This is a genomic window from Muricoprocola aceti (assembly GCF_025567005.1).
GTDB classification, from domain to species: Bacteria; Bacillota; Clostridia; order Lachnospirales; family Lachnospiraceae; genus Marvinbryantia; species Marvinbryantia aceti.
On record NZ_JAOQKE010000002.1, the window covers coordinates 173,014 to 368,097 of the forward strand.

At 42.7% G+C, this 195,084-nt stretch carries 177 protein-coding genes, 1 tRNA gene and 2 pseudogenes (1 of these 180 only partly in view); 124 read left to right on the forward strand and 56 right to left on the reverse strand.

Annotated features, from left to right (window positions below):
* On the reverse strand, positions 1-169 hold the 5' end (the start) of the coding sequence (locus OCV47_RS02950; protein ID WP_262653616.1) for a PucR family transcriptional regulator. 1,385 nt of this gene lie to the left of the window's left edge; only the first 169 of its 1,554 coding nucleotides appear in the window; its start codon is at positions 167-169; its stop codon lies beyond the left edge, outside the window.
* Positions 170-330: 161 nt separating this feature from the next.
* On the opposite strand from OCV47_RS02950, the gene OCV47_RS02955 reads away from it, so the two are divergent.
* From OCV47_RS02955 to OCV47_RS02980, 6 genes are all read left to right on the forward strand, one after another.
* Entirely contained in the window at positions 331-1,545 is a 1,215-nt protein-coding gene (locus tag OCV47_RS02955; RefSeq protein ID WP_262653617.1) for an MFS transporter, read from the forward strand.
* A 42-nt stretch (positions 1,546-1,587) separates the two neighbouring features.
* Entirely contained in the window at positions 1,588-2,580 is a 993-nt protein-coding gene (locus OCV47_RS02960) for a uroporphyrinogen decarboxylase family protein (protein WP_262653618.1), read from the forward strand.
* A gap of 5 nt (positions 2,581-2,585) precedes the next feature.
* On the forward strand, positions 2,586-3,566 hold the full coding sequence (locus OCV47_RS02965) for a uroporphyrinogen decarboxylase family protein (RefSeq protein WP_262653620.1): 981 nt from the start codon (positions 2,586-2,588) through the stop codon (positions 3,564-3,566).
* 23 nt (positions 3,567-3,589) lie between these two features.
* Positions 3,590-4,561, forward strand: a complete 972-nt coding sequence (locus OCV47_RS02970) for a uroporphyrinogen decarboxylase family protein (RefSeq protein ID WP_262653622.1) — start codon at positions 3,590-3,592, stop codon at positions 4,559-4,561.
* A 231-nt stretch (positions 4,562-4,792) separates the two neighbouring features.
* Positions 4,793-6,397 carry a phosphoenolpyruvate carboxykinase (ATP) gene (pckA, locus tag OCV47_RS02975; RefSeq protein ID WP_262653625.1) on the forward strand — a complete coding sequence of 535 codons (1,605 nt, stop codon included), beginning with the start codon at positions 4,793-4,795 and terminating at the stop codon, positions 6,395-6,397.
* A 130-nt stretch (positions 6,398-6,527) separates the two neighbouring features.
* Positions 6,528-7,463 (forward strand): GTP-binding protein, encoded by a 936-nt coding sequence (locus OCV47_RS02980; protein WP_262653627.1) that lies wholly within the window; start codon positions 6,528-6,530, stop codon positions 7,461-7,463.
* Positions 7,464-7,539: 76 nt separating this feature from the next.
* On the opposite strand, the gene OCV47_RS02985 is transcribed toward OCV47_RS02980, so the two are convergent.
* Entirely contained in the window at positions 7,540-8,712 is a 1,173-nt protein-coding gene (locus OCV47_RS02985) for a galactokinase (protein ID WP_256298755.1), read from the reverse strand.
* A gap of 160 nt (positions 8,713-8,872) precedes the next feature.
* On the opposite strand from OCV47_RS02985, the gene OCV47_RS02990 reads away from it, so the two are divergent.
* From OCV47_RS02990 to OCV47_RS03055, 14 genes are all read left to right on the forward strand, one after another.
* Positions 8,873-10,495, forward strand: coding sequence for a hypothetical protein (locus OCV47_RS02990; protein ID WP_262653628.1), 1,623 nt, complete (start codon positions 8,873-8,875; stop codon positions 10,493-10,495).
* Positions 10,496-10,559: 64 nt separating this feature from the next.
* Entirely contained in the window at positions 10,560-12,098 is a 1,539-nt protein-coding gene (locus OCV47_RS02995) for a Na+/H+ antiporter NhaC family protein (protein ID WP_262653630.1), read from the forward strand.
* A complete protein-coding gene (locus OCV47_RS03000) occupies positions 12,079-12,747 on the forward strand; it encodes a C39 family peptidase (protein WP_256298758.1) in 669 nt (222 codons plus the stop codon). The genes OCV47_RS02995 and OCV47_RS03000 overlap by 20 nt, the downstream gene beginning before the upstream one ends.
* A 92-nt stretch (positions 12,748-12,839) precedes the next feature.
* Positions 12,840-14,240 (forward strand): uracil-xanthine permease family protein, encoded by a 1,401-nt coding sequence (locus OCV47_RS03005; RefSeq protein ID WP_262653631.1) that lies wholly within the window; start codon positions 12,840-12,842, stop codon positions 14,238-14,240.
* A gap of 31 nt (positions 14,241-14,271) precedes the next feature.
* Positions 14,272-14,901: a uracil phosphoribosyltransferase gene (upp, locus tag OCV47_RS03010; protein ID WP_117449362.1), complete on the forward strand. Its 630-nt coding sequence runs from the start codon at positions 14,272-14,274 to the stop codon at positions 14,899-14,901.
* An 18-nt stretch (positions 14,902-14,919) separates the two neighbouring features.
* Positions 14,920-15,564, forward strand: a complete 645-nt coding sequence (locus tag OCV47_RS03015) for a trimeric intracellular cation channel family protein (RefSeq protein WP_262653633.1) — start codon at positions 14,920-14,922, stop codon at positions 15,562-15,564.
* Positions 15,565-15,586: 22 nt separating this feature from the next.
* Positions 15,587-16,942 carry an MATE family efflux transporter gene (locus OCV47_RS03020; protein WP_262653634.1) on the forward strand — a complete coding sequence of 452 codons (1,356 nt, stop codon included), beginning with the start codon at positions 15,587-15,589 and terminating at the stop codon, positions 16,940-16,942.
* A 114-nt stretch (positions 16,943-17,056) separates the two neighbouring features.
* Positions 17,057-17,245: a hypothetical protein gene (locus OCV47_RS03025; protein ID WP_262653635.1), complete on the forward strand. Its 189-nt coding sequence runs from the start codon at positions 17,057-17,059 to the stop codon at positions 17,243-17,245.
* A gap of 18 nt (positions 17,246-17,263) precedes the next feature.
* Positions 17,264-17,635 (forward strand): VOC family protein, encoded by a 372-nt coding sequence (locus OCV47_RS03030; protein WP_256298762.1) that lies wholly within the window; start codon positions 17,264-17,266, stop codon positions 17,633-17,635.
* A gap of 122 nt (positions 17,636-17,757) precedes the next feature.
* The gene (locus OCV47_RS03035; protein WP_262653638.1) at positions 17,758-18,690 is read left to right on the forward strand and encodes a carbohydrate kinase family protein; all 933 of its coding nucleotides are present in this window, start codon (positions 17,758-17,760) and stop codon (positions 18,688-18,690) included.
* Between the two features lie 56 nt (positions 18,691-18,746).
* Positions 18,747-19,178, forward strand: coding sequence for a hypothetical protein (locus OCV47_RS03040; protein WP_256298765.1), 432 nt, complete (start codon positions 18,747-18,749; stop codon positions 19,176-19,178).
* Positions 19,179-19,274: 96 nt separating this feature from the next.
* A complete protein-coding gene (locus tag OCV47_RS03045; RefSeq protein WP_262653641.1) occupies positions 19,275-20,297 on the forward strand; it encodes an alpha-hydroxy-acid oxidizing protein in 1,023 nt (340 codons plus the stop codon).
* A 10-nt stretch (positions 20,298-20,307) separates the two neighbouring features.
* The gene (locus OCV47_RS03050; RefSeq protein ID WP_262653643.1) at positions 20,308-21,183 is read left to right on the forward strand and encodes an aldo/keto reductase; all 876 of its coding nucleotides are present in this window, start codon (positions 20,308-20,310) and stop codon (positions 21,181-21,183) included.
* Positions 21,184-21,195: 12 nt separating this feature from the next.
* Complete coding sequence (locus tag OCV47_RS03055; protein ID WP_262653645.1) at positions 21,196-22,566, forward strand: MATE family efflux transporter; 1,371 nt, start codon at positions 21,196-21,198, stop codon at positions 22,564-22,566.
* Between the two features lie 6 nt (positions 22,567-22,572).
* Here the strand turns inward: OCV47_RS03055 and OCV47_RS03060 are convergent, their stop codons facing one another.
* Positions 22,573-23,913, reverse strand: a complete 1,341-nt coding sequence (locus OCV47_RS03060) for an MATE family efflux transporter (RefSeq protein ID WP_262653894.1) — start codon at positions 23,911-23,913, stop codon at positions 22,573-22,575.
* 698 nt (positions 23,914-24,611) lie between these two features.
* Between OCV47_RS03060 and OCV47_RS15970 the strand changes: the two are divergent.
* The 11 genes and pseudogenes from OCV47_RS15970 to OCV47_RS03120 form a co-directional block, all read left to right on the forward strand.
* Positions 24,612-24,935: pseudogene (locus tag OCV47_RS15970) on the forward strand (transporter substrate-binding domain-containing protein); the annotation flags it as partial.
* A gap of 90 nt (positions 24,936-25,025) precedes the next feature.
* Positions 25,026-25,682, forward strand: coding sequence for an amino acid ABC transporter permease (locus OCV47_RS03075; protein ID WP_262653646.1), 657 nt, complete (start codon positions 25,026-25,028; stop codon positions 25,680-25,682).
* 13 nt (positions 25,683-25,695) lie between these two features.
* The gene (locus OCV47_RS03080; RefSeq protein WP_317244130.1) at positions 25,696-26,481 is read left to right on the forward strand and encodes an amino acid ABC transporter ATP-binding protein; all 786 of its coding nucleotides are present in this window, start codon (positions 25,696-25,698) and stop codon (positions 26,479-26,481) included.
* Positions 26,482-26,720: 239 nt separating this feature from the next.
* Positions 26,721-27,392: a F0F1 ATP synthase subunit A gene (locus OCV47_RS03085; RefSeq protein ID WP_256298775.1), complete on the forward strand. Its 672-nt coding sequence runs from the start codon at positions 26,721-26,723 to the stop codon at positions 27,390-27,392.
* A gap of 32 nt (positions 27,393-27,424) precedes the next feature.
* Entirely contained in the window at positions 27,425-27,649 is a 225-nt protein-coding gene (gene atpE, locus OCV47_RS03090; RefSeq protein ID WP_117449348.1) for an ATP synthase F0 subunit C, read from the forward strand.
* A 46-nt stretch (positions 27,650-27,695) separates the two neighbouring features.
* Positions 27,696-28,169, forward strand: coding sequence for an ATP synthase F0 subunit B (locus OCV47_RS03095; RefSeq protein WP_256298778.1), 474 nt, complete (start codon positions 27,696-27,698; stop codon positions 28,167-28,169).
* Between the two features lie 14 nt (positions 28,170-28,183).
* Positions 28,184-30,217 (forward strand): F0F1 ATP synthase subunit alpha, encoded by a 2,034-nt coding sequence (gene atpA, locus OCV47_RS03100; protein WP_262653648.1) that lies wholly within the window; start codon positions 28,184-28,186, stop codon positions 30,215-30,217.
* A gap of 11 nt (positions 30,218-30,228) precedes the next feature.
* A complete protein-coding gene (gene atpG, locus OCV47_RS03105; protein WP_117449345.1) occupies positions 30,229-31,128 on the forward strand; it encodes an ATP synthase F1 subunit gamma in 900 nt (299 codons plus the stop codon).
* Positions 31,129-31,130: 2 nt separating this feature from the next.
* Positions 31,131-32,525, forward strand: a complete 1,395-nt coding sequence (gene atpD / locus OCV47_RS03110) for a F0F1 ATP synthase subunit beta (protein ID WP_117449344.1) — start codon at positions 31,131-31,133, stop codon at positions 32,523-32,525.
* A 6-nt stretch (positions 32,526-32,531) separates the two neighbouring features.
* Entirely contained in the window at positions 32,532-32,948 is a 417-nt protein-coding gene (atpC, locus tag OCV47_RS03115; protein WP_262653650.1) for an ATP synthase F1 subunit epsilon, read from the forward strand.
* Between the two features lie 256 nt (positions 32,949-33,204).
* Complete coding sequence (locus OCV47_RS03120; RefSeq protein WP_256298783.1) at positions 33,205-33,678, forward strand: COG2426 family protein; 474 nt, start codon at positions 33,205-33,207, stop codon at positions 33,676-33,678.
* Positions 33,679-33,754: 76 nt separating this feature from the next.
* Here the strand turns inward: OCV47_RS03120 and pdxT are convergent, their stop codons facing one another.
* Together pdxT and pdxS are read right to left on the reverse strand one after the other, a co-directional pair.
* The gene (pdxT, locus tag OCV47_RS03125) at positions 33,755-34,324 is read right to left on the reverse strand and encodes a pyridoxal 5'-phosphate synthase glutaminase subunit PdxT (protein WP_262653652.1); all 570 of its coding nucleotides are present in this window, start codon (positions 34,322-34,324) and stop codon (positions 33,755-33,757) included.
* Between the two features lies 1 nt (position 34,325).
* A complete protein-coding gene (gene pdxS / locus OCV47_RS03130) occupies positions 34,326-35,207 on the reverse strand; it encodes a pyridoxal 5'-phosphate synthase lyase subunit PdxS (RefSeq protein WP_317244131.1) in 882 nt (293 codons plus the stop codon).
* Between the two features lie 168 nt (positions 35,208-35,375).
* Between pdxS and pdxR the strand changes: the two genes are divergently transcribed.
* The 6 genes from pdxR to OCV47_RS03160 all read left to right on the forward strand — a co-directional run bounded on the left by pdxR (position 35,376) and on the right by OCV47_RS03160 (position 40,664).
* Positions 35,376-36,779, forward strand: a complete 1,404-nt coding sequence (gene pdxR / locus OCV47_RS03135; protein ID WP_262653654.1) for a MocR-like pyridoxine biosynthesis transcription factor PdxR — start codon at positions 35,376-35,378, stop codon at positions 36,777-36,779.
* Positions 36,780-36,938: 159 nt separating this feature from the next.
* Positions 36,939-37,802 (forward strand): phosphoribosylaminoimidazolesuccinocarboxamide synthase, encoded by an 864-nt coding sequence (locus tag OCV47_RS03140; RefSeq protein ID WP_256298994.1) that lies wholly within the window; start codon positions 36,939-36,941, stop codon positions 37,800-37,802.
* 106 nt (positions 37,803-37,908) lie between these two features.
* Positions 37,909-38,760: a hypothetical protein gene (locus OCV47_RS03145; protein ID WP_262653656.1), complete on the forward strand. Its 852-nt coding sequence runs from the start codon at positions 37,909-37,911 to the stop codon at positions 38,758-38,760.
* A gap of 4 nt (positions 38,761-38,764) precedes the next feature.
* Positions 38,765-39,004: a kinase gene (locus tag OCV47_RS03150; RefSeq protein WP_256298791.1), complete on the forward strand. Its 240-nt coding sequence runs from the start codon at positions 38,765-38,767 to the stop codon at positions 39,002-39,004.
* 17 nt (positions 39,005-39,021) lie between these two features.
* Positions 39,022-39,744 (forward strand): 2-C-methyl-D-erythritol 4-phosphate cytidylyltransferase, encoded by a 723-nt coding sequence (gene ispD / locus OCV47_RS03155; protein ID WP_262653658.1) that lies wholly within the window; start codon positions 39,022-39,024, stop codon positions 39,742-39,744.
* Entirely contained in the window at positions 39,741-40,664 is a 924-nt protein-coding gene (locus OCV47_RS03160; RefSeq protein ID WP_262653660.1) for an RluA family pseudouridine synthase, read from the forward strand. The genes ispD and OCV47_RS03160 overlap by 4 nt, the downstream gene beginning before the upstream one ends.
* Here the strand turns inward: OCV47_RS03160 and OCV47_RS03165 are convergent.
* Positions 40,652-41,491, reverse strand: coding sequence for a polysaccharide deacetylase family protein (locus tag OCV47_RS03165; RefSeq protein WP_262653662.1), 840 nt, complete (start codon positions 41,489-41,491; stop codon positions 40,652-40,654). The genes OCV47_RS03160 and OCV47_RS03165 overlap by 13 nt on opposite strands.
* A 201-nt stretch (positions 41,492-41,692) precedes the next feature.
* Here OCV47_RS03165 and rpmG point away from each other — a divergent pair, with 201 nt between their 5' ends.
* The 5 genes from rpmG (at position 41,693) to rplA (ending at position 43,894) form a co-directional block, all read left to right on the forward strand.
* Positions 41,693-41,842, forward strand: a complete 150-nt coding sequence (gene rpmG, locus OCV47_RS03170) for a 50S ribosomal protein L33 (protein ID WP_249307019.1) — start codon at positions 41,693-41,695, stop codon at positions 41,840-41,842.
* A 28-nt stretch (positions 41,843-41,870) separates the two neighbouring features.
* Positions 41,871-42,077, forward strand: coding sequence for a preprotein translocase subunit SecE (gene secE, locus OCV47_RS03175; RefSeq protein ID WP_262653666.1), 207 nt, complete (start codon positions 41,871-41,873; stop codon positions 42,075-42,077).
* A 15-nt stretch (positions 42,078-42,092) separates the two neighbouring features.
* Positions 42,093-42,608, forward strand: coding sequence for a transcription termination/antitermination protein NusG (gene nusG / locus OCV47_RS03180; protein WP_117450022.1), 516 nt, complete (start codon positions 42,093-42,095; stop codon positions 42,606-42,608).
* A gap of 80 nt (positions 42,609-42,688) precedes the next feature.
* Positions 42,689-43,114, forward strand: coding sequence for a 50S ribosomal protein L11 (rplK, locus tag OCV47_RS03185; RefSeq protein WP_117450021.1), 426 nt, complete (start codon positions 42,689-42,691; stop codon positions 43,112-43,114).
* 87 nt (positions 43,115-43,201) lie between these two features.
* Entirely contained in the window at positions 43,202-43,894 is a 693-nt protein-coding gene (rplA, locus tag OCV47_RS03190; protein WP_249307015.1) for a 50S ribosomal protein L1, read from the forward strand.
* Positions 43,895-44,145: 251 nt separating this feature from the next.
* Here rplA and OCV47_RS03195 read toward each other — a convergent pair whose 3' ends face one another.
* Positions 44,146-45,009 (reverse strand): Rpn family recombination-promoting nuclease/putative transposase, encoded by an 864-nt coding sequence (locus OCV47_RS03195; RefSeq protein ID WP_262653672.1) that lies wholly within the window; start codon positions 45,007-45,009, stop codon positions 44,146-44,148.
* Between the two features lie 583 nt (positions 45,010-45,592).
* Between OCV47_RS03195 and OCV47_RS03200 the strand changes: the two genes are divergently transcribed.
* From OCV47_RS03200 to OCV47_RS03220, 5 genes are all read left to right on the forward strand, one after another.
* Positions 45,593-48,154: a leucine-rich repeat protein gene (locus OCV47_RS03200; RefSeq protein ID WP_262653674.1), complete on the forward strand. Its 2,562-nt coding sequence runs from the start codon at positions 45,593-45,595 to the stop codon at positions 48,152-48,154.
* 25 nt (positions 48,155-48,179) lie between these two features.
* Positions 48,180-48,476, forward strand: a complete 297-nt coding sequence (locus OCV47_RS03205) for an energy-coupled thiamine transporter ThiT (protein ID WP_262653676.1) — start codon at positions 48,180-48,182, stop codon at positions 48,474-48,476.
* Entirely contained in the window at positions 48,458-48,658 is a 201-nt protein-coding gene (locus tag OCV47_RS03210) for a hypothetical protein (protein WP_262653677.1), read from the forward strand. Before OCV47_RS03205 ends, OCV47_RS03210 begins: the two co-directional genes overlap by 19 nt.
* A 27-nt stretch (positions 48,659-48,685) precedes the next feature.
* Positions 48,686-49,534, forward strand: coding sequence for a diguanylate cyclase domain-containing protein (locus OCV47_RS03215; RefSeq protein WP_262653679.1), 849 nt, complete (start codon positions 48,686-48,688; stop codon positions 49,532-49,534).
* 255 nt (positions 49,535-49,789) lie between these two features.
* Complete coding sequence (locus OCV47_RS03220) at positions 49,790-50,809, forward strand: transglutaminase domain-containing protein (protein ID WP_262653681.1); 1,020 nt, start codon at positions 49,790-49,792, stop codon at positions 50,807-50,809.
* Between the two features lie 114 nt (positions 50,810-50,923).
* On the opposite strand, the gene OCV47_RS03225 is transcribed toward OCV47_RS03220, so the two are convergent.
* A complete protein-coding gene (locus tag OCV47_RS03225; RefSeq protein ID WP_262653682.1) occupies positions 50,924-52,087 on the reverse strand; it encodes a type IV pilin protein in 1,164 nt (387 codons plus the stop codon).
* A gap of 146 nt (positions 52,088-52,233) precedes the next feature.
* Here OCV47_RS03225 and OCV47_RS03230 point away from each other — a divergent pair, with 146 nt between their 5' ends.
* The 18 genes from OCV47_RS03230 (at position 52,234) to OCV47_RS03315 (ending at position 73,139) form a co-directional block, all read left to right on the forward strand.
* Positions 52,234-53,823, forward strand: coding sequence for an ATP-binding protein (locus tag OCV47_RS03230; RefSeq protein ID WP_262653684.1), 1,590 nt, complete (start codon positions 52,234-52,236; stop codon positions 53,821-53,823).
* Entirely contained in the window at positions 53,793-56,993 is a 3,201-nt protein-coding gene (locus OCV47_RS03235) for a response regulator (protein WP_262653685.1), read from the forward strand. Before OCV47_RS03230 ends, OCV47_RS03235 begins: the two co-directional genes overlap by 31 nt.
* Positions 56,994-57,135: 142 nt before the next feature.
* Positions 57,136-58,857 (forward strand): S8 family peptidase, encoded by a 1,722-nt coding sequence (locus tag OCV47_RS03240; RefSeq protein WP_262653687.1) that lies wholly within the window; start codon positions 57,136-57,138, stop codon positions 58,855-58,857.
* 195 nt (positions 58,858-59,052) lie between these two features.
* Positions 59,053-59,400, forward strand: a complete 348-nt coding sequence (locus tag OCV47_RS03245; RefSeq protein WP_262653689.1) for a TnpV protein — start codon at positions 59,053-59,055, stop codon at positions 59,398-59,400.
* A gap of 111 nt (positions 59,401-59,511) precedes the next feature.
* Positions 59,512-61,350, forward strand: a complete 1,839-nt coding sequence (locus OCV47_RS03250; RefSeq protein WP_262653690.1) for a DNA primase family protein — start codon at positions 59,512-59,514, stop codon at positions 61,348-61,350.
* Between the two features lie 196 nt (positions 61,351-61,546).
* A complete protein-coding gene (locus OCV47_RS03255; RefSeq protein ID WP_262653693.1) occupies positions 61,547-62,491 on the forward strand; it encodes a ParM/StbA family protein in 945 nt (314 codons plus the stop codon).
* A complete protein-coding gene (locus tag OCV47_RS03260) occupies positions 62,488-62,940 on the forward strand; it encodes a hypothetical protein (RefSeq protein ID WP_055146809.1) in 453 nt (150 codons plus the stop codon). The genes OCV47_RS03255 and OCV47_RS03260 overlap by 4 nt, the downstream gene beginning before the upstream one ends.
* Positions 62,941-63,711: 771 nt before the next feature.
* Positions 63,712-64,092 carry a MobC family plasmid mobilization relaxosome protein gene (locus OCV47_RS03265; RefSeq protein ID WP_262653697.1) on the forward strand — a complete coding sequence of 127 codons (381 nt, stop codon included), beginning with the start codon at positions 63,712-63,714 and terminating at the stop codon, positions 64,090-64,092.
* A complete protein-coding gene (locus tag OCV47_RS03270) occupies positions 64,041-65,282 on the forward strand; it encodes a relaxase/mobilization nuclease domain-containing protein (protein WP_262653699.1) in 1,242 nt (413 codons plus the stop codon). The genes OCV47_RS03265 and OCV47_RS03270 overlap by 52 nt, the downstream gene beginning before the upstream one ends.
* Positions 65,283-65,295: 13 nt before the next feature.
* A complete protein-coding gene (locus OCV47_RS03275) occupies positions 65,296-65,922 on the forward strand; it encodes a DUF6040 family protein (protein ID WP_262653701.1) in 627 nt (208 codons plus the stop codon).
* Between the two features lie 215 nt (positions 65,923-66,137).
* Positions 66,138-66,860, forward strand: a complete 723-nt coding sequence (locus OCV47_RS03280; protein WP_070088796.1) for a LytR/AlgR family response regulator transcription factor — start codon at positions 66,138-66,140, stop codon at positions 66,858-66,860.
* Positions 66,841-68,118 (forward strand): sensor histidine kinase, encoded by a 1,278-nt coding sequence (locus tag OCV47_RS03285; RefSeq protein ID WP_262653703.1) that lies wholly within the window; start codon positions 66,841-66,843, stop codon positions 68,116-68,118. Before OCV47_RS03280 ends, OCV47_RS03285 begins: the two co-directional genes overlap by 20 nt.
* Positions 68,119-68,310: 192 nt before the next feature.
* Complete coding sequence (locus OCV47_RS03290; protein WP_262653704.1) at positions 68,311-69,417, forward strand: hypothetical protein; 1,107 nt, start codon at positions 68,311-68,313, stop codon at positions 69,415-69,417.
* Positions 69,418-69,440: 23 nt separating this feature from the next.
* A complete protein-coding gene (locus tag OCV47_RS03295) occupies positions 69,441-69,743 on the forward strand; it encodes a hypothetical protein (RefSeq protein ID WP_262653705.1) in 303 nt (100 codons plus the stop codon).
* Positions 69,740-70,507, forward strand: a complete 768-nt coding sequence (locus tag OCV47_RS03300; RefSeq protein ID WP_262653706.1) for a hypothetical protein — start codon at positions 69,740-69,742, stop codon at positions 70,505-70,507. The genes OCV47_RS03295 and OCV47_RS03300 overlap by 4 nt, the downstream gene beginning before the upstream one ends.
* Positions 70,508-70,517: 10 nt before the next feature.
* Positions 70,518-71,378 carry a hypothetical protein gene (locus OCV47_RS03305; RefSeq protein ID WP_262653708.1) on the forward strand — a complete coding sequence of 287 codons (861 nt, stop codon included), beginning with the start codon at positions 70,518-70,520 and terminating at the stop codon, positions 71,376-71,378.
* Positions 71,379-71,393: 15 nt separating this feature from the next.
* Entirely contained in the window at positions 71,394-72,080 is a 687-nt protein-coding gene (locus tag OCV47_RS03310; protein WP_262653710.1) for an ABC transporter ATP-binding protein, read from the forward strand.
* Positions 72,081-72,101: 21 nt separating this feature from the next.
* Complete coding sequence (locus tag OCV47_RS03315; RefSeq protein WP_262653711.1) at positions 72,102-73,139, forward strand: hypothetical protein; 1,038 nt, start codon at positions 72,102-72,104, stop codon at positions 73,137-73,139.
* A 465-nt stretch (positions 73,140-73,604) separates the two neighbouring features.
* Here the strand turns inward: OCV47_RS03315 and OCV47_RS03320 are convergent, their stop codons facing one another.
* Positions 73,605-74,162, reverse strand: coding sequence for a helix-turn-helix domain-containing protein (locus OCV47_RS03320; protein ID WP_177298232.1), 558 nt, complete (start codon positions 74,160-74,162; stop codon positions 73,605-73,607).
* Positions 74,163-74,805: 643 nt separating this feature from the next.
* On the opposite strand from OCV47_RS03320, the gene OCV47_RS03325 reads away from it, so the two are divergent.
* The 37 genes from OCV47_RS03325 (at position 74,806) to OCV47_RS03505 (ending at position 115,451) form a co-directional block, all read left to right on the forward strand.
* Complete coding sequence (locus tag OCV47_RS03325; RefSeq protein WP_016286640.1) at positions 74,806-75,051, forward strand: DUF6870 family protein; 246 nt, start codon at positions 74,806-74,808, stop codon at positions 75,049-75,051.
* A 129-nt stretch (positions 75,052-75,180) separates the two neighbouring features.
* Positions 75,181-76,854: a recombinase family protein gene (locus OCV47_RS03330; RefSeq protein ID WP_262653718.1), complete on the forward strand. Its 1,674-nt coding sequence runs from the start codon at positions 75,181-75,183 to the stop codon at positions 76,852-76,854.
* The gene (locus OCV47_RS03335; RefSeq protein ID WP_262653719.1) at positions 76,855-78,510 is read left to right on the forward strand and encodes a recombinase family protein; all 1,656 of its coding nucleotides are present in this window, start codon (positions 76,855-76,857) and stop codon (positions 78,508-78,510) included.
* Positions 78,503-80,056: a recombinase family protein gene (locus OCV47_RS03340; protein ID WP_262653721.1), complete on the forward strand. Its 1,554-nt coding sequence runs from the start codon at positions 78,503-78,505 to the stop codon at positions 80,054-80,056. Before OCV47_RS03335 ends, OCV47_RS03340 begins: the two co-directional genes overlap by 8 nt.
* 119 nt (positions 80,057-80,175) lie before the next feature.
* Positions 80,176-80,904 carry a hypothetical protein gene (locus OCV47_RS03345; RefSeq protein ID WP_118520129.1) on the forward strand — a complete coding sequence of 243 codons (729 nt, stop codon included), beginning with the start codon at positions 80,176-80,178 and terminating at the stop codon, positions 80,902-80,904.
* Positions 80,905-80,916: 12 nt separating this feature from the next.
* Complete coding sequence (locus tag OCV47_RS03350; protein WP_005333818.1) at positions 80,917-81,759, forward strand: serine/threonine-protein kinase; 843 nt, start codon at positions 80,917-80,919, stop codon at positions 81,757-81,759.
* A gap of 13 nt (positions 81,760-81,772) precedes the next feature.
* Positions 81,773-82,969 (forward strand): hypothetical protein, encoded by a 1,197-nt coding sequence (locus OCV47_RS03355; RefSeq protein WP_262653727.1) that lies wholly within the window; start codon positions 81,773-81,775, stop codon positions 82,967-82,969.
* A 610-nt stretch (positions 82,970-83,579) separates the two neighbouring features.
* A complete protein-coding gene (gene iolG, locus OCV47_RS03360) occupies positions 83,580-84,611 on the forward strand; it encodes an inositol 2-dehydrogenase (RefSeq protein WP_262653729.1) in 1,032 nt (343 codons plus the stop codon).
* A 44-nt stretch (positions 84,612-84,655) separates the two neighbouring features.
* Positions 84,656-85,240: a type II secretion system protein gene (locus OCV47_RS03365; protein WP_262653731.1), complete on the forward strand. Its 585-nt coding sequence runs from the start codon at positions 84,656-84,658 to the stop codon at positions 85,238-85,240.
* Positions 85,241-85,485: 245 nt separating this feature from the next.
* Positions 85,486-85,812 carry a (2Fe-2S)-binding protein gene (locus tag OCV47_RS03370; protein ID WP_262653733.1) on the forward strand — a complete coding sequence of 109 codons (327 nt, stop codon included), beginning with the start codon at positions 85,486-85,488 and terminating at the stop codon, positions 85,810-85,812.
* 14 nt (positions 85,813-85,826) lie between these two features.
* Positions 85,827-87,404 carry an FAD-dependent oxidoreductase gene (locus tag OCV47_RS03375; RefSeq protein ID WP_262653735.1) on the forward strand — a complete coding sequence of 526 codons (1,578 nt, stop codon included), beginning with the start codon at positions 85,827-85,829 and terminating at the stop codon, positions 87,402-87,404.
* 53 nt (positions 87,405-87,457) lie between these two features.
* Complete coding sequence (locus tag OCV47_RS03380; protein WP_262653738.1) at positions 87,458-87,787, forward strand: (2Fe-2S)-binding protein; 330 nt, start codon at positions 87,458-87,460, stop codon at positions 87,785-87,787.
* Complete coding sequence (locus tag OCV47_RS03385) at positions 87,780-88,907, forward strand: NAD(P)/FAD-dependent oxidoreductase (RefSeq protein ID WP_262653739.1); 1,128 nt, start codon at positions 87,780-87,782, stop codon at positions 88,905-88,907. Before OCV47_RS03380 ends, OCV47_RS03385 begins: the two co-directional genes overlap by 8 nt.
* 131 nt (positions 88,908-89,038) lie before the next feature.
* Positions 89,039-90,166 (forward strand): tyramine oxidase subunit B, encoded by a 1,128-nt coding sequence (locus tag OCV47_RS03390; RefSeq protein ID WP_262653741.1) that lies wholly within the window; start codon positions 89,039-89,041, stop codon positions 90,164-90,166.
* 110 nt (positions 90,167-90,276) lie between these two features.
* Positions 90,277-91,146 carry a helix-turn-helix domain-containing protein gene (locus OCV47_RS03395; RefSeq protein ID WP_262653742.1) on the forward strand — a complete coding sequence of 290 codons (870 nt, stop codon included), beginning with the start codon at positions 90,277-90,279 and terminating at the stop codon, positions 91,144-91,146.
* Entirely contained in the window at positions 91,127-91,471 is a 345-nt protein-coding gene (locus tag OCV47_RS03400) for a P-II family nitrogen regulator (RefSeq protein ID WP_117448089.1), read from the forward strand. The genes OCV47_RS03395 and OCV47_RS03400 overlap by 20 nt, the downstream gene beginning before the upstream one ends.
* Before the next feature lie 226 nt (positions 91,472-91,697).
* On the forward strand, positions 91,698-92,678 hold the full coding sequence (locus OCV47_RS03405; RefSeq protein ID WP_262653748.1) for an APC family permease: 981 nt from the start codon (positions 91,698-91,700) through the stop codon (positions 92,676-92,678).
* Between the two features lie 15 nt (positions 92,679-92,693).
* Positions 92,694-93,899, forward strand: a complete 1,206-nt coding sequence (locus tag OCV47_RS03410; protein WP_262653749.1) for an iron-containing alcohol dehydrogenase — start codon at positions 92,694-92,696, stop codon at positions 93,897-93,899.
* Between the two features lie 164 nt (positions 93,900-94,063).
* A complete protein-coding gene (locus OCV47_RS03415; protein ID WP_249309548.1) occupies positions 94,064-95,239 on the forward strand; it encodes an NAD(P)-dependent malic enzyme in 1,176 nt (391 codons plus the stop codon).
* The gene (locus OCV47_RS03420) at positions 95,239-96,150 is read left to right on the forward strand and encodes an AEC family transporter (protein WP_262653754.1); all 912 of its coding nucleotides are present in this window, start codon (positions 95,239-95,241) and stop codon (positions 96,148-96,150) included. The genes OCV47_RS03415 and OCV47_RS03420 overlap by 1 nt, the downstream gene beginning before the upstream one ends.
* Positions 96,151-96,210: 60 nt before the next feature.
* Positions 96,211-97,302, forward strand: coding sequence for an Ldh family oxidoreductase (locus OCV47_RS03425; RefSeq protein ID WP_249309552.1), 1,092 nt, complete (start codon positions 96,211-96,213; stop codon positions 97,300-97,302).
* Between the two features lie 275 nt (positions 97,303-97,577).
* The gene (gene dctP / locus OCV47_RS03430) at positions 97,578-98,636 is read left to right on the forward strand and encodes a TRAP transporter substrate-binding protein DctP (RefSeq protein ID WP_262653757.1); all 1,059 of its coding nucleotides are present in this window, start codon (positions 97,578-97,580) and stop codon (positions 98,634-98,636) included.
* Positions 98,637-98,737: 101 nt separating this feature from the next.
* On the forward strand, positions 98,738-99,226 hold the full coding sequence (locus tag OCV47_RS03435) for a TRAP transporter small permease (RefSeq protein WP_262653759.1): 489 nt from the start codon (positions 98,738-98,740) through the stop codon (positions 99,224-99,226).
* On the forward strand, positions 99,219-100,505 hold the full coding sequence (locus OCV47_RS03440; protein WP_262653761.1) for a TRAP transporter large permease: 1,287 nt from the start codon (positions 99,219-99,221) through the stop codon (positions 100,503-100,505). The genes OCV47_RS03435 and OCV47_RS03440 overlap by 8 nt, the downstream gene beginning before the upstream one ends.
* A gap of 24 nt (positions 100,506-100,529) precedes the next feature.
* The gene (locus OCV47_RS03445; RefSeq protein WP_262653764.1) at positions 100,530-101,852 is read left to right on the forward strand and encodes a nickel pincer cofactor-dependent isomerase, group 22; all 1,323 of its coding nucleotides are present in this window, start codon (positions 100,530-100,532) and stop codon (positions 101,850-101,852) included.
* A 105-nt stretch (positions 101,853-101,957) separates the two neighbouring features.
* Positions 101,958-102,833, forward strand: a complete 876-nt coding sequence (locus OCV47_RS03450; protein WP_262653766.1) for a dihydrodipicolinate synthase family protein — start codon at positions 101,958-101,960, stop codon at positions 102,831-102,833.
* Positions 102,834-102,888: 55 nt separating this feature from the next.
* Entirely contained in the window at positions 102,889-103,809 is a 921-nt protein-coding gene (gene dapA, locus OCV47_RS03455) for a 4-hydroxy-tetrahydrodipicolinate synthase (RefSeq protein WP_262653767.1), read from the forward strand.
* A gap of 358 nt (positions 103,810-104,167) precedes the next feature.
* Complete coding sequence (locus tag OCV47_RS03460) at positions 104,168-104,881, forward strand: FadR/GntR family transcriptional regulator (RefSeq protein ID WP_262653769.1); 714 nt, start codon at positions 104,168-104,170, stop codon at positions 104,879-104,881.
* A 441-nt stretch (positions 104,882-105,322) separates the two neighbouring features.
* Complete coding sequence (locus tag OCV47_RS03465; protein WP_262653771.1) at positions 105,323-106,327, forward strand: ribokinase; 1,005 nt, start codon at positions 105,323-105,325, stop codon at positions 106,325-106,327.
* The gene (locus OCV47_RS03470) at positions 106,324-106,935 is read left to right on the forward strand and encodes an SIS domain-containing protein (RefSeq protein ID WP_331481151.1); all 612 of its coding nucleotides are present in this window, start codon (positions 106,324-106,326) and stop codon (positions 106,933-106,935) included. The genes OCV47_RS03465 and OCV47_RS03470 overlap by 4 nt, the downstream gene beginning before the upstream one ends.
* 4 nt (positions 106,936-106,939) lie before the next feature.
* Positions 106,940-107,350: an RbsD/FucU family protein gene (locus tag OCV47_RS03475; RefSeq protein WP_262653772.1), complete on the forward strand. Its 411-nt coding sequence runs from the start codon at positions 106,940-106,942 to the stop codon at positions 107,348-107,350.
* Positions 107,351-107,618: 268 nt separating this feature from the next.
* Positions 107,619-109,127 (forward strand): sugar ABC transporter ATP-binding protein, encoded by a 1,509-nt coding sequence (locus tag OCV47_RS03480; RefSeq protein ID WP_262653774.1) that lies wholly within the window; start codon positions 107,619-107,621, stop codon positions 109,125-109,127.
* A gap of 15 nt (positions 109,128-109,142) precedes the next feature.
* Positions 109,143-110,153 carry an ABC transporter permease gene (locus tag OCV47_RS03485; RefSeq protein ID WP_262653775.1) on the forward strand — a complete coding sequence of 337 codons (1,011 nt, stop codon included), beginning with the start codon at positions 109,143-109,145 and terminating at the stop codon, positions 110,151-110,153.
* A gap of 129 nt (positions 110,154-110,282) precedes the next feature.
* Positions 110,283-111,209: an ABC transporter substrate-binding protein gene (locus OCV47_RS03490; protein WP_331481153.1), complete on the forward strand. Its 927-nt coding sequence runs from the start codon at positions 110,283-110,285 to the stop codon at positions 111,207-111,209.
* Between the two features lie 125 nt (positions 111,210-111,334).
* Positions 111,335-112,930 carry a response regulator transcription factor gene (locus tag OCV47_RS03495; protein WP_262653777.1) on the forward strand — a complete coding sequence of 532 codons (1,596 nt, stop codon included), beginning with the start codon at positions 111,335-111,337 and terminating at the stop codon, positions 112,928-112,930.
* Between the two features lie 17 nt (positions 112,931-112,947).
* Complete coding sequence (locus OCV47_RS03500; RefSeq protein ID WP_262653779.1) at positions 112,948-113,997, forward strand: sensor histidine kinase; 1,050 nt, start codon at positions 112,948-112,950, stop codon at positions 113,995-113,997.
* On the forward strand, positions 113,994-115,451 hold the full coding sequence (locus tag OCV47_RS03505; protein ID WP_262653781.1) for an ATP-binding cassette domain-containing protein: 1,458 nt from the start codon (positions 113,994-113,996) through the stop codon (positions 115,449-115,451). Before OCV47_RS03500 ends, OCV47_RS03505 begins: the two co-directional genes overlap by 4 nt.
* Before the next feature lie 57 nt (positions 115,452-115,508).
* Here the strand turns inward: OCV47_RS03505 and OCV47_RS03510 are convergent, their stop codons facing one another.
* Positions 115,509-116,351: a MurR/RpiR family transcriptional regulator gene (locus tag OCV47_RS03510; protein WP_262653783.1), complete on the reverse strand. Its 843-nt coding sequence runs from the start codon at positions 116,349-116,351 to the stop codon at positions 115,509-115,511.
* 328 nt (positions 116,352-116,679) lie between these two features.
* On the opposite strand from OCV47_RS03510, the gene OCV47_RS03515 reads away from it, so the two are divergent.
* The 10 genes and pseudogenes from OCV47_RS03515 (at position 116,680) to OCV47_RS03560 (ending at position 125,796) form a co-directional block, all read left to right on the forward strand.
* Positions 116,680-117,966 carry an ABC transporter substrate-binding protein gene (locus tag OCV47_RS03515; RefSeq protein ID WP_117448098.1) on the forward strand — a complete coding sequence of 429 codons (1,287 nt, stop codon included), beginning with the start codon at positions 116,680-116,682 and terminating at the stop codon, positions 117,964-117,966.
* Positions 117,967-118,066: 100 nt separating this feature from the next.
* Positions 118,067-118,987, forward strand: coding sequence for a carbohydrate ABC transporter permease (locus tag OCV47_RS03520; protein WP_256298858.1), 921 nt, complete (start codon positions 118,067-118,069; stop codon positions 118,985-118,987).
* On the forward strand, positions 118,984-119,859 hold the full coding sequence (locus OCV47_RS03525) for a carbohydrate ABC transporter permease (protein ID WP_117448099.1): 876 nt from the start codon (positions 118,984-118,986) through the stop codon (positions 119,857-119,859). Before OCV47_RS03520 ends, OCV47_RS03525 begins: the two co-directional genes overlap by 4 nt.
* Positions 119,860-119,880: 21 nt before the next feature.
* Positions 119,881-120,498, forward strand: coding sequence for a GDSL-type esterase/lipase family protein (locus OCV47_RS03530; protein WP_117448100.1), 618 nt, complete (start codon positions 119,881-119,883; stop codon positions 120,496-120,498).
* 36 nt (positions 120,499-120,534) lie between these two features.
* Entirely contained in the window at positions 120,535-121,263 is a 729-nt protein-coding gene (gene nagB, locus OCV47_RS03535; protein WP_117448101.1) for a glucosamine-6-phosphate deaminase, read from the forward strand.
* A gap of 87 nt (positions 121,264-121,350) precedes the next feature.
* The gene (locus OCV47_RS03540; RefSeq protein ID WP_117448102.1) at positions 121,351-122,061 is read left to right on the forward strand and encodes an N-acetylmannosamine-6-phosphate 2-epimerase; all 711 of its coding nucleotides are present in this window, start codon (positions 121,351-121,353) and stop codon (positions 122,059-122,061) included.
* Positions 122,061-122,948 carry an ROK family protein gene (locus OCV47_RS03545; protein ID WP_262653790.1) on the forward strand — a complete coding sequence of 296 codons (888 nt, stop codon included), beginning with the start codon at positions 122,061-122,063 and terminating at the stop codon, positions 122,946-122,948. The genes OCV47_RS03540 and OCV47_RS03545 overlap by 1 nt, the downstream gene beginning before the upstream one ends.
* A gap of 181 nt (positions 122,949-123,129) precedes the next feature.
* Positions 123,130-123,605, forward strand: a pseudogene (gene tnpA, locus OCV47_RS03550) (IS200/IS605 family transposase).
* Positions 123,606-123,914: 309 nt separating this feature from the next.
* Positions 123,915-125,105: a helix-turn-helix domain-containing protein gene (locus OCV47_RS03555; RefSeq protein WP_256298866.1), complete on the forward strand. Its 1,191-nt coding sequence runs from the start codon at positions 123,915-123,917 to the stop codon at positions 125,103-125,105.
* A 49-nt stretch (positions 125,106-125,154) separates the two neighbouring features.
* On the forward strand, positions 125,155-125,796 hold the full coding sequence (locus tag OCV47_RS03560) for an HAD family hydrolase (protein WP_262653791.1): 642 nt from the start codon (positions 125,155-125,157) through the stop codon (positions 125,794-125,796).
* A 45-nt stretch (positions 125,797-125,841) separates the two neighbouring features.
* On the opposite strand, the gene OCV47_RS03565 is transcribed toward OCV47_RS03560, so the two are convergent.
* From OCV47_RS03565 to OCV47_RS03655, 19 genes are all read right to left on the reverse strand, one after another.
* Complete coding sequence (locus OCV47_RS03565; RefSeq protein WP_262653792.1) at positions 125,842-126,750, reverse strand: IS3 family transposase; 909 nt, start codon at positions 126,748-126,750, stop codon at positions 125,842-125,844.
* Positions 126,747-127,088 (reverse strand): transposase, encoded by a 342-nt coding sequence (locus OCV47_RS03570; RefSeq protein ID WP_154433227.1) that lies wholly within the window; start codon positions 127,086-127,088, stop codon positions 126,747-126,749. The genes OCV47_RS03565 and OCV47_RS03570 overlap by 4 nt, the downstream gene beginning before the upstream one ends.
* Before the next feature lie 64 nt (positions 127,089-127,152).
* Positions 127,153-130,074 (reverse strand): InlB B-repeat-containing protein, encoded by a 2,922-nt coding sequence (locus OCV47_RS03575; RefSeq protein ID WP_262653793.1) that lies wholly within the window; start codon positions 130,072-130,074, stop codon positions 127,153-127,155.
* A 270-nt stretch (positions 130,075-130,344) separates the two neighbouring features.
* Positions 130,345-131,223, reverse strand: coding sequence for a hypothetical protein (locus tag OCV47_RS03580; protein ID WP_262653794.1), 879 nt, complete (start codon positions 131,221-131,223; stop codon positions 130,345-130,347).
* 183 nt (positions 131,224-131,406) lie between these two features.
* Positions 131,407-132,315 carry a PD-(D/E)XK nuclease family transposase gene (locus OCV47_RS03585; RefSeq protein ID WP_262653797.1) on the reverse strand — a complete coding sequence of 303 codons (909 nt, stop codon included), beginning with the start codon at positions 132,313-132,315 and terminating at the stop codon, positions 131,407-131,409.
* A 391-nt stretch (positions 132,316-132,706) separates the two neighbouring features.
* On the reverse strand, positions 132,707-133,480 hold the full coding sequence (locus tag OCV47_RS03590) for a hypothetical protein (protein WP_262653799.1): 774 nt from the start codon (positions 133,478-133,480) through the stop codon (positions 132,707-132,709).
* 190 nt (positions 133,481-133,670) lie between these two features.
* Entirely contained in the window at positions 133,671-134,813 is a 1,143-nt protein-coding gene (gene glgD / locus OCV47_RS03595; protein ID WP_262653801.1) for a glucose-1-phosphate adenylyltransferase subunit GlgD, read from the reverse strand.
* Positions 134,807-136,015: a glucose-1-phosphate adenylyltransferase gene (locus OCV47_RS03600; RefSeq protein ID WP_262653804.1), complete on the reverse strand. Its 1,209-nt coding sequence runs from the start codon at positions 136,013-136,015 to the stop codon at positions 134,807-134,809. The genes glgD and OCV47_RS03600 overlap by 7 nt, the downstream gene beginning before the upstream one ends.
* Before the next feature lie 161 nt (positions 136,016-136,176).
* Positions 136,177-137,121 (reverse strand): TIGR03943 family putative permease subunit, encoded by a 945-nt coding sequence (locus OCV47_RS03605; RefSeq protein WP_262653807.1) that lies wholly within the window; start codon positions 137,119-137,121, stop codon positions 136,177-136,179.
* 76 nt (positions 137,122-137,197) lie between these two features.
* Positions 137,198-138,319, reverse strand: a complete 1,122-nt coding sequence (locus OCV47_RS03610; RefSeq protein WP_262653808.1) for a CobW family GTP-binding protein — start codon at positions 138,317-138,319, stop codon at positions 137,198-137,200.
* An 84-nt stretch (positions 138,320-138,403) separates the two neighbouring features.
* Positions 138,404-139,522: a flagellin lysine-N-methylase gene (gene fliB, locus OCV47_RS03615; protein WP_262653809.1), complete on the reverse strand. Its 1,119-nt coding sequence runs from the start codon at positions 139,520-139,522 to the stop codon at positions 138,404-138,406.
* Positions 139,523-139,533: 11 nt separating this feature from the next.
* Positions 139,534-141,240, reverse strand: coding sequence for a Cof-type HAD-IIB family hydrolase (locus OCV47_RS03620; protein WP_262653811.1), 1,707 nt, complete (start codon positions 141,238-141,240; stop codon positions 139,534-139,536).
* Positions 141,241-141,319: 79 nt separating this feature from the next.
* The gene (locus OCV47_RS03625; RefSeq protein WP_262653812.1) at positions 141,320-141,445 is read right to left on the reverse strand and encodes a hypothetical protein; all 126 of its coding nucleotides are present in this window, start codon (positions 141,443-141,445) and stop codon (positions 141,320-141,322) included.
* Positions 141,446-141,507: 62 nt separating this feature from the next.
* Positions 141,508-142,911 carry a C40 family peptidase gene (locus tag OCV47_RS03630; RefSeq protein ID WP_262653814.1) on the reverse strand — a complete coding sequence of 468 codons (1,404 nt, stop codon included), beginning with the start codon at positions 142,909-142,911 and terminating at the stop codon, positions 141,508-141,510.
* Between the two features lie 393 nt (positions 142,912-143,304).
* Positions 143,305-144,687: a S1C family serine protease gene (locus tag OCV47_RS03635; protein ID WP_262653815.1), complete on the reverse strand. Its 1,383-nt coding sequence runs from the start codon at positions 144,685-144,687 to the stop codon at positions 143,305-143,307.
* Positions 144,688-144,830: 143 nt separating this feature from the next.
* Positions 144,831-145,523 (reverse strand): LrgB family protein, encoded by a 693-nt coding sequence (locus tag OCV47_RS03640; protein ID WP_262653817.1) that lies wholly within the window; start codon positions 145,521-145,523, stop codon positions 144,831-144,833.
* Complete coding sequence (locus OCV47_RS03645) at positions 145,516-145,890, reverse strand: CidA/LrgA family protein (protein ID WP_262653818.1); 375 nt, start codon at positions 145,888-145,890, stop codon at positions 145,516-145,518. Before OCV47_RS03645 ends, OCV47_RS03640 begins: the two co-directional genes overlap by 8 nt.
* 20 nt (positions 145,891-145,910) lie before the next feature.
* Positions 145,911-146,954 (reverse strand): 16S rRNA (cytosine(1402)-N(4))-methyltransferase RsmH, encoded by a 1,044-nt coding sequence (gene rsmH / locus OCV47_RS03650; RefSeq protein ID WP_262653820.1) that lies wholly within the window; start codon positions 146,952-146,954, stop codon positions 145,911-145,913.
* Positions 146,955-147,545: 591 nt separating this feature from the next.
* Positions 147,546-147,618 (reverse strand) — tRNA-Lys (locus tag OCV47_RS03655).
* Between the two features lie 184 nt (positions 147,619-147,802).
* Here OCV47_RS03655 and OCV47_RS03660 point away from each other — a divergent pair.
* Complete coding sequence (locus OCV47_RS03660) at positions 147,803-149,011, forward strand: AI-2E family transporter (protein WP_262653823.1); 1,209 nt, start codon at positions 147,803-147,805, stop codon at positions 149,009-149,011.
* 248 nt (positions 149,012-149,259) lie between these two features.
* Here the strand turns inward: OCV47_RS03660 and trmB are convergent, their stop codons facing one another.
* Both trmB and OCV47_RS03670 read right to left on the reverse strand, forming a co-directional pair.
* Positions 149,260-149,958: a tRNA (guanosine(46)-N7)-methyltransferase TrmB gene (gene trmB, locus OCV47_RS03665; protein WP_262653824.1), complete on the reverse strand. Its 699-nt coding sequence runs from the start codon at positions 149,956-149,958 to the stop codon at positions 149,260-149,262.
* 507 nt (positions 149,959-150,465) lie between these two features.
* The gene (locus tag OCV47_RS03670; RefSeq protein WP_262653826.1) at positions 150,466-151,338 is read right to left on the reverse strand and encodes a DegV family protein; all 873 of its coding nucleotides are present in this window, start codon (positions 151,336-151,338) and stop codon (positions 150,466-150,468) included.
* A 216-nt stretch (positions 151,339-151,554) separates the two neighbouring features.
* On the opposite strand from OCV47_RS03670, the gene OCV47_RS03675 reads away from it, so the two are divergent.
* On the forward strand, positions 151,555-152,142 hold the full coding sequence (locus tag OCV47_RS03675; RefSeq protein ID WP_262653829.1) for a TetR/AcrR family transcriptional regulator: 588 nt from the start codon (positions 151,555-151,557) through the stop codon (positions 152,140-152,142).
* 295 nt (positions 152,143-152,437) lie between these two features.
* Here the strand turns inward: OCV47_RS03675 and OCV47_RS03680 are convergent, their stop codons facing one another.
* The 7 genes from OCV47_RS03680 to OCV47_RS03710 form a co-directional block, all read right to left on the reverse strand.
* Positions 152,438-154,549, reverse strand: coding sequence for a glutamine synthetase III family protein (locus OCV47_RS03680; protein ID WP_262653830.1), 2,112 nt, complete (start codon positions 154,547-154,549; stop codon positions 152,438-152,440).
* 196 nt (positions 154,550-154,745) lie between these two features.
* Positions 154,746-156,920: a DUF5722 domain-containing protein gene (locus tag OCV47_RS03685; RefSeq protein ID WP_262653832.1), complete on the reverse strand. Its 2,175-nt coding sequence runs from the start codon at positions 156,918-156,920 to the stop codon at positions 154,746-154,748.
* Positions 156,921-156,958: 38 nt separating this feature from the next.
* A complete protein-coding gene (locus OCV47_RS03690) occupies positions 156,959-157,846 on the reverse strand; it encodes a diacylglycerol/lipid kinase family protein (protein WP_262653834.1) in 888 nt (295 codons plus the stop codon).
* A gap of 4 nt (positions 157,847-157,850) precedes the next feature.
* Complete coding sequence (locus OCV47_RS03695) at positions 157,851-159,452, reverse strand: MBL fold metallo-hydrolase RNA specificity domain-containing protein (protein WP_256298182.1); 1,602 nt, start codon at positions 159,450-159,452, stop codon at positions 157,851-157,853.
* Between the two features lie 135 nt (positions 159,453-159,587).
* Positions 159,588-160,541 (reverse strand): hypothetical protein, encoded by a 954-nt coding sequence (locus OCV47_RS03700; protein WP_262653837.1) that lies wholly within the window; start codon positions 160,539-160,541, stop codon positions 159,588-159,590.
* 213 nt (positions 160,542-160,754) lie between these two features.
* Complete coding sequence (locus tag OCV47_RS03705) at positions 160,755-161,276, reverse strand: DUF6147 family protein (protein WP_262653838.1); 522 nt, start codon at positions 161,274-161,276, stop codon at positions 160,755-160,757.
* 96 nt (positions 161,277-161,372) lie between these two features.
* Positions 161,373-162,392 carry a DUF4367 domain-containing protein gene (locus tag OCV47_RS03710; RefSeq protein ID WP_262653841.1) on the reverse strand — a complete coding sequence of 340 codons (1,020 nt, stop codon included), beginning with the start codon at positions 162,390-162,392 and terminating at the stop codon, positions 161,373-161,375.
* Positions 162,393-162,490: 98 nt separating this feature from the next.
* Here OCV47_RS03710 and OCV47_RS03715 point away from each other — a divergent pair, with 98 nt between their 5' ends.
* Complete coding sequence (locus OCV47_RS03715) at positions 162,491-163,561, forward strand: undecaprenyldiphospho-muramoylpentapeptide beta-N-acetylglucosaminyltransferase (protein WP_262653843.1); 1,071 nt, start codon at positions 162,491-162,493, stop codon at positions 163,559-163,561.
* 91 nt (positions 163,562-163,652) lie between these two features.
* On the opposite strand, the gene OCV47_RS03720 is transcribed toward OCV47_RS03715, so the two are convergent.
* Both OCV47_RS03720 and OCV47_RS03725 read right to left on the reverse strand, forming a co-directional pair.
* Entirely contained in the window at positions 163,653-164,168 is a 516-nt protein-coding gene (locus OCV47_RS03720) for an RNA polymerase sigma factor (RefSeq protein WP_262653845.1), read from the reverse strand.
* Between the two features lie 140 nt (positions 164,169-164,308).
* Positions 164,309-164,719 carry an HIT family protein gene (locus OCV47_RS03725; RefSeq protein ID WP_262653847.1) on the reverse strand — a complete coding sequence of 137 codons (411 nt, stop codon included), beginning with the start codon at positions 164,717-164,719 and terminating at the stop codon, positions 164,309-164,311.
* Positions 164,720-164,899: 180 nt separating this feature from the next.
* Between OCV47_RS03725 and OCV47_RS03730 the strand changes: the two genes are divergently transcribed.
* Entirely contained in the window at positions 164,900-165,577 is a 678-nt protein-coding gene (locus OCV47_RS03730; protein ID WP_262653850.1) for a two-component system sensor histidine kinase NtrB, read from the forward strand.
* A gap of 15 nt (positions 165,578-165,592) precedes the next feature.
* On the opposite strand, the gene OCV47_RS03735 is transcribed toward OCV47_RS03730, so the two are convergent.
* A complete protein-coding gene (locus tag OCV47_RS03735) occupies positions 165,593-166,240 on the reverse strand; it encodes a rhomboid family intramembrane serine protease (RefSeq protein WP_262653852.1) in 648 nt (215 codons plus the stop codon).
* 221 nt (positions 166,241-166,461) lie between these two features.
* On the opposite strand from OCV47_RS03735, the gene OCV47_RS03740 reads away from it, so the two are divergent.
* Positions 166,462-166,632, forward strand: coding sequence for a DUF362 domain-containing protein (locus tag OCV47_RS03740; RefSeq protein ID WP_256298198.1), 171 nt, complete (start codon positions 166,462-166,464; stop codon positions 166,630-166,632).
* Positions 166,633-166,701: 69 nt separating this feature from the next.
* Here the strand turns inward: OCV47_RS03740 and OCV47_RS03745 are convergent, their stop codons facing one another.
* The 11 genes from OCV47_RS03745 to chvE form a co-directional block, all read right to left on the reverse strand.
* Positions 166,702-167,379, reverse strand: a complete 678-nt coding sequence (locus OCV47_RS03745; protein ID WP_262653853.1) for a helix-turn-helix domain-containing protein — start codon at positions 167,377-167,379, stop codon at positions 166,702-166,704.
* Positions 167,380-167,555: 176 nt separating this feature from the next.
* Positions 167,556-169,355: a sensor histidine kinase gene (locus tag OCV47_RS03750; RefSeq protein WP_262653854.1), complete on the reverse strand. Its 1,800-nt coding sequence runs from the start codon at positions 169,353-169,355 to the stop codon at positions 167,556-167,558.
* A gap of 20 nt (positions 169,356-169,375) precedes the next feature.
* On the reverse strand, positions 169,376-170,122 hold the full coding sequence (locus tag OCV47_RS03755; protein ID WP_262653856.1) for a response regulator transcription factor: 747 nt from the start codon (positions 170,120-170,122) through the stop codon (positions 169,376-169,378).
* 32 nt (positions 170,123-170,154) lie between these two features.
* On the reverse strand, positions 170,155-172,188 hold the full coding sequence (locus OCV47_RS03760) for a glycoside hydrolase family 127 protein (RefSeq protein ID WP_262653857.1): 2,034 nt from the start codon (positions 172,186-172,188) through the stop codon (positions 170,155-170,157).
* A gap of 6 nt (positions 172,189-172,194) precedes the next feature.
* Positions 172,195-173,052 (reverse strand): carbohydrate ABC transporter permease, encoded by an 858-nt coding sequence (locus OCV47_RS03765; RefSeq protein ID WP_262653859.1) that lies wholly within the window; start codon positions 173,050-173,052, stop codon positions 172,195-172,197.
* A 4-nt stretch (positions 173,053-173,056) separates the two neighbouring features.
* The gene (locus OCV47_RS03770; protein ID WP_262653861.1) at positions 173,057-173,983 is read right to left on the reverse strand and encodes a carbohydrate ABC transporter permease; all 927 of its coding nucleotides are present in this window, start codon (positions 173,981-173,983) and stop codon (positions 173,057-173,059) included.
* On the reverse strand, positions 173,964-175,298 hold the full coding sequence (locus OCV47_RS03775; RefSeq protein ID WP_262653863.1) for an ABC transporter substrate-binding protein: 1,335 nt from the start codon (positions 175,296-175,298) through the stop codon (positions 173,964-173,966). Before OCV47_RS03775 ends, OCV47_RS03770 begins: the two co-directional genes overlap by 20 nt.
* Before the next feature lie 217 nt (positions 175,299-175,515).
* Positions 175,516-177,138, reverse strand: coding sequence for a phosphoenolpyruvate--protein phosphotransferase (gene ptsP / locus OCV47_RS03780; RefSeq protein ID WP_262653865.1), 1,623 nt, complete (start codon positions 177,136-177,138; stop codon positions 175,516-175,518).
* 199 nt (positions 177,139-177,337) lie between these two features.
* Positions 177,338-178,513, reverse strand: a complete 1,176-nt coding sequence (mmsB, locus tag OCV47_RS03785; RefSeq protein WP_262653867.1) for a multiple monosaccharide ABC transporter permease — start codon at positions 178,511-178,513, stop codon at positions 177,338-177,340.
* 3 nt (positions 178,514-178,516) lie between these two features.
* On the reverse strand, positions 178,517-180,055 hold the full coding sequence (mmsA, locus tag OCV47_RS03790) for a multiple monosaccharide ABC transporter ATP-binding protein (RefSeq protein ID WP_256298206.1): 1,539 nt from the start codon (positions 180,053-180,055) through the stop codon (positions 178,517-178,519).
* A 108-nt stretch (positions 180,056-180,163) separates the two neighbouring features.
* Positions 180,164-181,183 (reverse strand): multiple monosaccharide ABC transporter substrate-binding protein, encoded by a 1,020-nt coding sequence (gene chvE, locus OCV47_RS03795; RefSeq protein WP_256298430.1) that lies wholly within the window; start codon positions 181,181-181,183, stop codon positions 180,164-180,166.
* Positions 181,184-181,578: 395 nt separating this feature from the next.
* On the opposite strand from chvE, the gene OCV47_RS03800 reads away from it, so the two are divergent.
* Positions 181,579-182,373: a hypothetical protein gene (locus tag OCV47_RS03800; protein ID WP_262653869.1), complete on the forward strand. Its 795-nt coding sequence runs from the start codon at positions 181,579-181,581 to the stop codon at positions 182,371-182,373.
* Positions 182,374-182,937: 564 nt separating this feature from the next.
* Here OCV47_RS03800 and OCV47_RS03805 read toward each other — a convergent pair.
* From OCV47_RS03805 to OCV47_RS03820, 4 genes are all read right to left on the reverse strand, one after another.
* Positions 182,938-183,939, reverse strand: a complete 1,002-nt coding sequence (locus tag OCV47_RS03805; protein WP_262653871.1) for a Gfo/Idh/MocA family protein — start codon at positions 183,937-183,939, stop codon at positions 182,938-182,940.
* A gap of 158 nt (positions 183,940-184,097) precedes the next feature.
* Positions 184,098-185,570 carry a xylulokinase gene (gene xylB / locus OCV47_RS03810; protein WP_262653873.1) on the reverse strand — a complete coding sequence of 491 codons (1,473 nt, stop codon included), beginning with the start codon at positions 185,568-185,570 and terminating at the stop codon, positions 184,098-184,100.
* A 98-nt stretch (positions 185,571-185,668) separates the two neighbouring features.
* The gene (locus OCV47_RS03815) at positions 185,669-187,156 is read right to left on the reverse strand and encodes an L-fucose/L-arabinose isomerase family protein (RefSeq protein ID WP_262653874.1); all 1,488 of its coding nucleotides are present in this window, start codon (positions 187,154-187,156) and stop codon (positions 185,669-185,671) included.
* 30 nt (positions 187,157-187,186) lie between these two features.
* Complete coding sequence (locus OCV47_RS03820; protein WP_262653875.1) at positions 187,187-187,810, reverse strand: DUF4867 family protein; 624 nt, start codon at positions 187,808-187,810, stop codon at positions 187,187-187,189.
* A gap of 129 nt (positions 187,811-187,939) precedes the next feature.
* On the opposite strand from OCV47_RS03820, the gene OCV47_RS03825 reads away from it, so the two are divergent.
* The 6 genes from OCV47_RS03825 to OCV47_RS03850 all read left to right on the forward strand — a co-directional run.
* Entirely contained in the window at positions 187,940-189,085 is a 1,146-nt protein-coding gene (locus OCV47_RS03825) for an ROK family transcriptional regulator (RefSeq protein ID WP_262653877.1), read from the forward strand.
* A 41-nt stretch (positions 189,086-189,126) separates the two neighbouring features.
* A complete protein-coding gene (locus tag OCV47_RS03830; RefSeq protein WP_262653878.1) occupies positions 189,127-190,176 on the forward strand; it encodes a substrate-binding domain-containing protein in 1,050 nt (349 codons plus the stop codon).
* 3 nt (positions 190,177-190,179) lie between these two features.
* Positions 190,180-191,679, forward strand: a complete 1,500-nt coding sequence (locus tag OCV47_RS03835) for a sensor histidine kinase (RefSeq protein ID WP_117449775.1) — start codon at positions 190,180-190,182, stop codon at positions 191,677-191,679.
* The gene (locus OCV47_RS03840; protein WP_117449776.1) at positions 191,672-193,267 is read left to right on the forward strand and encodes a response regulator; all 1,596 of its coding nucleotides are present in this window, start codon (positions 191,672-191,674) and stop codon (positions 193,265-193,267) included. The genes OCV47_RS03835 and OCV47_RS03840 overlap by 8 nt, the downstream gene beginning before the upstream one ends.
* Positions 193,268-193,291: 24 nt before the next feature.
* Positions 193,292-194,359 carry a sugar ABC transporter substrate-binding protein gene (locus tag OCV47_RS03845; protein ID WP_262653881.1) on the forward strand — a complete coding sequence of 356 codons (1,068 nt, stop codon included), beginning with the start codon at positions 193,292-193,294 and terminating at the stop codon, positions 194,357-194,359.
* 4 nt (positions 194,360-194,363) lie between these two features.
* Positions 194,364-195,084, forward strand: a 721-nt coding sequence (locus OCV47_RS03850) for a response regulator (RefSeq protein WP_262653882.1), incomplete at its 3' end; no start/stop codon positions are given.

The following is a 195,084-nucleotide window of genomic DNA, read 5'->3' on the forward strand; positions in this document are numbered from 1 at the left end:
GTATAGCTTTATCCCCGGTATGCACATAAACCAGATGACTGTCTGGCTGGGTGCGTTCGGTTACCAGAACCGGTCGTTTCAGGTGAAACACATCATCAATCTTACCATAAATTGTAAAAATATAATTTCCCTGCAGGCTTCCTGTAATGATAGAACTACACAAATCCATATACTCATCTCCCATAGTGTGCACAATTTTTATTTTCTAACCATACTACATTTTGTCGAAAAAAGCAAACGAAATCTCTGGCCTCTCGTCGGATTGACCAAAAGCTTGCATTGTAGCTACAATTGAACTATCAAAAAAATAGTAGACGGGAGGAACTTACTATGACTAACGAAAAATCCAGTATGAATGTATACAAACAGATTAACTGGAAAATCATGATTCCAATTATGTTGTTCGTAACATTCCAAAGTGCGTTCACCGCATTTTCATCGGTACTTGCTTCTATTGCAGAGCAATTTCCACATGCATCCGCAACAACCATTCAGATGGTACTGACACTGCCATCCACCATGAGTATTCCGGTTTCCCTGTGTGCCGGCTTGCTGGCATCTTACTTTACGAAGAAACAGATGATCGAATTCTCGCTGGTTGTAGAATTCATCGGTGGTATGATTCCGCTGGTTAATCACACATCTCTTGGTATGCTGATTCTTTCCAGCTGTCTCATCGGTCTTGGCCAGGGTATCATGATCACTATGGCATCTGCGATCGTTGGAGAGAACTTCACCGGAACTACTTCTGGTGTAGCTATGGGGCTGAAGCAGGCTGCTTCATCCGTACTGATTGCAGTATTCACCATTGCGACCGGATATCTGGCACTGAGTGGATGGTGGCATGCATACTATGTATATTTCCTGGCACCAGTTGTTCTGGTGATCACAGCCATCAGTCTTCCAAAAGGACAGAAGGATGTGCGTATCGTAGGTAAAGGTGCAGGAAGCGGTTGGAAGAAAGTCCTGACTCGTGGGGTTGTTTATTATTCTTTACTTTCTTTCTTTATGGCAGCAGCGAATTTTGCATTTTACACCAATATTGCTTTCCGTATCGTAAACGGAGGACTGGGTGATTCTGCATCTGTTGGTATGGCTTCTGCATGGAACCAGATTGTTACGATTATTATTAGCCTGATCTTTGGTTATATTTTGAAGGTTGTAAAGAAATATGCACTGGCTGTTGCAGTTGGTGTACAGGCCATTGCTTATCTGATCATTGTTGCAGCACCGAACCTGTCCATGATTACCATTGGCGGTATTATCTATGGTGTTGGTGCGGCAATGCAGATGGTTGCAGCATGTTACTACATTCTGGAAAGCTGTGAACAGGATGCAGCTTCTCTTGGTATTGCAATCTGTATGACATTCACCAGCCTTGGAATTACCTTCTCACCATATGTCATCAATGCTGTAGCAGGTATCTTTGGTAACAACGGAGTAACGTCTGGATTTATGGGTGCGGCAGCAATTCAGATTGTCTTAGTAGTGATTGAAATTATTTATGAGACTGTATTAAACAAAGATTCTCAGATTGGTAATTAGGAAACTGGGAAAAGAAATATCGATAGATAGGAGAAATATATCATGAAATATACTGACAAAGAAAATATGCTTCGCGTATTCCAGAAAAAAACGCCGGAAGGTCTTCCACATTTATTGATGGCAGGAACTCATTTCCTCGCACCTCAGAATGGATTCCATGAAAGACCGGCCGGAGGAAAAGGCGGATATGACTGGTTTGGCGTAAAATGGGCATACATTGAGGGCGATCTTGCACCGGTACCGGACAGCTCTGTACCGCCGATTTGTGATGATATTACTGAATGGAAATCCCAGATTAAGTTTCCAGATATGGATGCCTGGGACTGGAAAAAGGCTGCTGAGATCGACCATGTAGCTGAGATTGACCGGGAACATAAGATGCTTTACACCAGTTCCTTAAATGGATTTTTTGAAAGACTTCATACGCTCTGTGGATTCGAAGATGCACTTTGCGCACTTCTTATGGAGCCGGAAGCGGTAGAAGAATATCTGGATGCCATGGTGGAATTCAAATGTAAGCAGCTTACGAAAATCAAGGAATACTATAATCCAGATGTGTTGAATTTCCATGATGACTATGGAACTCAGAGAGGACCATTTTTTTCACCGGAGATCTGGAGAGAACTGTTTAAGCCACGCCTGAAAAAAGTGGTAGATCACTGCCATGAACTGGGTATGATCTTCGAACTGCATTCCTGTGGTCTGATTGATGAGATTGTTCCAGATATCGCAGAGTGTGGCGTGGACTGTCTGCAGTGTATGGATATTGTAGACGTGGCCAGACTGAAAAAAGAGTTGAACGGAAAGATGGCTTTTGGTGTATCGCCGAATTTTCAGAAATATGCATCAGGATTGTCATGTGGAAGCATGACCACAGACGATGTATACAAAGAAGCTTATGAAGAATTCATGACTCTGTCAGAAGACGGATGCTACTATCCATTTATCAATCCACCATTTACACCGATGGATCAGGCCATCTGGGATGCCCATATTCAGGCTGACAAAGATATCAAAGAAAAACAGGGGGTGTAGCAGGTATGACGCCAAAAGAAAATTTGCTGGCTATGTACAGCCATAAAAAAATCGATATTATGCCGATGCCGTTTGAGGATGAATTTACCGTTTATCCGGTAAATGGCTTCACAGAAAGACCGGTATTCAATCAGGGGGGCCGTGACTGGTTTGGCTGTCTGTGGGAATATTCAGAAGCAGCACAGGCTGCAGCACCAGATATTAATGAACATATTCTGGAAGATATCTGTGACTGGAGAGAAGTAGTTAAATTCCCGGATCTGGATGCATGGGACTGGGAAAAAGCAGTGCAGCTGGATAATCTGGACAAAGCAGACAGGGAACATCAGGTAGTCAACGTCATGATGCTTAATGGTATGTTTGAACGTCTTCATGTATTAATGGGATTTGAGGAAGCACTGTGTGCACTTCTGACAGAACCGGAAGAAGTAGGAGCATTCTTTGACGCACTGGCAGATTTTAAGTGTAAGCTTCTGGATAAGTTAAAAGAATACTATAATCCGGATATTGTCACCTTCCATGATGACTGGGGAACTCAGAGAGGACCATTCATGTCGCCGGACACCTGGAGGGAGCTGGTAAAACCAAGAATTCAGAGAATCGTAGACCACTGTCACGAACTGGGAATTCTGTTCCTGATGCATTCCTGTGGAAAATACGATCAGCTGATACCGGATATTTCTGAGATGGGAATCGATGTACTTCAGTGTATGGATATTATGGATATTGGAAAAGCAATCGAGATCGCGGATGGAAGAATGACAATTCAGGCTTCTGTGCATACACAGATCTATGAAGCAGATGATAAGAGTGGAATTCTGACTGAGGAGAAAGTCAGAGAGCAGGTACACAGAGAGTTTACCGAATGGGGAAAATCAGGAAAGTATTATCCATTTGTTCTTCCACCATCTACCTGGTATGAAAAAGTCATTCGCGAAGAGTATGAAAAAGTACGTCATGAACTGGCTGGCACGTATATCAAATAGTTCTTAAAAGATGGGAGAACAAGATGCTTACTGCGCGTGAAAATTATTTAATAGCAGCAAAAGGAGGAAAACCGGAGCGGGTTCCGGTTTTCCCGGAAGACTGCAATATCTTTATGCCGGATTTTTGGCATGAACGGGATCCGGAAACTGGAGCTGATTTCTGTAATGTGAAATGGAAAGTAAATGATGCCGGAGAAATGCCGCGGACAGACTGGAAAGCTATGGAAGAGATCGGTGACTGGCGTGAAACGGTAAAGTTTCCGATTGTATCTGAGATGGACTGGGAAGGCATGGCACAGAGATTTCGGGAAACAAGTGATCCTGATAAGGTGAATATTGCCATGCTCAATACAAATGGCATTTTCCTGATTCCGATCAATATGCTGGGGTGGGTAGATGGATTGTGTGCCATCTGCGATGAACCAGAAGAACTGGAAGCTTTTGTGGCAAGAATCACAGACTTCTTCATAGAAGTACTGGATTATATCGGGAACTATATCCATCCGGACATTGTGTTCTCTGGAGACGATTTCGCATCTACCACAGGTCCATTCCTCTCCAGAGATATTTTCCGGGAAATGTATGTACCTTATTTGAGAAAGATCAATGATAAGATACATGAGATCGGAGCACTTGCTGAATTCCATTGCTGTGGTAACTGCCAGTATCTGATATCCGAGTTTATTGGCGATGTGGATACGGATATCTGTCAGCTGCCGGAGCCGAATCTGCAGTTGGAGTCAGATAAGGCAAAATATGGAAGTAAACTGGTACTGACAGGTGGTTGGGATCGTCATGGTGAAGGCAGCATGCCGGGGTCATCAGAAGAAGCCGTACGCCGTTCTGTCCATACAGCAATTGACACTTATGGAAAAGACGGAGCCCTGATCTTCTGGGATGGTGGAATTATCGGCACCAGTGAAGATTCCAGACAGAAAATGGAATGGCTTCTGGATGAAGTACATAAATATGGAAGAGAAGTTTACCAGAAATAAAAGATGAGAATGGTGTGAAGGAATATCCGGCAAAGCCTTTTTGCCGGATATTCCTATATAATGTATACAAAAATTATGAATAATTTTAGTTGATTTCTTCAAACTTATTTTGTATACTAACATCTGTGGAGAAGGTAACAATCTCCCGTTGATGAGAAAGATACCGTATTTCCTGCATTTGCAGGCGGTTATCAAAATTAGATACTAGGAAAGAAAAGAGGTTAATGGAAGATGGCAGAGATCAATTTAAGCAAGTATGGCATCACCGGAACAACAGAAATCGTTCACAATCCTTCATATGAACAGCTGTTTGAAGAAGAAACAAAAGCTGGACTGGAAGGCTATGAAGTAGGAAAGGTTACAGAACTTGGTGCAGTGAACGTTATGACAGGTATTTACACAGGACGTTCTCCTAAAGATAAATACATTGTTATGGATGAGAATTCCAAAGATACTGTATGGTGGACAACAGATGAATACAAGAACGACAACCATCCAATGCCAGAAAACGTATGGGCAGCAGTAAAAGACATTGCTAAGAAAGAACTTTGCAACAAGAGACTGTTCGTAGTAGATGCTTTCTGTGGAGCTAACAAAGATACACGTATGGCAGTTCGTTTCATCGTTGAAGTAGCATGGCAGGCACACTTCATCACAAACATGTTCATCACACCATCAGCTGAAGAACTTGAAACATTCGAGCCAGACTTCGTTGTATATAACGCTTCTAAAGCAAAAGTTGAAAACTACAAAGAATTAGGACTGAACTCCGAAACATGTGTAGCATTCAACATCACAAGCCGTGAACAGGTTATCATTAACACATGGTACGGCGGAGAAATGAAAAAAGGTATGTTCTCTATGATGAACTACTACCTGCCACTGAAGGGCATCGCAGCAATGCACTGCTCAGCTAACACAGATAAGAATGGTGAAAACACCGCAATCTTCTTTGGTCTGTCTGGAACAGGTAAGACAACACTTTCCACAGATCCTAAGAGACTTCTGATCGGTGATGACGAACACGGCTGGGATGACAACGGCGTATTCAACTTTGAAGGTGGATGCTACGCAAAAGTTATCAACCTGGATAAAGAATCTGAACCAGATATCTACAATGCAATCAGACGTGACGCTCTTCTTGAGAACGTTACAGTTGCAGCAGATGGCAAGATCGATTTCGCTGATAAGAGCGTAACAGAAAACACTCGTGTTTCCTACCCAATCGATCACATCGAAAACATTGTTCGCCCAGTTTCTTCAGCTCCGGCAGCTAAGAACGTAATCTTCCTGTCAGCAGATGCATTTGGAGTACTTCCTCCAGTATCTATTCTGACACCAGAACAGACACAGTACTACTTCCTGTCTGGTTTCACAGCTAAACTGGCTGGTACAGAACGTGGAATTACAGAACCTACACCTACTTTCTCAGCTTGCTTTGGTCAGGCATTCCTGGAACTGCATCCTACAAAATATGCAGAAGAGCTGGTTAAGAAGATGGAAAAGAGCGGAGCAAAAGCTTACCTGGTTAACACAGGATGGAACGGAACTGGAAAACGTATCTCCATCAAAGATACTCGTGGTATCATTGATGCAATCCTGAACGGAGATATCAAGACAGCTCCTACAAAGACAATTCCAATGTTCAACTTCGAAGTTCCTACAGAACTGAATGGTGTTGATACAGGAATCCTGGATCCTCGTGACACATATGCAGACGCTTCTGAATGGGAAGAAAAAGCAAAAGACCTGGCTGGCAGATTCATCAAGAACTTCGCTAAATACGAAGGAAATGAAGCTGGTAAAGCACTGGTTGCAGCAGGACCACAGCTGTAAGATGCAAATTGCATAGTGAAGATTAATATGAATCGGGTGTGAATTTTCACACCCGATTCTTTTTACGCGGGTACCGACCGAAGTGAAATGAAGAGCGGAATGCAGATGCCGCGTTGATATGAGGGAAGATATGGTAAAAGTAGATTTGATTACCGGATTTCTGGGATCCGGAAAAACCACGTTTATAAAAAAATATGCAAAATATCTGATAAATTCAGGAAAAAATATCTGTATTCTGGAGAATGATTTTGGTGCTGTGAATGTAGATATGATGTTGCTGCAGGATCTGATGGGAGAAAAATGTGAGCTGGAGATGGTGGCAGGTGGCTGTGATGAAGACTGTCACAGACGGAGGTTTAAGACGAAGCTGATCGCTATGGGAATGTGTGGATACGATCGGGTTTTGATTGAACCATCCGGAATTTTTGATGTGGATGAATTCTTTGATATCCTTCGGGAGGAGCCACTGGATCGCTGGTATGAGATTGGTTCTGTCTTTACGATTGTAGATGCCGGGCTGAATCTGGATCTGTCAGAAAGCTCCAGATATATGCTGGCGCAGCAACTGGCCTGTGCAGGAAAAGTACTCATGAGCAGGATTCAGTGTGTTAGTGAGGCACAGGAGAAAGCTACGGAAAAATTCTTGCAGAATGCATTGGAAGAATTTCAGTGCAACCGGGTACTGGAAAAGGACATTTGTCGAAAAAACTGGAACGAAATGCAGGCGGAAGATTTTGAAGAATTGACCAAAAGTGGATATCGCACAGATCATTGTGCCAAACTTTGGATGGATCAGAGGGAGGCATATTCGTCTGTTTATTATATGAATCTGCCAATTCAGCCAGAAGAACTGAAGAAAGCAGCAGAGGCAATTATGAAAGATGGGGAATGTGGAAGAGTATTCCGGATCAAAGGATTTTTAAAAGAAAAAGATGGAAGCTGGCTGGAGTGCAATATCACGCATGATCAGATGTCAGTGGAACCGATCACAAATGGACAGGAAGTCATAATTGTCATCGGTGAACAGCTGAACCAGGAGAAGATAGATCAGTATCTGGAAAAATAAAACAGAAATTCCGGCATCGAGAAAAGTTTAAACTTTCCAATCGATGCCGGAATTTCTGTCAGAAACAATTTCCAGATTATAATTTTCTTGCGCCATCTCCGATATCTACAATATAGAAATCTGCGTCGATACCTGTCTGTTTTTTATATGCAGGCTTGATAGTGTCGATAAAAGTATCTACAGCATCATTTTTTACAATGCTGACGGTACATCCGCCAAATCCTCCACCGGTGATACGGGAACCGATCACTCCAGGAATCGTCCATGCCAGTTCTGCAAGAATATCTGTTTCTTTGCAGGATACTTCATAGTCATCACGAAGAGAAATATGGGAAGCGTTCATCAGCTTTCCGAACTCATCGATACGATTTTCTTTTAAGGCTTTTACTGCCTGGATCGTACGCTGGTTTTCATAAACAGCATGTTTGGCACGGCGCTGGCAGATCGGATCTACGATATGAATCTTAAGCTTTTCAAACTGCTCTTCCGTCAGATCCCCAAGGGAGGCGATGTCTGCTACTTTCTGAAGATCCTTCAACGCAGTCTCACATTCATTTCTTCTGTCATTATATGCAGAGCCAACCAGGCTGTGTTTTACATTACTGTTGGTAATGACGATCTTGGCATCTTCCAGTTTCACTGGTGCGTATTCATAATTCAGAGTGTTGGTATCCAGGAAGATAGCACAGTCCTTTTTACCCATAGCACTGGCAAACTGATCCATGATACCACAGTTGCAGCCATTAAAATTATTCTCAGAATACTGACCGATGAGAGCAAGATCCTGATTGGTAAAATCAAATCCAAAGGTTTCACGCAGCATCAGCCCGGTGAGAACTTCCAGAGATGCGGAAGAAGAGAGCCCGGAACCTGCAGGAATATCTCCGTAGATTAAGATATCAGCACCCTTTGGAATCGGACAGCCACGTTTGGCAAAAGTCCACATTACGCCCTTTGGATAGTTGGTCCATCCAGCCTGATCAGAAGGAGTCAGGTCATCCAGCGAAGACTCAATCACACCTGCCCTGGAAAAATTCATGGAATAAAAACGTAACACACGATCTTCCCTTGGAAGAATCATACCATAGGTACCAAGAGTCAGTGCACATGGAAATACATGTCCACCATTATAATCGGTATGTTCTCCGATCAGATTCACACGACCCGGTGCAAAATAAACCGGAAGGTCAGCCTCTGTGTGATAAAGCTTCTGAAACGTTTCCTTCATTTCAGCAATAGAAAAATTCATATTCCCTGTCCCCCTGTTATGGTAAAGTTATTTTTTATCAAATCACATTCTATTATAACGGGTAATTGGTGAAATTGCTACATTTATATTGCAAGAAATCATATTTTCATGTATGATGCAAATAAGATCATAAAAAATTTCTACTATATGGGAGGAAGACATGAGCAAATTAAAAAAATGGTTAGGCAAGACGGTAGTTGCTACAGCAGTGGGTGTGGTTTCCTTACAGGCTTCAGCAGGAGCAGCACCGTTGGATGATTTGAATGCAATTCTCGAAAAGCAGAATGAGGCAGAGACTCCATCTCCGATCAGCGATATGCTGGACTGGGATGCACTGGTAGAGGCTATGAATGCGGGTGGTGCTCAGGTGGCAGCGAATCTGACAATCCCAGAAGAACTTCTGAAAGATGCAGGACTGCCGGAAGAATTACAGGGTGATTTGGGACTGACAGCAGATACCACAGTGGATCTGACGGATAAGCAGTGGCTGTTTAAGCTGGCGGCAGCGGTGAATTCAGAAGATATTGCGAGTCTTTCTCTCTATGGAGATGAGAATCAGCTGGCGTTGACTTTGCCAGAATTCTTATCAAAGACGGTGGGACTGAAGGCTGGAAGTTTTCAGGATCAGTATAATGGTTCTGTGTGGGAGCAGATGTTTGGAGAACTGAATATGCCAGAAGATATTGATCTGAAGTTCTTCCCGGATGGAACTGCTTCTGCTGCCGATACCACAGATCTGGTTGGAAATATTAAAGCAATTCTGGAAAAAGCGACAAAGTCAGCAGAAGATGCCATGAATGTGGAAACAAGAGAAGATGAGAAGTACCCAGGAGTAACATTCTATGATGCTACGTACGATACCGAGAGCGTGGTAAATATTTATCGTGATCTGCTGACAGAGCTTTCCTCTGTATTGAGCGCTTCTGGTATATCTGACGTGGAAGAGTTCAACCAGACCATGGAAGAAGCACTGGAACAGAGCAAAGCAATACTGGGAGATCAGTTTACGGTCACCTATTGGGTAGAGAATGATCAGGTAACGAAGATGTCTATGACCATGAAGATGGATGAAAGTCTGATGGAAGAACAGAATGACACTGTTTCTGATCTGTATGATGATGCAGAAGCTGAATCTGAGACAGAAGAAGTGACCGCTGCAACAGAAGCACAGGAACCGACTATTGTGGTTATGGATATGTTATATACTTTTGCAGATCCGTCCAATATGGCAGCCGGATTTGACATGGATATGGATATTTATGAAGAAGGCGATGAGGCCAATGTCATGCATCTGGCTTACGCGTTTGACAATGAAATGACAGATACTTCCATGGACATGAACGTAAATATGAAGGTTTCCGATGCAGAAGAGACGTATCTGGATGCGGATATTTTCACTATGAATTTTGATGCGGAGTCAGGCGCAATGAACATCAAAGTATCTGTTCCAGATGAAGAGAGCGGATCGGATGTAGGTATGGCCATTGACAGCACCTTTGGAGATGTGACTGCAGGAAAGGGATTCACATGGACATTAAATAATGTAACCGTATCTGCAGACGGAGAACAAATACCGATTTTAAGTGGATATGTGACGATCAATGCAGAGTATGAGAAGATCGAAACACCGGCAGAGGTAGATATGCTGGCTGATATGGATACCACAGATGTGATGGGACTTATGATGGAACTGCAGAATAATGCGGAAAGCTGGATGGAAAAATGGGGACTGGCAGAGGAAGAAATGCCAGTTGATACAGGCACAGAAGCTGAGACAGAGTAATATAAATTATAAACGGTTCAGGATTCAGATTCTGAACCGTTTTCAAAGAGAAAGGAAAGAGAGTATGGACGGATCAATTTTTATCGGAACAGCCTGGGCGCTATTGCCGCCATTACTGGCTATTGTTCTGGCACTGGTAACAAAAGAAGTATATAGTTCCCTGTTCCTGGGAGTGGCTTTAGGGGCACTGCTTTGCACAGGATTTCACCCATGGAATGCATTTGTGACGTTGTTTGATATTATGAAAAGCAGCATGAATCTGAACATTTTGATTTTTGACGTACTGCTTGGCATGATCATTGTATTGATGTCAAAGTCAGGCGGATCAGCGGCTTACGGTAACTGGGCTGGAAAGCATATTAAGTCCAGAAAGACGGCGATGCTGGCAACCACAGGACTTGGTGTCCTGATTTTTGTGGATGACTACTTTAACTGCCTGACTGTGGGATCTGTCATGCGGCCGGTGACAGACCGTTTCAAGATTTCAAGAGCAAAGCTGGCCTATATTATTGATGCGACAGCAGCACCGATCTGCATCATAGCACCAGTTTCCAGCTGGGCGGCAGCAGTCAATTCCTATGTGCCGGCTGATGCCGGTATTACCGGATTTCAGCTGTTCCTCAGAACCATACCGTATAATCTGTATGCCATTCTGACCATTATCATGGTAGTCTATATCTGTGTGACAGGATTTGATTTTGGCCTGATGAAAAAACATGAAGAAAATGCGCAAAAAGGGGATCTGTTCACCAGTGGAGCAGAAGAGTTTGAAAATGTAAAAACGGAAGATGTATGTCCGAATGGAAAAGTATATGATCTGATCCTTCCAGTGCTGGTATTGATTGTTTCAGCGATCGGAGCTATGGTCTATACCGGTTTCCTTGGTGGTGCAACCGATGTGGTATCTGCTTTTGCAGGATGCGATGCGGAGACCAGCCTGATCTTTGCTACTATGGTTACTATTTTCTTTATGCTGATTCTTTATCTGCCACGAAAAGTAGTTACATTTAAGGGTTTTATGGATAGTTTTGTAGAAGGCTTCCGGCTGATGATTCCGGCCGTAGCGATTCTGATTTTCGCATGGACACTGAAAGGAGTCAGTGATACCCTGGGACTGGCAGAATTTGTGGGAGGTGTGGTAGGCGCACATACTTCAGCCGGTGTGATTATTCCGGCGGTGATGTTCATGGTTGGAGTATTCCTTGCATTTTCTACAGGAACCAGTTGGGGTACTTTTGCGATTCTTGTTCCGATCGTGGTGGCCATGTTCCCGGATGCAAAGCAGCTGGAGATGATGATCATCTCTGTATCTGCTGTCCTGGCAGGTGCAGTTTGTGGAGATCATGTATCTCCGATTTCCGATACTACGGTTATGTCTTCGGCAGGAGCCCAGAGCAATCATATCAATCATGTGTCCACACAGATGCAGTATGCAGCGGTTGTGGCTGTAGTATGTGTGATCGGCTATGTGATTGCAGGGTTTGTCAGAATCTGGTGGATTACGCTGGCAGTCAGTGTTGCCATGCTGCTTGTAGTACTGACCTTTATGAGAAAATATACGAGCGAGGGAGAGCGTGCGGGAAATGGAAAAACAGCTGATTAAAGTTCCGTACCTCAGCCAGAGTCCAAGATATCCGACGGGGTGCGAAAGCGTCTCGTCGGTTATGCTGTTACAGCATCTGGGATATGAAATTACGGTGGATGAGTGGATTAAGCAGTATCTGGAACATCAGGAATTTGAGACCAAAGATGGAATCATTTATGGCGGAGATCCGAGAAAGGTATTTTGCGGAAATCCGTACCGGGAAGATGGTATGGGGTGTTATGCTCCAGTCATCTGCAAGACGCTGGCCAGAGTATTTTCAGATAAAGTTTCTGTAACAGGAAGTTCCTTTCAGGCAGTGGATGAGACCGGAACGTCCATGACAAAGCTCAGAAAAAAGTATATTGACCGGGGGATGCCGGTAGTGTTCTGGGCCTGTATTGATATGAAAGAACCTGTGACCGGACCAGACTGGCAGCTGGCAGACGAACCGGAGAAGACATTTACCTGGATCTCCAACGAACATTGTATGTTGCTGGTGGGATATGATGAAATCGGATATTACTTCAATGATCCATATGAGAATCATGGAGTGATTCGATATGAAAAAGAATTGGTGGAACAGCGTCATAAGGCACAGTATGCCATGGCAGTAGGAGTGAAAAACATACAAAAACAGGATGAATTTACAGCAAACACTTCCAATTGACCAAATGATCGTTAACTACTATAATAGGTAACAGAAAAATAACGGATGCAGGGGGAGTCTGCATCTGCATACAAGAGAAAGAGGAGATTACAATGAACGAGCGAAATGAAGCAATACGCGATGTCTCAAAGATCGGTCTTCCAAAGACTCTGCTTTTGGGACTACAGCATATGTTTGCCATGTTTGGTGCCACGATTCTGGTGCCGATTCTGGTAAACAACTATTTTGAGGGAGAGGGACTCTCCATACAGGTGACCCTGTTCTGTGCCGGTCTGGGCACGTTATTTTTTCATTGCTGTACGAAGCTAAAGGTACCTGCATTTCTTGGCTCATCTTTCGCATTTCTGGGTGGATTTTACACGGTTTCACAGCTGGATACCGGAATCTTTGCGGATATGACCATGGGAGAAAAGCTTCCGTATGCATGCGGTGGTATTGTAGTAGCCGGACTGTTATATTTGGTACTGGCACTGATTGTAAAAATAGCAGGCGTTAAGAGAGTCATGTATTTCCTGCCACCAATCGTGACAGGTCCAATCATTATCTGTATCGGACTGAGTCTGGCACCGTCTGCGATCAGCAATGCATCATCCAACTGGCTTCTGGCGTTCACAGCACTGGCAGTGGTCATTATCTTTAATATCTGGGGTAAGGGAATGTTCAAGATCATCCCGATTCTGATGGGAGTACTGATTTCTTATGGTCTGGCTCTGATCTTAAATGCAGCAGGTGTGACCAATGCAGATGGCAGTGCAATTCTGGATTTTTCCAGGGTAGCAACAGCAGGATTTGTGGGCCTGCCACCATTTGAGATCTGTAAGTTCCATCTGACTCCGATTCTGATCATGGCACCGATTGCACTGGCTTCTATGATGGAACATATCGGAGATATCAGTGCAATTTCTGCTACTGTTGGTGAGAATTTTATTGAGGATCCAGGACTTCACCGCACATTGATCGGTGATGGTCTGGCTACTTCTCTGTCTGCATTGATTGGCGGACCTGCCAACACCACTTACGGAGAGAATACCGGTGTACTGGAACTGAGCCATGTGTATGATCCGAAGGTTATCCGTTTGGCAGCCATTTATGCAGTGGTGTTGAGTATGATTCCAAAGATGGCTGAGATCATTGGTTCCATGCCATCAGCGATCGTCGGCGGTGTAAGCTTTATCTTATATGGTATGATTTCCGCTATTGGTGTACGTAACATTGTAGAAAATAAAGTAGACTTTACCAAGTCCAGAAATCTGATTATTGCGGCAGTGATTCTGGTATGTGGACTGGGATTCTCTGGTGGTCTGACTTTCCATGTTTTAGGAACGGATGTGACACTGACCAGTCTCGCTATTGCAGCAATTGCTGGTATTTTACTGAATGCCATTCTTCCTGGAAATGATTATGAATTCGGTAAGAATTCCACCGGAGATATCAGCAGAGGAATTGGTATCAATCCTCAGAATTCAGATCTGAGAAAAGGTAAGCAGGCGTAAATTCAAAATAAGAACATTATGGAGGAAAAAAATGAGTAACGTAATTGAAATGACACATCCATTGATTCAGCACAAGATCACCAGACTGCGTGATAAGAATACGGGAACAGCAGAGTTCAGTTCTCTGGTAGAAGAGATTGCCATGTTGATGGGATACGAAGCACTGAAGGATCTTCCGCTGGAAGACATCGAGATTGAGACTCCGATTGAGACCTGTAAGTCTCCTGTTATTTCAGGTAAGAAGCTGGCGATTGTTCCGATCCTGCGTGCAGGCCTTGGAATGGTAAGTGGTGTACAGGCGCTTGTACCGACTGCAAAGATTGGACATATCGGTCTGTACCGTGATGAAGTGACACATATTCCTCATGAATATTACTGTAAGCTGCCGGATCCGATCTCTGAACGTCTGATCGTAGTGACGGATCCGATGCTGGCTACAGGTGGCTCTGCCATTGCAGCAGTAGATTTTATCAAACAGCATGGCGGGAAGAAGATTAAATTCATGTCCATCATAGCAGCTCCGGAAGGACTGAAAAAGCTCCAGGAAGCACATCCGGATATCCAGATTTATGTTGGACATATTGACCGTGAATTAAATGAAAATGCATATATCTGCCCGGGACTTGGAGATGCAGGTGACCGTATTTTTGGTACAAAATAAGTAACTGGAGGATTTTTTATGCCTGGAACGATCGACCTGACTTTTGCTCTGGAAATGATAGGAACAGTTGCATTTGCGCTTTCCGGTGCCATGGTTGCCATACAGAAAAGACTGGATCTGCTGGGAATTCTGGTACTGGGGATCACAACGGCTGTCGGCGGTGGAATGATCCGTGACCTGATTATCGGGATTCATCCGCCAATGATGTTCGTCAAGCCGGTTTATGTAGTGGTCTCTGCGATCTTTATACTGATTCTTTTCCTGATCATCAAAGTCAATCATTCCTCACCTAAATTCCTGGAATCAGCCCTATATGAAACCCTCTTTAACCTGATGGATGCTATCGGGTTGGGGGTTTTTACCGTTGTAGGGGTAAATTCTGTTATGAATAATGATATGAATCATATGCTGTTTCTGAAGATTTTTCTCGGGGTAATCACCGGAGTGGGAGGCGGCCTGATACGAGATATGATGGCCAATGAGACCCCGGGAATTTTGCGTAAGCATGTATATGCATGTGCTTCGATTGCAGGAGCTGTCTGTTATATAATCTTGTATGACTGGCTGCGTTCTGGAACGGCTATGGTATTGTCTGTTATTTTGGTGGTTGTGATTCGTGTGCTGGCCAAGCATTATGAGTGGAATCTGCCGAAGGCACTATAAGAAGATATGAGGGAGTTTAGGTATGAGCGAAAATGTAAAAGAGAATAAGATGGGTATCATGCCCATTCCGAAATTGTTGTTTACGATGTCACTGCCATTGATTTTATCTATGCTGGTGCAGGCATTGTATAATATTGTAGACAGTGTTTTTGTAGCCCAGATTAATGAGAATGCACTGACAGCAGTGTCACTGGCCTTTCCGATTCAGAATCTGATGATTTCAGTGGCTTCCGGTACCGGTGTGGGCGTGAATGCACTGTTATCTAAGAGCCTGGGAGAAAAGGAGATCGATAAAGTCAACAAAGCAGCGAATAATGGTGTGCTGCTGGCAATCTGCAGTTATCTGGTTTTTGCAGTGATTGGGCTGGCAGGCTCCAGAGCATTCTTTGCAACACAGACAACTGATCCGGAGATCCTGGAATATGGAGCACAGTACATGACCATTGTCTGTGTCTGTTCCTTTGGATTATTTATGCAGATCTGTATGGAACGACTGCTGCAATCCACGGGTCTGACCCTGTTTAATATGATCTCTCAGGGAACAGGGGCTATTGTGAATATTATTCTGGATCCGGTGTTTATCTTCGGTATTGGATTTGTTCCAAAGATGGGCGTAGCCGGAGCTGCGATTGCGACCGTTATCGGACAGTTCTGCGGAATGTGTATCGGTATCTACTGCAATGTAAGAAAAAACAAAGAAATTCATTTTTCCTTCAAACGAATGCGTTTTGACGGAGAAACGGTAAAAGAAATCTATATCGTAGGTGTACCATCCATCCTGATGATGTCCATCGGATCGGTAATGACTTATGGAATGAACAAGATTCTGCTGGGATTCTCCTCTACAGCAGCGGCTGTATTTGGTGTATATTTCAAGCTTCAGAGCTTCTTTTTCATGCCGGTATTCGGTCTGAACAACAGCCTTGTGCCGATCATTGCCTACAACTACGGAGCAAAAAACAAAGCAAGAATTATGCATACTGTAAAGCTGGGATGTGGTGCAGCAGTTTGTATACTGGTATTTGGGGCATTGATTTTCCAGACTATGCCGGCAACCTTGCTGCGTATGTTCAATGCTTCAGAGGATATGATTGGAATCGGAATAACGGCACTGCGTGTAATAAGTCTCAGCTTTTTGCTGGCAGGCTTCTGTATCGTGATTGGTTCTGTATTTCAGGCGCTGGGGAACGGTTTATACAGCCTGATCGTTTCAGTATGCAGACAGCTGGTAGTATTACTTCCGGCAGCATATATTTTTGCACATGCATTTGGACTGCATGCTGTATGGTGGTCTTTTCCGGTGGCAGAGCTTGCATCTCTGGCAACATCCCTATATTTACTGAAAAAAATATATCATTCACATTTGAAAGATTTATAGGAAAATTTAAGTCCATGGCAAAGGCTGTGGACTTTTCTTTTTTTATTGAAAAGAAATAATGGTTATCCATGCAGAGCTATGTTAAGATAATGGTAAGGTGGAGGTGGTGAGATTATGGGCGGAAAAGTTCTGGAACTGGAATCAGATAAACTGATTAAAAAGGGTGAACAAATCGGAGAGAAGGCAGTGACGGAACTAACGAAAAAACTCCTGGCGGAAAATCGGCTGGATGATCTAAAAAGAAGCGTGGAAGATCTTGCTTATCAAAGAAAATTACTGCAGGAAATGGAAAATACAAAATAAAAAATACGGAGGAAAACGATGAAATTTACATTTGCACACAATAATTTTAATGTTATGAATTTAGAGAAGTCTCTGAAGTTTTATGAAAAAGCGCTTGGATTAAAAGAAGTACGCAGAAAATGCGCAGAGGACGGAAGCTTTATTCTGGTCTATCTTGAGGATGGAGAATCCAGGCATCAGCTGGAGCTGACCTGGCTTCGTGACTGGGAGAAGGACAGTTACAATCTGGGCGACAATGAATTCCATCTGGCATTTTATGTAGACGATATGGATGCAGCACTGGCTCTGCACAAAGAAATGAACTGTGTATGTTTTGAAAATCCGGCTATGGGAATCTATTTTATCAACGATCCGGATAATTACTGGATCGAGATCATACCGGCAAGATAACGTAGATTACGAAGAGAAGAGGTATAGGACAACTGAGTTCTCTCGAAAAATGAAAACCAGTGGTGAAATCAGTCGAATCAGGTTATAATAGATACAATATTGCGAAATAAGCGGAGGAACGTATGGGAATAGTAGTAATTGGTGCGGTATTTGTAGACATCAAGGGCTTTCCGGATGATGCCTATATACCGGATGGCCGAAATGTGGGAAGAATTGAATATATTCATGGAGGTGTCTGCCGGAATGTGGCAGAAGATATCGCCAATGTGGAGCTTCGGCCAACCTTTATCAGTATTGTAGACAATTCGGCACTGGGAGCAGATGTGTTGAAAAAGCTGAATAACCACAGAGTGGATACCAGATTTATTCAGAAGATTCCAAGCGGTATGGGAACCTGGCTGGCAGTTTTTGATAATCATGGGGATCTGGCGGGATCTATTTCTCAGAGATCAGATATGATGCCGATCATGAAGATACTGGAAGAAAATGGAGATGAGATCTTTTCACAGGCAGATTCCATTGTGGTACAGGCCGATATGCACAAGGATCTGATGAAAAAAGTATTTGCTCTGGCAGATAAATATAAGAAAAAGATTTTTGCGATTGTATCTAATATGAGTATTGCAGTGGAGCGCAGGGACTTACTGCAGAAAGTGGATTGCTTTGTCTGCAACCAACTGGAAGCAGGCATGCTGTTTGCAGATGATTACAGCGAAAAAGAACCGGCAGAATTATGTGAAATTCTGGCAGAGCGTGTGATGCTGGGCAAGATTCCAGCTATGATTGTGACCATGGGTGGCAAAGGTTCGGTTTATGCAGACATGAAAGGAAATAAAGGTTTCTGTCCTGCTCGTCAGGTGATGGTAAAAGATACCACAGGAGCTGGGGATGCATTCTTTGCCGGAGTGACCATCGGGCTGACTTACGGAAAGACACTGGCAGAAGCAACGCAGATTGGAACGAATCTGGCGGCATCTGTCATTACATCATCTGAAAATGTATGTCCGAGATTTCTGCCAAGAGAACTGGGACTGGACATGGATCCGATCGAATAGAGTACATAAAAACATCTCTTTTTGGGAAAAGTAATTTCTGAAGGAGGTGTTTTTTCATGGAAGACGATACCATCAAACTCTTACGGGAATGTAATGCTGGAATCAAAATGGGAGTCACGTCTTTGAATGATGTGCTGGATCATGTGAATGACACTCATATGAGGGATATTCTACAGGAGAGCAAAAATGTGCATGAAAAGCTGGGGGATGAAACTCATAAATTCTTAAATGAATATCATGATCAGGGCAAAGAACCGGCGGTGACCGCCAGGATGATGTCCTGGATGAAGACAAATGTGAAGCTGGGCGGCGAAGAATCAGATCGTACGGTGGCAGACTTGATCACAGATGGCTGCAATATGGGCGTAAAATCCCTGTACCGTTATCTGCATCAGTATCCGGCAGCTTCCGCATCCGTTCAGAAGCTGACAGAGAAAGTCATTGCAGAAGAAGAACACATGATCAAAGAAATGCGGGAGTATTTGTAGGAGGGGCTACGGCTCCTCTGTTTTTTGGGGATTGAAGTAGAAAGTCAAAAAGTGCTATAATTTTACATAGAATTATAAACAAAGGAGAGTTGAAAAATGACTTATCAGGAAGTAGTTCAGAACGCCCGTGGGCGTATCGGAAAATATTGTAAAGCGTGCAACGTATGTAATGGCCGTGCCTGCACCAATCTGGTGCCGGGACCTGGAGCGAAGGGAAGCGGAGACGGAGCCATCCGCAACTTTGATGCATGGAAGAATATCCGTGTAAATATGGATACCATCTGTGATAATGCACCGATTGATACTTCGGTCTGTCTCTTTGGAAAGAAGTTTGATATGCCGGTATTTGCAGGCCCGGTAGGAGCGGTAAATCTGCATTATGGTGACTGTTACAATGATATGCAGTACAACAAGATTCTGGTAAATGCCTGTGCGGAAAACGGAATAGCAGCATTCACCGGAGACGGTATGGACAGCAATGTTATGGTAGCAGCAACTCAGGCCATCAAGGAAGCAGGCGGTGCCGGAGTGCCAACCGTAAAACCATGGAGCAAAGAGATGGTAGCGGACAAAATGGCGCTGGTAAAAGACAGCCATGCATTCGCAGTCGCTATGGATATTGATGCGGCAGGCTTGCCATTTCTGAAGAACTTCCAGCCACCAGCAGGAAGCAAGAATGTGGAAGAGATGAAAGCCATCATCAGTGAACATGATGTACCATTTATCGTAAAAGGAATCATTACCGTAAAAGGTGCTCTGAAGGCAAAAGAAGCCGGCGCAGCAGCCATTGTGGTATCCAATCATGGTGGACGTGTTCTGGATCAGTGCCCGGCAACCGCAGAAGTACTGCCTGAAATCGTGGAAGCATTAAAGGGCAGCGGCATCAAGATCCTGGTAGATGGTGGCATCCGTGACGGTGTGACCGTATTCAAGGCACTGGCTATGGGTGCAGATGCAGTGATTATTGCAAGACCGTTTGTAACAGCTGTCTACGGTGGCGAAGAAGAAGGCGTGAAATGTTACATAGAAAAGATCAAAGCAGAACTGTCAGATACTATGGCTATGTGTGGCGCTCACAGCATCGCAGAGATCACCAGTGACATGGTGCGTAAATTTTAAGGAGTAAAATATGGTAAATTCATTCAATGACTGCTATACTCTGGAAAATGGCATGAAGATCCCGGTACTCGGATTTGGTACATACAAGATGGGTGGCAGCAGTGATCTGGAAGTCCTGAAAGGTGCGATTAAGGCTGGCTATCGCTATTTTGATACGGCATCCATCTACGAGACAGAGCGTGTCCTGGGACAGGCGATCAAAGAAAGTGGAATTCCAAGAGAAGAATTCTTTATTGCAACCAAAGCCTGGATTGATGAAAGAGGATATAGAGAAGTGCAGGCAGCTATGGATCGGAGTCTTCAGCGTCTGCAGATGGATTATCTGGATCTGTATCTGATTCACTGGCCAAAGTCTTCGCTGAAAGAAACCGACTGGAAAGAACGGGATATAGAGACCTGGCGTGCCATGGAGGAACTGTGCATGGCTGGAAAAGTGAGAGGACTTGGCTTAAGTAATTTCCTGCCAAATCATCTGGATGTGATCATGAAATATGCAAAGCTAAAACCGCAGGTAGACCAGCTGGAGATTCATCCTGGATATTCCCAGGAGGCGGCAGTAGCCTACGGACAAAGTAAAGGTGTCCGTATGCAGGCATGGAGTCCTCTGGGACGGGGAGATACGATCCATAATGAAATGATGTCCATGTTTACTGAAAAATATGGCAAATCGGCATCTCAGATCTGTCTGAGATTCCTGATCCAGAAGGGTATTATTCCACTGGTGAAATCTTCTTCCATCGAACATATGAAGCAGAACATGGAAGTGTTTGACTTCGAGCTTTCTACAGAAGATATGCAGATATTATCCTGTATGCCACAGACCATCTGGAGAGGGGAACATCCGGAATTCAAGATTCCGGTGAAAGCAAGCAATTTCAACCAATAGAAGGAGAAGAATATGGAATACGAAAACAGAACAGAAAATCCACTGGGAGTTCTGCCTGTTCCGGTATTGCTGAAGAAGTTTGCGGTGCCAAGTATCATAGCGATGCTTACTTCAGCACTGTATAACATTGTAGATCAGTTTTTCATAGGAAACAGCGTGGGTGCACTGGGAAATGCGGCAACGAACATTGCGTTTCCCTTAAGCACCGCCTGTATTTCCATTGCCCTGCTGTTTGGAATCGGCGGGGCATCTGCATTTAATCTGGCAAAAGGCAGGGGAAATGAAGAGGAAGCAGTACACTGTATGGGAAATGCCATTACCGGAATGGTAGTATTAGGATGCCTGTTATTATGCATTACACAATTATTTTTGGAACCGATGATCCGATTGTTCGGCGCACCGGACAGTATCATGGAATATGCCAAGACTTATATTCGAATTACCTCACTTGGATTTCCGGTGCTGATTCTGACTGCGGGAGGAGGGCACCTGATCCGTGCGGATGGCAGTCCGAAGATGTCTATGATCTGTAATGTGACCGGAGCCATTATCAATACGATTCTGGATGCTCTGTTTGTATTTGGATTTGGATGGGGGATAGCAGGAGCTGCCTGGGCGACTGTGATAGGACAGTATATTTCAGTGATGCTGGTCATTCGTTATCTGAGCCATTGCAAAACCGTGGATTTAAAACCGAAACATCTGAAACCAGCAGCAGGTTATATGAAAACGGATGTAACTTTGGGAGCTGCGGCGTGCAGCAACCAGCTTGCTATGATGGTGGTACAGCTTGTCATGAACAAGTCACTGACCTATTATGGCGGCCTGTCTTCTTATGGACAGGAGATTCCGCTGGCCTGTGCTGGGATTATTACAAAAGTCAATCAGGTATTCTTTTCCATTATCATAGGAATTTCTCAGGGACTTCAGCCAATTGTCAGTTACAATTATGGGGCAAAACAATATGATCGTGTGAAAAAAGGATATTTGCTGGCAGCGAAGACCGGACTGACGATTTCAGTAATTGCCTTTCTGATTTTTCAGATTTTCCCAAGACAGATCATTGCGATCTTTGGAAATGGAAGTGAAGAGTATATACGTTTTGCAGTCAGTTACTTCAGGATCTTCTTATTCTTTACCTTCCTGAACTTCATCCAGCCCATCACTTCCAACAGCTTTACAGCCATTGGAAAGCCGGGACTTGGAATGTTTCTGTCACTGACAAGACAAATTCTGTTTTTGCTGCCACTCATTGTGATACTTCCGTTTTTTATCGGTATTGACGGAATACTCTTTGCCGGACCGATAGCAGACGGACTTGCCGGAGCAGTGGCAGTTTCCCTGATGCACCGGGAACTGAAGCGTCCGGAATATCAGGTATAAGGTGACTTAGGAGACAATATTCTGAAGCCAGATGCCTTTTTTTACCAGAATAAAGCCGATGACACATTTGATCAGATCGCAGATCTGGATAATGGTGTAGATCGCAAGTACCGGAAGGCAGGTAAAACGGCTTAAGATATAGGCGACGGTAACACTGACGCACCAGATAAAGACACTGTCAAACAAAAATGTAATAATAGTTTTTCCACCGGAACGTAAGGTAAAGTAGCAGGCATGTAAGAAAGCATTCTGCGGCATGAAAATGGCAGTAATGATAATGAAGTTTCGTGCCAGGATCCTTACTTCCGGTGTTGTATTATACAGCTGCGGGAACAATGGAGAGAGAAGCAGCATCACCAAAGCAATTCCGGTACAGCAGAACACCGAAAATGCAATCATCTTGTTATCCGTATCCCGGGCTTCCTTCATCTTGCCGGCGCCCAGGAGCTGTCCCACGATGATAGCTACGGAATCACCCAGCGCAATAAATACAATATTAAATACATTGTTGATTGTATTGGAGATATTCAGTCCGGCGACCACATTCAGTCCGCGAACGGAATAACACTGCGTCAGCATAGCCATACCAGCCGCCCAGAGGGTCTCATTAAAGAGCAGAGGAGATCCTTTGACGGCAATTTTTTTGCAAAGATCTGACGGGACCTTTAAAGTGTGATACAGACCTTTGGCAAAAGTATGTTTCTCAGAATGGCGGTGGGTAACTGTCACAATGATGGCAGCCTCCACATAACGGGAAAGAACAGTAGCAATAGCAGCTCCGGTTACACCCAGTTCCGGGAAAAAGAATTTTCCATAGATCAGAAAATAGTTAAAGGTAAGATTCACCAGGACAGAGACAATTCCCGCTTTCATTGGCAAGACGGTTTCTCCACATTCCCGCAGAGTACTGGCATACGCCTGGCTGACCAGAAAAGCCGGAAGACCAAGGAGCATTACATATAAATACTGACTTCCATAGGAAAGAATGGCAGCGGCATCAGCGGCTTCTCCTTCCCCGCTCAGGTAAAACTGAATCAGATTCGGTCCGGCAGTCAGAAACAGCACAATGGTACAGGCCGTCAGAACCATCGCCAGCCACAGCTTAAAACGAAACGTCTGACGGACACCTTCGGTATCTCCATGACCGTAAAATTGTGCCGTAAAAATACCGGCGCCGGATACCCCACCGAAAATGCACAGATTATAAACAAAAATCAGCTGATTTACAATGGCGGCACCAGACATCTGCTCCGTTCCCACACGTCCGATCATAATATTATCCAGCAGACTTACAAAATTTGTAATCCCATTCTGGATCATAATCGGAACTGCAATCAGCAGAACCATCTTATAAAACTTCTTATTTCCTATAAATTTCTTAATAAAAGAATTATTTCTGTTCACAAAAACTCCCCCTCTGTATGTACGAAATGCAGTACCCTCACTCTACTATAAAAAGAACAAAAAAGCAACAAAAAAAACTTTACTTTAGTGTGCTACTATGATAAAATGCAAAAGTGATAAAACAACGACCACGTAGAGGAGATAAGATCATGAAAAAAGGTTTGGCTATCGTATTAAGTGCTGGTATGGTAATGGGTATGGCAATGCCCGCATGTGCAGCAGATGCAGATATGGTTTATGCAGTAGAGGCAGGTTCTGCAGGGGAAGCAGCAGCAGAAGAAAAAGGATTTCAGTATAATTCTGTAGCATCTCAGGCAGATGCACTGATGGAAGTAGCTTCCGGCACTTCTGATGCAGCAATCATTGACCTTCTGATGGCAGGTGCGATGATCGGAGAAGGCACCAGCTATCCAAATCTGGTACATACAGAGGAACTGACTACGGAAGAATATGGTGTAGGATGCAGAAAAGGGTCAGACCTTGCAGCATATATTAATGAAGTATTCGCAGAGACTTATGCAGACGGTTCCATGAAAGAACTGGCTGAAAAGTATGGGGTACAGGATGCACTGGTAGAACAGAGCACAGAAGAAGATGCTACAGAAGAAGAGACTGAGGATGTCACAGAAGCAGCTACTGAAGCGGCAGAGGACAGCGATGTGGCTTATATTCAGGACAAGGGTTCGCTGATTGTTGGTATTACAGATTTTGAACCAATGGATTACAAAGATGAGAACGGTGACTGGATCGGATTTGATGCAGATATGGCTGGTGTCGTAGCAGAAAAGCTGGGCGTTGACGTGGAATTCGTAGAGATCGACTGGGATAACAAGATCATGGAACTGGATTCCAAGAATATTGACATGGTATGGAATGGTATGACATTGACAGATGAAGTGACCAATTCCATGGAATGCACCAATGCTTACTGTAACAACGCACAGGTAGTGGTTGTTCCGGCAGAATAAAAAGATCATATTATACACATCATAACTACAAAATCTACATGAGGCAGAGGGCAGGCTCTCTGCCTTGTGTATGTAAGGGGAAAAAGTATGTTTGTACAGGTTACAATGGAATTATTGCGTGGTATGGGGACCATGTTACAGATCTTTCTGCTGACACTGGTATTTTCCCTTCCACTGGGACTGATTCTTGCGCTTGGGACTATGAGCAAGTTTAAGCCTCTCAGCCGCCTGATTCAGGTACTGGTATGGATCATCAGGGGAACACCTCTGATGCTGCAGCTGATTATCATTTTTTATGGACCGGGTATGTGGCTTGGTCACAATATCTGGGGCGGCAATGAAGCCGGACGTATTACGGCAACGGTTGTGGCATTTACCATCAACTATGCCTGTTATTTTTCTGTGATCTTCCGTGGCGGAATCGAGGGGATTCCGGCAGGACAGCGGGAAGCTGGACAGGTGCTGGGGATGACCAGAAGCCAGATCTTTTTTAAGATTACCCTGCTTCAGATGGTAAAGAGAGTTGTACCACCGATGTCTAATGAGATCATTACTTTGGTAAAGGATACTTCCCTGGCCAGAATCATTGCAGCACAGGAACTGACACAGAGGGGATATTCCTTTATGAAATCAGCAGGGCTGGTATGGCCGTTGTTCTATACCGGTCTGTTTTACCTGATCTTCGTAGGTATTCTTACCTTATTATTTAATTACATTGAAAAACGACTGGATTATTTCAGATAGGGGGCTTGAAAAAATGGCAATATTGGACGTAAAAAATATCGAAAAACATTTTGGAAGTACCCAGGTTCTGAAAGATGTCAGTTTTTCCATGGAAGAGGGAAGTGCGCTGGCTATTATCGGTTCTTCCGGATCCGGCAAGACGACACTCCTGAGATGTCTGAATTTTCTTGAGACACCCAATGAAGGGAGTATTACCGTAAAGGGAGAAACTTTGTATGATGCCTCCAGAGGAACCAGCCAGAATGAACGAGAACTGAGAAAAAAGAGACTCCATTTTGGAATGGTATTTCAGTCTTTTAATCTGTTTCCACAGTATACGGCGCTGGAAAATGTGATGCTGGCTGAGCAGCTGCTGGCAAAAGAACGACCAGATTACAATCAAAATAAAAAGGCCATTCTGGAAGAAATCCATGCACATGGAGAGGCACTTCTGAAGAAGATGGGGCTGGAGCAGAGAGAGAATCATTATCCACATCAGCTCTCGGGTGGACAGCAGCAGCGAGTGGCAATTGCAAGGGCACTGGCATTGAAGCCAGATATTCTCTGCTTTGATGAACCGACATCTGCACTGGATCCAGAGCTGACTGGAGAAGTCCTGAAGGTGATCAGAGGACTGGCAGATCAGAAGACAACGATGATCATCGTTACCCATGAGATGGCATTTGCCAGGGATGTGGCAGATGAGATCATCTTTATGGATGAAGGCTATATTGTAGAACAGGGAAAAGCAAGAGAAGTGATCGAACATCCGAAGGAAGAACGTACGAAGCAGTTTTTGTCGCGTTATACGCAGGGATAAGAGAACGAAACAATCAGAAACAAAATGTTTCACAAAGCAGTTTGAGAGAGCAGTATCTTTCAGACTGCTTTGTGTATTTCTGTGAATACGATGTGTCAATCGGTAAAATGCTATAAAAAACTCTTAAATATTTATGAATTTTCGATATATTTGGTCTTACCAAATGAAAAAAAAGGGAGTATAATACGCCATTGATAAAATATAGACGCATCTTAGGAGAGTCAGAAAGAGGTGATAATATGGGTGACCTTGCGACAAAACTGCAAGAAGAGCTTACCTGTGAAACGGTCTTCAAGATCGGTGGAATTGGGATAGCAGAGTCTACAGTCATTACCTGGGTAATTATGGCAGTACTGTTACTATTTGCAATTCTCATGACACGAAATCTGAAGGTAGACCATATCAGTAAGAGACAGGCGGCCGCAGAATTTATTGTCGTAAAACTGAACAGTATGGTCGAGGGTATGATTGGTAAAGAGAACCGAAAGTTTGTACCGTATCTGATAACGGTTCTGCTTTATATCGGAGTATCCAACGTCATTGGTTTATTTGGTTTAAAACCACCGACAAAAGACCTGAATGTGACAGCTGCACTTTCGATTATGAGTATTATACTGATTGAGGCAGCGGGAATTCAGAAAAGGGGAGTCAAAGGATGGTGCAAGAACTTTGCAGAGCCAATCGCCATTGTAGCACCGATCAACGTATTGGAGATCTTCATCCGTCCGTTGTCGCTGTGTATGCGATTATTTGGTAATGTTCTTGGTGCATTCGTCATCATGGAGTTGATCAAACAGCTGGTGCCAGTTGTACTTCCGCTTCCATTCAGTTTTTATTTTGATATTTTTGACGGACTGATTCAGGCATATGTATTCGTATTCCTGACATCATTATTTATTAAAGAAGCTTAAAAAACGAAAAACACGTAAAGGAGAATAAAAAAATGAGTACATTAATCGCAATTGGAGCAGGTATCGCTGTACTGACAGGTATTGGAGCAGGTATTGGTATCGGAATCGCAACAGGTAAAGCAACTGACGCTGTAGCACGTCAGCCGGAAGCAGAAGGCAAGATCACAAAGTTACTTCTTCTTGGCTGTGCACTGGCCGAGGCAACTGCTATTTACGGTTTCGTTATTGCACTTTTATGTATCATGTTCCTTGGTTAATCGAAAGAGAGAACAGTATTTATAACAGGAAGGTAGGTTAACCAGGATGTTAAGATTAGACTGGAATTTAGTATTTACAGTAATTAACCTGTTAATTCTGTATGTTCTGATGAGAAAGTTTTTGTTCAAACCGGTGAATGAGATTCTGGAAAAACGTCAGAAAGAAGAAGATGCAAGACTGGCTGATGCAGAAGCTGCAAAAAACAGTGCATTAAAGAGCAAGGAAGAATACGAAGCATCTATCAAAAATGCAGAACAGGAAAAATCACAGATCGTTGCAAAGGCAAGAGAAGAAGCCGCAGGCGAATACAGCCGTATTGTAGATGAGGCTCAGAAAAAAGCCGGAACTATTGTGGAAAAAGCATGCAGTGATGCAGAGCAGGAGAAAAAGAAGATTATGCAGCAGGCAGAGACTGCAGTCCGCGATATGGTAGTGACAGCAGCAGCACGTGTGGCAGGAGAAAAAGAAGGAACGGATAATGACCGTACTTTATATGATGAATTTCTTCGCCAGCAGTAAAAGGAGATTAGAAGATGATACAGGCAGTAGAAAAGTATGCAACCATGTTAAAGGAATTAGAGATTCCTGAAGATGTGATCGAGCAGGCCCTTGATATCTTCCAGACAGTTCCGGTATTAATGGAACAGTTCTGTAATCCAGCTGCAGACCTGGCTGGAAAGCACAGAGCAATTGATAAAATTTTCCCATCTCAGATCCGTGATATGATCAAGGTAATGTGTGATGATCAGGATATTGAACTGTTTCCTGAAGTATGCAAAGCCTATAAAGAGACACAGTGGAAAAAGACCGGAAAAGAACGGGCCATTTTAAAATATGTAACGGAACCAACAGAGGAACAGCTGGAGGGAATCCGTGAATTTGTAAAAAAAGAAAGCGGATCAGATGAGATTGAGCTGGTTTGCGAAAAAGAGGAGAGCCTTGGCGGTGGATTTGTATTATCGATCGGTAATAAAGAATATGACTGGTCCACAGAAGGCAGAATTAAGCAGCTGACAGAGAAGATTCTTGGTGATAACAGAGAGGGAAAGCATTCTCAGACACTGGAAGGCATTATCTCTATTTTACAGAGTGAGATCGAAGACTTTGATCTGGAAGCAAAAGATAAAGAAGTAGGTACCGTAAAATCTGTAGGTGACGGTATCGTAAATATTGATGGTATCGACCATGCCATGTATGGTGAGATCGTTATTTTTGATAACGGTATCAAGGGGATGGTACAGGATATCAAACGTGACGAGATCGGATGTATTCTGTTCGGAAGCGACAGTGAGATCCGTGAAGGCAGCCGGGTTATGAGAACTGGAAGAAAGGCTGGTATCCCGGTAGGAGATCAGTTCCTCGGCCGTGTCATCAATGCCCTGGGTGCACCAGTCGATGGAGAAGGAGATATTCCTTCCAGTGATTACCGTCCAATCGAAAATGAAGCTCCTGGTATTGTGGATCGTAAATCCGTATCCGTACCACTGGAGACCGGTATTTTGTCTATCGATTCCATGTTCCCAATCGGACGTGGACAGCGAGAGCTGATCATCGGTGACAGACAGACTGGTAAGACTTCTATCGCAATCGATGCCATTCTGAACCAGAAAGGCAAAGATGTAAAATGTATTTATGTAGCGATCGGACAGAAAGCGTCTACCGTTGCCAAGATTGTGCATACATTAAAGGCGCATGATGCAATGGAATATACTACAGTTGTGGTATCTACTGCATCTGATCCGGCGCCTCTTCAGTATATGGCTCCATATTCCGGAACCGCACTTGCAGAGTATTTTATGTATCAGGGAAAAGATGTCCTGATCGTATACGATGACCTGTCCAAGCATGCAGTGGCTTACCGTGCCCTGTCCCTGCTTCTGGAGCGTTCACCGGGACGTGAGGCTTATCCAGGAGATGTATTCTATCTGCATTCCAGACTTCTGGAGCGTTCCAGCCGTCTGAATGAAAAAGCCGGCGGCGGATCCATTACTGCATTGCCGATTATTGAGACTCAGGCAGGTGACGTATCTGCCTATATTCCGACCAACGTCATTTCTATTACGGATGGTCAGATCTTCCTGGAGAGCGACCTGTTCTTCTCCGGTATGAGACCAGCGGTCAATGTAGGTCTTTCTGTATCTCGTGTAGGTGGTGCAGCTCAGACAAAGGCTATGAAAAAAGCAGCCGGAAGTATCCGTATCGATCTGGCACAGTATCGTGAGATGGAAGTATTTACTCAGTTCTCATCAGATCTGGATCCTGCCACAGTGGAACAGCTGAAGTATGGAAAAGGACTGATGGAACTGCTGAAGCAGCCACTGTGTAAGCCATTTTCCATGCCACAGCAGGTTATCATGCTGTGTGCAGCTACCGGAAAAGTCATGATCGATGTACCGGTAGAAAAGATCAGAGAATTCCGTACCGGAATGCTGGATTACTTTTCCAAGAGTCAGCCGGTTATTGTACGTGAACTGGAGACTACCGGACAGCTCAGTGACAGCCTTCGCGATCAGATCGTAAAGGCAGCAGAAGAGTACAGAGATCAGGTCTGGAATAAAGAAGTATAGGTGGTGATCCAATGGCAAATGCAAGAGAGATACAGGGCAGAATAAAGAGTATCAATGATACGATGAAGATCACCAATGCAATGTATATGATATCATCCACCAAACTCCAGCGTGCCAAAAAGGAACTTGCTGATACGGAACCGTTTTTCTTCACTATGCAGAGCATGATTGCGAGAACCGTTCGTCATATGCCGGAAATGGATCACCGGTATCTGACTCATGACCCGGTGGGATCGGGAAAAAAGAGAGGCTTTCTTGTAATCACAGCAGATAAGGGACTGGCTGGTGCATACAATCATAATGTACTGAAGCTGGCAGAAGAAGAACTGGAACATTCAAAAGAATGGAATCTGTTCGTAGTAGGAGAACTGGGAAGACAGTATTTTGCCGGAAAGAAAATTGCAGTAGATGAGCATTTCCTTTATACCGCCCAGCATCCAACCTTTGACAGAGCCCGTGTCATCACAAGCAGGCTGCTGGAAAAATTTGATAACGGGGAACTGGATGAAATCGATATTATCTTTACATCCATGAAGAATGGAATGCAAAGTGAAACAAAAATGGAACGTCTGCTCCCATTGACACAGCAGGATTTTTCCAATCATCTTCAGCAGACAGCCGGTGTCATGCAGGAGGAATTTATCTTTTCTCCTTCTCCACAGGCCGTTCTGGAAAGTATAGTTCCGAACTATATTACAGGATATATTTTCGGAGCTCTTGTGGAATCATTCTGCAGTGAACATAATGCCCGTATGATGGCAATGGAAGCAGCAAATGACAGCGCAAAAGATATGCTTCATCAGCTGTCAATCGAATATAACCGTGTGCGTCAGGCCGCCATTACTCAGGAGATTACAGAAGTAGTCAGCGGTGCAAAAGCACAGAAACGTAAGAAGAAAGGAGACCGCTGAAAATGAATGTAGGGAAAATCGTACAGATTCAGGGACCAGTCATCGATGTGGAATTCCAGAACGGTGAACTGCCTTATATCAAGGACGCCCTAGAAGTCAACAACGATGGAAAACGCTGCGTTATGGAAGTGGCTCAGCATGTAGGAAAAAATACCGTACGTTGTATTATGCTTGCATCCAGTGAAGGACTTCACAGAGATATGGAAGTCATTGCAACCGGAAGCGGTATCAAAGTGCCGGTTGGGGAAAAGACCCTTGGTCGACTGTTTAACGTATTGGGAGAAACGATAGACGGAGAGGAATCTCTGGAAAAAGAAGAACACTGGTGTATTCACAGAGAACCGCCAACATTTGAAGATCAGAGCCCGGTAGTAGAGATGCTGGAGACTGGTATCAAGGTTATCGACCTTCTGGCACCTTATGCCAAGGGTGGTAAGATCGGTCTGTTCGGTGGCGCCGGTGTAGGTAAAACCGTGCTGATTCAGGAGCTGATCCGTAACATCGCCACAGAACATGGTGGATATTCTATCTTCACTGGTGTTGGAGAACGTTCCCGTGAAGGTAATGACCTTTGGACAGAAATGAAAGAATCTGGAGTTCTGGATAAGACCGCTCTGGTATTTGGACAGATGAATGAGCCGCCTGGAGCCCGTATGCGTGTGGCTGAGACAGGACTGACCATGGCGGAATATTTCCGTGATGAACAGCATCAGAACGTGCTGCTCTTTATTGATAATATTTTCCGTTTCGTACAGGCAGGTTCCGAAGTATCTGCACTGCTGGGACGTATGCCTTCCGCAGTAGGTTATCAGCCGACACTGGCAAATGAACTGGGTGCACTTCAGGAACGAATTGCATCCACAAAGAAGGGTTCTGTAACATCTGTGCAGGCAGTTTATGTACCGGCCGATGACTTGACAGACCCGGCTCCGGCGACCACATTCGCTCATCTGGATGCTACCACCGTACTTTCCAGAAAGATCGTTGAACAGGGTATTTATCCGGCTGTTGATCCGCTGGAATCCAGCTCTCGTATTCTGGAGGAAGACGTAGTAGGAAAAGAACACTATGAAACTGCTCTGAAGGTACAGGAGATGCTTCAGAAATACAAAGAACTGCAGGATATCATCGCAATCCTTGGTATGGAAGAATTATCAGCAGAAGATAAAGTAACTGTGTACCGTGCAAGAAAGATTCAGAGATTCCTTTCCCAGCCATTCCACGTAGCAGAAAACTTTACCGGTGTACCTGGAAAATATGTGCCGGTGAAAGAAACCATCCGTGGATTCAAGGCAATCATTGATGGTGAAATGGATGAATATCCGGAAGCTGCATTCTTCAATGTAGGAACCATTGATGAAGTAATTGAAAAGGCAAACGCAATGCAGAAAGGATAACTTTCCATGGCTACATTTTATTTAAAAATTATTACCAGTAATAAAGTGTTTTTTAAAGGTCAGGTATCGCTTGCAGTTGTAACAGCAACCGATGGCGAAAAAGCATTCATGGCTCATCATGAGGAAATGGTGCTGGCCTTAAAACCTGGAGAAATCCGTTTTCAAAAAGAAGACGGTACCTGGGTGACAGCAGTATCTGGTGTAGGTGTTGTACAGGCAGCCAATAACCGTGTGACAGCCATTGTAGAGTCGGCTGAACTGCCGGAAGATATCGATGCAGTGCGGGCTCGGGAAGCGCGTGACCGTGCATTGGAAGAAATGCGGCAGAAGCAGAGCATCCGGGAGTACAAGACAACACAGGCATCTCTGGCAAGGGCAATCAACCGATTAAGACATAATTCCGAACAGGGTGTCATAAAATAATAAAAAGGCGTATGAAGATGAGAAATCATAATTCATACGTCTTTTTTCGTGACTTAGTTGGGGAACCAACCCCGGAAACAAGAATGCAGAGAACTTCCGTGGTAATCGAATGCCAGCTTAGCCGATATGTACACCAGAAATAAGAAGTTAAAATACAGTATAGCTTGAAATGTCGACTAATATATATTATATTGAATAAAGTCAATCTCAAAGACAATTTTGATAACTGAAGTGTATGTATCAGAAAGGATAATTTATGTTTACAAAATTTTTGACTGTATTTTTGGTTTCGATGTTACCGCTGGCTGAGCTTCGTGTAGCAGTACCACTGGCTGTGGGAATGAAGCTTCCGCTTGTAGCTTCTTACATCATCTGTATCATTGGAAATATGATTCCAGTTCCATTTATCTATTTCTTTGCAAGAAAAGTGCTGGAATGGGGGGCAACCAAACCGCTTCTGGAGAAGCCATTTACCTGGATTCTGAAAAAAGGGGAAAAGGGTGGCGAAAAGTTGATGGCAAAGGTGGGAAGAAGTACCTATGTGGCTCTGTTCCTGTTTGTAGGTATTCCGATTCCTGGAACCGGTGCCTGGACCGGAACACTGGCAGCCAGTATTTTGGATCTGGATTTTAAAAAGAGTGTACTGGCAGCTTTGGGAGGAGTGCTTTTAGCCGGAATTATCATGGGCGTGGCAAGTACCGGAGTATTCAGTCTGATTGGACTGGTATAGGAATATATAAAAGACCTGTAGATGACAGTGAATTGGAAAATCCAATATTTGTCATTTCAGGTCTTTTTTTCAGGCTCTATGAATTTGCTATCGTCTGCAGAAATAACTCATGTATCCGTGTATCTTGATCCAGCTCTGGATGAAAGGCATAAGCGAACTGATTGCCGCAGCGTACTCCCACAATTTTTCCATCCACTTCTGCAAGAATCTTCACATCCGGGGCAGCTTCGGATACATAAGGAGCCCGGATGAAGGTCATCGGGACTTCACCGATTCCTTTGACTTCAGATACCGTATGAAAGCTGCCGAGCTGCCGGCCGTAGGCGTTTCGTTTTACTGTGATCGGAAAGGTGGCAAAATGAGCGGCGTCCTGACCTTCGATGGCAGATGCCAGCAGGATCATTCCGGCACAGGTGGCCAATACCGGCATCCCATCCTGAATTCGCTTTTGTAAAGGTTCAAACATCTCTTGTTCATGGAGCAGAAGGCTCTGAGTAGTGCTTTCCCCGCCAGGGAGAATCAGCCCATCAAAGTCCTGCTTTAGATCAGTTGCCTGGCGTAGTTCGATATGAGCCACGCCCAGACGATCCAGCATCTGCTCGTGTTCGATAAAGGCACCCTGTAGTGCCAGTACTGCAACGGTCATGTCAGATTCCTCTTTCTGCCATAATCAGCTGAATTTCCTGTTCATTAATACCCACCATAGCTTCCCCCAGATCTTCAGATAATTTTGCAATCAGAGCGGCATCGGTATAGTTAGTAACAGCCTGAACAATGGCAGATGCACGTTTTTCCGGATTGCCGGATTTGAAGATACCGGATCCAACAAAGACACCCTCCGCACCAAGCTGCATCATCAGAGAAGCATCAGCAGGGGTAGCGACTCCGCCGGCTGCAAAATTTACTACCGGGAGACGATGGTTCTCATGAACATATTTTACCAGTTCGTAAGGCACCTGAAGCTGCTTGGCTGCTTCAAAGAGTTCGTCTTCACGCATACTTCCGATGCGGGCGATTTCACTGCTCATTTTGCGCATATGGCGGACTGCCTGGATAATATCGCCAGTACCAGGTTCTCCTTTGGTGCGGATCATGGAAGCACCTTCATTGATACGTCGCAGAGCTTCCCCAAGATCTTTGGCACCGCACACGAATGGTACTTTGAATTCTCTCTTATTAATATGGTAGACATCATCGGCAGGAGAAAGAACTTCGCTTTCATCGATATAGTCAATCTCCAGTGCCTGCAGAATCTGGGCTTCTGCAAAATGACCGATGCGACATTTGGCCATAACCGGGATGGATACCGCATCCTGAATCTTCTTAATCAGCTTTGGATCGCTCATACGAGATACGCCACCGGCCGCACGGATATCAGCAGGGATACGTTCCAGTGCCATAACAGCGCAGGCACCGGCAGCTTCTGCGATCTTTGCCTGCTCTGGTGTGGTGACATCCATGATGACACCACCTTTCAGCATCTGGGCCAGTTGTTTATTTAACTCATATCGTTCTGTTACTTTCTCCATAATAAAAATCCTCCTCCTTCAGCTATTCCATAATAATTACTGTGCCATTTCTGCATCGGTAAAACAGGTTGCACAGAGTTTATGCACCGAGTATAATGGAGATGTGATATTATGAAAATAATCAATTTTAATATATTCAGTAATACCAGATAGGAGAAAAAATAAACGGTGCTTACTTATAATTTTACCAGTACAGGGTCAGATTCCCTGTATGAATACCTGTATAAATGTATCAAAAAAGACATTCTTTCCGGGAAAATCAAAGCAGGAGAGAAACTGCCGTCCAAGCGGATGTTTGCAAAAAATCTGGGTATAAGCGTGATCACGGTGGAAAACGCCTATGGACAGCTGATGGCAGAAGGTTATATTTATTCCCAGCCGAAACGGGGATTTTTTGTATCTGATCTGAAGTATACCTCATCACCGGCAGCAGAACCGAAAGTGGACATGAATCATCTTGTTCTGACGGGAGGAGAAAATGCTTATCTGGCGGACTTTGCCAGCAATCAGACTGAGACAGAAGTGTTCCCGTTTTCTATCTGGATCAGAACCATGCGGGAGATTATGTCCGAGAAGCAGGAAGAACTTATGACGAATCCACCATGCGGCGGAATTCTGGAGCTGCGGGAGAGTATCGCCAGGTACCTGATGGACTTCCGGGGAATGAGTGTGAGAAGGGAGCAGATCATTGTCGGGGCAGGAACAGAATACCTCTACAGTCTGCTGATCCAACTTCTGGGTGAACGGAATATGTACGGTGTGGAGAATCCGGGATATCATAAAGTAGCGAAGATCTATAAAAGTATGGGAGTGCCATATTGTTATCTGAATATGGACCATGCAGGAGTAAGAATGGATGAGCTGGAAGAGAAAAAAGTTCAGATTCTTCATATCTCTCCGTCCCATCATTTTCCGACTGGCGTAGTGATGCCGGTGAGCCGACGATATGAGCTCCTGGGATGGGCTGCGGGAGATTCAAAGCGCTATATTATCGAGGATGATTACGACAGTGAACTGCGCCTGGGAGGAAAGCCGATTCCAACCTTACAGAGTATGGATGTGTCAGGAAAAGTCATTTATATGAATACCTTCACCAAGACACTGTCTTCCACGGTTCGTATCAGCTATATGGTGCTTCCGGATCAGCTGGCAGAGGTGTTCTATCAGAAGCTGAGCTTTTATTCCTGTACCGTGTCCAACTTTGAACAATATACGCTGGCCCGGTTTATTCAGAATGGGAGCTTTGAAAAACACATCAACCGTCTGCGCAATTATTATCAGACCAAACGGGATCAGCTGCTGGAGGCCTTTCGCAGTCACCCGATTCACAAATACATAGCCATTTATGAAGAAGAGGCCGGGGTGCACTTCCTGATGAAGATTGATACAAAGAAAAGTGAAAAAGCGGTTCTGGATGCAGCCAGATCCAGGGGGATTCGACTGAATCCGGTGTCTGGTTATTACTTCGGTACACCACCAGAGGAAGAACAGGTATACGTTATGAACTATTCTTCCATACCACTGGAAAAAAAAGAAGAGATTGTTTCTGGAATATATGAGTCTATTTTGTGAAAAATGATTATTGCAATTCATATAAGACCACAGGTATAATATGGGTAACATTGTCCTAAAGCCATCTTACAGCCTGCACCTGGGGAGTAGTGGTTTATGGGCATACACGGCACAACCCGTGTGAATATAAATGAATAGCGAGGAGTACTGATTATGGAAATGAAGCCTGTAAAAGAAGGAAAAGTACGTGAGATTTATGACAACGGCGACAGCCTGATTATGGTAGCAACTGATCGTATTAGCTGTTTTGACGTGATACTGAACAACGAAGTAACCAAAAAAGGTACCGTACTGACACAGATGTCTAAGTTCTGGTTTGACCTGACAGAAGACATTCTGCCGAATCACATGATTTCCGTAGATGTGAAAGATATGCCGGAATATTTCCAGCAGCCGAAGTTCGATGGCAACAGCATGCTTTGCCGTAAGCTGGAGATGCTGCCAGTAGAATGTATTGTGCGTGGCTATATCACAGGAAGCGGATGGGCAAGTTATCAGAAAAACGGAGAAGTATGTGGAATCAAGCTTCCAGAAGGATTAAAAGAATCCGACAAGCTCCCTGAACCGATCTATACTCCATCTACCAAAGCAGAAATCGGTGATCACGATGAGAACATTTCCTATGAACAGAGTATTGCTTACCTGGAAAAGAGATTCCCGGGTAAAGGCGAAGAATATGCAGCGAAGTTGCGTGATTACACCATCGCTTTATATAAAAAGTGCGCAGAATACGCACTGAGCCGTGGTATTATTATTGCAGATACCAAGTTCGAATTCGGTCTGGATGAGAATGGCAATATTGTGATTGGGGACGAGATGCTGACACCGGACAGCTCCAGATTCTGGCCGGCAGAGGGATACGAACCGGGACATGGTCAGCCATCCTTTGACAAACAGTTTGCACGTGACTGGCTCAAGGCCAATCCGGATAATGACTGGACACTGCCACAGGAGATTGTGGATAAGACCATTGCAAAGTATCTGCAGGCATATGAACTGCTGACAGGAAAGTCACTGGCATAAGAACCGGAGCGGTCAGTAAGAAGCAGTTAGAACATGAGAAAACCGGCGATGTGGGAGTACAGCATATCGTCGGTTTTTCAGCATATGAAAAATAAAGGAAACAGATATGAATCGATGGAAAAAGGCCACCACTATGCTGGTGCTGCTGACAGCCGGACTGCTGACAGGATGTGGAGACAGCAGTAAAACAGAAGAAGTACACAGTTTTGCAGTATGGGAAAAGACAGAGGATGCCGCCTATACTTTTTCAGATGGCGTGACAGCTGAAAAATGGAAGAATGAAAAAGAGAATACACAGCAATATCGTTATCGGCTGGAAGATGGCACAGATCTGCTTCAGACAACCGATGTACTGTCACCGGAGGAAGAAATCGATTCGGAACTGTCGGGCTTTTGCGGTCTGGAAGAGACAGCACAGGAAAATGTGCGGGCATATTATCAGAAGCAGGGAATTGTCTATAATCTTGAAAAAGAACTGGAAGATGCTTACGAGGACTATCTGGCCTGTGCGGACAGCCGGGAGCATTTCACCTGTCATGAAGTCTCACAGGATGTGATGGAATCTGCGGAAAACGGAACCTATATGGTGATTCTCACAGCAGTTACCACGCCGAAAAAGCTACATTTTGACGGGGGAACAACCTGTAATTATCAGACTGCCATTTTTGACCGTAAGAGTGGAGAGACCATAGATATCTGGGATCTGTTTACAAAATCTCAGGCTGAGACAAAAGAAGAACTGGCGAAGATCTGTTCGGTGGAGGATACCACCGTTTCGGAGCAGGATGTAGGTCCTGTTATGGATCAGAGTCAGATACTGCTGTTTCAGGATTATCTGGAAGTCTGGTTTCCATATGGAACCTGGGAGAGACAGGAGTTTGATAAAGGATTTGGATTTGAGTATGAAAAAATAGGGGGACTGCTCTATGACTGGGCAGTCCCGTCTCAAAAGGAGTAAAGTCATGCGTTTGCAGAAAGTACAGGATGAATTAAAAGAAAAAGGCTGGGAGTACCGTTATACTGAGGAAGCAGGACTGGGAAGCATTGATTTTGAGTATCGGGGGATCAGTTATCATATCTGGGAATTTGATGAGAATGGTCTGGGAGCGGAGAGTAATATCCGTACTGCAGGAAGAACAGAGGATTTTACCGGCCCGGATTATGAAGAACAGATTGTGCAGCTGGTAAAAGAAAGACAGTAAAAAACAGGAGAAGAATCATGAAACAAGCGAAAGCCATTGTACTGGCAGCCGGACAGGGAAAGCGTATGGGGAGTGTGGTGCCGAAGCAGTTCCTGGAGCTGGACGGTAAGCCGCTGCTGTTTTATTCACTGGAATGTTTTGAGCAGTCTGAGCTGATCTCGGAGATCATTCTGGTGGCTGGAAAAGATGCCATCCCATTCTGTTGGAAAATCGTAGATCATTTCGGATTTCAGAAAGTAAAATATGTAGTTCCAGGCGGAAAAGAACGATATGATTCAGTCTATGAGGGACTGAAGGTCTGTGGAGACTGTGATATCGTCTTTATCCATGATGGGGCAAGACCGTTTCCGGATGCCGGGATGCTGGAGCGTACATTTGAAGCAGCGGACACGTACGGAGCCTGCGTGGCAGCGGTGCCATCTAAGGATACCATGAAGCAGGGAACACCAGATGGACTGGTGGAGAGGACATTGGATCGCAGTACTTTGTGGAATGTGCAGACACCCCAGGTGTTCCGCTATGATCTGATTATGGAAGCACATCAGAAAATCCGTAAGGGCAGTATCGAAGGTGTGACGGATGATTCCATGATCGTTGAGACACTGGGGATCTGTCCGGTGAAGCTGGTAATGGGATCTTATGATAATATCAAAGTTACCACACCAGAGGATCTGGTGATTGCTGAAAATATTTTAAAGAGACGGGAAAAAGCCACTCTGAAAATGAAAGAAAAAGAATGAGAAGGATCAGTGTGCAGATCGATACGGGCTGGCAGGATCAAACAGTCGAACAGTATTTAAAGAAGGAACTACAGCTGACAGCGGCACAGATTCGCAGCCTGAAGTTCCTTTCGGATGGAATACGAAAGAACGGTATGGTATGCAAAGTGATTGACAGACTGCAGAAGGGAGACTGGCTGGACATTCCGTTGCCGGAGAAAAAAGCAGATGCCCGGAAGGTAGAGCCTTCCGGTGTCATGCCAGAGATCCTCTATAGCGACAGAGATGTGATCTGTGTATGGAAACCATCAGGCAGAGTGACGCATCCGGTAGCAGGGCACCGGGCAGACAATGTGACAGGAGATCTGATGACGTATCTACAGAGTCAGGGACTGCAGGAAACGGTACACAGTATTGGAAGACTGGACAAAGATACCGCCGGCATTCTGGTGTTTGCCCGGCACCGTATTGCTGCCGCAAGGCTCTGGCAGCAACGGGAAGACGGCCGGTTCATCAAAGAATACCTGGCCTGGTGTGAAGGCGTTTTTCCTGAGGAAGCACAGTGGCAGGAACTAGAGTTGTCTGCGGCTTTGGGAAAAGTGCCGGAAGTGCCAGGTCAGGGACAAAGGATGCAGGTCACGCCCACCGGCAGTCTGGCTGTTACCTGTTATCAGGTGATTTGTCAGGAGAAGGAGCGGGCGCTGGTGCGTCTGCATCTGAAGACCGGGCGGACGCATCAGATTCGGGTACATATGGCATATATTGGACATCCGCTGGTGGGAGATTCCCTGTACGGTCATGGAATCCCTCATCAGGATGCGGCAATGCTGTGTGCCTGGAAGGTTCGGTTCTATCAGCCATTTACAAAAGAAGAGATAGTGTTGGAATACAGGGATCCGGTGTACTCTGTGCAGAAGGTGGAAGGGGATCAGGTTTCATGACTGACAGCTGGTTGACTTTGTGTAATCAGTTCCTGCAGTGTGCCAAAGTGATAGCCCATATCTTCCCATCTCGTCAGCAGTTCATCCAGAATAGCAGCATTGGTAGAAGAGGTATTATGCAGCAGGACAATAGCGCCAGGATGGATCCGGCCAAGCAGTTTGGCAAATGCCTCTTCTTTCGATGGCTGATTATCCTGATACCAGTCTACATAGGCAAGACTCCAGAAAAAGGTGGAGTAGCCCAGATCTTTTGCCATCTGCAGATTCTCAGTACTGTATTTTCCCTGGGGAGGACGATAGTAGTGGGGCATTTCTTCTCCGGTGATCTGGCGGTAGGCATCGGCAGTGCTGTTTAGCTCTTCAGAGAAAGTATCTATTGTTGAGATGGCAGACATATCCGGATGGTGCCAGGTATGATTGCCGAGGGTATGCCCTTCTGCGACCATACGTTTGACCAGATCTGGTTCCGCTTCCAGGAAAGTACCCACTGTGAAGAAGGTGGCAGAAACCTGATGTTTTTTCAGGGCATCCAGAATAGCTGGAGTATTGCCATTTTCATATCCGCAGTCAAAGGTGAGGTAGATGATCTTCTCGTTCGTATCCTGAGCGTAGTAGGCATGGTAAGGCTGCAGTTCAGCTACGGTAGCGTTCCCCACAGGACGCTGTCCTTCTTCTTGAAAGCTGAGCCCCCAGTTAGCGGCTTCTGGCTGCAGGATAGAAGAAGCGGGAATACTGGTTCTGGAATGGGCGGCCAGACGACCCGCACCAAAACAGAGGCAGAAAAAAAGAACCAGAAAAAGCTTGCGTAAACGTGTAGAATGAGGCATAATAAACTCCAGATGTTAAAAATGAATTTGTAAATATATATGTAAAAAATATGAATTTAAGACGAAAAAGACTTGACGAGCCACATACTCGTATGTTAAGATGGACGAGCGAATGGAAGTAGGGCTTTTTTTTTATGCCTAAAATTTTGATGGCCGTCGCGGGTCATCCACAAAAATTTGTTTGAGAGCGAGGTGGAAGTTGTGCGCACTAGAATCACATTGGCATGCACAGAATGTAAGCAGCGAAATTACAACACAACAAAAGACAAAAAGAATCATCCTGACAGAATGGAGACACAGAAGTACTGCAGATTCTGTAAGAAACACACACTGCACAAAGAAACAAAATAATCCTGTCTATTTGTGAAAGGAGAACAACATGGGAGATAATTCAAAGAATGATAAAGTCCCTGCACAGAGTTGGTCAGACGGACTCAAAGCTGAGTTCAACAAGATTATCTGGCCAAACAAAGATGATCTCGTAAAACAGACAGTCGCAGTTACAGTAGTTTCTGTAATACTGGGAACACTGATCACCGTAATCGACAGTGTTGTTCAGTATGGTATTAATTTCTTTATTAAGTAAGGACAAGGTGAGCATATGTCAGAAGCAAACTGGTATGTCGTTCATACCTACTCAGGATATGAGAACAAGGTAAAAGCGAATATTGAAAAAACAATTGAAAACAGACATCTCGAAGACCAGATTCTTGAGGTACGCGTACCACTGGAAGAGGTTGTGGAAGTAAAGAATGGCGTTTCAAAAGCAGTCCAGAAGAAAATGTTTCCGGGTTATGTTCTACTCAACATGGTGATGAATGATGACACCTGGTATGTCGTAAGAAATACCAGAGGTGTAACAGGATTCGTCGGTCCGGGATCCAAGCCTGTGCCACTTACGGAAGAAGAGATGAAGCCGTTAGGAATTAAGAGTGATAACGTAGAGATTGACTTCGGTGTTGGTGATATGGTTAATGTCATCGGTGGCATCTGGAAGGATACAGTCGGTGTGATCCAGAGCATCAATGAAGCAAAGCAGAGCGTTACCATCAATGTTGAGCTGTTCGGTCGTGAAACACCGGTAGAAATAAGTTTCACAGAGATTCAGAAAATGTAGATGAAGTCATCCGTCATTTCGCAGACGGTTAGACAGTGGGAGGGAAATCCCCCGACAATACCACAAGGAGGTGCCTCATTATGGCAAAGAAAGTAACAGGTTATATTAAATTACAGATTCCTGCTGGCAAAGCAACACCAGCACCACCTGTCGGACCAGCTCTTGGTCAGCACGGTGTTAACATTGTACAGTTTACAAAAGAATTCAACGCAAGAACAGCAGACAAGGGAGATCTGATCATCCCTGTAGTTATCACTGTATACGCAGACAGAAGCTTCAGCTTCGTAACAAAGACTCCGCCTGCAGCAGTTCTTCTTAAGAAAGCCTGCAATCTGAAATCCGGATCAGGTGTTCCTAATAAGACAAAAGTTGCAACAATCAGCAAAGACAAGATCCGTGAGATCGCAGAAATGAAGATGCCAGACCTGAACGCAGGTTCCGTAGAAGCAGCTATGAGCATGATCGCTGGAACTGCAAGAAGTATGGGTATCACAGTTGAGGAGTAATAGTTAATCTATTATCCACAACATCGTAACTGAGCAATGTAAAGTGGGAGGGAGATTCCCGCAAATACCACCAGGAGGTTATTTAATATGAAAAGAGGAAAAAGATATACGGATGCGGCGAAAGCAATTGACCGCACAACTCTTTACGAAGCAGCTGATGCAATCAGCGTAGTAAAGAAAAATGCTGTAGCAAAATTTGATGAAACAATCGAAGTTCATATCAGAACCGGATGTGACGGACGTCATGCAGATCAGCAGATCCGTGGTGCAGTTGTACTGCCTCATGGAACTGGTAAAACAGTTCGTGTTCTTGTATTCGCTAAGAATGCAAAAGCTGATGAAGCACTGGCAGCCGGAGCTGATTTCGTAGGAGCAGAAGAACTGATTCCGAAGATTCAGAACGAAGGTTGGTTAGACTTTGACGTAGTAGTAGCTACACCAGATATGATGGGTGTTGTTGGTCGTCTGGGTCGTGTACTTGGACCAAAAGGCTTAATGCCAAACCCAAAAGCTGGTACCGTTACTATGGACGTAACAAAAGCTATCAACGATATCAAAGCTGGTAAGATTGAATACAGATTGGATAAGACAAACATCATTCACGTGCCAATCGGAAAAGCTTCTTTCACAGAAGAAATGCTGAGCGACAACTTCCAGACGCTTATCGGAGCTATTACAAAAGCAAGACCAGCAGCATTAAAGGGTCAGTACCTGAAGAGTGTAACTATCACTTCTACCATGGGACCTGGCGTAAAACTGAATACTGCTAAATTTGTTTAGGATTTAGTTCTTAGATGTGAACCCGGGATCGAGAGATCCCGGGTTTTTTGCCATTGGGGACGGTGTTTTCTGGCTTTATGGTTAGCAAGTTTGAAAAACGATGCCAGTTGCGCTGAAAGTTTTCAAGCATAATTCTGAAAATCCATAAAGGATTGGAAGAAATAGAAAATGAACAAAATAGAAAAGTCCAGAATCCTAATTATCAGGAAACTGGACTTTTTTTACTTTGATATCATTGTTAATTCCATTTTCTAGGATGGAAGATTGCCGTATAAAAGCCGGTATTTGGCAAGTTCAGTTTCTGCGGAGTTGGCACGGGTTTCCGCAGAGTAAGCACGAGCTTCAGCGTTTTCAGCACGAAGACGTTCCCGTTCTGTATTTTTGCGTTCCTCTTCGCGTCCTTCTTCCACCATCATACGATCATGTTCAAACCATTTCATATAAGCAAGAGACACCTCCCCATCATGTTTTACAATATCCACCATTTCCTGAAGTTCCCTGAGAGTATCCGAGACAGCGTGCGCATGATCAGTATGCTCCATATAATCGAGAAACTGACGAAGTTCTTCTGAAACATCGCCTTTTGTTCCCTTCGTATAGAGAACGATGGTGCGTGCCCCATCTTCATAAGGCATATCAGTATCTTCCACACACATATTTTTGATTGTGTACTGCATACGGTCATAGCCAAATGGATCGTAATTACATAAAAAGATCACATACACATTTTTTAAATTGCCGAATTCTTCACCGGATTTTAAAATGTGCCTGTCGATGGTTGCGTGATAAAAGCGGGCTCTTTTCGGGAAAGCTTTGACCATTGACACTTTATTGTTCCGATCCGGTTCCAGGTCATAGATAGAATCATCATAGGCCGCATCCATTTTGGTACAATCATTTTCTTCTACATAAAGATCCAGTCTTGCACCCCGTAGATCTGTGTCCATTCCACCGTATACTTTCTGTGCAACAATTGTCAGATTCTGGAATTGTCGGTGAAAGATCAGTTCCAGAATCCTTTGGGCGAACAACTCTCCAATATCAGGATAGGTCATGACAGCTTGAAAGAGAAAATCATCCATCAGATTCAGGTCTTTGAGTTTCTTTTGGTTCATGTATACTCCTTTCTTCATAATAATGACGAAAGGAGCTCTGGAAAGATTGCTATCGGCGCTGCTTCCGTCATATTTGGCATATAAGGAATCAGTTAACCGAATGGTTCAGAAGTTTTCCAGATATGTAATACTAATATAACAAATAAATGAATCTATGTCAATAAAATACATAATAAACAACTTATTATATAAACAACTTGTTACACGAATAATTTGACGAAAACTTTTAACGGCAGTCGATAGGACTGCCGTTTATCTCTTTATCAGGCTAATTTTTACAATAAAACAGACAGATTCAACAATTCAGACCTAATTGGCTTTAAAAGTGCTAAAGTAGTAAGATAGTAAAAATGATCGTGGTATGAAGGAACAAGAATAAGATGAATGAAGGATGAAAGAAAAAGGATTTACACTGGCGGCCATCAGCCTTCCGATTTTTATCAGTCAGTTGGAGAAGTACCGCAGACGATGGGGGGGCAGGAGGCGCATTTGAAAATGCGCTGGAGAGGCTGCTGGCCAATTCTGAAACGAATATAGAAAAAGTAATGGATGGAGAACAGTAATGAGATCACGGAGATTGACTATGAAAAATAAATGGATAAAAAAGATCATGACTTTATCTTTATGTATGGTGATGGCTGCAGAACCAATGATGGCGGGCGCAGCAGACAGTATAGAGATAGCAGAAGTGGAAGAACAGGTTCAGGGGAGTGCAATAACAGAAGAGGATGACAGGGAGGCAGACATAGAAGACGATATAGAAGAGGACACTGCAGAAAATGATCAGGAGACGGAAGCGGAGCTGCTTATGGAGGAGTTCACTGAAACTGAGGAAGAGGTGATTCTTTCGCCGGATGAGGAAACCGGAATAACAGAAGAAGCAGATGTTCTGGCCGTAGAAGATTCTGATGTTACATACAGTGGAACCTGCGGTGCGAATGTAACCTGGGAAGTAAGAGGAAGCGTCATGACGGTTTCGGGAAGCGGCGCAATGAATGATGGACGAGTGGGAGACGGAACACAGACTTTTGACAGAGATCAGATTACAGAGATTTATATATCTGATGGAGTAACCTCTGTGGGCAATAGCGCATTCAGCAGGTATAAGAATCTGAGAAAAGCAGTGGTGGGAAATTCTGTAAAGACGATCGGAGACAGTGCTTTTAGACAGGATGAGAATCTGACAGAGCTGACGCTTGGAAATTCAGTAGAAGTGATCAGGGGAACTGCGTTTGGCGAAACGGGTCTTCAGGAACTGGTACTGCCATCCAGTTTAAAATCCCTTTGGAGCATGGCGCTGTATGGAATGGATCAGTTGGAGAATATCACTATTTCTGCTAATGAAACGTATCAGACAAAAGATGGCGCATTATACACGAATGGTGGAAAAACATTATATTTCTATCCTTCAAAGAAGACTGGAGAATATACGATACCAGAAGGAGTAACAGAGATAGCAAATGACGCATTTAATGGTACGAATCTTACGAAACAGGTGATTGCAGATTCGGTGACGAGAATGGGTGAATATGCATTTTCCAATAGTAAAACACTTCAGACAATTGTATTTGGAAAGGGCATAAAGGTGATTTCAAGATGCTGTTGCAGTGGAAATACGGCTCTGACAACGGTGACGATTCCAGAAGGGGTAACGACAGTGGAAAACGAAGCATTTGTGCTTTGTCCGGCATTAAAGGAAGTAACGCTTCCGTGCAGTGTGACATCAGAAGATAACGCATTTCCGGCAAACACCAATGTAACAAGACTGAACCCGAAGATGGAGTCCGTGGAGAATGGGGGATATGTGGATGCATTTAAGGTAAATGCAACTGTTACAGAACTCTACCAGAATGCTTTCGATATGCTGGATCTGGTGAATGCAGAGAGACGAAAATACGGTGTGCAGGATCTGGTGATGGATACGGGCCTTTTGGAGACAGCCATGCAGAGAGCAACAGAATGCGTGATCTACAACAGCCATACCAGACCGAATGGTTTTGCATGCAACAGTGCAAATGGCAGAAGCATGGGGGAAAATATCACACGGTATGGGGGAACACCACAGGAAGCTATGGAATGGTGGATGAATTCTCTGGGACACCGTGCGAATATTCTGATGGCGCGGTATACCAGCATAGGAGTAGGATGTGTCTATGCGAATGGAAGCTATTACTGGCTGCAGTGTTTTGGAACAGATACGCCAACACAGGCAAACAGAAGTGCTTACAGCGACAGGGTTCATACACGTAAAGTTCAGGTAAAAAGAGATAAAGAATATTATACAGCCGATATTGGATATTTCTTTCAGAAATTAACAGCAGGTGAGACAAAAGATATCTATGTATTCTGGAAAAGTGGCAAGCTGCAAAATACAGGTGCAGTATTTGAGTCATCGGATCCATCGATATGTGAAATAAAAGATAATAAAGTTATTGCGAAAAGACCGGGTACTGTGACGATTACCATGTACTTTGAAGAGTACAGGGAAGCAGCGGTTACGGATACAGTTACTGTGGTGGAAAAACAGCCAGATCAAAAGCCTGGACAGTCCAGTTCAGGATATTGGAATGAAGAGGAAGAATGGGAGAATGATGACAGCAGGACAGATTCAAACAAGTCAGATTCTTCAAAAAAGGATTCTGGTTATGTGACAAATGGATATCGGATTACCTATTATCCAAATGGCGGACAGGACAGTGCCATTACAAAGACAGTAAAGAAAAAGGCAAAGATCGGCAGCCTGCCAAAAGCAAAAAGAAAAGGCTATCTGTTTGCCGGATGGTATACGTCATCCAAAAAAGGAAAGAAGGTATCTGCTTCTACGAAGGTAACCGGGAACATGAAACTGTATGCCCATTGGACAAAAGTGAAAGCAGCGAAAGCATCTCTGAAAAAGCCTGCCAGTAAAAAGGGCAGGAAAGTGACGGTATCATGGAAAAAAGTGCCCGGCGCAAAAGGGTATCAGATTCTGTATGCTGATAATGCAAAGATGAAAGGTGCAAACTCAATAATTGTAAAGAAAACATCCACAACATTGAAAAATTTGCAAAGAGGCAAGAAATGTTATATAAAAGTCAGAGCATATAAGACAGACTCAGCAGGAAAAAAGTATTTGGCGCCTACAGTAGCACGAAAAAAATTTTGATCAAGTAACAAGAAAGAAAACAAAAATGACGAACTGGAAGAAAAAAAGATTTGAAAGATATGTATTTGAATTTCTGATCGCTATTGAGCTGATCATGTCATTTACATTTTTAGGATATATTCATGTGCCACCGATCTCGATTGCAACAGCCTATATACCGATTGTGATCATTGGATGTATATTTGGACCGTGGCAAGCAGACATAGCAGGACTGATTTTTGGACTGGGAAGCCTGTATAAGGCTTCTGCATGCTATGTCAAGCCGGCAGATATGGTATTTCACCGTTTCAAAGCAGCAATCCGATGGGAAGTATTCTGCTGAGTGTGGGAACCAGAATTCTGTTTGGACTGATTGTCGGCGGACTGTTCTGGCTGGTGAAAAAGCGTGCCCACAGAAGAATCTGGAATGGTGTGATTGCATTTCTTGCACCGAAGCTGCAGGCTTTGCTGGTATTTGGCGCAATGGGATTTTTCTTTCCAGATCTTGGTTATACCGTAGCGTAGGCATTACAGATCGTGAAAAGTGATGTCATGATCGCAGTGATTTGCTGTGTCTGTATGGAAGTCTGTGATGTGATCTATCGCTGTGAACGAGTCGGCAAGCTTCAGGAGGCTATGAATCAGTCGAAAGAGAATCTGTACTGGTCCTCTAAGATCTGGGGCGACATCACAGGCATTGTTATTTTCGTTATTTCCATTGCTGCGGTTTCCACCATTTATTTCTCAGACCGTGTCAGATACCTGCTGAAAGAACATGGAATCTATGTAACTGATGTAATATATGCAGATCTGGTTCATCTACAGATTCAGTTTCTGATTGCCATGCTGGCATTGAATTTTATATTGATTTTGATTATCCTGATGGTATATCGTTATATGAAATACAGAGAGTATCTGGGAGAGATGGATCCATTGACCGATGTCATGGGAAGACGTATGTTCCTGCATCATTGTGAGATGATCCAGACAGGCAGCAGGAAAGACGGACCGGAAAAGGGATGGTTCCTCTTTCTGGATGTGGACTGGTTCAAAAAGATCAATGATACACTGGGACACATGGTCGGAGATAAGACGCTGCAGATGGTAGCACAGAATCTGGAGCATACATTTGGAAAGTATGGGGCAGTCGGAAGAGTTGGCGGAGATGAATTCGCAGTACTGATTGAAAAAAAGATGACCCGTGCTCAGTTGGAAGAACGTCTGATGCAGTTTGAGAAAGCTGCTTCGGCGATCTTGACGGAAGAAAAAGTAAGCAGTAGTATTGGAGTATATCATTTTACATTTCCGCAGGAGATCAAGCATTTGCTCAGAGAGACGGACAATGCGTTGTATGCAGCAAAAGAGCGGGGCAGAGCTTGCTTTGTAGTATATGAAGAGTAAAAGAACAAAACATAAAATTTGACATTAACGAAAAAAATAGTTACACTTCTAAAAGTCAGAATTGTAACTATTTTTGCGTTAAGAGGTGAAATACATATGGATCAGTCTTTTCATTATCTGTCAATGGCTATGCATGCAACGGTACAGAAAAAACGAATGGAGAAACGTTTATCTGAGAGAAAATGAAACGGATACTGGTACAGAGTTTTTCAGAGCAAAGTTCTGGTTTTATAGAAAACGGAAGATGAGGGAAATATGGAAGAATTTTATTATCAAAAAATGGGAAAATTGCAACAGACAGCTTATCACAATATGTTAAAAGGTGTCCGGGAACTGGCAGATGAGATTCAGCTGCCACAGCTGGACGGTGAAAGTCTGTACTGGGTATTTTTCCAGATGCGGCTGGATCATCCGGAGGTGTTCTGGCTGACCGGATATAAATACAAGTATTACAAGGATTCACCGAATCTGATCTTTGTGCCGGAGTATCTGTTTGACAAAGATAAGATCCGGGAACATCAGAAAGCGATGCAGGCTCGTATAGAGAAGCTGGTGCGCCCTGCGAAGACGCTTTCTGACTTTGAAAAAGAAAAATATGTGCATGACTTTATCTGTGACAATGTGCGGTATGATAAGCTGAAAAAAGCTTATTCCCATGAGATCATCGGCCCGTTGGGACAGGGCGTGGGCGTCTGTGAAGGCATTGCCAAGGCAGTGAAGGTGCTGCTGGATGCGCTGGGCGTGTGGTGTATCATTGCGATCTGCGGCAATAATCCGGAAAAAGGAATCAAGTACCGCCATACCTGGAATATTGTGAAGCTGGATGGTGTGTACTATCATCTGGATGCCACTTTCGACAATACACTGGGAAGGGATGGAAGCGAGATTCGATATGATTACTTCAACCTGGACGATCAGCAGATCTTCCGGGATCATGAACCGCTGATTGCGCCGGCTCCGGCCTGCACCAATCACGATCACTTCTATTACAAAGAAAAGAAGCTGTCTTTTACGAAGCAGGAAGAGGTCTACAAACGGGCACTTCAGGCAGCCAAAAAAGGAAGAGTGTTGACTTTCCACTGGAGGGGCGGTTACTTCACCAGAGAAATCTTCCAGGAACTGCTGGAGCAGATTCGAAAAGCCGGGGCAGAGAAAAATAAGACTGCGATACTGCAGGTCAACTGGGCGCAGGCTGTGATCCGGCTGCACTATGAAGAAGCCCAGGTGGAAGAAGAGATCTGGATGGAAGAAGCCAATGAAGGAGAGAAAGAATAAGAAAAATAGATGTACTAAAGATAAAAGGAGATGATACATATGGAAGAAAAACAAAAACCCCGATAGCGGAACCTATCGAGGTTTTCTATGTCATTTTTAGAGGTGGCTTGTGCTTTAGGCATTTGGATCAAGATCTGTGTATGAATACCAGTTTTTAGGCTGCTCAGGCAGAATTTTTATCCAAGTTTGATCACCTTCTAAAGGTGGAACAACATATGAGTCAGACCAGGAAGCATTACACATATATAAATTACCATCTTTATCTCTGTAAAAATCTCCGCGCCTTACACCTGTAACTTTCGTTTTCCAATCCATAACAGTGGTTGAAGTATGGAGAACACTATCATTAATAGGTATAAAACGTTGATTAAATATATTATTATCTGATGGAACATAATATATATGGTTATAATTATTATTTCGAAATAATGGTGCAGAATAATCATTATCTACCCAAACGTAATAAGAACCATTATGGGAAACTATTTGTCCTTTTTTTAAGGTAATAGTACAAGTAGTATTTGGTGTATCTGGTGGCCAATCACCACTGTTCAAATCTGTTAAAATAGAATTTACATCATCCTTGGCGCTGTCATCTTTTTCCGACTCACTTGGCTTTGTTTCAGATGGTTTTTCTGTTGGTTTTGTATCAGGAGTATTATTCCCTGGTTCAGTAGATGGTGTTTCGGTGCTTCCCGAACCACTATTCCCTTGATTAGTATCTCCACCGCTTGTTCCGCCACCCGTTCCAGGGGTTGGCGCTGGTGTACTTCCACCGCCAGTAGTACTGCCACCTGGTGTGACGGTTCCGCCTCCACCTGTGTTACCACCGCCAGTACTTTTTCCACTCCAGTTTAACACTACGGAATCGCCCTGCGGATTATAGCTTACCTCACAGCTTCCAGTTGCCTTTGGTGTGCCGATCCAGTGCGTGGTGTCTTTGGAAGATACACCTCCTACGTTCAGATCCATGTTACCCTGCCAGTTATCCTGTTCCTGGTGAAGTGGAGAAACTGTTACAGAGTAAAGACCGTTGGACTTGTGGATTGTCTGATTCGGATCTTTGGAATAGGTTGCGGTTGTGTCATCGGAGATGGCTGCCATCATGACTTCAGCATAGGCTGACCGGACATCGGACAGGTCGGTTGCTTCTCGGGCTTTTTCCAGTTGAGAAGTGAAGATTGGAATAGAGATGGCGACCAGTACTGCGATGATTGCTACGACAATCAATAATTCTGCAAGCGTAAAACCGCTTGATTTTGTACATTTCTTTTTCATAACTGCACACTTTCTGCTTCTTTTTAAAAGTCTACATAAATATTTAAATCATAGCATAAAAAGACAGGAAAATCCACTGTTCACTGGCTTTTTTTTATGCTATCCTATAAAAAAGCCAGTTATGTTGTGATGGAATGGAGGCATATATGGGAAGTTATCTGAATCCGGGGACAGGTGCATTTCAAATGGCACGAAATTCTGAGATATTTATAGATAAAAGCAGATTGATAGAAGAAACAAATCGTCATGTTAATACGATACAGAGATTTCTGTGCGTAAGCCGTCCGAGAAGATTTGGAAAATCCATGGCTGCAGATATGCTGGCGGCTTACTATGACTGTAAAAAAGATACATCAGATTTGTTTGATGATTTACAGATTGCGCAGGCAGAATCCTATCAAAGATACAGGAACAAGTATGAAGTCCTGAAAATTAATATGCAGGAATTTTTAAGTGCTGCAGGATCTATGGAGGAAATGCTGAAGACATTACAAAGCAGACTGCTTAGTGAATTAAAAAGAAAATATCCGAATAATGTACAGGATGATGGTGTGACTTTTACAATGAAAGATGTCTACGCAGAGACCGGACATGCATTTGTGATCCTGATTGATGAATGGGACTGTATTTTCCGGGAGTATCAGAATGATACGGAATCCCAGAAAAAATATCTTGATTTTTTGCGTATGTGGCTGAAAGACCAGGAATATGTGGCTTTGGCTTATATGACTGGAATTTTGCCAATTAAGAAGTATGGTTCCCATTCAGCTTTAAATATGTTTACAGAATATTCTATGGCTGATCCAGGAAATCTTGCAGAATATTTTGGTTTTACAGAAGAGGAAGTAAAGAACCTTTGCCGGGAATATGTGATGGATTTTGATGAGACCAAAGCATGGTATGATGGATACAGCATGACGGTGCATAGCCGCTTTGGAGATCGACATTATGAAATGTACAGTCCTAAATCGGTGGTGGAAGCCATGATGCGGCATAAGTTTGGAACTTACTGGAATCAGACCGAGACATATGAAGCATTAAAAGTATATATTCAGATGAACATGGATGGACTGAAAGATGCGGTTGTAAAGATGCTGGCAGGAGAAGAGATAGAAATAAATACCGGGACATTTACCAATGATATGGTTACATTTGCAACGAAGGATGATGTATTAACGCTGTTACTGCATCTTGGATATTTAACCTATAATGTGGATACAAAAAAGGTGCGAATTCCAAACAAAGAAGTGGCACAGGAGTATCTGAATGCAATCAGTACTATGGATTGGAATGAAGTGACATCTTCAGTAGAGATGTCGAAAAAATTACTGGAAGCATTATGGGAGATGGATGCGGAAAAGGTTGCGAAAGGAATTGACAGAGCACATAAAGAGATTTCTATTTTGACTTATAATGATGAAAATTCTCTGAGCTGCACTATTCAGTTTGCGTTTTATTTTGCTCGAGAGTATTATGCCGTTGTACGTGAACTGCCGGCAGGAAAGGGATTTGCAGATATTGTTTTTATCCCAAGACCATATCATCAGGATAAACCGGCAGTCATTATGGAATTAAAGTGGAATAAGAATGTGCAGGGAGCGATTGCACAGATCAAAGAAAAGCAGTATACAGATGCTTTGAGGGACTATCATGGAAATCTTTTGCTGGCAGGTATTACCTATGACCGGGATAGTAAGCAGCATACATGTGTGATAGAAAAAATGATAAAAGAATAAGTGACGGAATTATGAAAAACAGCAAGAAGCTAACTTATATTTCACGGGCAGCGCTGATGATACTGACCTGTGTTCTGATTATATTATTTTTCGGTATCATGTCTCTGGTGAGCAGGATCCAGGGAACGGCCCGGGTAGTGAATTATGCCGGGCTGGTGCGTGGCAAGACCCAGAGGATTATCAAGCTGGAGGATGCCGGGCAGCCACAGGATGGCATGATAGCAGATATTGATGCATTTATCGAAGGACTTCGTTATGGCAGCAGGGATCTGGATCTGGTACGGTTAAATGATACGTATTTCCAGAATAAAATGACCGATCTGGCCGGTCAGTTTGAAGAACTGAAAAAAGAAATCCAGAAAGTAAGAGAGCAGGGATACGAGCATACACAGATCATTGAGAAGAGTGAAACGTTCTTTAATACCTGTGATGAGGCTACCGGTTTTGCAGAGAAGTATTCTCAGAAGAAAGCTACGGATCTGAGTCATCTGGAGAATATCGTCGTGGCAGATATTGTGGGTCTTTTGATGATTATCGGATGGGAACTGGTGAAGGCCTTGCGTTATGCAGCACAGAATGCAGCGCTGCGCAAAAAAGTGTATCTGGATGAGGCTACCGGGTTGCCCAATAAGAATAAATGTGAAGAATTGTTAAATGCACCAGAGCCGGTGTCGGAGAATGCGCCAGTGGCGGTCTGTGTCTTTGATCTGAACAATCTGCGGACGATCAACAACAATCTGGGACATGATAAAGGAGACGAATACATCCGTTCTTTTGCACAGCAGCTGCGTCTGGCAGTTCCAGAGGAGCATTTTGTGGGCAGGGATGGCGGTGACGAGTTTCTGGCATTGCTTCATGGATTGAATCATGAGGAAACGAATACCTGTCTCAGACAGGTGAGAGAGAGCATCGCAAAGTATTCCGAAAAGCATCCGGAGATGCCGATCAGTTATGCAGTGGGATATGAATTATCCACAGATTTTGAAGGAACTACTATGAGGGAACTTTTCCGACTGGCAGATAAGAATATGTATGTGGATAAGAACCGTGCCAAGATGGAAGAAGCAGCGGAGGTACAGAGACAGAATTACCAGCTGCTGGATGAGATCAAGGGGAAAGGCTATCAGTTTACAGATTGTATTTATTGTGATGCGCTGCTGGATGAATACCGCGTGCTTCGCGCCAGTTCCACATTTTTCCTGGCGGAGGATGGCAGTTATTCCGGCGCAGTGGAGCAGATCGTACAGGAATTATCTAATCATGAAACCAGAAAAGAGCTTTGGAAAAATCTGCAGCTGTCCGGTCTGAAACAGAATCTGTCCGAACAGCAAAGAAAGATCGAACTCACTTATCACGGTGCGGAACATGCTGGGGATCAGGAGCAGCATGGACGGATCACGATTCTATTTGTAAATGAAACGGAAGACCAGAAGCTGCATCATTTTATCCTGGGATTTGACGTATATCATGATGTGAACAATGGTGCATCGAATGAAAAAATGCAGCTGACTCAGTATTACGATCAGATGAAACAGTCGATTTTGGAAAATGGTAAGTATGTGGATGCGTTGCTGGAAACTGCGGAGGCGGTCTATACGGTAAATCTGACGGATGATAAGCTGGAAGCAGTTTATTTTCACGGGATGGATCGCAGTATAGAGACAGAGATGGAGGTACCGTGTTCCTACAATGAATATTGTGAAGAAAGAAGGTCCCGTATCACAGAAGATACCCTGGAGAATTTCCGCATCGTGGATACTTCTGAGAAGCTGATCGGACGTTTCACAGATGGTGATAAACAGGTAGTGGTGGAATATCAGGAAAAAGGGAAAGATGATAAGCTGATATGGCTGCAGAAGACGGTACTCATGACGCAAAATACCTGGTATGACAACCAGACGCAGAAAGCCAAATCCGTGATTCACGGAATTATCCTGTTTAAAATTACTTCTGCATTTCATGAAAAGGATCAGGAGGAAAAAGAGAGGCTGAAGGTAGCCATTGAAGAGGCAAATTCAGTCAGTCAGGCCAAGACGGACTTTCTGAATCGGATGAGCCATGATATTCGTACACCGATCAATGGAATTATGGGAATGGTAGATATTACCCGTAAGTACCGCAATGATCCACAGAAGCTGGAAGAGTGTCTGGATAAGATTCAATTGTCTTCCAGGTATTTGCAGGAGCTGGTCAATGATGTGTTGGATATGAGTAAACTGGAGTCTGAGCAGACAGTATTGGAACAGATTCCATTTGATCTGGAGAAAATGATGAATGAAGTATCCTCTCTGGTGAATGCGCAGCTGATTCAGAGCAACATTACTCATCGGATTCACAGGGAGAATATGCAGCATATGGCACTGATCGGCAGTCCGCTGCATTTGAGACAGATCATGCTGAATCTGTTCAGCAATGCGATTAAGTATAACAAACCTGGTGGAACGATTGATACTTATGCAAAAGAATTAGCCTGTGATGGCACAACGGCATGGTTTGAATTCAAGATTATCGATACCGGAATAGGGATGAGTGAAAAATTTGTGAGAGAAGAGCTGTTTAAGCCATTTACACAGGAACAGTCAGGAGCACGAACCCGTTATAAGGGAACCGGACTGGGTATGTCCATCGTTGTCCGGCTGGTAGAGCTGATGGGCGGAACCATTGAAGCTGCCAGTGCGAAAGACGAGGGAACAACGATCTGTTTCCGGGTACCGCTTCAGATAGATCAGAAAGGGCAGCAGGTTATCTCAGAGCAGACAACAGAGGTGGAAACGGAACTGCGTCTCAAAGGATATCATATACTCCTTGTAGAAGACAATGAGATCAACATGGAGATCGCCCAGTTCTATCTGGAAGAAAATGGAGCAACAGTGGTACAGGCATGGAATGGACAGGAAGCAGTCGATCAGGTGAAAACTGCAGATCCTGGAACGTTTGATGCGATACTGATGGATATTATGATGCCAGTGATGGATGGAGTGGAAGCAGCCAGACAGATTCGAATCTGGGAAAAGCAGTACGATATCCATACGCCGATCATTGCAATGACCGCCCAGGCTTCTCTGGACAGTGTACAGAAATGCAGAGAGGCAGGCATGGACGATTATGTGACCAAGCCGGTCGATCAGGTAATGCTTGTAAATCGGATAAGCCATTGGAGACGAAGCTGACCATTGGCTCAAACTGACTGAATAAAGACATCGGTATAGTATAAGGCGACGCCGATAGCCGGCGTCGATCGACAGATTCATACCTGTATTATTTATAATGGTTTCATATAATAAATAAACAAAGTGTTTTAGGAAACTTATTATGAATAATCAGGTATTGGATACGCAGCTTAATCTGGCTTTTGACGCTACGCTGGAGGAATTGGAAAAATCGCTGGATCTGGATGTGGGATATGACAGTCAGACCGGACAGTGGGAGGCAATCGTAAGATACGCAGGGGCTGGGAAGGGTGCTGAGGATCGAAGCCAGTCAGAGATGCAGGGATTGTCAGTAACCTGGCTGTCGGGTGGCTATGGAATCATAAGGGGAACGAAAGCTGCAATTGATGCATTTAGTGAAGATCCATTTGTAGAATATATTGAGAAACCGAAACGGTTGTACTTTGCTACAGAGCAGGGAAAACTTGCTTCCTGTATGGAGCCATTACAGACCGGTTTCGGTTTTTCTTTATTTGGAAAAGGAATCCTGATTGCAGTGCTGGATTCTGGTATTGATTATACGCATCCGGAATTTCGAAATGCGGATGGCTCATCCAGAATACTGGCGATCTGGGATCAGACTGGAAATGGAAATCCGCCGAAAGGGTTTACGGTGGGGACAGAGTACGGTCAGGAGGAGATAAACGAGTCATTAGGTAGCACACCACTCCCAATCAGAGATCTCAGTGGTCATGGAACAGCAGTAGCAGCCATTGCAGCAGGAAATAGTGGGGTGGCGCCACAGGCGCAGCTACTGGTGGTAAAATTGGGAAATCTGGCAGCAAGCACATTTTCAAAGACCACGGAATTGATGATGGCCGTGGAATATGCCTATCAGAAAGCACTGGAGGTGCAGATGCCGCTGGTGATCAATCTCAGCTTTGGAACGGTATATGGTCCACACAATGGTACCGGACTTCTGGAAACTTATCTGGATGAAATGATGGGGCGGTGGAAGTCTGTGATTGTAGTGGGAACCGGAAATGAAGGAAATGCAGCGGGACATGTGCATAGTACGCTTCAAGAGGGCACGGATACAGTCATTCCATTCAGTGTGGCAGCAGGAGAGACGGGACTGAATGTGCAGGTATGGAAAAGCTATACGGATCAGTTCGACATTTCTTTGCAGGCACCGGACGGTACACAGATTGGACCACTGTATGAAAATCTGGGACCACAGAGATATCGAATGAGCTCCACCAATCTGCTGATATATTATGGAAAACCATCGCCATTTATGATTTCGCAGGAGATTTATTTTGATTTTATACCAGATGGAGACTATGTGACGGCAGGCATCTGGAGACTGATTCTAAAGCCGCAACGTCTGGCGGAGGGAACTGTGGATCTGTGGCTTCCGGCTGTTGGAAGTCTGAATCCTGGAACCCGTTTCCTTCAGCCGATACCGGAGAATACGCTGACAGTGCCATCTACCGCAAGAAAGGTGATCTCAGTAGGGGCATATGATTCCAGGAGCAGGATTTACGCTTCGTTTTCCGGTCGGGGAAATCCACCCGGAGCCTATCCTCTCCCTGCTTTGTCTCAGGTAAAACCAGATCTGGTGGCACCTGGGGTAGACATCCAGACAGCGGCAGTCGGCGGTGGCTATATTTCTGTGACGGGAACCTCTTTTGCCACACCATTTGTATCCGGTGCAGCAGCCATGTTGATGGAATGGGGACTGGTGGATGGCAATGATCCTTATCTGCATGGGGAAAAAGTGCGGGCATATCTGCAGAGAGGAGCACAGAGACTGCCGGGGTATCGGCAGTGGCCAAATGCAAGTGTGGGGTATGGGGAGGACGTTATAATAAGGTTACATTGAAGAAAGTCAGTAAAATCAAGTGTTTCCGTTCATTTTCCCAACACAGAAACGAAGCACTTTCACCATGATTTTGAAGAAAATCTGCCCGGGTTGGATTCAAAATGATATGGAAAGAAAGATTTGTAGCAATGACGTAACATGAACAGCCAGTTCTGTTACAGACAATAGTGTAGACGAAAGAGAGGTCATCGTAATATGAAACTGACTTATACAAATGTAAATGGATACCTGATCCCGAATCTCACCTATAAATCCGGTGAGCAGATGGAGCAACTTGGCAAATATGGATTCTTACGCAGAGATTATCTGAAAAACCATCGAAATTCAACGTATCAGGTGATGCTTTTACAGGATACCATTGGAGAACATCTTCTGGAAGTGGACAAGGCAGCCAGAAAACGGGAAGAAGTGATACTGAAGCAGTTAGAAGAAAAAGAACCACTGCCAGATAAGGCGAAAGATCAGATGGCATGGGTAAGAGCTGCCAATCAGCATAGAGCGATTGCAGAAGAGATTATCCTGAAAGAATTGATTTATGTATAAAGATTGCCAGTAACCAATCTTGCAGGTAACTGATAAAAATAGAATATTGTGAGCGAAGTAAGGCGTGAGTCATATAATATGGCTTACGTCTTTTTCTTTGTCTGAAAGGAAGTGATAAGTTTGAACAAGAAGTTTTTGAAGCATTATATGGAAACCAATCCGGAAGGGACGGCACAGACCTATATTTTTCTGGTGGACAATCAGGATATCGCATTGAATATTGTGATGTCAGGTTATCAGGCACTTTGTTTGGTGCAGGAAGATGATGGATATTATTTCAGTGCAGATTCTTTTATAGAGGAAATGAGATCTATTCAGTTTACTGGAAGCTGTCAGAGTGCCTATCATTATGTGACTGCCTGTACGGTGAAGTGGATGAATGATAAGTTACAGACATTTTTCAAAGACGCTGGTCTTGATGGAAAAGCGGGCTGGCAGTTGTTCAAAGAGAGGGAGTACCTTGGCAAACTGGATAATCAGAAAGAAGTTGAGAAATTACTGGAAAAGTATATTCTTCGGTTTGAGCGAGATCTGAAAGAAGAACCGGAACTGAGCCGTTTTCACTTATTCGATGCAAAAGGAAATGTGAAAGGTGTTCGGGATATGGAGATTGTAGATTATCTTGTGGAGAATGTTCAGTTTTTTGTGGTAGGAATCACACTGTATTATTATGAGCATGGTGTTTTCCTGGAAGACCATGATGGGGTAAGAATGAAATACCGTATCCAGAAGCTGATCTATCGAGACCAGGTACAGAGTGGAGTGATCAAAAGAATCTATAATCTGCTGATCACACAGCCGAAAGTCCACAGAGAAGCCTATGAATTAAATAAACAGCCGGTAAGGTGGATCAATTTCAAAAATGGATATTATGATCCGGTTACGGGTGAAATGCTGGAACACAATCCAGATTATCTGACAATCAATCAGATACCATTTCCCTATTATCCGGAGGACAGGGAGCAGGTGTTGCAGGGTGGAGAAAATATCAAAAAGTATCTTGCATCGTCTCTTCCTAACAAAGAAGAACAGCAGACATTCTGGGAGTATTTTGGATACTGCATGACACAGGATACGCAGTTTCAGAAATTCCTTACACTGAAAGGAAATGGTGGAACTGGAAAGTCTGTGGCAGTATCACTGATCCAGTATGTAGTTGGAATCACCAATATGTCCAGTATTTCTTTACAGGATTTAAATAAACGATTCTATGCGACTGGAATGTATGGAAAGCTGTTAAATGCCTGTGCGGATATTCCCTGCAAAGCAATGGAGAACACAGATGTATTAAAGAAAGCGGTCGGTGAGGACACACTGATCTATGAGAAAAAGGGACAGGATGCAATCCATTTTCACTCTTATGCGAAGCTACTTTTTTCTACCAATGAAATGCCACAGAATCTTGAGGATAAGTCAGACGCTTTTTATCGCAGACTACTGATTCTCGATATGAACCGGGTAGTAAAAAGTGGTGAAAAAGATCTGCACTTAAAGGAAAAGGTACAGGCAGAATCCGATTATGCAATTCATATGGCGATGATTGCATTGAAAAATCTGTACGAACAGGGAAAGTTCACGGAGAGCGAACACAGCAAAGAATGTGTAAGAGAAGTGCAACGGACGTCAGATAGTATCTGCGCTTTTATTGATGAGTCATTGGTGCGTGCCAAAGGAAAACGTCTGAAACGAAGTGAAGTGTTCCATATGTATGAGGAATACTGCAAAGAGAATGGCAGACAGGGGCATGGTAAGTCCAACTTTTTCAGGAATATGACGGATAAAGGTTTCCTTCTGAAGCAGTACAATGGTGAGTTCTATTATCAGGATATTGCAGTTAAGGAAGAAGATTTTTGTCCTGTAGATCCAGAAGAAAGAATACCTTTTGAAGAAACAGATATAGATTATAAACAGTTACAATTAAATATGAATCAGGGAATTAAGGGCATTTAGGGCAAAATAAGCAAAAAGAAATGTTACCGGAGCAGGAGAAATAACAAAGATAGCTGCCAGAGTACATAAAATTTTGCTTTTTTTACACTGATTGCCCTTTTTCAGGTATCAACGTTTTAGCTGATACAAATATAGGTTTTTCCCGAATTTGGGAAAAAGTAAAAAAATAAAAATTAAGAAAGTGTGAGGTATGATTATGAGAATGATGAAAAATAACAGAAATGAAACAGTTATGGTGATCGGGATTGATCATGGTTATGGAAACATGAAAACAGCTACCAGATGCTTCCCATCCGGTGTAGCCAGATATGACAAGGAGCCAATCTTCCAGAATAATCTTCTTGTTTACAATGGTATGTATTACCAGATCGGAGAGGAACACAAGGAGTTCTGTGCAGAGAAAACGCAGGACGAGGACTATTATGTGCTGACACTGGCGGCTATCGCAAGAGAACTTGATGGGAAAGGAATGAATCGGGCAAAGGTACACATTGCAGCCGGACTTCCGCTTACCTGGGTAGCTACACAGAAAGAAGATTTCCAGAAATATCTCCTCCAGAATGAAAGCGTGGATTTTATATTCCGCAATAAAGAGTATCATGTAGAGTTTGCAGGTGCTGATATTTACCCACAGGGATTTGCAGCAGCCTTTTACCGCTTACAGGATTTCAAAGGAATCAACATGCTTGTGGATATTGGAAACGGAACTATGAACATCATGTATATCAACAATTCCCGTCCATTAGAGAAGAAATGCTTTACAGAGAAATATGGAACGCATCAGTGTGTGCTTACTGTAAGGGAATCCTTGTTGAAAGAACTGGGAACAGTGGTGGACGATCTGGTGATTGAGCAGGTGATCCGTACCGGGACAGCAGATATTGGTGAGAAATATCTGACAGTCATTCGTAAAGCTGCCGGAGATTATACAAAAGAAATCTTCCATAAGCTGAGAGAACGGGAATATAATCCAGAACTGATGCGTCTGTATGTGGTCGGCGGTGGCGGTTGTATGATCCAGAATTTTGGAGAATATGACAAGAGCCGGGTAACGATTGTACGGGACATCTGTGCCACAGCGAAAGGCTATGAAGCAATGACCGTAAGGAAGATCCAGAGAAACGGAGGGATGCTTGTATGAGAAAAGAACGGAAAATCATCAATACAAATATCCGTTTGAACCTTTGTGATGAACAGGACAGGCAGGCATGGGAATATTTGCAGACGATGGACAGGAAAAAATATAAATCGTACACCAGAGCAGTTGTAGTTGCTTTAAACGATTATTTTTCCAGAGAGTACAGGAATGAAGCAGATCCGTATCTGGAAACCAGAGAAAAGGAAGATGCATTTCTGGAAAGAGTGGAAACAGCTGTCCGGGATGGAGTGAAAGAATCCGTCCCGATGGCTATAGCGAAGAATCTGATGGAAATGCTTGTACCGTTTGTAAAAGAATCGGTAGGAGAAATTAATCTGCCGGACAGAACACTAACAATGGAGAAAACGGATGAAGAGATCGCAGAAGATAATCTGGACTGGGAGAAAGAAGCTGATATGGATGCAGCACTGGATTTTGCAGACAGTTTTTAGATGGTTATGAAATAGCAGTAACAGGAAAACAGACTGACAGTAAGGAATAGCTTTAAAAAAACAGCATAGCAGAAAAAGACAATGGCAGTGGTGACATTTCAGACATTATGAATTGGAGAAATGTTTATGACTGCTATTTTTATGTCTTTTAGCAGAAATGGAAAGAGATCCAGAAAAAGAAAGACAGAAATAACAGGATAATATAACAGAAAAGCGTTGGCAGGTGGGTGGATTGAACAAGCAAGGCGAAGAAAAGAATAGAGTGCCGGATACGGCACATGATTGTCCGATTCTTTGCATCGGAGTGATGCATGAACAGCCTGTTTCAGAAAGAGAAAATCTATCGAAATGGGAGCTTTTCTCTTTCTTCCACAGTCTGTCCCTGCACCACAAAACCACCGTCATCTCCAGTTTGATCTGATAACGTAGGGTGGAAAATATGGCTTGGTGGGTGTCGGTTCAGTGGTGGGGAGATGACAGGGCAAGTTTCGCAAAGTGGCAAGCCACTCTGCACCGGAGCCAGCCTTTGGGCTGTTCCTAAACTTGCCAGAAGGCTCTGCCCCTGGAACCCCGGCACGTCAATGGCGTAAGTATTCCTGCGAAATGTCCACCGGACATTCCTACGGAACACTTACTGATTGACTAGGACGCTGTCCTGCACCTGTATAAGGGAGCGTTGCACTCCCTTATATATCCCCTGCTAATCTACCAGCCGGAAAGGTTATGAATGATTTATAAAAAAGATAGAGTGGAGAAAGGAGACAAAGATTTATGCGAAAACGAAATTATACAATAACGATACGAATGAATAAAGAAGAGTATGATCTGCTCCAAAATAAAGTAAAGGAGTCTGGACAGACTCAGCAGGCGGTTGTAATTCATGCAATAGCAGGTTTAAAAATTGCTTCTGCAGAGGAAGTGGAAGAACTGAAAAAGCTGAATCAGATTCTTTCAGAGATACTTAGTCAGCTTCGTGGTGCAGCTACGAATTTGAATCAGATTGCAAGAAAAATGAATACGGATGGTTTTATGCCAAGGGAAGATATTCTGTATTATCTCAACAAAAATATTCTCAAATACAGGAAGGAGAGTGAAAAGATATGGCTATTAATAAGACGATTAATAAGCGGACAAATACACATGGAGCAATGAGAAATTGTATCGAATATGTTTTGCGACAGGACAAGACAAGTGAACTGCTTACTTATGTAACAGGTCCGTACTGCCATGATGAGATCAACTATGATCTAGTGTATAGAACCTTTTTAGAAGAAAAGAAGATGTGGGATAAAGATTCTGGGAGAATGTACGCTCACAACATTATTTCCTGGCATAAGGACGAGCAGATTACTCCAGAGCAGGCATTAGAATTTGGAAAAGAATTTGCAGAAAATTGGTTCAGTGGATTCCAGACCTTAATGGCTGTGCATAAGGATAAAGATCATATCCACTGCCATCTGGTTACTAATTCAGTGAGTTATGAAGATGGAAGAAAACTGCATAACACCAAAAAGGATCTGGAACGTATGAAACAGCTTACCAATCAGATGTGCCGAGAACGTGGACTGACAGTTGTCGAGAAAGGAAAGCACTTTGATGGAAGCCAGATTGAAAAAGGGGAAGTCATTGCATGGAGTAAAGATAAATATAACCTGTTCCGTCAACAGGTAAAGGACAGTTTTGTAGCGGACTGTGCAATGGCGGTATTAAAGGCACTGGAAAATTGTATCAGCAAAGAAAAGTTTATAGAAAAAATGAAACAGTTTGGATGGAATGTAAACTGGACAGAGAAACGGAAGCACATTACTTTTCAGAATCAGGATGGAAAGAAAGTGCGAGACAGCAATCTGTCAAAAACATTTCATCTGGATATCAGTAAGGAGGGATTGGAGAATGAATTTAATGGAAATAGGGAAAAATCCAGAGTTGCATTCGACAGAGACAGCAGAGCAGACGAAGAACTCAGAAACTATTACAGAGAGCTTGACGCAGCCATTGCAGATGCCAGAGGAATCACCGATCAAGCTCAAAGTGGAGAGGGATATTCTCGTACAGAGTTTCGAGAGAGCGAAAGAGTTCATGCGAACACAGAAAAAGCAGATACAGACACTGGAAGAAGAGAAACAGAAGATCTTATCCGACAGGCAGAGATTGCGAGAAGAAGTTCGGAAATCAACCGTAGAAATTCAGCGTCTGACAATCGAATTGTCCGAAACGCAGAAGCTGAATCAATGGCTTCAGCAGAGCAACGACGATCTGAGGAACAGGAATGGTTTGAAGAGCAGGAGCGAGCAAGAGCAGCTCGAAGAAGAAATAAGAGACGTTCGGAACCAGAACTCTAAACTGCAGATACAGGTGAATAAATCATCTGTTGAAGCAGTAGATGAAGCACAGAAGAAACAGAAAGAAGCAGAGAAAAAGATGGAACAGGCAGAAGCCAAAGCCCGTAACGAAAAGAAAAGTGCAGAGTTGGAAATCCGCAAAGCAAAAAAAGAAGTAAAGGCAAGAACTGAAAAAATGAGGGATATAGAATATTTCTGGGGAATGGGATACATTACAGTAATCCTGTTTGCAATCGTACAGAATGGTGCTTTTCAGAATGACTTTATAGATTTTTTCAGGACTCCATTCATGTGGTATGTTCGATTTTGTGAATGGTTGGTACATCCAACCTATGATAACGGATTCAACCAGAAAATAGCATATATAGGCGGAGAAGCATGGATTATTAGGATTCTGGCGATTGTAGCTGTGCTTTTTATATTGGCAATCGTTATGGTAACAATCGTGAAAGTAATAAAAAGATACAAAAAAATGTGGGATGAAATTTCACAGATGTTTTTGCTGGGAAGTCTTTCGGGGATTGCAGTACTTGGAGATGTAATCAGAGAATATCTACCTGTGAATTTGATCTTGCTATTTGGATTTATTAATGTAGGAATGATGTTGCTCAGAAATTATTTTCGGAAAAATTTTATTTAACCAGACTCCGAAATAATAGAATGTGACAAAGTAGGAATTTGAAAAGATGGATCAAAAAATTCAGCAATTTTATTTGATTTTAGACATCTATTTGACAATGATTTTGCTTAAAATATACTATAAATATCTAAAGACAGCTTTGGATGAAGGTTAAAAAGGAAATGACTTGCATGAATGATACCGAGAGAGTATTATACTTTCAGGAGGGAAAAATAATGAAGACTGTAATTTGCGATGATGAAAAAAGCACATGTTCCGAGCTAGAAGAGATTATACTGAAATATGCGAAAGAGAAGAGCGTTTCACTTGTGACAGAAGTTTTTTATTCTGGAGATACTTTGTTGGATTATTTGAAAAGAGAGAAAATAAACATTCTTTTTCTGGATATAGAATTGCCAGGGAAAGATGGAGTTATGGTAGGCAAATATATAAGAGAGGTTCTTGAAGAAGAGAATATATTTTTGATATATATATCTTCAAAGGAAAATTATGCATTACAGCTTTTTCAAAATCGCCCGTTTGATTTTTTGGTAAAGCCCATAGAAGCGGCGAAGATATATCATGTTTTGGATAATATTTATCGTATATCGGGAAAAAATAGTGTGGGATTTGAGTTCCAAACTCAAAATAGTACATATCGCATTTCGTATAAAGATATTTTGTATTTTCAAAGTACTGGAAGAAAAATTAATATTGTGATGAAAAAAGAGATCAGAACATTTTATGGAAAATTGAATGAGATTGAAAAACGAATTCCAGAAAATGTTTTTTTAAGAATACATAAATCGTATTTAGTAAATAAAAATTATGTAAAGGAATTTACATACGAGTGGGTAAAAATGCTGAATGGAGATGTACTAAATATAAGTAAAATTAATCGTGCAGATGTACGAAGAAAGATTTTGGAGAGTGCTGCAGATGAGTTTAAAAATATTTAATGGTATTATAGCGTTACTGGCAAATGCATTACGTTTTTACACATTGAAGTATTTTGTTGGTATTTTTGTGCAAAAAGAAGAGAGTAGATGGAAGCATGTCTCTATTTTATATATTATAGGCTGGGCATGGACAAGTGCGATAAGCTTGCTATTTTCCTCTCCGGCTATGAATATTTTGTCAAATATTACAAGCCTTTTTTTGATTTTTTTTCCATACCGCATAAAGAAAACAAAGAAATGTTTGGCTGTATTTATTATATATGTGATTAATGCTTTGGTTGACAGCATTGTCATTTTATCTTTAACAAAATATACGATGGGACAGCCGGTGAATCAGGTATATGAATGTATCACCAGCTTTGCTTTATTATTTATTGCAATTATTATCCAGAGGACAATAGAACCCGAAAAAGAAATTACATTACCGGCATTAAATATGGCTGCGCTTTTAATGGTTCCTGTTGTCAGTATTGTATATATATATTATCTGATTATTGTTGCGCATGAAATAAAAGAAATTGTTATTTTTGCAGCACTGGTGCTTCTTTTTATTAATATTCTTATTTTTTATCTGTATCATTCACTCCTTAAATTTTATTCTGCCCGTATGAATGAGCAGGTGTTTAAACAGATGTTAGAAGTTTATTCTTATCAATTAGATATAGCCAGAGAATCGGAAGAACGGGTGAAAGCATTGAGGCATGATATAAAACATCATATCATTGAGTTGTCTGCAATGGCTAAAAAAAATAATAATGACGACATGATAAAATATTTAAGCGGTATGAAGGATTTTATGCTAAATCCAAAAGAATATTCAACTACAGGTAATCAGGAAATAGACGGAGTATTAAATTATATGCTGCAGAAAGCAAACAAGACGCTGAATCAGGTAGATGTTCAAATAAATATTCCGGAAGATCTATATTTTAATAATTTTAATATTTGCGTGATTTTGGGGAATCTGGTAGATAATGCAGTAAGAGAGGCCAGTAAATCGAAGGAAAAGTTACTAACTATAAAAATGCAAATAAAACAAGAGGTGTTATTAATCTTTATAGATAACAGCTATTCAGGAAAAATCCTTGAAAAGAGAAATGGACTGCAGACAACTCAGCCAGAACTTGCAATACATGGTATTGGATTAGAAAATGTAAAAAAGGCGGTCATTGCCAATGGAGGAGAAATAAAAATAGATTATACATCTAATAGATTCTGTGTTCAGGTTCTTTTATATATGTCGCAAATCAAAAACTAAGAGACTCGTTAGGGGTCTCTTTTTTTACTTGAACAAAAAGTCTAATTTTGACAAAGTCGTGGGCGAATTTTTACAATCGAATAAATAATCAATAATTATATGCTACAATTCAATCACTTCAAAGGAAGGGGTAAGCCAATGGATAGGGGATACACATACTGTATCCCTTAGCTGAATTATAGGAGGAAAAATATGATGAAAAAAATAAGAGGTTTTAGTCTGATATTATGTGCATGTTCGGTTTTGGCTGGATGTAACAAGAGTTCTGTAGATGTCAAAGAAAAAGCAGGGGAAGAAATAGTTTCAATGGAAGAAGCAGAATATAGTTTCCCGGAGAAGTATGAAAAAACCTCTGATTCAGGGAAGGTAAAATTTAATTGTGAGCTAGAAGTGCCGGAAAATATAAAAGGACAAGCCATAAGCACAGTTGATGTAAAGGGACTGTATAGATGTGACAGAGAAAAAGCATGGACTATATTCGGTGAAGGAAAAGAAATAATTGAAAAACCAGAAACTCCGGTAGATGAAGGGAGGGCACCAGAAGACTATTATCTATTTGCAAATGATGAAAGTCTTGATATAAATGAAGGAATTACTTACGGAAGCAGTAATTCCAAATATTATTCATATATCGGCGTAACTAATCCAGACAATCAAGCTGTATTTGAAGAAACGGAAGTTTCTTTTAAAAGCGGCGAAGAATGTATTACAGAATTACAAAAAATAATAGATGAATTGGGATACCATTCAGAAGACTTTATATTTGCTTGTTACCCCTTAAATTTTCAGACAATGAAAAATTTGGAAGAACAATATTTACAGGAAGGTCTTTTAACAGAAGAAAAAAGAAAGGAAAGCTGGAGTCAGGAAGATGATGCGTATTCTATTTATGGGTATCAAAAATATGAAGACATTCCTATTTTTCATGAAATGATGAGTATTGCCAGAGTTATGGCATATGATACTCCGGATAATGCCCCGATTCAGGCAATATATTCTACCCGGGGAATAGAAACGCTGAACATCAGCGGCGTTTATGAATTTGAAAAGGGAAAACAACAAGTTACGCTGAAGCCTTTCGAGGATATTGCTGCTGTGGTTGAGGAAAAATTTGAGAATATTTTAAACGATGCGGATTATGAAGTGACGAGAGCAAAATTTTATGAGAGGGTATATCTGGATGAGGGACAAAAATATAAGGCAGATCCTATCTGGTATTTTGAAGTAGTCGAAAATAATATAAGTAAATCTGTAACATTAATTAATGCGGAAACAGGAAAGGAAATATTCTTGCAATAAAAGATTAGCGAAAGGGATGTTTTATGAATAGATCCACAATTCCTTATTCAATTGTAGAAGAACGAAGAAGGCTCAATAAATGTATAGAGAATGCCCCGAATGAGTGTGAGAAAGAAATATACAGAAAGATCAGGGATATGAAGATTCCCTATGACAAATTGGATACAATTCTCGAAACAAGCAAAGAGCTGATTAAAAAGAAAGAGAAACAAAGAAAAAAAAGGATGTTATTCCTGATAAATGTAAGTGGCTTTGCTGCAGGTATTTGTATATTTATTTTTTTCTGTGGAAAAAGAGCTGTTTACAAAAAGGAGAGAAACGGATGAATAGAGCACATTATTTAAAAACGGATATCCGTCGTCTGATAAAAAATTATCCAATATATTTAGCCATTGTGGGTGTTGCGGTATCCATATGGTTTTCACTTGAAGATTATGCGTTTACTGAGGGAATGGTAAATGGAAATGCGCTAGATACATACCATTTCGCTGTTAGTATGTCTGGGATTATGATTGCCTATGCTTTTTGCGCATTTTCTTATGCAACTGTGTTTTGTGAGGATTTGGAGCATAAATATGCCAGATACAGCATTAACAGAGGAAATACATGGAAATATGTGGTATCCAAGGCAGTGGTTGTTTATGGATCGTCCGTGATTACTATGGTTTTGGGAAGCCTTCTGTTTGTTGCGTCTATACGGTTAAAGATACCTTGGACTTCAGAGGGATTACAGGATGCTTTTTTTATGGAAGGAATGTACGGTTCCCTGATTGCTGGAGAACACTACTGGCCTTATGTTTTTTTATTCGCATTGCAAATGGGGATGCTTGCAGGGGTCTTGTCATTGGCAGCTTCATTTCTGTCTATGTTTGTTTCTAATAAAATGCTCGTATTAATCACACCTGTTTTAATACAACAGATATTAATGGAATACAGTGGAAAAGGCTGGTTCAATGCAATGCTGATATATCCGACCTTGAATCGGTTTTCGACGGATATACAGTACTTTCTTACTGCTCTCGGTTGCAGTTTATGTTTTTCAGCGTTGTTTACCTGGGGTATCTACAAAAAAATAAAAAACAGATTGTAGAGGTGGGAACATGAAGTTATTACAGTATATCTGGAAAAGTTCTATGATGAAAATTATCAATAGCAAAATGGCAGTTTTTACAATATTGATGATTGTAGTCAGCCGAACATATGTGGGGGCTATCCGACAGTTTTCAGTTGCAGTGGACTATCCATCCTCTTGGTGTGTATTTCCATTTGCCATGTGTAGTTTTTCTTATCTAATTATGTTTTGGTTTGGAGTAATTTATGTGAACACGGATGTGCCTTTTATGCAGCATGTGAATATGTACCATGCGATACGTGTAGGAAGAAAGCGTTGGGCATTAGGGCAGATAGGAGGGATTTTTATCCGTTCCGTTGTTCTTACTGTTGTGGCAGTCATCTGCACAATACTCCCTCTTTTACCGGACATTGAATGGAGCAATGAATGGGGAAAGCTACTGAGGACGGCAGCAACGACAAGGGCTCTTACGCAGTTTAATAGTTCTGTGTTTATTTATTACGAGATTTTCTCTGAATTTTCGCCATTACAGCTTATAGGGCTGGAGATTCTTCTTTGCGCCTGTATCTGTACATTTATAGGGGTTCTGATGTTCCTGTTAAGTTTGTTTTTGAATAAGATTGCTGCAGTTGCAGGTGGTCTTGCCCTAGCAATCGCTCTATTTCCTGTGCTGAATATACATCCCATGATACGTCATAAACTGGCCTTTTTTATCCCGACGATATGGGCTGAACTGGCAAGGATTGCAACCCCGGATTATGGTTACTATTGGTTGCCATCTATACCTTATATGTTCGGGTTTTTAATAGTAGGGATTTTGTGTATGACGGTCATTATTTTAATAAAAGTAAAAAAAATAGAATTTAACTGGGAAAATGAGGATATATAGCGAGGAGTGAAATATATGGACAGACAGGATTATGTAATTGAAGTATCTCATGTAAGTAAAAGCTTTAAAGATAACAAGGTTTTAAAGGATGTTTCTCTTTTATGTGAAAGTGGTAAAATATATGGTCTTGTAGGGCACAATGGTTCAGGAAAAACTGTTTTGTTTAAATCTATTTGCGGTTTTCTCTCCTGCGATGAGGGAACGATAACCGTTAACGGTAAAGTAATGGGAAAAGATAAGGATATGCTGACTGATGCGGGGATTATTATTGAAGAACCCGGGTTTTTAAGGACCTGGAGTGGCTATCATAATCTGGAATTTCTTTATACATTACGGAACAAAAAGAACAAAGACTATCTCTGCTCTGTTCTGAGAAAGGTTGGTTTAGATCCTGCATTGAAGCGACCGGTTGGAAAATATTCGCTGGGTATGCGTCAGAGACTTGCCATTGCACAGGCTATCATGGAAGATCCGGGAATTTTGATTTTGGACGAGCCTATGAATGGTCTGGACAAAAACGGGGTAAGAGAAATCCGGGAACTTCTGTTAAAAATGAAAGAAGAAAATAAACTGATTATCCTGGCCAGTCATAACCGGGAGGATATAGAGGTTCTTTGCGACGAGGTTTATGAAATGGAGGGAGGGGTAATCAGCAAAGCAAATGTAAGCAGTTTACATGTAGAAGGGCGCTATACGCCGTGATTTGTAAGTGGGAGCAGAAAAATGAGAAAAGACTTAATGATTTCAGGTATATGTGCTTTATCGCTTATTATGCTGACTCAAAATGCGTATGCGCAGACGTATGAAAAGGAATCCGCATCATGCAAAGTTAGGTTTCAGTGTGAATTAGAAGTTCCAGAGAATTGGAATGGAGAAGAGATTCCCAAATTTATTTTAGAAAGTGTGCATTTTGCGGATAGTGAAAAGGCATATGCAAATTTTATAGAAGGAAAAGAAATTCTTGAGAAGCATAGTACTCCTGCCAGTGATCTATATCCGGAAGAAAACCATTATGTTTTAGCAGACGGTACAAATGTAGGGATTGGAATTGAATTTGGAATATCAACGAAAAATTCGACCTATTATGCTCAAATAGGGGTGACTAATGCGGAGAATATGGAGAAATTTACTTCTGCGACAGAATCTATTGTAAACGAGCAGGATGCTGTACAAAAAGTAAAAGAAACTCTTGAAAATGCCGGATATACAGTAGAAAATTTAGTTTTTCAGACTTCTTCTTTGAGTGCGGATATACTGCGGGAAATTGAAAACCAATATGTTGCTGAAGGATTGATGGAAGAGAGTAAACGAAAGCCTGAGTGGACAAGCGAGGATGATGTATGTATCGTATATGCAAGGCAGACAGTAAGTGGGATTCCTGTGTATCCTGAATTATCAGTTATGGTACAGGCTCTTGCATATGATACGCCAGAGTCCAGTCCAGTGATTGCTGTCTGTTCTACACGGGGGATAGAAAGCCTGCGTGTGTATGGTCTTTATAATTTCCAGGAAGATGGGGAAAATGTACCGTTAAAAGGTTTTGACGAAATCGCAGCAACGGTAGAAACAAAGTATGAAAACTTATTAGATGAAGCTACTTATACAGTGACTCGGGCAAAATTTTATGAGCGTGCATACATAAATGAAGATCAGCAGTATACAGCAGAACCAATCTGGTATTTGGAAGTAAATAATAATAATTCTCAAAAATATGTCATGCTGGTTAATGCTGAAACAGGAAAAGAGATATATTTAATGTAGGATTAATGCGATTAAAGAGAGAGTCTGTAGGAGAAAATTGAATGATACGTGAGTGGAGCAGGAAAAGCGCTGATAGAGTTTGAGTGTTTGTACAGTACAGGGGATATTTACTTATATACACAGTTTTGATAGTAGAATATCTGCATTGGAAGGAAAATGGAAGTACAGGAAGCGAGTATTCGTTTTGTGAAAAAAAATAAATTAAAAACGTCCAGTAGGTTTTTGACCTATAAGGACGTTTTTAAATGTCATTTTTAAGAAATTTCCTTTCAGATCCGAACAAAGCGTATTGTTCAAATGGGATAAGTGTGAAAGGAAAAAGATCTTTGCTCTTATTTGATGGATAGGAAGAGGGGTGAACTCTATGGAGGAGCAATTGTCTATGATAAATTGACAGTTATGCATCAATTTAGTTGTGATACCTGTTTTGGATGAAGAAAAGTCTCACAAGTTTGAATTTACAATTTAAGCGTCTTTTTTCCATTGCCGTTTAGGAGCATATTTTCCACACCCGTCACAGGTCTGTGGCCAGTTGATTTTCCATTCGAAATATTCATCTCTGGTAATCTCACCAGATCTCAGTTCTTCTTTTCTGAGAACCCATTCTTTCATAAATTCATTCAGAACCCCATAATTAAACCACATGCCGACAGGTGGATGAGCTGGCCAGCTATCAGAATCATGATAACGGACAGCAGTATCCTCATTAGAATTGCATTTTTCACCCGGATAAGTTTCTAATTGAAAGAGATTGATAGCTGCCGGGTTAAATTCATCAATCCAGAACAGGATTTCCATAAGTTCAGAAGCATCCATAGTCGTAGGCTCATGTAGTGCCAGTGGATTTACATCCAGAATCTTAGTCATTTCAGTTACCAGATCTTTGCGGGGAACCCGGTAATTCGTTTCATATTGGGCAAGGCGGTTTGCTCCTTTATCACCCCAGCCGAGGGCAGCACCAAGTTCTGCCTGTGTCATATTCCGGAATGTCCGGATTTTTTTTATTTTATCACCGATTGTCATATCAGATTTCCAACTTTCTTTTTGATAAATCCATTTTACTACCAAAAACAGGGAATGTAAACAGAAAGATTCGCATTGAAGCGAACAAAATGCTTGACATTCGCGTTAAAGCGAATTAAAATGGCAGTACAATAAGGTTCGCATTAAAGCGAAATAAAAGAAGCAAATGTAAACTTTTTATGAATTTTTCAAAAAAGGGTGTCAAAAGTGCCTCTGTAACGCCTTATTAGTGAGAGGATTTTTTTGAAGCGAACAACATTTTGGTGTTTCCAGGCTGTAATAAGTGAAAGGATATTCAAAAAACTCTCTTTTGTACCTTGAAAACTGCATGAGCTGTATAATCTGATTCCACAGATGCCATAACCCTGTAAATGATTTTACTGGCGAGCGTCGAAGATACTCCGGAAACGGCTGGTAAGTTTGCGAAGAAGCTGCCAGCATTCAGAAATATTCTGATAGAGGTTGGACGTAACGCTGACAACAGATTATACGAATGGAAGCCAACACGCCGAACAGAATATGCAATGCCATAGTAATAGATAAAATTTGAGAACAAAATGCGAAAGGTAAGGTGATGTGATTGAGAAAATTGTAGGTATAGGACGACTTATACAAAGAATATGTTGGAAAAGAGGTGAGCATCATGGTGAATCAGTCAGTAATAGATTCCAGTGTTAATCTGGAGCAGTTAAAGGACATTGAAGATTTAATTCCTGATATGGATAAAGCTATTTCTGAAAAAGTGGAAACTTTTCTGGATAAATCTGGCGATCAGCCGTATGCTCACATGAATGAAGGGTATGTGGTAGTCGTGGAAATGACAGGAGAAATGGATGCTACAGATGCGATCAGTGATTATCTAAGAAAAAGAACGGAGTTGATGTATTAGATGCAAGTCTTGAAAAAATATCTTGCGAAGCTACAGATGTTATGTTAATGTGAAGTCAGGGAAAATGAACGTGATACATGGTTTCTGACTTCAAATTCAATGGAATAAGTAAGTTGGGAGCGATGTAAAATGGAACAGATGCAAATGAATATGCCAGATATGTACGATGCTGCATTGTATCTTCGGTTATCGAAAGATGATATGGAAGAGGGCGGTGCGAAGTCAGAGAGCAACAGCATTGCAAATCAGAGAGAGTTACTTCGGAGCTTTGTAAAAAGCCAGCCGGATATTCAGATCTTTGATATATATGTGGATGACGGATACTCAGGAGGAAATTTTGACCGACCTGAGTTTAAACGAATGACAACTGATATAGAAGCTGGAAAAGTAAACTGTGTGATTGTAAAAGACTTATCCAGATTCGGAAGAGAGTATATAGAAGCCGGGCGATGGATCGAAAAGACCTACCCGGCTTTAAATGTGCGTTTTATTTCAGTTACAGACCAGTTTGATAGTAAAACAGCAGATTTTTCAGAAAAGTCATTTGTTGTTCCAATCAAAAATTTTGTAAATGAAAGCTATTGCCGGGACATTTCCGATAAAGTGCGAAGCCACCAGAAAATCAAACGTGAAAAAGGTGAATTTATTGGAGCATTTGCCCCGTATGGTTACTGCAAAGATCCGGAGAATAAGAACTGTCTGGTGATTGATTCTTATGCAGCGGATATTGTAAGAAAAATATTTTCATGGAAAATTGATGGGTTCAGTCTTGGAGCAATCGCAGAAAAACTGAATGTACGTCATGTGCAGTCGCCAAAAGAATATAAAAAGGCAAATGGTGAAAATTACAATTCCGGATTCCATAGTTCAGATACACCGAAATGGTCGGCAGTGCAGATCAAAAGGATTCTGACCAATGAAGTCTATATTGGAAACATGGTACAGGGCAAGCAGGAACGAATCAGCTATAAAGTAAAGCAACGCCTGGATAAGCCAGAATCAGAGTGGGTGAAAGTAGAAAATACGCATCCGGCAATTATCAGGCAGAATGATTTTGATGTGGTTCAGAAGCTGCTTCAATATGATGGCAGAGCATCGAAAACATCAGACAGTGCAAACTTTTTTTCGGGATTTGTGTTTTGTGGAGATTGCAAGACCCCGATGATACGCAGGGTAAATCAGTATAAGGGGAAGAAAAAAGCTTTTTATATCTGCCAGACAAAGAATAAAGGTGGAGATTGTACCAGACACAGTATTCCGGAAGAGGTGCTGAAAAGGATTGTATTGAAAGAGATTCAGGCATATACAGCACTTTTTATAGACTATCAGATGATTATGGAAGAACTTTGTGAGATGCAAGTCAGTTACGATCAGGTAATCGGTTATGATACACAGATTAGTAAGTTGCAGGAAGAATATAACCGTTATTACAGTCTGAAAGCATCTTTGGGTGATGACTTGAAAGAGGGACTGATCAGCAAAGCGGAGTTCGATGATTTTCGGGAAAGTTATGGAAGAAAATGTGAAGAACTGGAGCAGATGATTGAGAATCAGAAAAAGCTGGTAAAGCAAATGTTTGAGGGTGGAGTGTCTGCAACCGTTCAGTTGGAGGACTGGAAGAAATCACTGGAAATCAAAGAATTGGATCGCACATTGCTGGCACTGACCGTAGATAAAATCTATATTTATGAAAACAAGCAAATTAAAATTCACATCCGCTATCAGGATATGATTGAGAAGATGAAAGTCATAAGACGGTTTTATGCGGAACACAGGACAGAGTGCAGGAAAGAGGTGGGATAAATGGCAAGAACAGCAAAAAGATATAAGAAAAACACAGAGAAGAAGATTTCTGGTATTCCGGTATGTATGGCTGCAATTTATGCTAGATTATCCGTAGACAATGATGAAAAAAAGTCAGAATCTATTGAAACACAGGTTACGCTGATAAAAGAATTCATTCAGAAGCACAATGAAAATCCGGACAGAGAGTGTGAGATTGTTGTGTATGATATTTATTCTGATCTTGGAAAAACAGGAACAAATTTTGACAGACCTGGATTTGAACGGATGATGAATGATGTCAGAGCAGGCAAGATAAATTGTATTCTGGTAAAGGACTTCTCACGGTTTGGAAGAAATTATATCGAAACGGGAAACTATCTGGAGAAAATACTTCCCTTTATGAAAGTGCGGTTTATTTCTGTATGTGACAACTATGATTCATTTGCACCTGGTGCTAAGAATCAGGAATTATCCATGAATATCAAGAATCTGGTGAATGATGCTTATGCGAAAGACATTTCAGCAAAGGAACGGGCAGCGAAACGTATTGCACAGAAAAATGGTGAGTATGTGGGATCTACAGCTCCATACGGATATCGTGTGGAAAAGGCAAATGGAATTTATAAGTTGATTGTGGAACTGGAAGCTGCAAAGATTGTCCGTAGGATTTTTGAAGAGTATGCTTCGGGAAATGGCATACAGAGCATTATTGACAGGTTATTTGAGGATGGGGTACATCGGATTTCAGACTATAACCAATATCATCATGTGTACTGTCAGGATGGAGAAAATCTTCATCAGTGGGGGAATTCTTCGATACGTGCGGTGTTGAACCGAAATAATTATTATGGCGATCTGGTTCAGAGAAAATATGAATCCAGATTTCAAAGAGGTGAAAAATGGTGTGACATATTGGACGAGAGCCAGTGGATTATTACGCCAAATGCCCATGAGCCAATTATTAGCAGAGAATTGTTTGAAAAAGCACAGGTCAGGCTAAAAGCAGCACAACAGAAAGCAACAAAAACTACTGCAGGGTGGGAAGATGATGAAAGAGCATTTTACAATGTATTCTATTGTGGTGATTGTAAGCGGAAAATGTGTACACGTAGATACAGAGGCAATGTGTATTACTTTTGCAATGCTGCCTGGTATCGGGATGAAAGAAAATGTAGTCACAAATCTATTTCCGAAGAGAAGCTGCAGAAAATTGTCCGTTCGGAGCTGACCAGACAGTTTCAGTTATCTGGATTGCGGAAAAAGGATATGTCTGCTATAAGCAGTGCGGTATTTCTTTCCAAAATCAATGAGATTCAAACTGAGATCAGAAAATTGGATGCAGATATGGAAAGACGTTCAGAAAAACTGGCACAGGCATTTATGAAATATAAAGAGGGTGAACTTTCCAAAGAAGCCTATATAGAAATGAAAGATGACCGTAATAACTGGAAAGAGTTTTGTGAAGAGAGAAAGAAGTCTCTGGAGCAGACCATACGAAAGCTGGAAAAACAGCAGAAAGAAGAAGCCAGATTTTTACGAAGTCTGTTGGAACTGGATGGGACAACCAGAATCAATGCGGAACTTGCGGAGGGCTTGATTGAAAGTATGTATCTGTATGGTGATGGCAGACTGGAAATCAACTTCGGGTTTAAGGGGGCGGTAGAACATGAGTGATCAGAAACTGATTATTGGATATTACCGTCTTTCCATGGAAGATGATTCAGAGGGAGAAAGCAACAGCATTATCAATCAGAGAAAACTGGTAAAAGATTATATTTCCAATATTCCGGAACTGGCTTCTATGCCATTTCAGGAGTTCTACGACGATGGATATTCTGGTTCTAGTATGGAGCGTCCGGCAATTAAACAGGTTTTGGAGCTTGCCAGAGAGAATAAAGTGCAGTGCATTGTGGTAAAAGATTTTTCACGTTTTGCCAGAAACTATATTGAGATGGGAACTTATCTGGAGCAGATTTTTCCATTTCTGGGAGTACGATTCATTTCTATTTCAGACCGATATGATTCTAAAGATTATAAAGGAAAGAGTTCAGACATCGAAGTACAGTTTAAAGGATTGATCGCAGACTTCTATGTGAAAGATCAGTCTGTAAAGGTAAAGGCAGCAGTCAGCACCAGACGGGGAAAAGGTGAGTATTGTTGTGGTTCTGCACCTTATGGGTATCGAATCAATCCAGAAAATAAGAAAGAACTGGTGATTGTAGAGGACGAAGCGGAAGTGATTCGCAGAGTATTTGAACTGACCAATCAGCGATATTCCAAGATGGAGATTTGTAAGTTATTCAATGAAGAGGGTGTATTGACTCCCTTGCAGTCTATGAGCAGACGACAGAAATCAGACAGCAAGAAAGCTGCATCAAGAGGATTGCAGTGGACGAGTGATATGATACGGAAGATTGTGGATGATAAGACTTATATAGGCTGTATGGTCTATGGAAAGACAAAAATTCCAGATCCAGGAACAGGGAAAGAAGTACCAGTGCCGAGAAATCAGTGGAAAGTAATGGAAAATCACCATGAGCCAATCGTATCAAAAGAAGTTTTTGAAAAAGCACAGTCCCTACAGATTAGATACACCAAGAAAAGCAAATTCGACAGGGAAACAACACTGTTAGGTGGCTATGTGAAGTGTGGAAATTGTCGCAGAAGCTTGACTTCAAGCAGTCCGGTTCATGGTCATATCCTTTATAGCTGTGCTTATAGTAAAGGAAAAGAAGATACAGGATGCTTTGCCGGGAAAGCTGATAATAAAATGCTGGAGCATATCGTACTGGCAGAAATAAAGGCTTGCTTACGTCAGAATATCAGCCTGGAACAGATGAAGCAATCCATGAGAAAACAGCATGAGGACAGCATAGAAGCCTATAAGACGGAAAGTGCAGAGTGTGAAAAGTGTCAAGAACAAATAAAAATCCAGAACCGCCAGAACTATGAAAAGTATCACGAGGGACAGATGAACCAGAACCAGTTTATGGAAGTCAAGAAGCAGTTGGAAGAAGAAAGAGAACGACTGCAGAAACGTGTACAGGAACTGGAAGAACTGATAAATGGTGAGAAAGAAATCTTGATGAAAAAGAATGTTCCAGTGGAGCAGATGTTGAAGTATTTAGGCTATGAAAAGCTGACACGAGAAATGCTGGAAGAATACGTGCAGGGAATATATGTGTATGATGATGGGAGAGTGGAGGTGGAATGGGGATGAAAAAATACTAGTTATGTTTATTTTAAGAAGCCTTGAATGATTGATTTTTAAAGGCGGGATTGTTATAATTGTTTCTATAAAAAGTGCAAAAGAGAGATTGAAAAGGGTGAAATGTAACAATGGATAGGATATTGATGTTTGATCATAATATTAAAGATATAGGATTGTATACACGACCATCAACTCAAGGGGATGAGTTGGATTTGGTTGAAGATTTTATTGAATATTATATTCATAATTTTTTAAAAAGCAATAAAACAAACAATTTAGCTATATTTGTAGAACCTAAAGTTGCATCCGGATTTCCTGACATTGTATTTGCATCATATTCACCTAAAATATTGGAGAATTGGTCTGAACAAAGAGAAAATCTGGAAACGAATGATTTAAAAGTGCTATCTCAGTTATTGATGACTAAAGGAAGTACAGGAAGTGAATTGATAACAAGACTTAAGATGCCAGAAAAAGATACAATTCAGGCCATAGAAAAATTACTAGATGCACATATGATTATACGTGATCACGGCTTATGGAAACCAGTAGACATCAAAAAGATATATAATATAAAAAAATTGATTTCAGTGGAAGCTAAAATGACGGATATAAAGAAAGTTGCTGAACAGTCTCTTATTAATACATGGTTTGCATCACAATCATATGCATTAACAAGTACTTCAAATCCGCAAAGTAGTACGATTAAAAAGTTTGAAAGACAAGGCACAGGTTTGTATTGTAAGAAGAGAAGTTTTAGAAAAATAGTAGAAGCAAAGAAATTAGCATCACCGTCAAGTTATCAGTCTTTACAGTTTAATGAATGGATTGGAAGGACTGTTGCCCATTTAAGTTAGGAGAAATGAGAGATGAAAAAATTTCAAGAAATGTGTCAAGAAGAATTTGAAAAAATTGAATTGATGGCACGTGGTGGACAGAAGATTGTATTTGATGGAGTTCACAACTCATATGGAGAAACTGTTATTAAATTATATTTTCAGCTTAACGATCCCAGGTCTCTTAGGGAAATACAAATAGAAAGAGATTTAAACTTATCCATGGTACCTAAAATATATGAAACTGGAACCATAGAGTATGAGGGAACAGAGACATTATATATTATTGAGCAAAAAGTAAAAGGAACAGAATTACGGAAGGTGCTTGAAAGTGGCAAGAGATTTTCTTTAGAGGAAGCAGTGACATTTTTGGAACAGGGGTTAGAGTTTATTGCTTGTATAGAGAATAAAGGTATTGTGCATAGAGATATTAAACCGGAAAATATTATACGAGCAGATGATGGTAGAATATTTTTCCTGGATTTTGGAATTGCAAGGATATTGGGAGCAGATTCATTGACAAGAACAGGTGCAATGATGGGTCCGCATACACCTGGATATGCTGCGCCTGAGCAATTTAATAATTTAAAAAAGGAAATTGATTCTCGAGCAGATATTTTTTCACTAGGAGTTGTTACCTATGAATGTATTACAGGAAAAAATCCATTTAGAGAAGGCTCTATAAATGCACTTGAAGTCTTACAAAAGACAGAAACTATTACACCTGTACAGTATTCAATCAAAGGGGATACTCAAAGTCAGTTTATGGCATTATTAGGGGCAATGATGGGAAAATATCCTTCTAGAAGACCTAGGACTGCTAAGCAAGCAATAGATTGGTTAAAAGTAGCTAAAAAGACATTTGTTTATGAATAGAAGGGGTTAAAGAATGGAACTTTTTATACAAATGGGACATAATATGCAAGCGTTAGCTCTCGAGCATTTAGAAGAGTTTGATGGTGGAACTATTATCATTAGCCCTATGAACATTTTGCCCAATAAGGTAAAAGGTTATGCAACTAGGGTGCATAAGAAAAAAGGGAAAGTACTTGTTGATCCACAATTGTATTATCCTAGACAATATCAAAAAAAATTGTCTCAGTATGCATATTGGCCGAAGAGTGATATTACATCATTGGAAATGGGACAATTTGATACGGTAGTAGAAGAACTATCAAAATTAAATAACGAAGTTGAGGCAGAAGCGTTTTTGTTGCCTTCCCTTACCGCTAAGAAAATAGACGATTTATGGAATAAAATACAGAAAATAATAATAGAAAGTGCAAAAAAATATGCACCTGATATGAAGTATATACACACAATTTCATTGAGTAGTGATGTACTTAATGATGAAAGCCAGATTGAACGGGTGATAGAGTATGTTGAAGAATGGGATGTAGAAGGTGTATATATTGTATGCGAACATCCGGAACGATATTATTTGGTGGATCGACCATTGTGGGTGTCTAATATTATGTCATTAGTAGCAGGAATTAAGAGACAGAGGAAGATGACGATTGTGGGTTATGCAAGTCATCAATTATTATGTATGGCATTAGCAAAATGTGATGCAATTGCATCAGGAAATTTTTTGAATTTAAGATGGTTTCAGCCAGAACATTTTGAAACAATAGATGATAAACAACCTAGCCGTCGAGCGGTATGGTATTATTGTCCACAAGCATTATCAGAGTATAAAATTCCTTTTTTAGACATTGCAAAACGTATGGACCTATTAGATAGAATTGAACCTCCAGTAACGATGAAAAATAAATATAGTGAAATGTTGTTCAATGGAAGTTTACCATCATCAACAGGTTTTGGCGAAAAAGAAGCATTTAGGCATTATCTTTATTGTCTTCATAAACAATGTCAAAATAGTGTTCTGGAAACCTATGCTGAAACAAAAAATTTACATGTTTTAATGTTGGAAACAGCTGAACAATTATTATCGGGGTTAGGGAAAAAAGGAATTAAAGGGCAAGATCGAGATTTTACTGAAATTTTGGATGTAAATAGAGCAGCTATTTCAGCTTTCGATATGGCTTATCATTTTCCGCTTTCACAAGAATGGAATGATTTATAAAAATCGTTATGCGGAGAATGATATTTGTAGCAATGACATAACATCCTCCCCACCCACTTTGTGACAATTATATAACGTCCTCTATACAGAAATATGCGGTTTTAAGCCATTTTCGTGGCAAAAAAGCCGCATATTTTTTGTAGCAATGACTTGACATCCTCGGGAGCATTATGTACAGCACAAAGTATCCCGCAGGAGTTGCAGAGAATATCGCTCATATATTGAATACGAAGAAGTAAGAAAAAAAGTTTATAGATTGATTTGAAAAATGCAAAATTTTTACAACTACTATTAGATGTGGGATGATATAATAAGTACAGTGAAATTAGTTGAATTACCAGTTATCAAAAACTGAAAAAGAATACAAGCTTTTCGAAATCAGAAAGGGGCAAGATTTTGCGAATATGAAAATGCTTTTATGTGGTTGACGGAGGCCATGGCAGTGAATATTAGATAAATTCAGAAGTAAAGTTAAGGGGAAAATTGGGCAGGCATATATTTTATATACAAAAAGATGTTCTTGTAAAAGAAGAAGTGATACATCTTCCGCTGTATATAGCGATGTTTTTGTAATAATTATAGAAAAAAGATTTTAATGGAGGATATGGTGATGATCAATTTAGGAATTATTGGGGCTGGAAGAATCGGAAAAGTGCATATAGAAAGCATCAGTACACAGATTCCGAATGCAAAAGTGAAGATGCTGGCAGATCCATTTATGGATGAAGAAAAAGAAGCATGGGCAAAGAGTAGAGGTGTGGAACAGGTGACGAAAGACTATCATGAAATACTGAATAATCCGGAGATTGATGCGGTATTGATCTGTTCCTCCACTGATACCCATGCTTCCATTTCTATAGAAGCAATTGAGGCAGACAAGCATGTATTCTGTGAGAAACCGGTAGATCATAGCATAGAAAAAATCAGGCAGGTACAGGAAGCGTTGAAGAAACATCCGGTGAAATATCAGGTAGGATTTAACCGTAGATTTGATCACAATTTTGAAGCAGTACAAAAAGCGGTAGCAGCCGGAAAGATTGGAGCTTCTCATATTATTCGTATCACCTCCAGAGATCCGGAACCGCCAGCTCTGGCGTACATAAAAGTATCTGGCGGTATGTTCCTGGATATGACGATTCATGACTTTGATATGGCACGTTTCCTCGCAGGATGCAATGCAGAAGAGATTTATGTGCAGGCCGCAGTGCTGGTAGATCCGGCGATCGGAGAGGCTGGAGATGTAGATACGGCAATCATCACGATGAGAATGGAAAATGGCAGTCTGGTGACGATAGACAACTCCAGAAAAGCAGTTTATGGCTATGATCAGAGAGTGGAAGTATTTGGATCAGAAGGTATGATATCTGTGGGCAACGATACTGCATCTTCAGCAGTAATCAGTACCGCAGAAGGCGTAACCGGAGAAAAACCATTATATTTCTTTCTGGAACGGTATATGCAGTCCTATGCAAAAGAAATACAGTGCTTCCTACAGGCAGTTGAACAGGATACGGATACGCCTCTTGGAATCATAGACGGACTGGAGGCGATATATATGGGACTGGCAGCCAGAAAATCATTGGAGGAACATCGTCCTGTGAAGATATCCGAGATAATAACAAATGTGGAAGAACAGGAGTAAAGCCTTCTTATAAATTCAGATAGAAAGGTGCGGAGATTTTACATATGAAAAAAAACGAGAAAAAGGGATTTACACTAGCAGAGTTGTTGATTGTTGTTGCAATTATTGCGGTACTGGTTGCCATATCCATTCCAATATTTAACAGTCAGCTGGAAAAGGCACGAAAAGCGGTAGACATGCAGAATGCGCGGAACATTGAGTCAGCATTGATGGCTGCTTTCACGGATGGGACAATACAGGTTCCAGAAACAGTAGACCAAAACGGAGATGGAAACGGAGCATGGGTAACGATTTGCCGTGATTCACAAAGTGTACCAAAGGGCTATGGGTTTATGGGAAGCAGAACAGCATTTTGTGGTGCTAATAAAGGGATAACAGTAAATGGAAAGCTGTCAGGAGCGTGGAATCGATATAATGATGATATTGCCAAAGTATTATCAGAAGCCGGAATAAATGTCTCGAATTTGAAGATCAGGAGCAATGGAAAAAGTGATGGATGGGATTGGATTATTATAGAAGTTGGATATAACAGCAATGGATTCTATTCCCGTATGTATAGTGGATTCAAAGGTGAAGCATCAGGGGCGGATCGTGTAGGTGTCACAAACATTGAAAAACAGATCGGTTAGTATCGTTTTTTACAATACAACTCCCTTCAAAACGATTATGATATGAATAAATCAAAACAAAATTAATTACAAATCGAAAAAACTGATAAGTCAGCCGAGGATGTCTGCACATAATCGCAGATGTCCCCGGCTGTTTTTATTCAATGTGTGCCAGTGGGGACGGTGTTTTCTGGCTCTCAGGCTTCAAATTTCTGGCTCAGGAAAGCCAGAAAACACCGTCCCCACTGGCAGAAAGGAGAAAGGATATGGGAACACGTATTACAGAACATCCGATTTTGGGAGTACCGCAGAAGGGCAGTCTGGTCAGCTTTACCTATGATGGCAAGAAGATTCAGGGCTATGAGGGAGAACCGATTGCGGCGGCTTTGAAAGCAGCAGGTATTCAGATTCACCGGTATACAAAAAAAGAACATACACCGCGCGGTATTTTCTGTGCCATTGGACGCTGCACGGACTGTGTCATGGTGGTGGACGGCGTTCCCAATGTGCGAACCTGTGTGACACCGTTGAAGGCGGGAATGAACATCCAGACTCAGTATGGTGTATCCGCAGAACCTTTTGAAAAACAATAGCAGGAGATGAGAAAATGAAAAGATATGATTTGATCGTTGTGGGAGCCGGTCCATCCGGATTGTCAGCTGCTATTGAGGCAGCAAAAAGAGGCCTGAAGGTAGTGGTATTTGATGAAAATGAAAAACCGGGCGGACAGTTATTTAAGCAGATTCATAAGTTTTTTGGATCCAAAGAACACAAGGCGAGGGTAAGAGGTTTCGTAATCGGAGAGGAACTTCTGGCAGAAGCAGACAAAGCTGGTGTGGATGTGGAGTTAAATGCCACCGTGGCTGGTATGTATCAGGATAAAGAGATTGTAGTCCGCAAGGGCGAAGAAGTTTTCCATTATAAAGGAAATGCCATTATTATTGCAACCGGCGCGGCAGAAAATATGGTCACCTTCGACGGCTGGACACTTCCGGGTGTCATCGGTGCCGGAGCAGCACAGACCATGATGAATCTACATGGAGTTAAACCGGGAAACAGAATTCTCATGCTGGGAAGTGGAAATGTAGGTTTGGTGGTTAGTTTTCAGTTAAAACAGTGTGGATGTGATGTGGTGGCACTGGTGGATGCAGCACCGAGAATCGGTGGATACGGTGTACATGCTGCAAAAGTAGCCAGAACCGGAGTCCCATTTTATCTGTCCCATACCATTGTGAAAGCTGAAGGAACCGATCATGTGACAGGCGTTACCATCGCAGAAGTGGATAGCCACTTCCGGTTCATACCGGGAACCGAGAAGCATTTTGATGTGGATACGATCTGTCTTGCAGTTGGACTTTCTCCGATGTCACAGCTTCTGAAAATGGCAGGCTGTGAGATGGAAGATAATCCGAAACGAGGCGGGCAGGTACCGATTGTAGACGAATATGGGGAGACTTCCATCAAAGGTATTTTTGTAGCCGGAGATGTATCCGGAATAGAAGAAGCCAGCTCCGCCATGATCGAGGGCAGGATTGCCGGAATTGCAGCTGCAAAATACCTTGGTTATATCGAAGAAACAGAATTAAAAGAAGATGTAGAGAAAAACGAAGCAGCCCTGGAAGGCTTACGTCAGGGCATGTTTGCACCAAAGAACCGTGGAAAACTTATTGAGAAGACAGAGGAAGGCATTGACATTTCCATGAATCTTCTGAAGCATGGATTTGTGGCAGATGATGAAATTGAACGTTTCCCTGGAGTTACCCACAGAGTTGGTGTACACCCGGTAATGGAATGCACACAGAATATTCCATGTAACCCATGTCAGGATGCATGTCCAAAGCACTGCATCAAGATCGGAGAGCATATCACTTCCCTTCCGGCGGTAGACGAAGCGGTAGACTGTATCGGCTGCGGTATGTGCGTAGCTTCCTGCTCCGGACAGGCCATTTTCCTGGTGGATGAGACATATGAACCGGGATTTGCCGCAGTCACCATTCCATATGAATTCCTTCCACTTCCGGAACCGGGAGAAAAAGGATACGGGCTGGGAAGAGACGGTCAGAAGATCTGTGAGGCAGAAGTGATATCCGTTAAGAGTACCAAAGCCTTTGACCACACGAACTTGCTGACCATCAAAGTTCCGGCAGATTATGCCATGAAGGCCAGATTCTATCTGGCACAGTAAACAGACAGCTTGAAACGGTAATGAGAAAGATAATTACCGATGGGAGGAAAACGATGGAAAACATATATGACAGAACCATAGATTTGGGTGAATATAAACCGGAACCGGATGATGACCGGATTATCTGCAGATGTGAGGAAGTTACCAAAGGTGAGATCCGCAGAGCCGTGCATGACGGCATGTATACCATTACAGAGATTCGCAGATATCTTCGTTGTGGCATGGGACTCTGCCAAGGACAGACCTGTGCAAAGCTGGTAAAAGGAATTGTGGCCAGAGAACTGGGAGTATCTCCGGCAGTATTGACACCGGCCACATCCAGAGCCCCGATGAGACCTCTGGAAATGAAGATTTTTGCAAAGGAAGGTGAGGAAGATGAGTAGAACGGCAGATGTGATTATCATAGGAAGTGGCGTCATTGGATGTGCTGCAGCTTACTATCTTGCCAAAAAGGGAACTTCCGTCATCGTTCTGGATAAAGATGAGAATATCGGAAACGGTGGCTCAGCCAGAAATGGCGGTGGGGTCCGCCAGTCTGGACGAGATCCGAGAGAGCTGCCACTGGCTATGTATGCAGTAAACAATTTGTGGCCGACCCTTTCGGAAGAACTGGGAGTAAACGTAGAGTACCACAAAGAGGGAAACTTACGGCTGGGGAAGACAGAGCATCACCTGGAGATTCTTCAGGGACTGACAGATCGTGCTACGGCCTGTGGACTGGATGTGCGGATGATCGATGGTGCAGAAGTTCGCGCCATTAACCCCTATTTAAGTGATGAAGTCATCGGAGCCAGCTGGTGTGCCACGGATGGTCATGCCAATCCGCTGATGACCACCCTTGGTTATTATCGGGCGGCGAGAAGGCTGGGTGTACAGTTCTATACAGGAGAAGAGGTGATTGAGCTTCAAACCATAAAAGGAAAAGCCCGGAGAGTCATTACAAAAAAGAACGTATTTGAGGGTGAGAAGATCATTGTAGCCGCAGGCTATGAAAGCCGCTGGATTTTGGAAAGTGCGGGAATCGATATTCCAATGTCCAAAGACCTGATCGAAGCGCTGGTAACAGAAGCGGAACCGAAGATGTTTCCACAGATGCTGGGAACTGCGGATGCAGACTTTTACGGACATCAGACCAATCATGGCTCCTTCGTATTTGGAGGTGCTTCCGGATTCGAGACCGTGAATAAAGATAATGGTCATAACATGACTTCCAGTATTACAGCACCGTGTATCTGCCGGGGGATCATGAAATACATTCCGAAGCTGGCAGATGCCAAGATCGTCCGTACCTGGGCCGGATATGAAGATGTGTCTGTAGACGGTGTACCGGTGATTGGCGAGATCAGAGAAATCCCGGGACTCATCGTAGCCTGTGCCTTTACCGGACATGGATTTGGCATTTCCCCGATCGTGGGAACCCTGCTGGCCGAAATCGCCAGAGAAGAAAAGACTACTCTGGATCTGTCGACTTTTCGCTACGACCGATTTAAAGCGGTAATTTAAGAAATGCATAAATAACTCCACTTATTTCAGTGTGACACATAATATTCCGCGTGCTATACTCAGCATAAAGTTGAAGGTTTTCGACTGCTGAGTAGATTTTGGAAAATAGATTCAGCAAAGGAGACGTTCAAATGGATGCAAAAATTGATTTTTTATATTTAAGTGAAGAAGATATGATCAAAGCAGGTGTCAAGGATATGGCTTCCTGTGTGGAGGTAATGGAAGATCTGCTCATTACCCTGTACAAAGGGGATTACGTAATGGGCGGTGCCAATCACAATTCTCACGGCTGCATGATCATGTTCCCGGATGATCCCCAGTTCGAGGGAATGCCAAAGAATGCAGATGACCGCAGATTCATGGCTATGCCGGCTTACCTTGGCGGAAGATATCAGATGGCAGGTATGAAATGGTATGGATCAAACGTAGACAACAAGAAGAAAGGTCTGCCACGTTCCATTCTGATGATGATGTTAAATGATAAAGATACAGGAGCCCCGCTTGCACTGATGTCAGCAAATCTGGTAAGTGCTTACCGTACCGGTGGAATCCCGGGAGTGGGAGCCAAATATCTGGCCCGAAAAGATGCAAAGGTGGTATCCATCATAGGACCTGGTGTCATGGGCAAGACTTCCCTGGCTGCATTTGTCAGTGTCTGCCCGCAGGTAGATACAGTGAAGATCAAAGGCAGAAGCCAGAGATCTCTGGATGCTTTTGTGAAATTTGTAAAAGAAGAACTGCCACAGATTAAAAACATCGAGGTTTGCGATACCGTGGAGGAAGCAGTACGGGACAGTGATATCATCAGCTTTACCACAACGGTACGTGATGATGTTTCCTCCTTCCCTTATATCAGCGGAGACTGGATCAAAAAAGGCGCACTGATCAGCATGCCGTCCGCAGCCAGATTTGACGATGATTTTCTGGCAGGATGCAAGCTGGTAGTGGACAATTCCAAGCTGTACGAAGCCTGGGAAGAGGAATATCCATACCCGACTTATCCACAGGTACAGATCATCGGAACCAAATTCACAGATTTAAAACATGACGGAAAAGTCAAGGCAGAAGATATTATAGATATCACAGATATCATTGAAAAACGGCGTCCGGGACGGGAAAGTGATGATGAGATCATTGTTTACTCTGTAGGCGGCATGCCGGTAGAAGACATTGCATGGGGCGGCACGGTATACCGCAATGCGGTGAAAATGGGAATCGGAATCAAGCTGCCATTATGGGAAAAACCGGAGATGGCATAGAAGTCAAAAAACAATAGACAGAACCCACCATAAGATGATGACAAGATCCGACTAAAAATGCTCCGATCAATCCCAGATAATGCTGCAAAACATGCACAGGAGAAAGGATTATGGACGAAAAGAAGGTTGTTACTCCGGTTCAGCCCTATCTCAGGCTGGATGCAGAAGATTACAAAGAAATACTGAACAAACGCATGGGGATTTCCAGTTTTTATGAATTCCAGGTAAAGGATCCGGAGCAGAGTTGTTTTAAGGCTGTGCCGGATGGAAGCACAGATCTGGTCTTCGGAATCGGAGAAAAAGATGTAAAAGTGTTGATTGGCGGGACGGTTCTGAGAGCCAAGAACTGGGACTTTGATGACGGACGATATTATTTCGGAGCCAGATTCCTGCCGGGAAGATGTATTCTTCCCAAAGATCTTTCCATTCAGGATGTGGTGAATAACGACGTGGAGATTGACCTGAATGATTATGGAGCAGGACTGACGGACAGGATTGCAGAGGCAGAAGATGTGGAGCAGAGAGCGCAGATACTGATGTCCTATTTTTCAGAGAATCAGAAACGCAGTTGCCGGGATGGAGCACATACACTGGAAGAATACATGAGACAGCGTATTTACGCTACCAAAGGAAATATCACCATTGGGATGCTTAGCCGAGAAACAGGGTATTCCGAATGTTACATCCGCAGGATTTTCAAGCAGATACACGGCATTTCGCCGAAGGAATTTGAACGATTCATCCGGTTTCAGGCGTTTTTAAATGAGATCACTGCAGCACCGGGAGAAACAGACAGCGAAGAGACTGCATTGAACTGCGGATACTATGATCAGTCCCATATGTTAAAAGACTTCCGGGTGTTCGCAGGAACCACGCCTGAGAAGTATAAGAAGAGAATTTGTGATGGCAGTGCCAGAAGGGCTGACCATACAACAATAAATAAACAGAAGGAGAATACTCATGGAATTATCAAGAATTGAAATCATCACAGGAATGTCAAAATTCAATGGTCTGAAATCTGCTTTAAGCAAAGCAGGGGTTCGTGGTATGACCGTGACTCAGGTACTGGGATGCGGGATTGAAAAAGGTACGAAAGAATATGAGGTAGAAGAAAATTACGAGATGGAACTCCTTCCGAAGCAGCAGATTGCTGTAGTAGTGGAAAAATCTAAGGTTCCGGCTATCGTAGAACTGATCAAACAGGAACTCTACACCGGACATATCGGTGACGGCAAGATTTTTGTATACGATATCACCAATGTAATCCGGGTACGTACCGGTGATGAAGGAATCGATGCCCTGTAGAGTGGCAGAAAAATATGCCTGTGTGATAATTCGATTTGACAGAATCGTCAGCAGGTACATTTGACAAATGAGGAGTGAGTACATATGGAAGAAAAAGACAGAACTCTGGGACTGCGAAGCGTTGTCTCGATTTCCGTAGGTCTGGTCATTGCCACCAGTTGTCTGGCCCAATACACACTGGCCTGTCTCGGACCATTCCCCACACTGATTTCCATGGTGGGGGGATATGTTTGCAAAGATCCAGGATCTGGTAGCATTTCTTCTGGTAGGTTCTATGCTGATTATGGGAATCATCGGAATGTTTGGATTGGGAACCGGTGCGATGGTGCAGCAGCCATACAGTATGGCTGCAGACTGGAAAGAAGTGGTATCCATGGTGGCAGTGGCATTCTGGCTGTTCATCGGAGCAGAATATGTCATTCCGGTATCCAGAAATGTGAAAAATGCGAAACGCAATGTACCACTTGGTATGATGATAGGTCTGGCACTGATCTGTCTGGTGCAGTCCATTATGGTGCTTGGTTTTCACAATTATACACCATGGGGTGAACTGGAAGCTTCTGCAGCACCGCACTTGCTGTATGGAGAGAATCTGTTAGGGTCAGCCGGTAAGATCTGGATGACATTTGTAGCGGCGCTGGCAGTAGTCAGCACCCAGAATTCCACCGTCAACGGACTGGCAGGAATCTGTCAGGGCATGGCCAAAATGAATATGATGCCGAGAATCTTTGCAAAGACCAATAAGCATGGCGTACCATTCTTCGGCGTGATTTTTGTCAGCGTTTTCATTTTCGTATTTGCAGCACTCAGCGATGGATCTTCCGAAGCAATATCCTTCCTGATTCTGGTAGGCTCCGTGTTCTGGATGATCTCATACATCTTTGCGCATTTGGATGTACTGATCCTGCGTCATCGCCTGCCAAAGGCACCGCGCTCCTTCAAAGTACCGTGTGGACCGCTGTTCCCGTGCATCGGCATTGCGGGCACTGTATACATGATCCTGAACATCTCAACCGATCCGACCGAACGCATGATGATCTGGCTGGTCACCGGCATCACCTTCCTGGTGCTGGGCATCTATTCCTTCTTCTGGATCCGCATCAAGATGAAAATGCCGGTATTCAAAAGCGTGCCGATCCAGAAAGTGATGGCAATGGAAAACAGTATGTATTATACTATCCGTAAACGCAGGGGACTGTGGAGATAAACAGGAGGATAAATCATGCAGGCATTTACACAATATACACCAACCAGAATTGTATTTGGAAAGGACACAGAACAGCAGGCAGGAAGCCTGGCAAAGCAGATGGGAGCCACAAGAGTATTTGTCATATATGGCGGAGGAAGCGTAGTCAGGAGCGGGCTGCTGGAACGCGTAACCACATCGCTTTCAGAAGCAGGACTTGAATGGATGGCAGCAGGCGGTGTGAAACCGAATCCGCGTCTGTCATTTGCAAGAGAATGTGTGGAAAAATCAAAGGAATTCGGAACAGATTTTGTGCTTGCCATTGGCGGAGGCAGTGTAATTGATACAGGAAAGGCTATTGCACACGGAACTGCGAATCCGGATACTGATATCTGGGATTTCTGGACAGGAAAGCAGAAAGTAACCAGATCCCTGCCGGTGGGAGTGGTGTTGACACTGTCGGCAGCAGGAAGTGAAACCAGTGACTCAGCAGTGCTGACTGATGAAGAAACTCATGAAAAACGTGGAATGGCGACGGATTTTAACAGACCGGCATTTGCAATTATGAATCCGGAACTGACCTTCACTTTGCCAAAATATCAGGTGGGATGTGGAATTGTAGATATCTGTATGCACACACTGGATCGCTATTTTACAAAATCAGAACACAATGAACTGACGGATGAGATTGCAGAAGGATTGCTTCGCACAGTTATCCGTAATGGAAAGACAGCCATAAAAGATGCTCATAATTATGATGCCATGAGTGAACTGATGTGGGCAGGAAGTCTCTCTCATAATGGCCTGACAGGGCTGGGCGCACAGAAAGACTTCGCAGTGCATCAGCTGGGACATGAATTAAGCTCCAGATTCGACCTGGCACATGGAGCCAGCCTTTCCGCAGTATGGGAATCCTGGGCATTGTATGTATACCAGGAAAAACCGGAGCGATTCGCCCAGTATGCCAGAAGGGTATGGAATGTAAGAGAAGATGACACAGAAAAAGCTGCATTAGAAGGAATCTGGCAGACCGTAGATTACTTCAAGTCACTGGATATGCCAACTTGCTTTGGGGAAGCAGAGGGAGTCGGAGTACAGAGTGACGAGACCCTTCATGCCATGGCACATAGCTGCACCTATGGTGGCGTCAGGACAATAGGATCCTTCCATGTGTGCGATGAAGAGGATATCTATAAGATTTATAAAATGGCGAATAAGAATTGCAAATTTTCAGACAGATAATTGCGCTAAACCATCCGTAAGGATGGTTTTTTTGTGCAAAAATACAAATTTTTGTGTTCTTAGTTTGTATAATATTTACTCCGAAAGTGAATTGACAAACACACTGTATAATTGTATGATGAGTATACATCATACAATTATGAAAATGTGTTGGAGGTTGAAATATGGACTATGCAAAAGAATCCTTGCGCTTGCATAAAGAGTGGAAGGGAAAAATTGAAGTGATTTCCAGAGTGCCTGTAGCATCAAAGGAGGACTTATCTCTGGCTTATACCCCAGGTGTAGCACAGGCGTGTCTCGAAATACAGAAGAATATTGACGAAAGTTATGAACTGACCAGACGACATAATATGTGTCTTGTTGTGACAGATGGAAGCGCTGTATTAGGATTAGGAGACATTGGTCCGGAAGCAGGTATGCCGGTAATGGAAGGAAAATGTGTATTATTTAAAGCTTTTGGTGATGTAGACGCATTTCCTCTGTGTGTAAAGACGAAAGATGTAGATGAATTTGTCAATACAGTATATTTAATATCAGGCAGCTTTGGCGGTGTGAATCTGGAAGATATTTCAGCACCGAGATGTTTTGAAATTGAAAAAAAACTGAAAGAAAAGTGCGACATTCCTATTTTCCATGATGATCAGCATGGAACTGCAGTAATCACTCTGGCAGGACTGACAAATGCATTAAAGGTAGTCGGAAAGAAAAAAGAGAATGTTCGTATTGTTATTAATGGTGCTGGCGCGGCTGCCATTTCAATTACCAGATTGCTTTTATCCGACGGATTTCAGGATATTACGCTTTGCGACAGAAAAGGCGCTATTTATGAAGGCCGCGAGGAAGGTATGAATGCGATTAAAAATGAAATGGCATTAAGGACAAACAAGGATAAGCGAAAAGGTGCCTTAAAAGATGTTATAGCGGGTGCAGATGTATTTATCGGAGTCAGCGCGCCTGGAATGGTGACCACAGAGATGGTAAAAACAATGAATAAAGATTCGATTATTTTTGCCTGCGCCAATCCGACACCGGAAATATTCCCAGATGATGCGAAAGCAGGAGGAGCAAAGGTTTGTTCTACAGGAAGAAGTGATTATCCAAATCAGATTAATAATGTTCTTGCTTTTCCTGGTATATTCAGAGGTGCTTTTGATGTACGGGCAAGTGATATCAATGATGAAATGAAAATTGCAGCGGCAAGAGCTCTTGCCGGATTGATTTCTGATGAAGAACTGAATGAGGATTATATTATACCAAAGGCGTTTGACCCACGTGTTGGAAAGACAGTGGCAGCAGCCGTAGCTGAGGCTGCCAGAAGAACAGGAGTAGCAAGAATCTGATGAGCGGAAATCTGATGTTTGAGTTGCAGCTTACGATGTTTATTATGCTGGCAATTGGATTTTTCTGTGCAAAACGAGGCATGTTTACGAAAGAAGGCAGAGAATGCCTGGTCAGTATTTTTATTAATGTGATGATTCCATGCAGTGTTGTTTCCGCATTTTATAAAAATATGACGCAGGATCTTCTTGGAAAAGGCGGTTTGATGGTTTTGGCATTTACAGCAGACCTGACTTTTTGCTGGTTAATCGGAAAAGTCCTGTATATAAAAATCCGGTCAGATGAACAGGGAATTCTGAAATATGCAACAATTATCAGTAATGCGCAGTTTATGGGTTTTCCAATCATTCAGGCAATATTTGGACAAGAAGGTTTGATGCTGGCATCTATGGCAATGATTCCGTCTACAATTTTTACCTGGACAGTGGCCTTGGCTCAGTTTACATCAATGGATGGAAAAAAGGGAATAAAAAGCGTTCTGAAGCATCCTTGTTTTCTTGCAGTAGTTGCAGGGATTCTGCTTGGAGCACTGAAGATTCCGCTGCCTTCATGTATGGTAGATGTTCTGGATCGTATGGGAAACTGTGTAATGCCGATAGCAATGCTTATTATAGGTTCTATCCTGGCAGGAGTTAAGGCCAGAAGTATTTTAGACTGGAAATTATATTATTTCAGTGCTATCCGGTTAATAGGAATTCCGGCTGTAATGTATTTGTTTTTTACAGCGGTAAAATTAGATCCATTGGTGCGCAATGTACTCGTTGTAATGGCTGGTACACCGGCCGGAACGATTACGGCGATGCTTGCGGAAGAACATGGGGCTAATGCAGAATTTGCGTCCCAGCTTATTCTTGTTTCAACGTTACTTAGTATGATTACCTTGCCAGTTTTGTATACATTGTTGCAGTTGTAGAAAAGATCTGGCGATTGAATTTGTGAGCTTTTATTAAGTAGAAATGAGGTAGAAAAGATTATGGCATATAGAAAAATGAATTATGAGAAACTGAGAGAATTGTCCAAACTGGTTTTTATGAAATATGGCTATTCAGAAGAAGATGCAGAGACCATTACAGATGTTTTATTGAAAGCAGATTTGATGGGGATAGAGTCCCATGGTGTACAGAGAATGACTTTGTATCCATTCGGAATCAGTATTGGAAGAATTAAAGTAGACGCAAAACCGGAAATTGTAAGAGAAACACCATTGAGTGCTGTTATTGATGCTCATGATGGAATGGGACAGATCGCAGGCGTGAAAGCTATGAAACTGGCTATCGAAAAAGCAAAACAGCATGGCATGGGCTTTACAGTCGTAAGAAATTCGAATCATTATGGAATAGCAGGATATTACTCTCTGATGGCAGCCGAAGAGGGACTTGTAGGTATGTCTATGACGAATACACAGGCATTGGTAGTTCCTACATTTGGTCAGAAACCAATACTTGGCACAAATCCTATTGCATTTACAGTTCCGGCAAAACCGTATCCATTCCATCTGGATATGTCTACAAGTGTAGTAACAGCAGGAAAGATGGAAGTTTATGCAAAAAACAAAAAACCTTGCCCGGAAGGCTGGCTAGTGGATGAAAACGGCGCTGTAAACACAGATGCAGGTGTTTTTGTGGCAAATCGTGGCACTGGTCGTGGCGGTCTGCTTCCGATTGGCGGTGCAGGTGAGCTCCATAGTGGTCATAAAGGATATGGTATGTCTATGTTAGTGGAAATTATGACAGGCATTTTTGCAGGAGGTGTGACCAGTTCAGGTGTTCGTGTGGTGAAAGAAAAGGAATTATGTTGTCATATGTTCTGGGCAATAGATCCTGCAATGTTTAATGAAGATAAAGAAGAAATTTTTAAGCATCTTTCTGAATTCCTTCAGATGATTCGTGATTCCGATAAAGCAGAGGGACACGATCGTATTTACACACATGGTGAAAAAGAATTTGAAAACATGGAAAAGGTGAAAAAGGAAGGTGTATCTGTTAATGATGCAACCTATGATGAAATAACAAAACTCAGTGAGAAACTGGGAATCTGCGCTGCTGACTATTTGGTGGAAGTGTAGCTGTTAAAATGTAAGTGACCCTTTGAAACGGGACTGATCTGAATACTGAGATGAAGTTCGAAAGTATTCGGATCAGTTCCCTTTTTGTTTGCGTACAGATTTGGTATATATCTGGAAAGTAGAAAAAACAAAGTTATATTTGTGCAAAAGTCCCAAAAAAGAAAAATACTTAAAATAATTATTGACTAATTTTAATATAACTGTTAAAGTATGTTCATGGGTAGGACATCATACAATAACACAATAATACAATGTATAGCGAAAGGGGTATGAAAATGAAATTAAGAAAAAGTGTGATCGCAACTCTTGTATCAGTAACAATGTTAGCAGTGGGGCTGGGCGCTTCAGCACAGGCAGATGACAATGTAGTAAAAATTGCATTTACAGATGCACCGACACTTAAAGTTGGTGATATGGAGATTTATCACCCATCCTATGCAGCAATGCTGGCATTCAAAGGGGCATTTGAGAAAAGCACAAATGGAGAGTACAGCGTTGAATTATATCCAAACGGAACACTCGGTGATGCGGCTTCGACTATGGAACAGATGTTAATCGGAACTCTTCAGGGAAGCACACCGGCTGATGGCGCACTTTCCGCATTTGCACCGGACATTCAGGCGTTCACGGTTCCATATTTGTTCTCTGAAGTAACGGTAGCCTATGATGTGTTGGATGGTGAATTTTGCCAGAATTTATTTAATGATATTGCAGAAGAAACCGGAATACGAGTAATCGCATCATATGACAACGGTGGATTCAGACACTTTACAAACAGCAAGAAGGAAATCAAAACAGCAGCGGATATGGAAGGATTAAATATTCGTGTTATGGACAGCCCGGTATATTTGAAACTGATAGAGTCTCTTGGCGCATCTGCTACACCGGTTGCTTTCCTTGAACTGTACAGCGCATTACAGACTGGTGTGGTAGACGGACAGGAAAACTCAGCAGTTACTACACTTGGTGCATCCTTGAATGAAGTTCAGAAATATTGCACACTGGATGGTCATCTTCTTGGACTTGCATTTTTGACAGTCAGTGAGAGCTGGTATCAGAGCCTTGATGCAGAGACACAGAAAAAAGTTCTTATTGCAGGAGAAGAAGCTTCTATCGCAGCACGCGGCACCTGTCGTTATGCAGAATCAATAGCAATCAATACTTTGTCAGAAGAAGGCGTGCAGGTTTATTCACCTACAGCAGAAGAACTGGAAACATTTAAAGTATCACAGGAACCGGTTATTGAATATCTGAAAACTGAAATTGATCCAGAAGTAGTAGATGGATTGTTAGGAGCTGTTGAGGAAGAAGAGATAAAAGCAGGTCTCAAGTAAAAGGAAACCTGAAGGATATATATTAACAGGCGAGAATAAAATCTGCGGATGATCTGTCTGGATGATCCGCAGAATTATTTTTTCAGAGTGGAGGGATAAACGTGGAGGTCATAAAAAAAATCAGTTCTGCAATTGATAAAGCGATAACGGTTATCTGCATTATCTTAATGGCAGCAATGACAGTGATAGTTTTAATTCAGGTATCGACGAGATTCTTACCTGTAAGAAATCCAAATTGGACAGAAGAATTGTCCAGATATTTGATGATTTACATAGCATACCTTGGAGCAAGTACGGGAATTAAAGAATGGTCGAATGTTGGGGTTGACTTTATTATCACACGGCTTCCGGGGATCGGCAGATATATTTTGAATATAATTATTCGATTGGCAATTCTGGTATTTTGGTGTCTGGCATTATATTTATCTATGCAGGTATTTCCGAAGACCGGTCTTTTCCAGAAAAGTGCATCCATGGGATTCCCTCTTTTATATGCACAGTGCTCCATTATTCTTGGATCCTGCTTATGCATTATTCAGGGAATTTGTCAGATTATCACATATATAGCGGGAGGTGTTAAAAATGCTTGAATTTGGTATTGCAACCGTTTTACTGATTGGAACCATTTTAATTGGTTTTCCCATAGCATTTTCGATTGGTATTACAACAGTGATTTACATTTTGATGACGAATCCGGCCAATATTTCAGCAATTCCGATTCGTATGTTTTCAGGTATTAATTCATTTACATTGATGGCATTACCGCTGTTTATGCTGGCAGCTGAGATTATGATCCGGACAGGGATTTCTTCAAAACTTTTTGACTTTGTGCGTATTACCCGATTTGGAAAAAAGAGAGGCGGCTTGGCCTATGTAAATATTCTGGTAAGTACAATTTTTGGAAGTATATCAGGTGCAGCTCTTTCAGATATCGCAGGTCTTGGTGCAGTAGAACTCCAGGCTATGGACGAAGACGGTTATGATAAAGGATTTTCCTGTGCTGTAACAGCAGCTTCTTCTATTCAGAGTCCGCTGATTCCACCGAGTAATGTAGCAATTCTTTATGCAGGAACAATGGCATTATCCGTTGGTGCAGTGCTGTACGCAGGCCTGATTCCGGGACTGTTACTTGCTTTTGGTGAAATGGCATATGTGAAGCTGAATTCCAAAAAGTTCCCTATGCATGAAAAAGAATATACAAAAGAAGAAAAGAAAGATATCCGTAAGCGCGGTCTGATCGCTATGGGAATGCCACTGATTATTCTGATTGGCATTACAGCAGGGATTGTAACTCCGACAGAAGCGGCAGCAGTAGCAGTTTTGTATGCACTGATCGTAGGTATCTTTGTATTTCATAATCTGACACTTGAGATGGTCATCAGTTCTTTAAAAGCAGCTGGAAAGACCACTGCGAATTTGTTTATTATTACCTCTTTGTCCGCAGTATTTGCATGGGCAATTGGTGTGGAAAACATACCGGCACAGCTCACAGCATTTATGATGTCTGTAACGGAAAGTAAATATGTGATGTTGTTAATTATTAACCTGATTTTCCTGATTGTAGGAATGTGGATGGAGACATCAGCTGCGATTCTTCTGTTTGTCCCAATTCTGGCACCTATGGTAACTACTATGGGAGTACATCCAGTGCATTTCGCAGTGATTGTAATTTTGAATTTAACGGTTGGACTGATTACACCACCTGTAGGTGTAGTATTGTATGCAGTTGCAAATGTCGGAAAAGAGAAGTTTGAGACTGTAGTAAAATCCACAATGCCGTTCATACTTATGGGCTTCGCATTGGTACTGCTGCTGACTTATGTACCGGAATTCTGCCTGTTCCTGCCACGTATCATGGGATTCCTGTAAACCATACAAGAGAGGTACTGAAAAATGATTTTTGATAAGTTGTTAGAGGAAACAAGAATTCCCAAAATGGTAAAAGTAAAGTATCACATTCAGCGCGGAGAGGTGAGTGCCAGCCAGATTCCTGCTATTATCAGAGAATCACTGGAAAGTCAGCATCTCCTGGATCGAATTGAGGAAGGAAAAACGGTTGCACTGACTTGCGGAAGCAGGGAAATCTGTAATATTGATATTATTCTTCGCAGTGTGATCGAATTGCTGAAAGAAAAAGGGGCAGAACCGTTTATTTTTCCTGCAATGGGAAGTCACGGCGGGGCTAATGCAGAAGGACAGAAAGAGATTCTGGCAGGTTATGGTGTTACAGAAGAAACCATGGGCGTACCTGTTAAAGCTTCTATGGATACGGTAATTCTTGGAAAGAGTCCAAAGGGGCTGGAGGTTCATTTTGATAAGTATGCGGATGAGGCAGATTATGTAATCCCGATTGGAAGAGTGAAACCACATACAGATTTCAGAGGGAAAATAGAGAGTGGTCTGATGAAGATGCTGACGATCGGCTGTGGAAAACAGCATGGTGCCAACATATGCCATACGCTGGGATTCCCTATGATGGCGGAAAATGTAACAGAGATCGCCAGAGTAATTTTGGAAAAGAAACAGATTCCATTTGGTATTGCCATTGTAGAGGATGCCTTTCATGGCACCTATAAGATACAGGCAATTGCAGGTGAAAAGATTGAAGAAGAGGAAGAAAAACTGCTGATCCAGGCGAAAGCGCTGGTTCCGGGCATTCCTTTTGATAAAGTGGATGTTCTGGTACTGGATGAGATCGGAAAAGACGTGAGTGGAGCAGGAATGGATCCGAATGTTACGGGACGTTCCAGTATGCTTGGGCGTTGGAAACCATTTATTGAGCGTATTGTAGTGTTGGATCTTACAGAAAAATCGCATCATAACGGATGCGGAATTGGAGGAGCAGATATTACGACTCAGAGATTTTTTGAAAAAATGGATTTTGTGACCTCCTACCCAAATGGAATTACCAGTCATGATCCTTGCAGTATGAGAATTCCGCCTGTAATGCCTAATGATGAATGTGCAGTTAAGATGGCTTTGCAGACCTGTATGGATAATGACAGAACTATGGATTACAGAATGGTTTGGATGAAGAATACACTTCATGTAGAGTCTTTCTGGATTTCTGAATCATTAGTGGAGGAGGCAAAAAAGAATCCGTCTCTGACGATAGAGAGTGAGCCTGAAGAGATTCCGTTTAACGAGAATGGAAATGTCATTTGGCTGCAGGAACCTGTTCAGACATACGGTGTACATGAGAATCAAAAAAGATGAGAAATATTAGTTTTTAGTATTGACGAAAAAGAAACAATATTGTATGATTATAACACATCATACAATCATACAAAACGTAAGGAAAGGAAAAGGAGGCAATTAAGAATGTCAAAAAAGATTGCGGGAATTATCCCGCCAATTGTTACTCCATTTGATCCGGATGGTTCAATTAATCTGAAATTGGCAGAGAAAGAAATGAAGATTTGTCTGGACGCAGGAGTGCATGGTATCAGTGTTGGAGGCAGTACAGGAGAAGGACCTACACTTCGGGATGAAGAACTGGTAGAACTGATCGGTGTTGCAAAGAAACTTCTGAAAGAAGAACAGAGTCTGGTATGTGGTGTTATGCGGACCTGTACAAGAGATGCGGTACGTGCCGGGCTGGCAGCAAAAGAGGCTGGTGCAGATGCCATTATGGTAACACCACCGGCATATAACGTATTAGTTCCGAATGAACAGGGAATGTTCGATTATTACAGCACCATATCAAAAGAAGTGCAGCTTCCGATTATTATTTACAACGTAATTCCTCAGAATACCATTCTTCCTGGACTGTTTAAACGTCTGGTAGACGAAACCGAGTATGTACGAGGTGTAAAGCAAAGCGTGGGAAGTGTTCCTGCATTGTATGCAATGAAAATGGCAGTTGGTGATAAAGGCGATGTTTATGCTGCTACAGATGATATGCTGTATACCTGCTATGAACTGGGAGCAAGCGGTGCGATTTCCGCAATTCTTTCCGTATTCCCGAAAGAATGTGTAGACATGTTCAACTATCAGCAAAATGGCGAAAAGGAAAAAGCTTTTGCAATACAGAATGCCTTATATAACAAATGGCAGTGTCTTGGCGGCAATCAGTTCCCAATTCGTTTGAAATATGCGTTAGAAGTTCTTGGACGCGAGCCGGGGCTCTGCAGAAGTCCGATTACTTACCTGCCTGACGACGAGAAAGCAAAGATCAGAGCAGCATTTATGGAATAAAGTTTTTACAGAAATAAAATAAAAAAATTATATATATAAGCGGAGGGTTAAAAAAATGACTTTTAAAGAAAAATACGGACAGATTCTGTTACCATTAATTACACCATATGGTGAAAATGAAGAAGTAAAATATGACACATATGAAGAACTGATCAACTATCTGGCAAAAGAAGATCTTTGTGATACCTTTATCGTAACAGGTACTACCGGTGAAGCATCTCTCCTTACATTTGATGAAAGAGTAAAACTGATGCAGACCGCAGTTAAAGCAGCAGCTGGTAAAAAACCGGTAATCGCCGGTACAGGATGTGCATCTACCAAAGAGACCATTGCACTTACAAAAGAAGCTGCAAAGCTTGGAATTGAAGTGTGCATGATCGTAGTTCCATTTTATAACAAACCAACCCAGGAAGGTATCTACAGACATTACAAAGCAATTGCAGAGGCTTGCCCTGATACCAAAATTCTTCTTTACAATATCCCAATTTTCGTAGGTGTAAACCTGGAACCGGAAACAGTTGCAAGACTGGCAGCGATCGACAATATCATTGGTATCAAAGATGAAGCCGGAATTAATCCTACACAGGTTACAGATTTCTTCCTTGCAACCAAGGATGTAGATCCTGATTTCGTTATTTTCAATGGTGATGATATTATGTTACTGCCTACGATCGTTCAGGGTGCTATGGGACTGGTAAGTGGTGGCGCTCACATTTTCGGACACGAAATCCGTGAGATTTTCAAGGCATTTGAAAATGGAGAAAATGAGAAAGCAAAAGAGTTATTTGTTCCGATTTACAGAGTGTGCAAATCAACCGGCCAGAATGGAAGAATTCTTCCGAACTCAATTCTCAGACCGGCAATTGAACTGGTAACAGGAATTAAACTTGGACCGGCAAGAAGTCCTCTTGCACCTGCTACAGAAGAAGAAATGGCAGTAACTACTGCAATTCTGAAAGAGATCGGAAAACTTTAAGCAACCATTGAAGAATAATTTGCAATAGACGAAAAATGTTGTGAGAAAAAGATTGTGTCTGAAAAATTTATATGATATATTAAGCTTTAATTATAGTTGTATATAGAATACATAGTTCTTAAGTTCTTGCTGTGTATTTCGAAACAGTAAGAGTTCATATCAGACAGACATCGTGACTGAAAATTATTCCAATTATTAATGACCCAAGATGATAACTAGTATATGGATGCAGTGTTTTAATTTTCTTCAATCAATGCATATTTTGAAAGTTTTCTATGATATGATCATTCAGTTCTTCTGAATTACACAGATGTTTCGAACAGTCGTACCAAAGGAACAATACATAACAGGGGGAAGCATGAAAGAGATACAAAGAATTTCAATAACAGATGCAGTGGTTGATAATATTAAGAAAATGATTGAGGCAGAAGAATATAAAGTTGGGGAAAAACTGCCGGCAGAAGCAAAACTCTGTGAAATGTTTAAAGTAAGCAGAACAAGTGTCAGAGAGGCACTGAGAGTATTGCAGGCACTGGGGTATGTCGAGAATAAACCGGGAAAAGGTGCATTTGTGGCTGCCAATCATAAAGAAGACTCATCTTTGTGGTATGATGTGGAGAATCCGCAGTTTACTGATTTTATGGATATTCGTATGGCAATGGAGACATTTGCAGTCCGTATAGCCGTGAAGAAGGCTTCAGAAAAAGATATAAAGAAGCTAGAAGAAATCCATCAGTCCTTTGTAGAAGCAAATGAGAACAAAGATATGGTGCGGATGATTATGCTTGATGAATTATTTCACACAACGATAGTGGGAATAACGAAAAATCAGCTTCTGATCAATATTAACAGACAGCTTTTGGAAGCTTTTCGGGTATATCGTTCAGAATCTTTTACCGACCGTGATGTATATAAAAATGCGATCGAGCCTCATGAAGTATTATTAGACTGTTTCCGTCACCATGATTATAAGAGAGCTGTGGATGAAATGAGAAATCATCTGAATATTACTACCAGTGATATGGAGAAAATTCATAATAAAAATACTTCTGTCACGACGGAAAAATTGTAATATTCCTATCTATGTACGGCGTCAAACGGATAATGTCATTCGTGTTCCGGTTAAGGATGCAGGAGGTTATCTGTAATTTCTTCAGGGTAAGTACTACGGGAAATGTTTTATCGCGATGATTCAAAAAGACACATTCTTGCGTGGAAAAATGATAAGGTATGCACTGGCAACATGAAAAAGTGAGAAATCAAGAGAAACACAGTGTCCATGCAGTATGCGAAGCCATATTGAAGAATCGTAAAGCTTTATGTCAGTCAGCAAATACGTAATCATTGTGTAAGCAAGCAAAACGGACTGTTTCTCCAGTGAGACAGCCCGTTTTTTTGTTCAGATAAATAAAGCGTTTTTACAGAATGAGATCACGTTTATCAGAAATGCTGAGAAGAATTGACAGAAAAAATATGGCAGCTTGAAAAGATTATAGAAAAAGAGGAATGGAGCATGAATAAAAAAGTAAAAATCCTGGTTGTTGGAAGTTTTGTTATGGATACCATTTCCAGTACTGAAATTTTTCCGGAATCTGGTCAGACTGTTTTAGGATATCAATATACAACAGCCCCGGGAGGAAAAGGAGCAAATCAGGCAATGGAAGCTGCACTTCTTGGTGCAGAAGTAACCATGGTTGGAAAAGTAGGAACAGATGCGTTTGGAGACAGGATGATTGAGTCCCTGCAGAGTGCAGGAGTGAATACAGACTTTGTAGGAAGACAGCCGGATGTCAGCAGTGGTATCGGAAATGTTATACTTACGACAAAAAATGGTGTGCTTCAGAATAATCGGATTATTGTGATTCCTGGTGCCAATATGAAAATTACACCGGAAGATGTGGCATTCTTAAAAGAGGCTGTCGGAGAATATGACATGGTGATGCTTCAGCTGGAAATACCAATGGAGATAAATGAACTGGTTGCGAAATATGCATATGATAAGGGGGTACCGGTTATGTTAAATCCGGCACCGATTGCTCCACTTTCAGAAGATTTTATGAGCCATATCACCTACTTATCACCAAATGAGACAGAAGCAGCAGCACTTCTGAACTGTTTTATTCGTGAAGAAGGACAGGTGATGACAGAAGAAGCAATAAAAGGAATAAAAGAGGCAATGCGAAAGAAAAATCTTCAGAAACTACTGTTAACGCTGGGAGATGCGGGTGCGATGACGATTGACGGCGAAAATGTAGTATTTAAACCGGCTGTACCAAATATTAAAGCTGTGGATCCGACAGCGGCAGGAGATTCATTTGTAGCTGCATTCTGTGTTGCCAAAGGTTCTGGATTGAATGATGGGGATGCTATGGCATTTGCCAATATGATTGCAGCAGTTACTGTTTCCAAAATGGGTGCGCAGCCATCGCTGTCCAGCCTGAAAGTGGCGAAAGAGTTCCATAAAGCAGCAGGAAGGGATGTTTCGATTATTGAGAAAGTAGAGGAATTACAGAAATGACAGAAATGGGAAATAAAGCATTAGATGTATTTGGGGAAGCTGTGAAGGAACAGGTAACATATACAATCGAAAGTGTGGATAAAGAAGCACTTGGCAAGGCGGCAGAGCTGATACAGGAATCTGTAAAAAATGGTGGCCGGATTCATGTAACAGGAATTGGTAAACCGGGACATTTAGCTGGCTATATATCTTCATTAATGGCATCTACCGGAACACCGACCTATTTCTTACACGGAACGGAAGCGGTACATGGATCCAGCGGACAGCTTGTAGAAGGAGATGTAGTAATTGCAATCTCCAACAGTGGCAACACAGATGAACTGATGGCAACGATAGCCTGTGTAATTGATAATGGATGTAAAGTAATAGGTGTAACAGGTAATTCATCCAGTAAACTGGCATTAAACAGTGATGTATGTCTGTTGGCGGATATTGAAAAAGAAGGCGGTCCATTGAACCGTGCGCCAAGAAACTCTATTTTAGCAGAAATGTTAGTCCTTCAGATGCTGACGGTGATTTTACAGGCAGACTGCAATGTAACACCGGAACAGTATGTAAAACATCATCCACATGGAGCCCTCGGAAAGTTAAGAGAAGGAGAGGTATAAAAATATGACAACAACAAAGTTAATTAATCCGGATATTTTAGCTGCACTTGCGTATTGTGGGCATGGAAGCAAAGTGCTGATTGCAGATGCGAATTATCCGCTGGCAGAAAAAAGCGGAAATGCCAGAAAAGTATATCTTGGTCTGACAAGAGGATTACCGACAGTAACGGATGTATTAGAGGCCATTCTTTCAGTAGTGAATGTTGAAAAAGCTGAAGTTATGGTACCGGAAGAAGGACCAGAACCTGAGATCTTTGAAGAATTCCGCAGCCAGTTAAATGGAATGGAACTTTCCGGAATGGGAAGATATGAATTCTATGATGCATGTATGGAAGAAAATGCTGTTTATCTGGCAATCAGTACAGGAGAACAGAGAACATTTGCGAATATTCTGCTTACGATCGGATGCGCTTAAATGCTAAAAAGAATGCCATTTTGATTCAGAAGGTGAAATTACAGTGGCACAGTATGGAAAAAAGTGAATAAAATGCCAATAAAAAAGCACAGTTTTCGACAAAATCAGTCAGAAAGCTGTGCTTTTTCTATGGTGTATTTTCATTCTGGCATCAAACTGCATAAAAAACCCACTCTAAAGCAAAAATCTCCCATCCTGTTGCACAAAAGAAAACTGCGTTATCATACTGACATAAGGAAAAAGAAAACAAAAAACGGGGGGAAATCATATGAATGAAATCATAGTTTCCATGAACCATATAAGTAAGAGCTTTCCGGGTGTGAAGGCACTGGATGATGTGCATTTCGAACTGAGATCCGGTGAGGTTATGGCACTTCTGGGAGAAAATGGTGCAGGTAAGTCTACACTGATGAAAATCCTCAGTGGCGTCTATACCAGAGATGATGGTACAATGGAGATATTCGGAAAGGAATATGGAGATCTGACACCGAAGCAGGCGCAGGAAGTCGGAGTAGCCATTATTCATCAGGAATTGAACATGTGCAGACACTTATCCGTTGCGGAAAATATGTTCCTGGGAAGAGAGCTGGCAGGCAAGTTTACACTGGACAATCGAAAGATGCGCCAGGAAGCGAAACGGATACTGGATGATCTGAAGATTGATATTAATCCAGATCAGACCGTTGGGGATCTGCCGGTATCCAAGCAGCAGATGGTTGAGATTGCAAAAGCCTTATCCATCAATGCCAAGATCCTGATCATGGACGAACCGACATCCGCGCTGACGGCAAAAGAGATCGAAGACCTGTTCCGCATTATCCGCAAATTAAAAGCGGAAGGAAGAGGAATTGTATACATATCCCACAGACTGGAAGAACTGGCAGAGATCGTTGATCGTGTTACCATCATGAGAGATGGCCAGTACATCACCAATGGCAATTTTGCGGATATGACCATGGATCAGATTATTACCAACATGGTTGGACGTGAGATCAAAGAAAAATTCCCGCGGGTATCCTGCGAGAAGGGCAAAAAAGTCTTTGAAGTGAAGCATCTGAATGCAGGGAAAATGGTGCAGGACATCAACTTCTCCTTATATGAAGGCGAGATCGTTGGATTTGCAGGACTGATGGGAGCGGGAAGAACCGAAACCACAAGAGCAATCTTCGGAGCAGATCCGAAGGACAGCGGAGAGATCTGGCTGGATGGACAGGAAATCAAGATCAACTGTCCGATGGATGCTATCAAACACGGTGTGGTACTGGCACCGGAAGACAGGAAAAAAGACGGTCTGTGTACCAAACTGAGTATCCGTCAGAACCTGGCACTTCCGAATCTGGATATGATCTGTAACGGACTTGGAGTCATTAGCAGTGGCAAAGAAGATAAACTGTGTGAAGAGGCAATACAGAACCTCCGCATTAAGACACCGAACGTAGAAATCGACTCCGGTAACTTATCCGGTGGTAATCAGCAGAAAGTAGTAGTTGGAAAATGGCTGGCAAGAAATTCCAGAGTGGTCATCTTTGATGAGCCGACCAGAGGAATCGATGTCGGAGCCAAGGTGGAGATCTACAATCTGATGAATGAACTGAAAAAACAGGGAATAGCAGTCATGTTCGTATCTTCCGAAATGCCGGAAGTCATGGGAATCGCAGACCGGATCATCGTTATGTGTGACGGCCGTATTACCGGTGAAGTAATGGCGCAGGATACAACTCAGAACGAAATTCTGACCATGGCAACATCCTTTGAAAACAAGAAAATAGTGAGTTAGTGGAGGGGAAGAAAAATGAACAACAAACAGCAGAACCCGGTAAAGAAATTACTGGCAATCCGGGGAATGGGCGCAGCCCTGACCGCCTTTGTAGGTCTGGTCATTATCTATATCGCATTCGGTTTGATTAATTCAGCAGTATTTTCCGGACAGAATATTCTGAACTTACTTCGTTCCATGTCCAAATATCTGCTCATCGGTATTGCACAGAGCTACGTATTGATCACAGGAAACATCGACCTGTCCATTGGTTCAATGGTTGGTATGAGTGCCATGATCTCAGCAACCCTGATGACTACAGGTATGAATCCGCTGCTTGCCATACTGATTTCACTACTGTGTTGTCTGGTGATCGGTGTAGTCAACGGATATCTGGTAGGAAAGTTCAAGCTTCCGCCATTCATCGCAACTTTGGGAACCATGTTCGTGGCAAGAGGTATTGCCTACATGGTAAACGGTAACCGTAATACCGATGCCATTGCAACCGGTATCGGAAAAGAAGCAGCAGACAAGTTCCAGAACTTTTTCTACTATGGAAAAACACTTGGTGTATACAATACCTTCTGGATTGCAATGATCGTATTCATTATTTTCTTCTTTGTACTGTCCAAAACAAGAACCGGACGTCATATTTACGCAATCGGTTCAAACGTAGACGCAGCAAAACTGTCAGGTGTAGACGTAGTGGCAACTACCATCAAGACATATCTGATCAGTGCAACCTGTTCCTGCCTGGTAGGTTTGATCCTCTGTGCACAGGCCGGTATGGGAAATATGGAAGCAGGAAACATGTATGAAATGTACGGTGTGGCAGCCGGCGTTATCGGTGGTGTATCACCACTTGGAGGAACCGGTATTCTTCTTGGAACTCTGGCAGGTGCAGCTGTATGGCAGACACTGGAAAATGGTCTGAACATGATCGGTGCACAGGTAGGTATTCAGCGAGTAGTCATCGGTGTCATCGTAGTAGTAGCCGTTCTTCTGGACGTAGTCGTACGTAACGGAAAATTTGGAAAAAGAAAGTAGTAAATAATGAGGCAAAAAGATGCCATATGGATTGTTTCGTACAATTCAGACCAGATATGAACTAAGCCGCAAAATATGGGTTGCGGATAGTAAATAAAACAAATTATATTTTTTAGGAGGGTTTTAAAAATGAAAAAGAAATTATTAGCAGCTATCTGCGCAGCAACAATGGTATTCTCAATGGGAACTATGGCAATGGCAGACGACGAAGTAAAGGCAACCGGAGATGAAAAAATTGCTCTGATCACTATGGACTCCATCGACCAGCACTGGATCACATTGAATGAAGGTGCACAGAAAGCAGCTGAAGAATTTGGTGTAACCGTAGACTTCATGTCCCCAAATACCAAGGACGATGCACAGCAGATCGAATGTGTAAATAACGCAGTAGCAGGCGGCTACGGTGCCATCATGGTAGCAGCAAACGGACCGGATGCAATTTCATCTGCATTACAGGAAGCAGTAGACGGCGGAGTTAAGATTGTATACGTTGACTCCCCTGCAAACGTAGAAGGATCTGCTACATTCTCCACAGATAACAAGGCAGCAGGCCAGACAGCCGGCGAAGAAATGATCAAAGCTCTGGAAGATGCAGGCGTTACATCCGGTAAGATCGGTATCATCAATGTAAACGCAGCAACAGACTCCTGTGTAAAAAGAGAAGAAGGCTTCCGTGCAGCATTTGACGGATCTGACTTCGAACTGATGGAAACACAGTACGGCGAAGGTGATGCAGCAAAATCTCAGAGTATCGCAGAAAACTACATTACACAGGGTGTTGTTGGTATCTTCGGTTGTAATGAAGGATCCACAACAGGTGCCGGCAATGCCATTAAAGCTTCCGGAAACGATGCAATCGTCGGTGTTGGTTTTGATAAATCTGATGCAATCCTGAACCTGATCGATGACGGATATCTGTATGCAACTATGGCTCAGAATCCAGACATTATGGGATACGAAGGCGTAAAAGCAGCGATCCAGGCAATCAACGGCGAAGACCTTGGCGGCGAAGTAACAGATACCGGTGTATCCGTACTGACAAAAGAAAGCAAATAAACCTCGCATAGAATAACTCTGAGAAAAACCGTCGCATCCTGCGGCGGTTTTTTCGGTTACAGAAAATTGACCGAAAAGCGAAAGTATGAGACAATATAAATATAAATGTTTTTGGGGAAGAGAAGATGGGAAATTTGAAAGTTGTTATTGCAGACGATGAGGAACGAATCTGCCAGCTGATTCAGGCATTAATAAACTGGGACCGTCTGGGAATGGAGATCGCAGGGATGGCACACAACGGGATCGAAGCATTTGATGTGGTACAGAAGGTGTGTCCGGATATCCTGATCACAGACATCCGTATGCCCGGATTGTCAGGTCTGGAATTAATTGAGAAAGTAAAGGAAGCCTGCCCGGAGGTGGAGATTATTATCATCAGCGGCTATGCTCATTTTGAATATGCGCAGCAGGCCATCCGGTTTGGTGTAGGCCACTATCTGTTAAAGCCCATTAACAAGGCAGAGCTGACGGAAACGCTGGAGAAGCTGAAGAGTAAGATCGGTCAGCGTCAGGAATTTGAGCGGGACAAGCAGGTCCTGATCCAGAAGGCGCAGAAGAATGAAGATTATATGCGCAGCAAGCTGCTGACACAGCTTTTAAACGGGGAACAGGTATCCCTGACAGAAGAGATTCTGCAGAATCAGTATGGAATTACGCTGAAAGTCGGGCTGCTTCAGCCATTCTGCCTGAAGATGGATTGCGAGGAAGAGGCACTTGGTACTTCCTCTGTATCTGTTCTGATGGAAAAGGCACTGGAGATTCTGGACCGGAACCTTCTGGAAAAAGGGCTGGATCCGATTATGGAATGTCAGGGATTTTACTGTATCGGTTTGTTGAATTATGAAAGCAGGCAGCAGGAAGATGTGCGCAGGATTTTGAAGAATGCGCTGGCGCAGATGGAACTGCAGAAGGCCATTTTCAAATCGGTAGAGTTTTCCATGGCACTGGGAAAAGCCGTGAGAAGAGCAGAAGAACTGGAAGATGCAGGACCGGAGTTGTCCAGGCTGATCTGCCAGAGGCTGGTAAAGGGCAGCGGTCGGATTCTGGAGCAGCAGGAGAACTATTCTTCCCTGCAGGGAGAACGGCTGCTGGACAAATATATTCGTGAGATCACTCATGCCGTGGAAGTGATGAGTACAGATCTTGCGGATGAATCGGCTGTTTATCTGCAGAAAAAGGTCAGTGAGGAAAGGAATCCACGGGGCTGCGATATCCTGGATCTTGTATACAGCGCAGCAGATGTCTTTACAGCGTGCATACAGATCGCCAACCGCACCGAATGTTTGGAAGCTTTTCGCAGACAGTGTGAGCAGTGCGCAAGTGTGGAAAAACTCTTTGCTGCTTTGCGGGAATTCCAGAAGAAATATATTCGTGAGATAGAAGAAAAGCGAGAAAATGACAGAGTGCGTCCGATCCGCCGGGCAAAAGAATACATTCAGAATCATTATGGGGAGCCGATTACTCTGGAAGAGGTCAGCAGCGAAGTAGGCTTAAGTCCGACTTATTTCAGCGTATTATTTAAGAAAACAGAAGGGGAAGGTTTTGCCAGATATCTGATCAATGTGCGGATGGAACAGGCGAAGATCCTTTTACGTGAGACCAATCTTCCGGTGGTGGAGATCTGTAAAAAAGTGGGTTACAACGATCTGAAGCATTTTACCCAGACCTTTGAAAAGTCTACCGAAGTGAAACCATCTACCTACCGGAAATTATACGGCTGATCAGGAGAATACTTGCTATGAAAGAAAGAAGAAATATTCGTTATATTTCCGGCAGAATCTGGTGGATGGGAATGGCAGTGCTGGCACTTCTGGTTATACTGACGGTGACACAGGCAGTCCTGTTTTTTCAGGGGCAGGGACCGATTTGGAACGTGCTTCTGACGGCGGCAGTTCTGATTGGATATCTGATAGCAGCAGTATTCTGGATCAGCAGACCATATCAGCAGGCAGAAAAGACCATGGAGCGTTTTCTGGAAGGTTATATGGTTATGGCAGGAGATGGGGCGCGGGCAGCGTTGCTGACCCCGACGACTGCCGAAGAGATGAAGTTCATGGAGCATTTTCTGCATTCTCCGCAGATGATGGATCTGAATAAACGGCAGGCACAGTATCTGGCACTGCAGAATCAGATTAATCCACATTTTTTATATAACACGTTGGAAAGCATCCGTGGAGAGGCTCTGATTGCCGGGCTGGATGGGGTGGCAGATATGACTGAAGCGCTTGCGAAGTTTTTCCGGTATACCATCACAAAAGTAGAAAATCTGGTATCAGTAGAGGAAGAACTGGATAACTGTGAGACTTATTTTGGCATTCAGAAGTATCGATTTGGAGACCGGCTGAATCTGCATATTGAATACGATCCAAAAGAATATGAGAAGATCATGAACTGCCGGATTCCGAAGCTGACCCTGCAGCCCATATTAGAGAACAGTATTATTCATGGAACGGAACTGAAGATCGGAGCGGGCAATCTGTATATTCGTTTCGCCTGCACCCAGGATCGTCTGATTATCTGTATCTCCGACGATGGTGTGGGAATGGATGAGGAGACGCTGGCAGCCCTGAACCGGAAGCTGGGGAGGGGAAATGATTCCTTCGGTTCCCCGGATGAGAAAAAGGGCGGAATCGCACTGGTTAATGTGAATAACCGCATCCATCTGATCTTTGGGGATGAATATGGCATGCATGTTTATTCGGTACAGCAGAGGGGAACAGATGTGGAGATTACCATTCCGATCACGGCAAATGACCGGGATGTGAAGAACCGGAGTGTACTGTCATGAGAAAAGAAATTTTGCGAATGGAGCGGGTTATCTACAAAGAAGCGGATATGACCAGGCTGGAGGATTTTAATCTGCAGATCTATGAGGGAGAGATCATGGGTATGCTGCCATTTAACGGGCAGGGTATGGCTGCTCTCTTGAAGCTTCTGCAGGTGAATCTGCCGTTGTATGACGGTTATATCTATTATAATGGGGAGCAGGTCAATTCCTGGAAAGAATCATCCGGAACTCATAACCGGATCGGAGTGATTCAGGCTCAGAGTTCCCTGGTAGAATCTATGACGATTGCAGACAATGTATTTGTTCTGAGACAGGGATTCCGCCAGGAAGTCATTCACGAGGAACTGTTGAACCGACAGCTTCAGCCTTTTTTAAAAGAGATCGGCATGGAGATGACAGCGGAGACAAAAGTAGAGAGTCTGACGGTATTTCAGCGTGTCATTGTGGAACTGCTTCGCTCTGTGGTGGCGGGCAATCATCTGATTGTGCTGGAGGAGATCGGTGCCTTGATCAGTGACCGGGAACTGGAATATCTTCACCAGATCCTGCATCATTATGCAGAGAAAGGATTCTCCTTTCTGTACATCAGTCCTCATTTTGAGGAAGAGAACAACTTCTGTGACAGGATAGCGTTTCTGACTAACGGACGGATCTGGAAAGTGATCCCCAAGGAAATGATGAAGAACCAGGCATGGGAGGTCTACGATTACAACCATTATAATATGGAATACAACCAGATGGTGCGTTTCCATCTGGAAAAAAGAGAACGCGAGGAAAAGACACAGGAGATATATACCACCTGGCGTTCTTTCAGTGAAACTATGGGCAAAAAACTGGAATTTCCTATTTACCGAGGGGAATATCTGGCTGTTCAGATCCATGAGAATATGATTCTTCAGGAGATAATTGAAAAATTACAGACAGATACAGTAAAAGATGAAAAAGCGGCGGTTATTCAGGAATCTCCTACGGTCAGCATGATTTTTCACGGACTCAGCTATATGGATAACCTGTGCATGTCTCTTTCCAGAAGAATGGGAAACATCTGGAAAACTAGCAGCATACGGGGAAGTATCCGCAGAGAATATGAGAGTCTTCTGGGGGAAGAAGTTTTTGATATGAAGGTGGAAGATCTTAGTGAGAAACAGAAATACCAGTTAATTTACAGCCGTGTGATGCTTCAGAATCCCCAGATTGTATATTGTATTAAACCATTCAAAGGAGCTGACCTGGCCCACCGGATTCATATCTGGAAGCTGCTGGAGATGCTTCTGGACAGGGGAATTACCGTAGTGGACATCTCCCTGAATCTGTCTGATTCCCTGTCACTGGCAGACCGGCTGCTGATGATTGAGCACGACGGAACTGTGCGGGAAATACCGAAAGAGGACTTTGCATTTGTGCCACGGAATGTTCCGTGGGAAACCTTCTACAGAGTGGGAACCCTTCTGTAAAATGGTAGATATGAGACCCCCGGATGAATTCATCCGGGGGAGATTTATGAAACCAGATCACAGCATCTTGTCTGCAATGACTCTGGAAGTCAGCTTTTTGTTATTTTCAGCATCTGTGCCCATAGCTTGATAAACCTTGGCATACAGTAGATCCATCATAAAGAGCTGAGAAGTTTTGGCGGTAATGGAGCCACCTGCAAAAGGACCCTCAGCAGCGCCACTGAGCAGTACGACATCACTGTATTCAGCTGCTGGTGTCTCTGAAAATTCGGTAATAAAAATTACTTTTGCGCCTCGCATATGAGATAACTTCGCAATAGTAATGGCATCTTTGGTTATGCCAGAATTACTATAAATCACAGATACATACCCTTCTTTCACCAGACTGGCTTTTGTCAGCTGCTGGTGCAAATCAGCATCAAATCCAACATTTGGTATAATTTTTGAAAATTTCAGATGTGTTTCTTCAGCGGAAAGTGCAGAACCGCCGGCTCCGAAAAAATAAATAAAGTCTGCATGCAACAGGATATTTACGGCTTTGTCAATGGCTGAGTAATCCAGAGAGCTATAGGTTTTCTGAATTGCAGCACGGTAGATGGACATGACCTGATGAGCCAGATCCTCTTCATTATGAGGAAGGTCAGACACATCTGTTCCAATGGAAGCAGTATTATTCAGAGCCAGAGAAATACGAAATTCCTGATAACCATTGAAATTGAGCGTTTTGCAGAAGCGAAAGACACTGGTTTCCCCCACCTTGCATAATTTTGCCATGTCAGTAATCGTTGAGTTTAATGCAATCTGTGGAGAACTCAAAACAAAATCCGCAACCTTTTTTTCAGCATTTGTCATTTCATCATATTTTGAGGTGATAACAGTGGTAAGATTCGGTGCGTTCATAATAAAAATCTCCTTAAATCAATTTGGAAAGATAAATCCCTGTCTCTATTGTATTTATTTTAGAGTAAAAAAACAATAGAAAAAGAAATTTTTTTCAAAAACGGAAAATGCGAAAAATATATTCCAGAAAAGTAAAGAGAAAATGAAAATTATTTTCAGAAAACATGAAATACAGAAAGTAAAAATGCATAAAACAAATTAGTCTTATTGTGAAAATCTATCAAAAATGGTGCGCTAATGGTAAAAAAGTATTGACAATATAAACAGAATGGGGCATAATCCAGATATCGAAAAAAAATTTTTCCATATCAAGAAGGAGGAAAAAGGAATGAGAAAAAAATTTGTCAGTGCGTTACTTTGTACAACCATGATTGCTTCACTTGGCACCTTTGCATTTGCTGATGATGCATCTGCAGAGAAACCATTTGAAGGCCAGAAGCTTACCGTATTGTATATGTCAGGTGTCTATGCGGATGCTGCGAACTCCATGGTAGATGAATTTGAGGAGGCAACAGGAGCAACGGTAGAAGTGATCGATATGCCGTATTCTGAATTGCATGAAAAGATTTTGCTGGATTTGACCAGCCAGGCGGGTACATATGATGTGATCGATGTAGCAAGCCAGTGGGATGGAGAATTTGCTCCATATCTGACAGATCTTCAGGAGAACATCGACAAAGATGGATTTGATATGTCAGAGTACATTGACAATGTACTGGCGAACAGTGGAGAATGGCAGGGACATTACTATGGTATTCCAAATGCCAGTACACCACAGCTTTTCGCATACAGAACAGACCTTCTGCCGGATGGGCTTGCTGATACATGGGAAGGTTTCAGAGAGCAGCTTGCATCTGTAAATGATCCAGACAATGGAGTTTACGGTGATTCTATTTCCGGTATTGCCGGACAGCTGGGCGGTGTATTTGATTATGTACTTTGGTCCATGGGCGGTGCCTGGGCTGATGAAGACTGGAACGTGACCATTGATTCTGAAGCAACGAGAAATGCGCTGGAACATCTGATGGCAGTTCAGGAATACTGTGATCCGAACTGGCTGAACTGGGGAACTGATCAGTCAATTCAGGCATTCCTGGATGGTAGCGCAGCAGTATGTGAGACATGGCCAACATTAGGTTTGACACAGGCAGCAGATGATCCAGAACAGTCTAAGGTTGTTGGTAAGTGGGCATTATCTACGATCCCATATGACCAGACAGGTACAACACTTTTGAGTGCATGGGATTGCTCTATTCCTGCATTCTCCAAGAATCAGGAACTGGCCTGGGAATGGATTAAGATGTACACAAGTATGGACAAGCAGAATGAGTTCTATGAGAACTATGGAATTCTTTCTCCTAGAAAAGAGTTCTGGGAGCAGGATGGTATCAAAGGAACCTATATGGATCAGGTACGTGAAGCTCTTGACACCGCAAATATGTGGTGGAGAATCCCGGCTTCTACACAGGTTGACAGCATGCTGAATACAGTAGTTGGTTCTTATCTATCCGGACAGGAAGATCTGGAAACCACTATTGCAGATATGCAGGCAGGTATCGAGGAAGCTCTGGAAGCAGCTCCACCTGAAGAAGGCGTAAAGAACTACAACAGATAATGAAGTAGAATGTCTCAATACAGGGCTTACTCACAAAATGGTGGGTAAGCCCTAATTAAAAGAAAAAAGAAATACTCTGTTCAGAAAGTGAGCCATAAACATGAAAGCACAAAATAAAGCAAATGGGGCACCTAAAATGAAACACCGTAATGAGACGGTATGGTCCTGGCTGTTTATGTTGCCAACCATGATCTTTTTAGGTGTGACGGCATTATTACCGCTGTTATATTCTGTATATTTAAGTTTTTTCAAATATAAGATTAATTTACCGAATGCTGTTCCGATATTCAATGGACTGGGAAATTACATCAAGATGTTTACTGATAAAACCCTTGCGGTCAGCACTGGGAACACGGTACTTTTTGCAGTAATTTCTGTGGCGCTGGAACTGGTGATTGGTATTATTGTGGCTATGGTACTATGTTCAGATATGCTCTGGGCTAAGATCTGTACCACGATTCTTCTGATTCCTATGATTATGGCTCCGGTTGCTATTGGTACTACATGGAGAATGATGTTGGATGGAACCACAGGTATCATTAATTATCTGTTAAGTTTTCTTGGAATTCCAAGTATCAACTGGTTAAGCAATCCTAAGTATGCTATGCCGGCAGTAATATTTGTTAATGTGTGGCAGTTGGTACCATGGGTAGCGATTATTGGTGCTGCTGGTCTGAAAGCACTTCCGGCAGACTGTTTTGAGGCGGCACGTATTGACGGAGCGAAGAATTCACAGATTTTTGCAAAAATTGTTCTTCCGATGATTAGCCCATTACTGGTTATCATCACCATGCTTCGGTTTGTGGATGCATTTAAAGTATTTGATACAGTATACACTATGACAAATGGTGGGCCAGGAACAGCAACAGAGATGCTTCCAAACTATATTTACAAACAAGGATTGAAATTCTTTGACGCAGGTTATACCGCAGCACTGGCCGTTATGTTCGTTTTGATTATGACAGTCGTTACGTTAATATTCCTGAAACTGAGAAAATTTGTGGAGGAGAAGGTAGCATGAGAAAGAAGAAAGAAAAAGAAGTCTCCGTTATGGATGACGTTATTGGAAATTTTGCGGGACGCCCTGCCCGTGTTATCATTGTTGCCATCACCATGATTGCCATTATCTTTCCGTTATACTGGCTGGTAACAAGTTCGTTTAAAGTGAAGGCAGATTATTTGGCAAATCCGCCAGTGATTTTTCCACATCGTTTCACTTTGGAAAGTTTCCAACAGGTATTGCAGATGAATGGACTGTTAAATCAGTTCATTAACTCATTTATTGTGGCAGCGGTATCTACAGCAATTTCATTGGTATTTGGTTCTATGGCAGCCTACTCTGTTGCCAGAGGACGTTTCCACAAGACAGTCCGTGGGGCATTTGGTCTGTGGTTCATGGTTCAGAAAATGTACCCGGCTATTGCAACAGCAATCCCGATTTATCTGGTTATGAGAAATCTACATCTGATTGATACCAGAACTGCTCTGATCATTATGAATACCAGCTTTAATCTGCCATTGGTTATATGGCTGATGATGGGATTTTTCGAACAGGTGCCTCTGGAAATGGAAGAGTCGGCTAAGATTGACGGAGCAACTTTTCTACAGAAGTTTTTTAAGGTAGTATTTCCGGTGACAAAACCAGGATTAGTAGCGGCAGGTATTCTTGCTTTTATCGGAGCATGGAATGAATTTCTGTTTGCGGTTATCCTCAGCATTAACAAATCCAAGACCCTTCCGGTGGTTATTGCGGGATTTATTACTGACCGTGGGCTGGAATGGGGACCTATGGCAGCTACTTCTGTGATTACACTGATTCCGGTATTGATTCTGGTACTGCTTGCGCAAAAACAGTTTGTTCAGGGTCTGGCAATGGGGGCTGTAAAAGGATAACATAGATTGTAAGGAGAAAAAATGAAGAGAATAGTATGCTTTGGTGATTCTAATACATATGGATATGATGCAATCACCGATGGAAGATTTGACGAAAATACAAGATGGACCTGCGTATTGCAGAAGCTGGCAGGTCCAGATTATACGATTATAGAAGAAGGATTAAGTGGGCGGACAACCTGCTATCGGGATCCAATTAATGAGGGGATGGCTGGAATGGATTACATATACCCTTGTCTGATGAGTCATGGACCATTTGATACATTAATCATTATGTTGGGTACCAATGATTGCAAAGAACGGTTCTCTGCAACACCAAAGAACATTGCAGATGGTATGAAGCGACTGGTAGAAAAAGCAAAGGGCATGCCAGTATGGAATGGAGTACCGGACATCATTGTGATTTCTCCGGCACCGATTAGGAAAGAATGTGAAAGCAGTTTTGTAGCTGGCGAGATGGGGATCAGTTCTGATAAATCTTATCAGCTGGCAAGAGAATACAGCATCATGGCAAAACTAGAGAAAGTGCGTTTCCTGGATGCAGCAAGTATGGATATGAATACGATAGACTATATGCATCTTTCTGCAAAAGGACACAGACAGCTGGCAGAAATGATCTGGGAAGAACTGCAAAAATAATCTGGTGCAGAAATTGGATGAGAATTGGAGAAAAGAATGAGGCTATATTGTACAAAAGACTATCAGAAAATGAGCAGAAAAGCTGCCGGGATTATCGGCGCACAGGTTGTTTTGAAACCAGATAGTGTATTAGGGCTTGCAACAGGTTCCACGCCAATCGGAACCTATGAATATCTGATAAAAGGATATCAGAACAAAGATCTTGATTTTTCAGAGATTACAACAGTGAATTTGGATGAATATAAGGGATTATCCAGAGAGAATGATCAGAGTTATTATTATTTTATGTATCATCATTTGTTTAAAGATATCAATATTAATATGGAGCGTGTGAATATTCCAGATGGAACAAAAGAAGATGGAGATGCAGAATGTGCACGTTATGAAAGTCTGATTGAACAATATGGGGGTGCAGATCTGCAGCTGCTTGGACTGGGACATAATGGTCATATTGGTTTTAATGAACCGGCAGATGAATTTGTAAAGAATACACATTGCGTGGCATTGACAGAGAGCACAATAGAAGCTAATAAACGCTTTTTTACTTCAGCAGATGATGTGCCACGTCATGCTTATACTATGGGAATCAATACCATTATGAAAGCAAAAAAAATACTGCTGATTGTCAGCGGAGAGGATAAGGCAGAAATATTAAAAAAATCATTATTTGGACCAGTTACGTCACAGGTTCCGGCATCTATACTGCAATTGCACAAAGACCTGGTGGTTGTGGCAGATGAGGCGGCAATGAGTCTTATCAAATGATGCTGGATATAAGCTGCTGTCTGCTAATGCAGGCACTTGAGGCGGCAAAATGCATTGTAAGAAGCATAAAGCAGGAGGAACAAAATCATGACAAAAAAAGAACTGCTGGATGCCATTCACGGACGAATGATTGTATCCTGCCAGGCAGTTAAGGGTGAACCTTTATATGTAGAAGAAAAGTCAGTAATGTATTTAATGGCAAGAGCCGCAAAACAGGCTGGTGCCACTATGATTCGGACCAGTGGGGTTCGGGATGTAGTTGCCATTAAAGAGGAGACTGGCTTACCAGTGATAGGACTGATTAAGATTCAATATGAAGGATATGATGCCTATATTACTCCTACGATGAAAGAAGTGGATGAGCTGGTGGAAGCAGGGGCTGATATTGTAGCATTGGACTGTACCATACGGAAAAGAGGAGATGGTACAACGATCAATGAATTTATTGCTCAGATTAAGGAAAAGTATCCAGATCTAATGTTAATGGCAGATGTTTCTAACTATGAAGAAGGTGTGAATGCATGGAAGTGCGGAGTAGATATAGTTGGCACAACCATGAGTGGATATACACCGTACACAGAAGCTAAAGATGGACCAGATTATGAGTTGATGAGCCATCTGGCGGCAGATCTTGATATTCCGGTTATCGGTGAAGGTAAGATCCACAGCCCGGAAGAAGCAGTAAAGGCGTTATCTACTGGAGTATGGGCCATCGTGGTAGGAGGGGCTATTACAAGACCGCTTGAAATTGCACAACGATTTATGAAAGCAATTGCCAAAGCAAAAGGAGAAGCGTAATGAAAATTTCCGTATTGGATATAGGAGGAACCGCAATTAAATCGGGTATCTGGGACGGACGAGAATTTTCTTCCTGTGGCGAGGATAAAACAGAGACACGAAAAGGCGGTGAAGGGGTATTACAGTGCATGAGAGATATTCTTCACCGCCTGCATGCCGAGGAGGCAGATGCTATAGGAATCAGTACGGCAGGAGATGTGAATGCAGAAACTGGTACGATACATTATGCCAATCAGAATATCCCGGGGTACATAGGGACAGAGATTGCCAAAAATCTGGAGAAAGAATTTGGTATTCCGGTAGCAGTAGAAAATGATGTGAATTCAGCGGCACTTGGAGAATATGTGGCCGGTGCCGGAAAAGGAACCAACTGTTTTCTATGCTTGACCTATGGGACGGGAATCGGCGGTGGCATCATTATTAATGGCGAGGTGCTGGAGGGGAAAAACTGGGCTGCGGCTAATTTTGGTGGAATTCTGATTCACCCGGAAAAGAGGAAGCCTGGGAAGCAGCTTTCAGGATGTTATGAACGCTATGCATCTACTACGGCATTGGTGCGTAATGCTGAGAAAATTGATTCACAGCTAAACAGTGGACGCAGAATTTTTGAAGCAATCGACAGACCAGGAGTAAAAGAAATAGTGGATTGTTGGATTGATGAAATCACCTATGGACTTATCAGTCTGATACATATTTTTGACCCGGATAAAATAGCGCTGGGCGGTGGCATTATGGCACAACAATATGTATATGAAGAGGTGAAAAGAAAAACGATTGAAAGAGTAGAAAACAATTTCAAAGATATCCAACTGGTGCAGACTGAGCTTGGAAATCAGGCAGGCATGATGGGAGCAGCATATCGGGCTATGAAAAAACTGAAAAAATGAATAAAAACAGGGAGCATATCACGGGAAAATGATATGCTCCCTGAATCATTGTATGGCAGAAAAATAAACCACCTGCTCGGCAGGTGGAGGGAGTAGCTTTAGCTTCAAGTAAAAAACCTCCTGTGATAATATAAAAGTGGGTCCGCAAAACTCACAAAATATAATCAAGGAGGTATCCAAAATGGATAAGAACAGTTTAAGTCATACAACATGGGAATGCAAGTATCATTTGGTTTTTGCACCGAAATATCGTAGACAGGTAATATATGGACAGATTAAAGCAGATGTAGCAGAAATATTGAGCATGTTATGTAAGAGAAAGGAATTGAGATTATTGAAGCAGAATGCTGTAAAGATCATATCCATATGTTGGTAAGAATACCACCAAAATATAGTGTATCAGAAATAATGGGGTATTTAAAAGGAAAGTCATCGCTCATGATATTTGAGAAACATGCAAATCTGAAATACAAGTATGGGAATCGCCATTTCTGGTGTCGAGGATACTATGTAGATACGGTAGGGAAAAATGCAAAGAAGATACAAGAATATATTCAGAATCAATTAAAAAATGATTTAGAATATGATCAGTTAACGTTAAATGAATACATAGACCCGTTTACGGGTGAGCCGGTAAAAAAAGGCAGAAAAAAATAAGCCTAAAAGGCTAAGCCGGGAAAAGAAGCAATAAGCAAATCCCAAGGGGATGCGCAGGAAGTAGGAGGCACTGAGAAAGGCCCTTTAGGGCCAGCCTGTGAAAGGCAGTGCAAGAGGCGGACCCTCTCAGTGCGCCTTCCGGGCGCAAGCAGGGATGAGCCCCTTATAGGGGCAGTGCAAACCACCGGCTAAGCCGGTGGTTATGATTATCAGAAAATCAGCCAGTTTTGCATGTAAACAATTCATCGATTGACGAAAATGCGCACTATAGTGTATACCAGAGTCAGAAAAGGATGGAGGAACTGATAAATGGATGCAAAGAAGTTTGGTGCATTTATTTCTGACCGAAGAAAACAGCAGCATATGACGCAGGCAGAGCTTGCAGGGAAGATCGGTGTGACGGATAAGGCAGTCAGCCGTTGGGAACGAGGACTGGGATTTCCGGATATTAACACCATGGAACCGCTTGCAGATGCACTGGGGATCTCATTGCTGGAATTGATGAGGTCGGAGGTACAGGATGCAGATAATTTTCAAAAAGCAGAGACAATGAGTCGGGACGGATGGAATAGCCAGAAAGAACAAAAGGGTGGAACTTCCCAGACGGACGGAGGAGACAAGAATGATGGGGAGCCTCAAAATGGAAGTGTGACGAAAGAAAAAGATACATTATACACATCAGCGGAGGTGACGGAGATGATGCATGCTATGGAAGAGATTCGAAAGCAGCAACAGCATCAGGATAAGATGGCAGGTTATCTTGCCGTACCTGTAATTCTGCTTGTGACAATCCTGTCTAAGCTGTCCGGGCAGGCCAGTCTGGGCGGTGCTGTTTTTGTTGGTTTTCTTGCTGCAGGACCGGTAGTATCCGGCTATTATCTCTGGAAAAACTGGGCAGATGAGGAGAGCCGGAAAATCTATGGAGCATTTACTTTTTTGCTGGCAGGATTTTTTCTGGTATTGTGTTCGGTTATGATACCGGACAGCTTCTGGGATCATCATGCCCAGGGAGCAAATCTTGTTACCTGTATGTTGAATCTGGGGCTTATGGTTTATCTGGATTATCATGTCCTGAAAAGCCTGCGTCGGGATAAGAAAGGTCCGATTGCCAGTGTTATGGTGCTGATAGCAAATATTCTGCTTGTTGCATGGATGCTGCATGGGTTTGCAGCCAGATCCATTGAAAATGCAGTAGGTACCAGCCGGGGAGATGTGGCAGAGCAGTATGCCACACAGCTTCTGCTGAAGGAAAAAGATCTTGAAGATGACTGGATAGTGGGGTATAGTTATAACCAGATTGATCTGCACCCGGATGTCTATCGAGTAGCGTTTACTTATTATGCCAATGTAGAAGACGCAGAAACTGGTGAAGAAAGCTGCTACGGATATGATATTCAGGTGGATTCAGATTATAAAATAATCATAAAAGAGGAAAGCACTGCGATTGGTGAAGATATGTGGACGGAGATGTCCGAGGAGAGTGAGACGGAAGTATCATGAGATCAAACCAAGCAGCTAAGGCAGTGCGGAAAAAGGACGATATAGATATATGAGATACAAATTAGCCATATTTGATTTAGACGGAACCATTTTAGATACTTTAGAAGATCTGGCAGACAGCACGAATTATGCGCTGTCTGTTTATCATATGCCGGAGCATACCATTGATGAGGTACGCTGGTTTGTGGGAAATGGCATACATAAGCTGATCGAGCGTGCGGTACCGAAAGGCAGCAGTGATGAGCAGATTGAGCAGGTATTTACTACATTTAAAGAATATTACAAAGACCATTGTGCAGTGAAAACCCGTCCCTATAGCGGCATCATGGAGCTTTTAAAGACTTTACGCGAAAAAGGCATCCTCACAGCGGTAGTCTCTAACAAAGGGGACTTTGCGGTGCAGATTCTCTGTGAAGACTATTTCAGGGGAATGTTTGATTTTGCAGTGGGCGAGCGGGAAGGCATCCGCAGAAAACCGGCACCGGACAGTGTACTGGCGGTTTTGGAAAAGTTTCAGATCAGCAAAGACGAGGCAGTCTATATCGGCGATTCTGAAGTAGACATCCAGACTGCTTTCAATGCCGGTATGAAAGAAATCGCAGTCACATGGGGATTCCGTCCGGAAAGTTTCTTAAAAGAAAACGGGGCGGACTGCATCGTCCATACCCCGGAAGAACTGCTGAAGGTGTGATATTGTCAATATTGGTTGACACATTTATCTCAAAGATATCACTGCCTATGCAGCCTGTTCCAGAGATTGGTAGTATCTCTGTCGCTTAATTATCGGAGGAAGCCCACCGTTGGCAGAGCAGATCCTCCTGTTATTCCAGTAACTGATGAAGTATCTCCAAATGAGAACCTTCAGTTCCTCTATGGTCATAGTCTCCGTATTGTAGCGGTCATACAGAAGCTCGCTTTTCATTCTGGCCCACATGCTTTCGCATCGGGCATTATCGTGGCACCTGCCACCAGCACTGTTCATGCTTTGAATAATACCGTATTTAGCAAGAGCCTTACGATAAGTTTCACTGGTATATTGTGTTCCTCTGTCAGAGTGTACAATAGCCCCTCGCAGATCAGGATATGCCAGATAGGCATTATCCAGGGTATGCTCACACAAAGTTGCTTTCATGTTGGTTTCCATTGCCAGACCAAGGACACTGGAATCAAAGCAGTCAAAGATAGCTGAAACATACAGTTTTCCATCTTTAGCCTTGATTTCTGTGATGTCAGTTACACATTTTTCAAGTGGCTTATCAGATTTGAAATCTCGCTTCAGAAGATCATCTGACTTACGAGCTTCCCGATCAGCCTTGGTAATACCATTCGGCTTACGCTTTGGTTGATGACTAAGGCCAATTTCATCCATGACCCTGTAGACGGTTCGCTCACTAGGAATCTTGAGTCCTTCCGGTTTCTTAAGGAGAAGTGCCTGATACATGCGAATACGCCCATAGGTATCATTACATTCATCCTCTGTATTGATTGCTCTCATAGCATCAGCGAGATCCTGATATTTCCAGGGGCGATCTTTATGAGCAAGATATTTGTAGAACCCCTGGCGGCTAACGCCAAGCATCCGGCAATAGAATGAAAGTTTTCCCTTAATCATGCCGTCTTCCGTTTTTATGGCAATGAACATCATTCTTTGGTTCTTGCTGACTTCCGACGGCTGGCTGCGAAAAAAGCACTTGCTTCCTCGAGAAATTCATTTTCCTCTTTCAGACGCCGGATTTCTTTATCCTGATCCTTAACGCGTTTGCGGAGCATAGCAAGCTCCTCAGCAAGGCTCATCGCACTTTCTGGAGTATGTGCACCGTCGCCAATATCTAAAGTGCCTGCTCTAACTGCTTTCAGCCATGTATGGATGGTTCCTTCTGGAATACCTAATTCTTTGGCTGCCTTAGCACCGCCGATTTCTCTGGCAAGTTTGACAGCCTGGACCTTATATTCGTGGTCGTATTTACGTTGGGTACGTGACATTGAGAGTTCCTCCTTATTCTCTTTATTATACATGAATTCTTTGAGAATAAGGTGTCAACTTTATTTATACAACATCATAGGTCGCGGTTGTGCTCTTTGCCACTACCGTTACTTCATATTTCGTGTCACGGTCTGTGACTTTCAGTTTGCCTTTCTTGGTTGTGATGGTGTAGTTCTGGCTCTTCGTTCCTTTCTTCAGCTCATAGCCGGTGATCGTGTTGTCGCTTTCCCCTACTATGGTCTGGCTTCCTTTTACCGCCACGCTTGCAAATCCGTCTTCTCCGATGAAGCTTCCCTTAGTGATGTCATATCCGCTGTTTGTCAGTGCGGTTCCGTCATACTGCTTCTCAGCGCTCTTTGCTGTGATCTCAATCTCCACCGGATTGATTGTTACAGTTGCTTCCCCCGTAAGTGTAGTAGTTCTGCCACCAACCGTAACATCTTCTTTCACATATACGGTATATTCACCTACATCTATAAATTCTGGTTTTGTTGTACTCCAATGTTCCTTATCTGTAGAATATAGTAAATCACCCGCAGTTATAAGCTCTTTCGCCTGATCTGCATATTCTTTTGCAAGTCCTGTTCCTTCATTAATATTTATATCCGTTGTAATGGATCGTTTAGTACCATCATATACCCACGTTCCTCCAGTTGCATTCAAACTTGCCCATAATGCATCCAGAGTATAATCTTTACTATCCTTATAGATATAAGTAACCTTATCTCCTGCATTCCGTATAGCCGATGGGTGGTCAGCACCACGATCTTTATCATGCCATCCAATAAATGCATACCCCTGTGCTATAGGAACATCTGAAATAACTGTAAATGTATCATCTTTTGCAAATCCATAAGTATAATGATATTTCTGTGCTTCTGTATTTTTTAAATTTTGAGGTATATTACCATTCCACATTGCAGAAGCCAGAACTAAATTATATCCTGCTCTACCTGTTTTCTCGGTAAATTTTGCATAATAGGTGTAAGAGTCTCCTTCCTTCCACTCATCATCCGGTGCAGCAGGACTAAATTTCTTATCGTCACTTACAAGGTTTTTACATTCTTTATCTGAATACCATCCAACAAATCCACTACCTAATGCAGGCTTTGCCTCAGATCCTAAAACTTTGCCAGTTTTAGGATTAAAGTGTTCAGAATCCAATGTAACTGTTCCATTACCTACTGGAACATAGTATACTGTCACATCTTTCATCGGTGCAATCTTCAGATAAACTGTCTGATCAGCTGTTAATGCTGTTCCGATTCCATTCCATGGTGTTTTAAAATCAGCATCCTGATAGTAACCGACAAATTTATATCCGTTTGGTATATTCACATTTCGTGGTTCCTGAATTTCAGATCCTGTAATATATACTCTGTTATCTACTTCATTTCCATCTGTAGCAGCACCTGTCTTAATATCATTATTACCGGTTTTAAAGATAATTCGATTTGTTCTAAATCGCAAGTCAAGATGATATTCTACTGTCTGATCTGTAAAACCATAAGATGTTCCATGTCCCACCCAATATCCAAGTGTTGTACACTGACTTCCAAACCTTTTATTTGTATCTCCTACTGCCTGTGAGATATAATTTGAGATTTGATTGTTTTTGTTTACCTGCAGTTTAGATTTATCTAAAGTTCCAAGCGCTGCCTGCAATTTATTCCAATCAGACGTTGAATTAATCAGACTACTGCTCTTGCGGTCTTTTCCATTGAAGTAGGATGAATCTAAAGTAATTTCACCTGCTGGGAAATAACCATTTTGGTCAACATATTCTACCTGTAACAAATCCAGTGCTTCCTGTGAATATGGTTTATCCATCTCATCTTTACTGTTTACATATACATAAACACGCACTTTGCCAGGCGTAACTGTCACCGTATAATTTTCTTTCTTTGCCCCATATTGATGTTGAATCGTTGCAGTTCCTTCCGCTTTACCTGTGACTACTGCTTTATCCTTATTTGCCTTTACCGTGACAAACTCGTTACCTTGTATAACGCTCCAACTATGACTCCACTTAGAGGTTGTTCCCTCTATTGTAACTGTCTTTCCAACCTCAACAGTATACTCTGTATTTTTTGCCGCTGTAAGACTAATACCAAACGGTGAAAAACTATCTGAAGTAAAACCCAGGCTTTCACCTTCCTGGCTTGCAGTCACTTCTTCTACCGCACCATTATCGATATGGTAAACAGTATCTACTTCTGCAGTTGCGATTTCTGCTGCTGCGAAGGATACGGATACGTTTCCTTCTGGCTGGATTTCTTTTCCTTCATATGTAAATGTGATATCCAGTCCGATGACATCTTCTGGATTGGCTCCTGCTGCTGCTGCTGCGATCATTTCTCTGTCAGCATCTGTCAGAGCTTTCAGGTCTACTTTTGTACCTGCTGGGAATACGCCTTCGTCTGCTTTGATGGTCGCTGTGACACCATCTTCTGTTCCGGAAAAGTCGAATGCAGGCTTAGCCACTTCTGTTTCGCTCTCTGTCTCAGATTCGCTTTCTGTTTCTACTGCTACAGTAGTGACGTCTACAGTTGTCTCATCTGTCAGAATTCCTTCTATTATATAGGAACCATCTTCCTGTGTACGTGCCGGGATGCTCTTGTCTACCAGTACGCTTTCTACTGCGTAACCATTTTCGACTACTACATCAAATACGATCTTACCGTCTTTTGCATTGGCGGTAGAATCTACCGTTGCTCCATTAATCACGATATGTGCGTGACCATCCGTTGCGAACGTGACCGTATTTTGTCGCACCTCCGATCCATCTTCATTCGTTTCCGCTGCCTGGGTTTCTGATGCCTGGGTCTCTGCCTGGGTATCGTCACCAGCCTCGGTCTGCTTATTACTGTTCTTGTAACCACCGACGATGGTAGCTGCCAGAACATTCATAGATGAACTTGTAAAGATCATCGTGAACGCCAGTAATAAAGCCAGAAATCGTTTTGCTCTTTCCTTTCTTCTCATCTTCGCTTTCCTTCCTTTCTATGAATTCTATTCTTCATGATATTTTCTCAAGTTGTAGATTTTGCCATCTTACTTGTTGTTTGGAATATTATTTATTATAATACATTTTTAATTTGTTTTGAACAACCAAAAATGACATAAACTCTGTCATTTTCTACTTTTTAGTCGTTCCCTACTATATAAAAGGCATGATGTTTCATTTCCTTTCACTCTTGTAAGAAAAAAAGAAATCAACTTCCGCTGATTTCTTTTTCCAGTTTTCAAAATTCCCTAAATCCTTTTCGCCTCTCCGTCTTTTACCTGAACTGCTGATGATGCATCTTTGAAAGTAACATCGATATCCATATGTTCATCTTTTACATCCAGCTCTGCGCCATCTTTTTCAAATCGGATTTCGTAGAAGCTGTAAGTTCCTTCTTCATCAGATCCCAGACTGTTGATGGTAGCTGCTTTTGCTGCTTCGTATTTTTCGCTTCCCACTTCCAGCTTTTTCGCTGTCAGGTCTGTACCCTCGGAGAGCTTTGCTTCCTTAGAAACTTTTACTTTAATGACTACTTCTTCATTTTCAAATGTAAAAGATGTCTTATATTCTTTCTCAGTCTCTTTTTCTTCTTTCTCTGTCTCAGTTGCAGCTTCTGTCGGAGCCTCGGTCGGTGCCTCTGTCACTGCTTCTGTGGTCGCTTCTGTTGCTTCGCTCTGTGTGTTTTCTGCTGCAAGTCTCTCTGCTTCTGCCTTTGCTGCTTCTTCTGCTGCAAGTCTCTCAGCCTCTGCCTTTGCTGCTTCTTCTGCTGCAAGTCTCTCTGCTTCGGCTCTCGCTGCTTCTTCTGCTGCAAGTCTCTCTGCTTCGGCTCTCGCTGCTTCTTCTGCTGCAAGTCTCTCTGCTTCCGCTCTCGCTGCTTCTTCTGCCGCAAGTCTCTCGGCTTCGGCTCTCGCCGCAGCCTCTGCTGCCTGTCTCTCAGCTTCCGCTCTCGCTGCCGCCTCTGCTGCCTGCCTCTCAGCTTCGGCTCTCGCCGCTTCTTCTGCCGCTCTGGCTGCTTCGGCTTCTGCTTCAATCTGTGTATTATCTTCAGCTAATACTGCGTAGTTCGGAACTGTAAGGGTTGCTGCTAAAAGAATCGCTACTGCTTTTTTCATCATATTGTTTTTCATTCTTCATACCTCCGGACTATTTATTTTTTCTCCTACGGGAGTATCTCTTTTGTATTTCTGTTTTATGGCTTTATTATATCAGACGAACTATTTCTTGATCTCTTTCACGTATTTCGTTTTTACCATTTTTTCAAAAAAAGAACCAATGTGTTTTACATTGATTCCTTCAGATTCTTTCTTAACCTATGCAATATTCCATTCTTTCATCAGCTGGCGCTGATACGCTTCATCATTCGCTGCTCTCAAACATTCCTCTACGTAGCCATTCTCCAGAAGCACTGTTGTGAGCCTTGCTATGTTCTGCTTTTCTTGTTCTGCCTTCTGTTTCTCTTGCTCTGCCTTCTGTTTCTCCAGCTCTGTATTTTTTCTCTCGTGTTCAATTCCCCAGTTATATATTTCTTCCATTTCTCTACACATGATATTTCTTCCCTCCTCTGTTTCTTTTAATTCCCGAACTCTTTGTGCCAATACTTCACTATACATATCTTCTGCGTTTTTACAATGCAGATCATGCACCAGTTTTCCTATCTCTGTATCATCCTGCATCTCAGCATTTACATAAACTATGTAAGTATTATCGTCAAATACTTCTCCAGTTTCTCTGATCCTTCTGTCTATATGATAGATCTGCTTTTTCCGCCCCAGTACATCGGTTCTGGTTATGAAGATCACATAATTCTCCGTCAATTCCCCAAAATCCTGCCCCGGTTCTAAAGTATTCATATCTATCAGACCACTGTGATATCTTGCCCTTTTCGGCGATGCACCTTCTTTTTCCTTCTGTATCTCGACATTCATCCTGCGATTCTGATTGTCTCTTGCGAGACAGTCTAAAATCGCTGATCGCCCCTGTAGATTCTTAAAATCTTTCTGCAATGTCTGATCCAATACCTGAATTTCTTCTTTTAATATTGTTTGCAAAATATACTCGGTACACTCTTTTTTCTTTAATACATTCCGCATAAACATATCGCTCATAATTGTAAGATTCTGCAAAATCGTGCGATACTTTTCATAGCGTGCTTCCAATGTCTCCGCTTCTTTTTCATACCGTCCTTGCAAGTTAGATATATTCTGTTTTCTTTCTTCCATTACCCTCCTTTTTGCAGAAGGTCTTCCGGTCTGTGTCTCCATTCCTTTCGATCTCTTCTGCGTTTGTTCATTATTATTCTGAAAGCATAAAGATTTCTGAAATGTGACCAGAATCCAGACAGTGCAACCGCACCTGGAAATGAAATACTATGCTTTTGTATGTTTATGATATCATGTATCTTTTCTTTATTCAATCATCTTTTTCTAATATTTCCCGCAACTTTTTGTATTAGATTTTCTATGTATAGAGCCACATGGGACAATAAAAAAGCCGGAAAACACCGTCCCCATGGCGATTTTACATAAAAAATAATGTTGAAACATTAGTTTTTTTAGGCAAAAAAAGAGCCAATGTGATTTCACATTGACCCTTGATCCTCTTTCTTAACTCTTACAGTCTCTTTGCTACTCCGTCCTTAACCTGAACTGCTGATGCTTCATTCTTAAAGGTAACATTTACTGTCATGTGGCTGTCCTGAACATCCAGTTCTTTGCCATCTTTCTCAAAACCGATTTCATAGAAGCTGTAAAGTTCTTCTTCAGAACTTCCCAGGCTGTTGATGGTAGCTGCTTTTGCTGCTTCGTATTTTTCGCTTCCTTCTTCCAGTTTCTTAGCTGTCAGCTTTGTATCTTTGCCAAGCTTTGCTTCTTCAGAAGTCTTAACTACGATCACTACTTCATCATTTTCAAATTTGAAAGAGGTCTGATATTCTTCTGCCTCTGTTGCTTCTGTCTGTGCCTCTGTCTCGGCGGCTTCTGTCTGCGCTTCTGTCTGTGCTTCCGTTGCTGCCTCTGTCTGAGCTGCTGCTTCTGCTGCCTGTCTTTCTGCTTCAGCCTGTGCTGCTGCTTCTGCTGCCTGTTTTTCTGCTTCAGCCTGTGCTGCTGCTTCTGCTGCCTGTCTTTCTGCTTCAGCCTGTGCTGCTGCCTCTGCTGCCTGTCTTTCTGCTTCAGCCTGTGCTGCTGCCTCTGCTGCCTGTCTCTCTGCTTCAGCCTGTGCTGCTGCTTCTGCTGCCTGTCTCTCTGCTTCGGCTTTTGCTTCTGCTTCAGCTGCTTCTGCTTCTGCTTCGATCTGTGTATTATCTTCAGCGTATACTGCATATGCTGGAACTGTCATTGTTGCTGCCAGAAGAAGTGCTGCTGCTCTTTTCATCATACCGTTTCTCATTGTTGTTACCTCCGAATGCTCTATACTATATTGACTCTTTCGAGTTCCTTATCTCTTTATCTGGGTTCATTATAGCAGTCGGGGTATTTCGTCATCTATTTCGTCTGAAACTTTTTTCAAAATTTGAAAAATATCAGGCTAAATATTAAAAGGGGCCATTCGGCCCCTTCTGCATTTCATATCATATATTTTATACCTGATGTCCCTTTGCGATATACAATGGGAAGGTGTCAGCACCTTTCATTTCTTTTCCGGCACTGATGACTACCTGCTTGTCGGTAATCGTGTAATCTACGATCGCACCCTCTTTAATCACGGTATCCTGCATCAGAATACAGTTCCGGACAATGGCTCCCTTTTCTATCTTAACGCCTCGGAACAAAACGCTGTTCTCTACCTGTCCTTCGATGACACAACCATCAGCTATCATAACATTGGATACCCTGGATCCCGGGATGTATCTGGTTGGGTTATCATCACGAATCTTGGTGTAGATCGGATTACCTGAGAACAATGCATCCAGATTCTCATCATCCAGAAGCTTCATATTCTCTTCGAAGTAGCTCTTCATATCGCTGATACGTGCTGCATAACCTTCGTACTTGAAGCCCTGCACATTCAGAGAATCCAGATTCGGAGCAAGCACATCACGTTCAAAGTAAACCTGTCCACGTACAAATGCGGCGTTGATCAGATCGATCAGTTTCTTGCGTTCGATACAGTAAATATTCATGGAGAAGTTCTGTACCCCTGTATCACGTGGGTTGATGTAGATCTTGCTGATTCTGGTTCCAGTCAAAGCAAAGGTATAATATAAGCCTCTGTCATTGGCGGTGTGTTTTAATGCACTTTCCGGAAGTTCTTCCGCAATATAAGCTGCTGTCACATCTGCATTGTTGGCAATGTGCGCCTGCAGCATGGCATTGAAGTCGAAGTTCACTGCGATATTGGCATCTGACAAGAATACATATTTTTCATTCTGATGTCTCAGGAATTCCAGCACGTTAGCCAGCGCTTCCACATGACCGTTAAACAGCTTGTTCTGCTTCTCGGCAAATGGAGGAATGATATGAAGACCGCCATTCTTTCTGGTCAGATCCCACTCACGTCCGGATCCTAGATGATCCATCAGGGAAAAATAATTATTACGAACTAATACAGTTACATTGCTGATTCCACAGTTGACCATACTGGAAAGAATAAAGTCAATCATACGATAACGGCTTGCAAAAGGGATGGAAGCCATCAGACGAATATTGGATAATTCCGGAACCAGAGCATCATAACTGTTAGGAAAAATAATACCAAGTGCATTTTCGCTGGATGTTAACATACTTCTTCACCACCTTCTACATTTTCTCTTACCATTGCATTCGGTCCTACCTTGGCACCGTCACCAATATAAACACCAGGACCGATCGTAGCCACGCCTTTTTCTGCACCTTCCGGTGCTGCGCCTACGACTGCATTCTCACCGATCACTGCCTTTTCTGCAATGATACAATGACGGACTACTGCGCCAGACTTAATCACGCATCCGCCCATTACAACGGCGTCTTCCACAACGGCACCGTCCTCTACTTTTACGCCAGAATATAATACAGAGTGCTTTACGGTACCCTGAATACGGCATCCATCTGTAATCATGGAATTCTCTACGATGGCACCGGCTGCGATCTTATGTCCGGTCATACCACTGTTACGGCTGTAGATCTTCCAGTCATCATCAAACAGGTTGATACCACTGTGTTCCGGATCCAGCACTTCCATGTTTGCTTCCCAGAGTGAAGAGATCGTTCCTACATCCTTCCAGTAACCACTGAAATGATATGCATACATCTGGCGGCCATCACGAAGCAGATTCGGAATGATGTTGTTACCAAAGTCATTCTCAGACCGAGGATCTGCTTCATCCTCTTCCAGATACTTCTTCAGGACATCCCAGTTGAATATGTAGATACCCATAGAAGCCAGATTGGACTTCGGATGCTCAGGCTTCTCCTGGAATTCGGTAATCTTATCGTTCTCATCCGCAACCATTAGGCCAAAACGGGATGCTTCATCCCAAGGCACTTCCATAACAGCAACAGAGAATTCAGCACCTTTTTCCTTGTGAAAACGAAGGAAATCACTGTAATCCTGTTTGCAGATCTGGTCGCCGGACAGAATAATAACATACTTTGGATCATAACGTTCAATAAAGGAAATATTCTGGTAAATCGCATTCGCAGTACCCTTATACCAGTCAGATCCTGCTGCCTGCTGATATGGTGGAAGCACATGGACACCACCGTGTACGCGGTCAAGATCCCATGGCTGTCCATTTCCAATATATTCGTTCAGAACAAGCGGCTGATACTGGGTCAGTACGCCGACCGTATCGATTCCGGAATTAATGCAGTTTGAAAGTGGAAAGTCGATGATTCGATACTTGCCACCAAAAGGAACTGCAGGTTTTGCCAGGTTCTGGGTCAGCGCATATAGTCTGGAACCCTGTCCACCGGCAAGAAGCATTGCAATAATTTCTTTTGCCATTTTTCATAATCCCCCTAAATATCATGGATATAGTAATTGTACCACAATTCTCACAAAAAGGAATAGGTTTTTTAGTAAAATTTAGGTAAATTTTTGTAAAAATCTGTCGTTTTTTTTATATTCAAAAAAAGAAGCGCCGAAGCGCTTCCTGAAAATTTTATTTAATTGAAGTATACCAGATCATCTTCTGGTGCTTCTGCCGGCTCATAGCTGATACCGTACAGCACCGGGCCTTCTTCTCCGTAATCTTTCTGATATTCATAATGAATCTTCGCCGTCAGATAGATCCACTGGCGTGTCTTCAGTTCACTGATAAAATCTGCCTTGCACAGATAGCCGATAAACCGGATATCATCTGCACAGCAGGTCATGGCATTTCGTCCCGGAACGATCATACCTTCTGGCATTCTTCTGGACTTCATGACTTTTGCAAGGAATCGAACAGTCTTCCCTTCATAACGCTCCGGATTGTCAGAAGCGTCCAGGAACCACAGACCATAGTCCATATCTTCGATATTGATCACATCAGCATTGAAGTCAAATGGCGGCACTTCAGCGCCCGGGTCGATCGGTTCTCCGTCTTCTCCTTCAAAGTATACCATGGCTCTCGGATTCAGGCTGCGCACAGTTCTGCGATAAGAATGCAGATCCATGCTCTCATCACAGCGATTGAAAATCACCATCTCGGTATACTGGAACATATTGCTGAACAGGCTTCTCATGTTATTCAGATAAACAGGGAACGTGATTCCATCCACCAGGGTAATAACCTGTGCCAGTACCAGACGATCCATCTGCCCCCACTCAAATACCCATTTATAATCCCACATACCATTCATCTCGATAAAGATCTTCTTCGGTGTGTACTGACGAATACAGTATTTCAGGAAATCTGTATTCATCTTTTCTTCCTCATCCACGGTAATCATAGTAATGTTGTTACCGCAGAGGTCTTCGTTGTTATACTCTACTTCGCCCTCTTCGCAGACGATCAGGAGACATCTCTGTCCTTCTGTAAAGTCTTCATCTGTCACGATATCCTGAAGGAAACTGGTCTTTCCGCTCTCCAGGAATCCTGTAATCATATATACTGGAATTTTTTGCATGATTTTCTCTACTTTCTATCTCATATATTCAGCGATACCGGGAATATCTTCCCGGCATCGCATTTCTCATCTATATTTATTTCAGAAGAAACAGCTCTTCCAGCTTCTCTTCTTTTAATTTGGAACCGATCACACACAGTCTGCCTGTGTAATCTGCTGCTCCGGTACGGATCTCATATTCACCCGGTACCAGGTCAAAATGCATCCAGGTACCATCTGTGCAAGGAAGCATACCTTTGGCACGCAGCACCATACCCAGATCCTCTGCTTCATTCAGAGTCTTCAGAATATGTTCCAGCTCATCCCTGCTATATTTACGCGGAGTCTCTTTACCCCAGGAAGTAAATACTTCATCTGCATGATGATGGTGATGATCATGGTCATGGTGATGTCCACAGCTGCAGACACCATTTTCATCATAATGATGTTCATGTTCGTGGTCTTCATGATCGTGGTCATGACCGCATCCACATTCGCCATCATGATGATGCTCATGATGGTGTTCATGTTCTTCATGATCATGGTCATGGCCGCATCCACATTCGCCATCATGATGATGATGCTCATGTTCATGTTCTTCCATCAGTTCTTTAGCCAGGGAATGAGTTCCCTCGATTGCATCCAGGATCTGCTGACCGGTCAGTTCATCCCATGGTGTTGTGATAATCACCGCATTCGGGTTCTTCTCACGTACCAGTGCTGCTGCTTCCATCTGCTTTTCCTCTGTCATGCTCTGTGTTCTGCTTAAAATAATCGCTCCGGCATTTTCCACCTGATTGTTATAGAACTCACCAAAGGTTCTCATATACATCTTGATCTTTGCAGCATTGGCTACTGTGATCAGACTGTTCACTTCCAGCTGTGCAGCTTCTGCTGCATCTTCCACTGCTTTTCTTACATCAGACAATTTGCCTACTCCGGATGGCTCGATAATAATACGATCCGGATGATATTTTTCTGTTACCTCTTTCAGTGCCTTACCAAAGTCACCTACCAGAGAGCAGCAGATACATCCTGAATTCATCTCTGTAATATTGATACCGGCTTCTTTCAGAAAACCGCCATCGATACCGATCTCACCAAATTCATTCTCGATCAGCACAACCTGCTGATTCGCATATACTTCCTTCAGCAGCTTCTTGATCAGTGTTGTCTTTCCTGCGCCCAAAAATCCTGAGATAATATCTACTTTTGTCATATTCATTCCTTCTTTCTATTCAAACCCAACCCGACTGACGATGTCAGGCGAGTTGCTTCCCACTAATCTGATATTATAAGCAAATCACCTGTTTCTGTCAACTTTCGCCCTTGCAGCAAGCATTCCCATCAGCTCATGAAATCCTGCTTCCGGGAAATGATTCATCTGTTCTTCCATGCAGTTCAGATTCGGATCAGAATGCTCCAGTTCTCTGGAATAACGACAGGCCAGTGTGACACGTTCATCAAAAGAAAGTGCTTCGCCCTTCTGTGCTCCTGCTGCCCGGACCAGTTCTTCCCAGATGAGGGTACTGACAATCGCCATCTTCACCTTGGCCTGCGCATCTGCGTCATAGACTGCTCCGCAAAAATACGTATACAGATAATATACCACCATCTGCTCGATTTCATGCTCTGGAATAACACCTGAATGCTTTGTTTCTGCACAGCGCTTCCAGATCTGCAGATCTTTTTTCCAGGCTGGATCCAGTACTTCAAAACGCTCCGGCACACACAGTAATGCATCTGCTTCTCCTGGTTCAGAGGTAGACAATATCTTCTGCTGTAGCCGCTTCTGCGCCTTCGCCCCCCGATAACGTTCCAATACCGTCTCGATCTCAAAGATCTTTTCTGCCCGGATCCGATTCTGTACATCATTCCCCAGTGCCAGTACTTCTGCCATCCGCAGATGCACCGGAATCGTCCGATCCTGCAGCATCCCGATCATCACCGCTCTGGTATCCTGCAAAGCAGAATACAGGAAAAAGTCAAACTCCTCTTCTTCCTCTTCTCTGTCGTCTTCCGCCGTACGCATGGTCACTGGTTCTTTTTTCTCAAGAATCATCTCCGCCACCGCCGGACAGGACAAGGACAGGGTAATCTCCCGTTCATTTTCGAACTCTTCGATATGTCTCGGATACTTCCGGCATGTGGAACACATCATCTCCGGTCCCGCCTCGATATGCATGTCACAGAGATTCTCATCATTGAGAAAAGCGCATCTGCGATCTCCATACTGTAAAAAAGTCTCTTCTTTCCAGTTCACCGAATTACGGATACGGTTGCCAAAACTGCCCTTTGCTTTTCGATATCTCTTCAGTGACTTCTGATCAATCACAATCTGCCATCCTGCGCAGCAGGTCGCAGGGCATTTGTCTGCCAGGCACTGGAACTTCTTATAATAATCCGGAACAGTATATCTCATCTTCTCACTCCCTATAACAGTGTCTTCAACACATGCAATACACTGTCCGCTTCCGCCGGCAGCACATACTTACTGACCGCTTTTACCTCTTCTCTGGCCTCTGCCACTGCATAACTCTCTCCGGCACACTTCAGCATACTGATATCATTGTTATTATCTCCAAATGCCATGGTCTCCTCTGCTGTCACGCCCAGACGTTCCTGCAATTCCTTTAAGGCATTTCCTTTCTCGGATCCCAATGCCGTGAAATCAATCCAGTGCTCTCCGGCTGCAGTCACCAGTGCCCGGCCGGCGAACTTTTCGATTGCCGGCTGCGCCGCCTGCGCTGCATCCTGATTTTTGACAAAAGCAGAGATCTTCACCAGTCTGTCTTTCTTTTCCAGAATATCTTCCACTTCTTCTATAGAAAGCCGATATCCTTCTCTCAGCCAGCGAAGTATCTCCGGATCTTTACTGTCTGTATAATCTCCATCCGGTGCAGTGACGAGAGAAAAAGTATCTTTCATTGTTCTGATATAAGTAATGATCTCCTCTGCCATTTCCGGTGCAAATGCACGGCAGGCCAGTACATCCTGCCGATATTTTACATACCCTCCATTATTGGAAATAAAGTACACATCATCCAGCACCGGCCGAAATACCCTCCGCACGCTGTTCATCTGGCGTCCACTGGCTGCTGCAAATACAATTCCTTTCTCCTTCAGTCTCCGGATCACATCATATAATTCCGGATTCATATCTGAGCTGCCCTCCGGCAGCAAAGTGCCATCCACATCCGATGCTACTAATTTAATCATTCTTTTCTCCTTTTTTTGCTCTTCCCCATGATATTCTTTTTCCTGAAGCTCCTGCACACAGCCAAGGAACTTCTCTGCCAGCCCTTCCAGAGACCGGTTCTTGTCCCAGACCAGTACATAATCTGCCTGATGGCCCGGATTCACAATCGTTTTCGTCACTACCTGCGTATGAGTCATGCCAAAGTCCATCGTCGCCGGGAAAATCGCAATCCCGACTTTTGCCTTCACCAGTGCAAAGGCATTCATATAGTTGCTGATCTCACAGAGTATCTTTGGTTCTTCTTTAATCTTTTCAAACCATCCACGTATCTCTTTCGCTCTGGACTTTCTGGATGGGATAATCAGCGGCTCTCCAGCCAGATCACTCAGCGACACAAAATCCCCTGGTGCCTTGGCCAGCGGATGATCATGAGGTATCAATGCCGCCCATGGTTCTGACCCTACCGGAATTCCCTCCCAGCGCTCTGTATCATAGGGTGCAGCAATCACTGCCAGATCACACAATCCCTTCGACAGTCTGCTGATGACATCATCACTGCTGCCGTTCCAGAGATTATATTGTACTTCCGGATAACGCCAGGAAAATTCTGCCACCCACCGGGAGATCATCTTTGGTGCACTTCCTTCTACTGTGCCCAGATACAGGGTTCCGGTTACTCCTTTTCCAAAGGCACGGATCTCATCCTCCGTCTTCTCTACCAGTGTTACGATCTGATCCCCACGATGAAGCAGGAGCTGACCGACTTCTGTAAGCTGCAGCTTTTTCTTTTTCCGTTCAAACAGTTCTACTCCCAGTTCCTCCTCCAGCTGATGAATCTGTCTGGACAGCGGTGGCTGTGCAATATGCAGATTCTCCGCTGCTCTCGTAATATTCAGTTCCCGTGCTGCTTCCATAAAATACCGAATTGATCGAATGTCCATTTTTTCACCTTTCGTCAGGATTGCCCTATCTCAAATGTGCACTTGTCTTTTGCCAGTATACAATACTTTTTTTCTCGTGTCATCCCATCTTTGTTCTTTTCACCCGCTCTGCTAATGCATCGATTCGCTCTTCGCTGATCCTTCCATCCTTCACAGCCTGAAGAACGGCCGTATAAGCTTCTGGTTTTCTGCCAGTATAACACAAAACACTCCCGAAAGGTAAAGCCCTCCGGGAGTGTTCCGATGAATTTTTATTCTATTTTTATCTTACCAGTATCTTGCTGCGCATACCGGTGTATCATAGTTATAATTGGAAATAATGATTCCCTGTGATTCTGTTGCTGCATGGACGATCTGTCCACCACCTATGTACAGAGCCACATGGCTGATTCCGCTTCCATCTGAATAGAAGAGAAGATCACCCGGCATGATATCGCTGATCGCTACGGATGTTCCGCCGTATGACTGATCCGCTGCTGTGCGGGCAAGCCCTATACCGAAATTTGCCATAACAGACATCGTAAATCCAGAACAGTCCGTTCCATTCGTCAGGCTGGTTCCACCATAGACATATGGATTACCTACGAACTGTACCGCATAATCTGCGATCTGCTGTCCCAGGGAACTGTCACTGGCAGAGCTGTCTGTAGTAGTATCCATGCCGGTATTTCCATTATCATAAGACGTATCCGTTCCAGTACTTCCATTATCATAAGATGTGTCCGTTCCAGTACTTCCGTTGTCATAAGATGTATCTGTTCCGGTACTTCCGTTGTCATAAGACATATCTGTGCTGGTACTTCCATTGTCATAAGACGTATCTGTGCCGGTACTTCCATTGTCATAAGACGTATCTGTGCCGGTACTTCCATTGTCATAAGACGTATCCGTGCTGGCACTTCCATCATCATAAGACGTATCTGTGCTGGCACTTCCATCATCATAAGACGTATCTGGGCTGACGCTTCCATCATCATAAGAAGTATCTGGGCTGACGCTTTCCTCACTGTAAGAGATATCCTCGCTGACTTCTTCACCACTGTCAGCAGCTTCTTTATAAGAAGCTTCTTCTGCTGCCTGAGCCTTTGCTTCTTCTGCACGACGCATAGCCTCTTCTCTGGCTGCTTCTTCCTCCAAAGTCACAGCAGTAGGATAATAAGTCTTATATTCACAGTAGTCTGGATGGATAAATCCATATACATCATTTCCCAGTGCTACCGTTGCCCAGTCACCACTGGTATCGACTACCTCCAGCTCCTGTGACTGCTCTGCCACATCAATGACATCTGACTCCTCAGAAGGAGCTGTCCTGATATTCAATGCTTCTGCGTTGACAACCGCCACATTATATGCAACCTGATCGGCAATCTCCTTCGCCTGTTCTCCGGTTGCGAAATACTCCGCCTTCACATATCCTTCGGCATTACCGGATTTGATCTTATACCATCCGTTGTCCTCTGTTTCTTCTACAGTCGCTGATCCGTCATTATACAGCTTGGCTACTACCTCACTGTTCTCATCTGCTTCGGAACGAACATTGATATATTCCTCACACTGTGCAAAAATAAGCTCCCCTTTTTCTGCATCAGCTGCGCCAACTGCGCCCACCATATTCATGGTAAAACCTGCTGCCAGGATACATGATGTAATCCAAAATCTCTTCTTATGCATACTTTCCCTCCTTCTGCATATCTTATATCTGTTCAGTGTCCTCACAGAACAATGGGTTCTGAACAGTCACAACTGCATTTAAACAGTCGTCCTCATGTACAGGTTACATTTTAATGAACAAATGTGAACAGGTTATGTTATGTTCCTTAAAGAATTTTTGGGGGTTCTTAAGATTTTCTGAAGGCAAGCTTACTATTGCAGAAAAAAATCGAACCCATATGGATTCGATTTTTCGATACCCTTTGAGTCATTAAGCCATGAAGCCTCTCTTGTGCAGGCACATCGTGGCTTCTGGCTTTTGACCCTGGTATCACATATCATATTTCATTAAAAGGGAGGGGTTTAAAAACTTGAAAAAAACTTGTTAACAGTTACATCTATGGTTAACGGATTTTAGAAGAAATATCCAAATCCAGTAGCCTTTCTTCCAGGCTGTGTTTCGCTCTGATCCGGACTCTGCATCCAGTCACCATTGTCTGACTGGTCATCCTGGTACTCTTCTGTGCTTTCTTCATCAGATGAGCTGTCAGAAGAACTGTCTGTGTTCTCCTTTGCCTGCAGTGTAACGGAGATTACCTGTTCCTGATATCCATTGTCACCGGCTCTCTTCACTGTTACATCAACTGTCTCACCAGCTTCATAGTACTGGATTCTGTCAAGGAGTTCACTCATAGAGCTTACGGTTGTCTTATCCAGTTTGGTAATGATATCACCCTGTTTGATGCCGGCTTCTGCTGCTGCACTGCCATCTGTTACTTCATATACATAAGCACCTGCAGGGATATTGTACATCTGTCTTGCTTCTTCTGATACATTGGTGACACGAACACCAAGGGCACCTGCTTTATCTGCATCGGCTTTTGTTCTGGTGGTCTGGTTCATCAGATCCTCAATAACAGATTTTGCTGTATTAATCGGGATCGCATAACCCATACCCTCTACACCGGTGCTGGATGCTTTTGCGGAGTTGATACCAATCAGACGTCCATTTTCATCCAGAAGTGCTCCACCACTGTTACCAAAGTTGATTGCTGCATCTGTCTGAATCATATTCTGTGTAATCTCACCATTGTCTGTGGAAAGAGTAACTTCACGATTCAGTGCACTGACAATACCAAATGTTACAGACTGTCCATATCCAAGGGCATTACCAATGGCGATTGACCAGTCACCAACATTTACCTGATCAGAATCACCGATCTCGATGACTTTAATCTGATCCATAACATCCTGTGGGATATCTTCCAGTTTGACTGCAACTACTGCCAGATCCAGAGAAGAATCAGTTCCCTTTACCTGTGCGGTAACCATCTTATCCTCTTCATTCTCAGTGTCTGCGCTAAAGAGAACGGTCAGCTGATCTGCATTCTGTACTACGTGGTTATTCGTAGCGATCAGAAGTTCTGTATTACTTTTACCAACGATGATACCTGAACCTGTGCTCTCGCTGTCCTGCTCGTATTCCTGTCCCCAGAACTGAATGGTCTCTTTGCTCTGGTTCGTGATAGCTACGATAGAAGGCATTGCATTCTGGGCAATCGCTTTTACATTCGGCAGATAACTGGTATCTGTAGATGTCGCATCTGCTTCTGTAGAAGTGTCTGCTCCAAGTGTAATACCACTATCGGTGCTGGCCTCTGTCTCAGTCTCAGTAGACTCCTCGGCCTGTACACCTGCCATTCTCTCATTATATGTGTTTACTCCAATTACTGTACCAGCTGTTCCTGTAATGGTAATCACTGCAAGAGCGATACCTAATTTTTTCGCTTTATTCATCATCCATACCTCCTTATGGTTTCTGTCGTTATTTCAAGAAGATCGATGTTCTGATCTCTTATCTCTCTTCCTTGTTTCTGAGACTAATATTAATGGAAATATGTGTTTAATTTGTGAAAACAATGCAAACAAACCGTGTTTTTTTAGTAGATTCCTGCATACAATGCCGCCAGTACTACGGTAATAATTCCAGATACTGCAATGGATAAGCTGCTCATTGCACCCTCGATTTCTCCCATCTCCATGGCTTTTGCAGTTCCAATAGCGTGAGAAGCAGATCCGATTCCGATTCCTTTTGCAATCGGATCCGTGATGCGAAACAGCTTGCAGACGTATTCCGCGATGATATTTCCCACGATTCCTGTAATGATAATGACCGCTACCGTAATAGTCACAAATCCCCCCAGTTCTTCAGAAACACCCATTCCGATGGCTGTCGTGATAGACTTCGGAAGCAGGGTGACGTACTGCTCATGGGAAAAATGGAAAATCATTGCCAGAGCCAGTACACAGGTAACACTGGTCAATGCGCCAGATAAAATGCCGGCAACAATCGCTACTACATTTTTCTTCAGCAGTTCTACCTGTTCATACAGCGGTACCGCCAGACAGACCGTCGCCGGTGTCAGCAGATAGCTTAAATATTTTGCTCCATCATAATAGGTATCATAATCAATGTGACAGGCCAGAAGAATGGCAATCACTGCCACGATCGAGAACAGTAGTGGATTGATCAGAGAGATCTTTGTCTTTTTCCGCAGCCATCCTCCCAGTTCATAGGTTACGCAACTGACCAACACCCCAAAAAACAGGGATTCCAGCATAACATCATTCATCTTTTGTTTCTCCTTTCTTGTTGGCAGAACGTTTCAGAACCAGTTCTGTCACTTTTCCTGACACACCCATAACCAGCACAGTGGATACCAGAATGATCACAACTACTTCCAACAGCATGCTGTTTAAGTCTCCCCAGGATTCCATCAGTCCGACTCCGGCCGGGATAAACATCAACGGCATGATTTCAATCAAAAATACCGATGTTTCTTTTACTGCATTCAGCTTCAGGATACCGGTCTCCAGCAGAATAAAGAGAATCACCAGTCCGTAAATACTGGCCGGCACCGGAAGAGGAATGACATATTTCAGCAGTTCTCCCCAAAAGGATACCAGCAAAATGATCATAAATTGTCTGAGATACTTCATATTATATTACTTCCTTTCCATCAGGCTTTGACTGCCCAGCGCATTTTTGTGGATCTGGCCCGTCCATTGGCTCTGCATTCTTCTGCAGACGGCCGGATCACTTCTCTGGCAATATCCTGAAAAATACCTTCTTTATAATAAGCCTGGAACGCTTTCTTCACCAGGCGGTCTTCTCCGGAATGGAATGTCAAGATCGCTATTCTTCCACCCGGTGCCATGATGTCCGGCAGCTTCTCCAGAAACGCTTCCAGCACTTCAAATTCACTGTTCACATCTATCCGCAATGCCTGGAATGTTCTCTGACAGGTCTTTTTCAGAATATCCTTCTTTTCTTTATCGTCCGGCAGAAAAGCAAGTGCCCGTTCGATTGCTTCCCGCAGATCTGTGGTCGTCTCAATCTTCCGTCCCTTGCGGAAGGTCTTCGCCACCTCAACAGCAATTTTATCTGCATAAGGTTCATCTGAATTCTCCACCAGCATACCCTCCAGCTCTTCCCTGCTCACTTCCCGCAGACGCTGTGCTGCCGACACACCCTTTTCCGGATTCAGACGTAAATCCAAAGGACCGTCTAATTTATAAGAAAAACCTCTTTCCGGATTGTCAATCTGCATAGAGGACACGCCCAGATCTGCCATGCAGAAATCAAACGGACCGTACTCTACTCCGATCTTATCAATATTGGCAAAGTTTTCCTGAATCGAAGTAAATATCTCCGGTCCAAACCCGGCTTCCTCCAGACGCTTTGTCGTCTTCACGATCTCGATAGGATCCACATCCAGGGCATACAGATGCCCCTGTCCCTTCAGGCACTCCATCATCTTGCGGCTGTGCCCGCCATATCCCAATGTGGCATCCAGTCCTTTCTGCCCAGGCTGAATCTGCAGAAAATCCAGGATCTCTTTCACACAGATCGAAATGTGCATACCCGCCGGTGTACTTCCCTTACTGATCACCTTCGCAACCGTATCCGCATACTTCTCTGGATTCAGTTCCTTATACTTCTCCTCAAACTTACGAGGATGCGTACCCCTATATCGGACACGCCGCTTATGTTCCTTTTCCATATTCCCTCCATTGGGGACGGTGTTTTCTGGCTTTTTTCCTGTCCCCTGTGGATTTCTCCACAATCTTAAAATTATCGTTTATCTTCGAATTGGTCTTACCAAAAACGTTCACATCCTAGAGTAACACCATAAGCCGAAAATATCCATGATAAATTTCAAGTTTTTTCGTATCTTTTTCTATACATGAGATACAATTTGCAGTTCTGATGTATTTCTACCTGCCATATTTCATTCTAAAAGTTTATTTGTTACATTCGTTGTTCGTCTTTCTTTTAAAACATGGACATAAATCAGTTCGGATTTCACACAAGCCCTGAAAAAACTAAAACATTTACATCCAGGGTCATATATTAGACTTCCTGAATCGATTAAGCCACGGAAAAGCTAAAATTAACTGATCTCAGGGTTATATATCGGATATTTAAAGCCAATTAGACCACGGAAAATGTAAAATTAACTGATCCCAGGGTAACACACCGAATTTCCAAAACCGGGCCATAGAAAGAAAAGCGGAATTTGTTGAATCTCTGTCCATACACACAAAAAACACCGCCCCCATAGCTCCTAAGTCTACAAAAGCAGTGCCTTCAGTGCGCGATCAGGGGTTCGAACCCTGGACACCCTGATTAAGAGTCAGGTGCTCTGCCAGCTGAGCTAATCGCGCTTATTTAGTTGTTGTTCGCTCCGAACAAATGATATTATATGATATGTTTTTCTATTTTGCAAGTGTTTTTTTTAAATTTTTACAAAAATTTTTACAATTCTTTTAGACTTTCGAAAAAACCGTGCTTGTATGTCTTTTCAAAAGCGGTTATACTGAGTAAAAAGTGAATTTGCGAGGTAGTAATATGAGTCAAAATCGGAATGTTTCACCCGATGACCCATCCAAACTGGATAAGCGTCAGCGCTTTCTTCCCAATAACCGTTACTTCACCATCTGTATTTATGCAGTAACGGTGATTTTACTGGGAGCTTTGATTATCCGGGTGGTGATGACACCGTTTGCTGTCACCAACGGTATCAAGCGTGTGCTGAATGTACTGATGCCATTTCTGATGGGCGTCCTGATTGCCATGATTATGAATCCGATTATCAATCGGTTTTGCTTTCTCATGGAAAAGTATTTAAAAATAAAAAAGAAAAAGGTGTGCCGCATCCTGGCCTCTATCCTGGCCTATGTCCTGGTGCTCGGTCTGATCCTGATCTGTATTATATTCATCGTACCACAGGTATTTTCCAGCATCACTGAACTGGTGAATTCTCTGCCGAAGATGTATCGTCTTACTACAGACTTCTTTAACAATCTGCAGCAGCATTTTCCGAATACAGATATGTCAGATATTCAAAAAGCAGTTAATGATGCTCTGCCGAACCTGATTTCCACCATTCGAAATTTTGCCAGTGATATCGTACCAGCCATATACACCGCTTCTGTATCAATTGTACAGTGGGTGCTGAATGCCATTGTCGCATTGATTGTTTCTATCTATATATTAGGTGATAAAAAAGGACTGAAAAAATTAATTAAGGTCATCCTGTACAGCTTTGTCCCGGAAAACTATATCAACGGTTCCATTCAGGTTTTGCGGGAATGTAATAATATCTTCACGAACTTCATGGTCAGCAAGGCACTGGATTCCCTGATCATAGGCTGTCTGTGCTTTATTCTGATGACCATCTTTGATCTGGATTATGCCGTGCTGATCAGCATTGTGGTCGGCATCACTAATATGATTCCTTACTTTGGTCCGTTCATCGGTGCTATTCCGGGCTTTCTGATTCTGCTGATTGTGAATCCGTGGAAGTCTCTGGGATTCCTGATTATGATACTGATTCTTCAACAGTTTGATGGTCTGTATCTTGGACCAAAGCTGATGGGAAGCTCCGTCGGTATGAAGCCTTTATGGATTATCATATCCATTACTCTGGGCGGCAAGATCGCCGGTGTCCTTGGTATGTTCCTGAGTGTTCCGATCGGTGCCATTCTTGTTTACCTGTTTAATCTGCTGATCGACCGGGTTCTGAGCAAAAAAAATATTGATCGGGATAAGATCTGAGCAGACAGGTTTTCTTCCTGTTTTACCGTTTAGAAAAGCAGCTGACCATCCGCCAGCTGCTTTTTCACTTCTTCTTTTTGGGAGGTTCCCCCTGTAACACATGAGAAACCTCCTGAAAAGACTTTTTCATTTGTGTCATTCGCTTTCCGCCAATCTGGCGGTCATACAGAAATAATGAAAGCTGACTTTTCCATCCATATTTTCGCATCTATGCTCCGATCTTCCCCAATCAGTTTCATTTCCTATATTTATATGCGTTCCTGCCGCTCCCGGTCAATCACCATCTTACAGATCGGATTGCCCTTAGATGCGAACTTTTCTTCATACTCGGTCATGATGTTGTCCTTCATCAGTTCTGCATCTGCATGCAGATCGAAGGTATGCATCAGCAGTCTCCAGCCTGCCGGCTCGATCTCCTCCAATGCAAAATCAAACAATCCACGGTTGTCGGTCTTGAATTCAATGGTACCGTCTTTTTTCAGAATCTGATCATAGCGTGCCAGAAACTGTCTGGATGGCAGCCTGCGCTTAGCGTGGCGATCCTTCGGCCATGGATCAGAAAAATTCAGATAGATCCGTGCCACTTCTTCCGGTGCAAATACTTCCGGCAGTTCTGTGGCATCCATACAGATAAAATATAGATTCTCCGGAATATTCGCCGCAGCGGTCACTGCTTCCTGTCCCTCTGCCTGTTCTTTTCCCTGCAGCTTTTCCACTGCACGGAGCAATACACTGGTATATCGTTCAATACCAATGTAATTGATCTCTGGATGCTTTCTCGCCAGTTCTGTAATGAACCGTCCCTTTCCCATTCCAACTTCAATATGGATAGGATGATCATTGCCAAATACTTCCTTCCACTGCCCACGCTGGGCTTTAGGATCCTGAATCACCAGTGGACTGGATGCAATCACGTCATTCGCTCTTGGTATGTTTCTTAATCTCATAGATATTCTCCCTGGCCATGACAGCGTCCACTCACCAGTGGCAGCAAGCTGTCATATTCCTGTTTACTCTTACATTCAGCGTCTTCCCGAACTCATGCCGGTTCGAAACAATTGGATTTTTACTACGGTTCATGGTAGCCGAGAACCTGCAAAAAGTCAAGCAATTTCGTCCTGGTACCACCCAGAGAATCTACAAGCCTGTTTTGTATACACGATCTTATTTTTCGTTGTCGAAAAAAGGCGTTTTTTGTGAAACACATCCAAAACATTCGTTCTGAAAAAAACCTATGTAAACCACTTTTGTTATTCACAAAAATGTGGATAATGTGTATAACTTGGTGTATAACTGCACTTTTATTGGGTTTGTGGACATAATTTGTGTGGATATCGTGGTTTATAATATTATGTGCATAAGTCGTAATTTTGTTAATTGTGTCATTTTTTTGTACAATTTGTCGAGTGACATAATTCTGATTATGACAACTGCTCCACGATTCCTCCTGTTCCTTATTTTTCTCCGAAAAAGATCACCGCTACCATTCCCGGGCCGGTATGAGATCCGATGATCGGACAAAGCATCATTTTCGTCACATCGGCATTTGGATTTTCTTTTTTTATCATGTTTTCCACTTCATCAGCATATTCTTCACAATCCCCGTGGACAATATAAACTCGATTGCCATAAGAATCATCTCTTTGCTTCTTGTACTTGCTCTCCAGCGCTTTTAACCCCATCTTCGGGCCACGTTTTTTCTCAATGGTGATCAACTTACCCTCTGCATCTACTTCCAGGATAGGCTTGATATTCAGCGCAGAACCTATGATAGCTGTGGTCGCCGGGATTCTGCCGCCTCGCTTCAGATACATCAGGTCATCCACCATGAACCAGAGCGTCATCTTCCCTTTGTTCTCATTCAGCCATTTGGCGTTTTCTTCGATGGTCATGCCATTTTTCTGATTGCGAATCGCACATTCCAGCAACAGTCCCATGCCGCCGGTTGCACAAAGACTGTCCACAGGCACTACCTTTGCATTCGTATAGGTTTCTGCCAGTTCGTTAGCTGCCATACAGACCGAATCAAAGGTCTTGGTCAGGCCACTGGACAGGGAAAGATACAGAATCGACTTTCCTTCTTTTAAGATGGATTCAAAGGTCTCCACATAAGTATGTGGGGTAATCTGACTGGTCTGCGTCACTTTTCCCTGCCTCTGTGCATCATAGAATTTTTTCAGAAATGCTTCCTCTTCCAGAGCCTCGCAGATCCGTTCCTCATCTCCCACCATATACCGCATCGGTACAAAATGTATGTTTTCATTTTTCAAAAATTCTGGGTCAATATCCGCAGATGCATCTGTATAAATTAAATATTCTGTTGCCATAAATCCCTCCAATTATGTAACATGTGTTGCTTTTGTAATATATGTGGATTATAATAGGCGCATACTACAGAAACAATGGTCAATGTCTCTGTATCTGTTACTTTTGAAACAGATTGCACAGCACTGTTACTTAAACCATAGCTTTTTACAAATTTGATACTGCAATTCACTATGTAACTTACATCACGCTCCACACTGCATAGAAAGGACTGTTTCATGAATTTACCGGAAAAGCCAACCGATCGTCGGGTTTTACGCACGAAAAAAAATATCCGTCAGGCATTTTTACATCTTTTATCTGAAAAATCTCTGTCACAGATTACTGTAAAAGAATTGTCAGATCTGGCTGATATTAACCGGAAAACTTTTTATATGTATTATTCTAATATAGAAGATATTTTTGCAGAACTGGAAGATGAACTGGTTCTGAAGCTGGTTCATGTATTCGAAAAAGAATTGTTCCAAAAAGAGATGTTTAATTCTTATTCTTTTTTTGAAAATCTGAACCACACGATTCAGGAGGATATTGATCTTTATCGCATTCTGAATCATTCTGATCTGCTTCCACATCTGATTCAGCGAGCCAAAAATGCACTGATCGAAGTTTTTTTTCGGAAGTATAACATATCGGCTGATTCAGACAATGAGCGCTATATCCTCTATGCAGAGTATGCCGCCTCTGGTATCTTATCCATGTACACCAAATGGTTCAGCCGTGATTTCCATATGTCACTGGAAGAGCTGACCAGGACCGCTGCCGAGATCACCTTGTACGGATTGCAACATCTGCTTCCACAGACATAAAAGTCTGGAGAACCTCCCGTCTTTTCCGACAGGATTCTCCAGACTCTATTTACTCTATCTTATTTTTTCTTTCGTACAATTGCCTGATTCTTTCTATTGAGGCCTGTTCACCTTTTGCTATGATATGCACCATCTTAGAAAATTCCTTTTTGTTTTTTCCTATTGTAGCATCATTTTTCTAAATCAGAAAGATATTTCTTCTGATCCACAGACAGCGAAAAAGCACCTTGGACGAGGTGCTTTTTCGGATTTAAGGATATATGAACATTGTGTTACAATGAAGTAACCTTATCTGTTAGACCTCGAAGAGCAGGTCTCCATAGGATGGCATTGGCCATGCTTCCTTATCCACGATCATTTCCAGTTTATCTACCGGAGCACGAAGTGCTGCCATAGCCGGAACGATACTGTCATGGAAGAATCTTGCCTGTTTTTCGACATCTTCGATGGTTGCAGCTTCTGCTGTCAGTTCTGTCAGTTTGCCAAGTGCTGCCTTGGTTTCTTCCAGCAGATCTGAAGTCTCATTCAACAGACCTACCTGAACGGTTGCTTTTGCACCGGCTGCTGTCACTGCATTGATGGTATCTGCCAGACTCTTAGTGTAACCAATAACTGCCGGAACAATCTGCTTGCTGGCCACATCGATCATAGTCTTTGCTTCAATATTGATTGCTTTTGCGTATGCTTCATACTGAATCTCTACACGTGCTTCCAGTTCTACCTTGCTGTATACATGGAATTTTTCGAACATGGAAACAGATTTTTCAGTAACCAGAGCAGGAATGGCATCTACCATAGATTTCAGGTTTGGCAGGCCTCTTCTTTCTGCTTCTGCTACCCATTCATCGGAGTAACCATCGCCGTTGAAGACGATTCTCTGATGCTCGGTTGCATATTTTTTGATCAGATCATGTGCGCACTGTTCAAAGTCTTCTGCTTTTTCCAGTTCATCGCAGGCTTCGCAGAATGCTTCTGCTACGATGGTGTTCAGCACGATATTCGGTGATGCGATAGAATCCTTGGAACCAACCATACGGAACTCGAATTTATTTCCGGTAAATGCAAATGGTGAGGTTCTGTTACGGTCTGTTGCATCTTTGGAAAATACTGGAAGAGTCTTCACACCGGTATCCAGCTTATCGCCAGTGATACTGTGTGTAGCACTTCCTGTACTGATTAACTGTGCCACTACGTCATCCAGCTGATCTCCAAGGAAAATAGAAATAATTGCCGGAGGTGCCTCGTTGGCTCCCAGTCTGTGATCATTTCCTACGTCTGCTGCCGCTTCACGAAGCAGATCTGCATGTTCATCGACCGCTTTTAAGATACAGGTCAGTACCAGCAGGAACTGAATGTTCTCATGAGGTGTTTTGCCTGGATCCAGCAGGTTGATGCCGTCATCTGTGGTGATGGACCAGTTGTTGTGTTTACCGGAACCATTAACTCCATCAAATGGTTTTTCATGCAACAGGCAGTGCAGACCATGCTCGCAGGCTGTCTTTTTCAGAATCTTCATAACCAGCTGGTTCTGGTCTACTGCAACATTTGCTTCTGAATAAATCGGAGCCAGCTCATGCTGTGCAGGAGCTACTTCGTTGTGCTGTGTCTTGGCGGTTACACCCAGCTTCCACAGCTGCTCGTTTACATCTTTCATGTAAGCGGCAATTCTCTGACGGATGGTACCGAAGTAATGGTCATCCATCTCCTGTCCTTTTGGAGGCATTGCACCAAATAAGGTACGTCCGGTAAAGATCAGGTCTTTTCTCTGTAAGTATTTCTTCTTATCAACCAGGAAGTATTCCTGTTCCGGTCCTACGGAAGGAGTTACCTTCTTGGAAGTGGTATTTCCAAATAAACGAAGAAGTCTTAAGGACTGTTCGTTAATCGCCTGCATAGAACGAAGCAGCGGAGTCTTTTTGTCCAGTGCTTCTCCTGTGTAGGAGCAGAATGCGGTAGGAATGCAAAGGATTGCGCCTGCTGCATCTTTTCTTACATAAGCCGGTGAAGTACAATCCCAGGCTGTATAGCCTCTTGCCATGAATGTGGCACGAAGTCCGCCTGATGGGAAGGAAGATGCATCCGGTTCACCCTGAATCAGTTCTTTTCCGGACAGCTCCATAAGGATGGTGCCATCTTCTCTCGGTGCTGTAATAAAGGAATCATGCTTCTCAGCTGTGACACCGGTCAGTGGCTGGAATATATGAGTATAGTGAGTAGCACCTTTTTCTACTGCCCAGTTCTTCATGGCCTCTGCGACCACATCAGCTACAGACAGATCCAGTGGTGTTCCCTCATCAATGGTCTTTTTTAATTCTTTGTACACCTTCTTCGGAAGACGTTCACGCATTACTTTGTCATTGAAGACGTCTTCTCCGAAGATCTCAGCTACGTTAAATGCCTCGCTCATAATTATCCTCCTCATCAAAAAAGGCGCTCCGCTTGTTAGCGGAACGCCTTCGTTCTCTAAAAATCTCATTTCATTCAAGATATCAATACCTTACTACTCTTTTTTTCAAAATGCAAGTGCTTTTTAAAGATTCAATAATTGAAAATTTTATACATTGTAATTTATTTTTTGCATAATTTTCAATCTTCCTGTCAGCTTATTTGACCTTTGCAGCCTGTCGCATACTGGAAATCATGATCTTTGCACCTTTTTTCCAACGTGTCTTCTTATTTGGTCGTACCCAGATCTGGATCTTATCTACGGACTTTCTTCCTGACCATTTAGACAGATTCACACTCACCTGCTTCGTGGTATTGCCCTTCAGTTTCATGGTGCTCTCATATACCGATGCACCATGGAAGAAACGGATCCGTACATGTGCATATTTTTCCCTCATGCCAACCACTTTCAGCTTACAGGTAAAATACTTTCTGGATTTGAAGTTCAACGCCTTGGTGAAGCGCCATCCAGCACCGCTGTACAGATTCGGATTGGCAGATGTGCTGACCTTTACCGTAGTGGTGGATCCCTTCTTTTTTACGGTGCCATTATAACCGTTCTTCAGAGAGTTACTGATGGATTTTGCCTTGCTTACTTTGTGAATACTGCTTATCTTTCCATTACTATAACCTCCCATGGAGGTGAACCGATTCCAGGTAAATCCCGGAATTACCGAATTCCAGCTGCTGATGCCGATGACATTCAGTGCGAACTTTGATACTTCCTGAGATCCGGCGGAATCAATATACTTAAATACATTCCAGATCTGCTTTTTCTTATTCGCATACTCCAGATTGCCTTTCTTGTTCGTCCATACCCCAAGATACAGTCCCTGGGAAGTCTCTGCCACATGATCCACATGGCGGTTCATGATAAAGGAATCCACTTTGTCATTGAATTCCGTAATATAGTAAGCATACGCCCAGGCAGCTGCCTGCTTCGTCTCATTGGTCACGCCATTGGTCCTGGAGGTAAATCCCTGCTCAGACAGAATAATCCGTACATCACTGCGGAAATGAGTGGACATATAATTGCTCAGATAGCTCAGATTCTTCATGGTCACCTGCTTCGTACTGTCTGAATTGGTGACATTGTCATTCCAGAAGTTCGCATCTGTCAGCGGAGAAGGATATGGATGAAATGCCAGATTCCAGTTGATATCTCCCTCCTTTTGCAGGCAGGCTGCAAAGGCATCCAGTGTAGACCTGGAGGTGAAACATTTGCCATGAGGCTGAAGCATATTCCACAGATGATCCAGGGAAATATAGACTCTGGCATTGCTGTATACGCTGCGCAGTGCCATATCCACAATCCGGAAGCTTCTGGTATAGGCTTCGATATAATCCTGAAATCCCAGCCGTCCCAGATAGTTGTAGTCATTGTAATTGTTAACTTCATTTCCCACAATCCAGTTTACTACCGTCCCATACTTACCGTTACTGTTCATGTAGCGGTCTCCCAGGAAATGCATCAGCGCTTCCAGGGTCTCTACCCCTTCCTGATTCATGGTATTAAAGCCATAATAATTCTTTCCTGCTCCCCTTGCATCCGGCGCAATCAGCACCTTTCCTCCATAATTGTTACGCAGCAGCAGAATGCCGGACACGATCACATTACTCTGAGCCAGCTGCTTCGTTTGGCTGTCCACTTCGCTGCAGCCCGACTTCAGGAACCAGTACTGTTTCCCCTGATAATAGTAGGAATAACTGGAAGAAGCATTCTTCTGACTTCCAGTCGGTAAAAATGTATCCAGGCAGATATTCACTGCCGCATGCTTGATTCCCAGATCCTCTGCATCTGAGATCATCGTTGGTTTGATATGTAATCCCTTCTTGGATGCGGCCTTTGGAAACGCCTTTGTCACAGGAGCCAGTACCTCCGGATTGGTAAGATACTGGTAATTGCTGACGATCTGATACTGGTGATTCCGCTTTACCGCAATGGCAAACTTCCGGTATAACAGGCTGGCGGTACTGTTCAGATTCAGATCTGCGCCATACTTCACCAGACTCTGCTGAGGCAAAGTCCCTGCCAGAATACTTTTCTGACTCACCGACTTCTCATAAGGCAGAAGTGCCACCAGATAATAATTCCCATCTGTGCCGGATACATAGGGGCTTCCCGTTGCCGTCACTTCCACTCTTCCGTGATTGGACGGATCAATCCGACAGCTCTGTATCGTCAATGCACCCGCAGCCTCACCCGTTACACCAGATACGCATACTACCAGCAGAAACAGGAAAATCCACAGAAAAGATCCTCTCCTGCCCTGCCCTCTTTCTTCTTTCACACTCACTCTCTTTCCCTCGTCTCTCTTATATTCATCCTTCACAGAAGCCCGCTGCTTCTCTCTTGCCAGGCTCTGGCCTCTTATACCAGCAGACTCAGTGCCTGTTTGTCATTCTTCACATCCACCACCTCATGATAGCCGCCAAATTCACCATCCAACGTCCAGGCTACCGGATCACCGGATATGAACTTCACAGCCTTACTGCGGAACTGATAAAAATATTTATTATTCTCTGATTTACCGGCAATGACTGCCTGGATGATCTCGTTCAGTTCCAGAATATTTTGCGGAGTCTTGATCAGCGTCACTTCAAACACGCCATCATCCAGATGGACATGCTTGCCGGTGATATTCCGGAAGCCGCCAACCGATGTAGAATTTGTCACCATACCAAACAGGAAGTTTCCCTCCACCGTCATCTCTTCTGATTCCACCTTCATCGGATAAGACTTGATCTCCGTCAGCTTCTTCATCCCTTCCAGAATATAAGCCAGATGTCCCAGCACATTCTTCACATCCTGGCTGGTCTCATAGGACACATCCGTAAACAGTCCAAATGCTGCAATATAGACAAAATAGTCATCGTTGAACCGCCCGATATCACACGGGAACTCCTTCCATGCAGCGATGTGCTCTGCCGCCTTGGTCATGCTGGTAGGTATCTTCAGACTATGGGCAAAATCATTCGTACTGCCACACGGAATATAGCCGATAGCGCTGCGCTTCTCGCATTCCATCATCCCGCTGATGACCTCGTCCAGTGTACCGTCGCCCCCGCTGCAGATCACCAGTTCATATCTTCCCTCTACCTCTTTTGCCTTCGCTCTGGCATCCCCGGCAGACTGGGAAATATAAAGCGTCAGATCAAATTCCGCTTTCACAAAAATGTCTACGATATCCAGCAGCTTGCTGCGGATCGATCCTTTCCCCGACTTCGGATTCACTATAAATAATACCTTTTTCTTCATTCAATTATCGCTCCCATTTATCACATAGTGCATCGATCTGGTCTGCAAACTTCGCCAGATCTTTATTGGCTCCGCCTTCATTGCGGCGAATCACAGCCAGCAGCCTCTGTCCCGCTGCCAGCAGTCTGTCATAGACTGTATTCTTCCGGCTGCCCGGTGCATATTCCTTCTTCGGAATCAGAATGCCCGTTGTTGCCTTAATGTAACGGTTCTGTGCCAGATCATAGATAGTTCCACTATACGGTGCATCTGCATCCAGTCCCAGTTCTGCACGAATCCGGCTGGCAAATGCCACACATGCATCATCATCTCCATGATTCACAAAGACTTTATCCGGCTTCTTCTCAAAAGAAGCAATCCATCGATACAGACCATCTTTATCCGCATGACCACTGATGCCTGCCAGTATATGGATTTCTGCCTGTACCTCGATCTCTTCTCCGAACAGCTTCACATGCTTCGCACCTTCCACCAGCGCCCGTCCCAGTGTGCCGTTGGACTGATAGCCCACAAAGAGAATCGTGGATTCCTTTCTCCACAGATTGTGCTTCAGATGATGCTTGATACGGCCGGCATCACACATACCGCTGGCAGAAATGATCACCTTCGGTTTCTCATTAAAATTGATCAGCTTGGACTCGTCTCCGGTAATCGCCGTCTTCAGGCCCGGGAATCCAATCGGGTTAATCCCCTTATTCACCAGCTCCAGTGCCTCTTCATCAAAATCTTCCATCTGCTCCATGAAGATCCTGGTAGCTTCGATGGCCAGTGGACTATCCACATAAACTTCAAAATTCTCATGTCCGTGGATCAGCTTATCTTCCTTGATCTTCCGGATAAAATACAGCATCTCCTGGGTACGCCCCACTGCAAATGCCGGAATCACCACATTACCGCCCCGGTCAAAGGTTCTCTGCATAACTTCCGCCAGATCTCTGATGTAGTCCGGTCTCGGTCCATGACTGCGATTGCCATAAGTAGACTCCATAACCACATAGTCCGCATCCTTCAGATACTGTGGATCACGGATCAATGGCTGGTTCTCATTGCCAATGTCACCGGAAAATACGATCTTTTTCTGAATGCCATCTTCTTCGATCCATACTTCTATCGAGGACGAGCCCAGCAAATGTCCGGCATCCACAAAACGGATGGTAATGCCGTCTGCGATAATCTGCTTCTCCAGATACCGGCATCCTACAAAACACTTCATCACGCCCTGTGCATCCTCTACGGTATACAGTGGCACGTAAGCCTCTTTACCAGCTCGTTTTCCCTTACGGTTGCGCCATTCTGCCTCAAACATCTGAATATGTGCACTGTCTCGAAGCATGATATCACACAGCTTCTCCGTAGCTTCCGTGGCAAAGATCTGTCCCCGGAATCCATTCTTGTATAACAGAGGAAGCTTACCGGAATGATCGATGTGGGCGTGCGTCAGCAGTACCATATCCACCTCTCCCGGAGCAATCGGCAGATCTTCATTCACAAAAGTATCTACGCCCTGCTCCATTCCACAGTCAATGAGAATCTTCTTTCCACATGCTTCCAGATACGTACAGCTTCCGGTAACTTCATGGGTTGCACCTAAAAATGTAAGCTTCATATGACCCCTCCTCCCTCGTTCTCCTTTTATAGGAATATGATCCCTTTCACACTCTTTGGGATCATAAAAAACGGGATATACTTTACTTAAAGTATACCCCATTCTCTGTGGATTCGGTAGTGATTTTTATACGGTTTATAAAGATTTTAGGATTGCCGGCTCCGCCATTCGAGGCACATAATATCCGGAGATGCACAGTCCCGACTGCTCTCCGGTTGCGAAGAAACGGCGGTGTGGATCTCCCACCGTGATGGCCTTTACCACCTCGGCCGGTGTCTTTTCCGTTCCTACCAGCCAGCGGGCAAATCCCCGTTCTCCGATCTCTTTTATTTCATCTATCTCAAATGATGACAAATCCTTATCTGGCAGCCCGACGATCCGCAGCCTCTTTCGATGCTGACCAATCAGCTCCAGAACAGCTCCCCTGTTCTCGCTTCCATCTCCTTCTCCTGCTGAAGCGAACAGCAGATGTCCGTCCAGGAATTGGCTGCAGCATTTTTGATTCTGTCTCTTACATAAAGTGAAATCGTTGCACAGCAGACAGCGCATCTCACAGGTCAGTTTGTCATGATCGGCCCTGGCCATGCATTCTCCACCCTCTATCGCAGGCTTGATGCTGGCCAGACATTCTTCTGTTTCCGGTGTACCTTTGGCATCTGCATGATAAAAGGCCAGCGTCGATTCTTCTCCTTCTCTGACCGGTACGATCTGCAGAAATTCTCTGCAAAGGGTCAGCCGTACCTCTTCCCGCACCACACGCACCCGCTCTACCCCTGCCTGCAGCAGCATGGACGTCACCTGTTCTTCTTCCCTGCCATCCGGGATCATGGCTTCCACAACTCGGCAGCTGCGGGCTGTCCGGCAGGCCCGCTGAATCGCTGCCGGTGCATAGTCGCCCAGGATCAGCAGATGATACTCATTCTCTTCAGATGCATAAGATACTCCTTTTTCGGTACAGACAAAGCCTCCTGCCAGATACAGGAAACACAGATCCTCCTGTTCCTCCTCCATCTGATTGCGGATACTTCCGCTGTAGCACACCCCTTCTGTTACTTTATGGAACAGATATCGATAATACTTGGCTCTCATTTTTCCTCCCCGTTGTTCTTCTTCACACAACAGGGGACTTTCGTGAGGCTCTTGCGAAATGAAAGGTAATGTATGGGGGAAACAGTCATTTCGCAGATCCGCAGTCTCTCTTCTCGTATTTACCGTCGGCATTTTCTTCACCTCTTGAAAGCCCCTGTGTGCAAACATCTATGTAATTTCACAGATTAACAGTTACACTCACTTTTATTTGAGTTACTCGTCATGGCCTTCGCCAAAATAAATGCCATCGGTAATACTTACGTTACTTTCCAGAGTCGTGCCAAACCGAGCAATATGGCCGGCACGGCAGCGATAATAGTAGCCTTTCTCTACGAAAATATTGATACTATAGGACAAACTATAGGCATCATTTCCTCTTTTTTCTCTGGACCAGACTGTCTGCCAGGTGCCATCCTCCTGCATCTGATCCACATATAATCCCAGATATAATTCATCACAAACACGATAGGCAATTGTATAGCCATCAATAGTGGCAATATCTTTATCTGCCCTGGTAATAGAACAGCCTCCCTCTGCCAGGTAGTCTCCATGTGGTGCGATTCCATAGTTGGGACTAAATGCACTATCTCCTAATGTCAGTCTCGATCCATCAATAACCATCCCTGGCTGGAACTTCATTCCACCCTCTTCTGCCGATGCGGAAATCGTAAACAGGCTTAATACCATCAAGATCCCCATCAGAATCAACATCCCTATGTTTCTTTTCTTTGTCATGTGTTTTCCTCCTTCCCCATATCTTTTTACATTACATAGATAAATACGGTTCTGGCTTTCTTTCATGACAGTTTTTGCTAAAATTATTTAAAATTTTTAAAAAAAGATTGATTTAATAAGATTTACAAATTCTTCTCTTGGCAATTCCCCCAACATATGATAGTACGTATTATCCGTTACAAACTCTGCCATATATTTATCCTTAAATTTACCCTCTATCTCCGCTACTTTGACTGTTCCCATATCTGTATTCACATCGAAGACCTCTTTTATATTACCGTCCTTAATACTGCCTTTTGCCGTTCCTCTTTCGTCTTTTCTCATAAGAATTGTTATAATTGAATCATTATAAGAATAAAACAACCTTGCTATTTTTGCTTTTGTGTCAATTTCATATTTCTCAAACTGCATTCCCTTTAATTCATACATAAACCTCACTGGTTTTATTCCTAACTGATCCTCAATATCTGCTATAGCCTCAAACTCGCCCGCTTTATAATTTTCTCGATCAGTCTCATTATTCAGCCTTCCCAGTGCCTCATCCCCTACCCAGGTATTGATCACATTGATCAGCCTCGTCCTGTTGGCCTCGGTGCTGACTCCCACCAGGAACACGCAGACCAGTACGGCCGCATTCACCGCAAAGCGTATCGCCCATCTGTGTTTCTTTTGATTGCGCATACGTTTCCGTCCGATTTCCAGAGCCTTGCGATCTTCCTCGCTGAGGAAATCCTCCGGGCGATATTCTGCCGACTCTGTCTTCTCGGGTATCTCTTCCGTATTACCGCCAGCCGCTTCGAAGTCTGTATCTTTCTCACCTTCCACTTCTACGTCAGCTCGTACTGCCATCTTGCCGTTATCTATTTCTCCCGCTTTTTCCATAATGCGGTCAAACAGATCCGATGAGGCGTCTGTTCCTGTGATCTCAGGATGCTTTGCCAGCAATGCTTCTTCCCGTTCTACATCTCTGTCCAGCTCCATGTCAAACATCTCATCCAGAAAATGATCCTCTTCGGTATCTGCCGGCCATCCATGTCCTTTCAGGAATAGCCTGTAAAATTCTTTATCTGACAACTGTCCCTTCTGTTGTCCCAAAGTTCCCAATCTGTCTTTCATATCCTTAAGTCCCTTCTTGACTTTTACCCCCAGTAGTATAAGATAAAGATAGTGAATTCTGAACAATTACTAAAAATCTTCTAATATGGAGGTTCGTCATGAAACGAATTATCTTAACCGGCGGTGGAACTGCCGGCCATGTTACACCAAATATCGCCTTACTCCCTCGTCTAAAAGAACTGGGTTATGATATTCAGTACATAGGTTCTTATGAGGGGATCGAAAAAAAATTAATCGGAGAAATGCAGATCCCCTATTATGGCATTTCTTCTGGTAAACTTCGTCGCTACTTTGATCTGAAAAACTTCAGCGATCCTTTCAAAGTCATCAAAGGATATACCGAAGCACGCAAATTAATGAAAAAATTAAAACCAGACATCGTCTTTTCCAAAGGCGGATTTGTCTCTGTTCCTGTAGTGATGGCTGCTCATCGTGCACACATCCCGGTTATCTGTCATGAATCTGATATGACACCGGGTCTGGCCAACAAGCTAACCGCACCGTTCGCCACCAGGATCTGCTGCAACTTCCCGGAGACAGTGAAGTATCTTCCAGCCGGAAAGGCTGTACTGACCGGTTCTCCGATTCGCCAGGAGCTGCGCAGCGGTGATAAGGAAGCCGCCCGCAGATTTTGCGGATTCACTTCCGACAAGCCGGTGCTTCTGATCATCGGTGGCAGCCTGGGTTCCGCTAATGTGAACCATGCCATTCGCGAGATCCTGCCACAGCTTCTGCCTGATTTCCAGGTCATTCATCTGTGCGGCAAGGATAAGCTGGATCCTTCCCTGAACAGCACAACAGGTTATGTACAGTTCGAATATATTAAAAAAGAACTGGCAGATCTCTTTGCCCTCGCCGATGTCGTGGTCTCCAGAGCCGGTGCCAATGCCATCTGTGAACTGCTGGAGCTTCGCAAACCGGCTCTTCTGATCCCTCTTGGTTCCAATGCCAGCCGAGGTGACCAGATTCTGAATGCAGAATCTTTCCGCAGCCAGGGATTCTGTGAAGTTCTTACAGAAGATGATCTGACTTCTCAGCGTCTGCTGGATACCATCCATGACCTCTACGATCATCGTGATGCCTACATACAGGCTATGGAGAAAAGTGAGCTGAGCAACGCCATCGAGACCATTACCAATCTCATCGAGACCTGTGTCTCCGGCTCCTGAGCCCTCCTTCCATAAATCAGACTTTTTCAGCACAGTACCGGTCATTCCAGACGATCTTTTTCATTTTGCTCCGGAAGTCCGGTACTGTTTCTTACTTCAACTCCTGATATTCTTCACCAAAACGTTGCTTCAGGAACTGTCTGCCTCTGCATAATCTGGCCCGCAGCAGATCAATCGAAATGTTCTTTTGAGCCGCCACATCTGCCATCGGCAGATTCAACATACAGACCTCATAAACCGCATCGTACCAGTCTTGGTTTTTCTCCTCCAGTTCTGTCAGGATCTGTCGCAGGAAATCTTTTCTGCTGACTTCTTTTGCCATATCTACCTCATAACAGTACTCTGTTTCACTTTCTTCTATTTGCGTATGATCAATTAACCGCAGTTTCTTTTTTCGGAAATCATCTGTCAACAGGTTCTTTGCTACCGCCAGAAGCCAGCCACGCTCTGCGCCCGTTTTCACCACTTCACGGTATTCCAAATACTTTAGAAATGTCTGCTGACAAATATCCTCCGCCAACTCACGATTGTTCGTACGAAGCAACACCGCATGGAAAATCAGCCGATAATTCGCCTGAAAAACCACATGGAATGATTCGTCCTTCATAATCTCACTTGTATCTGCTCAATACCCTCACAGATACTTTCCTTTCTTTATTCAAGTTGAGACCGCAGATTCCATTTGCGGTCTCAACTGGTAGTATTTCTGTTTACTGTTGCCTATCCTCTTTCCTGTCTGTTCGAGCCTTATCGTCCGAACTTCTTCAGCACTTCTTCCTTCACTTCATCAGTCAGTGTGCCCGGCTTCCATGTTACGCCCACCTTATCATGCTTCATTCTTGGGATCAGATGAATGTGAAAATGAAATACTGTCTGACCTGCTGCCTCATGATTGTTCTGTACTACATTGATTCCATCGCAGCCCAGCACAGACTCCATCTTCGTTGCCATCTTCTTTGCCAGAATAAATGCCTTTGCCACCAGTTCCTCCGGCATCGCCATAATATCTGCATAATGTTCCTTCGGAAGGATCAGCATATGTCCTTTCGCTGCCGGTCCCACATCCAGAATCACCTTAAAGTCGTCATCCTCATATACCACAGCAGATGGAATATCCCCTGCTAAAATTTTACAAAAAATACAATTGTGATCTGTCATGTTTTTGTTCCTCCTGCGTATATATTTATGTAAGCATTCTTATCTGATAACATATTAAGACTATTTCTTTTGGAATGTCAACTGAAATATGTGTCAAAAACATTGATTTTATAAGGTTTTTTAAGGGGCGGTAGAAGTTTTGTCACCGTCCGTTTGCTATGCTTTTCCGAGGAGGTTTTTATGCACACGAACGAAAAATATGAACTGTTATTATCTGCCATTTCACACGAGATCCGAAATCCGGTCACTCTGATCAACAGCTATCTGCAGCTGATCTCATCTGCACATCCGGAGGTCGGCACTTTCGAATACTGGAACACCGTAGGAGAAGAAATGCAGCATCTGAAGACACTTCTGGGGGATCTGTCGCTATTTAACAACAGCATGAAGATTCATCCCATTTCTCTGGATCTGAATAAGTGGATGCATGCCTACGGAATTCATGGAGAAGCATTTCTCCATTGTCTGACCGGTGACCATCCAGATAAGATGACTTTTACTACACTGATCGCTTCTGATCTGCCTTCTATGGAGCTGGATCCGGACAAGCTGCAGCAGGTGTTGGATAATCTTCTTCGTAACGCTGCAGAGGCACATGCCAGCCACATCACGTTAGAAGCCACCACCGACGGATCCCTTCTGTATCTGACCGTTTCCGACAATGGCTGCGGCATCCCACGGGAGCAGCTGCCCCATCTCTTTGAACCTTTTGTCTCTTATAAGAGCGAAGGCTCAGGTCTGGGACTTGCCATTGTTCAGCGCATAATAAAAGCCCACCATGGAACCATTACAGTCCAGAGTGAGCCTTCATCTGACACCAGATTTATTATCTGCCTGCCGTTCTCTTCTCCTGCATAATCACGGCATTCTCGTTTAGGACATCGGATCGGCATCTGTCTTTTGCTTACCACATATGGCTGTCAGCAACAGACACAGAGCCATCCCCCCAAGGAAGCCTCCCAGATGGGCCATACTGTCCGTTCCCGTCTGGGTGAAGCCTTCGATCAGTGACAGAGCCGCCATGATCATCAGCCGCCTGTTCTCCTCCCTGCTGATCCGATTCCGGTTCTTCACAGCCAGAAAAACTAACGCACCAACTACTGCAAAGATCGCGCCGGACGCCCCCACTGAAACAGCATAAGATCCTGTCTTCATCGCCACACCCATAGACAGAAGATTGCCAAGTATGCCACCGCCCAGATAAATCATCAGATAGCGCATCTTTCCCACTGTTTTTTCCAGCATATCCCCCACAAAGATCAGGAGCAGCATATTATAGAGCAAATGCTGCACCCCAAAATGCAGAAACATACAGGTAAACAGCCGGTAATATTCTCCCCGCTCTACCACCAGTGGTTCATACATGGCCCCATGATGGAGCATAAACATCGTATCCGTCGTGCTCCCCATCCATTCTAATATCACAAATACAATAATATTGGTCATCACCATCAGCAAATTACACTTTTCTCTGCTTCGCAGGAAATCCAGTGCCTCCTGCAGAGTACTTTTTTCTTCCATATGACATTCTTTCCTTTCAAAATTATCTCTACTATAACATGATTCCGCAAGGTAGCCTATCGCAATTTCTGTTAGTTCTTCCGATCTTACAGTCTGAAATAAAGTACAATCAAAACTCTTGTATTAATATTCTTTCTGTATTAGAATGAAGTCAGAAAAGCGCAGAGACGTCCCGTTTCTGTGAAAAAATAATCAAACATTATATAAGGAGGATTTTTATTATGGCATACGTTATTTCTGATGAATGTGTAAGCTGCGGAACATGTGCAGAAGCATGTCCAGCTGAAGCTATCCACGAAGGTGATGGAAAATACGAAATCGATGCAGATGCATGTCTGGAATGTGGAACATGCGAAGCAGAATGCCCAACAGGTGCTATCTCTGCAGAATAATCTGACAGGTACAGATTTCGCATTATAAGAAAACAAAGCGATCCGGGAAATTACATTTCCCGGATCTTTTTATTTCTTTTTCTTTCCTCTCAGCCGCTGGAACCAGCCGCCTTCTTTCGTTGCCGCCACCATCTGTCTGTTCTGGTGCTGCCGGATGGATTCATCCAGACGGCGATATCGTTCTTCTTCTCGCTGTTCCTGCATATGTACCAGATAGTCCATCTCTCTGGAAAATGTCACCTCAATATGCTTCTCCAGATGTTCATTATTTTCCTTCACTACCCGATCCACGATCCCTTCCACCAGAATTTCAAAATGTTTCAATTTCTCTGTGTTTTCCTGAAGAAGCTGAAGCTGATCTGGTTCCTTTGAGGAATTTTCCTCATCCTCATCAACTGATTCGCATTCATCACACGCTTTCTCAGCTGATTCCACAGCCTTTTCAGATTTCTGCGCCTGGCCGGTGCTTTCCTGCGGTCTGCCTGTATGATACTCACCATCCTGTAATTGTGTCTGGTACTTTTCCAGTCCCTTCAAAATCGTCCGGATTGCTTTTAACTGAAGTCCTTTTTCCTTGAGTTCTTTCACCTTCTGAAAGGTCTCAATATTTTCCCGGGTGTAATATCGATGTCCCAGTTCTGTCCGACCAATGGGAAGTTCCAGTTCTTCTTCCCAGTAGCGAAGCACATGCGCCTCCACCTCTACAATTTTGGCTGCATCTGAGATCAGATATCTCTCTTCCTCCACCCTGTTTCCCTCCATGTTCTGTTTTTACATCGCTTACGCATAATCTACCGGTATTCCTCCGGTTCCCTTAAATTATAACATAGCAAATCTTTTTTCTGGCAAAAAACTCATCGCAAGATTCGACGAGAATACGTATAGACTCTATTTTTATCAACATTTTTCGGCTATAATTCTATTTATGGAAGAATAATTGTTATTTTAGTTCCTTCTTTAGTCTTTTCATCACTATGTTCTGCAACTAATTTTGCATCTCTACCATAAATATACCTTACTCTCCAACGAGTATTGTTCAACCCAACTGATCCCTTTTCTCCTTCATTAAGCTCCAAAAGAGTTTTATCATCTATACCCTTTCCGTTATCTTCCACACAAAAATATCTTTTGCCTTCTTTTATAAAACACTTAATTCGAATTATATTTATTTTTTTGTTCGTTTCAATAAAAGCGTGACGATAGCTATTTTCAATAATCGGTTGTAGCATAAATTTAGGTACCTCAGTATTGTTCAATTGTGGGTCTATATCAAGTTCCAGCTGATATAATCCCTTATACCTTCTATTCATAACATCTACATAATGCAATGTATAGCGCAAATCCTTTTCAAATACTTCTGTAATGTTATCATTATCTAAAACATAACGCATCATATATGTAACATCATCCAAAATTTTACAACTTTCATATTTTCCGTCTCTGATTAATTCTAAATTCAGCATATTTAGAATATTGTAAATAAAATGTGGATTTAATTGTAAATTTATCTCTTTCAATTTAGTCTCTTGATAAAGTTTTTGTATTTCAAAATTTTTTTTCATCAGTTCCTGCATACTTCTATGCATATTATTATATGTAGTTGCCAGATTTCTTATCTCATAACTCCCCTGTTCTTTTATCTGATAATAAGGTTGCTCCTTTAGTTTTTCGACTTCTTTTGTAAGTAAAACAACCGGAACAACTATAAGACGTTTTATTACAATAGAAAAGAAAAAAATACTTATCAACACTACTAAAAGAATGATAACGCTATAGCGAGACAACATCTGAAAATAAAATGTGTTTATATCTTTCATCGGAATGTTGTACATAGATATCCAGCCTGTCACCTCAGACCTTTTATAAAATATCAGATTTTTTCTATTATCTATTGTAATAGTAACCGTTCCTACATCATTATTTGAAACTTGGTCTATCCATCCCTTTGCATAGTCAGTAGCTATATAACTTTTATGATTATGTGTAATAATAGTTCCATTCTGATCTGCTACCATATACTCAAGATTATCATATCCCATATCCTTAGAAAATACATCTGCCCAAAATCCATCCACAAAATTCAACATTAAGACACATGGATCAATTATTGTCTGTTTATCAGTTTCTTCATATAAATCAGCTAAATTTCTCACAAGTGAAAAAATATAGTAATAATCAAGACTATATAATTCTTTGAACTTTTTTTGATCATACATTTCATAAAATCGGTATGTTGGCATCCAAATCATATTGTCTCTGTTTTTTTTCACACTCTTATAAATATCTGTATCTTTAAATTTATTTTTAGGAATAAAATTTTTTCCACTTTCCGTACCTAAACTATAGTTTCCAACTATAACATTAACGGAATAAATGTCTGGAGATGCCATAAAATATTTATTAGATAACTGTTTGAATGCTTTATCAATGAAATAATACTCTACATCATTTTTACATTCCGTTGTAGCAACGATCAATCTTTTAGTTTCATTATCTGCCAAAAAACCCAAAGTATATTCTTTTGCCGCAAGCAACTTTGCATCGGAAATCTGTACAGATTTTTCCAAAAGACTTGTCATATCTGATGACATAACCTTATATAGAACACGACGTCCCTGGGAAAAAAACAATAATGTAATCAATGGAACTAATACCAGCATTACCATGATATAAAATATATTGAATTGAAAAACCAATTCCTTTTTTAAAAACTTTTTCTTCATAAATTCTCTGCCAAATCATTTCAAAATTTACTGCTATCTGCCATTCTATATTTCTGTGGAGAAACACAAAATTCCTTTTGAAATATTTTATTAAAACTTGCATAATTATCATAACCAACCAACGCTGCTATTTCATACACTTTTTTATTTGTATTTTTTAGCATTTCACACGCTTTTTTCATTCGAATCTTAGTAAGATACTGTTTATATCCAATTCCTACATTGCTTTTAAACACATGACTCAGATAGGCAGGACTCATATGAATAAAATCAGACAACATACTCAATGTAATATCTTCAACGTAATGTTCTCTGATATATGCACAACATTTTTCCAAAGATTCTTCGAGCACTATATCTCTGTTGTTTTCCTGACTCTTCGTTTCTGTCATATGCTGAGTCTCTATATGCTTTTTAATAAGTAACACTAATGAATCCATATCCTTTTTGGATAAAGGTTTTAGCAAATACTCACATACTCCATTTCGAAGCGCCGAACGAGCATATTCAAAATCATTGTAAGCAGAAATAATAATAATTTTAGTATTCTTATCTAAAGATAATCTGGACAAAAGTTCAAATCCATTCATTCCCGGCATCCGTATATCTAGAATAAGTATATCCGCTCCTTTGTCATACAAATTTCGAATAGCAATATGTACCTCACTGTAAGATACCACCTCATGTTCTGAAAAATACATCTTTAAAATGTCCCTCATTAATTCCGCCTGGTATGTTTCATCATCAACTATTACTATTCTGCCCACAATCATTTCCTCCATGATCTAAACAATCTCAACTATTCTGCATTTATCCACACAAGCATTTCACCTAATCCACGATTTGCCCACATATAGTATGGAATGGCTGTTCCAATAACATCTATTTGTTTTTTTTCATGAATGTCTTGATATAATTTGTTTCCCCATTCAGATATATCTGTTTTTCTTCCTTTCATACATAATACGGGAAAACCTTCAAATGTCTTTGTTGATTCCACCATAATTTTTTCACTGCTTCTTATGACGAAATCACTTAACTCAGTAAAATTATCAGCTTCTTCCATACAATACACAATTGGACCACGCATCACAGCAATTTTTCCGCTATTCTGGCGCACTTTGGGGTTTGCAACATATAGCACAGGTTCCATTCGTGTAATCAACAGTATCTTATCTCCCTGCTTCCATTCACGTTGTATGCAAATATATCCATTTTTCGACTTCAATTTTTGCTTTTCATTATTTACCAAGCAGCTCCATTGCCTGCACCATCCCGGTATTCTCAAATAAATCCCAAATTTTACAGTCTCTTCAGGATTAATCAGAATTGTAATGGTTTCTTCCCGTGGATAATCTGTAATTTGCTCAATTTTTGTTTTAATACCACTAAAACAATATTCTATACTACTTTCATTATACAAATGAATATACAAATTGTCATCATCTACCGAATAAAAATATCCTCCTATCGAAGCAATTAACCTTGCATAATTTGCCGGGCAACACGAAATGGAAAAAGTTTTTCTTCTAATTGGACTGATCCGATCTTCTGATTGAATCACATAACTACCTTCTGTATATTGCTTTGGATACATTGCCATATGATTTGCATAGAAAAAAGCTTTACCATCTGAAGAACAACCACTCATAATTCCATTATAAAGCGCTCTCTCCATAACATCTGCATATTCAGACTTTAATTCCAAACAGAGCATCCTTTTTGCCCACATAAATAGTCCTATAGAAGCACAAGTTTCACAATAATTTCCTTCATTTGGCAGATCATAGGCATAAGAAAACCGCTCACATTCCTGCGACTGTCCTATTCCTCCGGTAATGTACATTTGTTTGTCAACCAATTCTCTCCAAAGCCTTCTACAGGTTTCCAGAAGCGTCTCATCATATTCTGCCAGATCCGCCATTGCACAATACAAATACATTGCTCTGACCGCATGCCCTGCCGGTTCTTTTAGTTCTCTCACCGGCGCATTTGCACTAAATTGCGCAAATGCACCTTTTGATGGAAGATACCATTTATATACTCTTTCCTGTCTGGCCTTTGGAATCATCATAGGATTTATATTGTCAGTATTTTTTTTATTTTGTACATAAAAACTTCCTATATCGTATATCTCTCTGTGTGGCTTTGTAATATCAATTTTTTCCGCATAAGCTTCTTCTTCGAAAAAATAAGGTTTTGTACCACGTTCCTCAATGTAATACGATGCCATCTGATAATATTTTTTTTCAGATGTAACATGATATAATCTCATTAAAGCCAGTTCAATTTCCGGATGTCCATCATATCCGTGTATTTTCCCATTTTCTTTTCCAATATGAGTATTTATGCATTCCAAATATCGGCATATAATATTCAAAAGCGTTCTTTTTCCAGATGCTTCATAATACGCTACCGCAGCTTCAATAAGATGCCCTGCACAATATAATTCATGCATCATCATCAAATCTGTAAACCTGTATTCTATACAAAAATTGCTGAAATAGGTATTTAAATATCCATCTGATTGTTGCTTTTTTTCAAAGGCTTCAATTAAATTATCCAGTCTTTCTTCCGTTTCTTTACTTGGATTTGTTATTAGCGTATATGCGGCTGCCTCAATCAATTTTGCAATATCTGAATCCCAAAAATGGTGTGGCTCATATTTCTTATGTATATTCCATCCATTTTTCAAAAAATCAAATCTTCCAGTTTCTTCATAAGACTGAAACAGATACGGAATTGTTACTTTTTCATTTACTCTCTGTTTTTCTCCAAGCAACCCACCACTAATGTTTACATCTTTCCATAGCAAAAATTTTCTTTTCTCCATATTGTGTCATCCTTTCAGACCTGTTGTTGCTATTCCTTCTACAAAATATTTTTGGCCAAACAGAAATACTAGTAATACTGGTATAATTGCTGCGCATGCAGCTGCCATCATTAGATGCCATTCTGCATTAAAATACCCAATAAATGTGCGAAGTCCTAACTGAATTGTATATTTCTGATCTGAATTTAAATAAATTAAAGGATTTATCAGATCATTCCATGAATTCAAAAATGTGAATAATCCTACACATGTCAGTGATGGCTTACACAGTGGCAGAATGATTTTCAAAAAAATATTAAAATGACTGGCTCCATCTACAAACGCTGCTTCGTCCAATTCTTTTGGTATTGTGCGCATAAACTGCCGAAGGAGAAAAATATTAAACATTCCACCACCATACACACTTGACAGCCCCATGCAAAACCAACTTGGTAAAATCATCGGAACATAGGTATTAATTAAATTCAAATGCTTCCATATAATGAAATTGGGAATTAAAGTAGTAAAATATGGAAGTATCATAGTTGACATTAATATTGTAAATACACGATCTCTGTACTTCCATTTCACTCTTGTTAAGCCATATGCACTCAAAGAACAGCTAATTAAAATACCCAAAACACTGAATATAACAATTTTCATTGTATTAAAAAAATATTTTACAAATGGTAAAGCGGTAAGAGCATTTTTATAATTTTCAAAATGCCATTTTTCCGGTATCCAAATTGGTGGATTTTGAAACATAGAACCCATATCCATAAAAGAACTGCGAACCAGCCAGAATACCGGAAGAAGCCATACCACTGTCGCAATAATCACAACAATATGAATTATGATATTTGACAGATTTTTCCCTTTTCTCATGCTATCACCCCTCATCTGAATAAAATACCCAATATTTCGATGTTTTAAAAATTATGGCGGCAAGTATGGCAATCACAAGAAATAGTACCCATCCAAGCGCTGATGCATATCCTAAATTTGAAAATTCAAACGCCTGTTTATACATATAGTACGTATAAAACAACGTTGCATTATTGGGTCCCCCCTGGGTAATTACGGCGGCCGGCATGAAACCTTGCATACTTGCAATCAAAAACATAAGTCCATTAAAGAAAATGATTGGCGTCATCATCGGCAATGTCACATACTGAAATTTTCTGATAAATCCTCCGCCATCTATTTCTACTGCTTCATACAAGTTTCCCGGTACTCCCTGTAATCCGGCCAAAAATACGACCATTACATTCCCAGCTGTCCATGCCGTAATAAAAAGTAACGATGGAAGCACTGTTTTTTCATCATAAATCCATTTACTTCCTTCCAATCCAATTTGTTTCAGAAGAATATTAAATAAGCCGAAGTCAGGACTCATCATCCACATAAAAATCATTGCGGTTGCCACATAAGGAATAATAGTTGGTATGTAAAAAATAGCTCTGAGTGCTGCTTTTCGTTTTATCATTTTACTATTCAATAACAATGCAATTAAAAATCCTGTTATCATACATACTGCAACATTTAAAAATGCAAAAAAGATCGTTACTGATAAAGCCTTAAAGAAAAACACATCTCCACCTGTAAACATTTTTTTGTAATTGTCTAATCCACAAAATGTAGCGGATCCGGAAATGGAATAGTCTGTGAATCCCAAAATAAAACTTACTACCATCGGTCCAAGGGCAAAACATAAAAATCCTAAAATAGCCGGAAGTGAAAACAATATCCCTGTGATTGTGTCTTTTCTCTTTTTCACTTCTCTTCCTCCTTCAAAACTATTTATCATATCTTCCATCTAACAGTTTATCCACATCACCTTCTATTTCATCCAGTGCTTCCTGTACTGTCTTATTTCCTAAAAAAGCACTCTCTAATGCCGGTGTAATTATTGCATTCATTTCTGTGTAATTTTTTACATATGCTGATGGATTTTCTGCAACATAACCATTATTTACAACATCTACATGACTTCCAATATATCCTGATGGATGCGCCGGTTCCACTTTTGCCCATGTATCTAATAATTCCTCATCTGTATAATATGATTTCATAAGTGGCATCCATAATCCAGATGAGTATAAGTCGATACTGTTTTTAGGATTCATTAACCATTTCCATAACTCAAATGTTTCTTTTGGATGCTCTGTAGATTTAAAAATACCTGCTGTTCCCTGTGCCGGACACGTTGCATATACACCTTTTTGAAATACCGGTAAAACTCCTACATCAAAGTTTGTACCACCATTTCCAAGATCAAGCGCAATCCATGAACCTGCCCATACCATTGCTGCTTTATTTGTCTGTAATGCTACTGCAAGTGATGGCAATGCTTTTAATTCTGATGGATTTGGTGCTACATGATATACATTTACGAGATCAGATATTGTCTGCAATGCTTCTACTGCTTCAGGTGAATTCAATGTCCATTCTGTTCCATCTTCATTTATATATGTTCCATTATTAGAATAAACCGCTCCCATATATTGCTGAACACCGAAATCAAACATTACACCATATTGAACTATATTATCAGGATCAAACTCCGGGTCCGCTGCATTTTTGCCATTTTCATCTAGTGTTAATTTCTTTGCTATTTCAATGAATTCATCCATAGTAAGTGCTTCATCTACAGAATCTGGTAAATTATCTACGCCTGCTGCTTCAAATAAATCCGGATTATAAAACATCGCAAACAATTCAACCGCTGTATTTAATCCGTATGCTTCCTCTGGAGAATAGTAACGATAAGCTAAATCTACATAATCTTCTCTGTTTATATCTTCATCTTCATCAATTAATTCCAGAATATTATATAATTTTCCTTCCTCTGCAAGCGGAAGCGCAAAATAATCTTTTAAATTTGCAAGATCTGGTTCCTCGCCACCTGCAATCATCGCACTTAATTTTGCTTCATAATCTGTTGGTATATGAACGATTTCTACATTAATCCCTGTTTCCTCTGTAAACGCTTTACAAGAAGCGGAAATAGCATCTTTTTCTGCTGTACTTCCCCAAAATGAATATCGCAAAGTAACCGGCTCTGATGCGGATGCTCCACTGCTTCCCATAATGATTCCCAAACCAACTAATAATGCAAATATTTTCTTCATCTTCTTCCCTCCATTTGTGCTTTTTGTTATTTGTATTTTAATTTTACCCCAATTTAGTATTACTTTTGTAGTGTACATTTTTTAGATTCATTAACATTATTATCAGAATATATAAATTTTGACTTTTTTATTTTTATTTTATATACATATTAGCCAATTCGCGGCGTTAAAAATAGAGTGAAAGAATTATGCTATTCTTTCACTCTATCTTTTCTGTTCATCCTATCACGGTCTCCGAGATCGCCAGTCTTGTCATATCTACTCTTGACCTGCTCACGCTGACAATCCGCAGTCCATTTCGTATCAGATGCTTCAAATATTCCGGTTCACCGCCTGCTTCTCCACAGACACTGACCTCTACGCCATATTCATTACAAACCTGTATCACATGTTGTATTACACGCATGACTGCTGGCTGCCACGGGCTGAGCAGATGGTCCAGTTCCACATTTTCCCGGTCTGCCGCCATCAGATACTGTGCCAGATCATTGGAACCGATACTGACAAAATCTATCTCATTCACAAACTGATCCACACAAATAGCCGCTGCCGGTGTTTCGATTGTGATTCCAAACTGAATATCCGGGTGCACCACGTAGCCATCTGCTTTCACGCGGCCGCATACACGTTTCCAGATTTCTCTGGCCTTCTGTACCTCTTCCACAGTATCTACCATAGGAAACATCATGGAAAATGGTCGTCCCTTTGCCGCCCGCAGAAGTGCTTCCATCTGAGTTTCCAGCACCTCTGGCTTCTTCAGCGTAAGTCTGATACCCCGCACCCCCAGAAATGGATTTTCCTCTTTGTTCGCTTCCAGATAAGGCACTCGTTTATCGCCTCCCACATCCAGGGTACGTACGATCAGCGTTTTCCCATCCAGAAGATCAAATACTTTCTCATATTCTTCCTGTTGTTCCCGGATATCCGGCATTTCTTTGCGCTCAAAGAACAGGTATTCCGTGCGGTACAGTCCCACCCCCTGCAAAGCAGAAAGATCCAGATTCTTCAAATCTGACGGACCGCTGATGTTCACTCTCAGTTGAATCTCCGTACCGTCTGCCGTTACATTTTTACCGGTCGGCAGATTTTTCAGTACCTCTTCCCGTTCCACTTTCTTCCGGAATTTCTTTTTCCATATAGCCAGAATATGCTGATCCTTCGGTGCGATACGTCCCCGCTCCCGCAGTTCGATCATCGCTATTTCTCCTGTATTTCCATCCACAAACAGTTCATCCCCGTCATGAATCTCTTCGATCTCTTTTAATCCTGTCACGGCCGGAATATTCAAGGATCTTGCCATAATCATAGCATGGGAAAAACGACCTCCCTGCCTGACTACCAGACCGCCCAGATGCTCTACATCAATCATGGCAAAATCAATGGCCGTCACTTCCTCTGCCACCAGAATATAATTCCGTTCTCCTACATCCTGAAAAGTCGTTTTTTTACCATTCAACATATCCAGATGCATCTTCTTTAGTCCCCGGATATCTTCTGCTCTCTGACGCATATATTCATTCGTCATTCCGTCAAATACCTGTGCCAGATCTTCAAATCCTTCCTCAATGGCCTGTTCCAGCTCCCTGCCCTGTTCCAGACGCTGATTTACGCCTTTATACAGCTTGGGATCCAGCAGTAGCATCTGATATGCCGTAAACACCTCTGCCTGAGCCTCTCCCATTTTTTCTTTTGTACTTTCGTATAGTTCCGCAGTTCTTTTGATACAGGACTCCTTCACCTGCTCCAACGATGTCAGTTTCTTTGTCTGAACTTTCTGCATTCGAACTGCCCGTCCGACTACCAGTCCATCTGACACACCGATACCGTTCCAGTTTTTCATCTACACACCCTCCGCCTGCCTGACGTTCAAACATTTATATGTGTAATCATACTACAAAATCTTTTTTCATACAAGATACATTCCCGGTAATTCTTTTTCACGGAAAATGACATTTTTCGCAACATTTTTCTTTGTAACGCCAAAAATGTTCCACTGTTTTTCAACAGCAGAACATTTTTGGAAACTTTGGATTTTGTTATTATTCGCTTCTCTTCTTGGAAACTACGTCAAAGATTACGGCTGCCAGAAGTACCAGACCTTTTACTACTTTCTGCATGTTCTGGTCAGTTCCCATGATAGACATACCCTGGTTGATGATACCCATCAGAGTTGCACCGATGATAACTCCAGGTACTGTACCGGTTCCACCATAAGCAGATGCTCCACCGATGAAGCAGGATCCGATGGCATCCATTTCATAGTTCTGTCCATAAGTAGGCTGTGCACTGGTCAGACGTGCGATGGTCAGCATACCTGCCAGAGCAGACAGAAGACCCATATTGGTATATGCCAGGAAGTAAACTCTCTCTGTATTGATACCGGAAAGCTTGGTTGCTTTTTCGTTACCACCTACTGCATAGAAGTAACGTCCAACAGTTGTCTTACTTGTAATATAACCATAGATCAGTACCACGATCAGAACCCATACCAGAGAAGTCGGGATACCTTTATATTTTGCAAGTTTATAAGTAACAAACAGGATGACTGCACAGATCAGGATCATTTTAATATACATTGCAGCAACATTACCCGTTTCATAGCCTTTTTTCTTACGGTTCAGGTAACCCTTCATCGTTACAACAACGAAGATTACACATGCAACGATACCAACTACCATAGCCAGACGGTTCATTCCTTCACCGCCTCCCAGGATATCCGGTACGTAGCAGTTGGCACCACCACCAAACAGAACAACGAATGCCTGATTCTTGATTGGAAGTGTCTGACCACCCAGAACTACGTTTGATAAACCACGGAATACGAACATACCTGACAGTGTGGTGATGAATGGAGGTACATGTACGTATGCAATCCATACAGCCTGCCATGCACCGATCACTGCACCAAGTAATAACATCAGAATGACTGCGATTGGCATTGGCATACCCATTTTTTCCATGAATACACCACCTACAGCACCTACGAAACATACAACAGATCCAACAGAAAGATCGATGTTACCTCCTGTTAAGATACAGAGCAGCATACCAGTTGCCAGTACATATACATAAGCGTTCTGTGAAATCAGGTTGGTAATGTTCTGAGGAAACAGGATCTTACCCTGTGTACCCCAGGTAAAAAACAGTGTTACTAAAACTAACACGATGATCATTGAATATTTTTGTATTCCTTCTCTTAACTTTGCCTTATCCATCGTTTACTCTCCTTTACTAGAACTCAGAATGCAGGACATGATCTTTTCCTGAGATGCTTCTTCCTGCGATAACTCACCAACGATTCGTCCTTCGTTCATGACATAGATTCGGTCTGACATACCAAGAACTTCCGGAAGCTCTGAGGAAATCATGATAACGGATTTTCCTGCTGCAACCAGGTCATTGATAATACAGTAAATCTCATACTTTGCACCTACATCAATACCACGGGTAGGCTCATCCAGAATCAGTACATCCGGATCTGCAAACATCCATTTTGCCAGAAGCACTTTCTGCTGGTTACCACCACTTAAGTTACCAACATTCTGCTCTACAGTCGGACATTTCGTTTTCAGTTTTTCTTTATATTCTACTGCTACGGCATATTCTTTATCTTTATCGATTACGATGCCGTTGCTGACTCCTGCCATATTTGCAAGAGAGGTATTGGTTCTGATTGGATTACTCAGGATCAGGCCATCGCCCTTACGGTCTTCTGTTACATACGCCAGTTTGTGTGCAATGGCATCTCTGGAAGACTTAAGATGTACTTCCTTTCCATCCAGAAGCAGAGTACCGCTGATATTGGTTCCATAACTACGTCCAAATACACTCTTTGCCAGCTCTGTACGTCCGGCACCCATCAGTCCGGAAATACCGACTACTTCGCCTTTATGTATCTTAATAGATACGTTATCCACTACTTTTCGTTCTGTATAAATCGGATGATATACCGTCCAGTTCTTTACTTCCATGCTGACATCACCGATCTTGACTCCGTGACGCTTCGGGAAACGGTCTGCAATCTCACGGCCAACCATACCTTTGATGATACGGTCTTCGGAAAAATCATCCACGCCCTTTGTCAATGTCTCAATGGTAGAACCATCTCGGATAACTGTGATCTTATCTGCTACATAAGATACCTCATTCAGCTTATGAGAGATAATGATACAGGTCATTCCGTCTTTTTTGAATTTCAGAAGCAGATCCAGCAATGCCTTGGAATCTGATTCATTCAGTGAAGATGTCGGTTCATCCAGAATCAGCAGTTTTGCATTCTTTGCCAGCGCCTTTGCGATCTCTACCAGCTGCTGCTTACCGGTACCGATATCTTTAATCAGTGTTCTGGAGGACTCGGATAATCCGACCTCTCTCATATATTTTTCTGCCTGACCGTAAGTCTCATCCCAGTCAATGGCAGCTTTCTTTCCGCGTTCATTTCCGAGGAACATGTTCTCACCGATGGACATATATGGCACAAGTGCCAGCTCCTGGTGAATAATTACAATTCCTTTTGCTTCACTTTGTTTAATATCATGGAATTTACATATTTCCCCGTTATAAATAATATCTCCTTCGTAGGATCCATACGGATACACACCGGAGAGTACATTCATCAATGTTGATTTTCCAGCTCCATTTTCTCCTACCAGAGCATGGATCTCGCCCTCTTCCACCTTAAGGTTTACGTTATCGAGAGCCTTTACACCGGGGAAAGTTTTGGTGATATTTTTCATTTCCAACAGTATCTTAGCCAAAATTTGTTCCCTCCTAATTTCAAAAATACCTCTTTCAGAATGAAACAGGCGGGCTGCTTACCCGCCTGTATTGATTTTCTGATCCTTCAGCAGTCTGCTGAGTCTCTCTTACTGAATCTGATCCTCTGTATAGTATCCGGAATCGATCAGCATTTCTTTGTAGTTGTCCTGAGTTACAGCAACCGGTTCGCAAAGGTAAGATGGGATGATACCTGTTCCGTTGTCATATGTTTCTGTATCGTTTACAGGAACTTCTTCGCCGGAGATGATAGCATCTACCATTTCAACTACCTGTGAAGCAAGTGCACGTGTATCTTTGAATACGGACATAGCCTGTTTGCCTGCTACGATGTTTGCTACGTTAGCGATATCGCAGTCCTGACCGGTGATGATTGGGTATTCACCTGTGTAGTTAGCTGCCAGAGCGTTTTCTACACCAAGTGCTGTAGAGTCGTTAGAAGCAAGTACTGCATCCAGGTTTGTTCCGTCTGCGTAGTTAGAAGACAGGATGTTTTCGAATCTGGACTGTGCAGCATCTGTTGCCCAGTTAGCTGTTGCAACTTCTTCTTTTGCAATCTGTCCGGATGGAACTACCAGTTTTCCTTCATCGATGTATGGCTGAAGAACATCCATAGCACCGCCGTAGAAGAAGTTTACATTGTTGTCACCTGGGTCACCGGTAACGATTTCCAGATTGAATGGGCCATCAGCGTTTTCCAGATCCAGAGCGTCTACCAGGAATTCACCCTGTGTTTTACCTACTAAGTAGTTATCAAATGTTGCATAGTAGGAAATTGCATCTGTGTTCATGATCAGACGGTCATAAGAGATAACAGGAATGTTAGCTTCTTTTGCCTGTGCAAGAACTGTTCCAAGAGAATCACCATCGATAGAAGCAACTACAAGGAGCTGGTCTCCGTTAGCGATCATATTTTCAATCTGAGAAGCCTGAGTAGCGGAATCATTTCCAGCATACTGAAGGTCTACTTCGTAACCTTTTGCTTCCAGCTCTGCTTTCATGTTAGAACCATCCTGATTCCATCTCTGGAGATCCTGTGTAGGCATTGCAACACCGATCTTTTCGCCTTCTGCATTTGCCATTGTTCCCATAGCAGCTACAGCGAGCATAGCAGTTAAAACAACTAATCTCTTTTTCATTTTTCCAATCCTCCCGATTTAGAAATTCGGTAACTGTTCTTCACAGTTGCCATCCGTTTTTTGATGATCTAAATATATCACAGATGCTTCTGGACTAACTTGTCAGTTTCTTTAAATTCTTGACAATTCTTTTTTCGACAGAAAGAACTAGCACAATATTGTCACTAAAATTGTGCTAGTCCAGATGAGTTCTTATATGGAAATCACACAAATATCATAATGTATTGGAAAATAAGATGATTTCGTCCTGATAGTATCCATATCATTAGGATTTTCTTATTTTTTTGAAAAAGCATTGCCAGACTGGATTATTTTGTAGTAATCTTGGTTACAGTTTCAAAATAAATGATTTCGAGGTGATTTTTATGTTACTGCCTGATTATATCCGACACTATCTATCCCTGCCCGGACTCCTGTTCTTTTTACTGATTTCCCTGGCAGTAGTGATTCTGATTCATACAATTCTGCTGGCTGCTGCCAGAAAAAAGGCCTTCTGTTACCGCAAATCAGACCGTGCCTTTGCCATGACAGATTTGTTCAACCGTTATACAGAGCGCTACTATGAGCTGATGCTTTCTGCTACCTCTACTCTGCTTTTTACTGGCATTTTCTTTCTGATTGACTTTGATTATTTCAGTGTATCAACAAGAACCTGGGCTTTCTGGGAACATTACCGTGACTTTATTTTGCTGGCCTTTATCATTGTCAGTATCATCCTGATCAGTATCGTGGATCATTTTTTTATTCCGCTTCGCATTATTGAAAAAGAAGAAAAAAGTACCCTGCGTATGGCCGGTATGCTGTATATGCTGATTATCTTCGCATATATCAAATTTATTTATCTCGATGACAACTATGATGCGATCCTGATTTATTTTATCACTATGGTCATCGGCCGGTTTGTATACTTCGATGCCTCTTTCCGGGACTTCTGCCAGTCTATGAAAGAACTGATCGATCAGTTGCCGATCCTGCTGCTGGTACTGTTATCCACTGCACTTCTGGCACTGTACGGGTTCAAAAGTGGATATCTGCTGGCCTCCAATGGTGTGGTAGTCAGTATGTTCCTGGCACATTTCTTCGTAATCTTTGAGATCTTTCTGATTACCAGAATACGGCTGCCGCAAAAAATTGCAGAAGGAATTGCGGGTAAGTTATAATTCCTTCCGCCTCGCTACTTCTCTGTTTGGTTAATCGGCAGAATATTCTGAATATTTATATAATATTAAAAAAGAGATTGACAATTATAGAGTTACATGGTAAAGTAAACATATCAAAAGAAAACAGAACTAACACAAGCAAAGGAAATTTATTCCAACAAAATAATAACAAACAGTTAGTCGAAAATCTGAATTCTTTAGATCTCAGGAGGGCGGTCCGATGGCATAAGAAGATTTTCCATCAAACCAAAATCTAAGAAAGAGGTACAGTCCAATGGCATCCTAAATCTTAACCCAAAGAAAAAATCTCTTAAAAGAGTTTACATAGATGGAACAATGAACAGAAGAGCAGATCATTGAATGTAAATGAAGGAGATAATTTCATATGAAAGGTCGAGATCCATAACGGACAAAATCAAAATCTAAGAATTGGAGGTACGGTCCAACAAAAACTTAATTTAAGAATCGCAATCTGAGAAAGTAGCAGGTGTAGACAATGAAATTGCTGGAAATTCATTAAAAGCCCGGTCGAGAGAAAAAAGAATCGATCGGGCTTACTTTTTATTATTCTTGTGGATACTTCAGGTTCCACTGCTTTCTTAACCTATCACACTGCTTTAATATAGATGCGGTTTCTTCCCATGTCATAACCGGGGATTCTTTGACACCATCCCGGATACACTGATTTACATGTGCAATCTCAAACTGATATCCTTCTTCTTCCATTCCTGCTATCTTCTGTGGTACTGGTTTTTCAATCACTTCCGTCTTATCCCCCACTGTCAGCTGCAGCTGCCATGGTTTCCAGAACTGTGGAATAACCATATGACCTTTTGTTCCATAAATATATGCAGTATCAATCATATCCGTACGTACGGCACTGCACATCAGCCCCAGCTCGCCTTTATCATACTGAGCAATCCAGGCTGCCTGCTCGTCCACCTGAAGATGATGTTCATCTGTATCCATAGATGCCACACCACTTAAAAGTACCGGTTCTTTCTTCAAAATCATTTTTGTAAAATGAAGATCATACACTCCCACATCCAGAAGGCTTCCTCCAGCACGGCTGAGATCCATCAGTCTGGAATCCATCTCATCATTGCGGAAAGAGAAGTTGGTACTTACTACTCGCACATCTCCGATATCCTTCAGATGCGCCTCAATCTCTTTCATTATTGGGAAGAATCTGGTCCATACTGCTTCCATCAGAAATACCTGATTCTTCTTCGCACACTCCGTCATCTTCTCCCACTGCTGTGCATTGATCCCGGCCGGTTTCTCTACCAGCACCGACTTTCCTGCCTCCATGGCTTTCATTGCCAGCTCCATATGTGCGGTATGCGGCACCGGAATATAGACAATATCAATGTCCTTTCTCACCAGCATCTCTTCATATGTCAGCACTTCTGGTATCTGAAATTTCTCTGCCATCTTTGCTGCATTCTCTCTTGTTCTGGATGCTACCGCCACAATTTCCATATCATCAATCTGGCGTGCCCCCTTCATCCAGCGATCCAGGATCTTGCCGGCACCTAAAAGTCCCCAACGTATTTTTCTATTCATAGTTTTCGCCCCCTGTTCTTAATTTTACAAATATTATAAATGCAATGTCTAATGAATTTCGCTGTTAGCTGCCAGGAAGTCAGGTTCTGTCCGTACACAGATATGCAGAATCTAGTGAAAACCCCGATAGACTCTGGCTACCGGGGTTCTGATGCATATTAGATTGTCACTTCATCAAACAGTTCTTTTACTGTCGGATAAATTTTCGCAAATTTTGCGTATCTGTCGTTATATTTTTCTACCAGTTCCGGATCTGGTTCAATCGTATCGATTACTTTTACCAGCTTCTCTGCTGCTTCTTCCACAGATGCGAATTCTCCGCATGCCACAGCTGCCAGCATGGCTCCGCCGTATCCAGGTCCTTCTTCACTTTCGATCACATCTACCTTGATTCCCAGTACGTTAGCGATGATCTTCTTCCACAGTGGGCTCTTTGCGCCGCCTCCGCAGATCTTGGTTCTCTCGATCTTGATGCCAAGGGATTTGGCTACTTCAAAAGAATCACGGATGGCAAATGCCACACCTTCCAGAACAGCCTGTGTCATATCTGCTCTTGTGGTGTCCATGGTCATGCCAATGAAAGTTCCTCTTGCATTTGGATTGTTGTGAGGAGAACGTTCACCCATCAGATATGGCAGGAAGAATACATGGTTTTCACCAAGTTTCTCAATCTTCGCCTGCTCTGCTGCATAGTCCTTGGTTCCAATGATCTCATCCATCCACCACTTATTGCAGGAAGCTGCGGAAAGCATGCATCCCATCAGGTGATAGTATCCATCTGCGTGTGCAAAGGAATGTAATGCGTTGTGCTCGTCTACTCCAAATGTCTTGCTGGAGATGAAGATGGTTCCGCTGGTTCCCAGAGAAATGTTACATCTTCCGTCACCAACTGTTCCAGTTCCTACTGCTGCCGCCGCATTGTCGCCTGCACCTGCTACGATCTTCACTGTCTCAGGGAATCCCAGTTCTTTTGCTACTTCTGGCAGGATTGTTCCTACTGTCTCATAGCTTTCGAAGATCTTCGGTACCTGTTCTTCTGTGATACCGCAGATATCCAGCATCTCTTTTGACCAGCATTTATTCTTCACATCAAAAATCAGCATACCGGATGCATCTGACACATCTGTGCTGTATACGCCAGACAGCTTAAATGCGATGTAGTCTTTTGGCAGCATGATCATTTTCGTTCTTGCAAAGTTTTCCGGCTCCTCTTCCTTCATCCAGAGAATCTTCGGAGCAGTAAAGCCTGCAAATGCAATATTAGCAGTATATTTGGATAATGTTTCTTTTCCGATTACATTGTTCAGATAATCGGTCTGTTTCTGGGTACGTCCATCATTCCACAGAATCGCCGGACGAATCACTTCATCATTCTCATCCAGCGCTACCATACCATGCATCTGACCGCCAAAGCTGATACCTGCAATCTGACTCTTGTCACAGCTTGCTGTCAATTCCTTTAAGCCTTCTACTACTGCATTCCACCAGTCTTCCGGTTTCTGTTCCGACCAGCCCGGATGAGGGAAATACAATGGATATTCCTTTGAAACTACGCTTTCGATTTTACCTTCTGCATTCATTAATAATAATTTTACGGCAGAAGTACCTAAATCTACACCAATGTAAAGCATATCATTTTTCTCCTTTAACTTTTCATTTTAATAGAGCCGCCTGCTGATATATGCCGCAGGCGGCTCATTGTTAATAGTTAGCTATTATCATTTACTTCTTAACCCCATGGATTCTCTGTTGGATAAAGTACGCCTGCCGGCTGGTTGTATCCGATTTCATCTACATCCAGGCCAAGAATCTTGAATACTTCGAACAGAGCTTTTCCGTGATGTCCGAATGCTACTGCTCCGTGATGTGGGAATCCTTTTTCGATCAGTACGTGACGATAGAATCTTCCCATTTCCGGAATAGCGAATACACCGATACCACCAAAGGATTTGGTTGCTACAGGAAGGATTTCACCTTCTGCGATGTAAGCACGCAGCTTGTTATCAGCTGTACTCTGAATACGATAGAATGTGATTTCTCCAGGTACAATATCGCCTTCCAGGGTTCCCTGTGTAACTTCTTCCGGCAGATTTCTTGCCATGATCATCTGATATTTCATAGTACCTTTTGTCAGCTTCAGTGAGCAGGTATTTCCACAGTGGAATCCCATGAAAGTATCTTTGTGTGTATAGTTGTATTTTCCTTCGATAGACTCTTTGTACATATCCTTTGGTACAGAGTTGTTGATATCCAGCAGAGTTACGATATCATCGCTGACTGCCTGTCCGATGAATTCAGAAAGTGTTCCGTAGATATCTACTTCACAGGATACAGGGATTCCGCGTCCTGTCAGACGGCTGTTTACATAGCATGGAACGAATCCGAACTGTGTCTGGAATGCAGGCCAGCATTTTGTAGTAAGTGTAACGTATTTCTTGTATCCTCTGTGGGCTTCGATCCAGTCAAGAAGAGTGATCTCGTACTGGGCCAGCTTAGGAAGTACTTCTGGTTTGCAGTTGCCATCGCCAAGTTCTTTTGCCATATCTGCTGCTACTTCTTCGATACGTGGGTCACCTGCATGGTTCTTGAATGCTTCGAACAGATCCAGTTCAGAGTTCTCTTCGATCTCGATACCCAGGTTGTAAAGCTGTTTGATTGGTGCATTACATGCCAGGAAGTTATTTGGACGAGGGCCAAAGCTAATGATCTTCAGGTCTTTTACTGCCACATATGCACGTGCGATTGGCAGGAAGTCATGGATCATATCTGCACAGTCATCTGCATCTCCTACAGGATATTCTGGGATATAGTATCCACCAACGTTTCTCAGCTGCAGGTTGTAGCTTGCATTCAGCATACCACAGTAAGCATCACCACGTCCCTGAACCAGGTCATTCTGTGATTCTTCTTCTGCTGCGATGATCATCTTAGGGCCTTCAAAATATTTAGCCAGCAGAGATTCGGAGATTTCCGGACCGAAGTTTCCAAGGTAAACAACCAGTGCGTTACATCCAGCTGCCTTGATATCTTCCAGAGCCTGAACCATATGGATCTCGCTCTCTACGATACAGACCGGACATTCGTAGATGTTCTTTGCATCATATTTCTTTGTGTAAGCTTCTACAAGTGCTTTTCTTCTGTTAACGGACAGAGATTCCGGGAAACAGTCACGGCTGACTGCTACGATTCCAATTTTTACTTCTGGTAAATTGTTCATGATATTGCTCCTCCTGATTTTAAATAATCATTATTTTATGGTTATGTTTTCTCCCTTTAATCCTACAAATGCTCCGCCTTTTCCTTCATTGGACTCTGCATGGGCGATCAGCCATTTATTCTTTGCTGTCATCAGCTTATCTTCCGGGAATACTCCTGAAAGTACAGGTGGCTCTGTATTGGTTCCTTCCGGAAGGATGATTACTACGCGGAAGTTCTCTTTTCCTTCTGCGTTGATCGGTGCATAATGAAGTGTGGTGGCATACAGCTCTACCACTGCACCTGCCGGTGCTGCAAAAGCTTCCATCTTTGCTGTATCATATGTAAAATCGTCTTCAACGTCTGCTTCGGATCCGATCAGTAAGATGGCTCCATCAAGGGCAATATCAATCTCAGAGTCGCGATGATATTCCACTGCATTCAGGGTATGATTCGTTCCGTTACAATATCCGATCTGGATCGGCATACCGCCGTAAATGCTGTTCTGAATCGCTTCACGCTCTGAACAGGCTTCCAGTTCCGGAGCAGATGCTACATACTCTACACCATCTGTCACAGGTGTCTTAGCCAGACGTTCTAACAGATCCGGTACTTCTATCTTAAGTACTCTGCCGTACTTTTTAAATGCCTCATCGGTAATGCTTTTGATCTGCATGGTTCTATCCCCTTTCTTTTTCATTACTGGATAACCAGTAATCTTTTACATTAGTTTACTTTCTAAACTAATTGTGTTATAGTAATAATAACTCTATTCAGACAAATTTGCAAGAGGATTTTCACAATTATGGCTAAAACAATCTTAACCGGTAACCCGGAACTTATTCGAGATATTAATACACAATCTGTCATTCGCACCATTATGGAGCATGGTACTATTTCCAGAGCTGCGATCGCCAGTCATCTTGGTCTGACAAAAGCTACGGTTTCTGCGATTGTCCAGATTCTTCTGGATCGTGGACTGATCCTGGAAGTCGGCAATGACGATACGAAAAAAGGACGAAAACCCATCTTACTGAAGATGGATGAGACCTGCGGATACATTATTTCCCTGGATCTTGCCACGGAAACCATTACTCTGATGACGGCAAGTCTCCTGGGAAGCAACTGCCATATTTATCAGCACGAGTTTCCTGAAGATTCTGCGGATCTGATTCCGACCCTGATTACTTATATTCAGGCTGCAGTGAACACTCTTCCGAAGAGCCGTTATGGTCTTCTGGGGATCGCTCTTGGCATTCACGGCGTAGTACATCACAACCGGATCATTTTCCTTCCTTATTCTTCCTATGAAGATCTGGATCTTGTCACACCTCTGGCAGAAGCCTTTCAGGTCCCGGTCCTGATGGAAAACGAAGCCAACCTTTCTGTTCTGGGCGAATGGTCTTTCTGTCATCAGACCAATGAGATGCTGTATATCAGCGTTCATTCCGGTATCGGTGTAGGCATTATTATGAAAAACCAGCTGGTAAAAGGAAAAAATGGCTACGCCGGAGAATTCGGTCATTCCATTATCCAGATCGGCGGCCGGCCATGTCCCTGCGGCAACCACGGCTGCCTGGAGCAGTATGCATCCGAACGTGCCCTGTTCGCCGAACTGTCCGAGATCAAACAGATGCCGATCCACGCAGATCTTTTCGAAGATCTTTACCGCCAGGGTGACCCGGATGCCAGATGTCTGGTAAACAACTTTATTACTTATATGTCTATCGGTATTAATAATTTGCTGAATACCTTCAATCCTGATATTATTATTCTGAACAGTGTGCTGCACCGCTGCCGTCCCACTCTGTGTGAAGACATCACCGATGCACTGCACAACACAATGAAACAATACTGTCATCTGGTTCCATCCACGCTGCAGGATTCTGCCATCCTTCTGGGCGGCATTTATCTGATTCAACACCAGTTCCTCTATCCGAATCAGATCTGACAAAAAGATACAAACCATTTAAAAAGGGACCTTATTTTATCATGGAAAAAAAGAAAAAATTCAATTATCTGACTATCATCGCCGGTCTGGTGCTGATCTCTCTGATCTGCCTGATTCTGTATATTGCACGGGAATATGTTATCATTTCCGCTCTTCAGAAGCAGTATACACAGAATCAGGAAGACACCGATTATCAGTACCACTGTGCATTTATTACCAGTTCCGTGACTGCTTTCTGGGACACTGCTTTTGAATCTGCCCGGGAAGAAGGCATTCCATACGGTATCTATGTCGAAGACTTCGGGAAAAGCCTGGATCTTTCCTATACTACCAATGATCTGCTGAAGATGGCTATTGCAGCCAACGTAGATGCTATCATGATAGAAGCCAACGGTGAGTATTCCACAACTCAGCTCATGAACAAGGCTGTGGAGGCAGGCATTGCCGTCAGCACCATTTACCGTGACAATATAAACAGCGACCGCTACAGCTATACCGGTATCAATAATGTCACGATTGGTTATGACTACGGATCTCTGGCTTTAAAATATGCCAATGATACCGATTCCAATGTCATGGTCATACTGGATTCCCAGGAGCAGGACACAGAAAGCAGACTGCTGATCTCCGGTATCGGCAAGGCTCTGGAAGAACAGCGCAGCGATATGAAGCTTGATACCATGAAACTGAACAACTCCAATACTTTTGAGGTGGAGGAATCCATCCGGGAATTTTTAAAAAACAATCATGACAAAACAGATATTGTCATCTGTACTACCCTGCAACAGACCCAGTCTGTCAGCCAGATTGCTGTAGATATGAACTATGTAGGTGATTTTATAATTATCGGTTCCTACCAGAATGACTCTGTTCTGGAATATCTCTCCAGTGGTGTCATCAGTGCCAATATTGTCATTGATGCCGCCCAGATGGGGAAACGTGCTGTAGACAATCTGGCTGAATATCTGGAATATGGCCATACCAGCGATTACTCTCAGGTGGATGTCCATACTCTGGAGCAGTCCGATGCCATCCGGCAGCTCAATACCCTTCAGACAGAAACCGAATCAGAAACAGGAAAGGGGGCGTAACTTGTGAAGAGAAAACGAACCAGTCCATTTTCCCACTTGCCTTTTCCTCTGCGGCTGATTTTCATTTTCCTGCTGACATCCATGCTTTCTCTGGCTATGTCACTGTATCTGAACACCAACATCAACCGGTCACTGGAGCAGATCAATACCATCTACACCAGCAACAATAATCTGAACATCATGACCGAGACTCTGGACAGCCTGCATAACAACATTCTGGAATACCTGGAAGTCAAAAGTACCGACTCACTGAACAACTATTATTACTATGAACAGCAGTACCGCAATCTGCTCTCTGATCTGAACCATCAGGTCACAGATTCCACTGCTGGTTCCATGGAAAAGAATATCTACAATATTTCTCAGAGTTATCTGGCTATTGCAGATGAAGCTATTGAAGCCAAGCGTGCACGCAACACTGGCAAATACCGCACCGCTTACAATGAGGCAACAGATTATTACCATTTTCTGACAGCTTATATCTACAGCCTGAATAACCAGCAGTTCCTGGCCAACTCCAGGAACTATCAGTCCCTGGAAGTCTCACTGCGGCTGATTGAACGGATGAATACCCTGGTCACCATTGCCATGGCACTGTTCAATATTTTTCTGATCATCATTATGGTCAATCAGATCACCCGCCCACTTCTGCTGCTGGCTTCCGCTTCCAATCAGGTAGCCGCCGGCAACTTTGATGTGGAGCTTCCGCCTGTCGTCTCAGACGATGAGCTGGGTGTTGTGACCCTGGCATTCAGCAAGATGGTCATCAGCATTCAGGAATACATTGAAAAAGTAAAGAGCAGTATAAAGGCCGAAAAAGAGGCCCAGGAGCGTGAGCTTCTCATGGAAACCCATCTGAAAGAAGCACAACTGCGGTATTATCAGGCTCAGATCAATCCACATTTTCTGTTTAACTCCCTGAACGCCGGTGCACAGATGGCCATGATGGAAGATGCGGAAAAAACTTATTCTTTTATTCAGAATATGGCTGATTTTTTTCGTTACAGCATGAAGTCTCTGAATACCGATGTAGATCTTCAGGAAGAAATTGAACTGGTGGATAACTATGTATCTATCATGAATGTCCGTTTTTCCGGTGACATTCATTATGAAAAATCCATCGACTGCGATATCACCGGAGTCCGGGTTCCCTGCATGATTATTCAGCCGGCTGTGGAAAATGCCATCAGCTATGGTATCCGCAATATTTCCCGGGAAGGAAAGATCCGCCTGGAAGTCCATCGAGAAGGCTCTGAGATCCTGATTCATGTACGGGATAACGGTATCGGCATCTCCAGCGAACGCCTGCAGGATATCCGCAGTGGAAAGACTGCACACACTTCCTCAGACAAGAATTCCAATGGTGTCGGTCTGGGAAATGTGCAAAAACGTCTGAATTTGTATTATAATAAAGAGAATCTTTTCTCCATAGACAGTAAAGGAGAAAACATGGGTACGCTTGTCACAATCCGTATCCCTGTGGAGGAGGAACAATATGTATAAAGTATTACTGGTGGATGATGAGGGAATTGTTCTGGATTCCCTGAAATTCATTATCAATAAGAACTTTGGTGAATCCTGCGAGATCCGGACAGCCAAGACCGGACGGCAGGCTATTGAGATTGCTCAGGAATTCGTACCGGACATTTCCTTTATGGATATACAGATGCCGGGGATCAAAGGTATCGATGCCATTCGGGAGATTCGCACCTTTAATAAAAAATGTCAGTTTATCATCATGTCAGCTTATGACAAATTTACATTTGCCCAGGAAGCCATCAATCTTGGCGTCATTGAATATCTGACCAAACCGGCCAACCGGGAAAAGATAGTAGCTGCACTGGAAAAAGCCATGGCCGTCATTGACCAGGAACGCTCCAGCCGCAGTCAGAACCTTCTGATCCGTGAAAAGCTGGAAGCAGTGGTTCCGATTATCGAGAATGGATTTATCAATCTGATTCTGTTTCAGGATGATCCGGCACCTTCTCTGAACCGCTATCGAGATCTGCTGAACATTCATACGGATTATGGATGGATTATGGTTCTGGAATTCGGTGAAGACGGAGAAAATGGCAATCTGGAGAACCCTGTAGGTACTACGGTTCAGCTGCAAAATCACCACCTGGCTTTTCGTGAAATCATCAAGGAATTCATGCCCACCTGCATTATCGGACCAATCATGGCCGGCACCGTGGCTCTCTTTATTCCTCATGAATCCCAGGATCTTCCTTACGAGGAACGTATTTCCATTATTGAAAATACACGAAATATGATTCGCAAGCTCCGCAAACAGATCGACATGCATTTTCGTGCCGGTATCGGCAATGTCTGGAGTATTACTGAGCAGAGCAAGTCTTATGAAGAGTCCAAAAAATCTCTCCGTATTGATAAAAGCAGTGTCGTACATCTGCGGGATATCAAGATGGAGCTGGAATATGAGCGGGACTATCCGGACGATCTGGAACGTTACCTGTTCTCCTGCCTGATCCGCGGGGAGACCGAGAATGTCATCCGTGCTTCCAATCAGTTCTTTGACTGGATGATCGAGAACTATCCTGACTACGTCCAGTGTATCCGCATCAAGATCCTGGAATTTGTCATGACAGCCGAAAAAGAAGTGTTCTTAAAAGGTGGGATTCCTTATGGATTTTTATATCGTAAAGATTATCTGGATAATGTGCTGGCCTGCCAGACTCCGGAAGAACAACGGCGCTGGTTTGTCAGCAAGATGACCGAAGCCTGCCGCAACATCAATGATGTAAAGGAACAGAAAGAAACCACAATCATTGGAAAAGCCCAGCAGTATATCATTCAGAACTTTTCCAAAGAGCTTTCTCTGGAGGAGGTATCCAAATATGTGGATATCAGTCCCTATTATTTTAGTAAGTTATTCAAAGAAGAAACAGACCAGACTTTTGTCGAATATCTGACCGGACTGCGTGTGGAAAAAGCCAAAGAAATGCTTATCTCACCAGCAGCCAGCATCAAAGAAGTCTGTATGGCCGTCGGTTACAGCGACCCGAATTATTTCAGCCGTATCTTTAAAAAAGTAACCGGCAAGACGCCTACCGAATATCGTGACCATATCTAATGAGATTTAAAGAGGATATTTTACATGAATCGTTTATCAGTGTTTGTAAAAAAATATATACTATATGCTGCTGTTGCCTCACTGTCTGTGACCACCGTAGGATGCTCCTCCATCAAGGAAGAATCCCAGTCCGAAAAAAACGATGAACAGACTGCCCTGCAGATCGGTATGTCCTTTGACACCTTCGTTCTGGAACGCTGGATCCGGGACCGGGATGTATTCGTCTCCACCGCCTCCGATCTTGGTGCTGAAGTAAATGTACAGAACGCCAACGGCGATGCTGATGAGCAGGCTTCCCAGATTGAATATCTGATTGACAAGGGTATGGATGTTCTGGTGATCGTCGCCGTTGACGGCACCAGTAATGCCCTGGAATCGGCTATCAAACGCGCTCAGAGCAAAGGCATCAAAGTCCTGGCATATGACCGTATTATCCAGAATGCCAATGTGGATCTTTACGCATCCTTTGATAATGAAGAAGTCGGCACCCTGATGGCCGAGAGTGTGCTCTCCCAGATTCCGGAAGATGGAAAGATCGCTGCCCTCTATGGCTCTCCTGCCGACTATAATGTAGTTCTGGTGGAGCAGGGCATTAAAAAAAACCTGGATGGGAAAAATGCACAACTGGTTTATGAGAATTATGCGGATAACTGGAAGGCAGAATATGCCTACGATCAAATGAATGAGTGTATCGACACGATAGGAAAAGTGGACGCTGTTATCTGCGGTAATGACGGACTTGCCGCCATGGCTTTCAAGTCACTTTCCGAACATCGCATGGCAGATGATGTCTGCCTGGTCGGACAGGATGCTGATATTGATGCCTGCCAGCGCATTGTAGAAGGTAATCAGTATATGACTGTTTACAAATCTATCGACCAGCTGGCCAAGCAGAGTGCCCAGTATGCCGTCATGCTGGCCAAAGGGGAAGATCCTGATCTGGACGAGACCTTTCATGATGGCACATATGACGTGCCTTATCTGAAGCTGGAGCCAGTCGCTGTTACAGCAGAAAATATGGACAAAGAGATCATCTCTTCCCGGTTCCATCTGAAAAATGAAGTATATCTGAATGTAGACACAGAGGAGTAAAGACATGTATAAAGTTATGCTTGCCGATGATGAAGGCGTTGCATTGGACGCACTGCGCATTATGATTACCAACCAGTTTCACGACATGGAAGAAACTGTCGATATCCGAATTGCCCAGAATTCCAGCCAGCTGTCTGATATTTACCAGAAATATCAGCCTGATATCCTGATCCTGAATATCCAGATGGCAGGACTGCACGGTGTTTTCTCGATTCGGGAACTGCATGCTTTTTACAGCGAATGCCTGTTTCTGGTCGTTTCCTATTCTCGTAAGACAGATTTTAAACGGGAAGGCATCAACATCGGTATCCGCGGCTATCTGACTAAGCCTCTGAAACGTGATAAAGTAATCTCAGCACTGAAAGATGTCTTTCGAGAAATCAATTACCACAAAAAGCACCAGATCCAGGAGCAGCTAAACAAAGAAGCCTTTGATACCGCTATCCCGGTCATTGAAAACGGTCTGATCAGTGAACTGCTCTTTCCAGAACAATTTCATCAGAATCTGCATCTGTACACTTCATTGCTGGACATCCATGCGCCATATGGCTGGATCATGGCTTTAAAGTTCAGCCAGATTACCGCACACGGTACCATGTGCAACCCCATCGGTTCCGTAGTACAGCTCCAGAGCCAGATCTCCTATTTTCGCAAGATCATCAAAGCCTTCTTCCCAACAGCTATCATAGGTCCCGTTCTGGCCAACCGAATATTTATTATGATTC

What these genes read in the sequence shown, in the direction of transcription:
- OCV47_RS02955 (WP_262653617.1), top strand. Translation starts at nt 331, where the DNA reads ATGACTAACGAAAAATCCAGTATGAATGTATACAAACAGATTAACTGG.
- OCV47_RS02960 (WP_262653618.1), top strand. Translation starts at nt 1,588, where the DNA reads ATGAAATATACTGACAAAGAAAATATGCTTCGCGTATTCCAGAAAAAA.
- OCV47_RS02965 (WP_262653620.1), top strand. Translation starts at nt 2,586, where the DNA reads ATGACGCCAAAAGAAAATTTGCTGGCTATGTACAGCCATAAAAAAATC.
- OCV47_RS02970 (WP_262653622.1), top strand. Translation starts at nt 3,590, where the DNA reads ATGCTTACTGCGCGTGAAAATTATTTAATAGCAGCAAAAGGAGGAAAA.
- pckA (WP_262653625.1), top strand. Translation starts at nt 4,793, where the DNA reads ATGGCAGAGATCAATTTAAGCAAGTATGGCATCACCGGAACAACAGAA.
- OCV47_RS02980 (WP_262653627.1), top strand. Translation starts at nt 6,528, where the DNA reads ATGGTAAAAGTAGATTTGATTACCGGATTTCTGGGATCCGGAAAAACC.
- OCV47_RS02985 (WP_256298755.1), bottom strand. Translation starts at nt 8,712, where the DNA reads ATGAATTTTTCTATTGCTGAAATGAAGGAAACGTTTCAGAAGCTTTAT.
- OCV47_RS02990 (WP_262653628.1), top strand. Translation starts at nt 8,873, where the DNA reads ATGAGCAAATTAAAAAAATGGTTAGGCAAGACGGTAGTTGCTACAGCA.
- OCV47_RS02995 (WP_262653630.1), top strand. Translation starts at nt 10,560, where the DNA reads ATGGACGGATCAATTTTTATCGGAACAGCCTGGGCGCTATTGCCGCCA.
- OCV47_RS03000 (WP_256298758.1), top strand. Translation starts at nt 12,079, where the DNA reads ATGGAAAAACAGCTGATTAAAGTTCCGTACCTCAGCCAGAGTCCAAGA.
- OCV47_RS03005 (WP_262653631.1), top strand. Translation starts at nt 12,840, where the DNA reads ATGAACGAGCGAAATGAAGCAATACGCGATGTCTCAAAGATCGGTCTT.
- upp (WP_117449362.1), top strand. Translation starts at nt 14,272, where the DNA reads ATGAGTAACGTAATTGAAATGACACATCCATTGATTCAGCACAAGATC.
- OCV47_RS03015 (WP_262653633.1), top strand. Translation starts at nt 14,920, where the DNA reads ATGCCTGGAACGATCGACCTGACTTTTGCTCTGGAAATGATAGGAACA.
- OCV47_RS03020 (WP_262653634.1), top strand. Translation starts at nt 15,587, where the DNA reads ATGAGCGAAAATGTAAAAGAGAATAAGATGGGTATCATGCCCATTCCG.
- OCV47_RS03025 (WP_262653635.1), top strand. Translation starts at nt 17,057, where the DNA reads ATGGGCGGAAAAGTTCTGGAACTGGAATCAGATAAACTGATTAAAAAG.
- OCV47_RS03030 (WP_256298762.1), top strand. Translation starts at nt 17,264, where the DNA reads ATGAAATTTACATTTGCACACAATAATTTTAATGTTATGAATTTAGAG.
- OCV47_RS03035 (WP_262653638.1), top strand. Translation starts at nt 17,758, where the DNA reads ATGGGAATAGTAGTAATTGGTGCGGTATTTGTAGACATCAAGGGCTTT.
- OCV47_RS03040 (WP_256298765.1), top strand. Translation starts at nt 18,747, where the DNA reads ATGGAAGACGATACCATCAAACTCTTACGGGAATGTAATGCTGGAATC.
- OCV47_RS03045 (WP_262653641.1), top strand. Translation starts at nt 19,275, where the DNA reads ATGACTTATCAGGAAGTAGTTCAGAACGCCCGTGGGCGTATCGGAAAA.
- OCV47_RS03050 (WP_262653643.1), top strand. Translation starts at nt 20,308, where the DNA reads ATGGTAAATTCATTCAATGACTGCTATACTCTGGAAAATGGCATGAAG.
- OCV47_RS03055 (WP_262653645.1), top strand. Translation starts at nt 21,196, where the DNA reads ATGGAATACGAAAACAGAACAGAAAATCCACTGGGAGTTCTGCCTGTT.
- OCV47_RS03060 (WP_262653894.1), bottom strand. Translation starts at nt 23,913, where the DNA reads ATGGTTCTGCTGATTGCAGTTCCGATTATGATCCAGAATGGGATTACA.
- OCV47_RS03075 (WP_262653646.1), top strand. Translation starts at nt 25,026, where the DNA reads ATGTTTGTACAGGTTACAATGGAATTATTGCGTGGTATGGGGACCATG.
- OCV47_RS03080 (WP_317244130.1), top strand. Translation starts at nt 25,696, where the DNA reads ATGGCAATATTGGACGTAAAAAATATCGAAAAACATTTTGGAAGTACC.
- OCV47_RS03085 (WP_256298775.1), top strand. Translation starts at nt 26,721, where the DNA reads ATGGGTGACCTTGCGACAAAACTGCAAGAAGAGCTTACCTGTGAAACG.
- atpE (WP_117449348.1), top strand. Translation starts at nt 27,425, where the DNA reads ATGAGTACATTAATCGCAATTGGAGCAGGTATCGCTGTACTGACAGGT.
- OCV47_RS03095 (WP_256298778.1), top strand. Translation starts at nt 27,696, where the DNA reads ATGTTAAGATTAGACTGGAATTTAGTATTTACAGTAATTAACCTGTTA.
- atpA (WP_262653648.1), top strand. Translation starts at nt 28,184, where the DNA reads ATGATACAGGCAGTAGAAAAGTATGCAACCATGTTAAAGGAATTAGAG.
- atpG (WP_117449345.1), top strand. Translation starts at nt 30,229, where the DNA reads ATGGCAAATGCAAGAGAGATACAGGGCAGAATAAAGAGTATCAATGAT.
- atpD (WP_117449344.1), top strand. Translation starts at nt 31,131, where the DNA reads ATGAATGTAGGGAAAATCGTACAGATTCAGGGACCAGTCATCGATGTG.
- atpC (WP_262653650.1), top strand. Translation starts at nt 32,532, where the DNA reads ATGGCTACATTTTATTTAAAAATTATTACCAGTAATAAAGTGTTTTTT.
- OCV47_RS03120 (WP_256298783.1), top strand. Translation starts at nt 33,205, where the DNA reads ATGTTTACAAAATTTTTGACTGTATTTTTGGTTTCGATGTTACCGCTG.
- pdxT (WP_262653652.1), bottom strand. Translation starts at nt 34,324, where the DNA reads ATGACCGTTGCAGTACTGGCACTACAGGGTGCCTTTATCGAACACGAG.
- pdxS (WP_317244131.1), bottom strand. Translation starts at nt 35,207, where the DNA reads ATGGAGAAAGTAACAGAACGATATGAGTTAAATAAACAACTGGCCCAG.
- OCV47_RS03140 (WP_256298994.1), top strand. Translation starts at nt 36,939, where the DNA reads ATGAAGCCTGTAAAAGAAGGAAAAGTACGTGAGATTTATGACAACGGC.
- OCV47_RS03145 (WP_262653656.1), top strand. Translation starts at nt 37,909, where the DNA reads ATGAATCGATGGAAAAAGGCCACCACTATGCTGGTGCTGCTGACAGCC.
- OCV47_RS03150 (WP_256298791.1), top strand. Translation starts at nt 38,765, where the DNA reads ATGCGTTTGCAGAAAGTACAGGATGAATTAAAAGAAAAAGGCTGGGAG.
- ispD (WP_262653658.1), top strand. Translation starts at nt 39,022, where the DNA reads ATGAAACAAGCGAAAGCCATTGTACTGGCAGCCGGACAGGGAAAGCGT.
- OCV47_RS03160 (WP_262653660.1), top strand. Translation starts at nt 39,741, where the DNA reads ATGAGAAGGATCAGTGTGCAGATCGATACGGGCTGGCAGGATCAAACA.
- OCV47_RS03165 (WP_262653662.1), bottom strand. Translation starts at nt 41,491, where the DNA reads ATGCCTCATTCTACACGTTTACGCAAGCTTTTTCTGGTTCTTTTTTTC.
- secE (WP_262653666.1), top strand. Translation starts at nt 41,871, where the DNA reads ATGGGAGATAATTCAAAGAATGATAAAGTCCCTGCACAGAGTTGGTCA.
- nusG (WP_117450022.1), top strand. Translation starts at nt 42,093, where the DNA reads ATGTCAGAAGCAAACTGGTATGTCGTTCATACCTACTCAGGATATGAG.
- rplK (WP_117450021.1), top strand. Translation starts at nt 42,689, where the DNA reads ATGGCAAAGAAAGTAACAGGTTATATTAAATTACAGATTCCTGCTGGC.
- rplA (WP_249307015.1), top strand. Translation starts at nt 43,202, where the DNA reads ATGAAAAGAGGAAAAAGATATACGGATGCGGCGAAAGCAATTGACCGC.
- OCV47_RS03195 (WP_262653672.1), bottom strand. Translation starts at nt 45,009, where the DNA reads ATGAACCAAAAGAAACTCAAAGACCTGAATCTGATGGATGATTTTCTC.
- OCV47_RS03200 (WP_262653674.1), top strand. Translation starts at nt 45,593, where the DNA reads ATGAAAAATAAATGGATAAAAAAGATCATGACTTTATCTTTATGTATG.
- OCV47_RS03205 (WP_262653676.1), top strand. Translation starts at nt 48,180, where the DNA reads ATGACGAACTGGAAGAAAAAAAGATTTGAAAGATATGTATTTGAATTT.
- OCV47_RS03210 (WP_262653677.1), top strand. Translation starts at nt 48,458, where the DNA reads ATGGGAAGTATTCTGCTGAGTGTGGGAACCAGAATTCTGTTTGGACTG.
- OCV47_RS03215 (WP_262653679.1), top strand. Translation starts at nt 48,686, where the DNA reads ATGATCGCAGTGATTTGCTGTGTCTGTATGGAAGTCTGTGATGTGATC.
- OCV47_RS03220 (WP_262653681.1), top strand. Translation starts at nt 49,790, where the DNA reads ATGGAAGAATTTTATTATCAAAAAATGGGAAAATTGCAACAGACAGCT.
- OCV47_RS03225 (WP_262653682.1), bottom strand. Translation starts at nt 52,087, where the DNA reads ATGAAAAAGAAATGTACAAAATCAAGCGGTTTTACGCTTGCAGAATTA.
- OCV47_RS03230 (WP_262653684.1), top strand. Translation starts at nt 52,234, where the DNA reads ATGGGAAGTTATCTGAATCCGGGGACAGGTGCATTTCAAATGGCACGA.
- OCV47_RS03235 (WP_262653685.1), top strand. Translation starts at nt 53,793, where the DNA reads ATGTGTGATAGAAAAAATGATAAAAGAATAAGTGACGGAATTATGAAA.
- OCV47_RS03240 (WP_262653687.1), top strand. Translation starts at nt 57,136, where the DNA reads ATGAATAATCAGGTATTGGATACGCAGCTTAATCTGGCTTTTGACGCT.
- OCV47_RS03245 (WP_262653689.1), top strand. Translation starts at nt 59,053, where the DNA reads ATGAAACTGACTTATACAAATGTAAATGGATACCTGATCCCGAATCTC.
- OCV47_RS03255 (WP_262653693.1), top strand. Translation starts at nt 61,547, where the DNA reads ATGAGAATGATGAAAAATAACAGAAATGAAACAGTTATGGTGATCGGG.
- OCV47_RS03260 (WP_055146809.1), top strand. Translation starts at nt 62,488, where the DNA reads ATGAGAAAAGAACGGAAAATCATCAATACAAATATCCGTTTGAACCTT.
- OCV47_RS03265 (WP_262653697.1), top strand. Translation starts at nt 63,712, where the DNA reads ATGCGAAAACGAAATTATACAATAACGATACGAATGAATAAAGAAGAG.
- OCV47_RS03270 (WP_262653699.1), top strand. Translation starts at nt 64,041, where the DNA reads ATGGCTATTAATAAGACGATTAATAAGCGGACAAATACACATGGAGCA.
- OCV47_RS03280 (WP_070088796.1), top strand. Translation starts at nt 66,138, where the DNA reads ATGAAGACTGTAATTTGCGATGATGAAAAAAGCACATGTTCCGAGCTA.
- OCV47_RS03285 (WP_262653703.1), top strand. Translation starts at nt 66,841, where the DNA reads ATGAGTTTAAAAATATTTAATGGTATTATAGCGTTACTGGCAAATGCA.
- OCV47_RS03290 (WP_262653704.1), top strand. Translation starts at nt 68,311, where the DNA reads ATGATGAAAAAAATAAGAGGTTTTAGTCTGATATTATGTGCATGTTCG.
- OCV47_RS03295 (WP_262653705.1), top strand. Translation starts at nt 69,441, where the DNA reads ATGAATAGATCCACAATTCCTTATTCAATTGTAGAAGAACGAAGAAGG.
- OCV47_RS03300 (WP_262653706.1), top strand. Translation starts at nt 69,740, where the DNA reads ATGAATAGAGCACATTATTTAAAAACGGATATCCGTCGTCTGATAAAA.
- OCV47_RS03305 (WP_262653708.1), top strand. Translation starts at nt 70,518, where the DNA reads ATGAAGTTATTACAGTATATCTGGAAAAGTTCTATGATGAAAATTATC.
- OCV47_RS03310 (WP_262653710.1), top strand. Translation starts at nt 71,394, where the DNA reads ATGGACAGACAGGATTATGTAATTGAAGTATCTCATGTAAGTAAAAGC.
- OCV47_RS03315 (WP_262653711.1), top strand. Translation starts at nt 72,102, where the DNA reads ATGAGAAAAGACTTAATGATTTCAGGTATATGTGCTTTATCGCTTATT.
- OCV47_RS03320 (WP_177298232.1), bottom strand. Translation starts at nt 74,162, where the DNA reads ATGACAATCGGTGATAAAATAAAAAAAATCCGGACATTCCGGAATATG.
- OCV47_RS03325 (WP_016286640.1), top strand. Translation starts at nt 74,806, where the DNA reads ATGGTGAATCAGTCAGTAATAGATTCCAGTGTTAATCTGGAGCAGTTA.
- OCV47_RS03330 (WP_262653718.1), top strand. Translation starts at nt 75,181, where the DNA reads ATGGAACAGATGCAAATGAATATGCCAGATATGTACGATGCTGCATTG.
- OCV47_RS03335 (WP_262653719.1), top strand. Translation starts at nt 76,855, where the DNA reads ATGGCAAGAACAGCAAAAAGATATAAGAAAAACACAGAGAAGAAGATT.
- OCV47_RS03340 (WP_262653721.1), top strand. Translation starts at nt 78,503, where the DNA reads ATGAGTGATCAGAAACTGATTATTGGATATTACCGTCTTTCCATGGAA.
- OCV47_RS03345 (WP_118520129.1), top strand. Translation starts at nt 80,176, where the DNA reads ATGGATAGGATATTGATGTTTGATCATAATATTAAAGATATAGGATTG.
- OCV47_RS03350 (WP_005333818.1), top strand. Translation starts at nt 80,917, where the DNA reads ATGAAAAAATTTCAAGAAATGTGTCAAGAAGAATTTGAAAAAATTGAA.
- OCV47_RS03355 (WP_262653727.1), top strand. Translation starts at nt 81,773, where the DNA reads ATGGAACTTTTTATACAAATGGGACATAATATGCAAGCGTTAGCTCTC.
- iolG (WP_262653729.1), top strand. Translation starts at nt 83,580, where the DNA reads ATGATCAATTTAGGAATTATTGGGGCTGGAAGAATCGGAAAAGTGCAT.
- OCV47_RS03365 (WP_262653731.1), top strand. Translation starts at nt 84,656, where the DNA reads ATGAAAAAAAACGAGAAAAAGGGATTTACACTAGCAGAGTTGTTGATT.
- OCV47_RS03370 (WP_262653733.1), top strand. Translation starts at nt 85,486, where the DNA reads ATGGGAACACGTATTACAGAACATCCGATTTTGGGAGTACCGCAGAAG.
- OCV47_RS03375 (WP_262653735.1), top strand. Translation starts at nt 85,827, where the DNA reads ATGAAAAGATATGATTTGATCGTTGTGGGAGCCGGTCCATCCGGATTG.
- OCV47_RS03380 (WP_262653738.1), top strand. Translation starts at nt 87,458, where the DNA reads ATGGAAAACATATATGACAGAACCATAGATTTGGGTGAATATAAACCG.
- OCV47_RS03385 (WP_262653739.1), top strand. Translation starts at nt 87,780, where the DNA reads ATGAGTAGAACGGCAGATGTGATTATCATAGGAAGTGGCGTCATTGGA.
- OCV47_RS03390 (WP_262653741.1), top strand. Translation starts at nt 89,039, where the DNA reads ATGGATGCAAAAATTGATTTTTTATATTTAAGTGAAGAAGATATGATC.
- OCV47_RS03395 (WP_262653742.1), top strand. Translation starts at nt 90,277, where the DNA reads ATGGACGAAAAGAAGGTTGTTACTCCGGTTCAGCCCTATCTCAGGCTG.
- OCV47_RS03400 (WP_117448089.1), top strand. Translation starts at nt 91,127, where the DNA reads ATGGAATTATCAAGAATTGAAATCATCACAGGAATGTCAAAATTCAAT.
- OCV47_RS03405 (WP_262653748.1), top strand. Translation starts at nt 91,698, where the DNA reads ATGTTTGCAAAGATCCAGGATCTGGTAGCATTTCTTCTGGTAGGTTCT.
- OCV47_RS03410 (WP_262653749.1), top strand. Translation starts at nt 92,694, where the DNA reads ATGCAGGCATTTACACAATATACACCAACCAGAATTGTATTTGGAAAG.
- OCV47_RS03415 (WP_249309548.1), top strand. Translation starts at nt 94,064, where the DNA reads ATGGACTATGCAAAAGAATCCTTGCGCTTGCATAAAGAGTGGAAGGGA.
- OCV47_RS03420 (WP_262653754.1), top strand. Translation starts at nt 95,239, where the DNA reads ATGAGCGGAAATCTGATGTTTGAGTTGCAGCTTACGATGTTTATTATG.
- OCV47_RS03425 (WP_249309552.1), top strand. Translation starts at nt 96,211, where the DNA reads ATGGCATATAGAAAAATGAATTATGAGAAACTGAGAGAATTGTCCAAA.
- dctP (WP_262653757.1), top strand. Translation starts at nt 97,578, where the DNA reads ATGAAATTAAGAAAAAGTGTGATCGCAACTCTTGTATCAGTAACAATG.
- OCV47_RS03440 (WP_262653761.1), top strand. Translation starts at nt 99,219, where the DNA reads ATGCTTGAATTTGGTATTGCAACCGTTTTACTGATTGGAACCATTTTA.
- OCV47_RS03445 (WP_262653764.1), top strand. Translation starts at nt 100,530, where the DNA reads ATGATTTTTGATAAGTTGTTAGAGGAAACAAGAATTCCCAAAATGGTA.
- OCV47_RS03450 (WP_262653766.1), top strand. Translation starts at nt 101,958, where the DNA reads ATGTCAAAAAAGATTGCGGGAATTATCCCGCCAATTGTTACTCCATTT.
- dapA (WP_262653767.1), top strand. Translation starts at nt 102,889, where the DNA reads ATGACTTTTAAAGAAAAATACGGACAGATTCTGTTACCATTAATTACA.
- OCV47_RS03460 (WP_262653769.1), top strand. Translation starts at nt 104,168, where the DNA reads ATGAAAGAGATACAAAGAATTTCAATAACAGATGCAGTGGTTGATAAT.
- OCV47_RS03465 (WP_262653771.1), top strand. Translation starts at nt 105,323, where the DNA reads ATGAATAAAAAAGTAAAAATCCTGGTTGTTGGAAGTTTTGTTATGGAT.
- OCV47_RS03470 (WP_331481151.1), top strand. Translation starts at nt 106,324, where the DNA reads ATGACAGAAATGGGAAATAAAGCATTAGATGTATTTGGGGAAGCTGTG.
- OCV47_RS03475 (WP_262653772.1), top strand. Translation starts at nt 106,940, where the DNA reads ATGACAACAACAAAGTTAATTAATCCGGATATTTTAGCTGCACTTGCG.
- OCV47_RS03480 (WP_262653774.1), top strand. Translation starts at nt 107,619, where the DNA reads ATGAATGAAATCATAGTTTCCATGAACCATATAAGTAAGAGCTTTCCG.
- OCV47_RS03485 (WP_262653775.1), top strand. Translation starts at nt 109,143, where the DNA reads ATGAACAACAAACAGCAGAACCCGGTAAAGAAATTACTGGCAATCCGG.
- OCV47_RS03490 (WP_331481153.1), top strand. Translation starts at nt 110,283, where the DNA reads ATGAAAAAGAAATTATTAGCAGCTATCTGCGCAGCAACAATGGTATTC.
- OCV47_RS03495 (WP_262653777.1), top strand. Translation starts at nt 111,335, where the DNA reads ATGGGAAATTTGAAAGTTGTTATTGCAGACGATGAGGAACGAATCTGC.
- OCV47_RS03500 (WP_262653779.1), top strand. Translation starts at nt 112,948, where the DNA reads ATGAAAGAAAGAAGAAATATTCGTTATATTTCCGGCAGAATCTGGTGG.
- OCV47_RS03505 (WP_262653781.1), top strand. Translation starts at nt 113,994, where the DNA reads ATGAGAAAAGAAATTTTGCGAATGGAGCGGGTTATCTACAAAGAAGCG.
- OCV47_RS03510 (WP_262653783.1), bottom strand. Translation starts at nt 116,351, where the DNA reads ATGAACGCACCGAATCTTACCACTGTTATCACCTCAAAATATGATGAA.
- OCV47_RS03515 (WP_117448098.1), top strand. Translation starts at nt 116,680, where the DNA reads ATGAGAAAAAAATTTGTCAGTGCGTTACTTTGTACAACCATGATTGCT.
- OCV47_RS03520 (WP_256298858.1), top strand. Translation starts at nt 118,067, where the DNA reads ATGAAAGCACAAAATAAAGCAAATGGGGCACCTAAAATGAAACACCGT.
- OCV47_RS03525 (WP_117448099.1), top strand. Translation starts at nt 118,984, where the DNA reads ATGAGAAAGAAGAAAGAAAAAGAAGTCTCCGTTATGGATGACGTTATT.
- OCV47_RS03530 (WP_117448100.1), top strand. Translation starts at nt 119,881, where the DNA reads ATGAAGAGAATAGTATGCTTTGGTGATTCTAATACATATGGATATGAT.
- nagB (WP_117448101.1), top strand. Translation starts at nt 120,535, where the DNA reads ATGAGGCTATATTGTACAAAAGACTATCAGAAAATGAGCAGAAAAGCT.
- OCV47_RS03540 (WP_117448102.1), top strand. Translation starts at nt 121,351, where the DNA reads ATGACAAAAAAAGAACTGCTGGATGCCATTCACGGACGAATGATTGTA.
- OCV47_RS03545 (WP_262653790.1), top strand. Translation starts at nt 122,061, where the DNA reads ATGAAAATTTCCGTATTGGATATAGGAGGAACCGCAATTAAATCGGGT.
- OCV47_RS03555 (WP_256298866.1), top strand. Translation starts at nt 123,915, where the DNA reads ATGGATGCAAAGAAGTTTGGTGCATTTATTTCTGACCGAAGAAAACAG.
- OCV47_RS03560 (WP_262653791.1), top strand. Translation starts at nt 125,155, where the DNA reads ATGAGATACAAATTAGCCATATTTGATTTAGACGGAACCATTTTAGAT.
- OCV47_RS03565 (WP_262653792.1), bottom strand. Translation starts at nt 126,750, where the DNA reads ATGATGTTCATTGCCATAAAAACGGAAGACGGCATGATTAAGGGAAAA.
- OCV47_RS03570 (WP_154433227.1), bottom strand. Translation starts at nt 127,088, where the DNA reads ATGTCACGTACCCAACGTAAATACGACCACGAATATAAGGTCCAGGCT.
- OCV47_RS03575 (WP_262653793.1), bottom strand. Translation starts at nt 130,074, where the DNA reads ATGAGAAGAAAGGAAAGAGCAAAACGATTTCTGGCTTTATTACTGGCG.
- OCV47_RS03580 (WP_262653794.1), bottom strand. Translation starts at nt 131,223, where the DNA reads ATGAAAAACAATATGATGAAAAAAGCAGTAGCGATTCTTTTAGCAGCA.
- OCV47_RS03585 (WP_262653797.1), bottom strand. Translation starts at nt 132,315, where the DNA reads ATGGAAGAAAGAAAACAGAATATATCTAACTTGCAAGGACGGTATGAA.
- OCV47_RS03590 (WP_262653799.1), bottom strand. Translation starts at nt 133,480, where the DNA reads ATGAGAAACGGTATGATGAAAAGAGCAGCAGCACTTCTTCTGGCAGCA.
- glgD (WP_262653801.1), bottom strand. Translation starts at nt 134,813, where the DNA reads ATGTTAACATCCAGCGAAAATGCACTTGGTATTATTTTTCCTAACAGT.
- OCV47_RS03600 (WP_262653804.1), bottom strand. Translation starts at nt 136,015, where the DNA reads ATGGCAAAAGAAATTATTGCAATGCTTCTTGCCGGTGGACAGGGTTCC.
- OCV47_RS03605 (WP_262653807.1), bottom strand. Translation starts at nt 137,121, where the DNA reads ATGCAAAAAATTCCAGTATATATGATTACAGGATTCCTGGAGAGCGGA.
- OCV47_RS03610 (WP_262653808.1), bottom strand. Translation starts at nt 138,319, where the DNA reads ATGACAAAAGTAGATATTATCTCAGGATTTTTGGGCGCAGGAAAGACA.
- fliB (WP_262653809.1), bottom strand. Translation starts at nt 139,522, where the DNA reads ATGAGATATACTGTTCCGGATTATTATAAGAAGTTCCAGTGCCTGGCA.
- OCV47_RS03620 (WP_262653811.1), bottom strand. Translation starts at nt 141,240, where the DNA reads ATGGACATTCGATCAATTCGGTATTTTATGGAAGCAGCACGGGAACTG.
- OCV47_RS03630 (WP_262653814.1), bottom strand. Translation starts at nt 142,911, where the DNA reads ATGCATAAGAAGAGATTTTGGATTACATCATGTATCCTGGCAGCAGGT.
- OCV47_RS03635 (WP_262653815.1), bottom strand. Translation starts at nt 144,687, where the DNA reads ATGAATAAAGCGAAAAAATTAGGTATCGCTCTTGCAGTGATTACCATT.
- OCV47_RS03640 (WP_262653817.1), bottom strand. Translation starts at nt 145,523, where the DNA reads ATGAATGATGTTATGCTGGAATCCCTGTTTTTTGGGGTGTTGGTCAGT.
- OCV47_RS03645 (WP_262653818.1), bottom strand. Translation starts at nt 145,890, where the DNA reads ATGAAGTATCTCAGACAATTTATGATCATTTTGCTGGTATCCTTTTGG.
- rsmH (WP_262653820.1), bottom strand. Translation starts at nt 146,954, where the DNA reads ATGGAAAAGGAACATAAGCGGCGTGTCCGATATAGGGGTACGCATCCT.
- OCV47_RS03660 (WP_262653823.1), top strand. Translation starts at nt 147,803, where the DNA reads ATGAGTCAAAATCGGAATGTTTCACCCGATGACCCATCCAAACTGGAT.
- trmB (WP_262653824.1), bottom strand. Translation starts at nt 149,958, where the DNA reads ATGAGATTAAGAAACATACCAAGAGCGAATGACGTGATTGCATCCAGT.
- OCV47_RS03670 (WP_262653826.1), bottom strand. Translation starts at nt 151,338, where the DNA reads ATGGCAACAGAATATTTAATTTATACAGATGCATCTGCGGATATTGAC.
- OCV47_RS03675 (WP_262653829.1), top strand. Translation starts at nt 151,555, where the DNA reads ATGAATTTACCGGAAAAGCCAACCGATCGTCGGGTTTTACGCACGAAA.
- OCV47_RS03680 (WP_262653830.1), bottom strand. Translation starts at nt 154,549, where the DNA reads ATGAGCGAGGCATTTAACGTAGCTGAGATCTTCGGAGAAGACGTCTTC.
- OCV47_RS03690 (WP_262653834.1), bottom strand. Translation starts at nt 157,846, where the DNA reads ATGAAGAAAAAGGTATTATTTATAGTGAATCCGAAGTCGGGGAAAGGA.
- OCV47_RS03695 (WP_256298182.1), bottom strand. Translation starts at nt 159,452, where the DNA reads ATGAAGCTTACATTTTTAGGTGCAACCCATGAAGTTACCGGAAGCTGT.
- OCV47_RS03700 (WP_262653837.1), bottom strand. Translation starts at nt 160,541, where the DNA reads ATGAGAGCCAAGTATTATCGATATCTGTTCCATAAAGTAACAGAAGGG.
- OCV47_RS03705 (WP_262653838.1), bottom strand. Translation starts at nt 161,276, where the DNA reads ATGACAAAGAAAAGAAACATAGGGATGTTGATTCTGATGGGGATCTTG.
- OCV47_RS03710 (WP_262653841.1), bottom strand. Translation starts at nt 162,392, where the DNA reads ATGAAAGACAGATTGGGAACTTTGGGACAACAGAAGGGACAGTTGTCA.
- OCV47_RS03715 (WP_262653843.1), top strand. Translation starts at nt 162,491, where the DNA reads ATGAAACGAATTATCTTAACCGGCGGTGGAACTGCCGGCCATGTTACA.
- OCV47_RS03720 (WP_262653845.1), bottom strand. Translation starts at nt 164,168, where the DNA reads ATGAAGGACGAATCATTCCATGTGGTTTTTCAGGCGAATTATCGGCTG.
- OCV47_RS03725 (WP_262653847.1), bottom strand. Translation starts at nt 164,719, where the DNA reads ATGACAGATCACAATTGTATTTTTTGTAAAATTTTAGCAGGGGATATT.
- OCV47_RS03730 (WP_262653850.1), top strand. Translation starts at nt 164,900, where the DNA reads ATGCACACGAACGAAAAATATGAACTGTTATTATCTGCCATTTCACAC.
- OCV47_RS03735 (WP_262653852.1), bottom strand. Translation starts at nt 166,240, where the DNA reads ATGGAAGAAAAAAGTACTCTGCAGGAGGCACTGGATTTCCTGCGAAGC.
- OCV47_RS03740 (WP_256298198.1), top strand. Translation starts at nt 166,462, where the DNA reads ATGGCATACGTTATTTCTGATGAATGTGTAAGCTGCGGAACATGTGCA.
- OCV47_RS03750 (WP_262653854.1), bottom strand. Translation starts at nt 169,355, where the DNA reads ATGAAGAAAAAGTTTTTAAAAAAGGAATTGGTTTTTCAATTCAATATA.
- OCV47_RS03760 (WP_262653857.1), bottom strand. Translation starts at nt 172,188, where the DNA reads ATGGAGAAAAGAAAATTTTTGCTATGGAAAGATGTAAACATTAGTGGT.
- OCV47_RS03765 (WP_262653859.1), bottom strand. Translation starts at nt 173,052, where the DNA reads ATGAGAAAAGGGAAAAATCTGTCAAATATCATAATTCATATTGTTGTG.
- OCV47_RS03770 (WP_262653861.1), bottom strand. Translation starts at nt 173,983, where the DNA reads ATGGAAGATATGATAAATAGTTTTGAAGGAGGAAGAGAAGTGAAAAAG.
- OCV47_RS03775 (WP_262653863.1), bottom strand. Translation starts at nt 175,298, where the DNA reads ATGAAGAAAATATTTGCATTATTAGTTGGTTTGGGAATCATTATGGGA.
- ptsP (WP_262653865.1), bottom strand. Translation starts at nt 177,138, where the DNA reads ATGAAAAACTGGAACGGTATCGGTGTGTCAGATGGACTGGTAGTCGGA.
- mmsB (WP_262653867.1), bottom strand. Translation starts at nt 178,513, where the DNA reads ATGGATAAGGCAAAGTTAAGAGAAGGAATACAAAAATATTCAATGATC.
- chvE (WP_256298430.1), bottom strand. Translation starts at nt 181,183, where the DNA reads ATGCTCGCTGTAGCTGCTATGGGAACAATGGCAAATGCAGAAGGCGAA.
- OCV47_RS03800 (WP_262653869.1), top strand. Translation starts at nt 181,579, where the DNA reads ATGTTACTGCCTGATTATATCCGACACTATCTATCCCTGCCCGGACTC.
- OCV47_RS03805 (WP_262653871.1), bottom strand. Translation starts at nt 183,939, where the DNA reads ATGAATAGAAAAATACGTTGGGGACTTTTAGGTGCCGGCAAGATCCTG.
- xylB (WP_262653873.1), bottom strand. Translation starts at nt 185,570, where the DNA reads ATGCTTTACATTGGTGTAGATTTAGGTACTTCTGCCGTAAAATTATTA.
- OCV47_RS03815 (WP_262653874.1), bottom strand. Translation starts at nt 187,156, where the DNA reads ATGAACAATTTACCAGAAGTAAAAATTGGAATCGTAGCAGTCAGCCGT.
- OCV47_RS03820 (WP_262653875.1), bottom strand. Translation starts at nt 187,810, where the DNA reads ATGCAGATCAAAAGCATTACCGATGAGGCATTTAAAAAGTACGGCAGA.
- OCV47_RS03825 (WP_262653877.1), top strand. Translation starts at nt 187,940, where the DNA reads ATGGCTAAAACAATCTTAACCGGTAACCCGGAACTTATTCGAGATATT.
- OCV47_RS03830 (WP_262653878.1), top strand. Translation starts at nt 189,127, where the DNA reads ATGGAAAAAAAGAAAAAATTCAATTATCTGACTATCATCGCCGGTCTG.
- OCV47_RS03840 (WP_117449776.1), top strand. Translation starts at nt 191,672, where the DNA reads ATGTATAAAGTATTACTGGTGGATGATGAGGGAATTGTTCTGGATTCC.
- OCV47_RS03845 (WP_262653881.1), top strand. Translation starts at nt 193,292, where the DNA reads ATGAATCGTTTATCAGTGTTTGTAAAAAAATATATACTATATGCTGCT.